Genomic DNA, 224,978 nt, shown 5'->3' with positions numbered 1-224,978 from the left:
TCGGTGAGACGCTCTGGCTCAGCGTAGATTTGGGAATGAGGGAACGACCAGAAGAAGCCGATCGAGCGGTCCACATGTTTCTTGATATCGAACGGTGTACATGGTCCCGTACGTGCCACCAAACTGAGGACCAAATATGATGTCGGGCTGAGCTTGAGTTTCGACAAAGCAGCTCACTCCTCTTATATCGGATAGCGACGTAATGATTTCGAGGCGTCGCATACAACGGTGCGGTAGGCCGGTCGCAGCTCGAGCGGCGCGGCCCCCCGCCCCGGATCGGTGTGAAATTCGTTCAGGTAGTTGGAAATTCACACACTCCGCTATCCGGGTCTCATCCTGTGGGCCGGACTATACATTTCGGACTGTGGGGCTGTCAACGCGCGACAGCGCTGTTCGAGGGCGCCGCGCGCCACTCGAAGGATCCTCCCGCGCCCGGCGCATTCGGCCGGGCGGGTGGTCGAATCGGTTGCCGCACAACATGATTGATGTGCGGCAACCGCCGCCTTCACTGATGGAGCAGCGGGCTGAGGGTCTCGCCGGCCATCTCGAGGACACCCGGCTGGTGGCCATTGGCCACCATATTGACAACGAGTCCGTCGATGCCGTGGGCCAGCACCTGGTCGGAGATCTGCTTCGCGACCTCGTCCGGTGAGCCGATGAACAGTTTGCCGGCCATGGACGCGCGCACCCGGTCGACCCTCGCCGGATCGCCCACCCGGGCGGCGAACATCTGGTCGATCAACTCGTGCGCGCGTTCGGAACTCTCGTCCATGACGACGAAGGCCAGGTAGCTGACGTCGAGAGTGGAACGCTCACGGCCGATTTCGTCACAGCGCTGCCGCAATGCCGCGAGTTTGCGCGGCAGGTCCACCGCGTCGCAGCCGATGCTGAGATGATCGGCATACCGGGCCGCGAGCGCGAAGGTCTTCTTCTCGCCCGCGCCGCCGAGCATGATGGGCAGGTCGTCGCGAACGCGCGGTTCATTGATCGCATTCGAGACCCGATACCATGTGCCGTCGAAACTCGGCCGGGAGCCGCGCAGCATCGGCGTAATGATTTGCAGCGCTTCGTCGAGCTTTTCGAATCGGTCGGTGAACGAGCCGAATTCGTAGCCGTAGGAGAGGTGTTCGAGTTCGAACCAGCCGGCGCCGAGGCCGAGCATGGCCCGGCCCCCGCTGATGACATCGAGTGTGGTGACCGTCTTGGCGAGTAATGCCGGATTGCGATAAGTGTTGCCGGTCACCAAGGTGGACAGCTGAATCTTCTCGGTACTGGCGGCAATTCCGCCGAGCGTCGTGTATGCCTCCAGCGTCGGACCGGACGGCGGGCCGAATCGCTGATAGAAGTGGTCGGTCAGGAAAACCGTGTCGAATCCGGATCGCTCGGCTTGCCGCACTTGCGCGACGACCGCCGGGAAGAGCTTGTCGGCCGTGGCGCCGAAGTTGAAGTCGGGCATCTGGTATCCGAGGCGGACCAAGGCCCGCCCGGCTGACTGTGTCATCTGTGCTCCCATGTCTGGTGAATCAGCGGTTATCCTGCGAATTCAGACGTCTCTGCGATTCAGGGCGCGGCGTGCGAAGGTCAATACGGTGAGCGTGACGGCGACGACGATCGCCAATCGCGGCCAGCCGCCGAGCGAACCGATCAATTCCGGTGCGGCATCCGCGCTCTGCGACAGTTTTCCGACCACCGCGCTGGGCGCCTGAATGGTCGCCAGCTTGTGCAATTCGCCGAATGCGGTCGCCGAGGCGGCCTCCGGCAGCACCACGTGCGCGCTCACCGCGGCCACCGCGCCGGCCGAACTGCGCAGCAGCACGCCGAGGGCCAGGCCGAACAGCGCCACCGCGGGGAATACCGCGATGATGCCGAGTAGTCCCGGAAAAGGTTCTCCGGCAGCGTATTTGGATCCGTCGATGGCCAGCACGCCGACCAGATAGGTCAGCATGGTGGCGAGCACGCCCAGCGTGGTGCTGACCGCGGTCGCCACCAGGACCTTCGCCGCGAACACGCCGTCGCGCTGCGGCGTCGCCGCCAGCACCGATCGAATGGTGCCCGAGGTGTACTCGGTGGACATGACCAGCGCGCCCCACGCCCCGATGAGCGCGATGGGCAAGGTCATCGCGGTGAACGCCCCGCCGAGCACCGTATCGGTGGGTTCGAGGCTGTTGGACAAGCCCACGATCGAGGCGGTGATCGGACCGATCACCAAGGCCAGTGTCGGCAGCAGCCACAGCGCCCGCGACGAGCGGATCTTGATCAGCTCGGACCGGGCCTGGCTGCGCACCACCGACCAGGGTGGAATCGCCGAGGTCGTCGTGGTCGTGGCTCGGATTTTCGCGGTGGTGGCCGTGGTGGTCATGCCGACTCCTGGAGTATGTCGCTGTCCTGGAAGGTGTGCTGGCCGCTGACCAGCCGGGTGAAGACCTCTTCGACGGAGGCGTTGATGGGCGTCAGCTCGTCGAGTACGACGCCGCGCGTGGCCGCGGCCCGCCAGACCTCGCGGGAGGGGACGCCGCGCACGGTGCCGACATCGCCGCGGATCTCCATGCGATCGCCCAGGGCGCGCGCCAGCTCGGCCAGATCGCTGCCCCGGACCCGCACGCGCGGTTCGGCATTGCGCGCCACGAAATCGGCGGTGGGCTCGTCGGCGACGATGGTGCCGCGGCTGATCACCAGCAGATGATCGGCGACCAGCTCTGTCTCGCTCATCATGTGACTGGACAGCAGCACCGTGCGGCCCTCGTCGGCCATGGCCCGCAGGGTCTGCCGGATCCACCGGATGCCCTCGGTGTCCAGGCCGTTTACGGGTTCATCCAGAATGAGCACCGACGGATCGCCGAGCAGCGCCGCGGCCACGCCGAGCCGCTGCCGCATGCCGAGGGAGAAGCCCTTGACGCGCATATCGGCGACATCCGAGAGCCCGACCCGGTCGAGCACCTCGTCGACGCGCCGGCGCGGAATCCCATTGCTGGCGGCCAGGAATGCGAGATGGTTGGCGGCGGTGCGGGAGGGGAGCACATCGCCGGCGTCGAGCAGGGCGCCGACGGTGTGCAGTGGGTACATGAGGTCGCTGTAGCGGCGCCCGACCACGCTGACCTCGCCCGATGTCGGGGTGTCCAGGCCGAGCATCAACCGCATGGTGGTCGATTTCCCGGAGCCGTTGGGCCCCAGGAACCCGGTGACTCGGCCGGGCTGGACGGTGAAGGTGAGATCTTCGATGGCGCGAGTCTTGCCGTAGTACTTGGTCAAGCTGCGTGCTTCGATCATGTATCCGATCGTATTTTTCGGAGCATTGAGCCACATCCATCGTCAGAGCCAAGTTCTGGAGTAGTACCTGAGAGGGACCCGCCGGTCCGGTGGCACCGCCGTCGCGCGATTACGCTGTGTCACAGGGTGGTACGAGTCGCGATGGCGTGGATGGGCCGCGTCGTCCGGACAGGAGGGGTCGATTCCGGTGTCGGAGAACGAATTCCAGGCTCAGGAACCGCAGGGTGGCGCGCCGTCGAGCGTCCGGGTGCTGATCGCGGACGATCAGGAGCTGGTCCGCGAGGGCCTGGCGGTCCTGCTCGACACCCAACCCGATATCGAAGTCGTCGGCCAGGCCGCCGACGGACGCCAGGCCATTCAGGAAACCGCGCGCCTGAATCCCGATGTGGTGCTGATGGATGTCCGCATGCCGGTCTGCGACGGCATCGAAGCGACCCGCGCCATCACCGCCGCCGGGCCCACCAGGGTCATCGTCCTGACCACTTTCGACCTCGACGCCTACGTGTACGCCGCGCTGCGCGCCGGGGCTTCCGGGTTCCTGCTCAAGGAATCCTCGGCCCAATCCCTCGGCGATGCCGTCCGCATCGTGGCCACGGGTGAAGCGCTGCTGGCCCCGTCGGTCACCCGCCGCTTGCTCGCCGAGTTCGCCCGGCAGGATCGGCCCGCCCCGTCCGGTGAGAAGCCCGCCGACCTCACCACCCGCGAGACCGAGGTCCTGGTTCTCATCGCCCGCGGCCTCTCCAATGCCGAAATCGCCAGGGAGATGTCGATTTCCGAGCAAACCGTGAAAACCCACGTCGGCCGCATCCTCGACAAACTCCAGCTGCGCGACCGCACCCAGGCCGCCATCTACGCCTACGAAACCCGCCTGGTGAATCCGCGCTGATTCCCGGTCGGCGCACCGACGATTTTTCGCCGCGCGCGGCGTCTACATCTTCGGGAGGTAGTGCAATGACCGAAGTAATGGACGCGGCGGAACTACGGCGGATCTGCCTGGACGCCGGGGCCGACGACGTCGGCTTCGCGGCGCTGGACACGCCCGGGCTGGAGGGCGAGGTCGACTATGTGCGCGAGGCGCTGCCGAGCACCCGCTCGCTGATCGCGGTGTGCGTGCGGTTGAGCCGGGAGAATTTCCGCAGCCGCGCGTCCAGCATGGTGAACACCGAGATCGATACCGCCATACCGGTTCTCGATCGGATCGGGCACCGCATCAGCCTCGCGCTCCAGGATCGCGGCCACCGGGCGTTGTACCCGTCGGTGACCTTTCCGGTCGAGGCGCAGCGCTTGCCGAGCCGGGGCTGGACGGTGTCGCACAAGCCGGTCGCGGTGGCAGCGGGCTTGGGGCACATGGGAATTCATCGGTGCGTCATCCACCCGCGATTCGGGAGTTTCATCGGTCTCGGCACGGTGCTGACCGAGGCGGAGATCGCGCCCTACTCGCAGCCGATCGACTGGAATCCGTGCCTGGGCTGCTATCTGTGCGTGGCCGCCTGCCCGGTCGGCGCCATCCACAATGACGGCAGCTTCGACTTCAACAGCTGCTACACCCACACCTACAACCAGTTCGTGAACAACTTCGCGGATTGGGTCGAGGTCATGGCCGACAGCGAAGACCTCGACGACTACAACCAGCGCATGAGTCCCCGCGAGACCACCATGCAGTCGCGGCGGCAGTATCGCTCCGGCTATTGCGTCGCGGTGTGCCCGGCGGGTTCGGAGGTGATCGGGCCGTATCTGGCCGACCGCAAGAACCACCTCCAAGAGGTGCTGCGCCCCCTGCAGCGCAAACCGGAGAACATCTATGCGAGCCCCGGGTCCAACGCGGAAACCCATGTGCGCAAACGATTCCGCACGAAAACGGTCCGCCACGTGGACAGCGGCATCATGCCTCCCGACGGCGTCGACGCGGCCCCGGAGCCGCAATGAACGACGCCGAGCGGCTGTGGAATCCGCTGCACGTACCCATCGAACGCGGCACCCCGGAACGCCCGCACCCGACGGTCGCGGCGGCGCGGGCCCGGGCCGCCGAAACCCCCGCCGACACACCCCTCGACGCGGATCGACTGCGGGACCTGTGCCTGTCCGCCGGTGTCGACGACGTCGGCTTCGTCGCACTGGACACGCCCGGCCTGGAAGGCGAACGCGACTACGTCCTCGAAGCCCTGCCCGGAACCCGCGCCCTCATCGCACTCTGCGTGCGCACCAGCCGCGACAACCTGCAGAGCCGATCGATCAGCGCCGGCAACCGCGACGTCGCGACCACCCAGGAACTGACCCACGAGGCCGCGCGCGAGATCTGCCTCCGATTGCAACAGCAGGGCGTGCGCGCCCTCTACCCGGCCATCGGATTCCCCGCCGAAATCCACCGCTTTCCGAAACGCAGCTGGGTCGTCTCCCACAAACTGGTCGCCGTCGCCGCCGGCCTGGGTCAGATGGGCTTGCACCGCAACGTCATTCACCCCAAGTACGGCACCTTCATCGTCCTCGGCGCCATCCTGATCGACCGCCCGATCTCCGAATACTCCCGCCCCGTCCCATCCAACCCGTGCATCGACTGCGGCCTGTGCGTGACCACCTGCCCGGTAGGCGCCATCCACGCCGACGGCAACTTCGACTTCGACGCCTGCTACACCCACAACAACCACCACGAACTCAGCAACTTCGCGGGTTGGGTCGAAGAAGTGGTAGACAGCAAGAACGCCGCCGACTACCGCCGCCGCGTCACCCCCAGCGAAACCCTCATGGTCTGGCAAAGTCTGTCCTTCCAACCCCAATACCGCTCCGGTTATTGCGTAGCCGTCTGCCCGGCGGGCGACGACGTCCTCGGTCGCTACCTCGCCGACCCCGAAGCCCACACTCGCGACATCGTGACGCCACTGGTGCGCAAACCCGAATACGTTTACGTCGAAGCGAACTCCGCCGCCGCAGACCACGTCCGAACCACCTTCCCCCACAAGACAATCCGCCACGCCCGCCGCGTGACCGTCCCCGACCCCCACATCGACCCCACCCCGGAACCCCATGACGAGCAGCAGTGAACTCCACCGCGACCTACCGATCTACGAGATCTACACCGGCCCCAACGGCGCCCGAATCGAACTCCACCCTTGGTTTTTCGCCGCAGGCCGCCAGTACCTGGGCCTCACCCGAATCCTGCCCCCGCACACCGGAAAATCCCCCGCCCACATCCACCCCGGCATCACCCAGCACTCCCTCCTCCTCGCCGGCCCTCGAGCCCGCTACCGCCTAGGCTGGCGCACCGCTCTCCTGAAAACCGGCGAGTCAGTGACAGTCCCACCCGGCAAACCCCACATCGACCCGTACAACGACTCCGACACGCCCATCGTCGTCCGCACCCTCTACTCACCCGGCCCGGTCTGGATGCTCTCCTACGGCAAAACTCTCGGCCAAGCCCTTCGCGATGGAAACGTCAACTCCCAACAGGAACTCCACCTCCCACAACTCCTCCTAATGCTGGGCACCCCCGGCTCAACCACCTTCGCCGCAACCCTCCCCCTCCCCCTCCAACGCCGCCTCCTCCTCCCACTGGCCACCCGATTCGCCCGCCGCCGCGGCTACTCCCCAGCAGCGGGACTGCGCGACCACATCCTCCGCTGAGCAACTGCTCGATTGATCGGATGACCCCCTGTCAAGGTTTCGTAAACCGCTCTGTTGCAGCGGTTGTCGGAGTAAGTTGCTCGGATATGGCTGTGTCACCATCGAATCGGCACGATTCGTACTTTCGGCATGTCATGTCGCATGCAGCCAACGCTGCTGCCGAATTGCGGCATTTGGTTCCGAAAGACGTCGCCGCCCGGTTGCACTGGGACGAGTTGGAGCTGCAATCCGGCAGCTTCATCTCCGTCGAACTCCAGTCACGCTGCAGCGACATCCTCTACCGCACCCGCTACGACGACCGCGAGGCGTACCTATACCTGCTACTGGAGCACCAGAGCAGCTCGGACCCGCTGATGGCGATCCGACTGGCCGAATACGAGATCGCCTTCTGGCGGCGCTGGCTACGAGACCGCCCGACGGCCCGCACGGTGCCAATGGTGTTTCCCGTGGTGTTGTTCTGCGATCCCGGGGGACGACCTTGGACCGCGCCACTGGATCTGTCCGAGCTGATCGATCTCGACAGCGCCGCCCGTGAATCCCTGATCGAGTACCTGCCGCGATGGCGCTACGTGGTCGACGATCTCGCAGCGGTGGATGTGGAATCCTTGCTGTCCCGGGACCTCACCCCAGCTGTGACGACCTTGTTCTTCCTGCTGAAGACGGCGCCGCGCAGACCTCGGCTGGGGCTGGAGGACCTACAGCCGATCATGCGCTGTTTACGCATGCTGGTGCGGTCGAGCAGCGCCGATCTGGAGGCCGTTCTGACGTACATTCTCAGTATGGGTGACACCGATCGAGCCGATCTGGAACCCGTCGTCGACGAGCTCGGACCCGAGGCGAAGGAGACACTGATGACCACCGCAGACCGGCTCAAAGCAGAAGGCCGCGTGGCGGGACGAGCGGAGGGGCGGGCGGAGGGCCGGGCGGAAGCACTCCTAGAACTGCTGGTGTTGCGGTTCGGGCCGGTCCCTGCTCATGTCGCCGATACGGTCCACAATGCGGGCGTCGACGAACTTCGAGTGTGGACGGCCCGCGTCCTCAGTGCCGAAACGATCGAAAAGGTCTTCGAGTAATAGGTCAGTGGTCGGCGGTGCGGAGGGGTGCGCCGACGTGGTGGAGGTGTTTCAGGGCCTCGCGGTAGGAGGTGATCAAGCCGGTCTCGTGGTAGGGGACGCCGAGTTCGGCGCAGTAGGCGCGGACGATTGGTTGGGCGTGGCGGAGGTTCGGGGTTGGCATGCTCGGGAACAGGTGGTGTTCGATTTGGTAGTTGAGGCCGCCGAGGGCGAGGTCGGTCAATAGGCCGCCGCGCACGTTGCGGGAGGTGAGTACCTGGCGGCGGAGGTAGTCGGGGCGGTTGTTGCCGGTCAGGGTTGGCATGCCCTTGTGGTTGGGGGCGAAGATGCAGCCCATGTACAGGCCGAACAGGGCTTGGTGAACGATGAGGAATGCGAAGGCCTTGTCGGCGGGCAGAACTGCGAAGAGTGCGGTCAGGTAGGCGGCGAAGTGGACGAAGAGCAGCGCGCCCTCCAGTGCGCGGTGTTTGATGGACCGATTTCGGAGCGCGCGGACACCGGCGACGTGGAGGTTCAGGCCTTCCACCAGAAGCATGGGGAAGAACAGGTATGCCTGCAACCTCCCGATGAGACGGGGCAGGCCGCGGCTGGCTCGCGCCTGCTGCTGCGACCAGACCAGAATGTCGGGCGCGACATCGGGATCGAGTTCCTCGTGATTCGGGTTGGCGTGATGGCGGGTGTGCTTGTCCTGCCACCAGCCGTACGCCAGGCCGATGCCGGCATTGCCGACGACCCGGCCGACGATCTCCGTCGGCTGCCGCAGGCGAAAGACTTGGCGGTGCGCGACATCGTGCATGACAAGGGCGACCTGTGCAAATGCCACGGCCATGAACGCCGCGACCGCGAGCGTCCACCACGAGTCGCCGACGAGGACGAACACAGCACACCCGGCCAGGAACGCGATCCCGACCAGGCTGAGCCGGACCACGTAATAGATCGGACGCCGATTCATCAGTCCCGCATCGGAAATCCGGCGCAACAGGCGAGCGTAATCACCGTCGGCGCCGCGCCGCGGTGACGGTGGAGATGACTCCGGGACCAAGGCAGATGTCGTCATAGATCTTCCTGAGAGCTGGATCGGCGATATCACCGTCACCCGGGTTCCGGGCGGGGGCTGACGATCCGAAGCTATCGACAGAGATCTCGTTCGATGTAATCCCTTGGTATGACACGGAATAGGACTGCGGGGTGATTTCTGGGTCGGTGTCGTTCGTGTGGGTCTACAGCGGTCCCACGCCGCGCAGCGGTTCGACGTGGACGTCGATGAGGACCGGGCCGGGGTCCGCCATGGCTTGTTCGAGCATGTCGGGCAGAATCGACGGTTCGTCGGCCTGCATGGCGGGGACCCCCATACTTGTTGCGAGAGCGGGGAAGTCGAGGCGCGGCAGATCGAGGCTGTGCTGGATGGGGGCGGGGAAGGCGGGGATGTCGAAGAGGGTCGCGAAGGACTTCATGGCGCCGTATTCGCCGTTGTTGATCACGATGACGGTGAGTGGGGCGCGTTGCTGGGCGGCGGTCCAGAGGGCTTGGATGGAATACATCATGGAGCCGTCGCCCAGGACGGCGACGGTTTTGCGGTCGGGGGTGGCCAGTGCGCCGCCGACACTGGCGGGCAGCGCCCAGCCCAGGCCGCCGCTGAAACCGTTGTAGTACAGTCCCGGCGCGGCGATGCGGAACTGGTCGCGGAAGGTTTCGCGGAACGAGGGCACTTCCTCGAAGACCGGGGAATCGGGTGGGACCATCTCGCGCAACACCTTCAGCGCGTACGCACCCTGCATGGGTTTGGCGTCGGAGTCGACCGTCGCCGGCTTCGCGCGCGGCTTGGGCGCGGTGCCGACGGTAGTGGTGAGGGCGTCGGTGAGGGCGCGAATCGCATTGCCCGCCGAGGCGATTACGCTCGCACCGAGGGGTGCGCTGAAGGCGTGTGTCGGGTTCTCGGTGATGTGCAGCAGGGTGGTGCCCTCGGACAGGTACGGGCCCGGAGTCCACACGTGATAGGTGAAGACCTGCGCGCCGATCACCAGCACGACGTCGTGGCCGTCGAGGGTCTCGCGGACATGCTCGCGGGAGGCCGCCAGGTACCCCTGGAACAGCGGATGCTCCTCCGGGAAGCAGCAACGCGAAGCCCACGGCGCCACATAGACCGCCGCCTTCAGTTTCTCGGCCAGCCGCACGGCTCCGGGACCTGCGCCGTCGCGATCGACCTCCTGTCCCAGAACGATCGCCGGATGCTTCGCTCCCGCAAGCACTTTCGCGAAGTCGGCGATCGCGGCCGGATCCGCGCCGAGCCCCGGGGCGACGGTGTGCTCGAGCACCGGTTCCGCCTCGGCCTCCCAGTCATCGGAGGGGATGGTCACGAATGCCGGCCCGCACGGCGGAGTCATGGCGGTCAGAAAGGCCCGCGCCAGCGCCCCGGGCACATCGGCGCCGCGCGCGGGCATATCCGCCCACTTCACATACGGCTTCGGGAACTCCGTCGGATAGATCTGCCCCAGATAGGGATCGACCGGCAGCAGCGCCCGCGCCTGATTCCCCGCGGTGATCACCAGCGGCGACTGATTCCGCCACGCCGTCATGATGCTCGCCATCCCATTGCCGATACCCGCCGCCGAATGCAGGTTGACCATGCCCGGCTTCCCGGACCGGATGGCATACCCCTCGGCCATCGCGACCACGCTCGCCTCCTGCAGGCACAGCACGTACCCGAGGTCATCGGGCCAATGCCGGAACCACGACATCTCGGTGGACCCGGGATTACCGAAGATCCGATCCACCCCGAACCGGCGCATGACCTCGAACGTTTCCTCCGCCACCGTTCGCCGAGCACCCCGACTCTTCGCCATCTAGCAATTACACAGCAAACGAAACATGCTCGAGCCGGTTTCGGTATGCCGGCCGATATCGGGCGCGGAGGCATTGGCCGGCACTATGCGGACGCGGTCGCTCGGGGATAGCGCTGCGGATCGAAGCGGCCGCCGGGCTCATGATCCGGCACCTCATCCTGGTAGGCCGACTGCGGATCGTGGCGGAACACCGCGTCCGCGTCCATATAGACGGTGGCCAGTGAGATCCGGGCCGAATCGGTGTGATTGGCGCCCGCGAGATGCGCCAGCCGGGCGTGGTGGAAGGTGCAGTCGCCCGCGCGGACGGGCACCGTGACGCGCGGCCACCAGCGCAACTCGGGGCGGGCGGCGATGGGATCGAAATTCGCGGGGGATCCTTCGGGCCAGTGATGGGAGCCCGGAATAAAGGACATACAGCCCCTCTCCACCGGAACATCGGTCAGCGCCACCCAGGCGGTGAGCGTGACCGGCGCTCCGCCGATCGGGAAGGCGGGGGCGTCGATATGCAGAGGCGTGGCGGCGCTGCCGTCCGTCCGTTTGCGCAGCAGTTCGGTCTTGAACATGCGCAGCGGACGTCCGGCCAGTTGTTCGGCAATCGCGGTGATCCGCGGATGCAAGGGCAGCTGCCGCATGGCCGGGCTGCTCCGCTCGGGTTGGGAGACCCAATCCATCACATTGCCGTCCTCGTGATCCCAGGACACGGTGCTGTGCCGCCCCAGTTGCTCGAGCGCATCGGCACGAAACGTCTCCACCTCCGCCGCGCTCAGCATTGCGGGAACGTGGAGGTACCCGTCCCGCAGGTATCGATCGACGAGATCGGCGGACACTGTCGGCTCGCTGGTTCCGGTCATGCTGCTCAGAGTAGAAAGCCCTTGGGACACTTGATGTCCTAACCGATCGGCCGTTCCCCGCGGCGACGAACTTCCCGGACCGATGGCGCCGCACGCTCGCGTGCGGTCTCCTAGAGTTGACAGGTGTCGGCACAGCGTGAGTTCGTCTCGTACGGTCTGTCGCACTGGATCGTGCTCGCCCTGTTCGTGGTGCTGGCCGCGCTGGTCGTGCGCATCGGACGCGGACACCGCACGCCCCGCGCCGCGCGGCGTTTCAGCCGCGTCTTCGGTGTCGCGACGCTGGTGTTGTACCTGGTGATCTACCTGGTCGTTGCATTGCCGCCGACCGTCGCCCGTTCGATTCCCCTGCGCCTGACGGATCTAGCGACCATTGTCGCCGCGTATGCGCTGTGGTCGCACCGGCGCTGGGCCTATGCGCTGACCTACTACTGGTGCTTGACGCTGAGCACGCAGGCCCTCGTCTCACCGGCGCTGGAGAGCCCGGACTTCCCGCACTACGAATTCCTGGCGTTCTGGGCGATCCACCTGATGGTGGTCTGCGCCGCGATCTACCTGACCTGGGGCATCGGCATGCGCCCGGACTGGGGCAGCTACCGGATCGCGGTACTGGCCACGGCGACGTGGGCGGCGGTCACCTGCACCGTCAACTCCCTCGTCGGCACCAACTACGGCTTCCTCAACCGCAAACCCGCGACCGTGTCGCTGCTCGATGTGCTCGGCCCCTGGCCCTGGTATGTGTTCACCGTGACGGCTCTGCTCCTCGCCGTGTGGGCGCTGATGACCTGGCCGTGGGTCCGCGCGGCGGCGAAAAGCGAAGGCCCGCGCCCAATCGCGGGATCACCGGCCGTAGACGAATGAGTTCTCATCCAGCACGGAGTGCCTCCAATTCGCGGATCAGCTCCGATGCGGTGACGGGGTCGAGGGCGTTCAGGTCGGTGTCGATCAGATCGACGCTCCTAACAATGTGGGTCGAATACCGCATCAGATCGCGCCATTCGAGGCTCGGCGAGATCCGCAGCTGGATCGAGCCGCCGGAATTCAGCGGCCGCACCATTCGGTCGATGGTGCCGTCGGAGGATTCTCGTGTCCATCCACGGTGTGCCAGTGCCAGCAGCCGGGCCGGCGAGGTTTCGAGATCGTGATATCCGCCCAGGCCCGCCGCGAACGCGGATGAGTCCGGTGCCCAGAATGCTCGATCCAGCTGTGAAAATGGCTGCAACATCGCATAGTCCGCGAAGATCGACGCCCACTCGGCGGCGACCTCACCCAACTGCAGCGGATGGGCGATGCCTACCTCGACGTCGTCGGCGATGGTGAAAACATCGTCCCCGACGTCGGCGAAGGTGAGATCTTCAGCAATACGGAAGGACTGCTGAAGTGTGCCGTCGACGCCGAAGGCGCCCCACACCAGTCGCCGGGCGAGCTGGCGCAGCATCGGGTGGTCGACGAACAGCTCCCGGTGCGTCCGCGCCGACCAGCGTCGACCTTCGACCATGGCCTGCTCCAGGCGCCGAATCTGTTCACGGGCAACCTTCTTCGCGCCCGCTCGCAGTCCGGTGAACTGGTCATAGGCTGCGTTGGCGATGGCGCGGTCGTCCTGGGCGGCGGGCTTGGGCAGCGTCTTGCGGCGCGGGCCCGCGGCCCATGAGCCGTCGCCTGCGCGGCGGCCGTCGAAGACAACGACTTCGAGTTGTTCATCGAGATCGATGACGAAGCCGCGCGATCCGTAGTCCAGGGTGAGCCGACCATCCTTGCCCAGACCGAAATCCGGGATGGCACGATCGGCCAGTTCATCCGTTGTAATGTGGCGCTGCTCTGCGACGGCATCGAGTTTTGCTCGCACGGCCTTTCGGAATCCGCGCTGTCTCGTGCGGAGGCCGATGTCGCGCAGGTGCCTGAGGGCTGTCGGGGTACCGATATCGGCCAGTACGTCGAGGCCGGTGACCGCACGAGCCGAAGCCGACTGCCGCGGCCATTGCAGAATCAGCGGGACCAGCAACCGCGCGGCTTCGTCGTCACCGAACAGACCCACGGCGCGCAACGTCCAGATTCCACCCGCTGGGTATTCGGCGAATACCCATGCCTGGAACAGGCCCCAGGCGAAGCCTGCCATCGACATCGGATCGAGGATGGCCGAAAGCTGTTCGATCGCGGCGCGATCCGGGTTGCGTTTGGCCAGTATCGCGCACACGACCTCCACTGCCGACGCCGGCAGGGCTCGCGCGGTGTCGCTCGTCAGCAGCGGTGGTAGTACCGGCAGAATCAACCACGACGGCACTGCGGCCGGTTTCCGGCGCGGTCGAAACAGCTCCGGCAACTCCGCTGGTTCGACAACCGGAAGATCGGGTAGCTGGACGCCGAATTCCGCAGCCAGGTGCGGGTTCTGCCAGGCATGTATCCGCAGCAGCGTGCCCACAGCCGACGACCGCCTGGCATCGGCCGACAACAGCCGCATGGCCCGGCGCGGGAAACGTTGCGCCGCCGCCATCGCCGCAGTTGGAACTCCGTATCGGTCCAGGTTCTGCAGCAGCAGGCGGAACGCCTCGTCGGTAGGCAAATACGACAGAATGTCCGCCAGGTCGCGGGTGTTCTCCCGCGTCCAGTTGGTCACGTGATCCACGAAGCCCACGGCGGCAATCGTTTCAGCTGCCGCCGGGCCGACTCGAGTGACCGCGCCGATGTACTCCGCCGTGGTCACGCAACTACGGTTAGCGGGTCGCAAACTCGCGATGAAGGTCTCCAGTTGTGGCGCGGTCGTCACTGCCGTCGCAAGGAGCGCATAGCTGGTGTGAGCCCAGTAATCGTCCAGCACCGGCGCGTCGATATCGTCAGCGACCCAGGACTGCTCGGTCGGCACCAGATAGCTCGAGGCGATACGGACCGGCAGTGTTCCGTTAGCCGTACGTATTTCGCCGAGCCGCGCGACGGCGGCTCGGTAATGGTCGTCGGTAGCGGCGACCAGGTGCTCGCGTGCTCGCTGCAAGGCAGCCAGGGAATAGAAATGGTAGAAGCGGCGACCGACCGACCAAGGTGTCAAGTCGTAACCGCGGCCACCCGGTACCCCGCGGTACTCGCGAGTCATCGTGGTCGCGATGAGTGCGGCCTCGGCGGCGAACACCACACCGCGCTGGGCTACCCACGCGTCGACCGCCATGTACCAGTAGTCGATGCTGCCGGTGTGTCGCCCTTCGCACTCGGCGACGACCGCCAGCACGGCCACCCCGAGCGGCGTCGCCGATGTAGGAGCGGCCAACGCGGCCGCCCCGGCCTCGGCCGATGCTGCCGGCCACGAGGCTGCCAGCGCGAGGTGCAGCGAGTTCCGCTCGGCAGCAATCAGGTTGTCGAGCAGTTCGACAGCGCTCTGATCAGGAGTGAAGGATCGATACGGTGGAAAGCCGCGGACCGGAAGCGCCACGTTGTGCCAGGCTGCGGGAACCTCCCAGGCGCCCTCGTCGAGGTTGCTACGCTCGTGGTCCGTCTCAGTGGCCATCGGCCCCCCTCTCAGGTACTGCAAAACTGCCGGTATTCAAGCTAACGGGACCGACACCCGAACGCCTCGGGCCGACGGCCGAGCCCTCGATCTGGACAAGTCACACCGACAACACCACACTTCGCGGCATGTGCGGCCCCGGCGAACGTGGCGCGGACCGAATCGTCTGCATCGCAGTGGAGTTCGATGGATGCGAACCGCGCTGTGCAACGAAAAGACAGCGTGGCCGGTGGCGGGACTTTGGCTCGAGGCACGATCAGGCGAAGCGAGCGATGCCCGCAGTGGGATCCAGCGCCAACTGTGGATGTGGCATCCAAAACATGAAAGCCGTTGCGATGCAACGGCTTTCATGTTCGTTCTGTGTCCGGAGGGGGACTTGAACCCCCACGCCCTAATACGGGCACTAGCACCTCAAGCTAGCGCGTCTGCCATTCCGCCACCCGGACCGGTGGTGCTCCACAAGATTAGCGGAGGGGTGGCCGAAAATAAAAATCGGGGTGAAAGGGCTTGTGGGGGCACCTTTTCGCGACGCTCATCGTGGGGAGGGGTGTGGCTGTCGGGGTCGTCGATGACGCGGCGGTGGAGTTCGTCGGTCATTTGGTGGATGGCGCGGGTGAGCTCGAGGTTGGTGCCGAGTTCGAGTAGTGGTGGACGCGCCCCGACGCCGACTGCCTACTTGTTGAAGAAGATTCCCGCGAAGTCGGCGTCCCTGATGGGGGTGTTCTCGTTCGCTTGGACTCGGCACAGCGCTTGGACGGCCGCCATGGAGATGTCGACGTTGGTGCCGGGGGGTTCATTGTCGCTGCCGGTTTGCTGCTTGATCGCCTTGGTGACGGTCATGCGCTGGGTGTCGGCGTCCTGCTTCAGGTAGTCGCTGCACGTGGTGTCGCCGCCCTTGTTGAGGGCGCGTTCGACATCGGTACAGCCGGACAGCAGGGTCACGGCGAACAGGGCGGCGGCTGCGCCGGCGGTCCATCGCAGGGTCTTCATGTGCATCCTCGTCGTCGCGCGCGGCGGATCCGACCGCCGCGATCGATCGCCACTGTAGATGGCCGCCAACGGTCGGCAATCAGGGGCGGACCCGGAGATTGCAGGGAATTGCTGTGAGTTGAGTCACAATTTGCCGCACGTCGAAGGCGACTTGGCGGCATGGTTGTGGGATGCCTATTGCCTCCGGCGAAACGATTCGAGTGCTCGGTGCGAGCGAGCACAATCTCCGCAACATTTCTCTCGAGATCCCCAAGAACCAGATCACCGTCTTCACGGGGGTGTCGGGTTCGGGCAAGTCGTCCATTGTGTTCGACACCATCGCGGTGGAGTCGCAGCGGCAGCTGTATGCCACCTTTCCGGCATTCATCCTGAACTTCCTGCCGCGCTACGAGCGGCCGCACGCCGAGGCGATCGAGAATCTGACGGCGCCGGTGATCATCGATCAGCAACCGGTCGGCGGCGGGCCGCGCTCGACGGTCGGGACCATGACCGATATCTACTCGATGATCCGCGCCATGTTCGCCCGCTTCGGGTCGCCGTCGACGGGGCTGGTGTTCGACTACTCCTTCAATACCCCGCAGGGCATGTGCCCGGAGTGCGACGGGCTGGGGATGACCATCAGCGCCGATCCCGACAAGCTCGTGGATAGATCGAAATCGCTGAACGAAGGCGCGATCCTGCTGCCGGGATACGGTGTGGGCAGCGGAGATTGGCAGCTCTACGGCAACTCCGGGCGCTTCGACCTGGACAAGAAGCTCGCCGATTACAGCGATGCGGAATGGCGCGATCTGCTGCACGGCAGCGGCGGCAAAGTGGAGCTGACCTTCAACAAGGGCAGTTGGAAGGCCAACTACGAAGGACTCGTCGACAAGTTCACGCGGTCCAAGCTCAAACGCGATACCTCGGGGCTGTCGGAGAAGACGCGCGAGCAGATTCAGAAGTTCCTCACCGAGGGTGTGTGCCCGGCCTGTCACGGTGCCCGGCTCAATGAGAAGGCTCTCGCCACCAAGATCGACGGGCGCAATATCGCGGAGTGGACGGCGCTGCAGATCACCGATCTCATCGAGGTGCTCGATGCGGTGAAAGACCCGGCCGCACAAGGTCTGGCCGAGGCCTGCGGGATCGCCCTCGGCCGGGTCGCCGATATCGGGCTCGGGTATCTGAGCTTGGACCGGCCCACCTCGACGCTGTCCGGCGGTGAGGGCCAGCGGCTGAAGATGATCAAACATCTGGGCAGCACGCTGGTTGGGATGACCTACATCTTCGACGAGCCCAGCGTGGGACTGCACCCGCGCGATGTCGGCCGCCTCAACCGGATGCTGGAAGCCTTGCGCGACAAGGGCAATACGGTGCTGGTGGTCGAACACGATCCGGATGTCATCCAGATCGCCGATCACATCGTCGATGTCGGGCCGCGCGCGGGCGTGCACGGCGGGTCGATCATGTTCACCGGCAGTTTCGACGAACTGCGCGCCGCCGACACGCTCACCGGTCAGGGACTGCGCCGCGAATTCCGAGTGAAGCAGGAATTCCGCACCGGCACGGGCGAACTGCGGATCGAGAACGCGACGGCGCACAATCTCAAGAACGTGTCCATCGGCATCCCCACCGGGATCATGACCGCCATCACCGGCGTCGCCGGCTCCGGCAAGAGCAGCCTCATCCGCGACGAATTCATGTCCCGCTACCCGGATTCGGTCTTCGTCGACCAGTCCGCCATCGGGGCGTCCTCGCGCTCCACCCCCGCCACCTACCTCGGCCTCATGGACCCCATCCGCAAGCTGTTCGCCAAGGCCACCGGTGAACCGGCCGGGTTGTTCAGCTTCAACTCCGACGGCGCCTGCAAGGAGTGCGAAGGCCGCGGCGTGATCATCACCGAGGTCGCCTACATGGATCCGGTGACCACGCACTGCGAATCCTGCGACGGCCGCCGGTTCTCCGAGAACGTGCTCGCCCTGCACCTGCGCGGCAAATCGATCGCCGATGTGCTCGAAATGTCGGCCGAGGAAGCCGTAGAGTTCTTCCCGGAAAAAGCATTGAATGCCAAGTTGCGCACCATGATCGAAGTAGGGCTCGACTACCTCAGCCTCGGACAGGCCATGAGCACCCTGTCCGGCGGTGAACGCCAGCGCATCAAACTCGCCACCCAACTGCAGAACACCGGGACCGTGTACGTGCTCGACGAACCCACCACCGGCCTGCACATGTCCGATGTCGACACGCTCCTCGCCCTCATGGACGGGCTCGTCGAGCGCGGCAACACCGTCATCGTCATCGAACACAATCTCGATGTGGTCGCCCACGCCGACTGGGTGATCGACCTGGGCCCGGACGGCGGCAAGAACGGCGGCGAGATCGTCTTCACCGGCACGCCCGCCGAGCTGCTCGCGGATCCGGTCTCGCTGACCGGTGAATACCTGCGCCGCTACAAGTCCGGAACCCACGCCCGCGGCTGAGGGCTGCCCGCCGCACGACACCTACTCGCACAGGAACGGAGCAATCCCATGAGTCGCCATATTCAGGTCACCTTCGACGCGCACGACCCGAAGGCGCTGTCCACCTTCTGGCGTGACGTGCTGGGCTACGTCCACCCCGGCCCGCCCGGTGTCGAATTGCCCGCCGGCGCCGACCCGCTGGCCGCCTGGGACGAGTTCCTCGCCCGCATCGGCGTGCCGGAGGACCAGCGCAATTCCCGCTCGGCCATCGAGGATCCGGACGGGGACGGCCCGCGGGTGTTCTTCCAGCAGGTGCCCGAGGACAAGGTCGTGAAGAACCGCGTGCACCTCGACGTGCGGGCGGCTCCCGGACTGCAGGGCGAAGAGCGGATGGCGGCACTGGAATCCGAATGCGATCGGCTCGTCGCACTGGGCGCCAAGCGGCAGCGCCGGGTCGATCCCGCGCCGCCCATGGAATCCGGCTTCATCGTCATGACCGATCCCGAGGGCAACGAGTTCTGCCTGGACTGACCTGCCGGCCACCGGGCGCGGCGTGCTGAGCCGCGCCCGGAATGGCAATGGGTGCAAAGTTATTCGGAGTGCGATTCGGCAGTGAGCGCGGCACGCCACACGCGGGCCTCGCTGAGATTGCCGCGCCGGTCCAGCACTTCGGCCAGACCCGCCATGGCGCGCACATCGCCGTGATCGGCGGCGGTGCGCCACCAGCGTTCGGCCTCGGCGAAGTCGCCACGCCGGAAGCGGACCACGCCGAGATCGTAGGCGGCCGCCAGGTGCCCGAAAGCGGCCGCCTGGGACCACAGTTCGCACGCCTGGTCCTCCTCGCCGCGACCGTGCATGGCGACGGCCAGCTCGTACAGCGCACCGCTGTAGCGGCTGGCCTCCGGCGCGGGGATGGGATCGGGCGGGGTGGGAGCGGTGGCCAGCTCCACGACGAGCTCGGTGAAGTCCGGCGGCCCGACGCCGGTACTGCAATGCAGCACCGTGCGGCTGCGTTCGCGGGTGACGAGCATGCCGTAGTTGCCGGACCAGGAGACCACCGTGTCGGTGTCGTCCACCCAGACAGGCGTGAGGGAGATGGCGGCCTCGGATTCGGTGGGGCAGACCCGCAATTCGATACCGCCGGTCATGGCGTCGCTCCAGACGTCAACCCCCATCAACTGCCGCCCGTCCAGCAGCACGTGGCCGCCGTCCACGCCCATGCCGATACCGAGGCTGCGCACCCCGCGCCGGGGTGCGGCCGCGCGCAGATTCAGGGTGACGGTGGTGGGGGAGAGGCCGACGATCACCTGGTGCACGGGATAGACCTTGGCTCCGTTCCAGGTCACCGGTTCCGCGCTGTCGTATCGGTCGGCCAGTGGTAGTTCGGCGGTGCTCCACTCGGCGCACGGATACGACCCCTGCATTGCCCCGCCTTTCACCGGTGCGCGTGTGCTGTTCGCGCCCACCGTAGCCCCCATTGCGGCCGATGAGCCCCGTATTTGCCAGGTGTCTTCGGCAGCAAACACCTGGTCAGACGACCTGGGAAACTGACCGGTTTTCGCATGTCACTCGACGTGTCCGCCCGGTCCGCGCGGTGTGTCGTGCAGGCGCCCGGCCAGTCGTCATGTTTACTCGTGGCCGACGTACCAGCGAACGAGTGAAAGGTAAGGACATATGGCTCTGCCCACGATGACCCCCGAACAACGCTCCGAGGCGCTGGCCAAGGCCGCCGCGGTGCGCAAGGCCCGCTCCGAGTTGATCGCGCAGGTGAAGAAGGGTTCGGTCAGCCTGGCCGAGGTGCTCAAGCGCGCCGACAAGGAAGACCTGGTCAAGAAGACCAAGGTGGCCGCGGTCATCAAGGCCCTGCCGGGAATCGGCCCGGTCAAGGCCGCCAAGCTCATGGACGAGGCGGAAATCCCCGCCGACCGCCGCATCGGCGGCCTCGGCTCCCGCCAGCGCGCCGCCCTGCTGGAAGCGTTGAGCTCCTAAGTCTCGGGGGTCGCCGGCCGGGCCGAACCCAGGCCCGGCGGCAACCACCCCCACCGCCACCATCAGCGGAGGAAACGCCCGTAATCGGCCGATTTGGTCCACACGGTCTCATCCGATAACCTTGCTGAGCACCACCGGTCCGGGTGGCGGAATGGCAGACGCGCTAGCTTGAGGTGCTAGTGCCCGTATTAGGGCGTGGGGGTTCAAGTCCCCCTCCGGACACAAGAGTACGAAACGGGCGGTCGTGGAGAACAACTCCGCGACCGCCCGTTTTTCGTTATTGCTGCTCCGCCCGTGCTCTCGCGATGGCCGCAGCCTGACCGGGATCGTGGGCAAGTGGTTCGCCGGGAAAGTACACGACATGATCGCGGGCGCAATAGTACAGCGCTGCCCAGTAGGCCGCGGTCCGGTCGTATCGCGCCTGCGCACGTCGCCCCGAGCGCAGTGTCAGCAGGCCGAGGCTCCACGGCAGCCAGGTGATGATCAGCGGTACCGCGAGGGCAGTGGCCAGCGTGGTGGGGGACAGCCCCGCCGCGATCTGGCTCTGGAAGTAGGCGTAGTGCGTGAGCCCGGCGAGTACCAGCAGGGCGATACCGATGCCGGTCTTCGCCTTCGGCCGACCCTCGGTGAAATCCAGGGCTCTCGCCAGGTCCGTCTGCTCGACCTGGAACTGACTGGTCGCGCCGTAGCGGCCCGGCCTGCTGAGGTAGCCCCGGGTGGTCCCCTGCTCCACCACCGCCGGGACGCTTACCGCCTGATCCTGCATCCCGCAGCGAGGGCAACGCATGTCCACGCCTTGCACGCTAACAATCCACCCGCAAGCAAGGGATGTTTCTCGCTCACCCGGTGGTCGACGAGGAAGGCGCCGCCGTGCCGACCGGCCCCCGGTGCGCGCCGACCTGCGGACCGTGCGATATCGACTTCGGGGCCGATGTTCGGACCTCGGCGTGCATCTCCTCGATCAACGTGATGCTGGAATCCGAGCCCCCGACCCAACTTTGGAGGTCGCTCCCGCGCAGCTGGCGCTCATGATGCTGACCGGTCTGCGGGAGGCGCGGCCGGATCTGAACCTCGACAGCTATCCGACCCCGGCCGGGCGGCAGACATTGGATGTGATCGGCTCCCTGTGTGATTCCGGAATCACCAGTGAACTGAGGAAATTGGGCACTCGCTGGTTCGACATCCTGCTGTCGTCCTCACTCGACACCGAGCAATTCCGCCGTGCGGTCACCGAGTACATGGAAGTCCCCCTGGCCGCCCGGTTCGCCGCCCACGGCGTCGATTTCCCAGCCCACTCGAATAGGTCAATTCGGTGCGGCGGCGAAGACACGGTCGATGAAATCGTTCATGGCAGTGTTCATCTGCGGGTCGAGGTGGGCATGTTCGTTGTAGCCGACGATGGTGTGGGGCAGAGCTGCCGCATTGTCCACGGTCAGAATGGGATTCGCGGTCACCCTCCCCGGCTGCGCGCCTGCGCCCACAGCACTTGTGCGCCCGGTCCCGGCGTTCTGGACAGCATCAATGGAAGGTCGTCGGTCCGGTCGATCGTAATCGCGCCGTCGGGGAGCCCCGCGCCCGGCGGGGCGGCCAGCCATATTCGATGAATGCCCAGGGGCCGCAACCGGATTCCGGCGCTGCGGCCCGGCGCAACTGCCCGATCCGATCGACGAGCGGATCGAACAGCAACCCGGTGGGCGCCGCGATGTCGAGCCGCCCGGCCTCCAGTCCCGCGATCGCGCGGACCCTCTCGCCCGCCGTCTCGAATCCGCGCAGGATGGCGCGGGCGGGGTCGACCAGCGCCCGGCCCGCGGTACCGCGCGGGCCGCGACTGAACAGCTCCGAACCGAGGTCGCGTTCGAGCGCGCGGATGGTCTGCGACAGCGACGGCTGCGCCAGGAACAGCGCCTCCGCGGCATTGGTGAAGCCGCCGGGTCACCTCAGGGACCGCGCCGTGGCGCAGGTGCGGCCGGGGATCGCGCCGTCGGGTGGGGTGATGCGGGCGATCCAGCCGAACAGGTGGGAGGTGATCCACAGGTTTCCGTCGGGGCCGGTGTTGATGTAGGCGGGGAAGGAGCCGACGGAGAACGGGAGGGCGCCGCCCAGGGCATTCATCGGATACTCGGTGTAGGAGCCGGTTCCGGGGTCGAGGCGGCCGACCGTGCCGGAGAGGATCTGGGGGAACCACAGGGCGCAGTCGGGGCCGGTGGTGATGCCGGAGGGGCCGCTGGCCAGGCCTACCTCGAAGCGTCGCGCGATGGTCATGGTGGCGGGGTCGATGGCGATGAGCTGGCCGCGGCCGTATTGGCCCGCGCCGAGGGTGGCCCACATTCTGCCGTCGGGTCCGGTGGCCAGGCCGAACGGGATGCTTTGTACGGGCACGTTCATTTCGGCGACGCGGCCGTCGGTGGTGATCTTGACAATGCGTGACGGCGGTGCGGGTGCGGTCACCCAGAGCGCACCGTCGGGGCCCGCGGCCATGATCGGGTTCTGGGACGGAAAGGTGTAGGGCAGTGCGTATTCGGTGGATTCGCCGGTGGCGGGGTCGAACCTGCCGACGCGGTTGGTGACGAATTCCGGATACCAGAGCGCGCCGTCGGAGCCGACCACGAGTTCGTGGCCGCCGGCGAGCGGGTGCGGCAGTGGGTGGCGGGTGAGCTCGCGGGTGAACGGATCGATGCGGCCGAGGTAACCGCCGAGCAGGGTGCTGAACCAGATGGCTCCGTCCGGGCCGGTAGTGATGCCGGTAGTCCCGGGCAGCAGGCCGCCCGCCGGAATGCGTTCCAGCTGAAGGGTTGTCGTGTCGAGGCGGCCGATGTCGGCGGGCGGCAGGGTGAACCAGAGAGCGCCGTCGGGCCCGGCGGTGAAGCGTTCCGCGAAGGAGGCGAACCCGACCGGAATCTGAGTCACCGCGGCCGCGGGATCGGTTGCCGGGGGAGGGGCGGCCGTCGCGGTGCCGCCGAGCACGAGGGTCAGTGTGACGATCGCCGCGGATCGCCGGAGAAGTCCGAGCGCCATTGCCACTCCTGAAATCGGGACGGTCGGCCTCCGCGCGCACGGACGGCAGCCCTCTTCCGGTGATCGAACACCGAAAACCAGTGAGCTGTCGAGGGATTCGCCCGCCAGGATGATGTCCGCGAAGGTCAATCGGCGGCCCGGAGCAGCGGCTTAGATTGCAGCCCTGTCGAATCGCGTACCAGGAGGAGTTCGAGATGACCGATCTCATCGGCTGGTTCCAGTACCAGATCGCCCAGTTGTCGAGCCTGCCCGGCCTTATCCTTGCCACGGGCTCGGCGCCCAACGGATGGCGCCCTGCCTGACCGGGACAGCGCGCACGCCGAGTTCCGGTCATGGGTCAGCCGATTCGGATCGTCTTGGTGACGAAGTAGTTCGGCGCGTTCTGGGGATCGCTGCCCCAGACGAACTGCTGTAGCCGGTGTGCCGGGCCGAGGTCGACGGTGAAGGTCAGCCGGCCCCGCGCATCGGCCACCACCTCGCGGACCGACGCGCCGTCATCGACGCGCAGCGCCGCGCCGGGACGGTAGTTGCCGGGTGTGATGACGGACTGGAGTCCGGAGCCGGTGAGCGTCAGGCCGGTTCGGGAGGCCGAGCGAATGTCGAGAAACTCCGCCGCGCGATCCGGATCGGCGGTGAATGTCCAGCCCCGGACCGAGAATTCGGCGTCGGCCCGGCGATAGTCGAAGGTCTCCGGTTCCGGCGTGCCGAAGGCGGCGAGCAGTTGCGGCCAGAACTCGTGCAGCTGCCGCTGCCAGTAGCGCCACGTGTGCATGCCGCAGCCGTCGACGTCGCCGCGATAGGGGATTCCGGCCTGATCCAGTGCCCGCAGCAGTCCCCGGGTGCCCTGCGCCACCACCGGTTCGGTCAATTGGAACGGCTGGGTGAACGGACCTTCCTGGGGCACCGACAGATTCGCGAGGTCCTCCTGGTCGCACGGCACCCCGTTCCCGGTCTTCGCGTAGAGCGCCAGTCCGCGCAGATTGCCCGCCAGATCCGGCGGATTCGAGTTGCGCCACCAGATCTCGTCGGCCGGCAGCGGGCCGAACAGTCCCGGCCCGCGCAGATCGCCGCGGCAGGACAGCACGGCGGCGCGCTCGATGGCGGTGTAGATCACCCCGCCCGCGCGGTCCGCGCCCAGCAATACATCCGGCTCGCCGCTGAAGCTGGCCGCGGCGGTGAACATGCCGGGATGGCGGGCGGCCAGCAACATGGCGGACAACCCGCCGGGCGCGACACCGGCGACGGCCCGGTTCCGGCCGTCGGGGAGTGTGCGATAGGTCGCGTCGATGTGAGGAATCAGCCCGTCCATGAATTGTGATTCCCCGCGGCAGGATCCGTCGCGGGCATCGATGTAGAACGACAGCGCCGCCTGGGTGGGCAGCACCACGATGACGTCCTGCTTCTCGGTGAACGCGGCCAGGTCGGTGCGTTCCAGCCATTCGGCGTGCGGGTCGGCGGCGCGGCTGGTGATTCCGTTTCCGGCCTGGATCAGATACAGCACCGGATAACGCCGATCCGATTTCCAGTAATCGGTCGGCAACAGGACTGTGTAGGGCAGGCCGGTGGCGACGCCGGTGTCCATCCGCTCGGCCGGGTCGGCGGCGGCGCGCGGCGGCAGGGTCGTGCCGGTGGCGAGCGCCAGCACTCCGATGATCAACGCTACGACCGTGTTCCGCATCGGTCCCCCTTCTCCGGTATGCGCCTGCTGCGCTGTCTTGGCTGATCAGGAGACTGGTGCGAGGAGGGCGGAGTGTCGATGGCCGGAGCCGCCAATGGTTGGCGGCTCGGATCAACCTTTCACGATCTGTGATCGCCATACGCTACTCCAGTGTCAAATTCGTTGCCGGGCGGTGAGCCTGACGGAAATCCCGGTCCCGGGCGCTTTGGTCGGCGCACCCTTCTCGTGGCTGCCACCGCTGTTGCGGGGGCATTGCTCGGAGGCGGCCGCGCCACCGCCGACCCGTCCGATTCGGGGCGGTCCGAGACGATTCTGGATAACAGTGACGGGCTGATCGTCAGCGAGGTGACGTGGTACGCCCCGATGCCGTCCGGCGCGCTGCCGCATCCGCCCGACCTCGACCACATCGGTTACCTGCGAGTCCGAGCCGAGGACGGGCCGGACGATCCGGCCGCGGCCGACGCGGTGATCTCCACCCAGGCCGGCGCGTCGGAGGGGCCGGCCTCCCTGGACCCGCTCGCGCGGAACACCGTGCGCGAGTTGCGCAGGCGCGGGATCCGGGCGGAATTCTGGGTCATGGACCGGCGCGACAATCGGGTCAAGGACGCCACCGGCTTGACCGCCGCCGTCGAGGCGGGCGACTACCGGATCGCGCTGGACTACTACTACCGGGGCGGCGAAGCGGGCGGGCGGCGCTTCGACGGTTTCACCGTGCGGGGTGAGCGCGCCAATCTGCTCGCCGATTACGGCCTGCGCCAGTTGATCGAGGATTGGCATTTCATTCACACCCATGAACTGCCGGATCCGTCGCTGCGCCGGCGGAAACTGTTCATCGGCGGGCATTCCTACGGCGGGCAGATGATCGCTGTGTACGCCTCCTGGGATTTCGGCGATCGCGGCGATTACACCGACGCGGGCAGCAATCAGATCGCGGGATACGTCAGTGTGGACGGACCGATGCACACGCGGATCGCCCCGGACCACATTCCGGTGTTCTCCCAGGGGATCCGGATGTTCTGGGACAGCCCCCTCGGCGCCATGCCGGTGGAGGTGGTGAATCAGGGGCTGCGGCTGGGCGTCCTGCCGCGCACCGTGGCGCTGCCCAATGTGCTCGACGCGTTCACCGAGGACATTCCGCCCGAGGTGCTGCCGAATCCCTTCCCCGACATCGCGACGATGCTCAACGTCATCGGCATTGCCGCTCGCTTCGAGCCGGAAGCGGAATCGCCGCTGCCGCGCGAACTTCCGCAGTCGTGGCTGTGGGAGACCGTGGGGCGGGTCATCTTCGGCGGCGGCCTCCCCGAGATGATCTCCAATCAACCGAATTTCCGGGACTTCCGCATGACCAACGCGGCCGTGCTGGGAGCGACCTACAGCAGTCACGGCGTGGGCAGCTTCTTCGCCACCGCCTTCGGCACCTACGACGGCGGGCCGGTGGTGGAACGCAAGGTGCCCTTCGGCACCGAATTCAACGCCATCCCCCTGCTGGGCTGGGGCACCAGCTTCGCCACCTGGGTGCCGCGCATGGCCATGGCCGAACCCGGACGGCTCTACACCTGGCGCAACTACGACCGGGTCGGCGAACCGTACGACTTCCCGCAGCGGGCCGCCGACGGCGGCCCGTTCTCCACACCGGCGCAACAGCATTGCGACGCCCGCCAGATCGCCGCCGCGGTGGGCGGCGCCCGCCTCGGGTTCCTCGAGCCCTACGTCTCCACCCGCCAGTACACCGACGAGCTGTTCATGCTGAGCGGAAACCGCAGCGGGGACTTCCGGTTCCTGCGGTTCGAGGACTTCCGCGGCCGGGTCCCGGGTATCCAGCTGGTCAGCGCCCAGCTGTGGGGCAAGTTCCGCTGGGTCCCCGGTTTCGTGGAGCCGGACGCCGTTCCGGTCGCCGACTACAGCCACCAGGACATGATCAATGCCGCCGCCGTGCAGAACGACGGCACCCCCGATCCGGTCATGTGGCACACCGCCGATTTCGTCCAGCGCACTCTGGAGACCCTGTGATTCGCCGCTTCCTCCGTACGACCCGCCATGGTCTGGCCGCCCTCGCGATCGCCTGCACCACCGTGGCGGCAGCGCCCGCGCATGCCCAGCCGGCCGCCCAGCCGCCGGACCCGGTCTATCCGTTCACCCAGGTCGGCCAGCTGCTGACCGGGACCGTCCGGGATCTCACCGCGCCGGGCATGGCCGAGTACCTGCTGCGCGCCGGCATCGCGGTCAACGCGGCCAATCTCGCGCGACCGTTCGCGGGGCTGACCGATCCGCTGACCTGGACCGGACCCGACGCCCAGCAGCGGCAGCTGACCGCGGCACAGCAGATCTTCGACGCGCTCGTGCACAATGTGCCCTTCGGCGCCGGGCTGCCGCCGCATCCGGACTACCTGCCCGACTGGAATCACGACGGCAACTTCTTCAGTGACGTGACCGACGCGGTACTCGACGACGACTATGCCGATCCGGGCGTGCGGGAAGCGCTATTCCGATACCCCTGCATCAACCCCGACGGCAGCGTCTTCTACGAAAATACCGACGGCGCTTGCGTTCCGGGGAACACCGCGACCGGATTCAAGCTCGGCACCGTCACCAAGTTCACCATTGTCAACAATCGCGGGATCCCGCTCATCGCGAAAATCTGGCTGCCCGAAGGGGCGCAGAGCTCCGGTGCGCGCTATCCGGTCACCGTCATGGCGCCGGGCGCGACCGAGAAGCAGATCGATGTCGCCATGTACACGCAGTCGGCGGTGCGCAAGGGCTTCATCGGCATCACCTTCGAGGAGGCCGGAAACGGCACCGGCGCAGGCAATGTGGGCGATATGTACCTGCCGTTGCTCGGCGTGCCGCGATGCCAGACGCCCGGCGCGTGCCGCGATGTGCAGGATGTGGTGCGCTGGCTCAACGCCGCGCCCATCACCCCGATCGCCGACCCGGGCAACGAGATCGGCAATGCGCTGGCCGGTCTCATGCCGCGGCTGGTGCGGCAGAATCCGGCCTACGCCCCGGCGGGTGACAATCTCGTCAATCCGTGGATCGATCTGATGGATCTCGACCACGTCAACCTCTGGGGCCAGTCCTACGGTTCGGTCGGCGTCAGCGCCTACCCGTACTGGCAGGACAAGGGCGTCGGCATCGACGGGCAACCGCTGCCCAGGGTCGCCAGTATCGTCGCGCTGTCCGGCTTCTCGGACGCGCCCGCGGCGATCCCGATCCAGTACCAGACCGCCGATTTCGACATTCCGGCGCTCGGCGCGTACGGAATCACCTCCACGCCCAATGGTTTCGTGGACGCCACCGACGGGCCCATCGGCACCAAGGAACGCTACGACATCCTGCGGCAGGACAAGACCCGCACCGCGCCGCTGCAATTCATCACCTATGAGAGCGGCAGTCACGGCGATTCGATCAACTGGCCGGGCGTGCCGCGCAATGTGCTGTCGCCGCACCTGTCGACCACCTACGCGGTCAACTGGTTCCAGTGCTACGGCCGCGCCGATGCGGACGACTCGGCCTGTGCCGCGCTGGCCGAACCGCTGCCGGGGCTCTCGCGCGCCTTCGCCACCGAGTACTCGCCGCAGGGTCCGGCCGGTCCCAGCTACTGCGTGGCCATTCCGGATCGGGCCACCCTGATCCAGGCCGTCCTGCGCCCGGACTGGTTCCAGCAGAACCAGACCGGCCCCGCCCGCTACGACTGCACACCCCGTTGACCGCCGCATCCGCGACACCCGGAGGCTCCATGAGATTCGCCCGCGCACTCCGCTGGCCGCTGGCGGCGGCGACCGCCGCCCTGTTCGTCCTGCCGGCGGCGGCCTTGCCGAGCGCTCACGCGGAAACACCGGGGCGCACCGAGGTTCCCGTCGACCGGCGCGGGGATATCGAGGTCACGCGGGTCACCTGGGATGCGCCCCTGCCCGAGGGCTCGGCCTCGCACCCGGAGTCCTGCGACACGCTGTCGTTCCTGCGCTACCGATTCGCCGACGGTCCATCCGACGCGCAGGACGCCGACGCGATCGTCAGCGCGCAGGCGGGCAATATCGGCGGACCGAGTTCGCTGGGCACCCTCGCGGTTTCGACCCTGCACAAGCTGCGGGCGGCGGGCACCACCGCCGAATACTGGGTGATGGCGCGCCGGCCGGTGTGCCTGGAAGACCGCACCGGCATGAGCGCCGCCGTGCGGGCGCGGGACTATCGGCTCGCGCTCGACTACTACTTCCGCGGGCAGCCGGTGAACGGACGGACCTGGACCGGCTGGGCGGACATTGCGCAGCAGCAGTGGCTGGCCGACTACGGGCTGAAACAGACCATCGAGGACTGGCATGTCGTCAACCGCAGCGAAATACCCTCGGCCGCGGACCGCAAAGCCCGGCTGTTCCTCACCGGGCATTCCCTCGGCGGCCCGCTGACCAGCGACTACGGTCAATGGGAATTCGCCGACGGACCCGGGTACGCCCAGATCGCCGGCGTCATGGGCGTGGACGGGCCGATCCGCTCGGACCCGTTCCTGGTCAAGCAGTTCGGGTTGCAGCCGGTGGCGGATGTGTACGCCATGATCGGCATGCCGGTGGCGCAGGCCGTCCTCGACGCCGGGATCGCACCGCAGTCCACGCAATTCGGCATCGCGAATACTGGAGACTTGTTCAACCTCATTAATATCGCCGGTATCGCGGCCCGCTTCGAGCCGGAGTCGGAAAGCCTGATCCCGCAGGCGATCCCGCGTACGCCCTTCTGGGATATCGTGCTCGGCACGCTGTTTCCCGGCGGCCCGGACTTCCGGGAGTGGCGGTTGACCAATGCCGCCGTCCTCGGCGCGCTGATCGGCAAGGTCTCCATGCCCTCGGTCGGAGTGCAGGCCGGGTTCGGCACATTCGAGGGACCGGTCGTGGAGAAGCGGGTGGTCATTCCGCCCGAGCTGACCCAGCTCCCCGTGGTGGGCGGGATGCTGAAGGTGGTGTCGTCGAATCGCCTGGTGCGACCGGCGGATCCGGTCGGCCGGCTCAACGGCTGGCTCGACTACGACGACCTCGACCGGGCGCAGGACGGCGGTGCGCCGTTCACCACGCCCGAGGAGCAGGTGGCGGCGCTCGCCGATGTGGCCGTCGACGTGGGCGCGGGCGACCTCGGCTACACCACGGCCTTCGACTCCAACCGGCAGCTGCTGGACATGGCGTTCGCGGGCACCGGCTACCGCGGCGGCGACCTCGCCGGACTGCGCCACGCCGACTACCTCGACCGCGTCCCGAACGTCACCGTCATCGGCGACATCTGGCGGCCGTACCAGCAACTCGGCCCGAACCTGGGGTTGCCGTGGCTGGAATTCGGCCAGCCCGCCGCGGCGGTGTACGCGCACAACTTCAGCCACTTGGACATGGTCGCGGGGGCCGAGCGGCAGAACAGCGGCCGACCCGAACCGGTGAGCAGCACGGCGGCGGATTTCATCCTCGGCGTGCTGGGAAACCGCTGACCCGGATTGCGGAGAGACAGAGTGCGGCACTGGGTTTCGGTGAGCCTGGCGATTGCCCTGTGCGCCTGCCCCGGTATGCGGACGGCAAGCGCGGAACCGGCGACGGCGAGCGAGCATCGCGCCGATGGCTCGATCGGCGACTGGTCCGGCGCGGCCACCATGCTGGCGGGGCGGACCACCATGGACCGCGGTGAACTGATCTACGACGACTACCTGTACGACGACTACGGACCGAACCTGGACCGGCTGCCGAATCCGACGCCGTTCCAGTCGCTGCTGTCGACCACCAATGGCGACTACCGGTATCCGGCCGAGGACTCCTATGGGTACAACGCGGCGGATCTGCGGCAGTTCCGGGTCGCCGCCGATGACGACGCTCTGCACCTGGCGGTCTTCTTCCAAACCCTGAAGACGTCCGGCACTTCGATCGCGATGGTCGCGATCGACACCGACGGCGATACCGCCACGGGTGCGGCGCAATGGCTCGACGGGGCCGATCTGCGGACGCCGGGCTGCGATGTGTTCGTCACGATCTGGGGGAGCGGAGCCCGGGTGACAACGGCGGACGGCCGCGTCACGGCCGTACCGCACGGAATCGATCTGGCGGAGAACGTCTTCGAGGCGGACGTACCGTGGGAGACGCTGGGCCGGGTGGCCGACGGGGCCCGGCTCGGCATCGTCACCGGACTCTCCGACGGCGATCGATTCCGACAGCAGAAGCCCGGTGCGACAGCTGTTTTCGATGCCGGGTTCCAGGGCGCCGAAGAGTACGGCAAGATCGAACCGCCGACCGGCGCGGATACTTCGCTGACCGCGCTCGATATGTGGAGTGACCGCCGGCAATCGGCCGCTCTGGCCGGCGGCGACCTCTCGTCGTTCCTGCATTCGCTGAATACGGCCGCGCTGCAACAGCGGCGGTCGGAATCCTTCGTCCTGACCCCGGGCTTCTACAACCGCAACTTCCGGTCGCGGTACGACTACGGTGAGGGCGCCGTCGGCGGCAACGGCGCCCCCGCCCTGACCCGCCAGACCGAACCGATGTTCAAATCCGGGTACCAGCCCTATGCGCTGTACATCCCGGAAGGCTACGACCCGGCGCGTCCCACCCCGGTGATTCTGGACCTGCACTCGTTCATGAACAATATGAACCAGTACGCCGCGCTGACACCGAATCGCCTGCGGCAGTTCGGCGATGGCACTGGCGCGCTCGTGTTCACACCGCTGGGTCGGTCCACCAACCCGTCTGCCATTCCCGATATCGGCATCCTGGACGTCCTGGAGGTCTGGGACGATCTCGCCGCACACTACGCCGTCGATCCGGACCGCACCGCCGTCACCGGCATGGCGGAAGGCGGCTTGCAGGCCTATCGCCTCGGCCTGCTCATGCCGGATCGATTCGCCAGGGCCGCAGTGCATCTGGGACCGATCAAGGACCCGATCTACCTGGGCCCCGGCCTCCCGGCGGTCGCGCGCCCCGGCCTGGAGGTCCTGGGCGACACCAGCCTGCTGGCCGAGAACGCGTTCAACCTGCCCTACGAACTCAATTACTCCTCGACGGCCCCGTTGGTTCCCCTCGTCGGGGCCCGCGCCCTGGAGTCCATCTATCAGCAGGCGGGCAACCCCTATCGCTTCTACGACAATCCCACCCTCATCGAACCCTTCGACGTCTTCTACCACGACGACTGGGCGCATTCGGCCGCCTGGCTCACCGAAACCCCCAGGGCGACAACGCCGGTCCGCGTCCGCTATGTGCGCTATCCGGTCCATGACCCGGGTCGCGGCACCGATATCCGCTTCGACCGCGCCTACTGGGTGTCCGACCTCGAGGTCCGCGACACCGCCGCGGGCGAGTCCGCGCACGGTTCGATCGATGCCACCACCTTCGCGCTCGGTGGTCACTTGCCCGCGACGGCCCCGGAACAGCCGGCCCTCGATCTCAGCGATCCGGGTGCACCGGGGTTCGTCAATGGAGCGCGGCGCGTCGACGGCGCGCCGATCGAGCCCGCGAACGGTTTCGCGATGACGCTGACGAATATCGGCTCGGTGCGCCTGGACACCGCCCGCATGGGCCTGTCGTCCGACGCGCCGGTGACTGCCACCTGTCGCGGTGACGGCCCCACCACCATCCGATTCGGCGGTTTCCGGCCGGGCACCCCGCACGCGGAGCTCGACGGCGTTCCGATTCCGATCACCCAGGAAGACAACGGCATTGCCGTGACCGTCGATCTGCGCGCCGGTGTCGACCACACCCTCACGCTGCGCTGACGTGCCCGGTGCGCAGCGCATGACACCGGTCGTGTCCGCCGGTCAGCCGGGGATGAGGGGAACCTCGTAGTGGGTGTGCTGGGCGCGCAGGTGCAGACCCGCCATGGGCAGTGCCCGGCGGACGGCCTCATCGGAGAATTCGAACACGCCGAGTTCGGTCACCTCGGGGCGCGCCTCGCGCAGCTGGGTCAGCAGGGCCGCGAAAAGCGCCGCCAATTCCTCTGGTTCGGCATCGTCGTGGTCGATGTCCTCACCGACATTGATATACGCCTGATCGTCCACCGCGAGCGCGGTGATCGAGGCCCGGGGTGTGCTCACCGAGAACGTGGTGTGCGGCGGCGTCTCGGTGGCCGAGGTGATGAGCTCGGCGGGCGCCGGCAGGTCGGCGGGAGGCTGCCAGGACGCCGGGCGCGCGAACCAGATGCGGGAATCGCCCGGCTCGGCCCGGGCGTGCAGCCGCGCCGCCGCCTGCCCCTCGGGTTGGGTGTCGCCGCCGGAGAACCGCAGTGCGCGCAGGCCGATGGCGCGGGCGGCGTCGGCGGAGCGCAGATACAGGCGGGTGATCACGTCGAATTCGTCGGGTGTGGGCTGCGGATCGGCCTCGCCGTGAAAGCGGGCGGCTTCGCGCGGCAGGTACGCGGCTTGCGCGCGGGCCGTCGCGGCGTCGTCCGGGTCGCGGTACACCCAGCTCCAGCCGAGGAGCCGGCCGTCCCGTCGGGCGGTCACCACACCGAGGGTGTCCGGCCGGTCGGTCTCGAATGCTGTGTCGTCGTAGTCGGTCTCGGCGGGTGCGGAGGTCCCGAAGCCCGCGTAGATCTCGGGGGTGAGCCGCGCCTCCGCATCGGGCCGGCCGTCCCACTCCAAGATCAATTCTGAGGTCATGCACCCAGCCTAGACAGCAGCGGTCACCGGGTGGACAGTTGCGGCCGGTTGCGTGTCCGGCCTGTACTTCGAGGAAAACATCACTGTAATATTCGATCCGCGGACAACCGCGGCGCATGCGAGGAGGCAGGGCGTGACCGATATCGATATTTCCCGGCGGTGGCGGCAGATCGATTCGCCCAGAACGGAACTGGGGCGATTCGCCACGACCGGGCCGGTGGCGTGGACGGCGTCGCGGATCGGCGGCGCGATCACCGGCGGCGGCCGCGTGCACGCGATCGAGGCCATCGGCCTGGTGCCCGGACTTGCCAAGTACTACGGGGTCTTCTTCGGCTATGTGAATTCCCTGGCCGGCCTGTCCCGATTCGACAGCGAGCTGATCATCCTGCGCACCGCGTGGACGGCCGGCTCGTACTACGAATGGTTCCAGCATGTGCACGTTTCGCGGATCGCCGGGCTGACCGTGCGTGATGTGGCGCGCGTGGCGGCGGGGCCGGACGCGGACGGCTGGGACGAGCGGCAGCGGGCCCTGCTCACCGCGGTCGACGAACTCGTGGCGTATCGATGCGTCTCCGACGCCACCTGGGCGGCACTGCGCGAATTCTACGACGATCGGCGGATGGCCGATCTGTGTTTGCTGACCGGCAATTACGCCATGCTGGCCATGTTGCTCAATAGTGTCGGCGCGGCGGTGGAGGACGGCGGCTGGCAGTCGCGGGCCATGCGGTGGCTGCGCCGGGGCGAGGCCACCGCCGGGGTGCTGGACCGGATGCGGCCGGACATAGCGTGCGACACCTGTCCGGCGGTGCCGCCGCCGCCCACCCACGGCGTCGACGACGACGCGGACCAGGCCACCGCGATCGCGCGGCTGAGCGCGGCATCGCATTGGGGCGTCGGCGATTCCGGTCGTGTCGCGCTCGGCGGATTCCGCGACACCGGCCTGCTGGCATGGCTGCTCTCGCGCGCGGGTGGCGCCATCACCCGCGGTGGGTCGGTCGCCGCGGCCGACGCGCTCGGGGTCGACCCGCGCATGATGCGGCACTATCTGCCGTTCGCCGCCAAACTGGTGCTCGGCTCGCGGCTGCCGCGCCGCGATGCCGAACTCGCGACGCTGCGGATCGCGTGGAACTCCGGGGTGCGCTACGAATGGTATTACCACGCACACCTTTCCCGGCTCGGCGGCCTGACCCTCGGTGAGGTGGAGCGGGCGGCGGCCGGGCCGCTGGCGCCCGGCTGGCCCGAGCGGGAGCGCGCCCTGCTCACCGCCGTCGACGAATTGTATTCGGCGCGTTGTATTTCCGATGCGACGTGGACGCTACTGCGGGGCCACTACAGTGAGCGTGAACTGGCCGCCCTGTGCGTGCTCGTCGGTTATTACGACATGCTCGCCATGCTGTTCCGCAGTTTCGGCGTAGAGCCGGAACCCGGTGCGCTGCGCCGTGGACCACTGGCCCGGCTGCGCAGCCGGCGCGTCACCGCCTAGCTCCAGTTCGCACCCCAGGAAGGAACCTTGTGGCCGTCGCCCGCCTCACCGAGATCATCCCCGCCCCGATCGATGTCGTCTTCGAGGTGCTGACCGACCATCGCCGCTACGCGGACATCACACCGCTGCGCGCGGTGGACATGGAATGCGACGGCCGGCCCGAGCCCAATGGCGTCGGCGCGATCCGGATCATCTATGTCCTGGGCCGCCGCTTCCCCGCGGTGCGCGAACAGGTGACCGAGTACGACGCGCCGGAGCGGTTCGCGTACCGCATCGTGTCCGGGCTGCCCGGTGACATCCACGGCGAAGTGAAGCTCACTGTCGTTCCCGAGGGCACTCGCATGGAGTACCGGCACGAAGTGATTCCGCCCTTCCCGCTGCCGGAAGTCCTGGTGCGGGCGGGGAGCCGGTTCGTGATCGGCTTTCTGGTGCGCGGCGTCGCGCGCGAATCGTGCCGGGTCAGCCGGCGGCGGCAGGGCCGGGCGCAGACGGATGCGTAGACTGACGCCACCGGGCGGGTCCCGGCCGCAGCGGGATCGGAGGTACGGGTGACGGCGCGTCGCGAGCAGATCCTCGACGCCGCACGCGATCTCATCGTGCGCGACGGCTTCGCCGCGGTGAGCATGCACGCCATCGCGCGGGCCACGGGTCTCACCCGCCCGGCCGTGTATGCCGAATTCGGCGATCGGGACGAGCTTTTCGCGGCGTTGATCGACCGCGAGGAGCGGGTGGTGATGGATATGGCCATGGCGTCCATGCCCGAACTGCCCGTGGACGCCGACCCGATCCGATTCGCGGCCGAGATGGCCGACGCCTACCTGGACATGGTGCTGGACATTCCGCAGAGCTGCCGTTTCGTCCTGATGCCCGCCGAGGGTGCGCCGCCGGGCACCTCCGAGCGCGTCGAGCGTGGGAAAGCCGAAGTGCGCGAACGCAGTCGGGCGCTGATCTCGATGGCCGCGGCCCTGCGGGACCGTGCCGTGGACACCGAACTGCTGAGCCACGCGGCGTTCTCGGTCAGCGAGACCGCCGCCCTGCTGGTCCTGGACTCCGATCGCGCCGACAGTCGTGCGGCGGTGTCGAAGACGCTGCGCTGGCTGGCGGAGCGCGCCGTCACGTCCGTCGCCGGCAGGCAGGAATAGCGCAAATGCCGCAGGGCAGCACCGGAACGACCAAACGCCGCTATCCCAAGCGCCTCGCACCCGCCGAGCGCCGGGAGCAATTGCTCGACGCCGCGCTGCGGATCGTGGCGGATGCCGGTTTCGGCGACGTGAGCATCGCATCCGTCGCCGAGCGCGGGGGAGTGTCGCGGCCGGTCGTCTACGACTCCTTCGGCAGCAGCGCGGAACTGCTCGACGCGCTCATCCGCCGCGAGACCGCGCGAATGGGCGAGGCGGTCGAGCGCGCCACGGCCGGACTCGACGACCCGTCCGCCGAACCCGCCGCCGCATTGCGAGCCGGCCTGGAGAGTTTCCTGATCGACGTGCGCGCCATGCCGGACACCTGGCGGTTGGTCTATTTCCCGATCGACGGCGTGCCCCCGGCGCTTCGGGATCGGGTCGCGGCGGCGCGCGACGAACTGCGCGCACCGCTGCGCCGGGTGCTCGGCGCCTGGCTGGACGGCCATCCCGCCGACGCGGACCGGGTGGATCTGGAGGTCCTGGTGCGGATCGTGCAGGGCCTCATCCAGACCGGCGCGCGCCTGATCCTGAACGAGCCACAACGGTTCGACATCCCGCGCGTCGTTTCCCTGCTCGATTACCTGCTGGCCGAAAACAGCTGAGCCGCCGGGAGTTCTCGTGCCGGCGGCGCACTGGGCCACGATCATGGTGTCCGTCAGGCTGATTCGGGAGCGGCGACCGGGATGGCGTGGGCCAGGAGGAAATCCGCGATGGCGGTGCTGACCGGCTCCCCGGGCAGATCCGTTCCGGTGACCATGTCGAGGTGGCGGTATCCGGTGGCGTACGTGCAGTCCGGCGGTGTGAGACGAGTGGCGCGCAGCAGGAAGGGCACGAGACTCGCTCGGTCGCCGAGCACATGCAGGCTGGGCAGCCGCGCCGCGCCCGCCGCGTGCCGATGCCCGGCCAGATCGTCGGCGCGCGCACCGGCCAGCGCGGTCCACAGGTCGTAGTGCACGCGCATGGGGAAGTAGCTTTCGAAGGTGGCCAGCGGTCCGGCGGCGAGCGTGCGCGCCAGCCGGTCCAGGTCGGCGGACCCGCCCGCACGCCAGCGGTAGAGCGCCGCGCGATCGGCCGGAACCCGCGTGGGCGCACCGAAGGTGGCGCGCACGGCCGCGCGGAGCCCGGGGATGCGATGGGCGATCCGGGGTGCGGGGAAGGTGGTGCGCGGCGCGGTGGGACCGTCGAGCCTGCCCATGCTCGAGGTCAGCGCATCGATCGGCAGATGCGGTGTGCCGGTGGCGAGTCCGAAGGCCGCGGCACCGGTGAGACGCAGTCCGCGCACGCTCGTCTCGGGTCGCAGCAGGTCGCGGTAGCGGCGCGCGCCGAGCACCCGCAACAGCGTCTCCCATCCCGCGGTTCGTGGCAGATGGCGCAGCACATCGGATTCCACCTCGCTCTCGCAGGCGGCGGCCACGCCGAGGATGTAGACGAGCGTCCACATCTTGGCGAGCGCGGTGCCCCCGGGCGGCGTGGCCGCGGGAATCAGGCCACGTCGCAGCCCCGCGACGGCGGCCCTGTGCACGGCGTCGGCCATCCGCCGCGCCCGGGGACGCTGATGCAGCCCCAGTGGATCTGTGCCGACCAGGGTGTCGATGGCGATGAGGCCCGCGCACAGCTCGTGTCCGGGCACGCCGTCGAAATCCCAGGCGGCGTACGCACCCGCCAGCAGCCCGCCCAGCGAATGACCGCCCAGGAACACCTTGGCGCGCCGGATTTCGGGATCCGGCAGTTCCCGCACCAGCACCTCGTGCTGATCCTCGACCACCCCGCGCAGGCCCAGTTCGGTGAGGAACCGCTGCCGGCCCGGTCCGCGGAACCCTTCGAACACCTTGTCGCCGAGCGGTTTTCCGTGGAAGTAGTAGTCGATGGCCAGCCCCGGGTCGGCGGTGGCGTAGGCGGCGTGCACACCGGTCAGATCGGTCGACCCCTCGCTGCGCCGCGCCAGCGACCACCACTCGATACGCGACCCGCGTTCGGCCGCCGCACGAACCACGGTGCGCGCCAGCGCATCCAGCGATTGCGCACCCGCCCAGGTCCCGGGATGCATCACGACGACGGCGTCGGCGTCGGCGGATTCGACCGGGCCGTCGACCGCCCGGTAGCGCAGATAGTGCAGCTCGTTCAGCCCGGCCGGCCGGTCCGGGGACGTGCCGGGCAGCGGTGAGGGCAGCCGGATGTGCCGGATATCGATGCCGTCCTCGACGGCGATGACGGTTTCTTGGCGGCTGGTCACCGTGTTCTCCCGAGGGTGGTCGTGTTCTCCGGCGTGGGCTGCGGCGGGTCGGCCCAGCACGCGTCGAGGAATTCGAGGATCACCGCGAGCGGGCGCTCGGGGTGGGTGTGCAGTTCGTACATGGAGTCGAGGCGCAGCTGGCGGCTGCCCGGCAGTTCCGCCAGCAGGGTCCGCACCTCGGAGTCGCGATGCAGCGGATCCTTCGGGTAACCGGCGATGAGCGCCGGGACGCGGATGGTCGTCCGTGCTGCGGGCGGGGGAGCGCCGCGGCCGGCCAGCAGGCCGCGCAGCAGGGCGGATCTGGCCCGCGGATCGCCGCCGAGGGCATCGAGGTACGTGTCCCGGATCAGGTTGTGGCCCCGGGGAATTCGTGCTGTCGCCGCCGCGATCACCCGCATGGCCGGGGCCAGCGCCGCGCTCGCGATCAGGAATGGCCCGAAGGCGATCATCGCGGCCGTGCGTGCGCCTTCGAGCACCGGTCCTTCCGCGATGAGGCCGCGCAATCGCCGCGGCGCGGTCAGCGCGACCTCGAGCGCGGTATTGGCGCCCAGCGACCGGCCCGCGAGCACCACCTGGTCGATGTCGAGCCGATCGAGGACCGCGAGCACGTAGTTCGCGAACAGCGGCATCGAATAGACGGCCGGATCGAGCGGACGATCGGAGCCGCCGTGCCCGAGCTGGTCGAGGCACAGCACCCGATAGCCGTGCCCGGCGAGCGCGGCGGCGAGGCGCTCATCCATGCGGCGATGGAACAGCAGACCGTGCAGCAGCACCACCACCCGATCGCCGTGCCCGTATTCGGTGTACTCGAAGCGATGGCCCAGCGCGTGCACGGACCCGGTGCGCCCGTTCATGGGTGCACCGTCCGGTCGTATCCGGGATGCACCACGGCCACCGCGCGGCGGACCTGATCGCGCAGCCGCAGGGCGTCGGCGATCAGACTCTGATCGTGTGCGCCGGAGCGGATTTCACGCGCGAGTTCGGCCGTGTCCGAGAAGGGCGCGGACGCCGCGGACAGTTCCCGCCCGGCCAGCTCGAGGACATGGACGACCACCAGCAGCCGTTTGCGGAGGGAGCCGTCGGCGCGCTCGGCCAGGACGCGCACCTCGCTCGCGGCGGCGGCCACCATCTCCCGGGCCGCAGCGGTGTCGCGGGCGTGGTCGTGGATTGTCGCGTCGCTCATCGTGTTTCCTCGAGCAGGTCCAGCAGGTCCCATTCGACCTCGGCGATCCGGCGGCCGATGGCGAAGCGTTCCAGATGCCGGTGCCCGCCGAGGCGGTAGGTCGATTCCTGCAGCAGGCAGTACAGGCCCCAGCGCAGCTGGCCCACGATCTCCCAGTACGCGACGGTGGCGGCGTCGAGTGCTTCGGGCGCGGTCTCGGCGTAGCCGTCGAGCAGTGCGGTGAGCCCGCCCAGGCCCCCCGCCCGCAGCGTGTCGCGTTCGAAACGCCAGGGCCGCAGGCAGAAGAAGCCGAGATCCTGGCCGGGGCAGCCGGGCGCGGCGAACTCCCAGTCGATCACGCCGGACAGCCCGCGGTCGCCGATCAGGAAGTTCCCGAGCCGGAAATCGCCGTGTACCAGCACGGTTCGCGACACGACGGGCCGGTGCAGTTCGAGCCACCGGTACGCGGCCGCGAGTACGGGGCGATCGGGGGCGAGGAAATCCAGCCCGCCGGCGAGTTCGGCCAACACCGCGTCGACGGGGTCGCCGCCGCGGGTCGCGTCGTCTGCGGGCAGTGCGGCGCGCGCTAGCCGGCCCGCGGCCCGCCCGATATCCCGGACCAGATCGTCGCCGCCGCTGCCGACCGGATCCAGCGCCTGGATCCGGTTGGGACTCGATGTCCCGGTGACGAATTCGCTGATCATGCCCGCACTGCCGAAGCGGCCGCCCGCGGGCTCGAAGCACACCGGGCGCGGCACCGGGACGCCCGCCGCGGCGGCCGCCAGCGCGGCCCGGTATTCGGCGTGGCGCGATGTCAGGGGTGTGCGCTCGTGCAGCGGATCGCGTTTGAGCACATAGCGCTGCCGGTCGGTGCCGATCAGCCAGGAGTCGCGGGAGGCCCCGCCCGGCAGGGGTTCGAGTGCGGGGCGGCCGCCGAAGTGTTCCCCCGCGTCGGCGAGCGCGGCGGCCACCAGGTCGGCGTCGGGCGCGGCGTCAGCGGTCACGATCGTGCCCCCGCCGCCGCAGTTCGTGTTTGGCGATGGTCATCAGATGCACCTCGTCGGCGCCGTCGCCGATGCGCAGTGCGCGGCTCATGGCCCAGAAGCGGGTCAACGGCACATCGTCGGAAAGACCCAGCGCACCGTGGATCTGCATGGCGCGGTCCACCACCTCCTGGGTGGCCCGGGCGGCATGCGCCTTGGCGATGGAGATCTCGCGGTAGGCGCGATGCTTGCCGGCGGTGTCGATGGCGTGCGCCGCGCGCAGCACCAGCAGCCGGGCGGCGTCGATGTCGATGCGATTGCGCGCCAGCATCTCTCGCACCAGCTGTGACTGTGCGAGCACCCCGTCCCGGTGCGGGCGGGTGGCCGCGCGGTCGACGGCGTATTCCTGGGCGCGTTCGGCCCAGCCGATGGAGCGCATGCAGTGGTGAATTCGGCCGGGCCCCAGCCGTTCCTGGGCCAGCAGGAATCCCGAGCCGGGGTGCGCGAGGACCGCGTCCGCTCCGACCCGCACGTTCTCGAGGCGCAGCTCCGCGTGGCCCGGCCCGCCCGCGTGACCGAAAATCGGTACCCGGCGCACGATGTCGAGCCCCGGGGTGTCCATGGGCAGCAGGAACATGGTGCCGCGCAGGTGCGGTTCGGCCCCGGGATCGGTGCAGGCCATGAGGATGCACAGCTGAGCGCCCACGGCATTGCTGATGAACCATTTGCGGCCGTTGATGATCCAGTCGTCGCCGGAGCGCACCGCCGTGGTGGTGATCCCGGTGGGATCGGAGCTCGCCACGTCGGGCTCGGTGAGCGCGAAGCAGGAGCGGATCTCGCCGTCGAACAGCGGGCGCAGCCAGCGTTCGCGCTGTTCGGGCGTGGCGTACTGGTGCAGGATCTCCATGTTCCCGGTGTCGGGGAAGTGGCAGTTGGTCACCATCGGAGCCCACATGCTGCGCCCGAGCAGCTCGCACACCTGCCCGTAGTCGACATTGTTCAGGCCGTGGCCGAGGGACTCGTCGGCCAGGAACAGATTCCACAGCCCGGCCTCGCGGGCCTGCTTGCGGAGTGCGATCATCAGCGGCCCGAAGGGTTCCGGGCCGTCGAGTGCGTCCATCTCCGCGTCCAGTTCGGCCTCGACCGGATAGAACACCTCCTCGAGGAAGGCCGCCAGACGCGCGCGGATCTCGATCCCGCGCGGGGACAGGGACAGGTCCGCGGTCACGCGGTTCTCCTTCCGCCGCGTCGCGTCGCGCCGGCATCCGGGCGGCCGAGGCTGTCGAAGCGATAGTGGTCCAGGGGGAAATGCCGGGCCCGCCAGAACATTTCCGGACCGGTGGCAGGACGCATCATGGGTGTGTCGCCATGGTGATCGAAGTAGTAGCTGTTGGAGCCGGTGCAGTTGGCGGCCTGGAAGACGGTATCGCGCTGGCGGCGCAGGATATCGGCGAAGTAGTCCCGGTGCGGCTGTTCGCGGATCTCCACATAGGTCGCGCCGCGCCGGTCGGCCTCGGTGAGCAGGCGCAGGGTGTGCGTGGTGGATGCCTCGATCATGGAGAAGTACGAGGGCCCGGTCAGCGAGTACGGCGCGAGGATCGCGAACATATTCGGGAATCGGGGCACGGTGACGCCCTCGTAGGCCTGATATCTGTTGTCGTGCCAGAACTTTCCGAGTTCCACGCCGTCGGTGCCGTGGACCGGGAACGGCGGGGTGTTGCCCAGTTCGAAGACCTTGAATCCGGTGGCCAGGATGAGCGCGTCGATCTCGTGCGTGCGTCCGTCGGCGGTCCGGACGCCGGTCGCGGTGATGCGTTCGATCGGCTCGGTGATCAGATCCACATCCGGCCGGGTGAAGGCGCGCAGATAGGCATTGGAGAACGTCGGGCGCTTGCACAGGAAGTCGTAGCGCGGGGTGAGCTTGTCCCGCAATACCGGATCGGCCACCTGCCGGCGCAGATGCGCGCGGCACAGCTGCTCGATTCCCTTGCGTAGCAGCGGGAATTGCCGTTCATAGGTGGAGCCGAGCACCATCACGGCCTCGGTCAGCGCCCCGGTGGCCAGGCGCACCGACGCCTGCGTGCCGGGAACGCGGCCGAAGACGCGGCGCACCGGCGCGGGAATGGGTGCGTCGAGCTTGGGCACCACCCAGATCGGCGTGCGCTGGAACACCGCCAGGTGCTCGACCCGGTCGGCGATGGCGGGCACCAGCTGCACCGAGGTCGCTCCGGTGCCGATGACCGCGACGCGCTTGCCGGTGAGATCGTAGTCGTGGTCCCAGCGGGCGGTGTGCATCGTCTTGCCGGTGAAGTCGTCGAGTCCCGCGATTGTCGGTGGTTTCGGCTGGGTGAGCCCGCCCACGGCGGAGACGACGAATCGGGCCGAGCCCTCGCGTCCGTCGGCCGTGGCGAACCGCCACAGATGGGCGTCCTCGTCGAAACGGGCCTCGGTGATCTCGGTGTCGAAGACGAGATGCTCTCGCAGACCGTACTTCTCGACCAGATGATCGGCATAGGCCTTCAACTCCCGGCCCGGCGCGTAGACCCGCGACCAGTTCGGATTCTGCTCCCACGAGAAGGAGTAGTTGAACGACGTGATGTCCACCGCCACACCGGGATAGGTATTGTCACGCCACGTCCCGCCCACATCGCCGGTCTGCTCCGCGATCAGGAAGTCGTGGTATCCGGCCTCCTTCAACTTGACCGCGACGCCCAGACCGGAGAACCCGGCCCCGACAATGCCGATGTGCGTATGCAGATCCCGCGTCATGCGCCGACCCCTTCCGCCAGCCGCCTCGTGCGCACCGGGCGCACGCCGAAGCCGGATCGCTTGAACTCGTAGTCGCTCAGGGCGAAAGTGCGGCTGTCCCACCAGGCCTCCATGGCGGAGGAGGGCCGCAGAATCGGGGAGTCGCCGTGTTTGTCGAAGTAGTAGCTGTTGGAGGCCGCGCAGTTGTTGCTGTAAAAAACGGTGTCGGGCTGGCGGCGCTGGACGTAGTCGAAATAGCGTTGATGCGCTTGTTCGCTCACCTCGATCCAGGTGGCTCCGGTGCGTCTCGCGTTCTCGAGACAGCGCAGGAAGTGCCGGACCTGGTTCTCGATGAGCTGGAAGTAGGAGCCGCCGGTGAACCCGTAGGGGCCGGAGATGAGGAACAGGTTGGGGAAGCCGGGCACCGTGGTGCCCTGGTAGGCCTGATAGCGGTTCTCGTCCCACCACTGGCCGAGCTCGCGGCCGGACAGCCCGTACAGGGGATAGGCGGGTGTATTGCCCTTCTCGAAAACCTTGAATCCCGTTGCCAGGATGAGCACGTCGATCTCGCGGTGGCGGCCGTCGCGGGTGACGACGCCGGTCGCGGTGACCCGCTCGATGCCGTCGGTCACCAGTTCCACATGCGGGCGGGTGAAGGTGCGGAAGTACTCGTTGGAGAATGACGGCCGCTTGCAACCGAATCCGTACCGCGGGGTGAGTTTGGCGCGCAGTTCCGGATCGGGCACCTGCCGGCGCAGATGGGCCGAGCACAGCGCTTCGATGCCCTTGACCAGCAGTGGCAACTGCCGATTGTGGACGATGCCCAGGGTCATGAACGTCTCGGTGAGCGCGGTGGTGGCCGCGCGCAGGGACTTCTGCGCCCCGGGCACCGTACGGAACAACATCCGCATCGGCGCCGGGATTTCGAGGTCGGGTTTGGGTGCGACCCAGATCGGTGTGCGCTGGTACACCGCGAGACTTCGCACGCGATCGGCGATGGCCGGGACCAGTTGGACCGAGGTCGCGCCGGTCCCGATGACCGCCACCCGCTTCCCATCGAGATCGATGCCGTGATCCCAGCGCGCGGTGTGCAGCGTCGGGCCGGCGAAGTCGGCCACGCCCGGAATATCGGGCAGTTTGGGCTGAGTGAGCACGCCCGGCGCACCCACCACGTAGCGGGAGGTGATCACCTCGCCGTCCGCGGTGGTGCCGCGCCACAGATGGTTCACCGGGTCGAACTCACCCGACACCATTCGGGTATTGAGCCGGATGTGCGGGCGCAGACCGTATTTGGCCACGCAATGGTCGGCGTACGCCTTGAGTTCGGTGCCCGGCGCGTACGCCCGGGACCACTCCGGATTCATCTCGAACGAGAAGGAGTAGGTGAACGAACTGACATCGACCGCGACCCCGGGATAGGTGTTGTCGCGCCAGGTGCCGCCGATGTCACCGGCCTGCTCCACGACGAGGAAATCGCGGATTCCGGCTTGCTTCAGCTTGATCGCGGCGCCGATGCCGCCGAATCCGGCCCCGATGACGAGCACCTCGTGATCGGGGACGGCGAGCGGCGGGCCGGCGGTGCGGCGGGTGGTTGCAGCAGTCATTGATGCACTCGACCTTCGATGGCGGTGACGGAGACCCGTCACCGGGAAACGGGTACCGCGGGGGCCGCGGCCGGGCGTGCGGCGGCGGGGATGTCCCAGCAGTCGGTGATGAAGCGGGTGATGGCCGGCGCCAGACGGTCCGGCGCGCGGCGTAGTTCGAGGATCGACCGGGACGCGAGGAAACGTCCGCGGCGGACATCGGCGGCCAGCGCCCGGTCGTCGGCGATCGGATGCACCGGATCGAACCGGTGCCCGATGACGAGCGTGCGGGCCTCGATCCCGCGACGCTCGTCGCGCGGCACCAGCGCACCGCCGGAGATGATGCCCTGCAAGGCTTCCGCCGATCGCCGGGGATCCTGGGCCACCCAGGTCAGCAGCAGATCGGGAATGCCGCCGCGTGTGCGCGGCAGCCGCCTCGCCAGCGTCGCGGGGCCGCGCACGATGGGCGCACCGTAGGTGCCCAGCAGCAAGCCAGGCACCGCCAGCGCGGCGCAGGCGGGCATGGCGTGTTCGAGCACCGGCGACTCGACGACCAGTCCGCGCACCCGCGCCGGGGCGTGCACGGCGGTCGCCAGCGCGATATTCGCCCCCGCGGAAGTGCCCAGCAACACGGTGTTCTCCAGCCCCAGCGCATCGAGCAGGGCGATCACCTGGCGGGCATAGGACGCCATCGTGTAGTGCCAGTACCCCGCGGGCCGGTCGGCCTCGCCGAAGCCGAGCGGTTCCATCGACACGACGTGTAATCCATTGGCCGCCAGCGCGATCGCGAGTCGGTCGTGCATCCGGCGCGGCATGAACAGTCCGGGCAGCAGGACGACGCTGCGATCCCCTTGTCCGCGTTCGTCATAGGTGATGCGGCCCGCGCCGACGCGCAGGGTCCGAGTGGGAGGTTCCATCGGTACTCCTCATTGAGCGATAGAAGAATATTACACTGTTGTATCTGAATGAGAAGCGGCACTTTCGCCGCGTCGGCGGGCGCTCAGGGCGCGAGCAGCATGCCGAACGCGCGGTAATGGCCTACCAGCAGGCACATTTCGAGCAGTTGCGGGATGTCGTAACCGTGTTCGCCGGTGAGCGCGGCCCAGGTGTCGTCGCTGAGGTAGAACTCGGTATCGAGTTCGTCGACCGCCCGCAGCAGGGCCGCTCGTCTCGGCTCCGGGCCCGGTGCGCCCGGGGTGCCGGCGGCGAGGGCGGCGGCTTCGGCGTCGACCGCGCAGCGCGCGTGCCATTCACCGATCGGGCCGCACCGCCACACCGTGCGCGCCACGATGAGCGCGATATCGGTGTCGGACAGGCGAAAACGTCGTCCATGGAACGCGCGGGCCGCGAGCAGCCGGGCGAACCGCCGATGCGTGCGCGCCAGCGCGGCGAGGACGGAAGGATCGCGGGGCAGCCATGCCGGGCCCGAGGACGGCACCGCCGCTTCGATGTGCGGCACCGGCGGGGCGAGCGGTTTGTCGGGACGCGGACGGCGTGCACCATGGGCGGTGGCGAGCGCTCGTATCGCGTGCGGCTCGAAGTTGATCAATTCGCCCGGTGGTGCGAACGTGCCGAACACCAGGGCGATGAGTTCGTAGATGCCGGTGATCAGGCGTAGTTCGTCGCACTGGCGCTCGGTGAGGTGTCGTCCCAATCGAGCCCGCGTGACGTCGGAAAGCGCTGCGGAGTCGTGCAATTCGTCCACCGCCGTCAGGACGGCCGCCGACCGCTCGTCCCAGTGGGCCGCGCCCGGGCCCTCGATGATGCCGGACAGGTAGGCGTCGCCGCGTCGCAGCAACCTGGCGAACAGGACATGGTTCTGCCATTCCGACCAGCCGCCGCTGGCGAAACTGGCGCGGAGCGCGACCAGTTCCCAGTCGCGCAGCGGAAGGCGCGTCAGCCCGGTGGCGTGGGCGCCGGTGATGAGGCTGCCCCACGGCAGGAACAGGCCGAGGTGATGCGCCGCGGGAACGGCGATCTCGGTATTGGGCGGAAACCAGCGCCAGGACAGATTCGGCCGGACGCGGTGGCGCGGGCGGGCCCAGCCCAGCCCGGTCGGTTCGGGCCTCATGTGCCGGCCTCCGCCGCACGGACCTCGGCCAGGCGTCTCGACGGCCGGGCCGGTCGATCGCCGGTGGGTATGGCGACGTCGGGTTCGAGCTGCATGGTGTCCTCCCTGGAACGCCGGTCGCGGTCGCCGGTGCGGCGAATCGCGCTGTGCGCCCGGTACTCTCCCCGCGGCCGGGGGCGTCGTCCGGTCCGTCATCGGTGACGCTAGGGATCGGGCGGGACGACCGGACAGGGCACCGGCCGCCACATGATTGACGTTGAGCGCCAGCGTCGGGCCGGCGTTGACAGTGCCCGCGGCGACCCGCCAGACTCTGGATACAACAGTGTCAACTTCATCCCCGCCCCGCCGACGGGCCGGATTCGCTCGACGAGGAGCAACCATGACACCTCCGCGCACACGGTGGTTCGACGCCGGCGGCCACCGCTTGGCCTACGACGTGCGGGGCGCCGGCCCCGACACGGTGGTCCTGGTCCCGGGGCTGCTTATGAGCCGCCGGATGCAGGAGCCGCTGGCGGACGAACTGGCCGCCGCCGGACTGCGGGTAGCGACCCTCGACCCCCTGGGCACCGGTGAATCCGACCGTCCCACCGGCAATTCCAGCTATTCGATGCGCGGCTTCGCCGAGCAGATCGTCGCGCTGCTGGACGAGCTGGCGGTCGACCGCGCCGTCGTCCACGGCACCTCCGCGGGATCGGCGATGACACTGGCGCTGGCCGCGCACGCACCGGATCGGTTGCACGGCATCGTCGTCGAGGGTCCGGTGCTGGATCGCTCCATCCTGTGCGCGACCGCCTGCGCGGGAGCGGTCCTGGCGGGCCTCACCTACGGCCGCCCGCTGGCCCGGCTGATCGCCCGGGGCGCGGGGCGGCTCCCGCGCGGCTTCGGGCTGGTGACCGATCTGACCCTCGACTGGCTGGCGCAGGATCCGCGCGCCTCCGCGGCCGTCGTGCAGGGCATGATCTACACGGGATTCAAGCAGCCCAAGGATATTCGGGAGCGACTGCGACCGCCCGTGCTGGTGATCGGGTACCGGTATTTCGATCCCATCCACCGGCCCGCCGACGCGCGTGCCCTGGCGGCGGAGGCCCCCGACGCCCGGCTCGTCCGGGCGCGCACGTGGCTCGAATTGCGTTCGGCTCCGCGCCGTCTGACGCCGGAGATCGCGAGCTTCGTACGCTCCTGCCACGCCGCGGCGGCAAGCGCCCGGGATACCGCGCCGGCGGTGACGGCGTGATCGCACCCGAGCACGACGTCGTGGTGGTGGGGGCCGGATTCAGTGGCATCGGCGCGGGAATCGAACTGAAGCGCAACGGGATCCACGACTTCGTCATCCTCGAGCAGGCCGACGATCTGGGCGGGACATGGCGCGATAACAGCTACCCGGGGGTCGCGGTCGACATTGCGTCCGCGGTGTACTCGTTCTCCTTCGAACTGAACCCGAACTGGTCGCGCACCTATGCGCCCGGCGCGGAATTGCAGGCGTACGCCGCACACTGTGCCGCGAAATACGAAGTGCTGCCGCATATCCGGCTGCGCACCAGGGTGCACGAGGCCCGCTTCGAGGAGGCGGGCGATCTGTGGCGGCTCACCATCGAGCACACCGATACCGGAGAGCGTGCCGAGACGACCGCCCGTTTTCTCATCGGCGCGACCGGTGGGCTCACCCAGCCCAAGGCCCCCGATATCGCGGGGCTCGCCGGATTCGGCGGCGTCACCATGCACACCGCCCGGTGGGATCACTCGGTGAATCTGACCGGTAAGCGGGTGGCGGTGATCGGCACGGGGGCCACGGCCGTCCAGGTCGTCCCGGCCATCGCACCGGAGGTGCGGCGGTTGACCGTCTTCCAGCGCACGCCCATCTGGTGCGTCCCCAAACCCGACCGCGCCATCTCCGGCACGGAGCAGGCCGTCTACCGGCGTCTGCCGGCCGCGCAGCGAGCCATGCGCTATCTGCAGGCCTCGGTCACCGAAACCGTCATGGTGGGAATCCGGCTGTACTACAAGCGGATTCCCTGGGCCAATCACGCCGTGGAACGGATCTGCCTCGCGCATCTGAAACGGCAGGTGCCCGATCCCGCACTGCGCGAGCGGCTGACGCCGCGCTACGGCTTCTGGTGCAAGCGGCCCACCTACTCCAATGACTACTGGCGCACGTTCACCCGGGACAATGTGGGCCTGGTGACCGATCCGATCGCGAGGGTCACCCGCACGGGCATTCGCACCACGGATGGCCGACTGCACAAGATCGACGTGCTGATTCTCGCGACCGGTTTCAAAGTCTTCGAGATCGGCAATACGCCACCGTTCCCCGTGTACGGTCGCGACGGCGTGGAACTGGGCCGGTACTGGGACGAGCAGCGCTACCAGGCATATCTCGGCGCTTCGGTGCCGGGCTTCCCCAATGCCTTTCTTATGCTCGGGCCGTACGCGCTGACCGGCGGCTCCTGGTTCCAGCTGGTGGAGAATCAGGCCCGCCATGCCGTGCGCGTCCTGCGGGAGGCCCAGCGCCGCGGCAGTTCCCGCGTCGAAGTCCGGCCGGAGGCCCATCGCCGCTACTTCGAACAGGTGCAGCGGCGTCAGCGCGGGACCGTGTTCTTCAACCACGACTGCGGCAATGCCAACAGCTATTTCTTCGACCGCCACGGCGACGCGCCGTTCCTGCGGCCCGGGCTGGCGGTGGAGGCCTGGTGGGATGCCCGCAGATTCGACTTGAACGACTACTCCTACAGCACGGCTCCGGGCAGACCGAAAGGGGTGAGCGATGACCGGGAACTCCTGGCGCACAGGTGATGTCATCGGCGACACCGGCCCGTTCGGGCGAGGCACCGGCCGGCTGCTGCGCCGATTCCGCTACTCCGCGCTCACACCCGAGGACTGCCGCGCCGTCGCACACCACACCGCCCGGCTGGCGGGATGCGCTGCGCTGCGCGGGCACTGGGAGGATAGGGATCCGGAGCAGCTCACGCGGAGCGGACGCCGCCGTGTGCTGCTCGAGTCCGTCGAGGAATTGCACCGTGACCGGTATCTCGGCGATGCCCGGTGGGCGGCGCTGGACCTCGACGCGGCGCAGCGCGTCGAACTCTGTTTCCTGGTCGGGCACATAGATCTGATCGCCATGCTGTGCAACAGCTTCGATCGCACACTGGACGACACCGCGACCGTCACCCCGCTGCGGACCGGGCGCAGCCTCGACGCACCGGGCTGGCTGTTGCCCGACGCGCCCAGGCTGCCGCCACCCGGCCGCTCCGATATCGGCGTTCGCACCTGGCTTTTCTCCAAGGGCGTCGGACTGCTGAACGGCGGGGGAGCCGTGGACGGCGTGGAGATGTTCTCGCGCAGTCCGGAGTTGTTCTGGAGTGTGGCCCCCTTCCTGGTCAGCCTCGGTCCGCTACGCCTCGGGCGGGAACTCGGCGAGCTGATCACCCTGCGCGCCACCTGGAATGTCGGTTCCGAATACCACTGGGGTCACCACGGTCGCGCCGCGCGCTTCATCGGACTGAGCGAGTCGGACATCGCACGCATTCCCGATGGGCCGTCCGCAGCCGGGTGGTCCGACACCGAAATCCTGGCGCTCACCGCCGTCGACGAACTGCACGAGCGGCGCAGCCTTTCGGATACGACCTGGAAATCGCTCACCGCCGCGTTCGACACCCGTCAGATCGCCGAAATATGCCTGCTCACCGGCAATTACGAAATGCTCTGCATGGCGCTCAACAGTTTCGGCATCCGATTCGAACCCGATGCCTGGCAGGGCGGTGCGGCCGCGCCGCTGTGGTCGGCCCTCGCTCACCGCGGCGCCCGACGCGCCGCCGCACGCACGGCCCGACCGCACCCCGAACCGATCAGGAGACACCGATGACGCCCACCCGCACCTTCACCACCGAGACCGTGATCGACGCACCCGCAGAACAGGTCTGGGAGGTCATGGCGGATATGCAGCGGTGGCATCGATGGAATATCTACCCGTTTCGCTTCCGCTCCAGCCTGACCCCGGGCGCGCGGCTCTGGTTCGGCCCGCTCTTCCCGATCCCGTTCGGCCGCATCCGCGTGGTCGACCCCGGCCGGGAACTGGCCTGGGGCGGACGCGTCGGCCGCCTCTTCGACGTGACCCACGGCCTGACCCTGGTTCCGCTGCCGGACGGCCGAGTCCGGCTCGTCAACCGCGAACACCTCACCGGCCCGCTGATCGCGGTGATTCCCCGAGCGGTCACGCCGCTGTGGTGCGCGGTGATCGGCACCTTCGATAAGGGGCTCAGCCATCGGATGCTGCTCGACAGCACCGGGTCGGCCGTCCGCAGGATGGCCAGCAGCCCGCCGAGCGAATCCACCAGCTCACGTTCCCGCTGAGTTTCGCGGCTCCATCAAGTCATCGGTCGGGATCGCCGGATTGCTTGTCCGGCAGCGTGATCCATTCCAGCGCCCACTGGTTGAGGTGTAGGAGCACACCGCCGAGGGCGAGTCCCTTGTCGGTGAGCCGGTATTCGATCTGCACCGGTGTGCTGGGATGGACGATGCGGTCGACGAGTCCGGCGGCTTCCAGGTCTTTGAGTCGTTGCGAGAGCATCCGGTCGGTGATGCCGGGAATAGTGGCGGCCAGATCGCGGAAACGCATACTGCCGGTGATCAGCGCGCGCAGTACCGCACCGGCCCAACGTCGGCTCAACAGGTCCATGGCCGCCGCGTAGTAGGGGCAGTGGGCATCGATCGCCGGCGTTGGGGGTTCACCGCTGCCGGTATTGGTCACGGTCACCGAGAGGGTCCTTCCCGCGAGTTCGAGGTTCGGCCGCCCGCCACGTATCGGTTCGATTCGACGGTGAGACGGCACACATGTAGCAAACTAACAAAACCATGGCTACTATTCATTGTATAGCGAATCCTTCGAGCAAGGAGATGCCAATGAACGCCTCTGCACCTACTCCGCTCCGCTACGACACCTTCGTCTCCGACTTCACCCCGATCGTGGGCGGGCCACTACCGGTCGGCTTCCCCAGAGTCTGGTCGCCAATGGCAACAACCCTGATCAGCGGAAAACGCGACGCGGTGCTGGTCGATCCACCCTTCACCCTGGACCAGATCCAGCACACCGGCGATTGGATCGAGAAATCCGGAAAACGCTTGACCGCGATCTACATCACCCACGGGCACGGCGACCACTGGTTCGGCGCACCGGCACTGGCGCATCGATTCCCCGGCACCGCGGTATACGCGACCGAGGGCACCATCGAGATCATGCACGAACAGGCAGGTGCATCGCGTGAGCAATTCTGGGACAAACTGTTTCCGGGCCAGCTACCCGACACCCCGGTCATCGCCCGGCCGATACCCGCCGACGGCATGGAACTGGAAGGGCAACGGCTGCACGCCATCGAGGTGGGACACACCGACGGAGACGCGACGACAGTGCTACACGTCCCCTCCATCGGCCTGATCGTCGCGGGCGACGTGGCCTATAACGGAGTTCACCAAATGCTCGCCGAAGCCGCGCACGGCGGACTCGAATCCTGGCTGCGCGCAATCGATACCGTCGCGGCGCTGCAGCCACGCGCTGTCGTGGCCGGCCACAAGAACAAGGAACTCCCCGACACCCCCGCAATCCTCGATCACACGCGTCGATACCTGCTCGACGCACAGCGCCTGCTGGCCGACAAACCCGGCCCCACCGAGTTTTACGAAACGATGCTCTCCCTGTACCCCGACCACCTCAACCCGGCGACCGTGTGGTTGTCGGCCCATCAACTGCTCGGGTGACGTCCCCAGCTTCATGCCGCAGCGGAAATTGTCGAGAACAGCGAATCCGACCTACGCGGCGTTACCGATATTTCGGGTACTTCGAGATTCAGCCGTTCATCGTCACCCTGGCGGGCATGTTCCTCGCCCGCATCACCGACCGGACCGAATGCCGCTGCACGACAGTGTATTCGGCGGTTCTCCCGGCAGACCGTGCGTGTCGTCAGTAGGCTCGGCCGCACTTAGTTCAATGTCTGAACAAAGTGAAGGAATGGATATGTCGACGCCGACTCCTATGGACAAGTTCTCGTTCGGTTTGTGGACGGTGGGATGGCAGGGGAGAGACCCGTTCGGGGATGCCACCCGGTCCGAGCTGGATGCGGTCGAGGCCGTGCATCGGCTCGCGGAGCTGGGCGCCTACGGTGTGAGCTTCCACGACGATGATCTGTTCCCGTTCGGGGCGTCCGCCGCCGAACGGCAGCAGCGGATCGAGCGGTTGCGCAAGGCGCTGGCCGAGACCGGAATGGTGGTGCCGATGGTCACCACCAACCTGTTCACCCATCCGGTGTTCAAGGACGGCGGGTTCACCAGCAACGACCGGGGGGTGCGCCGGTTCGCGCTGCGGAAGGTGCTGCGCAATGTGGAGTTGGCGGCCGAGTTGGGTGCGCGGACCTATGTGCTGTGGGGCGGGCGCGAGGGTGCGGAGTACGACAGCGCCAAGGATGTGCGCGCGGCGCTGGACCGCTACCGCGAAAGCCTGAACGTGCTCACCGAATTCGTGCGCGATCGCGGGTACGAGGTGCGCTTCGCGCTCGAGCCCAAACCCAACGAGCCGCGCGGGGACATCCTGCTGCCGACCGTCGGGCACGCGCTGGCGTTCATCACCACGCTCGAGCATCCGGAGCTGGTCGGGGTCAATCCCGAAGTGGGACACGAGCAGATGGCGGGATTGAACTTCGCGCACGGGATCGCGCAGGCGCTGTGGCAGGGCAAGTTGTTCCACATCGACCTGAACGGCCAGCGTGGCGTCAAATACGACCAGGACCTGGTGTTCGGGCACGGCGATCTGATGAACGCGTTCGGCCTGGTCGACCTGCTGGAGAACGGCGGCCCGGACGGGGCGCCCGCCTACGACGGCCCGCGGCACTTCGATTACAAGCCCTCACGGACCGAAGACATTGCGGGCGTGTGGGATTCGGCAGCCGCGAATATGCGCACATATCTGCTGTTGAAGGAGCGCGCCCGGGCCTTCCGCGCGGATCCGGAAGTGCGGCAGGCGTTGTCGGCGGCAGGGGTCGGTGACCTGCGCACCCCGACGCTGGCCGCTGGGGAGGGGTACGCGGATCTGCTGGCGGAACCCGACGCGGATTTCGATCCGGACGCCGCCGGTGCACGCGGATACGGGTTCGTCCGACTGAACCAGCTGGCGCTGGAACACCTGCTCGGCGCACGGTGAGGCGGATGACGCTGGTCGCGGGGGTCGATTCCTCGACCCAGTCGTGCAAGGTCGTCATCCGCGAGGCCGAGACCGGGCGGCTGGTGCGGTCCGGCCGGGCGGCGCATCCACCCGGCACCGAGGTGCATCCGGAAGTCTGGTGGTCCGGGCTGCTCGCGGCCTTCGCCGACGCCGGCGGTCTCGACGATGTCGCGGCGATCAGCGTGGCCGGGCAGCAGCACGGGCTGGTGTGCCTGGATGAATCGGGTGACGTGGTGCGAGACGCGTTGCTGTGGAACGACACCCGCTCGGCCGATGCGGCGCGGGACCTGGTCGCCGAACTCGGCGCGCCGGTCTGGGCGCAGCGCACCGGGTCGGTCCCGGCGGCCTCGTTCACCGTCACCAAACTGCGCTGGCTGGCCGAGCACGAGCCCGGCAACCTCGCGCGCACCGCGGCGGTCTGCCTACCGCACGACTGGCTCACCTGGCGCTTGCGCGGCGGCGGGACAGCAGAGCTGACCACCGACCGGTCCGACGCCTCGGGAACCGGCTATTTCGATTCCCGCACCGGCGAGTACTGCCGTGATCTGCTCGAATTGGCGTGCGGCCGTGGTGATCTGATCCTTCCGAGGGTGCTCGGGCCGAGGGAATCGACCAGCTCGGCGGCCGGGCCGCGACTGGCCGCCGGTGCGGGCGACAACGCGGCCGCCCGGCTGGGACTGGCCGCGGGCGCCGATGTGGTGGTATCGCTGGGCACCTCGGGTGTGGTGTCGGCGAGCTCGGCCCTGCGCCCGGCCGACCCGACCGGGATCGTCGCCGGTTTCGCCGATGCCGCGCACGGCCATCTGCCGCTGGTGTGCACCCTCAATGCCGCCCGCGTGCTGGACACCGTCGCCGGTGTGCTCGGTGGCGGACTGTCGAGATTGAGCGAGCTGGCGCTGTCGGCGGCGCCCGGGGCGAACGGTGTCGTGCTGGTTCCGTACTTCGATGGGGAGCGAACTCCCAACCTGCCCACCGCGACCGGGGCGCTGCACGGCCTCACCACCGCCACCGCGACACCGGCCAATATCGCCCGCGCCGCCGTGGAGGGCGTGCTGTGCGGGATCGTCGCCGGGCTGGAAGCCTTGACCGCCCAGGGTGTTTCGATCAGCGCGGTGCGGTTGACCGGTGGTGCGGCCGCGCTCGAGGCGGTGCGGGAGATCGCGCCCACGGTGTTCGGTGTGCCGGTGCTGGTGCCCGAGCCCGGCGAATACGTCGCCGACGGCGCGGCCCGGCAGGCCGCGTGGGCGCTGCGCGGCGGTGCCGAGGCGCCCGCATGGCCCGAATCGGCACCCCCGGTGCGGCGCTACGAGGCTCCGGCGGCGGACGCGGTGCGGGAACGTTACCGGACCGCCCGGTCGAAGTATCTCGAGCGATGAGTCCGCCGGGCCCGGTTCACCTGCGGCAGGTGCGCACCGGAAATCTGCAGGCGCTGCTGCGGGCCGTGCTCGACGGACCGGCCTCGCGAGCCGACCTCGCCACGCGCACCGGCCTGACCAAGGCCACGGTCACGAGCTTGGTGGAACCGCTGCTGCGGCAACGGATTCTGACCGAGGACCCGGTCGTGAACACCGGGCGCGGGCGGCCGTCGCGGCCGTTGCGGTTCGCGGAGGAGGCCCCCGTGGCGGTCGGCGCGGAGATCAATGTGCGCCACCTCGGCGTCACCGTGCAACGACTCGACGGCACCACCGTGGCCGAACGGCACATCGACCTCGACAATCGGCACCGCGACGCCGATGATCTGATCGACCGGCTCGCCGACCTCGTCCGCACCACGATCACCGAATCGGGTGTGGCACTTCTGGGAATCGGGCTGGCCGTGCCCGGCATCGTGCGCGAGGGGACGGTCGTGCACGCGCCCAATGTGCCCGGTCTCACCGATGTTCGCATCGGTGACCGCCTGGCCGCCGCGCTCGGGGAGCCGGCGGTGGCGGTGGACAACGAGGCCAATCTCGCCGCCCTCGCACACCTGTGGCCGCACCGCCTGGCCGGGGACGACTTCGTCTATGTCTCCGGCGATGTCGGCATCGGCGCCGGAATCGTGCTGGGCGGATCCCTGTTTCGCGGGCGCGGCGGGTTCGCCGGTGAACTCGGGCACGTCGTCATCGAGCGCGGCGGTCGGCACTGCGCCTGCGGCGGCCAGGGTTGCGTCGAGCAATACGCGGGGTTGCGGGCGATCCTCGCCGCCGCGGGCGCGCCGGGACTCGACGCGCTCTGCCGCGCCCTGCGCCGGGGCGATACGCACAGCCGCGCCGCCGTCAATTGCGCCGGTTCGGCGTTGGGCACCGCACTCGCGTCCTTGATCAATGTCTGCGATGTCGCGACCGTCGTGCTGGGCGGCTGTTACGCAAGCCTTTTCGACGACCTCGCCCCCGGCGTCCGCGCCGAACTCGGTATCGGAGTCCTCGCCGCCGCCCGCCGCCCGGTCACGCTCACCGTCTCACCGCTGGGCCGCGCCGCGGTCGCCCGCGGCGCGGCCGCGCTCATCACCCGCCGCAGCTGCCTCGAACCCGAACTCCTGCTGGCTCCCGGCCCGAGCGCAACCGGCGACCGGCGGAGCACAACGGTGTGACGCGGTGCTCTGGACGACTTCGGTCCTGTGCGGCAAGCGGCCACGGTCGGCCTCGCCACGCCGGCCATGGCGTGGCCGGACGCTGCAGCAGTTGGCCGCACGCACCTGCTTGTCGACGATTCGCTCCCCGATGAAGACGTGGATCGGTGTGTCCATGACGAACGAGGCGATGGCCATCTGTAGTGTGCCGGTTCATCGCTCTCAGCTACAGGGTGGCTAGTCGCGTTGGACGGCCGTTGTTCGCTGCGGGCAACAGAAGTGTCGCGTCGATGCGGACCGGCCGGCTTCGGATCGCATCGACATGCCCGTATTCGATCGAGGAGGCGGCAGTTGAGGCGTATTCCGTGGTGAGCGTGGCCGAACGGGGCAGTGCCGGGCGTGCGGACAGCGCCGTCTCCGCTGTCCCGATCGGGGCGAAACTACTGGTCGTCGCCGGTGTCGCCGCTGCGGTCGTGCTGTGCTGGCAGGTCTCCGCGATTCCGATCGGCAATCCGTACTACGGACTGTTCAGCAATCACGTCGACTCGTGGGTCTATCGTGCGGGCGGAGCCGCGGTATTGGCGGGGGACGGGCTGTACGGCGGTCCTGTCTTCTTCGAGATGATGTTCACGTATCCGCCTTTCGCCGCGGTGGTCTTCGTGCCCCTTGCCGTGCTGACGCCGATGGCGGCGAATGTGCTGTGGTGGTTCGCGACGTTCGTGGCGCTGGTGGGCATTGTCGGACTCAGCCTGCGCAGCCTCGGTTACGGCAACACGCGGCGAATGTGGACGCTTGCGCTGTTCCTCGCTGTCGTGTCGACTGCGTTCGAGCCGGTGCGAACGACGATTTGGCTGGGTCAGATCAACGCGTTCATCGTGTTGCTGATCCTGTGGGACCTGACCCGCCCGCAATCACGTGTGCGAGGCGTGGGTGTCGGCGTGGCGGCGGGGCTCAAGCTGACTCCGGCCTTCTTTCTGGTCCACCTGGCCCTCACCCGGCAATGGCGGACCTGCGGGATCGCCGTGGCGGCGCTGGCGGCCACCATAGTGGTCGGATTCGTTGCCGCCCCCGCGGATTCGTGGGCGTACTGGGGCAGGGAGTTCGTCGACTCCGCCCGGGTCGGCGCGGTCGATTCACCGGCGAACCAGTCCGCCAATGGTTTTCTCGCCCAAATGCTGAGGTACTACGAGGTCAACCGGTACCTCCATATCGAAGCGGGGCAGTCGGTGTTCGTGCCGCCCCTGTGGATGTGGCTGATGCTCGCGATCCCGTTGGGGGCCTTGGGATTGGCCGCCGCGACCCGCGCGTATCGGCGGGACCGGAAGCTGCTGGCGGTGGTGATCACCGGAATGACATCGGCAACGGTGTCTCCCTTCGCATGGGGTCACCACTGGGTGTGGTTCGTGCCGCTGTTCGTACTGGCGCTCCACCATGGCGCGACGGCGGCCGGCCGGATCCGCTGGCTTCCGGCGGCTGCCCTGCTGGCGGTCGGCTTCTGCTGGTGGTGGGAATACCCGACCCGGGATCCGATCGAAGACGCGCCGTACCCGATCGGGTTGGGGCTGTTCATGCTGCCGCGCGATATTCCGGAGTGGTGGTCGAACATCACGGTGCCGCTCTATTCCGTGTGCTACCCGGCGGTGCTGATCGTCACGGCCGGTTACGTTCTGTGGACCGCACGGCGCGAGCGGTAGATGACGCTGTCCATCGCAGCAGCACCAGCGAGTGAAATTGGGACGCCGACCGCGCAGAGTGCGGTCGGCGATGACCGCCGGCGGGTGGTCGACTCGGCACGCCGGTTCTCGCGACTATCTCGGGCCACGTTCCTCGCTGGGATGGCGCTGACCGGAGCACTGTTCGCGGCCGGTGCGTGGCAGCGCCGCTGGATCGCCGACGACGGCCTGATCGTGCTGCGCACGGTGCGCAACCTGCTCGCGGGCAACGGTCCGGTGTTCAACGCGGGTGAGCGCGTCGAGGCCAACACCAGCACGGCTTGGACCTACATCGTCTGGTTCTTCGGCTGGCTCACCGGGATTCGGCTGGAGTACGTGGTGCTCGGCATCGCGCTGACCCTGTCGGTGCTGGCGGTCGTGTTCGCCATGCTGGGCGCGGCCCGGCTGTGGGGCGGAACGGGTTCCGCGCTGCTGCTCCCGGCGGGCGCCCTGGTCTACATCGCGCTGCCGCCCGCGCGTGACTACGCCACCTCCGGCCTGGAGTCCAGCCTGGTCATCTGCTGGCTGGCGGTGCTGTGGTGGTGGCTGCTGCGCTGGTCGCAAGCCGAGAAGGTGTGTCCTGCAGGCTTTTTCGGACTGGTCTTCTGCGCCGGACTGGCCCCGCTGATCCGGCCGGAGATGACGCTGGTCGGCGCGCCGGCGCTGCTCATGCTGTTCTGCGCGCCGGCGCCGTCGACGCGGTTGCGGCCATGGCTGTTCCGTGCGCTGATCGTCGCGGTGGCCGGGGTGGTGCCGCTCGCGTACCAGGTCTGGCGGATGGGGTATTACGGTCTGCCCTATCCGAATACGGCCGTGGCGAAGGACGCGGGCGGGACCAAGTGGAAGCAGGGTTTCGTCTATCTGTGGGACCTGGCCGGCCCGTACTGGTTGTGGCTGCCACTGCTGATGCTGGGGATCGCCGCTGTAATCGCGGTGCGACAGCGACGAATCGAGCCGGTACCGAGTCGGCATGCCAGGCCGGATGCGCACGGCCGATTCGGCTCCGCCGATCGGAAAACCGGACTGCGCAACCGAATCCACCGATTCAGGGGCAGCCTGCGTACCCCTGCCGCCGTCGTCGCACAGACAGTCGGCTCCGCAGCGCTGCTCACGGCATACGAACTGCATGTCGGCGGCGACTTCATGCACGGCCGCATGCTCTTACCGCAATTGTTCTGCCTGCTACTTCCTGTCATGGTGCTGCCGCTGCGCACAACGCGGAGATCGGAACCCGGAGTGCTGAACTCCCCGTATCGATTACGCCGCCCAGGATCGAGTTTCATCGCCGTGCCGGCCGTCTGCGTCGCCACCATCGGCTGGGCATTGTCCGCGGCCGGCATCACGGCCATCGACTCCGGCACCCGGATCGCCCGGAGCGGGATCGTGGACGAGCGGATCTACTACGTGCTCAGCACCGGCCACGACCATCCGATCCGCGCCGAGGACTACCTGGACCACCCGCGCATGCGCGCCATGCTGCGTCACCTCGCCGAAACCCCCGACGGCGGCCTGCTTTTGAACCTGCCGTCCTATATGGTCTGGCACGTCGTACCCCCGCCGCTGCCGATACCGGACGGCGGCGCGGGACACACCGTCTTCTTCCTCAATCTCGGCATGACCGGCATGAACGTACCGCTGAACGTGCGTGTCGTCGATCAGATGGGCCTGGCGTATCCGCTTGCGGCACACACCGATCGGCTCACCGACGGCCGAATCGGCCACGACAAGAACCTCCACCCCGACTGGGTGATCGCCGACAGCGGCATGGTCGACCTCCACCCTTGGATCCCCGTGCACATCGACGAGCGCACCGTAACTCGCGCACGCCAGGCAATATCCTGCCCCGCAACCCAAGACCTCCTGGCCTCCACCCGGGCGCCCCTCACCTTCGAACGCTTCCGGCACAACATCCAGCAGGCCCTGGGATTCGCCACCTACCGCATCGACCGGATACCCGAATACGAGCTGCAACGCTGCGGCCTGCCCGATCCCATCGAACCGCCCCGCTGAGCGGATCGGTCTATCGACCTGTCTCCGCACGGTCCGCGAGTGGTTTCAGCGCCGGGGCGGGACGGGCGAAGACGTCATCGCTGTCAACGGTGATCATCGTGTTGTCGCGGCCGGAGAGGAACAGCAGGCCGGAGGCGTCGAGGTAGCCGAGGTCGCCGGTGTCGAGGAGGCCGCCGGCTTCGTCGGGCGGGCTGTCGGCGTAGTCCTCGAAGAGCGAGTGATTGCTGATGTGTATTCGTCCGATCGCGCCGATCGGGACCGGTCGCCGGTCCGGTCCCAGGACGGCGACGGCGGTGCCCAGCGGTGGCCGGCCCGCGGTGGCGGGGGCGGCGCGCAGGTCCTCGGGTGCGGCGATGGTGGCCCAGGGTACCTCGGTGGAACCGTAAGTGCTGTAGAGGATGTCGCCGAAGGCGTCCATGAAGCGCAGCACGGTCGTCGCGGCCAGCGGCGCACCGCAACTGGCGACCGCCCGCAGGCTCGTGGTGTCGTAACGGGCCCGCACGGCGAGCGGCAGATCGAGAATGCTCTGCAGCATGGCGGGAACGACGATGAGACTGGTTGCCCGGTGTTCGGCGATCCGGCGCAAGCAGTCTTCGGCATCGAAATGCCTTGCCAGCACGACCGTGGCGCGCAGGGCCGTGCTCAGTTGCAATGCGGCCAGGCCCCAGGAATGGAACAGCGGCGCAGGGATGAGCATGGTTTCGTTCATGCACAACGGGATTCGAGACAGCAGCGCCGCCACGGTGGAGAAACCCTTGGGATGCGGGCGCCGCGCTCCCTGCGGTGCGGCGCCGGCGCCCGAAGTCAGCACGATCAACCCTCCGGCGTGTGCGGGCTTGCGGAATGTCTTGCGGCCCAGTGCTATCAACCCCGCGGTGGTTACCCGGCCGGGCGCTCCCGGATCGGTCAGGTAGCGGGGGATGCCGGCGTGCGGATACCGGACCAGCGGTTCGAGTTCGCGATCCACGAACAGTGTCGTCAGCCGGTACCGCCGCACGACGTCCTCGATCGTGCGCGCTGACAGCCCGGCGTGCAGGAGGACCACGTCCACTCCGAGTTTTCCCGCGGCGACCATGATTTCGACGGTTTCGGCATGGTTGCGCGCCAGCAGCCCCACCGCGTCGCCGGGACCGAGGCCGAGCGAGGCCATCGCACCCGCCAAGGCCCGGCTGTGTTCATGGATTTCGCGGAAGGTGCGGGTGCCGCGATCGTCCACCACCGCGATCCGGCGCGGCGTGTACGCGGCGGCAGCGGCGTAGCCGCCGGCCAGATTGAATCCCCATTTCGCCAGTCCGCCGATCTGTTTCAGGACCCGGATCGGTCGCAACGAGCGCACCACACCGGTCGAGACCACCTGCTCGGCCACCCGGATACCGCGCCGCACCGGCGTGTCCTCGCTGTTCACCACAATCGAAGGCAGTGCACCGGAGACCAACTCGAGCATTCGATGCAATCCGGCCGTGGTCCAGGCCGCCACGGCCGCATTGCTCAGCGCCGCCACCGAAGGATGGATGCGGCCGGCGGCAAAATAGGTGACGGTGATCAGGGTCCGATCCGCGTGCCCGCGCAGCAGCACGCTCACCGCACTTCCGGTTTCGGCGCACCGCAATTCGAATCCGCCGGAGTTGGCTAGCCTGAGTGTCGCCCGGCGGGTGTGCACCCCCGGCGCCGGGGCGCTGATACGGATCAGCCACGACAGGCCGTCATCACGCATTTCCACTGGCTCGCACGCCCCGACCCCGGGGAGGATCCGGGGATAGAGCCGGGGATCCATCAGCAGGGGCCGGATCAGGTCCGTGGCGACCGGCAATTCCACGGTCGTGTCGAATATTTCGCTAACCATCTCTCGTGCTGTTCGCGCGCGTGCCTACATGATCAATGAAGGCAGTACCGGCGCATGCGTCGAAACGACCGGGCTGCTCGCCGGGGTCGGTGCGCTCCTCTACCTTCGAGCCGACACGGTAACAGCGGGAATTGCGCTGAACGCCGACATCGAGCGAATTGTGGCTCATACCAAGCGGCGTCGCTTCGTGGTTACACGTCGCGGTCAGCGGCGATTGAAGACCTCATGCGGCCGTTATGGATTGCCGGAACAGTATCGCCGCTCCGTGAGCTGCTACCGCGGGGATGAACGGTTCACCGGTGGCGGTGCGCCCCAGCGGGATGGTCCGGGCGGCGGCGGTTCCGTATGTGGTGCGATGGAATTCGTCTCTGAGGCGGCCCGCAGATTGTGATCACGGTCCGCGCGGATCGGCGGTCCAGTTCTAGGTGAGATCCTCTGCCATGGCATCCCAGAACGACGTTTCGTAGGCGTGCAGCAGTCGTGGGGCTCGGGCGATGTCCTCGGGTGATTCACCCGAGGCGAGTCCGGCCGCCACGACCGCGGTCGCCTGTTCGGGGAAATCCGCGGGTGACTCGGCGAAGAAGCTGAAGAACGCTACCGCCTCATCGGTGCATCGGTAGTGGGTGCGCAAGGCCGAAGCTGTTCGGGCGCAGTATGTTCCCCATTCCTCGAAGTTTGCCAGCAGGGCGAGCGCCACCTCGGCCGCTGTCCCGAACATGGCGCGCTGCGCGAGGTAGGCCGGATACGCCTGGGCGGACGGGTGCGGTTCGTAGGCGCGAAGGTCCTTCTCGCTCATGCCGAGTGCGGCGGCGAAGTCGTGCAAGAGGTGGAAGGCCTGCGATTCGCCCTGCGCGAGCGCCAGAAAGAACGCCCCGGCCGGTGGTTCCGGGTAGCGTGCGGCCAGGAGCGCGAAACTCCGGCGGTCACTGTCCACGATGCGGTACTCCTCACCGGCGAGCCAGGACAGCCGCGCGATCGGAACCCGGCCGTGCTCGAGCAGATCGAGGAATCGGTTGGGCATCGCGGCGGCCGAGTTCTCCTCCCGGGCCCGGGCGACCAGTTCGACGGCGGTGTGGTCGGGCATGAGTCCAGCGCAGCACCAACCACCCTCCGAGTCAATGGTTCACAGGTTGACCTCAACCGCACTCGAGCTCTTACGGTGGCGTTCATGTCATTTTCCGAAGTGGAACGCACCTACTTGTCCGACCAGCGGCTGGCCCGGCTCGCGACCGTCACCAAGGACGGCCGCCCCAATCTGGTGCCGGTGGGCTTTCGGCTCAACGCCGACGGCACGATCGATATCGGCGGACCGAATCCGAATGCGCAGCGGTATCGCAATGTGCGGGTGAACGAGTCCGTCAGTCTCGTGGTCGATGACATCACTCCGGATGATCCGCGCGAGGTCAAGCCGGGGTGGGGCCGTGGGGTGGAGATCCGGGGGAGGGCGGAGATTCTCACCGTCGAAGATGTGCCGGTGGCTCCGGAGTGGTTCTGCCACGAGATCATTCGAATCCATCCGCGCCGAATTCACAGCTGGCATATCGATCCCGCGAATCCGGACGGCCATTCCCGGAACGTCGGACCCGCTTCGTAGGCGAGCGAGGCCGCCCTCGCCGTCGATCGGATCGACACAGGAATCGGGCATTTCGTGAGGCTCGTCGTGTCGGCTTCGGTGGCGTGGTGAGTCGGGGGATGGTAGAACGAGCACTTGCAGGGTGGCCGTGTGCGCAGGTGCGCACAGATTTTCATGAGGGGTGAACGCTGATGCCCGAAAAGCGCAGCGCTCTGGACGAACTGGTGACCGAATCGCCGGGACTAGCGGGTCTGTTGTCGGCGATCGACGCCGAACAGACGGTATTGCGGGAGGTAGCGGGCGAGATCTCGGAGATCGCCGCCGAGTCGAATGGGCACGACCGGCCCGACTGATACCTGGCCGATGCGCCGCCGCGATGACCGTCAGGAGTGCGGCGGTCCCGATTGCGGGCGGTGGGCCTGTTCGGCGGCGAGGGCGGCGTTGCTCGCGCGCAACGCGGCATTGGCGTCTTCGAGGTCGAGGATGCGCGCGATCCCTGCGAGGTTGATTCCCTGCCCGGTCAGGGCGGTGATACGGGCCAGGCGGGCGAGATCGTCGCCGCTGTAGCGGCGAGTGCCGCCGCTGCTGCGGACCGGGGTGATCAGTCCGTGCTGTTCGTAGAGGCGCAGCGTCTGCACGCCGACGCCGGCGAGTTCGGCGGCCACCGATATCGCGTACACCGCCTGCCCGGCCCGTGGCAGATGGCCCTGTCCGTGTCCCGGCATCTGCCGCGCCTCCCGTTCTTCGCTCATGACCGACTCACTGAAGATTATCTCTCGTTCCTACTTGCACTCGATGGGGTCGAGTGCTAAAAATTATCTCTGTCAGATGACAGAGATTATCTGAGCTTCCTTCAATCGAGAATGGAGTGAACCGGAGGTGGCGACCATGTTGATCCGTACCGATCCCTTCCGTGACCTGGATCGCCTGACCCAGCAGGTCTTCGGTACCCCCGCGCGTCCGGCGGTCATGCCGATGGACGCCTGGCGCGACGGGGACGAGTTCTTCGTCGAGTTCGATCTGCCCGGCATCGACCCGGACTCCCTCGACCTCGATGTCGAACGCAATGTGGTGACCGTGAAAGCCGCACGCCCGCAACTGGATCAGGGCCGGTCGATGATTGCCGCCGAACGCACCCGCGGCGTGTTCTCCCGCCAGCTGTTCCTGGGAGAGAATCTCGACACCGAGGCCATCCGCGCCGACTACCGCGACGGCGTGCTGCGCTTGACCGTGCCGGTCGCGGAGAAGGCCAAGCCCCGCAAGATCGAGATCACCCGCGAGCACGACCGCCAGGCCATCAACGCCTGACCGGCCCGGGTCATCGGCTCGCGAAAGTGAGGTGATGCCTGTCGAACATTGCGCACCAAGGGTTCTCGCGTGGGGCGATACCCGCCCCACGCGACCCCGGAACGACGACCTCCGCTACCCCGCTCGCAACCCACCGCGAAAACACCCATGAGCACCACAACTTCTGACATCGACCGCACCACGCACCAGGAATCGGACGCCTCGGTGGTGCGCTGGCCCGACCCGAGCCCATTGCACCCGTGGTGGGAGTCGATCATGGCGTCCGCGGTGTCCGCCGGCCCCGCGACCCCCCGATCGCCCGATCCCCGACACCCCCGTGCCCGGAATCCCTTCCTGCGCACCTGTGCACCCACCCGCACCGCTACCTCCGGCTGACCCTGTCGGGAGTCGGTTCCGAGCGACCCGAACCTGTTGTCCCGCAACCGTAGCCGCATCGCATCGACCGAGGAACGAGGCTGTATGGCAGTGTTCCCCATGGACATGCAACGGAACGGGGAGTTCGGAATGACGGTGGACCGGGACAACGCGCGTGTGGTCGATCTCGCGCGGCAACTACGCGGCGCGGAGACCGGCGGCTGGAGCGAGGCGGCGCTGCGAGTGATCGCGGACGGCCTCGGTTGGCGGTGGCAGGATGACGTCTCCGGACCGCGGCTGGTCGCGGTCGCGGAACCGAATGCCGCTCCGCAGTGGGCGGCTCGGCTGCGCCCGGTGGGCCGCTTCGAGAAGGACTTTGTGCATGGCGGTGAGGAGTTCGTGGGGTTGTACGTGCCCGTCGCGCTCCCGGAGGACGGTGCGGTGGGAAAGGCCGCGGCCTTCCGGACGGTGGCCGAGGCGCTGACTCGAGAGTTCGGCCGGGCCTCCATCATGGGTGCGTACGGCGATCCCGGGCCGTTCTACGACTCGGCCCCGTTGTGGGGCAGCCCATTCCTGCGCTGGCGCCAGCGGGAGAACACACTGGAACTGCACGCCGGCGAGCGCGGCCCCGAGCTGTTGCTCCAGCCGACCGATCCGGTGGAGAACTGGTTCTGGCGGCAAGGACATGGCGAGCCCTACGCCGTCGGCGCCAACCGCGACCCCGCCAACGCGGGCCTGGGCTTCCCGGGCCGCTGGCACACCGACGACTGGGACATCTTCGCTCGCGCCCTGGGCGACTTCCTCGGCGCCCTCCCCGCGGAGACCCATGCCCTCGGCATCGAGCTGGACCTGGGCTTCCATGCCCGGGTGCCCGGCACCTACGGCCCCGTCGTGTTCCACCTGGCCTGCGGCGAGCGACTGGAGATCGTCTACGACACAGAGGAACTCGGCGAGGACATCGCCGATCCGGGTTCCTGCGGGTGGATTCCGCACACCACCCGCCCGGCGGCCCTCGACCACTGGATCGAAGCGCCCTACCACTCCGGGGATTTCGGTATCGGCGAGGTGGACGGCTCCCGCCTGGCCCGGATGATGGTCGACACCCTGCGCGGCCTGGGTGTCGCCTCCCCTCGAGACCTCAGCCTGAGCGACCATGCCCAGCGGGTGGGCGACTACCACGTCGACTATTACGGCTTGACCCTCGAGGAGAACCCCTAGCCGGTTGGCGGCCGACCGGATCGGCAGGCTAGGGCACCAAGTCCGGACTGTAGATCCGGATCAGGCCCTTGCCGTCTTTGGTGATCTCCGTATAGCTGGCATAGCGATGGCCCGCGACGACTGCTTGTTTGTCGCTCCGCAGTGGCGGCGAGGGGTAGCTTCCGTTGAAGCAGGGCATCGGCGCGCTGGTCGCGACTTCCTCGTTCGATCCTGTTGTGTACGCGTCCTTGTCGATCACCTTCACCACCATGGTGCAGTTCTCGATGGTGGAACCACCGGTCTTGGAGGTGAGGCTTCCGTACGCCACGAGCGCCCCTTCGTAGCGGTAGATGCACGATTCGACCTCGGCCGAGCCATCGCTGGTCAGGAAGACCCCGGAGCAGGTTTTGGGGACCTCCCATTCGGGCGGATCCGCCGCGACGGTGGGCGCCAACACGAAAAGCGCTGCGGCACTGGCGAAACAACTGGACGCGACACGGGACAACGAACCGGCTGACATCACGAACCTCCTCGATTTCGATCTTGCCGAACCCTGCCTACATTTCCAGGTATCCGCAAGCGGTGCAGGCGAATTGCCAGGACATGCTCAACGGCGCCATCATCCACCACTTGCTCCTGGAACCCATGCGATCCGAGACACCCGATGACCCGACCCTTTCGCCCTCACCACCTACCTGCGCCGCCTGCTACGCCAAGCGGGCTTCGGGATCGAGACCCAAGGCCGCGCGGCCGCCGTCGACCGGCACCGTTGCGCCATTGATGAAGCCGCCGTCCGCGGAGAGCAGGAACTCGACGGCGGCGGCGATTTCATCGGCGGTGGCGGCGCGGCCCAGTGGGTGCAGTGCGGCGATGTCGTGCTCGACCGACATTGCGGCCTCGGGGGAGAGGGCAGACATATAGTCCGCGAAGCGTTCCGTGGCGACGGTGCCCGGCGCGACCGCGTTGACCCGGATGCCGTGGCGGCCGTGTTCCACGGCCAGCGCACGGGTCAGTCCTTCGATCGCGGCCTTGGCGGTGCTGTAGGGCAGCGCTCCGGGCACTGCGCGGCGGGCCTGGTGGGAGCTGATGTTCACGATGGATCCGCCTGTGCCGGCTGCCAGGAATCGGCGGACAGCGGTGCGGCAACCGATGACAGCGGGACGCAGGTTCGCGTCGATCAGGTCGAGAACCCGTTCTGCGTCATCGGAATCCAGCGACGCGTCCTGGAATACGGCCGCGTTGTTCACCCACCCGGCGAGCATGCCGACCTCCTGCGCACGGTCCGCGGCATGCTCGGTGACCTGATCCGACCCCGCGTCCCCTGCCACCACGGTGAGCTGCCCGCTCACCCACGCCAGGGCCTCCTCGTCGCGCTCGATGACCACGACCGCATGCCGCCGGGACAATAACCGCTCCACAATCGCGCGGCCGATGCCGCGTCCACCACCGGTGACAACATAGGACAATGTCATGAAACCGATGCTAGGCAACAGAATTCACGACGGAGGCGGCATCACTCCCCGTAAGCGCGCAGGAAGGTGTCCACCGCCGCCGTGGCGCCGGCGCGCATCTCGGTGGTCGCTCGAACTCCTGGGAGGGGGCGTTCAGCGCGGTGTGTTGCCGAGGGCGCCAAGGGCGTTCGCGGATTGGGTGCTGAGATCGAGGAGTAGGCGGAAGACATCGGCGGGAACGGGTTTGCCGTTGCACCACAGGATGTTGCAGGCGGTGGAGGCGTAGGGGCCGACGCCGAGGAGGATGGTGGCGGATGTAGTCGGGGTCGAGGAGCTGTTCGTGGCTCCAGCGGCCCTGTTGGAGCATGAGGCGGGCCAGGTCGTCGGGACGCATGGCCCAAGCCGCCGTTGACGGCGGTATTTCCGCTGCGGTCGCGCAGCCAGATCCAGTTGTCGCGATCGATGCCCAAGGGGGCGAACACTTCTCGTTGTGTCGACCTTGCCGAACAGCGGTGAATTCGCGTCCCGATGCTGGGCGATGGCCGCCGCCGGGCCCAGCGCGGGCATCTCGGGCAGCGAGTTGAAGAAGTCGTAGGGCACGGACACGACGAAGCCGTGGCTGGTGAAGAGCCGGGCCAGCGCATCGTAATTGCCCGGGTTGGAGGTGATTCCGCCGGTGAGAACGATCAGCGGCGCGGCATCCATGCTCGCGATATCGGCCGGGAAGTAGGTGTTCACCCCCACCGGCAGGTCCAGCCCGTACGGGAAAGCCGCCGTGCACTGCAGGGTGTCGTGATTGCCGTGCACCGAGTCCGCGCGGTGCAATCGGTGCGCGGAGTCGGCATCGACCCGTTCTTCATCCAAACGGTGAGATTGTGAGACTAGGTAGTCTCACCATTGGGTGGTGACTATTACACACTGTGATGCGGATCGCAATGGTCCGGATCGGCGCGGGGTCGCTGCGCAATCACCGGGCGTGAAGTGCGAGTTCGGCGTGTGTCCGGCTACTTCGGGGTGGTGATCTCGCAGGCGCCGGCGGGTGTGAACGGGTAGGTCAGTTGCCGGGCGTAGTCGACCGGATAGTCGGGTTTCGCTGCCATGCCGAGGTGTTCGGTGGTGAAGCGGCGGCCGGGATCGTAGGAGTAGGTGCGGTAGAGGTGATCCCAGAGCAGGGTGAACAGGCCGAAATTGACGTCGCCGATGCCGGCCCATTTGAGGTGGTGGAAGCGGTGGCCCTCGTTGAGGGCGAGGACGTATTTGGCGGGGCCGACGCGGTAGTCGGCATTGGAATGCTGGAGCAGCAGCTGGATCGCGACGGTGAGGGCGAGGACGGAGGCGACTTCGACGGGGAGGCCGATGAGGATCAGGGGAGCGACGCCGGCGGCCATTTCAATGGCTTGGTGCACGGGATGTTTCATCAGGCCATTGAGCCCGTAGAAGCGGGTGACGCTGTGGTGCACGGCGTGGAATCGCCACAGTAGCCCGATCTTGTGGCTGGCCAGATGCACCGTGGTGATGCCGAAGTCGGCGATCAGGACGGCCGCCACGACCTGGAGCGCGAAGGGCCAGTCGCGCGGCCAGATTGCGGGAGCGGGGACGATCGCGGCGAGCAGGGGGATGGCGGCGACGCTGACCAGGATCAGGGATTCGTTGACCACCGCGTGGATGCGATCGCGGCGGCTGTCGCCGAGGTCGTGGTTCCAGTCTCCCTCGTACGGGATGATCCGTTCGGCGAGAAACGAAGTCGTGATCGCGACAGCCAGGATCGCGAGCAGCCAGTATTTCGGCGCTCCCGCGGCGGTGAGGGCGATGCCGAGTCCGTTGAGCCCGAGCAGCATGAACGGTACATAGGCGTATCGGGTGATGCGCTGCATCGAGGACAGTGTTGTCGTGTGCATGGGGTCGAGCGTGCTTGCTCGATGCCGCATCCGGCTTGAACGATTCGGCTATCGCGAATCGTTGTGCCAGGCGAGGTTCCGGCTCAGCGCCGACGGCGGGAGACCGAAGATCTCACGGCAGGTGCGGGTCAGATGCGCACTGTCGGCGAATCCGGCGGCATGTGCGGCGGTGGTGAGGCCGGCGCCGTCGGCCACCGCGTTTCTGGCGATCACCAGGCGCAGCCAGAGCACGTAGCGCCGCAGCGGCAGCCCGACCTGGGCGGTGAACAGGTGGGTGAGTCTGCTCGCTGAAATGCCGACGCGGGCAGCGAGTTCGGTGGTGTTGATGGTCCCGGCGGCGACGGCGGCCGGTAAACATTCCAGTGCGGCGACCACGGCCGGGTGGCGGTCGGCGCCAGGGTCGGCCGCGCCCGGCGCCAATGCCGTCATGAGCTCGGCGACCGTCGCGGCGAGCGGCGCATCGTGATCGGGTAGTGGCAACTGTGGCCCGCCGGACCAGCCGGCGCCGTGGGCGCGGTGCGCGGCAGCACGTCCGGCGATGCTGTCCGGGTCGAGGAATACCGCGATACCCGTTGCGGCGCCGAGGAGAATCCGGTGCGGGGCATCGGCGGGGATGATCATGTGCGTGCCGGAGTACTCGGCGTGGTCGCCGGCGACGGCGACAGGGCTGGTGCTGATCATGACCTGGACGGCGTGGTGGGCGTGCCTGCCGGTCGCGCCGATCGATCCGCTGAAGGCGAGGACGCCCGGGCGCAGCAGGACGTCGCCGCGCCAGCGCGCCGAGCCGGCCGGGTCGGCAATGGCGGCCGCTCGGTCCGGCGTCGCGTAAACCGCCGAATGGAATCGAGACACCGTCGGAGCGTAGTTCGAGACTCTCCCATGGCGATTCGCGGGTCACACGGCTGTGAGCTTCACTAGAACACGGATTGCGTACACTGTTCGGCGTCACGTACAGTGTTCGGCATAGCGCACAGTGTGCGGAACTGATGGAGGAACTCGATGTCGACAGAATTGACCTGGGATGCCCGGGGTAACTGGAATGCCGGCACGGACATCGCGGGCGGTCGGCCCCTGTCGAAGGACGGGCTGCGCCCACCGGCTTTCGAATCCGGCGGTGGCGGCCTGGTCTCGACCGCCGACGACTATCTGGCCTTCTACCGCATGATGCTGAACAAGGGCACTCACCGCGGCACGCGCATTCTGTCCCGCCCCGCGGTCGAACTGATGACCACCGATCACCTGACCCCCGAGCAGCGCGTCGGCAAGGACGAACTGTTCGGCACCGAGGGCGCCGCGGGTTTCGGCAGCCAAGGCGGTTTCGGTTTCTGCATGGCCGTGCGCACCGTTCGCTGCGACTACGCGAGCATCGGCCAGTTCGGCTGGGACGGGGGTCTCGGCACCTCCGCCTTCGCGGATCCGGCCAACCGGTTCATCGGAATCCTGCTGACCCAGTCCGCCATGGACGCACCGGGCACGCTGCGCCTGTCCCAGGACTTCTGGACCACCGCTTACCAGACCCTCGACTGACCGGGGGCCGCGGCGACAGCGGCCGCACGGGCTCTATCAACACATGATCGAAAGGAAAGACGATGTCCGACAAGGTTACTTGGGACGACAGGGGCGCCTGGAAGGCGAAAGGCGCCTGGGGGACGGCTGATTCGCAGGGCGGGGGTTTCTCCGCGAGCCGCTGGCAGCAACGACTGGACGAGTTGCGCGCGGCGCATCACGTGCCCGGGGCGCAGCTGGCGGTGCTGGTCGATGGCGAGATCTTCGAGCTGGCCAGCGGTGTGCTGCACCGCGGCACCGGGGTCGAGGTCACCACCGATTCGGTGTTCCTGTCCGGCTCGATCGCCAAGGTCTACACCGCGACCCTGATCATGCAGCTGGTGGGGGAGGGCCTGCTGGATCTGGACGCGCGGGTGGTGGATGTGCTGCCGGAGTTCGCGACACCGGATCCGGAGGCGACGAAGGTCATCACCGTCCGCCAGCTGCTCAGCCATACCGGCGGTCTGACAAACGATTTCAATCACGACACCGGGCGCGGCGACGACAACCTGGAGAAATACGTTGCCGCACTGCGGTCCATTCCGCTGGACTGCCCGCCGGGCAACACGTCCTACGCGGGCACCGGATTCATGGTGCTCGCCCGCATCATCGAGGTACTGCGCGGCACCACATGGGATCAGGCGATCCGGGACCATTTGGCCGCCCCGCTCGGTCTCGGGCAGCTGATGACCCTGCCCGAGGAGGCGCTGCGCTTCCGGGTCGCCATGTCGCACCTCGGCGATCCGGGCGCCGATCCGGACCCGGCGCCGCTGTGGGACCTCATGCCCCGGTCCATGGGCCCGGCCGGACGGGTGATCACGACCGCCGGCGACATGGTCCGGTTCGCGAAAATGCACCTCGACGGCGGCGTCGCCGCGGACGGCACGCGGGTGCTGGCCGCCGACGCGGTGACCGCCATGCAACAGCACGAGGTCGACACCCCCGACAAATGGAGCGTCAACTCCGATGCCTGGGGGCTGGGCTGGACCCTGTACGACTGGAACGGAATCCGTGGCTACGGCCACGACGGCGCCGCCGTCGGCCAGTACGCCTACCTGCGGGTGGTCCCCGAGGCCGGGGTGATCGTCGCGTTGATGACCAACGGCGGCGGCGCCCGCCAGCTCTACGGCGACCTCTATCGAGAGCTGCTCGCCGCCCTCGCCGGCGTGCGCATGCCCCCCGCCTTCGCCCCCGCGGACCCGCCCATCACCGTGGACATCACACCGTTCCTGGGCACGTACCGGCGCGAGGGCGTCGTCATCACCGTCACCCGCGGCGAGCACGGAAAGGGCCACCTGCGTTACGAATTCGTCGACGGCATGAAGGACATGTCACCGCCGCTGGAAATGGAACTCGAACCCTACTCCGAGAACATCTTCGCCGCCTCCGGCGCCGGACCCTCCTTCAGTGAGGACTACATGCCGGTGGTCTTCACCACCCTGAAGGACGGCACCCAGTGCTGCTACGCCGGCATGCGAGCAACACCCAAGGTCTAGCCGCGTCTATGCATGGGATCTCGTGTGTTGCTTACGATTACTGCGAGGCTGAACAGTGGCGCAACCGTGCGCGGCCGGCTGTTCATGAAGAGTGAGGTTGGCGCGATGGCGGTGGAGTCGTGGGCGAAGGACTCGGGGTTGTCCTACGACCTTTGTCAGGCTTCTCTGGGTGCGGAGTTTTCCGCGGGGGATCGGACCGATATCTGGCGCGGTTTCATCGATGACAGTCAGGGCCTTGCTGCGACGCGGTTCGGGTCCCCGAAGGACTTCTGGGGAAAGACCTGGACGCAGCGGGCCCTGGCGAAATGGAACAGGGATCCCGATCAGCTGCAGTTGATCGAGTTCACCTCCGGTGCTGTGACTTACGATCGCAGCGACAGGGTCGCCGTGTCGGAAGGCGATGACAGCGCCCGGTTGTACATCGCGCTCAGTGGCCGGATGAGGCTGCTCCAGGCCGGTCATGCCGTGGAATTGGGGCCGGGGGAGATGGGTGTCGTTCGTTGTCGTCAAGGTGTGCGGATGTCGAATGACGAGGGATTTCACGGGTACCTGGTCAGCCTTCCCTCGTACGTGCTGCCGCCTGTTCGTGATCCCTGGGGACGGTTGGGTTTACGGCCGCAGAATGCTGTGCTGCGAACCGTTCGGATGCTCGCCGACAACCTTGCCGCCGAGCGATGGGAGTTGACGGAGGCGGAGTTCATTTCGATCAGCAGGGCGCTGATCGATCTGGTCGCGGGGGCGATCGATGAGCAGCGGGCTCCGCAGCTGGATGTTTACGCCAGGCTGGACGCGGACGCTCGTCGGCGTATCGAGTTGTACAGCGATGATTCGCGTCTGTCGGTGCAGGCGCTGGCCGACAGTCTGGGATGCTCACGGCGGCAGCTCGAGATTGCGATGAAAACCGTCGGCGGGAAGACGCCTGGTGAGCAGTTGCGGGAAACCCGGCTGCAGCGAGCCTACGAGCGGCTCGCCGACCCGGACAACAGGCAGGCGATCGTGGATGTCGCAATGTCGTCGGGCTACAACTCGTTGAGTGGTTTCAGAGCCTCGTTCGCTGCTCGGTTCGGCATGCAGCCCGGCGAGGTGAAACGTCAGGCTCGCTCGACCGACCGGTGATAGCTGCAATCGAAGTCCCATGGGCATGCCTGGGGCTTGTGCGCAAAAACGTCTACGCGGAATCGGTTCCGCCGAATCCGGTGCGTTGAATAGCTTTTCGTTGCGGAGCAAGTCAGGTGGGTGTTGTTCCGTCACGGGAGAGAGGGGACGGTTGCTGCGTCAGCGCCGCCGCAGCAGCCGCTCGTGCCGACGGCCGGTGCGTGTGCAAACGGCGCGAGCACAGGTGCGGACGAGGAAAGCCCGCTCTGGGAGCTAGGCGCAGAGCGGGCAATCGAGGGGTTGCCGACGCGGTGTTGTTCGGGGGTGTCGGCACTTCGAAATCTACGCCCACAACCGACCGGTCCCCATGACCTAACGTGCCGGAAAAACGACAATGTATGCCGCCCAATGTCCTTCTCGCTACCTACCCATCGACTCTGTGTAGGCGCCGCGATCGCAGGCGGGAGCGGGCACCTTGACGGGGTCGGCAGCCCAACCGCCTTCCGCTACACGGGAAGCCGCATCGTGACACGCCACAGCCGACGTGGCAGTTCGCCTTCCTCGAAGGCGTCGATGCCGACCACCCTCCAGTCCTCGGCAAGGCTGTCGACCAGGGCTCGGTCGAAGAAGTGGACGGCGAAGCCGCCATGTTCGTAGATGTCGTCACCGTGCGCGGTCCCTGCGCCGTAATGGGCGTCGCCGGTATGGCGGACGGTGTAGACAAAATGGCCGCCGGGGCGGAGCACACGACGCACCTCCCCGACGAGCGCGTGAATCTCGCTGGTGGACAATGCCATACACAGCAACATGTGCGCGAAGGCCGCATCCACCGAGGCGTCGGGCAGCGGGAGCGGCTCACGCACGTCGTGGACCACGGTCGTGACACGCTCGGCGATGCCCTGGTGGCGTGCGGCGTATTGCAGTTGGTCCAAGCCGACGGAGCTGAAATCGGCGGCTACCACGGAGAATCCTTGACGGGCGAAGTACAGGGTGTCGCGACCGTGCCCGGAACCGAGTTCGAGCACATCGGAGACGTGAGCGTCGTGGAACAATCGGGCGGCGTGGACGGCGGGCATCGAGGGCTGATCGCCGTACATTCCGGGATGGGCCGCATACGTGGACTGCCAGTGCTCGCCTTGAGCGCCGGCCAGGTCCCGGTGCTGGTTCACCATGTGCGTACCCTTTCCCACCTGGCTCGATGTGTTGCGAATGATTGTGGACCACCCGGGACAATCGTCCTACGCCGCCGCGCCGAGCACCGTGAGCGCGGCGTCGACCGCGGCCGTGCGCAGTCGCTGGTGGGGGGCGTCGGGCAATTGCAGGCAGCAGTCCTGGATTCCGCCGAATGCCATGATCGCCCGGGCCGCCTGATCGAGGGTGGGCTCCGGCCCGAAGACGAGCCCGACCAGTCGTCGACGCCAGTCCAGCGCGGCATCGATGGATTCGATTTCTCCCAGAATCCGCAGCTCGGTGAGAACGAGCATCAGTTTCTCGCGGTGGCGGTAGTGGAAGTCGAAATAGTCCTCCAGTAGTTCGGAGACCACGACGGGGTCTCGCTGCTCGTGCCGTGCCACGAGTTCCTCCCCCTCCTGGATCAGCGGGTTCACGATGCTGCGAACCAGATCATCGCGTGAGGAGAAGTGGTAGTAGAGAGCGGGTTTCGTGATGCCCAGACGATTCGCGATGTCCTGCAGGCTGGTTCGCTGGACACCCTGCCGGGCGAACATCTCGAGCGCCACCTCTTGGATGCGCTCTCTGGTGGAGGGGGTTGAGCGAGCCACTCGACAACTTTAGCTGACTTACCGGAAGGTAAGCGCTACACTTACCTTCCGGTAAGTCAGCTCGCGGCACCGCCGGCGAGCGAACCGAGCGACCATAGGGGGCCTGTGGACTCACACGCATTGGCAATCTTCTGGGGCCTGATCACCGTGGGCACCTATCTACCGGCGCTCACCAGCCGGCAGTTCTACGACGCGCTGTTGCGAGTCAAGGAGAACGAGCAGTTCGTAATCATGTCCGGCCTGCTCAGCCTCGCCACGGGCGCGGGATCGCTTGCGGTGGAACACCGATGGGAGTGGGGACTGGTCGGCGTGCTGACCGCGATGGGATGGGTCAATGTGCTCAAGAGCTTCGTCCGGTTCTTCGAACTCGGCTTCGCGCGCACCGCGGCCCGCAAGACCAACGACCACGCCGTGGTCGTCTACCTCTACATGTCGCTGGCCTTGACGTTCGGCTGCTACCTGCTGTACCGGGGCTTCTGGCCGTGAGAGCAGCTCAGCGCGGTCCCACCGTAGACTTCCGCATCCCGGTGTCGAAGATGTCGTTGGCGACGGCGAGTCCGAGGGGCAGGCCGCCGATGCCGAATGGTCTGGGGGCGAAGTCGAATTCCCAGTGGACGCCGAGCCAGATGCGGCTGCGGCCGTTCTCGATGATCATCTGCAGCAGCCCGTCGGGGAAGGTGCGGACGTGACGCGGGCGCACGGTGCCGGTGTTGTCCCCGGTGGTGCCGTTGGGTTCGTCGGAGACGAAGGTCGGCCACTTTGCGCACGATCTGGTTGTAGAGCCGTGGTGGGGTGCCGATGCCGTTGGCGCCGTCGTAGGTCCAGAACAGGCCGATCAGCATCCGCTCCTCGGTGTGCCCGCGCACTCAGCGGCGGCCCGGTCTGCTCGCCCGCGCCATTGCTGTGGCTGACGCGATTCGCCTCCAGGGCAACAGAATTCCAATACAAGATCGAATCCACGACTCCACCTCCCGTCGGGTCCCCCTTCCAGTCCAGCACGCGGACAGGCCGAGGGACACCCCGAAATGTCGGGGGGATCGGTGATGACGTCGGATGCGGCAGCGGTCGCTGACCCGCCCGGCCGCACCGAGATCATCGCGGGATTCGCCCGCGACGCGCCGGGCGGGCGGTGAAAGATGGATGACGGTACGGCATTACGACGACTTCCGCTCGAGGGAGGAACGATATGTACGAGGCCAAGCCGCAGGTCGAACACGAGTGGCTGCACAAGCTGATCGGCGAATGGGTCTTCGCAGGCCGGATGGAGATGGGTCCGGGGCAACCGCAGGAGGAGTCCACCGGGGCCGAGCGGTTCACGGGGCTGGGTGATTTCTGGGTTCGCTCGGAGGGGCACGGCACGACGCCGGATGGTGTGCCGGCGACCTGGAGTTTCACTCTCGGCTACGACCCGAGACGGGAGAAGTACGTCGGCACCTGGCTCGGGTCGATGATGCCGCACATGTTCGTGTACGAGGGTGCGCGCGATCCGAGCGGCGCGGTGCTGACCCTCGATGCCGAGGGACCGGCCATGGACGACGACAACAAGACGGCCCGCTATCAGGACATCGTCGAATTCGTCGATGACGACCACTGGGTGCTGCGGTCACAGATGCTCGGCGAGGACGGCACCTGGATGCAGTTCATGACAACCGACTATCGGCGAGCGACCACCGCCGACTGACCCGCCACGGCGTCCCGGTAGGTCGTCGGCCTACCGGGAGCCCGTCACGTGATGGATCGACACCTCGATCGGCGGGCGAGACACGGTGTGCGACGGGATAATCGGTGCAGCCCGGTCGCGTGGGCTGGGGGAGAGGAGGCCAACGTGTCGGGCTCGCAGGATCGGACCTCGTTCAAGGTGGGGACGCTCGCGGGGATCAATCCGCCATTGGGGGCGGCTCGGATGGCGGTGCGGATGGCCAGGTTCGGGCAGTTGGACTCGCTGTTGACGCCGGATCACTTGATCGGGGTGTTCCCGCGGGCGGTGTGGGATACCGATTTCACGCCGCAGGCCAAGGGGATTCGGAGTCCGGACGAGCAGTTCGATTTCGCCACGCTGCTGGCGCATGTGGCGTCGGGCGCCGGGCGGGTGCAATTGGGTGTGGGCGTGACCGATCCGCATCGGCGGCATCCGGTCCTGCTGGCGCAGGCGTTTCTCACGCTGGCGCATATGACGAAGGCGCCGCCCATTCTCGGGCTCGGGTCGGGGGAGCGGGAGAACCTCGATCCGTACGGGTTCACCTGGAATCGTCCGGTGGATCGGCTCGAGGAAGCGCTGCGGCTGATCCGGGCCGCCTTGAACGCGACGGAACCGATCGAGTTCAGCGGCAAGTACTACCAACTCGACGGTGCGCCATTGGATTTGACCGCGCCGCCGGGGCGCATGCCGCAGATCTGGATCGGTGCGCACGGCCCGCGGATGCTCGCGCTGACCGGGCGGTACGCCGACGGCTGGTATCCGTGGGAATCGCTGTCGCCGGAGGAGTACGGGCAGAAGCTGACCCTGGTCCACGAAGCCGCCCGGGCCGCGGGGCGTGATCCGGCGGAGATCGTTCCCGCCCAGATGTTCACCATTGTCACCGCGCGCACCCGGGCGGGCATCCGGCGGCTGCTGCGCGCGCCATCGGTCCGCTATATCGGCTTGTTCGCACCGGGCACGGTATGGACGCGCTGCGGCGCGAAACATCCGTTCGGGGAGGATTTCGGCGGCCTGCGCGATCTCATGCCGCACACACTCACCAGAACCGAAGTGCGCGAGGCGATTGCGGAGGTCCCGGACGAGGTCCTGTACGAATGGCTGCTGATCGGCACACCTCGCGAGATCCTGTCCCGCCTGCGTGAGCAGGCCGATGCGGGCCTGCGCCACGCCATTGTCTTCCCGACCTCCGCACTGGTGTCCAATGCGGATGCGGCCTTCGGCTTCGGTGTGGTGCTGTGGCTGGCCAGGCAATTGCGGCGCACCGGGAACGGATCCGGCCCCCGCCGCTGATTCGACGGGGGCCGGACGGGTTCGGTTGTCCTACTTCAGTTTCGCGAAGAAGCCGCGGATGTCGGCGGCCAGGATGTCGGGCACCTCGTAGGCGGCCCAGTGACCGCCTTCGCTGTACTCGTTCCACTGCACGATATTGGCGTGATCGCGATCGGCGAACTTGCGCGGCGGCTTGAAGTCGTAACCGAAGGAGGCCAGGCCGATCGGGACGGTGGTGGGTTCGCCGGCGTGCGCGCCCTTGGCGTTCTCGAAGTAGAACCGGGCCGAGGAGGCCGAGGTGTTGGTGAACCAGTAGATCGCGACATTGGTGAGGATGTCGTCGGGATCGAGGGTGCCCAGCAACTGGCCGCTCCAGGCGAGCTGACCGGACGGGGAGTCCGACAGCCCGTGGGCCAGGGTGTGCGGCTGGGCGCGCTGGGTGAAGTCGTGGATGGAGTGCTCCAGGAACTTCTGCCCGAACTGGATGAACGCCAGATCCTGCTCGCTGAGCCCGTCGAACTCGCCCGGCTCGCCCTTGGGGAAGGAGAAGATCTGGTTGACGTGCACACCGATCACGTTCTCCGGTGCGAGACGGCCCATTTCGGGCGACACGATGGCGCCGCCGTCATTGCCGTGCACACCGTACCGCTCGTAACCCAGCCGGCGCATGAGCTCGACGTACGCGGCGGCCATCCGCTCGGGCGTCCAGCCGATGTCCTGGGTCGGGCCGGAGAAGGCGAACCCGGGGTAGGACGGGATCACCAGGTGGAATTCGTCGGTCAGCTTGTCGACCAGGCCCAGGTACTCCACGAACGAGCTCGGCCAGCCGTGGGTCAGCATGAGCGGGGTCGCCTCCGGGTTCTCCGACCGCACATGCACGAAATGGATGGTCTGCCCGTCGATCTCGGTGACGAAGTGCGGGTAGGCGTTGAGCTTCTTCTCCACCGCGCGCCAATCGAACTCATCGCGCCACCGCTGGATGAGCGGCTGCACGAACGCGCCGGGCACCCCGTACTCCCAGCCCGGCGGCACCGGGATACCGAGATCCACCTTGCCCGCGACCTTCTCGGCAGGAAGCTCGGCGGCGAACCGGGTGTGGGCCAGGCGGTAGTTCAGGTCATCCAGGTCGGCCTGCGGGATCTCGATGCGGAAGGGGCGGATGTCGGACATTGGTCTCTCCTCGTATTCCTGAACGGAATGTTTCGTTCTGATACTCATACTAGCGGAACAAAGCATTCCGTTCCAGTCTTTTCCGGAACTTTCTGTCTGCCCAGGTAGAGCATGAATTCTGAAGCCGGTCCCGTGCACCTCGGAAGCCCCGGCTTCCAGTGGGGCTTGCGAGGCGCACGGGACGGTTGACGATGGGGCGGCGACGCGATTGTGTGCTCAGTTGTCAACCGGGCACACGGCCGAGCAGATCCGTGCCGATCTCGACCGGGAGCGGGTGCGCACCGTGGACGATGCGATCGGGTACGGGTTGATCGAGGATCGGGCTCAGCCGCGTCCCCTCGCGAATGCCGAGGCTCGATGCGGTTGCGGCGGGGGTGGTGAGGCCCAAGTGTGGTCGCGCGTCGCCGTTTTCGCGGCGGGCGTCGATGTGCTCGAGGAGGGCGTAGCCGGTGGGGTCCGCGAGCGGCGGGGAGCTCAAGTGCGCCGAGCCGCCGAGGGCCAGGACGGCGAGCAGGCAGATGAGGTGTGCGCAGCCGTAGGGGAGCGGGACCGGCAGTGGGGCGCGGTCGCGGGGGAGGAGCAGGTCGAGGCAGGACAGGACCGACCAGACGGTGCTGCGCTGGGTGGCGACGAGCTGGGTGGCGCCGGTGCGCACGATCCAGGCCGGTTGGTCGACATCGGCGAGATCGCGGGGCAGGTGGCGCGGTGCGGTGGCGGCCAGGTCCTCGAGGGTGACGGTGCGGCCCGAATAGTGCCGCAGCTCCGGGTAGTCACCGAGGGTGAATGCGAAACGCGCCGTGGGCGAGGCGGATTGCGGCAGGCGGCGGGAGCTCGGCAAGGGCAGGCCGAGGCCGCCGGCGCGGGCCACCGCCAGCATGGCTTCGATGGTCTCCACCCGGTTTCCGGTCATGATCGGGACCGGCTCGCCGCGTACCAGGCCGGCGTCGCCGAGGTGGCCGGCCAGTCGCGCGGTGCGGTCGGCCAGGGCGCGGAATCCGATGGTGCGCCAGCGGTCCCGGAAGGCCACCGCATCGCCCAGGCGTGCCGCGCGCCGGGTCAGCAGGACCGGCAGCGGCAGCAGTAGCTGGGTTCGCGGCATCGGCAACTCCAGAGTCGGGGATCAGCGCAGGAACCACTCCCGGATCACGAGCGCGGGGCGGCCCGCGATGAAGATCCGGTAGCAGCGGGCGCAGACCGCGTCGTCGGTTCTGCCGTAGTAGAGGAGTTGCCGGAAGGATTCCGCGGCGGCGGCGTGCAGGGCCGCGCCGATGCCCTCGGGCTCGGCGGCCAGCGCGGCGGTGAAGCCGGAGGGTAGCCGGTTCGGCGCGATCACCGATTCGGCGCGCGCGTAGCGGGTTTCGCTGCGGGAGCCGACCAGGTCCACATGCCGCACCAGCACCGGGTCGGTGGGTTTCAGTTCGAGCCAGCCGTCGCCGGCCGCGGCGGCGGTCATCTGGTATTGCACGATGCGCCGGGCCTGGACCTGTTCCAGTACGAGGGCCTCGAGGGTGCGCGTCACCGTGCCGTCGGTCAGCAGCACGCTGCGGTGATACGGCGTCAGGGTGGAGAAGGGCACTTCACGCCAGCCGACCGGGCGGGCGAACTGGGCGTGGAAGTGCCTGTGCATCAGGGCATCGACCGATACCTCGGTCAGCATGGCACGGTGTCCGGCCAGCGACCGGGTCGGCGGCAGCGGTATCTCATGCCGCGAGTCTGACCGGCGTCCGGGGGTGCGCAAACCCCTACGCGCAGCGACCCCTACGCAATCGGGCGGGGGCCGAATCGACCTTGACAAGCCTTCCGGGCGTGGGGTTTCCTGGCTTCTGCCGTCGCCGAACGGCGATGCGTTCCTCCCCGTATATCACTTCATGGATCGGTTTCTCGGCAGCGCCGCCGCGGTACTGCGCAGGGCCTTCCGCGCACATCCGACCGACCTCACCGCGGGACAGCGAAACTCTGGGGCAGTCATATGGCGCACCGAAGACGTGTCAACCAGCGCAGAGCGACGAGGGTCGGCTCGGGGGCAGCGAACTCGGCGCCGGCCTATGCCGCCGGCGCCGTGGCCTCCGACATGACCCCGCGGCCGGATCCGGGCCGTCGATACAGGACAGGCGCCGCACCACGGTGCGATGCCCTGGTATCGACTGCGCCGCACAGGATTCCGGCGGAGGACACCTCCGATGTCAGCAGGGCCATCGTGCACCGGCTGCGCCGCGGCTCCGGGGAGCTGCTGCGGGTGGCCGAGGCCATCACGGTCCTGGGGGAGTCGAGTTCGGCCGTCACCATCACGCTGGTGTTGCAGGCCGATCCCGTTGCGGTGCATCGGATTCTGTCGCAATTGACCGATATGGGGGTGCTCGACGGCTGCCATTTCCGCAATCGCGATGCCGGGGTCCGGCTGCTGCGCGGGATGCGCGTGGACCATCGCCGCCGGATGCACTGGCGGGCGGCGGAGGTCCTCTACGAGCGCGGCGCGGCCGTGACGGCGGTGGCCGACCATCTCATGCGTTCCGGCGGCCCCCGCTATCCGTGGATGGGGCCGGTGCTGCGGGCCGCGGCCGAGGAGGCGCTCACGCTGGATCAGATCAGCCGCGCCATGGACTATCTGGAGCTGTCGTATCGGGCGACCGTGGACGGCCGCGACCGCGCCGAGATCGCCAGCGTGCTGGCCGCCATCGAGTGGCGGGTCAATCCGTCGACCGCCACCCGCAACTTCGCCCGCCTGCAGACCGCGGTGCGCAGCGGCGCGGCCTCGAACGACGCGCTGCGCGAGGCCATGCGGTATCTGCTGTGGTACGGCCGGGTCGATGATGTCCGCACGGCGCTGACGGCCCTGGAGCGGGATCATTCGGCGGCCTCCGACGATATCGCCTTCCTGCGCTCGTGGGTCGGGTACACGTACCCGGAACTGGCCGGCCGCCGCGAACTACCCTCGGCTCCGGCCTCCGCGGTGAGCACCGATGCCGCCAATGTCCACCGGATGGGGACGAATCTGCTGACGGCCCTGGGCGGCACCGGCTGCGAGTCGACGGTGACCATGGCGCACCGCATCCTGTCTCGGCACCGCCTCGATGCCGAGACCGTCGAAATCCTCACCGCCGCACTGGAGGGCCTGGTCTACGCCGATCGGCTCGATGTCGCGGCGGCGTGGTGCGATGCCCTGCTGGCCGAGGCGTCGGCGCGGTCGTCGCCGACCTGGCTGGCCATCTTCGCGGGCCTGCACGCCGAGATCGCGCTGCGGCAGGGCCGTCTCGACGATGCGTCCGACCGGTCGGTACAGGCGTTGAATCAGGTGCCCGCGGAGAATCTGGGCCTCGTCATCGCCCGCCCGCTGGCCTGCCGGGTGCGCGCGCTCACCGCCGCCGGGCGGTTCGAGGAGGCGACCGCGCAGATGGCGCGGGATGTGCCGCTGGGACTGTTCGATTCCCGACTGGTGCTGCTGTATCTGCATGCCCGCGGCCATCTGGCCCTGGCCACCGGCCGGGCCGCCGACGCACTGGTCGACTTCCAGCTGTGCGGTGCGCTCATGCAGCGCTGGCAGCTGGATCTGCCCGGCGTGCTGGCCTGGCGCAATGATGTGGCGCAGGTGTATCTCGAGGTCGGCGATCACGAGCGCGCCCGCGCCTTCGCGCAACGGCATCTGGATCTGCTCGGTGACGCCGAACGTCACGGCAGCGGCGGAGTCTCGCTGCGGTTGATCGCGGGCACCGCCGAGCCTTCCGAACGGGTGCTGCTGCTGCACCGTGCCGAGGCCATCATCCGCCGCAGCCCGGATCGGCTCGAATTGGCCAGGGTGCTGGGCGATCTCGGCCGCACCTACGACCAGCTCGGCGACGAGAACAGGTCCCGGCTGCTACGGCGCTCGGCCATGCGGCTGGCCCGCTACTGCGGCGCGGAGGAACTGTACCGGTCGCTCGGCGAGCCCCGGGCGATCGAACCGCCGCAACTCCCGGCGGATGCCGCGCCGACCGGACTGCTCACCTCGGCGGAGTACCGGGTGGCGGAGCTCGCCGCGCGGGGGCTGCGCAATCGCGATATCGCCGCCGAGCTCGGCATCACCACCAGCACGGTGGAACAGCACCTGACCCGCGTCTACCGGAAGTTGAAGGTGCGCAGGCGAGGTGAGCTGCGGTTCATGCTGAGCACTCGCTGCTGAGGGACGGCGCGAGGCCGTTCCGGTCAGACCGGGACGGCCTCGATGATCGACAGCGGCGCAGCGGTCGCGGTGATGCGCGGAGTGCCGAAACCGGCCGTTTCGAGCAGTGCGCGGTACTCGGCGGCGGTGCGTTCGCGGCCGCCGATGGTGAGCAGCACGTGCAGGTCCAGCCAGAGGCTCAGGTGAGTGGTGTTGCGCTGCTCGGGAATCAGGCATTCGACCAGGTGCAGGCGGCCGCCGGGGACGATGGCGGCGCGCACCGCGCGCAGGACGGTCAGGGCGGTGTCGTCGGGCCAGTCGTGAATGATGTTCTTGAGCACGTAGACGTCGGCTCCGGCGGGCACACTGTCGAAGAAGGAACCGTTCTCGATGGTGCAGCGCTCCGCCACACCGGCCGCGCGCAGCACGCCGGGGGCGTCGGCGGTGGCCGGGGCCAGATCGTAGAGCACGCCGCGACTGCGCGGCGCGGCGGCGAGAATGGCCGCGAGCAGATAGCCGGAGCCGCCGCCGATATCGGCGATGGTGCCGTAGCGGGAGTAGTCGACGGCGGCCAGCAGCGGCCCGGCCGCCAGTTGCGAGGTCACCCGCATGGCGTCGTGGAAGGCCGCGGCCAGTTCCGGATCCGCCGCGAGATGCTCGAATCCGGTTGTGCCGTGGGCGAGTTCGTGACCGCTGCGGCCGGTCTGGACGCTGCGCAGCAGCTGCCCGCCGGTGGCCCACATGACCGGATGCGCGGTGGCCGCCAGCAGCGGCCGGACCGACTGGGGGGAATCGGTGCGCAGCGGATCGGCCACCGCGTTCAGTTCGAAACGCCGGTCGCGCAATTCGTGGAAGACCCCGTGCCCGGCCAGCATGCGCAGCAGCCGATAGGTGGCGTCGGGATCGGCGCCGATGCGCTCGGCGATCTCCGCGGCCGGGCGCGGGCCGCCGGCGAGGGCGTCGGCAATGCCGAGTCGCGCGGCGGTGCAGACCGCCTGCGACAGCAGCCAGCCGTCGGCCAGGCTCAGCACGCTCAAGGGCGGCGGCAGCGCCTGGAGCAGCGATCGGCGCAGGCGGGCGTGGGCGGCCTCGGCGGCCCGGGCCACGCGCGGGGGCGGCATGAATCGTGGTGTGGTCATCGGGGATCGCCTTCCGGTTGGCGGGCGCCGGTGGCGGCGTCGTCGATCGCACAGATGAGTTCCTGATGCGGATCGCTGCCGCGCAGCACGGCCGCCACGATGCCGTCGGGTCGGACCAGCACCGCGGTGCCGTCGTGCAGCCCATAGCCGGCCAGCGCCGCACCGGTCGGATCGTGCAGATGATCGGCGGCGATGATCGGTGTGATCGAAATGGTCAGTGCCGCAAGAGGAGTCGCGTCCATGATGCGCGCGTAGCCCACCGCATCCCGCCAGGCGGGTTCGGCTTCGCTGCCGCACAGCAGCAACAGCCCGGTCTCGTGCAGCTCGCCGACGGTGATCTCGGCGCCGGTGTCGCGGCGCAGGGGATAGGCGGGCAGGCGGTCGCCCGGGCGCACTGCGGCAGAGGACATTTCGGTGGCCGGCGCGGTGCCGGTGACCGCTGTTTCGGCGCCGGCGGTATCGAGGGGGCCCGGCCGTCGGAGGCTGGTGACCTCGCCGAGGGCCCGGTCGATCGCGCGATCGAGGCGACGGTGCAGCGGCAGGGCCAGCAACACCCCCAGCGGCATGATCGCCAGCGACAATCCCAGCCAGACCACGAACGCGCCCACGGTCACCGCGCCGAGCGCGCGATTGCGCCGCGCTCCGGCGCGTATCACGCGGCCCCAGCGCCGGAACAGCCTGCCCGCCAGTAGATCCGCGCCCGCGACCGGGTACACCACCGGCGCGGTCACGATCGCGGAATCGGTTCCGGGCTCCGCCCAGTCCCGGCCGCAGGCGCGCAGGCGTTCGAGTTCCCGGTCGTCGACGCCCGCGCGCCCCAGCGGACCGCGACCGCCCCGGCGACCGCCGAACATCCACCGCAGCGTGGTGATCAGCGTAATGAACTGCGGGCGGGTATCGGTCGCCACCACCGCCCCCAGATGCCGGGCCCCGAGCGCGGCCAGCCGGCGATCGACCTCGAGCACGGCCGAGTGCCACATCTTGCGGCAGGCCACCACGGAGACCACCTCCCGCCCCGCGAACAGCTCCGGATGAGTATTGAGCACCGTCCGCATGGGCACCGACGGCGCCAGATACCACACCTGATAGGCGAACACGATCAACTCGCCCGGCTCGGCCCGGAATTCGGATTCCGGTGTCGCCAGCTCGATTTCGGCATGCTCGTCGACGCAGGCGGGAAAAACGCCGAAGAACGCCGGAACGGACCAGGGGAACGGATACGGCCGCGCGGGGGTCACCGCGACGTTCCGAATGCGCCAGCCGGCCGCGGTGAGCGGTGCGGTGAATGCCTCGACAGCGTCGGTCAGCTGACCGGTTTGCGAATAGTGGAAGACAACGGCCCGCCGGGCGGGAACGGTGTTGTCGCGGGAATTTTCGATACTCATGAACCGTACCCACTTCCGGGACGTGTGATGGGCAGAACTGTATCGACGCCCGGGCCGGGCGGGCAAGGATGCCCGGCATCGTCCAGGGGTGCGCCACCTAGGGGTTGACACGCCCCGATTCCGCTGTGTGCCGCATATTTTCGTTGACGCTGCCGGGTTGCGCTCGGGAGACTGGCGAGAAGCGCGGACCGAATTCGCGATATCCGAGCCAGGAGCGAGGCGGGAATGTCGATCGTAGTCGAAATCCAGAAAGACATATTCGACTATCTCGAGTCCCATTACGGGATCGAGCCGGAAGAAATCAAAAGTCATTCGAAGTTGAACGAACTCGGCGTGGATTCGCTCGGCCTGCTCGCCATCGCGGACATGGTGAAGAAGAAGTACGGCATCGAACTCGACGACGAGCGGATCGCATCGGTGAAAACCTTCCAGGACTTCACCGCGCTGCTGGAACGCAAATGCGCGGCCGCCGGGCAGACGGGCGGGGTGTGAGCCGTATGCCCGCCTACATCACCGCCACCGGCCGCTTCCTGCCCGGCGACCCGGTACCCAATGACGAGATCGAGGACTACATCGGCCGCGCCGGCCTGGCCTCGGCCGAGCTGCGCGAGATGATCCTGGCCAATAGCGGCATCACCAGCCGCCACTACGCCATCGACAAGAAACAGCAGACCGTGCACTCGAATACGCAGATGGCCGCCGCCGCCGTCCGCGAGGCCGTGGCGCGGGCGGGCCTGGGCCCGGACGAGGTCGAGATGCTCGCGGCCGCGACCACCATGCCGGATCTGCTCGGCCCGGGGCACGCCAGCATGATTCACGGCGAGCTGGGGTTCGCGCCGCTGGAAGTGATGACCGCGCACGGCATCTGCAGCTCGGGCATGATGGCCCTGAAGAACGCCCACCTGCAGATCGTGGCCGGCGAGAAGCGCAATGCGGTGGTGGTGGCCAGCGAATTCGCCTCGCGCGGGTTCAAGAGCTCGCGCTATGCGCACATGCGCACGGTGGTGGAGGACGGCACGCTGCCGATGGAGACGGCCTTCCTGCGCTACATGCTCTCCGACGGTGCCGGCGCCGCGGTGCTGAGTGATCGGCCGGCCGCGGCGGGCATCAGCCTGCGCATCGATTGGATCAGCCTGACCTCCTACGCCAATACCGAACAGGCGTGCATGTTCTTCGGCAGCAACTCCAACGACTGCACCAAGACCTGGGGCGACTATCCGGATGCGATGGCGGCCGCCGAGGACGGGGCCATGGCTCCCCGGCAGAAGCTGTCGCTGCTGCCGCATCTGGTGGAGGTCGGCATCCAGGAGTGCGAAAAGCTGGTAGCCGCAGGGCGATTCGATCCGGAGCAGGTCACCTGGTTCCCGGTGCACTACTCCAGTGAGCGAATGAAGCAGCTGCTGCTGGGTGAGTTCACCCGGCGCGGCATCGGCACGGCCCGGCGGGAGAGCTGGTTCAGCAATCTGACCAGGGTCGGCAATGTCGGCTCGGCCAGCATCTACCTCATTCTCGACGAGATGCTCACCGAGAACATGATCAGCGAGGGCGACACCCTGCTGTGCATGGTGCCCGAATCCGGGCGATTCATCATCTCGTTCATGCACCTGACCGCGGTGGCCGCGCCCCGGTCGTGACGAACCGCGTCGGCACCGGAGGTCAGCGGTATGGCGGAGGACGAGCTGCGCAGCTATCTGCGCACCGCGGTGCGGGAACTGCAACAAGCCCGGGAACGACTGCGGCAGTACGAGTTCCGGGCGAGTGAGCCCATCGCGATCGTCGCGATGGGCTGCCGGTACCCCGGTGGTGTCACCGGACCCGAACAGCTGTGGGACATGGTCGCGGCGGGCCGGGACGTGATCTCGGAGTTCCCCGGCGACCGCGGGTGGCGGCTGGCCGGGCTGACCGATCCGGACGCCACCCGGCGGACGTATGTGCACCGGGGCGGATTCCTGGACGCCGCAGGCGATTTCGACGCCAGATTCTTCGGCATCAGCCCGCGCGAGGCACTCGCCATGGACCCGCAGCAGCGGCAGCTGCTGGAGGTGACCTGGGAGACTCTCGAACGCGCGGGCATCGATCCCACCGGGCTGCGCGGCAGCCGCACCGGCGTGTTCGTCGGCATGATCGGCAACTCCTACGGCGTCATCGACGGGTCCTACCGGGCGCTGACCGGTGCGGAGCTGACCGAGGTGAGCGGATTCCTCATGACCGGGGTGGCCGCGGCGGCGGCCTCGGGCCGCATCGCCTATGTGCTCGGCCTGGGCGGTCCGGCCGTGACGGTGGATACCGCGTGCTCATCGTCGCTGGTGGCGCTGCATCAAGCGGTGAACTCGCTGCGCCGGGGCGAAACGGAGCTGGCGCTGGCCGGCGGGGTCACCGTCATGACCACGCCCGATATGTTCGTCAGCAGCAGTGAGCGCGGCATGGCCCCGGACGGCCGGTGCAAGTCCTATGCCGCGGCCGCCGACGGCACCGCCTGGTCCGAAGGCGTGGGAATGCTGCTGCTGGAACGGCTTTCGCAGGCGCAGCGCAATGGGCACCCGATTCTGGCGACCATCCGCGGGTCGGCGCTCAATTCCGATGGGGAATCCAACGGTCTCACCGCCCCGAACGGGTCGGCGCAGCGGCGCGTCATCGCCGATGCGCTGGCCGATGCGCGGATCGCGGCCCCGGAGGTGGATGTGGTGGAGGGCCACGGCACCGGGACCATCCTCGGGGATCCCATCGAATTGCAGGCCCTGCTGGACACCTACGGGCGCGAGCGGCGACGGCCGCTGCTGCTCGGCTCGATCAAATCGAATATGGGGCACAGCCTGGCCGCCGCCGGAGTGGCCGGCGTCATCAAAATGGTGCTGGCGCTGCGGCACGGCCTCGTCCCGCCGACGCTGCACGTGGATGCGCCCACCCCGCACGTGGATTGGAACCGGGGGCAGGTGCGGCTGGCCACCACCGCGCAGCCGTGGCCCGAGACCGGGCAGCCGCGGCGGGCCGCGGTGTCCTCCTTCGGCATCAGCGGCACCAATGCCCATGTGATCCTGGAACAGGCTCCGGCGCAGGAGGATTCGGAGACTTCCTCGCGGCAGCGCCACGGCGGTGCGCTCCCGGGGCACGTCTGGGTGGTCTCGGCGCGCTCGTCGCGCGGGCTGACGGCGCAGGCCGCGCGGCTGGCGGATTTCCTGCGCACCCGCGACCATGCGGATCCCGGTGATATCGGGTACTCGCTGGCGGTCTCGCGGGCGCGCATGCCGCATCGGGCGTTGCTTATCGGGCGCAAACAGGCCGAACTCGTGGCCGCGGCGGAAGCGCTCGCGGCCGGGATCGACTCGGCGTCGGTCGTGCGTGGTCAGGCTTCTCCGGTGGCGAAAACGGTTGTGCTGTTGCCGGATACGCTTCCTGATCCCGCCGCGGTACGCGGCCTCTACCGCGACTTCCCGATATTCCGAAGTGTTTTCGACGAGCTGACACGGTCGTCGGCCGACTCCGAGCGGCTGCGCGGCCTTGTGCTCGTGGACAGTCCGGACCACGAAACATTGTGGAGTCTCGAGAATTCCGCCGATTCCTATCGATTCGCCGCGCAAGTCGGGTTGTATCGCTTGATGGAGTCGTTCGGTCTGGGGGCGGACTATCTGATCGGCCGGGGCGGGGGAGAGCAGGCGGCGGTGTACGCGGCGCAGGGCCGACATCCACGAATACCCTTGGCGCCCACGGGCGCGGGCTTCGAAGCCGCGCTGGAGTGGGTCGCGGAACGCGAGGGCACCATTCTGGTAGAGCTCGGCGGAGCCGAGGCCATCGAGCGGATCGGCGCGACGGTGCGCGCCGCGGTCGCGCCGGAGACCGACGTGGTCGCCGTCGCCGCCCTGGGCGTCAGCGGCCGCGAGAGCGGCGATCCGGGCCGGGCGGCGGTATCGGTCCTGACCGCGCTGGCCGCGGTGCACGCGGCCGGTGCGCCGGTGGACTGGGCGGCGCTGTACGCCGACTCGGGTGCGCGGCGAACCGATCTGCCCACCTACGCGTTTCAGCACCGCGAATACTGGCTGGGCCGGTAGATGGCGGGCGGCGGACGAGTCGCGGTGGTCGGGGCCGGCATCTCCGGATTGGGCGCGGCCCACCGCTTGCGCGGCGCCGGCCACCAGGTGGATCTCATCGATCGCGCGGCGGTCCCCGGAGGCCGCTGCGGGCCCGGCATTCTGTGCGGGCGGGCCATCATGGTGGGCGGGCGGCTGATCGGCGCGAAATACACCGCGCTGCGCGATTTCCTCACCGAGCTGGGGCCGTTCCCGCTGGAGCCGGCGTGGATGCGGCTCACCCACCTCATCGACGGCGACCTGGTCGCCCTCGACCACCGGGATCCGGCGAGCACCCTGCGCTATCTGGTGGGTGCGGGGGCGGCGGCCCCCGATGTGGTCAAGTTCTCGTATCTGAGCCGTCGCGCCCAGGACGAGCCCGGCCTGCTGGCGCCGGGATACTTCAGCAAGCTGGCCGGGCTGGGCGACCGCAAACCGCTCACCGACCACTTCGATCCGGTCATCGCGCGGAAGCTGCTGGCGCCCATGACGATCTGGATGCACGGGGCCGAACCCGACGAAGTGCACCTGGGTTCCTTCGGTATGGTGCTGTCGACCATTATCGACGAATTCGAACAGCTCACCGACGGGATTCAGCCGGTGGTGGCGCAACTGGCGCGGCGGGGTGTCGCGCTGCGCACCGGGACGACGGTGTCGCGGGTGCTGGTGCGCAACGGCCGCGTGCGCGGCCTCACGCTGTCCGAGGGCGGCGGCCCCGCGGTGGATCGCCATTACGACGCGGTGGTGCTGGCGCTGCCCGCGGTGGTGGCCTCGGAGCTGACGACGGACGAATTCCCGGCGCTGGCCAAGCTTTTGGCTCAGGTCCGCTACCTGCCCGCGGCGGCCGCGGTGGTCGAATACGATCGTGAGGTGTTCCCGCCGGGCGTGGGCGGGATCAGTCTCGACAACGGGCCGTGCCGGATGGCGGGCGCATATGGCGTGGAGCGCCGGAATACGGTGCGGTACACCTTCTCCGGGCGTGCCGCGCGACCGTTGCCCACGGCCGCGGTCCTCGACACCTGGCTCGGCCGCACCGAGCGATTGCTCGCCGACAGTTTCGGGCTCGGCGCGCTGCGGCGGCGCGGGGTGGTGCGGCGCGGCTGGGCCGCGGGATATTGCGCCTACCTTCCGTTCCATCTCGAGTTCACCACCAAGCTGCGGCACGAGCTGGCGGCCTGCGGGCGGCTGTCCCTGGCCGGAGACTTTCTGCTCGGCACCTCGCTGGAGGCGTGCTTCCGCTCCGGAGTGGCTGCTGCGGAGGCGGTTACCACCGAATTGTCGTGAAGCCCGCCTCGCGGCGACGGGTCAGGGCCGGCCGGGCAGCCGCGCGATGAACTCGGCGATGGGCACCTGCATGCGGTGGAACCGTTCCGGGGACCCGCCCGCCGGTGGACCCATGATCCCGGTCCCGGCGGTGGCAATGGTCTGGGGTTCGGTGTATTTGAGCAGGCCATCGGGACCGTGGCGGCGGCCCAGACCGGAATCACCCATCCCGCCCATGGGTGCGCCCGGGCTCGCGGCAGCCGCCGCGTAGCCCTCGCCGACGGTGACCGCACCGCAGCGCAGCCGCGCCGCGATTGCCGCGCCCTCGGCCGGGGTCGCGGCGAAGACCGCCGCATTGAGCCCGTAGTCGGAATCGTTGGCCTGCTCGACGGCCTCGTCCACCTCGGCGACCGGGTACAGCGACACCAGCGGACCGAAGGTCTCCGCCCGCGCGCAGTCCATGGCCTCGGTGACGCCGGTGAGGACGGTGGGTTCGAAGAACAGCGGACCGAGGTCCGGGCGGGGACGGCCGCCGGTACAGATCCGCGCCCCCTTGGACGTGGCGTCGGCCAGGTGCTTGCTGACCGTCTCCAATTGCTCGGCGGAGGTCAAACTTCCCATGTCCCAGCCGAAATCGTAGCCCGGCCCGAGTTTCATGCCGGCGACGGCCGTCACCAGCTTCTCGGTGAACTGCTCGTGGACGCGCTGTTGGACATAGATGCGCTCGATGGACAGGCACAGCTGTCCGGCATTGGAGAAGCACGCCCGCGTCGCGATTCGCGCCACGGCGTCGAGATCCGCTCCGGCGGTGACGATCATGGGATTCTTGCCGCCCAGCTCCGCGGCGAATCCGATGAGCCGGTCCGCGCACCGGCGGGCCAGGGTGCGGCCGGTGGCCGTGGAACCGGTGAACATGAGGAAATCGCAGCCATCGGCAATGGCGCGGCCGACGGTGGCGCCCGGACCCGGCAGCACCGCCAGCAGCCCGCGCGGCAGTCCGGCCCGGTACAGCAGTTCGGCATTGGCCAGCGCCGAGAACGGCGTGCGCGCAGCGGGTTTGAGCAGCACCGCATTACCCGCCAGCAGGGCGGGCAGTGAGTCGCCGATGGCCAGGAACATCGGATAGTTCCAGGGGGCGATCACACCGACCACACCCTTGGGCCGGTGGTGGACGCGCGCGCCGGTCACCAGCGGCAGTGGTCCCGGTACGCGGCGCGGCCGCAGCAGCCCACCCGCGGTCCGGGCATAGTAGCGGGCGCCGGCCAGCACGCCCAGGATCTCCTCCTGCGCCGTCCAGCGGGCCTTGCCCGTCTCGGCCTGAATGATGTCCAGCAGCCGATCCCGTTCGCGGTACACCGATTTCCGGTACCGGTCGAGGACGGCGATGCGCTCCCGCACCGGGCGGGCCGCCCACTCCCGCTGTGCGGCGCGGGCCGTCGCGAGTGCCGCGGTGACATCCTCGGCATCGGCCACCGCGACCTCGCCCAGCGGGTCGCCGGTGAACACCTCGTCGACGACGGCGGTGCGGCCGCCCGGGGCGACCGCGGCCAGGCCGCTGAGACGGTGCAGGACAGTGGATTCCGGAACAGGCATCGTCGTACTCCTCTTCGAACGACCCGCGCCCCGACGCTAACCCGCGGGCGGCATCCCCGGTGGCGGCGGTTGCCTCGCGGTTACCGCACGGTGGGCGTCCGCAGACCGCGCCTTCCTAGGCTCGATCGAGACGGCGCCGGGATCCGCGGATCCCTTGGCGCACCGATGGTTTCCAGGCGCGGCGACAGCGAGGAGCGCGACGATGGTGAACGACCGCGGGATGTCCGGTGCGGACTCGGCCGACCTGCTGCGCCGGCTGGCCCAACCGGCGCAGCTGAGCCCGGCCGAACGGGTCCGCCTGCTGCGCGAACTGGTCGTGCGGCAGGTGCGGGAGGTGTTGGGCGCCCTGGCCCCCGACGAGATCGACCCCGACCTGTCGTTCCAGCAGCTGGGTTTCGATTCCCGCTCCGCGGTGGAACTGCGGGACCGGTTGCGCCGCACCACCGGTGTGGAACTCACCGCGGCCGTGGCCTTCGACTATCCGACCATCGAGCGGATGGCGCAGCTGCTGTACATCCGGCTCACCGGCGCCGAACCCACCGAGGTCGATACAGACGCCCGGGCGGTGACGGCCCCGGAGGAGCCGATCGCCATTATCGGCCTGGCCTGCCGCTATCCCGGCGGTATCGCCTCGCCGGAGGACATGTGGCGCATCCTCGCCGACGAGACGGCGGTGACGGGGGAGTTCCCGGCCGATCGCGGCTGGGCGGACATCTATGATCCCGAGCCCGGCGCGGTCGGCAAGTCCTATGTGCGGACCGGTGGATTCCTCTACGACGCACCGTTGTTCGACGCCGACTTCTTCGGCATCTCCCCGCGCGAGGCCGCGGCCATGGATCCGCAGCAGCGGCAGCTGCTGGAAACCGCCTGGGAGGCCGTCGAATACGCGCGCATCGATCCGGCCTCGCTGCGCGGCAGCCGCACCGGCGTCTATGTCGGGCAGTTCTACACCGACTACTCCGATGACGACGCACCGCCGGAACTGCACGGGTACCTGATGACCGGTGTCACGGGAAGTGTTGCCTCCGGCCGGATCTCGTACTCGCTGGGCCTGGAGGGCCCGGCCATTACCGTCGACACCGCCTGCTCGTCCTCACTGGTCACCCTGCACCTGGCGACGCAGGCGCTGCGGCGCGGGGAATGCGAACTCGCGCTGGCCGGCGGGGTCACCGTCATGGCGAAACCCAGTTCCTTCATCGGATTCAGCCTGCAACGCGGGCTGGCGCCGGACGGCCGCTGCAAATCCTACGGCGCGGGCGCCGACGGCACCGTGTGGTCCGAGGGCGTGGGCATGCTGGTGCTGGAACGTCTTTCGCAGGCGCAGCGGCGCGGGCGCCGGATTCTCGCGGTGGTGCGGGGTTCGGCGGTGAATCAGGACGGCGCCTCCAATGGGCTGGCCGCGCCCAATGGGCCCGCCCAGGAGCGGGTGATCCGGGCGGCGCTGGCCGACGCGGGCATCGGGGCGGGCGATGTGGACCTGGTCGAGGGGCACGGCACCGGAACGGTGCTCGGTGATCCCATCGAGGTGCAGGCCCTGCTGTCGACCTACGGTCGCGGGCGCGGAGCCGGGGATCCGCTGTGGCTGGGATCGATCAAATCCAATATGGGCCACACCCAGGCGGCCGCGGGTGTCGCCGGCGTCATCAAGACCGTCATGGCCATGCGGCACGAGACCATGCCGCGCACCCTGCACGCGGATGCGCCCACCGAGCATGTGAACTGGGCCGACGGGCAGGTGCGGCTGCTGTCGGCCGCGCGGCCGTGGCCGCGTCGTGAGCGGGCGCGGCGGGCGGGCATCTCCTCGTTCGGTATCAGCGGCACCAATGCGCACGTGATCATCGAGGAACCGCCGCGGCCGGAGCCCGCGCCCGTCGACCGCACCCTGCCGCCGATCACCGCGTGGGTGCTGACCGCGCGGGCCGAGGAGGGGGTGACCGCGCAGGCCGAGCGGCTGCGCGCCATGGTGCACGCCGATCCGGAGCTGTCGGTCGTGGACGTCGGTTATGCGCTGGCCGCCACCCGCGCCGAGTTCGACCGGCGTGCCGTGCTGCTCGGCGCCGATCGCACCGAACTGCTGAAAGCACTGGATGTGCTTGCCGCCGAAGATGATTCCGAAGCCGTGGTGCGCGGATCCACCGACCGGGACGTGCGCACGGCGCTGTTGTTCCCCGGCCAGGGCGCGCAACGGCCCGGGATGGGACGCGCGCTGTACGACTGCTATCCGGTGTTCGCCGACGCCCTCGACGAGATCTGCGCACAGTTCGACGCCATCAGCCCGCAGTGGCAGGCCGGTCTGCGCGTGGTGATGTTCGCCGCGCCCGGCACGCCGGAGGCCGCGCTGCTCGACACCACCGGATACACCCAGCCCGCGCTGTTCGCGATCGAGGTGGCGCTGTACCGCCTGCTGTCCGCGTGGGGGGTGCGGCCGGATCGGCTCGCGGGACATTCGATCGGCGAGATCGCCGCGGCGTACGTGGCCGGTGTGTGGTCGCTGCCGGATGCCTGCGCCCTGGTCGCCGCGCGCGGCCGGCTCATGCAGGCGCTGCCGGGCGGTGGCGCGATGGTGGCGGTCGAGGCCGACGAGGACGCCGTGGCCGAGCTGGTCGCCGAACGCGCGGACCGGATGTCGGTGGCCGCCGTGAACGGCCCGCGTTCGCTGGTGCTCTCCGGCGACGAGGACGCCGTCGACGAGGTGGCCGGGCTGCTCGCCGCACGCGGCACCCGGACCAAACGGCTCATCGTCAGCCATGCCTTCCACTCGCCGCGCATGGCGCCGATGCTGGACGAATTCCACCGGGTCTGTGCGGGTCTCACCTTCCACACCACGACGGTGCCGATCGTCTCCACGGTCACCGGGGAGCCGTTGACCGACGCCGAACTCCGATCGCCGGAGTACTGGGTGGCGCAGGTGCGGCAGCCGGTGCGTTTCCAGGCGGCCGTGCAGCGGCTGCTCGGCGAGGAGGGCGTCTCGGTCTTGTGGGAGGCCGGGCCCGGCACCGTACTCACCGGACTGGTGCATCGGACCGCCGCCGACATCGATGCCGCGCCGACGGCCGCGGCCGTGCTGCGCGAACCCGCCGCCGAGGAGCCGCGGGATCTGATGCGGGCCCTCGCGGCCGGGTATTGCGCGGGCGCGCATGTGGATTGGGCGGCGACGTTCGCGGGCACCGGGGCGCGTCCGGTCGATCTGCCCACCTATCCGTTCCGGCGGCCGCGATTCTGGCTGGAGCCGGTGGGCGGCGCCGATGTGGGCGGCGCGGGTCTCACCGCGGCCGATCATCCGCTGCTGGGCGCCATGGTCGATCTTCCGGAGACCGCGAGCCGGGTGTGGACCGGGCTGCTCGCCCTGCGCACCCATGCCTGGCTGGCCGATCACGATATCGCCGGCAGTGTGCTGCTGCCCGGCACCGCCTACGTCGAGATGGCGCTGCACGCGGGCGCGGCGACGGACTGCCCGCGGCTGGCCGAGCTGATTCTGCAAGCGCCGCTGGTGCTTCCGGATACCGGAGCCGTCGAGCTGCGGGTGGTCGCCGGTGCGCCCGAGGCCGACGGGTCCCGGTCGGTGAGCGTGTACTCCCGGCCCCGCGCCGAAGCCGGGGAACCCGGGGAGTGGGTCTGTCATGCCGCGGGCGTGCTGCAACCGGATGGCGAAAACATTCCGGCCGCAACCGATCTGGTGACCTGGCCGCCGCCGGGCGCGGAACGCGTCGAGCTGGAGGGCGGGTACGAACAGCTCGCCGGACACGGCTACCGGTACGGTCCGTTGTTCCAGGGGCTGACCGCCCTGTGGCGGCGCGGCGAGGAACTGTTCGCGGAAGTCGATCTGCCCGATTCGGCCCGAGGGTCGGCCGAGCGGTTCGGAGTGCACCCGGCGCTGCTGGACGCGGCGCTGCACGCGCTGGCCCTGGGCGGTCACGCCCCTGGTGCGGACGAGGTTTCGGTGCCGTTCTCGTGGGAGGACGTGCGGCTGCACGCCGTGGGCGCACAATCGCTGCGGGTGCGGGTGGCGGTCCCGGCGGCGGACCGCATCACGCTCACCCTCGCCGATCCGGTCGGCAATCCGGTCGCGCAGGTGGGTGCGCTGACGCTGCGCACGCTGCCCCGTTCGGCGCTGACCGCGGCCCGCACGGTGGGGACGGACCTTTTCGTCGCGGGCTGGACCGCCCTGCCCGCCGCCGAACCCGAGCCGATCGGCTGGGAGGCCGGTGACGGCTACGAGATCGCGACCGCCGGAGCGCGGCGCATCGCGGTCCTGCGCACGGAGTTCGATTCCGGCCTCGAGGAAACAAAGGGCGGCACACCGGAATTCGCGCGACAGCGGGTGACGGCGCTGCTGGCCCGCCTGCAATCGCTGCTCACCGCGGAGGCGAGCGAGGAGACCGTGCTGGTGGTGACCCGCCACGCCGTGGCCGTGCACGCCGCGGAAACCCCGGATCTCACCGGTGCGGCCGCCTGGGGTCTGCTGCGCAGCGCGCAGAGCGAACAGCCGGGCCGGGTGCTGCTGGTGGACATCGACGATCCGGACGGCTATCGCGAGGCCGTCGCGCAGGCGCTGGCCGTCGCCGGGGAACCGCAGCTCGCCATTCGCGACGGCGTGGCCCACACGGTCCGGCTCGGTCGCGACGCGGCGGATGCGCTGGTGCCCAGCACCGGTGCCGACGGCGAGCCGTGGCGGCTCGCGCCGCAGGGCCTGGGCACCCTCAGCGCCGACAATCTCGCGCTGGTGGCCGACGAGGCCGCCGCCGCACCGCTGCCGCCGGGACACGTGCGGGTCGCGGTGCGCGCGTGCGGCGTCAACTTCCGCGATGTGCTCATCGTGCTGGGCATGTACCCGGATCCGGAGGCCGCCATCGGCGGTGAGGGCGCGGGCGTGGTCATCGAAGTGGCCGCCGATGTCACCGAATTCGCGCCCGGGGACCGGGTTTTCGGGTTCCTGCCGGCGGTCGCCTCGACCGCGGCGGTGGATCGGCGGCTGCTGGCGCGGATGCCGCGCGGGTGGACCTTCGCGCAGGCCGCCGCCACGCCGGTGGTCTTCGCGACCGCCTATTACGGGCTGGTCGATCTGGCCGGGCTCACCGCTGGTGAGACGTTGCTGCTGCACGCCGCCACCGGCGGTGTCGGCATGGCCGCCGTGCAGCTGGCCCGCCACTTGGGCGCGGAACTCTACGTCACCGCCAGTCGGCCGAAGTGGCCGGTGCTGCGTGCGATGGGATTCGGCGATGGTCATATCGGCGATTCCCGCAGCCTGGACTTCGAGGCGCGGTTCGCCGCCGCCACCGGTGGCCGCGGCGTCGATGTCGTACTCGATTCGCTGGCAAACGAATTCGTCGACGCCTCCCTGCGGCTGCTGCCGCGCGGCGGGCGGTTCATCGAGATGGGCATGACCGACCGGCGTGATCCGGCGGAGGTCGCGGCAGCGCATCCCGGTGTCCGCTACCGTGCCTTCCACCTCATGGAGGCCGGGCCCGACCGGTTGCGCGAGATTCTCGCCACGCTCGTCGAGTTGTTCGAATCCGGTGTGCTGCAACCGATCACCACCTCGGCGAGGCCGGTGCGGGAGGCCGCCGAGACCTTGCGATTCATGAGCCAGGCCCGCCACATCGGCAAGAACGTGCTCACCGTCCCCGCGCCATGGGCGTCCGACGGCACCGTCCTGATCACCGGCGGCACCGGCGGACTGGGAGCCATGCTGGCGCGCCATCTGGTCACCGACCGGGGCGTGCGCCGGCTGCTGCTGGTCAGTCGGCGAGGTCGCGAGGCCGAGGGCTCCGCCGAGCTGCTGGAGGAGCTCACCGCCCGGGGCGCCGAGGTGACCATCGCCGCCGCGGATGTGGCGGAGCCGCAAGCCGTTTCGACGCTGCTGGCCGGTATTCCGGCCGAACATCCGCTCACCGCGGTCATCCATGCCGCCGGCGTGGTCGATGACGGGGTCCTGGAATCGCTGACCGCCGAACAGGTGACGGCGGTCTTCCGGCCCAAGGTCGACGCCGCGTGGCAGCTGCACCGAGCCACCGCAGACGCCGATCTCGCCGCGTTCGTGCTCTACTCCTCGGTGGCCGGCGTGCTGGGTGGTCCCGGACAGGCCAATTACGCCGCGGCCAATGCCTTCCTCGACGCCCTCGCCCAGCAGCGGCGCGGCGCCGGACTGCCCGCGACGGCCATAGCCTGGGGCGCCTGGCGCGGCACCGACGGCATGACCGCCGAACTCGGCGACCAGGATTGGGCGCGCATGCGGCGGCAGGGCATGCGGCCCATCGACGATGCGCACGGCGCCGCCTTGTTCGACGCGGCCGTCTCGGGTCCGGCCGCCGCGGTGGTCGCGGCCCGGCTCGACACGGCGGCGCTGTCGGCGCTGGACCCCGGCGATATGCCGCCGCCGCTGCGCGGACTGGCCCGGCCGGGGCGGCGCACCGCGGCCGTGCGGACCGCCGAATCGGCCACCTTCGTCGCGGGCCTGGTCGGTCGCGAACCGGCCGAGCAGACGCGGGCCATTGTGGACGCGCTGCGGGTGCAGGCGGCCGCGGTACTGGGTCACCCGTCACCGGATGCCATCGATCCGGCGCGGCCGTTCCAGGAACTCGGCTTCGACTCGCTGGGTGTCATGGAATTCCGCAACCGGCTCAAGTCGGCGCTGGGCATCACCCTGGGGGCCACGGTGGTCTTCGACCATCCGACCCCGGCCGCATTGGCCGAATACCTGCGGGCCGAACTCGTTCCGGTCGACGACGCCCCCGCGCGGCTGCGCGCCGGGATCGAGGCGGTGGCCCGCGACTGCGCCGCGGCCGCGCTCGCGCCCGAGGACAAGCGCGAGCTGGCCGCGCGACTGCGGGCGCTGGTGCGCGAACTCGACACCGGTCTCGACGAGACCCCGCTGGATCTGGACACCGCCGAGGACCGCGAGCTGTTCGGACTCATCGACCAGCTGGACTGAGCGGCAACGGGATTCGGAACGACAGCGAGGAGGGGAGATGGCCGAGGAGGAATTGCGGCGCTACCTGCGGCGCACGGTGCAGGATCTGCTGCAGGCGCGCCAGGAGTTGAAGGAGTTGCGCGAGCGGGTCACCGAGCCGATCGCCATCATCGGAATGGCCTGCCGGTTCCCTGGCGGTATCGATTCACCGGAAGACCTGTGGCGGATGGTGTCCGAGGGCCGCCACGTGTGCGGCCCGTTCCCGGCCGATCGCGGCTGGCGACCGGCCGCCGCCCACGACGAGCCGGGCAATCCCACCGTCGCCACCGGCGGATTCCTCGATGACGCCGCCGGTTTCGACGCCGGGTTCTTCGGGATCTCCGAACGCGAGGCGGCCGCCATGGATCCGCAGCAGCGGCTCCTGCTCGAAGTGGCATGGGAGGCGTTCGAGCGCGCGCACATCGATCCGGCGTCGCTGCGCGGCAGCGACACCGGGGTGTTCGCGGCGGTCAGCGATCAGGTGTACTCGGACTGGTGCCCCGACTGGGACGGCTACGAAACCTATTACGTGCTGGGCAATCAGGTGAGCCTGGCGACCGGGCGCATTGCCTACGCGCTCGGGCTCAACGGACCCGCCATCACCGTCGACACCGCCTGCTCGGGTGCGCTGGTGGCGCTGCACCAGGCGGTGCAGGCGCTGCGCGGCGGCTCGTGCGGGCTGGCGCTGGCCGGCGGCATCACCGTGATCGATTCACCCACCCAGTTCGTGGCGTTCTCCCGGCAGCGGGCACTGGCCCCGGACGGGCGGTGCAAACCGTACGCGGCCGCCGCCGACGGCACCGCCTGGTCGGAGGGCGTAGGACTGGTTGTGCTGGAAAGACTTTCGGACGCCGTCCGCAACGCACATCCGGTGCTGGCGGTGGTCCGCGGCACCGCGGTCAACTCCGACGGCGCCTCCAACGGACTCACCGCCCCCAATGGCCAAGCGCAACAACAGGTCATCCGGCAGGCGCTGGCATCAGCGGGACTGCTCCCCACCGATGTGGATGTCATCGAGGGCCACGGCACCGGCACCGTGCTCGGCGATCCCATCGAGGCGCAAGCGCTGCTCGCCACCTACGGCCGGCACCGAGCGCCGGACCGGCCGGCGTGGCTGGGATCGGTGAAATCCAATATCGGCCACACCCAGTCGGCGGCCGGGGCGGCGGGACTGATCAAAATGGTGGCGGCCATGCGGCACGCGACCGTGCCCGCCAGCCTCCACGTCGACCGGCCCTCCGAGCACATCGACTGGGGGAGCGGGCAACTGCGGCTGGCCACCGACGCGACGCCCTGGCCGGACTCGGGGCGGCCGCGCCGTGCGGCGATCTCGGCCTTCGGGTTCAGCGGCACCAATGCACACGCCATCGTGGAATACGACCCGGCCGGGTACACAACAGTGTCGTCGGAGAAGGCGGCGGCCCGAGCGGATTCGGCCGCGCGGACGGACTCGGGTTCGACGCCCGACCGTGCCGATTCCGTCGTGCGGAGGGCATCGGGTCCGGCCCCCGCCCATGCCGATTCGATCGTGCAGGCGTCGTCGGATGCAGCGCTAGTCCTGCCGGATTCGGTGGCGCGCACGTCGCTGCCCGCCTATCCGGTGGTGCTGTCGGCGCGCACTCCTGGGGCACTGCGGGAGCAGGGCGCTCGGCTGGCGGCGGCGCTGGGGCCCGGCGCGGAGTCCGGCGTGTCGACGCGCTCGGCCGAGAATCCTGTCACCGTGGCCGACCTCGGCTTTTCTTCGGTCACCACCCGGGCCGTATTCGACCATCGCGCGGTACTGGTGGCCGGCGACCACGACCGATTGCGGGCCGCCGCGACGGCGGTGGCGCAGGCCGGGGGCAGCCGGGACGCGGTGACCGGAGCGGTGTCGGCGGGGCGGCTCGGGGTGCTGCTGCCCGGGCAGGGGAGTCAGCGGCCGGGGATGGGATGCCAGCTGTACGAGACGTTCCCGGTGTTCGCGGCGGCCTTCGACGAGGTGTGCGCCGCGTTCGAACCGCACGTGGAACGGTCGTTGCGGGAGGTCGTGTTCGGTGCGGAGGAGGAAGTACTCGACCGCACGGAGTTCACCCAGCCGGCGCTGTTCGGGGTGCAGGTCGCGCTCTGGAGGTTACTCGAATCATGGGGTGTGACAGCGGATTTCCTGCTCGGGCATTCCATCGGCGAACTGTCGGCGGCGCACCTGAGCGGCGTGTTCTCGCTGTCGGACGCCGCCGCGGTGGTGGCGGCGCGCGGGCGGCTCATGCAGGGGCTCGGTCCCGGCGCCATGCTCGCGGTGCGGGCCGGTCGCGCCGATGCCGAAGCGGCGCTGGCCGGTTATGAGGACCGGGTGTCGATCGCCGCGGACAACGGGCCCAATGCGACAGTGCTGTCCGGGGACGAGGCGGCGGTGCTGGAGCTGGCGCGCTACTGGCGGGCGCGAGGTCGCCGGGTGCGGCGGTTGCGGGTGCGGCGCGCGTTCCATTCGCCGCATCTGGACGGGATGCTCGGCGAATTTCGCAGCGTACTGGACGGGGTCGAGCTGAAACCGCCGTCGATTCCGGTGGTGTCCAATGTGACCGGGGCCGTCGCATCGCCCACGCTGCTGTGCACACCCGAATACTGGGTGCGGCAGGCGCGTGGCGCGGTCCTGTTCCGCGACGGCGTGCGGGCGCTGCGCGAGGCCGGGGTGGATACCTTCCTCGAGGCAGGGCCGGGTGAGGTGCTGTCCGGAATGGTCGCCGAATGCGTCGCCGACGGCGGTTGCGCGATCCTGCCGGGCCTGCGGGAGGCCGATACCGAAGTGCCCGCGCTGCTGCGCGCGGTGGCCGGAGCCTGGGTGCGCGGGGCCGGAGTCGCCTGGGCGGAAGTGTTCGGTGGAACCGGCGCTCGCACTACGGATCTGCCGACCTACGCATTTCAGCATCGCAGGTATTGGGCAGGCACCCAGCACTATTGGTGCGGCAGCACCGTGGCGGCAGCGGACGGCACCGATACCGCGACCGCTGCGCACGATCCGGACGTAGCCGTGACCGAGGCGGATCCGCTCGCCGAGTTCCGGTCGGCGCTGGCCCAGATCGCGGACTCCGAGCGTGCGGACTACCTGCTGGCGACGGTGCGGGCGCAACTGGCCGCGACGCTGGCCGAGGGCGCTGAGACGGTGCGCATCGAGGACGATCGCGGTGTGCTGGCCATCGGGTTGACCTCGCTGTCGGTGCTCGAATTGCGCAGCCGGATCAGCGGACTCACCGGGCTGGTGCTGCCGGTGGGAGCCTTCCTGGACAACCCGACGCCCCGCGCCCTGGCGGCGGTGCTGGCCACCGAGCTGGCCGCTGCCGCGCAGCCGGCGGTGTGAGGGGAGAGGAGACGCAATGACATCGGACATGCGGTCAACGCACGAGCAACCTGAACACACGCGGATACCGCACGAGCAATCCGAATCCGCGGGCGGTTTGAGCTTCGAGCAGACCGTGCCGCGCTCGCTGGCACATCGACGCTGTCTGGGCGAGGTCTTCATCGCCGACACCGCCGCGGTGGGTGCGGGGGAATACCTTGCCGCGGTGCAGATTCCGCGTGCGCACCTGCTCTGGTCGGATCGCCCGGCGGACTGCCACGATCCGCTGGCGCTGGTGGAGGCCGTGCGGCAGACCATGACCGTGGTCGGGCATCGCTATCTGAATCTACCGCCGGGCACCGCGCTGAGCCTGCAGCGCGCCGCCGTGGAGATCGAGGATCGCAGTGCCCTGCACGATGACGGCGTCAATCCGCTGGAGGGCATTGTGCGGCTGCGCACCGATCTCACCGCGGGCAGCGCGTTTCTCAACGAGCACGGGTTCACCGCGACCGTGAGCGTGGGGGGAGATGCGGCGGTGAGCTTCCGGGGCGGGGGCATCGCTTTCCCGGCCGAAGCCTACGCCGAACTGCGGCGGCATCAACGCGACAACCGCCCGCCCCGCGCGGTGGGCGATGACAGCCCGGTCGTGCCGGTCGCGCCCGCGCGGGTGGGTCGTCGCGACACCCGCAATGTGGTGGTGGGTCACGGCGCCAACGGTCCGGAGTTGGTGGTGGATCGGCGGCATCCGGCGTTCTTCGATCACCCCTACGATCACGTGCCGGGACCGCTGCTGCTGGAAGGCTTCCGGCAGGCCGCCCTGCTCGCGGCCGGCGACGAGACCGGCGACCTCGATCCCGCCCCCGTCGCCCTGGAGGCCGACTTCACCGGCTTCGCCGAGTTCGGCGCGCCGCTGGTGTTCACCAGCCGAATCGACCGCGACGACGAGATCGATTCCGCCGAAGTACATCTCGAACTCGCCCAGTTCGGCGTCCGCATCGCGGGGTGCCGAATCGACATCGCCACCGGTTCCCCCGAATCGTGGCGCGATCCGGCCCCGGCCGCGGCATCCCGAGGAGACAGCAGATGAACAATCCGACACTCGATCAGCGGCGTATCGCCGTGGTGGGCGCGGGCATCGCCGGGATGGCGGCCGCGCTGGAACTGCACGAGGCCGGCTGCCAGGTCGATCTATTCGACCGGATGCCGGTGCTGGGCGGGCGTTTCGGGGTCGACCGGCTCGGCGGGCGGCCCGTCATGACCGGCGGCAAGAACCTCGGCCGCAAGTATTCGGCGCTGCGCGGATTCCTGGAACGGCTCGATACGCCGCGCTATGAACCGTTCGGCATCAATACCTCCCGCGTCGTCGACGGCAAGCTGCTGACCCTCGACAGCACCCAGTCCGCCTGGGACAAACTGACCCGGCTGCGCCGGCTCGGCTCGGTGCGCGATCTGGTGAAGCTGGCCCGGCTGGGCCTGCTGGTGCGGCGCGACGAGGCCAACCGGTTCCTGGGCGCGCCCGCCTTCGCCAGACTCGCCGCCGCCTCCGACGATCGGCCGCTGGCGGCGCACTTCGGTCCGGATATCGTGCGGAAGATGTTCCGGCCCATGACGGTTCGCATGAACGGCGCGGAACCGGACGAGGTGTACCTGGGGACCTTCGGCACCAATCTGTCGATGATCATGGACACCTACGATCAGCTCACCGACGGGATCATTCCGGCCCTGGCCGCGCTCACCCAGCGCGTGTCGGCGCACACCGGGGCGCAGGTGGAGCGGCTGATCACCGAGGGCGATCGCGTGACGGGCCTGGCCATCAGCATCGACGGCGGTCCGGTGGCCGAACACCCCTATGACGCGGTCGTGCTGGCGACACCGGCCTATGCCACGGCCGAGATCGTGAAGGCCGACCTGCCGCGATTGAGCGAAACCCTGGCGCAGGTGCGGTATTTCCCGGCCGCGGTGGTCCTGGTGCACTACGAGCGAGACGTGTTCGGCTCGCAGGTGCGCGCCATCGTGCTCGACGACGGCCCGTGCAGCAATGCCGGGGTGTACGGCATCGACGATCTCGATATCGTCCGGTACACCTTCAGCGGCCGCCTGGCCCGTCCCGTGCCCACCGACGCCCAGCTCGACACCTGGATCGACGACGCCGAACAGCGGCTGTTCGCGCTGCTGGGCCACACCCGGATCGCGCGCAAGGCCATGGTCAAACGCATCTGGGACGCCGCCTACTGCGCGTATGTGCCCGATCACGGCGCCTTCCTGGATCGGGTCCGCGGCCAGGTCCTCGGCGTCGAGGGGCTGGAGCTGGCGGGCGACTATCTGCGGGGCGCACCCCTGGAAGCCTGCTGCCGCTCGGGAATCGAAGCCGCACAGCGGATTCGAACCCGCCGCACGGTGGCCTCCTGATCCTGATAAGGGATGCGGCGCACCAGCTCACGCCGTTGGGCGGAACCGCCTCACGCCGTGGGCGGGACCGCCTCATGCTGTCGGGCGGAATTGCCTCGACTGCAGGCAGGAATCCTGGGCGAGGATGAGCCGGTGCAGCAGCCGCAGCTCCCGGCCGGGCTCGATACCGAGGTGCTCGACCAGCACCGCACGGGAGCGGTGATAGACCCGTAGCGCCTCCGCCTGGCGGCCCGACCGGTATAGCGCCAGCATGTACTGCCGGTGGAAGCCCTCCCGCAATGGCGCTGTGGCCGTGAGCATCTCCAGCTCCGGGGTGATCTCCCGATGCCGTCCGACCGCCAGCTCCGCCTCCAGGCAGTCCTCGTGCACATTGAGCCGTTCGTCCTCGAGGGCGGTGAGCTCGCTCCAGTCGATCCCGGCCTCCACCAGATCGGCCAGCGCGGTCCCGGACCACATGCCGACCGCCGCCCGCAGCCGCTCCCGGCCCGGTTCGGCCGCCCCGGCCTGCACGGCGGTGCGGCCCTGCTCGGCGAGGCGGCGAAAACGGTTGAGATCCACCGCATTCGGGTCCACGCGCAGCCGGTAGCCCGGATTCTCGGTCAGCAGGACCGCGCGCTCGAGCTCGGAATCGCCGTGGGCGAGGGTCTTTCGGATGGCCGACACCGCATTCTGCACGATCTTGCGCGCCGTGGGCGGCGGGCGATCCGGCCACAGCGCGGTCTGGATCCGGCTCGCGGCCACCGCCTGATTGTCGTGCAGCAGCAGATAGCCGAGCACGGCCCGGCGGGTCAGCCCGCCGAGATCGAGCCTGCTCCCGCCGGATCGGATATCCAGTGCGCCGAGAACACGGAATTCCATGGCGCCGCCTTCCGGTTCGTCCGTTCACGATCGCATCGATGGTGGAACACGGATTCGCCGGACAGTACCCCTACGAGGGGCACCCCTGGACGGATGGCGGGACCCCTGGGCCCCGCACCCCTGGGTTCAGTTCACCGCGCGGTCGCGGCCCTGCCAGAACGGTTCCCGCAGGCGGCGGCGCAGAATCTTGCCGCTGGCATTGCGGGGGACGGCATCGAGAATATCGATCTGCTGGGGGAGTTTGAACGAAGGCAGCTTGTCGCGCAGCGACATCAGCAGTTCGTGCGGAGTGGCCGACTGCCCGGGATGGAAGGCGACGAAGGCGTGCACGCGCTCGCCCCACCGCTCATCGGGCGCGCCGACCACGGCGGCCTCGCGGACCGCGGGATGGGCGACCAGGGCGTTCTCGACCTCGGCCGGGTAGACGTTCTCACCGGCCACGATGATCATGTCCTTGATCCGGTCGCAGATGTACAGATAGCCGTCGGCGTCCAAGCGGCCCGCGTCACCGGTGTGCAGCCAGCCGTCGATCAGGGTGTCGGCGGTGGCGTCCGCATTGTGGAAGTACTCGAGCATCATCGCCGGCCCGCGCACCACGACCTCGCCTATCTCGCCGGGCGGCAACGCATTTCCCGCCTTGTCCAGGATCATGATCTCCGATCCCGCATAGGGCGCGCCGGCCGAACGCAGGCGCGGATTGCCGGGGGTGTGGTCCGCGGGCGGCAGGAACGTGATCGGGGTGGCCGTCTCGGTCATCCCGTAGAACTGCAGGAACTCGCACCCGTAGAGCGACATGCACAGTGCGAGCATCTGTTCGGGCATGGGAGAGCCGCCGTAGGCGACCTGCCGCAGACCCGCGAAATCCGCCGGGGTGACACCCGGTTCGGCCAGCACCAGCAACAGCATGACCGGCACCCCGCAGACGGCGGTGACGCCCTGCGTGCGCATGGCTTCGAGGGCGGCGCCCGGCGTGTACTCGGGCAGCACGACGGTGGTGACGCCATCGAGCAGACCCTGCACCGCCCAAGCCAATCCAGCGATGTGGAAGCCGGGAATGAGAACCAGGCACCGATCCTCCGGCGGCACCTCGAGCCACGGCATATCCGAGCTGTCCCGCACCTCGCGCACCGCGAACAGGCTCTGCTGCGGAATGACCACGCCCTTCGGATTACCCGTCGTGCCACTGGTGTACATCTGCAACAGCGCCCGCTGCCGATCGCCCTCGGCGTCCGGCCGCTGATTGGCGTACGGCGCATACCACGCGGCGAATCCCGCCCCCGCGACCCCACCGGCATCCAGCCGCACCAGTTCGACACGCTGGTCGAGCTGCTGCACCGCCTGCTCGGCAACCCCTTCGTCGGCCGCATCCACGAACAACAGCCGGCACCCGGAATCGCCCAGAATATAAGCGATCTCGCTCCCCGTGAGCCGCCAGTTCACCGGCACCAGCACCACCCCGACATCCGCGGCCGCGATCAGCAGCTCATACAGCCGCTCACTGTCCCGACCGAGATACCCGATCCGCGCCCCCGGCGCCAGCCCCGCGGCCAGCAGCGCATTGGCGACCCGGCAGGACACCTGATAGAGACTGTCGAAGGTGGTCTTCCGCCCCTCGCAGACCAGGGCCACCGCATCCGGCTGCCCGGCCGCCCGAGCGGCAATCGCCCCGGGTAATCCTACCGTCGTCGGTACCGTCTCCGGCGTAGCTGGCTTCGTCATGGCATCCCCTGAAAAAGCTGTGGCGCACTGCATTTCGCCACCCACGGTATCCAGGGGCGGTAATCGGGCAGTAACCGCCCGGACACACTGTGCTAGTCGCGCCGCACCTGTTTTGCAGCACCGGACTCGGTGCGGGCGACCGCGGGTGCGGGGGTGCGCTGGGGCCGGAGGAACAGGATGAGGGTGGGGACGAGGTAGAGCAGCCAGACCGCGATCTGCAGGACGGTGGGGTTGGGCTGGAAGTTGAGGGTGCCCTTGAGGAGGGTGGCGTACCAGGTGTCCGGCGGGATGGTGGAGCTGATGTCGAACGCCTTGTTGGCGAGGCCGGGGAGGACGCGGGCTTCCTGGAGGTCGTGGATGCCGTAGGCGAGCACGCCGGCGGCGACGACTACCAGGAGGCCGCCTGTCCAGGTGAAGAAGCGGGCGAGGTTGATGCGCAGGGCGCCGCGGTAGAAGAGCCAGCCCATGGCCACGGCGGTGGTGAGGCCGAGGAGGACGCCGATCAGCGGCTGGGTCGAGCCGTCGCCCGTGGATTTGACCGCCCGCCACAGGAAGAGGGCGGTTTCCAGGCCCTCGCGGCCGACGGCGAGGAAGGCGGTGAGCACGAGTGCGCCGGTGCCGATGGCGAGGGCCTGGTCGAGGCGGCCGTGCAGTTCGGTCTTGAGATGCCTTGCGGTGCGGCGCATCCAGAAGATCATCCAGGTCACCAGGCCGACGGCGATGATGGACAGGCCGCCGCCGAGGAGTTCCTGGGCCTCGAAGGTCAGCTGCTGGGAGCCGTATTCGAGGACGGCGCCGAAGGTGAGGCTCAGGGCGACGGCCGCGCCGATACCGATCCAGATGGGGCGCAACGCGTCTCGGCGATCGACCTTGACCAGGTATGCGACGAGGATGCAGACGACGAGGGCGGCCTCGAGACCCTCGCGCAGGCCGATCAGGAAGTTGGCGAACATCTAGGAAGCCGTCCCCTCGAACAGTGCGCGGCCCCACCAGTCGCCGGGGCCGCGGACGCCGGTCGGGACGGCGAACACCCCGGAGCCGACATGCTGGATGTACTCGTTGAGTTCGTCGCTGCGGGCCAGGCTCTGCTGCACCGGGACGAAGCCGGTGCGCACATCGCTCTGGTAGGCGATGAAGAACAGGCCGGCGTCCAGGCGCCCGAGACCGTCGGTGCCGTCGGTGAAGGAGTAGCCGCGACGCAGCATGCGGGCACCGCCATTGGTGTCGGGGTGCGCGAGGCGCACATGCGAAACCGCGGGCAGCAGTTGCAGATCCGGCTCGTCGTGCTCGCGCTGTTTGCCGTAGGCATTGCCTTCGCCCTTGGTGCGGCCGAAGATGTCCTCCTGCTCCTTGAGCGAGGTGCGGTCCCAGGTCTCGATCCGCATCTGGATGCGCCGGGTCACGAGGTAGCTGCCGCCGGACAGCCAGGTGTGCGCGTTCTGCTCGGGCACCCACACGTGCTGATCGAGGGCCTCGGTGTCGGTGCCCGCGATATTGCGGGTGCCGTCCTTGAACCCCATCATGTTTCGCGGCGTCTGCTCCTCGGGCGTGGTCGAGGAGGTCTTGCCGAAGCCGAGCTGGGACCAGCGCACCGCGACCTTGCCGAACCCGATGCGCGCGAGATTGCGAATGGCGTGCACGGCGACCTGCGGGTCGTCGGCGCACGCCTGGACGCACAGATCACCGCCGCTGCGATTCGGGTCGAGATTGTCGCCGGGGAACTTCGGCAGCTCGATCAAGGCCTCGGGCAACTGATTCCGCAACCCGAAACGGTCGCGGCCGTCCTTGTCGAAGAGTGAGCGGCCGAAGCCGATGGTGATGGTGAGACGGGACGGCTCGAGCCCGAAGGCCTCACCGGTGTCATCCGGCGGCGCCTCGGGAATCCCGCCGATCGCGCCCGCGCCCACCGGCTTGCCCTCGGTCATGGCCGCTGCGGCTGCGGTCCATTCCTTCAGCAGCGTTATCAGCGCGTCACGCGAATCGGTCGTCACATCGAAGGCGGCGAAGTGCAGCCGATCCTGGACGGGCGTGGCGATACCGGCCTGATGCTCGCCGTAGAACGGCACCGCGGCGCCCATGGTCGCGACGGGTCGCGCATCGCTGCGGATCACCGCCGCGCCGCCACCGGCCGCGGCGGCGCCGAGCAGCAGCCCGGCCCCACCCCAGCCCAGCACGGAACGGCGTGACGGCTTGGCGGAAGAGTTCTGTTCGGTCGCCATCGCAGGACCTACTTCACGACGGCGGCGGCAAGCTTGGACAGCGGCTCCGCCAGCGCGTTGACCCCGTCCGAGAGCGTCTTGCGGTCGGCGTCGCCGACCTTGTCGTAGGAGACGAAGCCGTCGCCCGCGCGGTGGACCGCCAGCAGCGCGTACAGCGCCGCGAACTGCTTGTCTAGCTCGGTCACCAGCGCCGGATCACTCTCGGCCACAACCGGCTTCAGCAGTTCATAGGACTTCTGCGCGCCCTCGACATTGGCGTGGAAGTCGACCAGGTCGGTGTGGCTGTAGCGCTCTTCCTCACCGGTCACCTTGCCCGTGGCGACCTCGTCGAGCAGCTCCTTGGCGCCATTGGCCATCCCCGTCGGGGTGATCTCGGCGGTTCCGACCCGCTGCTGCCAGTCCTGCAGATCGGTGACCAAGCGGCGAGCCAGGTCCTGCTCCTCCTGACCGATCTTGTTGTCCTGCCACAGCGCCTTCTCCAGGCGATGCCAGCCGGTCCACTCCTGGCCTTCCTCCAACCCGTCCTCACGCACATCGACCTTCGGGTCGATATCGCCGAAGGACTCCGCGACCGGCTCGGTCCGCTCCCAGCCGATGCGTGACGGCGCGTACGCCTGCCGGGCCGCGGCGATATCGCCCTTCTCGATGGCGGCGACGAAGGTCTGCACCAACGGCAGGGTCTCATCGGCCTGCTGCTGCACGTACCCGCGATAGGCCGCCACCGCGGCATCCAAGCGCGGATCGCGCTGCGCCGGCGCACCATCGCCGGTGGCCCGCACCTGCTGCCGAATCCCGTCACCCTTCATGCCCGGCTTGCAGGCGATGACGTACTCACCGGCGGTGACCTCGGCCGTGATCTCGGCCTTCGTGCCGGGGCCGATGTTCTCCCGTTCGGTCACGATGCGGTCGTCGGGGTAGAGCAGGTAGACCTCGGTGACCTTGTCACCCTTGTTCTCCACGGCCAGCGTGATGTGCCCGGCGGGAACCTCCTGCTTCGACACCTCACACGAGCTGTCGGTGGCTGTCACCGCAATGGTCTGGGAGTCGCCCGCTCCGTCGGTCTTCGCGGTGCACCCCGCGACGGCGGCGACCGCCGCGATCGCGGCGACGGCGGTGGGGATACGAACAGCACGCATGGGCACTCCAGACTCATTCCTACGAGCCCCGCTTAGGCAAGGCACGTCTAAGTTAGAGTAGGCTCACCTGCCGGTCTTCTCGGGGGTATTGCTCGCCATCACGGCCCGCCCGGCCGCTTCGTTCGGGGCGGCGGTGGAATTGCGGACGATGATCCGGTCGGCGTCGAGGACGTGGGGTTTCGAGGGGAGGGGGAGCGGTCGCGCAGGTTGTCGATGGACTTCGCTGCTCGAGCAGTCGCAGGCCCGGTCCGCGGCGGACCGGAGGCCGGAACGCAGCACGCCATTCGGGCGAATGGGGCATAGGTCCACTTCACCGGCGGTTTCTGCGAATTCGCACAGGATCCGTGCATTTTTCTCTCTTGTCTGCGCACGAGTGGGGACTCGATACTCGGCGACCGGGCCTTGTGTGGCGCGTCACATGCGTCGGGCGGGCCCGGGTGCGAGAGAGAGAAGAGGAACGCCGGTATGACGTCCGCCAGCGCAGACACCAGCCCCGACCGGAACGAGGCGACCACATCGGAGAAGGGGCTGGCGCGGGTCGCGCAGTCGCTTGCCGGGTGGACGGAGAAGTGGTTTCCCGACGCGTATGTCGTCGCGCTGGCGGGTGTTGTGCTGGTGGCGGTCGCCGCGCTCGCGAACGGGTCGTCGCCGCGGACGGTGGCGAATGCGTTCGGTGACGGGTTCTGGGATCTGACGGCGTTCACCTTGCAGATGGCGATGGTGGTGCTCACCGGATACGTCATCGCCACCTCGCCGCCCGTGGCCCGGTTGATCGAGCGGCTGGCCATGCTGCCGCGCAGTGCCGCGGGGGCGGTGAGTTTCGTTGCGTTCCTTTCGATGTCGATCTCGTTCCTGAATTGGGGACTCAGCCTGGTGTGCGGCGGGCTGCTGGCGCGGGCCATTGCCCGGCGGGCCGATCTGCGGGTGGACTATCGGGCGCTGGGCGCGGCGGCGTTCATGGGATTGGGTGCGGTGTGGGCGCTGGGCATTTCGTCCTCGGCCGCGCAATTGCAGGCCACCGCCGCCTCGTTGCCGCCGGCGTTGTTGAAGATCACCGGCGTGCTCGACTTCGGGACCACCATCTTCACCTGGCAGTCGCTGCTGACGTGCGCGATCATCATGGCGATCACCGTGCTGATCGCGCACTTCTCGGCGCCGAAGGGCGCGGCGATCAAGACCGCGCAGGACCTGGCCGTCGATCTGGACGACCAGCCCGCGGAGGTGGCGCCGCGTTCGCGCCCGGGTGAGTGGCTCGAGTACAGCCGCATCCTGCCGATCCTGGCGGGAGTATTGACCTTGGGCTGGTTGATTTCCCAGCTCGCCGCCAAACCGGTGCTCACCGTGGTCAGCAGCCTCAATGGCTATCTGCTGGTGTTCCTCATGCTCGGTTTGGTGCTGCACGGGACGCCGCGCAAGTTCCTGCAGGCGGTCTCGCTCGCCGTGCCCGCCACGGCCGGCATTCTCGTACAGTTCCCGCTGTACGCCGCCATGGCCGCGATCCTCACCAAAGCGAAAGGCCGTGGCGGGCAGACTGTTTCCCATCACCTGGCGGAGTTCTTCACCAATATCGGCGGTGGGGGCGCCTTCGCCGTCGTCATCGCCCTCTACACGGTGGTGCTGGGCATCTTCATCCCGTCCGGCGGCGGCAAGTGGCTGGTCGAGGCCCCGTATGTCATGCAGGCCTCGACCGACGTCGGGATGAATCTCGGCTGGACGGTGCAGATCTACAATGTGGCCGAGGCGTTGCCGAACCTGATCAACCCGTTCTTCATGCTGCCGCTGCTGGCGGTGCTGCGGCTGCGCGCCCGCGACCTCGTCGGATTCACGTTCCTGCAGTTCCTGTTCCATCTGCCGGTGGTCCTGCTGCTGGTGTGGCTGCTGGGCATGACCTTCGACTATGTTCCGCCCATCGTGCCCGCCACCCCGTGACCTTCACCGTTCGCCGCGGGGGCGGCGGGTCGCGAAGAGCGCGGTCGCCGTCCCCAGCGCGGTGAGCACGGCGATGCCGAAGGTCATCAGGCGGGCGGAATCGACCAGCGACGCGTCACCGAGGCGGATGAGCGTGCCCGCGATGGCCGAGGTCACGGCGTAGGCGATCAACTGCGTGGTGTTCAGGGCGGCAGCGGCTTTCGCGCCTTCGGCCTGGTCGTCGGTGCTGCTCATCGCGGCGACGCTCAGATGCGGGAAGGCCAGGCCGATGCCCAGGCCCGCGATGAACAGCGCACCCGCCCAGACGATCACGACAGCGGCCGCGGCATTGTCGGTTTGCAGCAGGCCGTAGGCGATCAGGCCGCCGGTGAGCATGAGCGGGGCGATGCGGATGGCGCGGCGCGCGGCGGTGGCGGCGAGATCGACGCTGAAGACCTGCGCCACAACCCATCCGACCGAGAGCGCCGCACCCAGCAGGCCCGCCACCAGCGGTGAGAGGCCGCCGAGTTTCTGCCCGAACAGGGGGATGAAGTTCTCGGTCATCACGCCCGCGCACAGGGCCGCGACGGTGAGGTAGATCCATTTGAGCGAGGTGCCGCGCGTGTAGGTGAGCCGGGGCAGCACGCTCACCGACCCCTTCGCCTCGACCAGGACGAAGGCCCCGAGCAGCAGCGCGCCCACACCGAGGGCGACCGCGGTCGGCCCGCCGGGGGACACCGTCGAACTCAGGCTGAACGCACTCGCCGCCAGTGTCAGCAGCACCAGCGGCGCCACCGGGACAGGGCTGTGCTCGCCGGCCGGTTGTGCGTTGCGCGGCAAGGCTTTCCGGGTGAGGACGGCCAGCACCAGCGCCACCGCGAGCAACAGCGCATAGGCCCACCGCCAGGCCCCCAGTTCGGCGAAGACGCCACCGAGCGCGGGCCCGACGAGGGTGCCCACACCCCACATCGCCGAGACCAGCCCGGCCGCGCGGCCCCAGAGATGGCTCGGCAGCGCGGTTCTGATGACCGCATACCCGAGCCCGGCGAGCAGACCGCCGCCGAAGCCCTGCACCACGCGTCCCGCCACCAGCGCCTCCATGGTCGGGCTCAGCGCGTTGATCGCGGCGCCGGCGGCGAACACCAGAAAGCCCAGCAGATACGCGGCCGCCGCACCGGCGGCGGCGAGGACGCGGCTGACCAGCATGGAGGCGATCACCGCTGCCATCAGGAACCCGGTCGCCACCCACGCGTAGTACCGATCGCCACCGATGTCCTCGACGATCGAGGGCATGAGCGCGGCGGTGAAGTAGAGGTTCATCGCATACAGCGCCACACCGCCCGCGAGGATGAGCACGCCGGCCAGATACCGTCCGGCGAACAGCTCCGACCACCGTCCGGTGCCTTCGACAGCCGACTCCGATGCGCTGTCGTCGTTCGTATTCTCCGCTCTGGCTGCGGCATTCGAGGAGGTTGCAGTCACTCGCGCTACGCTAGAACTTCAAGCGAACTTGAAGTCAAGAGGGAAATTCATGGCCGCACCCACCGATCTGCTCACCATCGGCGAGCTCGCCCAGCGCGCGGGCGTCGCGACCTCGGCGGTCCGCTTCTACGAGGAGCAGGGCCTGATCAGCTCGGTCCGCACCTCCGGCAACCAGCGCCGCTACCCGCGTCATGTGCTGCGGCGGCTGTCGCTGGTGCTGTTCGCCAAACGCCTGGGCATCCCGCTCGCCGAGGTGGCGGAGGCGTTCGACGGACTGCCGGAGGAACGCATGCCGAGCAAACGCGACTGGGATCGCATCGCCAAACGCTGGAGCGATCACCTCGAGGCGCGGAGACGGGAAATCGAGCAATTGCAGCGCGAGCTGACCGGCTGCATCGGCTGCGGCTGCCTGTCGCTGCGGCGCTGCTACGTGCTCAATCCCAGCGATACCCTCGCCGCCCACGGTGCGGGACCGCAACGGCTGCTGCATCCGGACGACGAGCTCTGACCCGGTCAGCCGAGCAGCTGCTGCTCGACGCTGGTGCTCAGGCTGGTGCCGTTGATCTCCAGGAACAGTTCGCCTTCGGTGACCGACACGGTGACGGTATTGCGGCGATCGATCAGCGCGGCCGCCGCATCGATGAACGCGCGGTCGAAGCTGTAGAGCGGAATCGTCTCGGCGCGATGAATCCGCTTGCCGGACAACTGCGCCGCGACCTTGACCGGATCGCGGTGGGTGTAGACGGCGGCGCGGTCGGCGAGCTTGCTGCCGCGATGCACGCGATCGGCATCCGGCGCGCCGATCTCGATCCAGGCGGTGATGCGACCGGTGAGATCGCGCACCAGCACCGCCGGTTCGTCGGTGGAGGAGACCCCGCCCTCGCTGAAGGTGATGCCCTCCTCGTATTCCAGGCAGTAGGCCAGCACCCGGGTGAGCATGAACTCGACGGTCTCCGACGGGTGGCGCGCGACCCGCAACTCCAGTTCCTCGTAGACGCCGCGATCGACATCGGCGAGGTGAACGACGAAGTGGTGCAGGGTTGCGCTGAGGGCCATAGGTGCCAGAGCCTAGTGAACCGCCCGCGCCGCCCCGGAGTCAGGCCGCGTGTGCGTTGATCAGCCAGCAGGCGGCGGTGTAGCGGACCTCGTCACCGTGCACATAGCCGCGGAAGGCGGGGACGAGGGTCTCGAGCACCCGCGCGCGGGTGGCCTCGGCCGCGACGGTGAGGGCGCGGCCGACCGGGCCGAGCAGGGACAGGTAGCGCGGCAGCTGGGATGCGGGCATGGCGCACGGCATGTCCAGGGGCGCGATATCGATGCCGGTCCAGCCGCTGTCGCCGAGAACGGGCCGCACATGATCCGGATCGGCGAAGCCGAACTGGCCGGGGGCGTCGGGGATTCGCGGCGGCAGATCCGGCAGCAGATGCGCGACGGCGCGCTCGGCCGTGGTCATGAACGGGTTGTCCTCGGGACCGCGCCAGACGATGCAGCGCAGTATGCCGCCGTCGCGGGCGGCAGTGCGCAGGTTGGTGAACGCGGCGGTCGGATCGTCGAAGAACATGACGCCGAAGCGGGAGATGATCGCATCGAAGGAGGCGGGCTGGAAGGCGTAGGTGGCGGCGTCGGCCCGCAGGAACTGCACCGCCAGGCCCTGCCGGCCGGCGCGCTCCCGGGCGGCGGCGATCATGGGCTCGGAGATGTCCACGCCGACACACTGCTCCGGCTCGCCGGTCCGCCGCGCGGCGGCCACGGTGGTGGCGCCGGAACCGCAGCCGACATCGAGGATCCGCGCGCCGGGGGCGACGGCGTCGGTGAGGATCGGTTCGAACGGCCGGTACATGCGGTCGAGCAGTTCCTGCGCCGTCACCCAGTTCTGGCCGCCGGTGCCGTTCCACAGCGACTGCTGCGCCTTCTCTATGCCGGTCACGGTGTCCACCATGCTGTGCGTTCCGTGGTGGCACAACCGTTTTTGCCATTTCGGCACACAGCTCGAATTAGGAACGAAACTGTCCGCATTGCTTCGTAGAGTTTTCCTGACAGCACGAACAACACGTGATTCGATAGCCCTGATCGAACGGAGTCCTCTTGATGAACACTGAGATTCACCCCTTCCGCCTGGACATCCCGCAGTCCGAGATCGATTACCTGCACGAGCGGCTCGCGCACGCGCGCTGGGCCGGCACGCTGCCCGGCATCGGGTGGGAACGCGGGGTTCCCCTCGATCACCTGCGGGAGCTCGCCGAGTACTGGCGGACCGGATTCGATTGGCGGGCACAGGAAGCCGAGCTCAATGCCTTTCCGCAGTTCACCACCGAGATCGACGGGCAGCGCATCCATTTCCTGCACGTGCGCTCCGACCGCGAGGACGCGACGCCGCTGTTGATCACGCACGGCTATCCCAGCTCGGTCGCGGAATTCACCACCCTGATCGACCTGCTGGTGAACCCGGCCGAGGGCCCGGCCTTCCACGTCGTCGCGCCCTCGCTGCCCGGCTACACCCTGTCGAGCCCGCTCTCGGCCACCGGCTGGACCATGTCGCGCACGGCGCGGGCGTGGATCGAATTGATGAGCCGGCTCGGCTACCAGCGCTACGGCCTGCACGCCGGTGACGTCGGCGCGGGAGTGTCCGGTGCGGTGGCCGGTCTCGACGGTGAGCACGTGCTCGGTGTGCACGTGGTGACCGATCCCATGACCGCGGCGGCGACCGCCACCTTCATTCCCGGGATGGCCGACCGCTTGGACGCCAATGATCCGGTGGACAAGCTGATCCTGGCGCGCATGGAGGAATTCCGGACGGACGGCGCGGGCTATCTCGCCATTCAGAACAGCCGTCCGCAGAACATCGGATACGGCCTGGCCGATTCGCCGATCTTCCAGTTGGCGTGGATCGCGGAGAGTTTCGAGCGGTGGACCGATCTGCCGATCGATCGGGATCAGATGCTGACCACCGTGAGCCTGTACTGGTTCACCGGCTCCGGGGTCGGCGCGGCGCACACCCTCTACGAGCAGGCCCACTCCCATGATTGGGGTTCGCCGGTCCAGGTTCCGGAGGGGTACGCGGTCTTCGGCGCGGACGAGACCGTGCGCCGGATCGTTCCCGCCCCGGCCGGGGCGCATTGGACCGAATTCGAACGCGGCCAGCACTTCCCGGCCATGGAGGCCCCGGAGCTGCTGGCGGGGGATCTGCGGAAGTTCTTCGGCCCCTTGCGATAAGAACTCCGCGGCGGCCCGGTGCGACCACCGGGCCGCCGCATTCGCCCGATCAGGCGATCGCGGGCAGGCGCACGACTTGACCCGCATACGCCAGTCCCGCACCGAATCCCAGCAGCAGCGCCGTATCGCCCGCCTTGGCCTCACCCGAGCGCAGCAGCTGCTCCATGGCCATGGGAATGGATGCGGCGCTGGTGTTTCCGGTCTCGACGATGTCGCGCGCGACCGCGACCGTCTCGGGCATCCCCAGCGCCCGGGTCAGCGCGTCGGTGATGCGGCCGTTGGCCTGATGCGGCACGAACGCGTCCAGATCCTCGACGCTCACCCCCGCACGGTCGAGCGCATCCCGGCACGCCTTCTCCAAAAACGTGACGGCCCAGCGGAATACCGCCGCACCATTCATCCGGATATAGGGCCGCACCGACGTCCCGCCGCTGGCCTCGGCCGCCGCGACCTCGGCGAAGTACTCCTGGAAGTCCTTGTCCTGCTTGATGGCCGCGGTCTGGCTGCCGTCCGAGCCCCAGGCGGTCGGGCCGATGCCCTCGGCCTCGGCCGGTCCCACCACCACCGCGCCCGCGCCGTCGGCGAAGATGAACGCGCAGGTGCGGTCGGACTGATCGAGCAGGTCCGAGAGCCGTTCCACGCCGATCACCAGCACGTGCCGGGCCTGGCCCGCGCGCACCAGACTGGCGGCATTGCCGAGTGCGTAGCAGAACCCGGCGCAGCCGGCCGAGACGTCATAGGCCGCCGTGTCGTGCATGCCGAGCTCCGTCGCCACCACCGCGCCCGCCGAGGGGCCCAGCACCATCTGCGAGGACGTGGCCAGCACCACCGCGTCGATCTGCTCGGCGGTCACCCCGGCGGCGGTGAGCGCGTCGCGGGCGGCGGCCACGCTCATCGAGACGATGGTCTCGTCCTTGTCCGCCCAGCGGCGGGCGGCAATGCCCGAGCGGGTCCGGATCCATTCGTCCGAGGAATCGATGCGGTCGACGATCTCGGCATTGGGGACGATCCGGCGGGGGCGGTAGGCCCCGAGGCCGAGCAGCGCGGCATGGGTGACCGGGGTTGCGGTGGCGATGGTCGCGGGCATGGGTTCCTCTCCGTTGTGAACCGATCGGTTCACACGGGATAACGTTTAACATGGACCGATCGGTTCACACAAGGGTTGGAGGAGATGATCCATGGCCGCCGGACCGCGGGCCCGATTGATCGCGAGCACCATCGCCACCGTCCAGGAGCACGGCGTGCACGCCGCCGGGCTCAGTGAACTGCTCAAACGCAGCAGCGCCTCGCGCAATTCGCTGTACCAGCACTTCCCGGCGGGCAAGGGGGAACTGGTCGAGGCGGCCACCCGCATCGTGTCCAGGCTGGTGTACCAGCACGTGAGCCGGATGGCCGACGCCCTGCCCAGGGCATCCGCGCCGGAAGGGTGGCTCGACGAGCTGCTGGCGTTCTGGCGGGGGCCGCTCGAAGCCAGCGAGTACCGGGCCGGATCGTTCATGATGGCGGCCGCGCTGGACGAGCTGGACCCGGCGGTGCAGTCGGCGGCGGGGCAGGCGTTCGGGCAATGGACCGGTCGGCTCGCCGAAGGTCTGGCGGCGGCCGGGGTGGCGGCGGAGACGGCGCGGTCGGTGGCCGGGCTGCTGGTGTCGGTGATCGAGGGGGCCATCGTGCAGAGCCGGGCGCTGAAGTCGAGTGTGCCGTTCGATGACGCACGGGAGCAGCTCGCGGTGCTGTTGCGCCACTACCTGCCCGCGTGAGGAATGCGCCGCGCCGGGGCGGCGCGCGGCGAGCCGGGAGATTCGTTTGACCTCGAGTGGGGTCGAGGTTGCAGGGTGGGGATATGACACGATCCGCAGAGTTCTGGAACACCGTGTACGACAACGACACCGCGCCGTGGGTGATCGGGCAGCCGCAGCCCGCCATCGTGGCGCTGGAACGGCAGGGGGCCATTCGCGGGCGGGTGCTTGATCCCGGCGCCGGGGCGGGGGAGCACACCATTCTGCTGACGCGGCTCGGCTACGACGTGACGGGGGTGGACCTGTCGCCGAGCGCGGTCGCCTACGCGCACGACAATGCCGTGTCCCAAGGGGTTCCGCAGGCGCGATTCGAGGTCGCCGATGCGCTCGAGCTGGGCAAGCGGGCGGATTTCGCGGGTGATCCGGCCGGATCCGCGCCCGCGTTCGACACCGTCGTCGACAGTGCGCTGTTCCATGTGTTCGGCACCGAACCGGAGCTGCGGGCGGCGTATGTGCGCAGTCTGGCCGCGGTGCTCAAACCGGGCGGGACGCTGCACGTGCTGGCGCTGTCCAATGCCGAACCGGGCATCGGGCCGCGGATCGCGGCCGAGGTGATTCGCGAATCCTTCGGCGCGGGTTGGGAATTGGAGTCCCTCCAACCCGCTCGGTATCGCGGCCGGGTCGGGGATGCCACGCCTGAGCAGATCGGCGGGCTCGAGGTCTCGCCGGAGGGCCTGGCCGATTTCGCGGCCTGGATCACCCGTATCCGCCGCCTCTGAACGCAGTCGGTGGGGGCGGTTAAGGTCGAAGGATGCCGACTGCCTTCGAGGATCTGCCTTACGCCCGTTTCGTGGAATCGTTCGACGGTGAGCTCGCGATCGAGGGCGAATACGACTGCGTGCGGGTCACCGATCGGGAGCTCGAGCGCGCCGAACTGCGCAATGTGCGATTCAACGAGTCGGCGCTGTCCGAGTTGAGCTTCACCGGCGGAAATCTGTCCTACAGTCGGTTCACCGATGTGTGGCTGCGGCAGGTGAACATGGCGGGCACCATGCTGAGCGAGTCCAGCTGGCTCGATGGGGAGGTCATCGAAAGCGCCTGGGCCGGAGTCGAAGCCGTCGGCACGTCGATCCGGCGAGTGACCTTCACCGGCTGCAAGTTCGACGCCGTGAACTTCCGCACGGCGCGGCTGCAGGATGTGGTCTTCCGTGACTGCACCCTGCGCGATGTCGACTTCGGCGACGCGAAGCTCACCTCGCTCGGCTTCCCCGGCTCGCGCGTGCAGGGGCTGCTGGTGAACAAGACGACCATGAAGAATGTGGACTTCCGGGGGGCCCAGATGCTCACCGTGGCCGACGGCATCGGATCACTACGGGGAGCAGTCGTCAATCACGGGCAGCTGATGGAACTGGCCCCGGCATTCGCGGCGGCGGCGGGATTGAAGGTCGAGGACTGAAGGACAGGCGGTCCGCCGGGCACCGCCGGGGCGGACCTTGTTCGGTTGACGGTGCGGGCGTTCATGCCTGCGATCGCCGTCCGGTGGCGGTCAGCGAGTTCCGTGCTGCCCGCATGGGGGGCTGGAATTTCGACTGCGGTGCGAGGCGCCGGTCAGCGTGTGCGCCAATCGAGTTCGGGCCACGAGCCGTAGTCGTCCGGACCGCCGTGCAACCACTTGTCGAGGAATCCGGCCGTCACCGCGCGGGTGATCATGGCCGCGCGATCGGGCGGGACAGTGCCGCACAGGACCGGTGTTCCGCCGAGGGCGGGCAGATCCGTCGACACGTAGTGCGCCCCGGAGCGAATCGTCGCCAGCGCGAACGGTCCCGGCGTCACCTGCCCGAAGCTGATCCAGCTCGCGTGCACCATATCCCCGGCCGCCAGCACCAGCACCGGGCGATTCACCCCGGCGCGCTCGAGCTCGCTGGGCTCCAGGAAGGCCACCGAACCGTCGAGCACCACCGCCGCCTTCACCCGGTGATCGCGCGCCGCCGTCAGCACCGCGGTGTAGCCGCCGTACGAATGCCCCGCCGCGGCAATCCGTTCCGGATCGATGCGCTCGCCGACCTCCGGCAGTGCGGGCAGGCTGTCGAGCACCAGGCGCATATCGGCGACCCGTGTTTCCAGCGCCCGCCGCATCGCCTCCCGGTCGGTGATGTTCACCGGCTGCCCGACAATGATTCGCTCCCCGGGGAATTCGACCACCGGTGATTCCCCGGTGTGATCGACGGTCACCACCAGCCAGCCCTTGGAGGCCAGATCGGCGGCCAGCCCCGACCCCAGCCACCGCGGCGTACCCAAACCGGGCGACCACACCAGCACCGGCAATCGTCCCGCCGCCGGATCCACCGCCGCACCCCAGGTCGCCGGTGCGGTCGCACCCACGAGCGGCGCGGCAGCCAAGGCGGGCAACCAATTGCTCGCCTGCCAGGCGATATGGGCCCGCCCGGTCATCGTGCCCGCCGGCAGATACGGCGCGGGCCGCTCGTCCGCCACCGCCGGATACCACGCCGACACCATGAGTTCGCGCCCGCCATCCGCCAGATGCGCGTCGATCCGCCCGACCCGATGCGTCCCCGTGGGCGCCGGAATCGAAGCGGGCGCGGGCCGCAACGGCGTCACGCTGCACGATTGCGCGGACGCGGTGCACAGCAGCTCAACGACATCCGCCGCCGCGGGCGCCGCGAACCAGCAGGGCCCGCTCACCGCCAACGCGGCCAGCACACCAGCAACGGATACAGCGCGTACACACGGCATTCGACAACACCTTCGGGCAGGCGGGCAGTTCCGTGACAGCGGAGCGCCCACCACCGTAGAGAAGATTGCCGGAAAATCGCGGACGGCTCGCGGACAACCATCCGACCGGCCCGATTCGCCGGACTATCCGAGCGCCTCCCGCCCGCCCCGCTACCGCGACACCCGATACCGGATCATCGGCCCGAGCACCCCGGGCACCACCGCGAACGGCGTCATCCCCAGCCGCTCGACCACGGCGATGGAACCCGTATTGCCCTCATCGACCTCCGCGAGCACCCGCGGCAACCCGAGCACATCGAGCCCGTAGTCGACCACCGCCCGCGCCGCTTCCGTCGCGAGTCCCCGTCCCCACACGTGCGGGTTCAGACTGTAGAAGACCTCCAGCCCGAGCTCCTCCAACGGCCGCAATCCGGCCACACCGATCGCCTCGCCCGATTCCCGCAGTCGTACGACCCAGATCCCATACCCCTCCGACGCGAAACCGCGCACACTCCCGTCGATCGCCTCGGTGATCTCGCTCGCCGCCAGCACGCCCCCGTCGAACAGAAACTGCCGCACCCGCGGATCCGTCCAGTGCGCGAACAAGACCTCATGCTCCTCCGCCGTCACGGGCCGCAGGCCCAGCCGTTCACTGGTCAGCACATGGTTCACAACCGGCAGGCTAGCCGCCCGACCCCGCTGCGCGCCTCGGCATTTCGCGCGTCCTCGGCGACAGGTCCCCGCACCGGAAGCTGGCCCCGTCACCGCCGGTTCGGACCGGCGACCGGTCGAAGGGCCTCACCAGGTCCAGCGGAGAAGTGGCAGGAGCATCCGCTCGTATGCAGCGTCCGGCCGGGAATGCCGCGATCACGCTCGACGAGGTGCGGACGCACCTCGAAGGAGGCCTGGGCGAAATCGCAGTTGCCCGATCGCATCGACCTGATCGGACCCTGCACGATTCGCTGTCCGGCGCTCTGCCGAGGCTCTCGCGGATGTTCAGGCGCAGCAGGTGCGCCGCGTCGGTGGGGTGGCGGGAACGGCGGCCATCACGGCAATGCCGAGTGTTGCGCATGCGGCGCTCATCTCGATCCCGACGAGAAATGGCAGGAGTGCCCGCCCGTGCGCAACGTCTCTGGCGAGGGCATCGCGAGGTGCGGGTGCACGCCGGAGGACGCGGCTGGGCGGAATGGCAGCTGTTCTTACGCCTTCGGTCATGTGGCAGCGAGTGTTCGGATGCATGGTGTGCCATTTCGAGTGTTCGGTGGGGCGCGGGATGCGGCATCGGGTGTTCGATCGCCGGTGTTCGGGTGGATGTCCGGGAGTTATCGGGCGAAGCGGGCCGGGTTCGCTGTCTGTCGTGACGCGTGTATCGGGCATTCGACCCAAGTGGGTGCGCCGGTAGTGAAATCGGCGCGCGGCGAACGGGATTGGTGTCGAGAATGGCCGTGTTCGGATCGATCACGGCGGGTGCCGGGAAGGTGTTGCGATGGCCGAGGTGCTTCTTACTCCACCGGATGCGGGGGAGGTGCGGTTGCTGGCGCGCGGGGTGGTCAGTGCGGCGCGGGGGGAGGGTGGGCTGACGGCGTTGCAGGAGTTGCTGATTCCGGCGTTGTTTCTGTCGATGACGGGGCATGCGGTGGAAGTGGGGGAGCTGGAATCGATTTCGGCGGGGGAGTTCGCGGCGGGGCTGGCGCGGCGCAATCGGATCTTCCGGGAGCGGATCGTGCAGACCATGCTGCTGTCGGCGCTGGTGGTGCGGCCGCTGCCGGCGGCGGTGGCGGGGCGGCTGCGGGAGTTCGCGGACGCGCTCGGGGTGGACGACGACATGATCGCGGTGGCGGAGAAGTACGCCGAGGGGGCGGTGGATCTGGCGGCGGTGGACTTTTCGCGCAATGGGTATCTGGGCGGGGTGGATGCGGGACGGTTGCATGCGCTGCACACCGAGGGGCTGGACTCGTCGTGGAGTGCGGTGACCGATGATCCGGGGCTGGCGGCGCGGTGGGCGCAGTTGTGGGAGCTGCCGGTGGGAACGCTCGGGCGGGGCGTGGCCGATTTCTATCGGGATCGGGGATTCGTGACGCCCGGACTGCCCGGGTCGGCGCCGCCGCTGCTGGCGCAGCACGATTGGGTGCATGTGCTGGCCGGATACGGCACGACGCTGGAGAACGAGATCGAGGTGTTCGCGTTCATGGCGCGCGCCAATGACGATCCGCGGGCGTTCAGCCTGCTGGCCATGGTGATCTCGTTGTTCGAGACGGGCTATCTGCGGGCCGGGGCCGGGCTGTTCGAGGCGAATGAAGGGCATCTGCGCGCGAGCGGGATGGCGGGACGGCTGGCCGATGCCATGCGGCGCGGGGCGCTGACCCGCGGCAGCCACGACTTCCTCGATCTGGACTGGTTCACCCTCGCCGATCGCCCGGTCGCGGTGGTGCGCAGCGAGATCGGCCTGGTGCCCAAGTCGGATTCCGCCATCGCGGCCGGGTCGGTCGGGCCGTGGCAGGCGGGCGGGATCACCCCGTTCCAGCTGAACTCCGCGCAGACCGCCGCGACCGCCGCGGGACGCGAATACATTGCCTGGCAACCGGATCCGGCGTGCGACTAGCCGCTCAGGCGAACGTCAGCAACTCCAGCATGCCCGAGACCGCGGCCGGCCAGGTGAACTGCTCGGCGCGGGTCCGGGCGGCCCGGCGGCGCTGGGCCGGCGGGCGCGAGAGCACATCGGTGACGGCGTGCGCGAAGGCCGAGGGATGATCGTCGGCGACCGCGCCGCATTCGGTGGTGACGATATCGGCCAGCGCCGAGGAGCGGCTCGCCACGACCGGGGTCCCGGCCGCGAGCGCTTCCAGCGCGGCCAGGCCGAAGGTTTCGTGCGGGCCGGGAGCGAGGGAGACATCGGCGGTGGCGAGCAGCGTCGCCAAAGTCGTCCGGTCGTCGATGAATCCGGTGAAGTGCACGGCCGGCAAGCCATCGCGCAGCGGCGGAATGGCCCGCGCCCGCCGTTCCAGGGCTTCGCGGCGGGGGCCGTCACCGGCCACCACCAGCCGTGCGTCGAGCCCTTCGCGGCGCAGCCGGCCGACGGCCTCGATGCTGCGATCCACCCGCTTCTCCACCGACAGCCGCCCGCAGTGCACCAGCAGCGGATGATCGTCGGCGCCCAGATCGGCCCGCAACCGCAGGTCGTGGCGCGTGGGGGAGAACATGTCCAGATCCACCCCCAGCGGTACCAGCTCCACATTCTCCACGTCGATGCGCTGAAACTCCTCGCGCGCGAAAGCCGTTGTGCACACCACGATGTCGTAGTTCTGCGCGGTCCGCCGATTGGCCGCGTCGGCCGCCCGCCGCGCCGCCGGGCCGGGCAGCACCTGCCCGAGCAGCCGGTCCAGTCGCTCATGGGAGATCATCATGCTGAGCACGCCGCGCTGTCGCGCCCAGCGCCCGAAACCGCGCAGCGTCAACCGATCCGACACCTCGAGCGCATCCGGCCGCAATCCGGCCAGCACATCGGCCACCCGCCGCGGATCCGCCGCCCGATACCCTCCGGTCAATGGAATCGCCGGCGCCGGAACGGTTATCCGCAACACCCCCGACGGCAGCAGCTCCTCTCCGCGCCGCGGCCCGGGCACGATCAGCACCACCTCGTGCCCGGCGGCCGCATACCCCTCGCCGAGATGATGCAGCGCCGTGCGAAGCCCCCCGGAGCGCGGGCCGTAGAAATTAGCCAGCTGAACAATGCGCACGTCGCCGATCGTCCAAGGCGCGAGGTTCCCGATGGGACCCGTGCGACGAATGGCGAGTGAACTCCAGCCGAAGAAGCCCCCAACTGTCTCGGTGCGCGTGCTGTGCCGGTGGCCACCCGCTGAACCCGCTCGCGGACCCGGACCGCACCGGCGGCGGATCGGCCTGATCGCCGCCGGTAACGGGGCTGACCTGCGGTAACCGATGGCACCTGCCGTCAATTCGTATGAGCGGGGGTCGATCTGCGTGTGGACCGGTTTGTCCGGGCCTCGGATTTGTGGTCAAGTGGGGGGCGAATGGGTGATCCCGGTCATCCGGGAAAGGGGAGAACTATGAGCGCCAGAGGCGAACTCGAGCACGAATTGGGTGGGCCGCTCGCGGCGCTGGATCTGCTGAGCGAGGCCGAGACCGCGGAATTGCTGGCCATGTTCCGGCACGCACAGCGCAAGGAGACCGCCGACATGGTGGAGGCCGTCGACAAGACCGTCGGCGCACTGCCGTGGCCGCTGCGGACCGCGGCCAAGAAGATCATGTTCGGCAACGCGCTCGGGTAGGGGAGATGAGCGATCTGGTGACCCGGGCGCAGATCACGCTGCTGTCCCGGACCCTGCACGTATCCGACGACCGGCTGACCCATCTGGCGAAGCTGGGCGCGGGCGGGCTGCACGAGCTGCAGGAGCGCATGGCGAAAGTCATTTTCGCCCAGCACAATGCGACCTTCGCGCGATTGAGCATGCTGGTGCCGATCGTTCCGCTGAGCATTTCGCTGCCCCTGGTGCAGCGGATCGTGCCGCCGGTCATCGCCGGGCGGGCGGCGGGCGCGATCGGGGTCGAACATCCGAAGAAGGCGGCCGAGGCGGTGGGGATGCTCGGACCAGCCTACGCCGCCGATGCCGCGCCGTATATGGATCCGCACACCGTCGGGCAGTTGGCCGACGTGGCGCCGCCGGGGCCGGTGGTGGGGATCGTCAACGAGATCCTGCGACGCCGGGACTATGTGACGGCGGGACCCTTCCTGGCCTATGCGACACCGGAATTGATCAAGGCGGTGGAGGAAGGCGTCGCCGACGACGAGGGGATGATCCGCTCGGCGGCGTACTCCTACTCCAGCACGAGCATCAGCACCATCGTGCGGCATTTGCTCAATGGCGAAGGGCAGCGGATTCCGCAGCTGGTGCAGACCATCCTGCGCGGGACCACGGAGTTGCGGCTGGCGGCGCTGTCGGTGTTCGCACGCTGCGACGCCGACGTGATCGAAGGGCTCGGGGATATCCTGCTCGACCTCGGCTCGACCGACGAGATCGCGGAGCTGACCGGAGATTTCATCGCCGCGGGGGCGGTGCCGGAGACGCTGCGGTTCGTCGCGCACCTGAGCACGTCGGCGCTGGAGCAGCTCGGCGCGGCCTGGTCGCGGCTGGGGGCCGAGCAGTGTGCGGAGCTGGCGCGCGAGATCGACGAACAGGGTCTGGGCGAACGGCTTTCGGCAGTGACCGCGATCGTGCAGTCCGCGCACTGAGGTGTCGCGGACATGCGTGAGACCCCGCCGCATGGGAATGCGGCGGGGTCTCACGCGATCTCGGCGAGCTCCTCAGGATGCGGCGAGTGCAATCCGCCGGGGCGTGCCGGGTGCGCTGTCTGGAGGCTGTGCCGTCGCGGCCGCACCTGACTCTGGCAGCCGATGCCGTCGCAGCCGGGGCCACGCCGGCAGCTGGTGCCGTCGCAGCCGGAGCCGTTGCCGGAGCACAGCGCTCAGCGCAGTTCCTCGATGGTGCGCTCGAATGCCGCGGCCCCGTGCCCGGCCTCGACCTGCCGGTTGATGAGCTGCTGCACCGTGCCGATCACCTCGGTGGAGACCCCGGCATCGCGGTGCGCCCGCACCATGGCATCGACCGCCGCCTTCTGGAAGGCCAGATGCTGCACATCGGCGGAGTAGTCGCCGGAGTCGATCTTCTTCCCGTATTCGGGCATCCCGGCCGCCATGGCCGTCAGCCAGGCTGCGGCGCGCTCACCGAACTCGGTGGCCGAAATGCCCGCGGTGCCCGCCAGGGCGGCGGCCTGGAAGTAGCCGGTGAACATGGCGTACATGCTCGTCAGCAGCGCGAAGTCGAGCAGCGCCGCCAATCCCGCGTCCTCGCCCAGGAATTCGGCGGTCCCGAACAGCTCGAGCACCTCGCGGTGCGCTTCCACGACCGCGCGGGTGCCGCTGTAGAGGATGGCCGACCCTTCCCCGCCGATCATGGGCGGAATGGCCATGATGCCGCCGTCGGCGAACTCGATGCCGTGCCCGGCCGCCCAGCGCGCCAGCTCCCGCGACTCCTCGGGCGCGGTGCTGGTCAGGTTGATCAGCTGCTTGCCCGCCAGCTCCCCGGCGACCGGATCCAGCGTCTCGTGCACCGAAGCGTGATCGAGCAGCACCGCGATCACCACCCCGGCATCGCGCACCGCCTCGGCCACCGTCGCCGCCTCCACCGCGCCCGCGGCCACCAGCTCACCGGCCTTGCCCGCACTGCGATTCCACACCGTGGTCGGCACACCGGCCTTGACCAGCGCCGCGGCCATCGCCTGCCCCATGGCGCCGAGGCCGAGCAGCGTCACCGGGCTGTACTGGGTGTTCGTCATTGGGGGACAACTCCTTCGATTCGTTTCCGTCTGTGCTCGGCGCGCGCTGGAATCGAGGTTGCCCCGTCTCGTGTTGGCCCACAAGTACGCACTATTTTGGCTGGATACTTACTTTTCGGTGTGTTCGCAGGCAGTGAGGACAAGCAATGGGCGAAAAGAGACACGGGCCATACTTCTGCGGGATCGACGCCGCCATGGACGTCGTCGGCGGCAAGTGGAAGTCCCTGATCCTGTGGGAGCTCCAGGAACACGGCCCCCGCCGCTTCGGCGAACTCCGTCGCGGCCTCCCCGGCGTCTCGGAGAAGATGCTCAACCAGCACCTCCGCGAACTGGCCGAAGACGGCATCGTGCACCGCGAGATCTACCCCGAGATCCCACCCCGCGTGGAGTATTCGCTCACCGAAGAGGGCATCGCCCTGAACGCGGCCCTCGCCGCCCTGGGCGAATGGGGCAAGCGCCGCATCGTCCGCATCGGCGCCGACCGCGTCCACGTCGTCGCCTGACCGACCCGCGCTCCGAGGCCATCCCGCAATTCGCAGGCCGGCATGAGCCCGACCGGTCCGGCGCCGGCCGCCACCACATCACGTGTCTCGTTCCTGAATTCACTGTGTGCACCGGCGTTCACCGGGCGCTTGCGCCGCCTTGCGTGGCTCTTGTGCGCCCGCTGGACGACTCATGGCGGCGCCCGGCGGCGTCTTGGGAGTCTGCACTGTTTGCGATTTTTGCGACATTCGCCGCTCTATGATGGGCGGTCGAACGCGGGGTGACCGGGCACTGTCGCCGGAGGAACGGGGAAATGATGTCTGCCAGAGTCGGATTCGGCCGAACCGGATTACACGCGACCCGGCCGGGCTTATGACCGATTCGGTGACGCGGGCCCAGCTCGTCCTGCTGGCGCGAACCCTGCACGTTCCCGTCGACCAGCTCGCGCACCTGGAGAAGCTGGGTCCCGCGCGCCTGCACGAACTGCAACAGCGCATGGCGGGCAGGTTGTTCGACCAGCACGCACCGGTTTTCGAGCGGATCAGCGCTCTGGTGCCGGTCGTTCCGCTGGCGATTTCGCTGCCGATCGTGCAGCGCCTGGTGCCCCCGGCCATGACCGGGCGGGCCGCGGGCGCGGTGGGTGTGCTGCACCCGCGCAAGGCGATCGACGCGCTCACTCGCCTGGATGTGTCCTATGCCTCGGACTGCGCGCCGTATCTGGATCCGCGCACCGTCGGCCAGCTCGCCGACGACGCACCCGCCGCGCCGGTGGTGGCCATCGTCAACGAGTTGCTGCGCCGTCGCGACTACATCACCGCGGGGCCGTTCCTGGCCTATGCCACACCGGAATTGATCGCCGCCGTGGAGACCGGCGTCCCCGACGACGAGGGCCTGATCCGGTCGGCCGCCTACGCCTATTCCAGCGAGAGCATCAGCGCGATTGTGCGCCAGTTGCTTTCGGGGGAGAGCCGGCGCATACCGCGACTGCTGGCCACCGTCGTCGACGGCTCGAAGGATCTGCGCCTGGCCGCGCTGTCGGTCTTCGCCCGCTGCGCCCCGGATGTGATCGCCGCCGTCGGCGACATTCTCTTCGAGGTGGCCCCGCCCTCGGCCATCGCCGATCTGCTCGTCACCTTCCTGCACGCCGGGGCCACCCCGGAGATGCTGCGCTTCCTCGGCCAGCTCAGCCCCGCCGCCCTGACGCGGCTGGCGCTCAACCCCGTGCTGGGCGATATCGTCGAATACCTGGTCGCCGCCGTCGACGGCACCAGCGATCTGTCGCTGTGGCGCGGCGTCCTCGAACCGCTGGCGCGCACCCCCGATTCGGTGCGCCGCCGCGCCGGGGTGCAGCTGGCGGCCCTGGATCCCTACACGCTGATCATGCTGCCCGCCATCGCGCAGGCCGCCCGGCTGTGGGCGCCGCTGCTGTGGGTGCTGGCCGCCACCGATGTCGACGTCCAGGCCCGCGTCGGCGAACTGTGGGCCACCTCCACCCGCCTGGACCCCGACGTCCTCGAACGCCGCATCGCCGATCAGCGCTTGGACTCCCTGCTGGCCACCCTCACCGCCACCCTGCGCGTGCTGCGCTGAGTCGCACCGAGGAAGGCCCTTGCGCGACGGCTGATTCCAATCGCGTGGGGCGGGTTCACCTGCGGGTGCGGTGCTCCCGGGTCGAGCACCCGGCGGTGGTGCGACGGCGAGGTGGTAGGAAAGGGAAGTGTCGAAAACTGGTGAAACTCGCACGTCCCGTGCCGTCGCGGAAGTCGTGGACCTGGTCAGCACGCTGATCCGGTTCGACACCTCCAACACCGGCGAACTGGAAACCACCAAGGGCGAGCGCGAATGCGCCGAATGGGTGGCCGAGAAACTGCACGAGGTCGGGTACACCACCGAGTACGTGGAATCCGGGGCGCCCGGGCGCGGGAATGTGTTCGCGCGGTTGCAGGGCGCGGATTCCGCGCGCGGCGCGCTGCTCATGCACGGGCATCTCGACGTGGTGCCGGCCGAGGCCTCCGACTGGAGTGTGCACCCGTTCTCCGGGGCCGTGCGCGACGGGTACGTGTGGGGCCGTGGCGCGGTCGATATGAAGGATATGGTCGGCATGATGCTGGCCATCGCGCGCCAGTTCAAGATCGAGGGCACGGTGCCGCCGCGCGATATCGTCTTCGCCTTCCTCGCCGACGAGGAGAACGGCGGGCGCTGGGGGTCGCAGTGGCTGGTGGAGCACCGGCCGGATCTGTTCGAGGGCATTACCGAGGCGGTGGGGGAGGTCGGCGGCTTCTCGCTGACCGTGCCGCGGCCCGACGGCAGCGAGCGGCGGCTGTATCTGGTGGAGACCGCGGAGAAGGGCCTGGGCTGGATGCGGTTGCGCGCCAAGGCGCGTGCCGGGCACGGATCGTTCCTGCACGAGGACAATGCCGTCACCATCCTGGCGCAGGCGGTGGCGCGGCTGGGCACCCACACCTTCCCCCTGGTCGTCTCCGATTCGGTGGCCGAGTTCCTCGCCGCGGTCGCCGAGGAATCAGGGCTCGAATTCGATCCCGCCGGCCCGGACATCGAAGGCCAGCTGGCGAAACTGGGCACCATCTCCCGCATTATCGGCGCCACCCTGCGCGATACCGCCAACCCGACCATGCTGCGCGCGGGCTACAAGGCCAATGTGATTCCGCAGACCGCCGAGGCCGTGGTGGACTGCCGGGTGGTGCCCGGCCGCCAGGCCGCCTTCGAACGCGAGGTGGACGCCCTCATCGGCCCCGACGTGGAACGCGAGTGGATCACCAAACTCGATTCCTACGAAACCACTTTCGACGGTCACCTCGTCGACGCCATGAACGACGCCATCCTGGCCCACGACCCGCAGGGCCGCACCGTGCCCTACATGCTCTCCGGCGGCACCGACGCGAAGGCCTTCGCCCGCCTGGGCATCCGCTGCTTCGGGTTCGCGCCCCTGCAGCTGCCGCCCGAGCTCGACTTCACCGCCCTGTTCCACGGCGTCGACGAACGAGTTCCGGTGCAGTCACTGGAATTCGGCACCCGCGTCTTGGAACACTTCCTGCTGAACTGCTGATTCGAAAGGACTCGCCCGTGCCCGACTACAGCTACAACCCCTACGCCCCGCTGCCGGAGCTTCCCACCTTCACGGTGACCTCCACCGATGTCACCGACGGCGAGCCGTTCGCCAACGACCAGGTCTCCGGCGTCTTCGGCGCCGGCGGCAAGGACGTCTCCCCGCAGCTGTCCTGGTCCGGATTCCCGGCCGAGACCAAGAGTTTCGCCGTCACCGTCTTCGATCCGGACGCCCCCACCGCCTCCGGTTTCTGGCACTGGGCCGTCGCCGACATCCCGGCCTCGGTCACCTCCCTGGCCGCCGGCGCCGGCTCCGAAGGCGGCGCCCTCCCCACCGGCGCCCTGCAGCTGCGCAACGACGGCGGCTTCCCCGGCTACGTCGGCGCGGCCCCGCCCGCCGGGCACGGCTACCACCGCTACTTCATCACCGTGCACGCCGTGGACGTGGAATCACTCGGCATCCCCGCCGACGCCAGCCCCGCCTACCTCGGCTTCAACCTGTTCTCCCACTCCATTGCCCGCGCCCAGCTCATCGCCACCTACGAACAGCACTGACGCGGTTCTTCATTACCGTGGCCCGGGACGAAATGTCCTGGGCCACGGTCGTTTCAGGCGGAATTTCCCCCCCCGGCGCGCCCTGCCGGGTTCCGTCACGGCCGGTCGGAGCCGAGCAGATCCGCCAGCGCGCGTAGGCCTTTGGTCAGGTCCTCGGCCGAGGGGGCCCCGGCCGGATCGATGAGCGATTGGGCGAGCAGGCCGCCGATCAGGGTCTGCAGGACCGCGCCGACGTGCGGGTCGGAGTGGCCCAGCGAGTCGGCGAGGCCCTCCCGGGCACGCTGCTGAGCGCTGCCGATCTCGGCGCTCAGCTCGGGGGAGCGCACGGCCTGGGCCATGGCTTCGACATTGGCCGTCCACAGTTCGCGATCGGCGGTGAAGGAGTCGAGCAGTTTGCGCCAGAAGGTATTCAGCCGTTCGCCCGGATCACTGGCCGGATCGGCGGGCAGGGACTCGAAGATCCGGGTCACCGCCTCGCCGGTGGACTCCATCATCGCCTGATTGAGCAACTGGTCGCGGGTGCCGAAGTGGTAGTTGATGGCGGCCAGATTGGTGCCGGACGCGGCAACGATATCCCGCACGGTGGTGCGCGCCAGCCCGCGTTCGGCCAGGCATTGCTTGGCGCCGGCCAGCAGATCTTCTCGGGTTCCCACGCCGACCAGCCTAACAGAGAGCCTGACGATCGTTTCAGACATTCGTCTGTGACAAGCGTTTGAAACGTGTGTATGGTCGGCCCCATGACCACCCAGCGTGTGCTTTCCCCCTTCGAGATCAGTTATTTCGGCCGCGAAACCCACCTCGGCGGCGTGCCGATCGGCGGTATGCCGTTGTTCATCGGCTCCACCGTGCGCGGCCCCATCGACCCGGCCGTCCTACGCCGGGTCCTCGCCGAACTGGCCGCCAACCACGCCCTCCTGCGCGCCTCGGTCGTCACCGACCCCGCCGGCACCCAGCGCTTCGTCCTCGCCGACGGCTACCACCCCGCCCTCGAGGTAATCGACGGCGGCGCCGGCCACTACCGGAAACTCGTGAACTCCCACCAGGATTGGCGCACCGGCCTCTTCCACGCCCAACTCCTCCGCGAGCCCGGCCGCACCCAGATCGTGCTGATCCTGCACCACGGCATAGCCGACGGCCGCTCCGCCTTCGCCCTCCTCGCCGAACTGTGGCGCCGCTACACCGCCCACCTCGCGGGATCCCCACTGCCCCTGGCGGATTCGGATCAATCCCTCATCCCCGGCATCGACACCCAGCTGGCCGCCCTCTTCAGCGACGAGACAGTCGAAGCCTTCCTCACCCAGGTGCGCGCCACTGCCGCGGGAATGAATCCCGCGGCAGCCCCGCGCACGCTGCCCCGCGACGGTGACGGCCTCCTCCCGCCGCACGGGAACCAGCAGACCGGCAGCTCAGGTGCCCGACCTGGCGACGGCCAGGAGACGCGCAATTCGGATGCACCGAGGCAGGACCTCCCGCAGACCGGCGATCCGGAGGGGCGTGCACACAACCACACGAGTGCCAGTGCCGACCGCGAGCGGCTGGCCATGCGGCGAATCGAGCTGAGCGCCCAGGCGACCGCCGCATTCGTCGCTGTCGCTCGTGCGCAGGGCCTTTCGGTCAACAGCCTGCTGGCCGGTGCGGCCATGGCGGCGGCGCGCACCGAGTTCCCGGTCGATGGTCCGCTGCCACTGCTGTGTGGTCACGCGGTGGATCTGCGGGGCAACCTGTCGCCGACCGTGCCGGATTCGGTTGTCCTCAACTGTGTTTCGGGCACCGGCACCCCGGTGGTGGCCGACTCCGGCGCAGACCCCGTCGAACTCGCCGAAATGGTGGCCGCGAGCATGGCGGAGACCCTCGACACTCACTTCCCGGCACTGTTCATGCGCGCCTCCCAAACCGATCTCGACCCCGTGAGCGCCGCCCTGTTCGCCGCGCCGCCGACCGTCGCCCTGTCGAATATCGGCCGCATACCAGCACATTCACTGCCCGAAGGACTGGAGTTCATCCGCGACGACATCTTCGCCATGGCCCCGGGCATGCCACCGAAAATGACCATCTTCACCGTCGGCGACCGGCTCACCATCCAGGTCGAATACGACACCGCCGACCACAGCCACACCCAAATGGGCCGAATCGCCTCCGCCATGGATGCCCTCGTGCATCGGGTGTGCGACGGTGCACGCCAGTAACGGCCGCGATGCGGGACATCGGCGAAATGCCGGGCGGCAAGTGGTGCCCGGCAACCCACGGCAGCAGCCCGCCACGTGGTGGTGTGGTCCGCTCGGCGTCGGGCCCCCGACACCCGCCGGTCGACCCGGGCGGCCAGAGCATCTGGTGGCTCGGCGCGCAGGAATCCGCCCTCCCCGAAATTCCCGGTGAGGAGCGATCGCTCGGCATCGGGTGCCGATTTGCACGCGATGCGGTTCATCGTGCGCTGCGATCGCCGGGCAGCCGGTGGTGCGCGAGCGGCTTGCGGGACGCTGCGATGGCCCGGCAGCTGGTGGTCGATGATGTGCCGTGAGGCTCACGGACCGTCGCGTCGGCCTGCTTCGACCGCAGCTCGTCGAGAGTCGCCCTCGCTCGGTGGCACATCGCGGATCGGGGCGGGGGAAAGGCCTGCCGGGCCATGCAGTCCGCGGCGCGCGGCGCGGGATGCGGTGCTCGCGGTGACCGCGCTGGGGCTGTTGCTGTTCGCCTATTCGGTGTTCGTGTTCGGACGCGTGGGCTGGATGTGGGATGGGCCCGACACGGTTGTGGTGTCGGGGCAGTGGTTCGAGGTTTCGGGCCCGGTGGCCGAGCCCGGGGTGGTGGAGCGGTGTGGTCCGCGGCGGCCGGTGCACGTGACCGGCTTGCATTACTGCCGGGTGCAATCAGCGGAATCGTCCGCGGCCCTGCTGTTCTGGTACACGGGGGAGGTGTACTCCTTTGACCTGGCGCACCCGCGGGGATTCCGCTGACAGTCCCGGTCGGCGTCGTTTCGGATCGGGACATGACCGCGGCCCCGGGCGGAAGGCTCGGGGCCGCGGTGCTGGGGCGGGTCAGGACATGTCGATGACGCCCTCGGGGGCGGGAGTCGTGTACAGCGAGGCGATTTCGGTCGCGTACTTGGTGGTGATCGGGTTGCGCTTGAGCTTGAGGGTGGGGGTGAGCTCGTCGCCGCCGGGCTCCCAGCCCTGGTCGAGAATGACGAAACGCTTGATCTGCTCCACGCGGGAGAGCTTCGCGTTGGCCGTGGCGATCGCGGCCTTGATCTCGTCGATGATCTCTGGACGGGTGGACAGCGTCTTCAGGTCGGCGTCGGGAGCGCCGAGGGCCTTGGCGCGCACCACCGCGGTATCGGGATCGAGCACGACCAGCGCCGCGATGAACGGCTTGGCGTCGCCGATGGCCACCACCTGCCCGACCAGCGAGGAGGCCGCCTTGACGGTGTTCTCGATATTGGTGGGAGACAGGTTCTTTCCCGCCTCGTTGATGATGAGTTCCTTCTTGCGGTCCACGATGGTGACGTACCCGTCGCCGTCGATGGTGGCCACGTCGCCGGTGTGCAGCCAGCCGTCGGAGTCGATGGCCTCGGCGGTCTTCTCCGGCATCTTGCGGTAGCCCCGGGTGACGATGGCGCCGCGAATCAGCAGCTCCCCATCTTCGGCCAGCTTGATCTCGGTGCCCTGCAACACGATTCCCACCGTGCCCGGCCGCGGCTTGTCCAGCGGCGTGTAGGTGCCCACGCCGGAGGTCTCCGACATGCCCCACACCTCGGTGACGGTGAAGCCCAGGCCCAGCATGTATTCCAGGGTCTCCGGCGGAATGGCCGCGGCGCCGGAGGCGGCGACCTTGAGCTCGTCGAAGCCCAGTGCGTGGCGCAGCTTGGACAGCACCAGTGCGTCGGCGATCTTGTGCTGCACATCCAGCAGCGCGCCTCGCCCGGTGCCGGCCAGATCGGCGCGCGCGGCATTCACGCCGACGCCGATGGCCCAGTTGGCCAGCGCCTTCTTCACGCCGCTGGGCTCGGTGGCCAGCTTGGCGTCGATGCCCGCCTTGATCTTCTGCCACACCCGCGGCACGCCGAAGAACGCGGTGGGGCGCGCATCGGGCAGCGCGGCGGCGATCTCCCGCGGATCCGGCACGGTGGTCATCTGCACACCGGTGAACAGGTTGGCGCAATGCCCCGAAATCCGGTCCGCGACATGGGCGGCCGGCAGATACGACACCGACCGGTCGTCCAGCCCCACCACCAGCGGCCCATTGACCAGCCCCACGATCTGGGCGACGACATTGGAGTGGGTCAGCTCCACACCCTTGGACGGTCCCGTGGTGCCGGAGGTGTAGATGAGCGTGGCGACATCATCGGGCTTGACCGCCCGCCACGCGGCGTCGAAGTCGAAATCCTCGGCCCCCGCGGCCTCCACGTCGGCGAGGGTGATCGCCCCCTCGGCGCTGCCCTCCACCAGCACGATGTGCTCGAGCTCCACGCCGGCCCCGCGCACCGCGTCGAGAAACACCGGCTCGGTGATCACGATCTTGTTCTCGGCATTGGTGAACAAATGCGTGATCTGCTCGGCCGAGCTGGTGTTGTAGATCGAGAACGGCGTAGCACCCAGGTGCAGCGCAGCGGTATCGACCAGATTGAACTCGGGTCGATTGGTCAGCATGATCCCCACGGTGTCCCCGTGCCGCACGCCCAGCCCCGCGAGCCCGGCCGCGAGCACCCGCACGCGCTCCGCATACTCCCGCCACGTGATCTGCTGGGTACCCCCCACCGTCCGCAACGCCACCTGCTCAGGCCGCAGCGTCACCGTCTCCTGAAACGCCTCCGGAATAGTGAAGACCGTTTTGCCCGATTTGTGCGTGTAGCCGATGTCTGTCGTCATAACCCTTTTCCCGATTGCCTCTCGCTCGCGCCCGCCACACGCGCACCCCATCTATCTGCGCGAACCCCGTCGTCCCGAGAGATAACCGCACCGACTCACGCGATGGCCGCACGCCAACTGTGGCGCGGCTCACTCATCGTAGCCACAAATTGACGGCTGTGTCGCGCGCTACACGTGTCGTCCCGCTCCAACCCGCATTCCGCACCATTTGCCAGCCCGCGCGCACGGCCCGCGCCGCCAGCCGGGACTGGCTCACCGGCAGGTGATGTCCGCGCACACGATGTTTGGACTCCATGTATTCGCGGGCGCGCTCGCTGCGTGGTGTGGTCTGCAGCGGCACCGCCCTCACCCGCAATCCGGCCTCGCGCAGCGCCCGCACCTTGTCGGGATTGTTCGTCAGCAACCGCACCGCGCGCAGGCCCAGCCGGGACAACGCGGCGGCGGCGTGCTCATAGGACCGGGAATCGATGGGGTGTCCCAGCAACCGGTAGCTGGTGAAGGTGTCGACACCGGTCCGCGCGACCAACTGCAACCCCATCGCCTTCACGATCAACCCCGACCCCCGGCCCTCCTGCTCGAGGTAGATCAACACCCCGGTGGTCTCGGCTTGGATCATGTCCATCGCCAGATCGAGTTCGGGCCCGCAGTCGCAATCATCGGATTGCAGCGCATCACCGTAGAGACAGCGAGAGTGGATCCGCACCAAGCAGTCGTCGGTGGCATTGCCGAAAACCAGCACGTGCCCGAGCACCGGCCCGGTGGAACCAGCCGGATCCGTCCTCAGCTCCATCACACGAACCCGCAGCTCACCGCCTTTGCGAGACAGCGAATGTGCAGTCGCCTGAAGCTCTTTCACGGGCCGCTCCAGCTGAGGCGGGGATCTGGCCATTATGACCGATGTCCCCGTGCGCAATCGGCGCTTACCCCTCGGGCGGCTGAATCCGGTAGCTCGACAGTCGACCACGCAGAAGATGGAATCGGGCCCGCAGCAACCGAGTTCGCGACCAACCCCAGCCACCCGCCGCCAGCCCCAGCGCGGTCGACAGGACATGCTCGGGCGGAACGACGTCACCGATGACCCTCGTTGCGAGGATCCACACCAGGACCCCGCAGCCGCCGCCGACCACGGCTACGTACCCGATCATCGGCAATCCGTTGAGGATTCGGTCGGTGAGCCACTGCTGCGGCAGGCGATGCGCGCGTTTGACCCGTTTGGCCGCCAGATAGCGGCGCACCCGGCGGTTGCGCGGCGCGATCTGCAGCGGCAAGTGCTCGACTGCCAATCCCTTCGCGCGCAATGTCGCGACTTTGTCCGGGTTGTTGGTCAACAGTCGAATCGACTGCAGTCCCAAGTCTTTCAGTGCGCCGGCCGCATGGTCGTAGGTGCGACCGTCGGGCTCATATCCCAGCTGTGCGTAGCTGGCGAAGGTATCCAGGTTCGCGGTCTGGCTCAAACGGTAGCCGCGGGCCTTGGCGACGAGCCCGGCGCCGCGGCCTTCCTGTTCGAGGTAGAGCAGCACACCGGCGCCCTCGGCTTGGATCATGTCCATCGCCAGATCGAGTTCGGGCCCGCAATCGCAGTCGTCGGACTCGAGCGCATCACCGTACAAGCAGCGGGAGTGGATGCGGACCAGGCAACCGTTGGAGGGTGTACCGAACAGCAGCGCGTGACCCTCGCCGTGATCTCCGGCAACCGTCGCAACGCGCACCCGGATACTTCGTCCGTTCCGGGTCAGCGCATGTTCGGTCGATCCCGAGTCGGGGTCATCGGGCGGACACAGGGGGTCGTCATCGGCAGGCGCCGATTTCACGTCCCACGAGGGCGCCGCCTCCGGTGCGCTTCGAGTCAATGAAGGTCCTCCGCGTATGCGACAGCACATGACCGGCCGCACGGGTGATGGGCCGCAGCGATGGTACAAGTCCGAGCACAAAAGCTCGCGGGTTTGCCAGAAGATCCGAGGTAGGGACCGCGTTTTCTATCGAACCGCTCGAGATGCGGGGGACCGGCGCCGCTATGTTGCACCGGTTTCCCTCACACCGGCGCCACTGCTGTCGAAGACTTCATCGATCCGGTCGACCGTGGGCATCGACTCCGGAACGGTCGATACCGAGCTGCGGGCCGAGACCGCGGCGACAGCCCAGCGGAAATCCTCGGACTCGGCTCTGCGGCCGGTGACAGTCAGGCGATACACCAGCGCGGCGGTGAACGAGGAGGAGACGCCCGCGGAACTCTCCAGAGTCGTTCGCGGGTATGGAACGAACAGTTCGTCGGTGGCAGACCGGATCGTGCACCCGCCCTTTTCGATCGTGCACACCGCGCCGACTCCGATGTGCAGCAAACGCTCGATCGATTGTTCGGCTGAACTCTGCGGCCACGCCCCGGCCACTTCGTCCGTAGTTCCGATGAAGTAGTCCACGGCGCTCAAGTACTGATAGATGTGGCGGGGCAGCACGGTGAGTGGCGAGGCGGTCACGATCAGCCATGGTCGTGGCTCGGCCTCGTGCACCGATGCCAGGACTCGTTTGACGATGTCGATGGGTTGCTCGAAGGTCACGAGCAACGCGTCGGAAAACCGGATGGCCTGGCGGACAATGGAACTGTCGAGATCCTGCTCGGTAAGTCGCAGCCGATCCTGTTTGAACGGGATGGCCGAGCTCTCCCCGGCCAGCGTCATGATCATCGTCGTGACCGGCGTGTGGGCGGCGCTGGTAACGGTCAGCAAGCTTGTGTCGACGTTTTGTTGCTCCAGGTAGTCGGTGATCCTGATGCCGTCCTCGTCCTCGCCGATCGTGGCGACGAGACGGGCGTCGAGCCCGAGCTTGGCCAATGCGACAGCGCGATTGAGGCCCTTGCCGCCCGGGTCCCGTCGGAAATCACCCCATTGAAAGGTGCCTGGCTCCGGCCACTTTTCGACAATATTGATCTGATCGGTCACAGCGTCGCCGACGACCGTCACGGTGCGGCGAGGCGCGGACCTCTGGTCCTGTCCCGCGTCCAGTACCGCCATGTCGGTGACGTCGAGCTCGGAGCCTGCGGTGAGCAAATGAGCGAGCGCGGTGAAAGCGGCGGTCTCCGGGGCGCCGCGCAAGGCGCGCGCAGACGGGGCGGGCGGCACGTCGGTGACCTCGAGGGCCTCGTGCAACCGTTGCCATTGCTCCGACAAATACTCTCGGCGATCCCCGAGGTCGGCAGCATAGAGGCTGCCGAGATCGATTCCCGCCGGGGGATTGCCACGGAACATGCCGAGGCGCAGCTCGGCATCCAGAATCAGGCGTTGTGCCGGGGGCAACTGCCGGGTGAGGTGGACGATGACCCTCGGCAGGGCCACTTCCGGCGTGACTCCGCTCAGGTGCGCGTACCGTCGTACCACACTGAGCTCGAGCAGGGTCGTCACATCGATTTCCGTGCTGACCAGTCGACGTGAGGTGAGGCCGGAGCGCTTGCGCAGCCGGATGAGAATACCGCGCACGGCGACCATGCCCGGATCCTGCGGGGCCGACGCTGTGCCGGCGCGACGGGGGAAATGGTTACTCGTGGTTCGCTCCCAACGATACCGTCGGCCATGTTTACTAACCAGGATATCCGTCAATTCCCTTGTGGTAACGGCAATTGCCGAAACCGTACGGCAAATGCCATCCTAGGTTAGGCGAATGAACGCCTCCACCAGACTGTTCGGGAGGTTCTGGTGACAGGAGTGGCTCACCCCAAACGATGGATTCGTAGGGGCCGCATTGCGGCGCGAAGCGAGACCGAGCTGGAGCCCATCAGTGGTGCGGTCCGGGCGAAAAGTTAAGGCGCCTGGACACATCCGACCAATCAGTTCCGTCGTCGTCGGCCCGATATCCGAATGTGGCAGCGATAAATCCGGTCGAAATCCGAGACCCGGATCGGCCGGATTCCGGCGTACCCGAATAAGGTTGCCGCGCAGAGGCGACGACTCCCCACAGTTTGGAGAACGTCGTGATCTACGAGAGCAGTCGATCCCTTACCAGTAGTACCACCCAGGAGTGGGCGCGCCGATTGGCCGGGCGGGCCGAGCCGGCGTGGGAGTTGAGCTGGCGGCCCGAACCGCTGTTGACCAAAGAGCAAGCCCGGGCCGCGTTGGAGCTTACTGAAATGTGCAGTGGGACAGAGGAACCGGGGGAGCGGGCGGCGGAGATCGCCGCGGAGTTGGGGACCACGGTGCAGCATGTGATGGCGGTGTTGCATCAACGAATGCTGGAACGGGGGAGACCGTGACCATTTATGTGGCCGATTGGCAGATGACCAGTGATCTCACCGATGAGGCGGCGCATCGGGTGGCCGACGGGTGGGAGTTGGAGTGGCGGTTGAGTTGGTTGCCGCATCGGCTGGTGTCGCGGGGGCAGGCGCTGGCGGGGATGGAGCTGGCGGAGATCTTTTCCGGGAATCATTTTCGGCGGGACATGATCTTGGCGGCGCGCGCGATTGTGAGTGCGGAGGAGTTGGGGGTCAGCGTGGAGGACGCGATGTCCGTATTACTGGGGAGGAGGCGGTTATGAGAATTCCGGTGAATCGGGCGGATTCGGGGTATTCGTTAATACCGACCATTCGGCATTCGATGAGGGGTGAAAGAACCCGCGAACGGTCAGGGAGGTTGCGGTTGTGACGATCGATATCAGCGACGAGTCGATGGTGAGCGATGTCAGTCCCGAATACGCGTTCCGGGTGTCGGGACGGGGGAGGATGGTGTGGCGGCTGAGCTGGCTGCCGGAACATCGGCTGACCCGTGAACAGGCCCGGGCGGGAATGGAGTTGGACGAGATCCTCTCCGACCCGGCCATCGTCGAGGACACCACCGCCCACGGCTGGGCCGACGATCGCGCCGCCCGCCTCGGCATCGCCGTCGAGCAGGCCGTGCTCGTCCTGGCCCGCCGCACCGTCGAGCGCGTACACGGCGAACTGCCCGCCACCTGGACCGAAGAACTCGGCGCACTCGAACCGGCCCCGCCGGGCTGGTACACCCCCGACCACCCCTCGACCGCCTCCGGCGCCCGCTCCCAGCACCTGTGGCGGTGATCGAACCTGGCAGATGGGCTGCCACGTAATGTGAAACGCCATCGACCGGGCACTGGTGGCGGACGCTACTCGGCGAATGCCGCCACCAGTGCCCGGTGATCACATGTCCAGCAGGCGAACACGGCCCTGGATTCGGTTGCGAGGAAGACGGATCCGGGTCAGGCGCGGGTGGTGTGGCCGGCGCCCACGGCTTCGGAGAGGCTGGTGTAGCCGCCGGCGCGGAGGCGGTCGGCGATGCCGCGGTGGATGCGCTTGGCCCACAGAGGGCCGCCGTAGATGAAGCCGGTGAAGCCCTGCAGGAGGGAGGCTCCGGCGAGGATGCGTTCCCAGGCCTGGTCGGCGGTTTCGATGCCGCCCACCGAGATCAGGACCAGCTTGTCGCCGACGCGGGCGTACAGGCGGCGCAGGACCTCGAGGGAGCGGTCGGCGACCGGGGGACCGGACAGGCCGCCCGGGCCGAGGGCCGCGACTTCGTCGGCGGGGTTGGCGAGGCCGTCGCGGCGAATGGTGGTGTTGGTGGCCACGATTCCGGCCAGGCCGAGTTCGACGGCGAGGTCGGCGACGGCGTCGATGTCCTCGTCGGACAGGTCGGGGGCGATCTTCACCAGCACCGGGACCGAGACGCTGTCCAGGACGGCCTGCAGGATGGGGCGCAGGGAGGTGACCGCTTGCAGGTCGCGCAGGCCGGGGGTGTTGGGGGAGCTGACATTGACGACCATGAAGTCCGCCAGGGGGCCCAAGAGCTTCGCGCTGATGGCGTAGTCGGCGGCGGCGTCCTCGGGTTCGACGACCTTGGTCTTGCCGATGTTCGCGCCCAGCGGCACGCCGCCGGGGCGGCGGTGGGCCAGGTGCTGGGCGGCGGCGGCCGCGCCGAAGTTGTTGAAGCCCATGCGATTGATGAGCGCCCGGTCGGCGGGCAACCGGAACAGGCGCGGCGCCGGATTGCCGGGCTGGGCCTGGGCGGTGACGGTGCCGATCTCGGCGTAGCCGAAGCCGAGCGGGCCCCAGGTGTCGGCGCCCTCGGCGTTCTTGTCGAAGCCGGCGGCCAGGCCGAGCGGCGCGGGGAAGTCCACGCCGAACACGCGGCTGCGCAGGATCGGATCGTCGGCGACGAACAGCCTCGTCGTCAACCGGCGGCCCGGCGCGAACCGGGCGGCCAGTTTCATGGCGCCGAAGGCCAGATGGTGGATGCGTTCCGGCGGCAGCAGGAACATCACCTTCAACAGCAGGGCGTACAGACGCTCGGCTGTGCTCGTCGTGGGTGCCATGCGGGTCACATCACCGCCTCGGGTGTCGGGGATAGCAGGGAGCTCTTGCGGCGGCGCAGCAGCACGCGACGACTGCCGTCGGTGTAGGCACGCACCCGCGACAACTCCCAGCCGCCGAATTCCGCCTGGATGGCCAGGCGCATGGAGGCGGTGACGCGATTCATCTCGCGGGGTAGTCGCAGGGGAATGTATTCGTACTCGTCGCTGGAAGTGTCCTCCCAGTCCGCCGGTAGTGTGCGCGCAGTCCGCGCTGATCGTGAGGCCCGAGCCATCACTGCCCTCTCTTCCGCAGGTCCGCGGCGATCCGCTGCAGACCGTCGCCGGTCGCGGATCCCACGAACATGTCACCGGTGCGTTCGTCGATGGTCACCGTGTCGGGCTGGCGCACCGTCTGGAAGCGCCCCACCTCCACAGGTATACCCGTCGACAGGTCGTAGCCGACGACTTCGTTGCTGCCCGTCAGCGTCACCCACACGGTCTCGGACCGCTGATCGTAGGCGAGTGCGTAGGGCGACGAGCCTACCGGGAAACGCTGGTGCAGGACCAATGGATCGGCGGTGTAGACCAGCAGTTCGTTACCGGCGGTGTCGGTGACGATGCGGCGGCCGAAGTGGTCGCCGATCATGTTCGTGGCCCCGTCGCCGGCGCGCAGGGTCAGCCCGGGGCGGTTGTCGGCGAGGTTGAGCTCCGAGACGGTGGTCTGGCGGCGATCGAGCACGATGACCGCATCGTCGGCGGTGTCGACGGCATCGGCCGACACCAGGCCCGAAATGCGCTCGCGCACAGTGCCATCGGGGGCGAGCAGCAGCACCGGCCCGGCGGCGAGCCCGGCGACCAGGTCCCCGTCGGCGCGCCGCGCGACCGCGCGCACGTCCCCGTCGACCGCGAGCTCGGCGATCGCGCCGGAGGCGGCGTCCACGCGCAGCACCTTCCCGGGCGCGGCGAGCAGGATCTCCCCGGGCTTGCCGGGCGCGAGGGCGGTGGCCGCGGCGGGCAGCGGCACCGTACGCGTGGTTCCGGCGGGATCGCGCAGGGTCAGCGTGCCCGGCTCGGTGAGCAGCGCCAGCACCCCGGTGGCCGGTTCGGCCAGCAGCGCGTTGATGCCCGCGCTCGGGGTCACCTCACCCGAGGGTGTGGCGGTCACCGCGGGCGCGCTCGCCGCGGTGGCGGGCTCGCGGGTCGGCTTATCACCGGATTCGTCACCCGACGAGCATCCGGCGAGCAGGGTCACCGCTGTCACCCCCGCGAGGGCCGACCGGATCCAGCCGCGACGGCGCATGCAGCGAACTCCTTAACTGACCGACAACCGAAAATCATGCGTGCTACCTAATCTGACCATGATCCCCTTCCCCGCCCGGTGGGCGGGGGTGTCGCGGCGGCGCGCCGTGAGGGTGTGCTGTACCGATTGCCCATCCGCCGCGCGTCCGAATCCTCCCGAGTTACATGACGTGACATAGGTTTTCGGTGACGGTGTCGGCGGTTGCGGTTACGGTGGAATCAAGAGTGGGCACTGTCAGGGAGTTTCTGTTGGAAACCGACCACACCTCGAGCTTCACCGTCGAAGACGTGACCGTGGGTCGTTACGCGCACGGGTTCGGGGTTACCGGAGATGGGCGATCGTTCGCTTTCCGCACGCTGCGGGCGACATTGACCCTGGAGATCTATCGGCCCGATCTGGAGTCGGCGGTGCCGGCCACCGAGGACGTGGTGGCCGTGGCCGAGGCGCCGGTCACCGATATCGATCTCGACGACGAACGCAGCGTGATCGCACTGGTCCGCGACCTGATTCCGCAGGCGGTACCGGTGCCGGCGGCGCAACCGCGCGAGGCCACCACGGTGCGGGCGCTGCTGGGCCGCCTCGGCGCGGTCATCGACGGCATGTAGCCCGGTGTGAACTTGCTTGCAGACCGCGGTGGGGGTGCCGCCGAAACGCGGTCGTGTGACGTGCGAATCAGCCTCGCGCCGTGCGCATGACAAACTAACGGCATCCAACCGCAGTTCGAGCATCCGAGGAAGTTGATGGCTTTTCGACGACCGGCCGCCACCGCAGTGACTCTCGCCGCCCTCGCCGCCGCCGTGACCGGCTGCGGCGGCGGCAATGACGACGATGCCTCGGTGGCCGCCGCCCGCTCCTCGGCCTATGCCGCGCTGAGCTCCTCCTCGGCCGCCGCCGCGGCCAGCAGCGCGGTGCGCGCGCCCATCCCGACCGCGGCCGAACTGGACGCGCAGATCAAGGCCGCACTCGATCCGGCGCTGCCCGATGCCGAGCGCACCGCGCTCATCGAGGACGGGGAGGCTTTCAAGGACGCCATCCCCGACATGTACAAGGCCCTGGAAGAGAATCCGAAGGCCGTCTACGGCGTCCGCGACCCGGTGTTCGACAACCACGACGGCACGCTGACCGCGACGCTGAGCCTGGACAAGGACGGCACCGGCACCAATGTGCGCACCACCGTGGTGCATTTCGTGCACAAGGACGGGCGTTGGAAGATCTCGCGCACCGATCTGTGCGGCATCCTGCGCTCGGCCGACTACTCCACGCCGGCCTGCGGCTGATGCTGGAAACCGGATCCCTGCGGTGGGGGCGCCTGATCCACCGCAACCGGTACCTGGTGTTCGCGCTGTTCGCCCTGGCGGTGCTGGGCTCGGGGTTCTACGGGCGCGATCTGGGGGATCACCTGACCCAGGAGGGCTGGTTCGACGAATCCAGCGAATCGGTGGCCGCCTCCAAGCTCACCGACTCCACCTTCGGGCGGGACACCGACAGCGATCTGATCGTGCTCTACACCGCCCCGCCCGGGCACACCCTCGACGACGAGCCGATCCGCAGCGCGGTGGCCGCGGAGCTGAACCGGTTGCGCAGCACGCGATCCGAGCAGATCTTCAAGATCGACTCGTATTGGGACGGGCCCATGATGGGCGCCTTCGCCACCGCCGACCGCACCCACGCCTTCGCCAGCATCGGCCTGCAGGGCGGCGGCGGCACCGACACCGTCGACAACTACATGGCGATCAAGGGCGAATTCCACGCCGGGACAACGGGTTCGGGACCCGGCGGCACGACGGTGCAGCTGGCGGGATTGCAACCGGTGGTAGAGGGCATCAACACCGGCATGCAACGCGATATCCATCGCGCGGAGCTGATCGCGCTGCCGCTGGTGGCGATCCTGCTGTACTTCGTGTTCGGCGGCGTCGTAGGCGCGCTACTACCGGTGCTCATCGGCGGCATGACCATCCTGGGCAGCCAGGGCATCATGCGAATGCTCACCGATCACCTGCAGGTCAATGTGTTCGCCTCCGCGGTGGTCACACTGGTGAGCCTGGGCCTGGCCATCGACTACGGATTGTTCGCGGTGACCCGGTTCCGGGAGGAACTGGCCGCCGGGCGCAGCGTGGAGGACGCCACCGCCCGCACCGTCGCCACCGCCGGGCGCACCGTGCTGTTCTCGGCGGGGATCATCGCGGTCAGCTTGGGGGCATTGTTCATCTACCCCAACGGGGTGCTGCGCTCGGTGCCGCTGGGCGGCATCTCCTCGGTGCTGCTGGCGGCGGTGCTGTCGGTGACCGTGCTGCCCGCGGCGTTGTCGATCGTGGGGCGGCGCATCGACTTCCTGGGCTGGCACCGCTTCGCCAGCATCCGCACCGCCGAGCAGATCGACGCCGGATTCTTCTCCCGGCTGGCGCTGTTCGCCATGCGCAAGCCCTGGCTGGTGATCGTGCCGGTGGTGCTGGGCCTGCTGGTGCTGATCCTGCCGTTCCGCAATATCGAATTCGGGGGACTGAGCGAACGCTATCTGTCGGCGGACAATCCGGCGCGCGTGGCGCAGCAGGACTTCGACCGGCTGTTCCCGACCTTCCGCACCGAACCACTGAAACTGGTTGTGGTGGACGCGAATCCGCAGCAACTCTCCGATATCCGCTTCGAGGCCAACGCGGTCACCGCGCAGTACACGACCGGACCGTTCGATCCGATCGCCCCGACCAAGGACGGCATCACCGTGCTGGGCAGCGGGCTGATCGACAAACGCGATGCCGGAACGGTGATCTCGGCGCTGCGCGGCATCGAGGACCCGCCCGGGGTGCAGGTCATGGTCGCCGGAGTGCCCGCCCTGGAACGCGACAGCATCTACGGGCTCATCGAGGGCCTGCCGCTGCTGGCGGCGATCCTGATCGTGGCGGCACTGGCATTGATGTACGCGGCCTTCCGGTCCCTCGTCCTGGCGGTGAAGGCCGTGGCGATGAGCGCCCTCAGTCTCGGCTCCACCCTGGGCATCCTCACCTGGATCTTCGTCGAAGGCCACGGCGCGGAGATCTTCGATTTCACCCCTGGCCCACTGATGTTCGCGGTGCTGGTGCTGATCGTGACCGTGCTCTTCGGCCTGTCGACCGACTACGAGGTCTTTCTGCAATCGCGCATGGCCGAGGCCCGCGCCGACGGGGCGCCACCGGCGGAAGCCATCCGCTACGGCATCGCCCACACCGGCGGCGTGATCACCTCCGCCGCCGCGATCCTCATCGTGGTCACCGGCGCCTTCGGCTTCTCGGACCTGGTCCTGATGAAGTACATCGCCTACGGCATGATCGCGGCATTGCTGCTGGACGCCACCGTGATTCGCATGCTGCTGACCCCGGCTGTACTCAAATTGGTGTGGCGCTAGCCGAAATGGCGCAGCGGACCCGGGTTGCGCTGAGCGGACCCGTGGGGCCGAGGACGTGCGAATCGTCCCCGGCCCCACGGTTTTCCGGATGCGATCAGCCTTCGAGCGGCCCGGCGTAGCGGATGACCCCGCTGGGCAGGGTGTCTCCCGGCCGCAGCGCCATGGCCATGAGCGCCTCGTCGGGAACCTCGACGCTCATGCGGATGCCGTGCAGCGAGGCCCGGGTGAACCCGAACCGCGGGTAGTACTCGGGATGCCCGAGCACGGTGACGAACCGTTCCCCGTGCGCGACAGCGGTTTCCAATGCCGCCCGCACGACGGCGCTGCCCGCGCCGCTGCGCTGGTACCGGGGCAGCACCGACACCGGCCCCAGGCACAGCGCCTCGGTGTCACCGATGTGATTGCGCGTCAGCAAGGCATGAGCAATCGGCGTGTCGGTGGTGTCGACGGCGACCAGCGACAATCCGTCGATCCAGCCGGGGTCGGTGCGCAGCGCCTCGACGATTCCGGCTTCCAACGGTGTGTCGAACGCGGCGAGCGTAATGGCGTGCACGATGGCATGTTCGGCCGGATTCTCGGCGCGCGTATTCCAGGATTGGCGTGTGCTCATCGGTGGCACAAACCCTTTCGTATTCGAGGAGCCGCCCGGCGCACGAGGGCGCGAGCGGTGAGACGGGACGGGTCAGGCCGTCGCCGCGGAGGGTGCGGTGATCCGGCTGGCGGCGACGGCCATGCGCGCGGTCATCAACATCACTCCCTGGTCCCGAATCCGGTGAATACGAACGGTGGTCGCGAGGCAACCCCGCACAGCCTACTCACACGATTTGGCGATTGCCCAGCAATTTTCGATCAGGTGAGTCGGCCACGCGCCGGCAGCACCAATTGCGCGCCGGTGACCGGGTGGTCGAACACGTCGACCGGGTGCTGATAGACGCGCGAGAGCAGCTCGCCGGTGAGGACTTCGCGCGGCGGCCCGTCGGCGGCGATGCGCCCGGCGTCGAGGACGGCGACGCGGTCGGCGTAGGCGGCGGCGACGCCGAGGTCGTGGACGACGACCACGACGGCGGCTCCGGCGGTGGCGCGGTCGCGGGCCAGTCGCAGCACCTGTTCCTGGTGGCCCAGGTCGAGCGCGGCGGTCGGCTCGTCCAGCAGCAGGGTGGCGGTGTCCTGGGCCAGGACGCGCGCCAGTGCGACCCGGGCGCGTTCACCGCCGGACAGGGCCGGAAACTGCCGTCCGGCAAGGTGTTCCACGTCGGTGGCGCGCAGTGCGGCGGCGATCTGCTCGTCGTCGTCGTCCTGGCGTGCGGTGCGCGCCCACGGTGCGCGCCCCATGGCGACGACTTCGCGTGCGGTGAAGGGGAATCCGACGGTGTGGTTCTGGGGGAGCACCGCCCGCCGCCGCGCCATATCGACCGGTGCCCAATGGGCGAGCGGTTGTCCGTCGAGTTCCACGGTCCCCGCACCCGGCTCCAGCTCCCCGGCCAGTGCCGCCAGCAGCGTGGACTTACCCGCCCCATTGGGCCCGACCAGCGCGACGATCTGCCCGGCGACCACCTCGAAGTCGACCTCGTCGAGCACGCGCCGCCCACCATTGCGTTCCAGCCCGACCCCGCGCGCACGCATGGTGACCGCACCCGGTGCGGGCGTGCCGGGCAATTCATGGTGGCGCGCGAAAACCCCGGAGATGCCACGCAACAGCGTACTCACGCCCACCCTCCCGATCGGGCGCGCGTGCGCCGCAGCAGCCAGAAGAAGAACGGCCCGCCGACCAGCGAGGTCAGCATGCCCAACGGCAGATCCGCATTGTGCACCAGCGCCCGGGCCCCGATATCGGCGGCCAGCAGCACCACCGCACCGAGAATCGCGCTCAACGGAATCAGCACCCGATGCGCGGGCCCCACCAGCATCCGCACCAGATGCGGCACGATCAACCCGACGAACAAGATGATCCCGGTGAACGCCACCCCCGCCGTGGCCAGCACCGCCACCACCACGATCACATTGCGCCGCAACCGCTCCACATCCACACCCAGATGCCGCGCCGCCGATTCCCCCAGCGCCAGCAGATCCAGCTTGGCCGCCATCAACACCGCCGCCCCCACCCCGATCGCGGTGAGCGGCGCGACCACCGCCACCGACTGCCAGGTCGCCCCATTGAGACTGCCCAACTGCCAGAACACGATCTGATCCCGCGCCGCAGGCGAGGCGGTGAACAGCAGAAACGAAATCAACCCACCCGCAAACGCATTGATCGCCACACCGGTCAACACCAGCGTCACCACCTCGGTCCGCCCATTCGACCGCGCCAGCACATACACCAATGTCGTGGTGAGCAGCCCCGCCGCGAACGCCCCCGCCGCCACCGACCAAGCCGCTGCGAACGCACCCCCGACCACAATGACAGTGCCCGCACCCACCGCCGCCCCCGCGGATACACCGATCACGCCGGGTTCAGCCAGCGGATTGGCGAACACCCCCTGCAAAAGTGCACCCGCTGTAGCCAGTGCGGCCCCCACCAGAATCGCGAGCACCACCCGCGGAAACCGCACCTCCCACAACGTCACATCCCCGGCCGGATGCGCGGGCATAGGCCCCCACTCCAGCCCGACCCGATGAAAGAAACTCCCCGCCACCTCGGCCGCACTGGTAGGCACCTGCCCCACCGCCGCCGAAATCAACGCCAGCCCCACCAACGCCGCAATCCCCACCGCGAAGATCACCGCAGTCCGCGACCACCGCCGCGACCGTCCACCGCCGACCCCGGAGCCGCCCGCACGGACAGCCGCGTTTGCTGTATCACCCGCGCCCCGTGCCGTTGCGTTCCCGGTTGGAGAGTGGCCACTCGCGCCGGAATCAGACCGGTAGCGCCCAGCGCCCATCCGTGCCCGCCCATCCGCGTTCGCCGCGGCAGCAGTGGTCTCGCCTGCGGACGACGCCGGGGTGCGTAGCGGTGAATCAGGTGGCGTGGCAGGTGATTCCGCGTCGTCGGGTGGGTTGGGCGCGTGCGTAGGAGGGTTTTGCGCGGTCCCGTCCTGGGGGTTGGTGTCGGTCATGCCGTCTTTTCGCCGTAGACGGCTTGGACGAGGGCGGTGAGGACGCGGCCGGTGTTGGGGCCGAAGGAGAGGATGACGTTGTCGGCCATGTCGACGACGCGTTTGTTCTTGCCGGCAGGGGTTTGGGCCAGGCCGGGGATTTTCACCAGGCCGTCGACGCCGCCGACGGAGGCCAGGCCGTCGGACATGACGAGGATGACGTCGGGGGCGGCGGCGATGAGGGCTTCGCTGGTGATGGGGATGAACGGTTCGGTGATTCCGGAGGCGGTGCCGGCGTCCTCGCCGCCGAGGGCGGTGATGAGCTGGTCGGCGCCGGAGCCGGGGCCGGCGATCATGGTGATGGCGGTGGAGCGCAGGTAGAGGAACGCGATGCGCAGGGGCTTGTCGTGCGGGGGCACCGATGCGGTGGCGGCGGCGATCTCGTCGGTGGTGCGCTGGGCGAGCTGTTTGCCCGCCTCGGGCACGCCGAGGGCGGCGGCGACGGCGTCGATCATCGGGACGACACCGTCCATGGTGCGCTGCGGGTCGAAGTAGACGACGGTGATGCCCAGCGCGCGCAACTGGTCGCGCATGACGGCGGTGACGCTGGTGGTGTCGGTGAGGAACACCGAGGGTTGCAGCGCCGCAACGGCTTCCACATTCAGCGTGCCGGACCCGGCGGTCACGGTGGGCAGGTTCATGGCGACCGGCGGCGCGTTGGTGGACCGGCCGACCAGATTGTTGCCCAGTCCCAGCGCGACGACGGTCTGGACGAGGGTGCCGTAGCGGTCGGCGGCGATGATGCGACCGACGTCGGTGACGGTCACGTCGCTGCCGTCGAAGGAGCGCACGGTCACCGGCAGCGTCGGAGTGGGCGCGGGCCCGATCGGGACCGGGTTCGCATCGGCGAGAGTCGCGGTGGCGGGGCCGTGGCCGCCGGTCGCGGCATCGCTGCCGGTACCGCAGGCGGTGGCGCCGAGGACGAGAGTTCCGGTGAGCAGGACGAGCAGGGTGCGCAGGACGCCGGATGATCGAGCACTCACGAAACTCCTCATGCAGGCAAGGCTAGCCTGGCTCATTCCGTGCGCGCGCTCACGTCGCCCAGTGCGGCGGCGATGGCGCGGGGCAGTTCCAGGGTTTCGGCGGCCAGGATTCCGGTGAGCTGGCCGATATCACGGGCACCGACGAGCATGCTCGCCACGCCGGGCTGATCCCGGATCCAGGCCAGGGCCACGGCCAGGGGAGAGGTGCCCAGGCCGTCGGCGGCGGTGACGACGGCGTCGACGACGCGCACGGCGCGGTCGTCGAGGCCCGCGATGATCTCCGCGGCGGTGGCCTCGTCGGCGCCGCGGGAGTCGGCGGGCACGCCGTCACGGTATTTGCCGGTGAGGATGCCGCCCGCGAGGGGCGCGGTGGCGATGACGCCGATGCCGTGATGCTGTGCGGCGGGCACGAATTCGTGTTCGACGCCGCGCGCCAGCAGCGAGTAGGGGGTTTGCGCGGCGGTCAGCGGCGCGGCCGCGGCGAGGGTGGCCAGTTGCCAGCCGTCGTAGCCGCGGGCTCCGGCGTAGCGGACCCGCCCGGAGCGCACCGCGTATTCGAGGGTCGCCGCGATTTCCTCGAGGGGTGTGTGCGGATCCCAGGCGGCGACGGTCCACACATCGAGGTAGTCGGTGCCCAGCACCTGCAAGGTGGTGTCGAGCTGGCGCATCATGGTGCGCCGGGAGGCGTCGATCTGCCAGCGCAGCGGTTGCGGCGCGGGCCCGGCGGCGGGATCGGTGAGCACCGGGGTCTGTCCGGCGCAGCCGCTCAAAACCAGTTCCTCACGCCCGATTTCGCCGATGAGTTCGCCGAGGATGTGCTGGGCGGCGCCGTCACCGTAGGCGGGGGAGGTGTCGACCAGGGTGCCGCCGGCCTCCACGAACGCCTCCAGTTGCGCGCCCGCGTCCTCGGCGTCGGTTTCCCTGCCCCAGGTGTGGGTGGCCAGCCCGAGTCGTGAGACCCGCAGGCCGCTGCGCCCCACCGTCCGTTGTTCCATCACCGCGCTTGCACTTTCGTCACACGCGTCAGCCTAGGCGCACTCGTCGCATTCCCCCGGGTATGCCTCGCGCGGACACGAGCGGGGCGCGTGGACGACACCGGGCGGATCTGCGCCACCATGGTGGTCGCGCGCCGGTCACGGCCGGGTGGGCCGGGAGGGCGGTTGGGCCGTTCCGGTGTTCGCCGCCACGGCGCGCCCTGTAGGGTCGCTGCGGTGCCGGGGATGTGCTGCGCGGTACGCACGAGCCGTCTGGAGTGTCGCCAATCCTCCAGCGGTGGAAGACGATTGACAGATCTGGAGGGTGTGTGGGCGAGTCGATGACGTGGGTGCAGGCCCTGGTGCTGGGCCTGGTGCAGGGCTTGACGGAGTTTCTGCCGATTTCGTCGTCGGCGCATTTGCGGATCGTCTCGGCGGTGTTCTTCGGCGATGACGCCGGCGCCTCGTTCACCGCGGTCACCCAGCTCGGGACCGAGGCCGCGGTGCTGGTGTATTTCGCCAAGGACATCTGGCGCATCGTGGTGGCCTGGTTCACCACCTTGTATCTGCGGGTGACCGAGCGCAAACGCCAGACCGTGCCGCTGCACGATCAGCCCACTCAGGTGCTGCCGGTCTACACCGACGCCGGCTACGGCCTGGATGCCGAGGCGCAGCGCGAATTGGATTACCGCATCGGCTGGTACGTGATCATCGCCACCATCCCGATCGGCGTGCTGGGCTTCCTGTTCAAGGACGAGATCCGCACCGGCGCGCGCAATCTGTGGCTGATCTCCACCATGTTGATCGTGTTCGCCCTGGTGATCGCCGCCGGCGAGTACTACGGGTCCAAGCGCCGCCCGATCGAGCAGCTCACCACCCGCGACGGCCTCATCATGGGTTTCGCGCAGTGCCTGGCCCTCATCCCGGGCGTGTCGCGTTCAGGCGCGACCTCCACGGCCGGTCTGTTCTGCGGCCTGACTCGTGAAGCGGCCGTGCGTTTCTCGTTCCTGCTGGCCATTCCCGCCGTGGTCGCCTCCGGGCTGTTCTCGCTGCCGGACGCCTTCGAACCCGCCGGTGCGGGCCTCAATGCCTCGGGCCTGCAACTGCTGGTCGCGACGGTGATCGCCTTCGCCGCCGGCTACGCCTCGGTGGCGTGGCTGCTGCGCTTCGTCACCGACCATTCGCTGAACTGGTTCGTCGGCTACCGCATCGTCCTGGGCCTGACCGTGATGGGCCTGCTGGCGACCGGCGTCGTCGCGGCGACCTAGCGACTAGGCTGACACGGTGACGGTGATCCTGTTGCGGCACGGCGTGTCCACGTCGAACACTGCCCGCACCCTGGCCGGCCGCAGCGCGGGCGTCGATCTGACCGAACGCGGGCGCGAACAAGCCCACGCGGTGTCCGACCGGCTGTCCTCGCTGCCCATCGAGCACATCGTGTGCTCCCCGCTGCTGCGTTGCCAGCGCACCGTCGCGCCCCTGGCCGACAAACTCGGACTCGACGCCGAACCCGACGAACGCCTCCTGGAAGTCGACTACGGCGACTGGACGGGCAAGGCCCTGGCGGATCTGGTGAGCGAACCGCTGTGGAAAGTGGTGCAGCGACACGCCTCGGCGGCGGTGTTCCCCGCCGGAGAAGCATTGGCGCACGTACAGTTCCGCGCGGTGTCCGCCATCCGCGAACTCGACCGCGCCTTCGCCGACAAACACGGCGGCGATGTGCTGTGGGTGGCGTGCACGCACGGTGACGTGATCAAGTCCGTGCTGGCCGACGCCTTCGGCATTCATCTCGACGGCTTCCAGCGCATCGTGGTCGAACCGGCCTCGCTCAGCGTGGTCCGCTACACCCCCACCGCGCCGTACGTGTGGCGGGTCAACGACACCGGCGCGGATCTGTCGTCGCTGGCGGCGATTTCGCCACGGTCCGGCGGCGACTCCAGAGCGGCGCCGGTTCCCGGGGGTGAAACGGGTATCACCCCGGGTACGGATAATGGGGTTGCGGAACGCCCCGATTCTTAAGTGAAACAGCTGTCAGGAGGTGCCATGGGCCGAGCAATCCATATCTTCCGCACCCCCGATCGTTTCATCGCCGGCACCGTCGGCGAGCCGGGCGACCGCGCTTTCTACCTGCAAGCCGTGCAGGAACCGCGCGTGGTCAGCGTGCTGCTGGAAAAGCAGCAGGTGAAGGTGCTGGCCGATCGGATGGGTCTACTGCTGGACGAGGTGGCGCGCCGTTTCGGCACGCCCGTCCCACCACAACCCGCCGACGTCGCCGACGTCGACCCGCTCGTCACCCCCATCGATGCCGAATTCCGGGTCGGCACCATGGGTTTGGGCTGGGACGCCGACGCGGGCGCGGTGGTGGTGGAGTTGCTGGCCATCACCGAGACCGAGGTGGACGAATCGGTGGTGCTCGACGACACCGAGGAGGGTCCCGACGCGGTGCGGGTGTTCCTCACCCCGGTGCAGGCGCGCGAATTCGCGCTGCGGTCGGCGCGGGTGATCGCCGCCGGGCGGCCGCCCTGCCCGCTGTGCGGGGAGCCGCTGTCCCCGGCCGGGCACATGTGCGTGCGCACCAACGGCTACAAGCGCGGCGATATCTTCCCCGCGCCCGATGTCGAGGACTGAGCCGTGAGCACCGATCCCGTGGCCACCGCCGAGCTGACGGTGCTCGGGCAGGTCACCACCGCCTCCAACGCCACCCTGGTGTGCGAGGCCGAGGGCGTGCGGGTGGTGTACAAGCCGGTGCGCGGGGAACGGCCGCTGTGGGATTTCCCGGACGGCACCCTGGCCGGGCGCGAGGTGGGCTCGTATCTGGTGTCGGAAGCCCTGGGGTGGGGCGTGATCCCGCGCACCATCCTGCGCGACGGGCCGTACGGGCCGGGCATGGTGCAACGCTGGATCGACATCGTCGAAGACGACACGCCCGAACTGGTGGACCTGTGCCCGGTCGGGCAGATTCCCGACGGGTATCTGGAGGTGCTGCGCGCCCTGGACGGATCCGGGCACCGGGTGTCGCTCATCCATGCCGACGATCCGGGCTTGCAGCGCATGGCGGTGCTGGATGTGCTGATCAACAATGCCGACCGCAAGGGCGGGCACGCGCTGCGCGGGCTCGACGGGCGCGTGTACGGGGTCGATCACGGCATCTGCCTGCACGCCGAACCGAAGCTGCGCACCGTGCTGTGGGGGTGGGCGCGCGAGCCCCTCGCCGAGGAATTGCTCACCGACATGACGGTTTTGGTCAAAGCCATCCCCGGGGAACTCGGCGACCGGCTGGCGGAATTGATCACCGACGCCGAGATCGAGGCCCTCGAGGCGCGCGGGCGCGCACTGCTCGACGATCCGGTCATGCCGCTGCCGGATTCCTCGCGCCCTATTCCCTGGCCCGCATTCTGATTCCGCCCCGGGGGGCGCGGAACGTTGCATGCATCATGATTTCAACCATTGACGGATGCGCATGAGTCACTAAGGTGCAGGTCGGCCCCGCCCTACCGCAGTGCGCCCGGCCGGTGCGGGCCGGGGGTGCGCGGGGTGGACGTCGCGTTCACCGTTAACCTCGATTCATGCAGTCCTGGTCCGATATCGCTGTCCCGACCGTTCCCGGATCCGGACCGGCGTTGCGGTTATACGACACCGCCGACAAGCAGGTCCGTCCGGTCACCCCCGGGCCCACCGCCACCATGTACGTCTGCGGGATCACCCCCTACGACGCCACCCACCTCGGCCACGCCGCCACCTACCTCACCTTCGATCTGGTGCAGCGCCTGCTGCGCGACGCCGGGCACGAGGTGCACTACGTGCAGAACGTGACCGACGTCGACGACCCGCTGTTCGAACGCGCCACCCGCGACGGCATCGACTGGCGCGACCTGGGCACCCGCGAGATCACCCTCTACCGCGAGGACATGGAAGCGCTGCGGGTGATCCCGCCGCGCCACTACATCGGCGCCATCGAATCGGTGCAGGAAGTGGTGGAGCTGGTCGACAAGCTGCTCGCCTCCGGCGCCGCCTACGTCGTCGACGACCCGCAGTACCCCGACATCTACTTCCGCCACGACGCCACCGAGCAGTTCGGCTACGAATCCGGCTACGACCGCGCCACCATGGAGACGCTGTTCGCCGAACGCGGCGGCGACCCGGACCGCCCCGGCAAACGCGACCCCATCGACGCCCTGCTCTGGCGGGCGGAGCGCCCCGGCGAACCGTCCTGGCCCGCCCCCTTCGGCGCCGGCCGACCGGGTTGGCACATCGAATGCGCGGCCATCGCCCTCAACCGCATCGGCACCGAATTCGACATTCAGGGCGGCGGCAGCGACCTGATCTATCCGCACCACGAATATTCCTCCGCCCACGCCGAGGCTCTGGTGAAGGGCCGCCGCTTCGCCCGCCACTACGTCCACGCCGGCCTCATCGGCCTCGACGGCGAAAAGATGTCCAAATCGCGCGGCAACCTGGTGTTCGTCTCCACACTCCGCCGCTCCGGCACCGACCCGGCCGCCATCCGCCTGGGCCTGTTCGCCGGCCACTACCGCCAGGACCGCGAATGGTCGGATGCGGTCCTCACCGAGGCCCTCACCCGCCTGGACCGCTGGCGCACCGCCGCCGCCCTGGCCTCGGGCCCCTCCGCCGCCGACACCGTCGCCCGCCTGCGCCAGCACCTGGCCGACGACCTGGACACCCCCAAAGCCCTTGCCGCGGTGGACAGCTGGGCCCACCAGGCCCTCACCTACGGCGGCCCCGACACCACCGCCCCCACCCTCGTCGCCGACGCCGTGGACGCCCTGCTCGGCATTCGCCTCTAGACCCTTCCACACCCCCTCGACGATCGCCGGTGCGCGGCCCGACCTCGGTCGCGCACCGGTCACGTCGGCGCCCAGCGGTTCTCGGTGCCATATCCGCGTGCGCGGTCAGGTGCGCGGTACGAGGTTGATGCGCACCAGTGCGAGTGGTTCACCAGCCATGCCGAAGATGCGGGGCGCGTTGCGGGCGTAGGCGTTGAAGCGTTGCAGCTCTTCGGGTGTCGCGTCGGTGACCGTCGCGACGCCGTCGTGCCAGCGCCATCCCCGACGTAGCCGCACTCGCGGCTGGGCTTCGATATTGCGCACCCAATCCGCGCGCCGCCCGTGCACCGCGATCAGCGTCATGGTCGTGCCGTCCATGGGCCCAGCGAGCGAGGAGGCCGGACCGTCGCCACGAAAACCATAGGAGGGCGCGGCGGGTCGGGTTCGGGCTGCCGTGTACCCGGGGTTGGCGATACGGTGTGTATCAGATTGTCTCTTACCCTCAATGAGGAGGTTGCCGTGACTGCGGTGCCCGGATTCGAGCGATTGCGTGCGGTGGTCGAGCAGGGGCGGGCGGTGCGCAAGCAGTTGCGGGCCGGTGGTCAGTTGCTCGACAGTGTGCGCCGGGATCCGCGGATCGTGCGGGAACTGCTGGCCGGATTGACCGGGCGCGCAGGCGAATCGGCGCCGGTGGACCTCGGCGATCATGTGCCGCCGGACGGGCTGGCCGGGTTCGCGCGCACCGCGCACGCGCACCAGGCGCTCGAGGCGGATGCGGCGGCGGCGCTGGCGTTCCTGTCGGACTTGGGGCGGATGCCGCAGTGGGTCACCTTCCATGCGGGGTGGCGGGGCGATCCGCCGGGTGCGGCGGTGGCGGGGGCCGAGTTCGTGCAGGTGGCCCAATTCATGGGCATCCCTGCGGAATTGCGGTGGACCGTCGGCGAGGTCGGCGACACGGGGATGGCGTTGCGGGGCACCGGTCCGCAGGGGTTGTCGCTGGGTTTGTGGGTCACCGTGGCGCCCAGCGGTTCCGGGTCGATCGTCTACGTGGATGCCGGGCTGGCGGGACAGCCGGTGGAGGGGCCGCTCGGGGCGACGGTGGCACGCGGACTCGGTGACGCGCTGCGTGATTCGCTGGCCGTGCTGCCGTCGATGATCACGCCCGGGCCGGTCACGGTGCGGCCGACGCGGAAGGCGGTGCGGCATGAGGCTTCCGGGGTGATGCTGGCGCCTTCGACGCCGGTGCTGGTCGGGGTCGGGCAGGTGGTGAATCGCACCCCGGATCCAGGGTTCGCCGATCCGGCGACGCTGGCGGTGCGGGCCTTGCGTGCCGCGGCGGCCGACACCGGCGCCGGGGACGCGATGCTCACCGGAGCCGACGCGGTGTTCGCGGTCGCGCCGACCTCGTGGCAGTACCGGGATCTGGGTGCGCTGGTGGCCGAGCAGCTCGGGGCGGGACGAGTGGACACGGTGCAGTCCAGTCCCTTCGGCGGGGACGGCGGCCAGTTGGTGGTCAACGAGGCCGCGGCCGCCATCGCCGCCGGGGATTACGACATCGTGCTGGTCACCGGTGCCGAAGCGGGCGCCACCCAGGCTGCCGCGCAACGCGGCGGCATCGAATTGGATTGGCCCGTGCAGGATTCGCAGGTGCGGCCCACCCGCACCGTCGGCATCGACAAACCCGCCAACAATCCCGCCGAGGCCGCCGCCGGCCTGCAGGCCCCGATCAATATGTACGCGCTGCTGGAATCGGCCAACCGCGGCCGATTACAGCGCACACCCGCCGAGCACGACCAGGCGATCGCCGAGCTGTGGTCGCGGTTCTCGACGGTGGCCGCGGCGAATCCGCACGCCTGGCAGCCGCAGGAGTGCACCGCCGCACAGATCGCCACCGTCACCGACGCCAATCGCATGATCTCGGCCCCCTACACCAAACTCGAATGCGCCAACCTGCAAGTCGACATGGCCAGCGGCCTGATCCTGTGCAGCGCCGCCGCCGCGGAAGCCGCCGGCATCCCGCAGGACAAATGGGTGTTCATCCACGCCGCCGCCTCCGGCACCGACGACTGGTTCGTCACCGAACGCGCCGACCTGGCGGCCTCCCCGGCCATCCGCGCCCTCGGCGCCGCCGCCCTCGCCCACGCCGGGCTGAGCATCGACGACATCACCCACGTCGACCTCTACGCCTGCTTCCCGGTCGCCGTCCAGATCGCGGCCCGCGAACTGGGCCTGCCCACCGACGACCCCAAACGCCCCCTGACCCGCACCGGCGGCCTCACCTTCGCCGGCGGCCCCGGCAACAACTACGGCGGCCACGCCATCGCCACCCTCGTCACCGCCCTGCGCGCCGACCCCCACGCCTACGGCCTGGCCACCTCCCTGGGCTGGTACCTCACCAAACACGCCCTCGCCGTCTACTCCGCCACCCCGCCCGCCACCCCCTACGCCCACCTCACCCCGATCATCGACCACCCGCCCACCCGTCGCGCCCGCCTCGGCTACGAGGGCCCCGCCGTCGTGGAGGCCTACACCCTCCCGTACGGCCGCGACGGCCACCCCGACTCGATCATCCTGAGCCTGCTCACCCCCGACGGCGACCGAACCCTGCTGCGCAGCACCGACTCCCACCTCCTGACCGCCCTCACCCGGCCCACCGCCACGACCCGCCCCGCCCCCGCCGAACCACACACGTCGCAGCCCGACCCGGGCACGACCACCGCACCGCAAAACCTTGCGCGTCACCCCCATACGTCGCGGGCCGCCCGGGGCGCGACCGCGACGGCGCAGGACATCGCGGGCCACCCCTGGACACCTGTCGATGCCACCGCCGACCCCGCGGCGCCGATCACGACCTCGGTGTCGAGTACGCCTGGTTCCGGCGACGACACGCACCAGCAACCGTCAGAGTCGACGGCAATCGATTCGGCGACGACGCTCGGCGCGGCCGACACCGCTCCGGCTGATGCCGAAGGGAATCAGGACGTGGCGGGGATGGTGCCCGGCGCGGCCGACGCCACACCGGCCGATGCCGACGGGGTCGTCTGGCCCGCCGACGGCGATCTGCTGGGTCTGCCGGTGACGGTGTCCGGCACGGGGATTCGGATCGAAAGCGCCGAGCGGGTGGCGTTGCCGCCTCCGCCGCCGGCGCCGGTGCTGGTGGAGCGGCGGGGCCACATCATGATCATCACGATCAATCGGCCGCAGGCGCGCAATGCGATCGACCTGGCCACGGCGCGGGGGCTGGAGCGGGCCATCGACGCCTACGAGGCCGACCCGCAGGCGCGCATCGCCATCCTCACCGGGGCGGGCGGGTATTTCAGTGCCGGAATGGATCTCAAGGCCGCCGCGCGCGGCGAGGTGCCGGTCACCGAGAAGCGCGGCATTCTCGGCATCGTCGCCCAGCCGCCGGCGAAACCGTTGATCGCCGCGGTCGAGGGGCCCGCACTGGCCGGTGGTTGCGAGCTGGCCTTGGCCGCGGACCTGATTGTGGCCGCGGAGGATTCGGTGTTCGGTATCCCCGAGGTCAAGCGGGGCCTGGTGGCGGTCGGCGGCGGGGTGCTGCGATTGTCGCAGCGGCTGCCGCGGGCCATCGCCATGGAGTTGGCGCTGACCGGGGATCCCATCACCGCCGCCCGGGCCGCCGAGCTGGGGTTGATCAATCAGGTCGCCGCCCCGGGCCAGGCGCTCACCGCCGCTGTGGCCTTGGCCGAACGGGTCGCGGTCAACGCGCCGTTGAGCATCGACGCCGGCAAGCAGATCATCGAGCAGTGCCCGGACTGGTCGACCGCCGAGGCCTTCGCCCGTCAGGGGCAGGTGGCCGCGGTGGCGCTGTCGTCGCAGGACGCCGGTGAGGGCATGCGCGCCTTCGTGGAGAAGCGCGCCCCGGTCTGGCGCGGCCGCTGACACACCGGCCCCGATTGTGAAACAACGCCGACCGGGAACCGGTGGCGGGCGCTACTCGCACGATGCCGCCACCAGTTCCCGGTGATCGGCTGTCCAACAGCGGAGTCGGCGTGGCGCGGCGAGAATGGGCGGCGAGAGATGAGGAGAGGCGCCATGACTGCGGCGAAGTTCATCGAATCCACGCGGACGCTGCGCCGCGACGGGCTGCTGCTGTCGGCACGGCAGGCGGGGCCGCCCGAGGCGCCGCTGGTCATGTTGCTGCACGGTTTTCCGGACACCCCGCACAGCTGGGACGGTCTGATCCCGTTGCTGCTCGACGCCGGTTATCAGGTGCTCGCCCCGTGGCTGCGCGGCTACACCCCCGGCTCGGCCGCTCGCGACGCCCGCTACGACGTGCCGGCCGTCGGCGCCGATATCGCGGCCTGGCATCGGGAACTGGGTGCACCGCCCACCCATCTGGTCGGCCACGACTGGGGCGCGTTCGTCACCCAGATACTGGCCAAACAGCATCCCCGGCACTGGCTTTCGCAGACCCTGCTGGCGATTCCGCCCTTCGGCGACGGTTTCGCGCCGCAGGCGCTGCGCTATCTGCCCCGCCAGACGATGCTGTCGTTCTACATCCCGATCGTGCAGTCCGGCGCCTCGCCACGCCTGCTCGCCCGCAACGAGGCGGCGTTCGTGCGCGCCCTGTGGCGGCGCTGGTCACCGGGCTGGGATTTCACCGACGCCGAGTTCGCACCCACCGCAGCGGTTTTCACCGACCGCGCGCGAGCATGGGCGGCGACCCGCTACTACCGCTCCCTGTTCACCGTTCACCGCCGGACGACGCGGGAGTTCTTCGACATCCTGCTGGCCCCGCCCGCCCCGCTGCCGACGCTCACCCTGGCCGGAGCCCGCGACGGCGCATTGTCCGCCGGTCTGCAACGCGCCCTGTCCGCCCGCGCCGGGGCAACCCATGTCGAACTGCCCGACTGCGGCCATTTCCTGCACGCCGAACGCCCGGCCGCCGTAGCCGAGCATCTGCTGCCGCACCTGCGCGGCACCGATGCCCCCGCGCCGCACCAGTGAGCCGACCGGGCCAACCGATACCCCCAACACCGTGGGTTGACAGCCCTACTCCGCACCGATACCCCGCTCAGAGTGAGTTCGACTGCTCTACTCCGCACCGATACCCCCAGCACGCGAAGTCAGCTCACGGCCCTACTCGGCCGACAGCAAATCCTGCAAGTGCTCGGCGGTCACGCACTGCCGGTAGCTGTTATCGGTCAGGCCGATGTCGCGCGCTTCGCTGCTGTCGATCATCCGCATCCGTCCGTCGGCGGTCTCGGCAGCGCCGAATTCGCCGGTATCGATATCGATTTCCTCCCATACGTGCGGGGCATGGTAGATCTCCGGATCGGCCGGGAAGGCGGCGAGCACGTCGGTGTTGTGGCCGGCGAAGATCCAGGTGCCGTTCTTGATGAGGCTCTCGTCGGTGTAGACGGGGTGCGGCCGAGGTGATCCAAGAATTCCCGTGCTCGCCTGCCCGTCGGCGGAGCGGCCCTCGAACAGGCCCACCGCGGTGCCGAACTGGTTTCTGATGAGCACCACGGCGATTCGGTAGGCGCCGGGTCCGACGGGAATGGCGAACAGGTCACCGGGGGTGGTCTTGCGCGCGTACCGCGCGCGGGGGGCTGTGAGCGCGCCGATATCGGATCCACAGGTATCGGCCGGCCGCACCCGCCCGCTGCGCAGCGCCGCCAGCATCACGCCCGCGAACTGCTGCGGCGTGGCGGGAGCGCCGGTGATCTCGCAGATGCGTTGCAGGACAGCAATGTTCAGGTCCTGCGCGTCGACGAACACGTGATCGTTCAGCTCACCGACCCGCGAGGGCTGCTCGCTACGATAACGCTGCCCACCCCGCAGCGTCGCCGACAGCGGCAATGGTGAGGCGAAGGACCCGTCGACATAGTCCCCATCGTCCGGGACGGCCCAGCCGAGGATCTCCAGCAACTCCGCGAGAGTCGGCGGCCCCGCACAGGCCGCACCGAACTCCTCGCAGACGTCGACGAGACCCTGCACCACCATGTCGAGGTCCTCCGCGGATAGCACCAACTCGCCCATCATGTTCTCCGCCTACGCTTCCGGCCTCACGCCAGGGTGAGGGCGGCGGCCGCGTCGGCGAACATGACGGTCTTGATCGCGGCCAAAGTGCCCGGGTCCTTGGCCCCGAGGGGCAGCAGCCGGGCCACGGCGGTGTCGAGAACGGCGTCGGCGTCGGCGGTGGCGTCGATCAACTCGTGGGTGAGAGCCTCGGGAGCCGGGAACCGGTGACCGGTGGTCATGGCGGCCACGGCGGATCTGGGGGTGAGCTTGGCCTGGATGAGCGCGGCCATGCCCTTGGTGAACGGAATGCGGATATCGGCCTCGGGGAAGCAGAAGTAGCCGCGATCGGCGCGCATGACCCGGAAGTCGTGGGCCAGCGCGAGCATGGCGCCCGCGCCGAAGGCATGACCGGGCAGAGCGGCCGCGGTGGGCAGCGGAAAGGTCAGCAGCCGCGCCAGCAGCGATTGCACCTGGGCGACATACCATTCGGCGCGCTCGCTGTGCGCGGCCAGCCATTCCAGATCCAACCCGTTGGAGTAGAACTTGCCCGCCGCGGTCGTGACCAGCGCATGCGCACCGTCGGCGACGGCAGCGTCGAGATGAGCGTTGATCTCGATGAGCAGCCCGGGCGAGAAACGGTTCTCGCCCGCACCGAGATCGAGCACGGCAATCTTGTCGCGGTAGGTGAGAGTCGCGGTCATAACGGTTCCTTCATCGGTGTGTAGTGCACGAGAGTTGAGGTATTGCAGGAGGATTCGTATCGAGGCACCGCAGGCGGCAGCGGCGTGTGCGGTCTCGTCCAGGTGTGGGCCCCGCGTCCTGACGCCGGGTGGCGGTGGTCGCGGGTGAGATCGGCGGTCTCGATGTGCGGGAAACCTGACAGTTGGGGGCAGAGCGTCTCGGCGGGAGGCGTCATGACGGTGGGGGCCCGACGGACAATACGGCGCGGACGGCGGCGCGCAGGTGTTCGCGGGCGGTGGGGCTGGCCAGGCGGTCGCGTTGCAGGAGGATCGCGGTGGGCAGGTCGACCAGGCAGGTGGTGATGACGTCGACGGCGCGGGAATCCTTGCGGCCCCACAGGTCTCGGGCCAGTTGTTTGAGCAGGTCGAGCAGTCGGCGGTCGAGTTGCTCGAGTTCGGCGGCGATCGGTTCGGGCAGGTCGTCGCCGAGTAGATCGCCGCGGCGCACGGTGAGCAGCAGCCGGGAGGATTCGGGGAAGCGTCGGGCGAACACCGCGGGGGCGTCGGCGGCGGCGACCACCGCTTCCACGCCGGAATCCGCGCTGGCCCGCACCAGTTCCTGCTGCACGGCCAGGAATCGTTGCGCCGCGCGAATCCAGGTGCGCCCCAGCAGGTCCGCGCGCGAGGGAAAACTGTGGTAGATGGCCCCGTTGGACACCCCGGTCGCGGCGGCGACGGCCCGGATGGTGACCGCGGCCGCCCCGGAGCGCGCGGCCAGCGATTCGGCGGCGTCGAGCACGCTGTCCGGATCGTGCACGCGGGGTCGGGGCATGCACGAACAATAACAGAGCAAGTGCTCTGAAATAAAGAGGTGACGAAACCCGGCACGGGCAGCAGGACAGCGATGAGCGGACCGCTCGCACCAACCTGGTTGAGCCACTCACCCGATCGGGCTCTGGTGCGCTCGCCGCGGACGCGCCGTGCCGACCTCATCCGCTACCGGGTCGGACCGACCCCGGGAAGGTCTCACGCCGGTGTGGGCGCTCATCCACGTGGCCACCATGGTCACCGCGGGCGTATCCCGATCGCGCGGTCGACCCCGATCTTCGATCTCGCGCCGGGCGCGCAGGCTGCGGTCGCTGCGAGGACCCTGCTCTACGGCGTGATCATCGGCAGCGTTCACGCGCATGAGGTCGGCTCGACGTAATCGCAACGCGCCGGGCCCGACGTAATGCGCTACCCGGTGGGCCGAAACTCATCCGCATCTGGGTCGCAAGTATTGCTGAGCTCGTTCAGTTGCTCGCCCTCGGTGCCCTGCGATCTCACCGATCGCGACACCGTCGTGCCGGTCGCGCCATAGCCGGTGGCGGTCAAGGTCATCGACCGCGCCGCCCTGGTCCTGGACATCTTCGCCCGGCGCGCCACCTCGCGGGAGGTCGAGACGCAGCCCGACGTCACGTGCTACGCGGTGGGCCCGGCGTCTCCAATTCCGTGTGGGAGCAGATTCGCGGCACTCGTCGGGCCGATGCGGGGTGTCTTGTCAGGCGGGGGTGGTCGAATCGGCTTGTGCGGGTTCGTGGACACCGTCGGGGAGGGCGGGGGAGTACATGGATTCGATTTCGGCGGCGTACTTCTCGGCGATGGGTTTGCGGCGCAGTTTCATGGTGAGGGTGATCTCGTCGCCGCCGGGTTCCCAGAAGGTGGGCAGGATGGTGAAGCGTTTGATCTGTTCGACGCGGGAGAGTTTGGTGTTGCCGGCGGCTACGCCCGCGGCGATGGCGGCGATGACCGCCGGGTCGGCGGCGAGGGCCTTGGCGGAGGCGTCGGGTAGGCCGTGTTGGGCGGCATAGGGTTCGGCGGATTCGGCGTCGAGGACGATGAGGGCGGTGTTGTAGGGGCGGCGGTCGCCGATGGCGGCGAGGGCGCCCACGAGCGGGGTGGCGGCTTTGACGGTGTTCTCGATATTGGCGGGGGACATGTTCTTGCCGGCGGCGTTGATGATGAGTTCTTTCTTGCGGTCGACCACGCGCAGGTAGCTGTCCTCGTCCTCGGTGATGATGTCGCCGGTGTGCAGCCACCCGTCGGCGTCGAGGGCGTCGGCGGTCTTCTGCGGTTCCTTGCGGTATTCGCGCATGACCAGGGGCCCGCGAACGAGGAATTCCCCGTCTTCGGCGATGGCGGATTCCAGTCCGGGCAGCAGTTTGCCGACGGTACCGAGGCGCGCTTGCCCGGGCGGGCTGACGCTGGCCACACAGGTCAGCTCCGACATGCCCCACACTTCCGAGATCGGGATGCCGAGCCCGAAGAAGAACCCGAGCGTCTCCGCCGGGATCGGCGCGGCGCCCGAGAGCGCCCATTTGAGCTGGTCGAGACCGAGTTTGGCGCGCAGCTTGGACAATACGAGCTCATCGGCCTTGGCCCATTCGGCGGCCTGGGTGTCGTCGAGGGGCACGCCCGCCAGTTGTGCGGCGGCTTTGCGCGCGGCCACGTCGAGGGCCCAGGTGAGGGCGGCCTTGCGGGCCGGATCGGGTTCGCTGGCGACGGAGAATTCCACGGCCGCTTTGAGTTTCTCCCACACCCGCGGCACCGCGCCCCAGATGGTGGGATGCACATCGGCCAGCGCGGCCGGCAATTGCGTGCGATCGGGCACCACCGTGATCTGGGTGCCGAAGAATTCCTGCAGATACAGCGCGGTCACCCGGTCGGCCATGTGCGCGGTCGGCAGATAGGAGGTGATGCGGTCCCCGAATTCCACCGGCATCACCGACGCATACGCCTGGCATTCGAAGGCCAGGTTGGCGTGGGAGATCTCCACACCCTTCGGATTGCCGGTGGTCCCGGAGGTGTAGCACAGGGTGACGATGTCCTGCGGTGTCACCGCCCGCCAGGTGGCGTCGAAGTCGAAGCCGTTGCGCCCCAGCCCGATCAGCTGTTCCACGCTCAGCGTGCCGGGCACCGCGCGGTCCACGCACACGATGGTCTCCATCGCGACCCCGCTCGCGCGCACCCGGTCCACGTATTGGGCTTCGCAGATCACCACCTTGTTGCCGGCATTGGTGAACACATAGTTCAACTGCTCGGCGGTGAGCGTGTTGTACACCGAGAACGAGGTGGCCCCGGTGTGCTGGGCGCCCACTTCGAGGGGATAGAACTCCACCCGATTGCTCATCATCAACGCCACGGTGTCCCCGCGCCCGATGCCGAGGCCGGCCAGCCCGCCCGCCACCGCCCGCACCTGTGCGGCGTACTCACCCCAGGTCAGCGCCTGTGTCCCGCCCACCGACCGCACCGCCACCGCATCCGGGTCGATCGCGGCCACCGCTTGGAATGCCGCACACGATGTCGTCAACTCACTCATAACAGCTCTCGTTCCACTCACCACCGGCTTGCACTGACGGTAGAACCGCCACGCCGTTCGCCGGGCGGGATTGCCGACATTGGCTTGCGGCCCGCTGTGCCGGGGTGCGGCCACGGTGCGGGTTCACCGCTGACGGCACACGTTTCGAGGACTGCGATGCGGATTCAGGGCCTGCCGTGCGGGATTGAGCGCTGGAGTACGCGTTTCAGCGCCGCTGCATACGCTCGAGGGCCGTGGCATGCGGTTGAGCCCGCTGCACACGGTCGGGGCGGCTGCGGCGCGCGGTTGAGGTCGCTGCACGCTTTGAGGCCGCGGCCCACGCTCGGGGGCCGCGCTGCCCACGCTCGGGGGCCGGGGCGCACGGTGGCGTGCCGCGGCACCTGGTGCGGGCCGCGGCCGGTGTCAGGATTGCTGTGCGGCCCGCACCGCCGCCACGGTTTCGCTCAGCTGCGTGATCAATCCCGCCAGCCCGAGGGTGTCCCCGCCGATCTGCACCGATTTCAACTCCGCCGGCGTCGGCAGCGCGGCCACGATGCGCGGCAGCTCCTCCACCAGTTGCGCCTGCACACTGGCGGCATTGCGGAGATTCCCGGTGTCGACCGCCACCCGTTCGCGCTCCAGCCCGAGTAGCGCCTCACCGTGCGCGGCCTGCGACTTGGCTTGCGCCACAGCCAGTTCCGACTCCACCTCCTGCAACCGCAACTGGTGTGCCAGCCGCGCGTTCTCGGCCCGCTCGTCGTGCTGTTCGCGCTCGAGCCGCAGCGCGTGCAGGGCGGTGGTGTGCGCCAGATCGGCCACGGTGCGCTCGTCGTCGTGGGTGCGAGTGGTGCGGCGCAGCTGCTCGGTCGCCTCCCGGTCGAACCGCGCCGCCTCGTGCCGCGCTCGCAGCTCGGTCAGCTCGCGTTCGTTGTGGATGCGCTGTTCCTCGCTGGTGCGCGCCGCCTCCATCTCCCGCGCCGACACCACTTGCTGGGCATCGAGTTCGGCCAGGCGCGCCACCCGATTCTGTTCGCTGCGATAGGGCTTCTGCAGGTTCTCCCACAACGTATTGGAACTGACCACCGCTTCTTTGATCTGCACGGTCACGATCCGCAACCCCAGCCCGCGATCCCCGCGCCCGTCCTCCCCGTCGGCGCCCTCGGCCACCGTCCGCAACCGCGCGGTCAACTCCTCGATGATCGGCTGCTTGTCGCTGAGCACATCCCGTACCCCCATCATGGACACCTTGTCCTTGATGGCCGCCTCGGCCTGCTCCCGCAACTGCACGTTCACCAACCGCATCGGATCCTGCGCATCGGAGAAATCCAGCTTCCGATACGCGGTCGCGAAATCGTCGATGATCCACTGCACGTACCCCTGCACCAGCACCCCCTGCAACTCCCGGCAAATGCAGTAGGCGTTGATCAGAATCGTCTGAATGGCCCCCGGCACCACCAGATACGAATCGGTCGCCGGATTGAACCGGAACGACACCCCCAATCCGATATGCAACGGCTCACCCCGCCCCCGCCGCGTGTGCACCACGAACGCATTGGGCGGCACCAGCACCGTCTGCCACCGCCACCACCCGCTCACCCGCACATCCACCGGCCCCTGCACCGGTGTCTCCCGCGCCGGCCCCACCCGATTGGCCCGCTTCGCCATCGGCCCGCCCGCCCCGACGGTCCGCAAATCCTCTTCGAGCGCCGCCTGCTGCGCCACAACCTGATCGAGATAGGTGTTGTTCTTGGAAGCCATGCCCCCGCACGCTACCGCCGAAAACCACCAACTACCAGTGGTTTTCGTGCAAGCTTCCGGTCTGCCGCAATGGCGATGCGGCGTCGCCGGTCCCGCACCGTGCCGCGCGCGCTTTCCTAACAGTCCCTTAGGGCGATGCCGCCATTCGTCCTAAGGGACTGTTAGGAAAGCGGCGGAGGGGTTCTGCGGGGCTGTGTCGGCCGCCACAGTGGGTCCGGGATGCGATGAGGGCGTCCCCGGACAAGGAGTGACCCAGTGACAACGACACAGCCCGCCAATGAGCGTCGGGTCGTCGCGAATGTGTTGCGCGGCTCGATCGGCAATCTCGTCGAGTGGTACGACTGGTACGTCTATGCGGCGTTCAGTGTGTATTTCGCCAAGGCGTTCTTTCCCGAGGGGGATGCCACCGCGCAGTTGCTGTCCACCGCAGCGGTATTCGCGGTCGGGTTCCTGATGCGGCCCATCGGCGGGTGGGCGCTGGGACGGTATGCCGACAAGTTCGGGCGGCGTGCCGCACTCACCTTGTCGGTGACGGTGATGGCGGCCGGGTCGCTGTTGATCGCGCTCACCCCCTCCTATGCCAGCATCGGGTTGGCGGCGCCGGTGATCCTGCTGCTGGCGCGACTGCTGCAGGGGTTGTCGGTCGGTGGTGAGTACGCCACCAGCGCCACTTATCTGTCGGAGGTCGCGTCGCAGGGCAGGCGCGGGTTCTACTCGAGCTTCCAGTACGTGACGCTGGTGGCGGGGCAGTTGACCGCGCTCGGTGTGCAGATCGTGTTGCAGCAGTTCCTGTCCTCCGAGCAGATGTACTCGTGGGGCTGGCGGATTCCGTTCCTGATCGGCGCGGCCGGTGCGCTCATCGTCATGTGGCTGCGCCGCAGCATGGAGGAGTCGGAATCGTTCCGCGCGGAATCGGCTGCCCCGCAGGAGAAGTCCAAGCGCGGCTCGCTGAAGGTGCTGCTGCAGTACCCGCGCGAATGCCTGCTGGTGGTCGGGCTGACCCTCGGCGGCACGGTGGCGTTCTACACCTACACCACCTACATGCAGAAATACATGGTCAACACCTCCGGCATCTCCAAGTCGACGGTGGCGTGGATCAACTTCGTGGCGCTGCTGGTGTTCGTGGTGCTGCAGCCCATCGCCGGCGCGCTGTCGGACCGCATCGGCCGCCGCAAGCTGCTGATCACCTTCGGTGTCACCGGCACCCTGGCCACCGTGCCGCTGATGACGGTGCTGGGCGACACCACCAACCCGATCGCCGCGTTCGCGCTCATGCTGGGCGCGCTGGTGATCATCACCGGCTACACCTCCATCAACGCCATCGTGAAGGCCGAGCTGTTCCCCACCAGGATCCGCGCCCTGGGCGTGGGCCTGCCCTACGCGCTGACCGTCGCCATCTTCGGCGGCACCGCGGAAATGATCGCCCTCGCCCTGAAGAAGGCCGGCCACGAGTCGCTGTACTTCTGGTACGTGTCCGGCTGCATCCTGATCTCGCTGGTCACCTACTTCTTCATGCGCGAAACCTCCGCCGAATCCCACATCGACGCCGAGGCGCAGGGCACCGACCTCACCAAGCCCGAATCGGTTTCGGTGCAGGTGCACTGACCGGCGGGCGCCGGACCCGCCCGGCGCCGGCGCCCGCCCGCGGATCAGCCATTCACCGGGCAACGCCGCCGGACCCGATCCGCTGATCCACCCCCGGTTACCGGGTTCCCGCGATGCGGCGGGAACCCGGTAACCTTTTCCCTTCCTGTTCACGAGAGAAAACGAGCCCATGCGGTTGGCTGTGGTCGAAGACGACGACGGCGTCGGTGACGCACTCGTCGAGGCATTCACCGCCCGCGGTCACCACGCCGACCGCATGCGCCGCGGCGCCGATCTGCTCACCGCACACCGCGGCTACGACGCCGTCGTCCTGGACCTGGGCCTGCCCGACGCGGACGGCCTGCACATCCTGCGGCAACTCCGGGAGGTGTCGAGCGTGCCGGTGGTGATCCTCACCGCGCGCAGCGACGAACGCTCCATCGTGCGCGGATTGCGCGGCGGCGCCGACGATTACGTGGTGAAGCCGCCGCGGATCGCCGAGCTGCTCGCCCGCATCGAGAACGTCCTGGGCCGCCGCCCCGAGATCGCGGCCCCGCCGGCGCGCATCGTGCAGACCGAGGACGTGCGCGTCGACCTGGCGGCCCGGCGCGTGGAGGTCGCCGGAGTCGAAATCGCGCTCACCACCAAGGAATTCGAGCTCGTCGAAGCACTCACCGAACGCCCCGGCGCGGCCGTGAGCCGCCAGCAGCTCATGGACCGCATCTGGGGCGACGCCTTCGTCGCGGTCTCGCGCTCCCTGGATGTGCACATGACGGGCTTGCGCGCCAAACTGAACCGGCCCGGCCTGATCACCACCATCCGCGGTTACGGCTACCGCTGGGGCGACTGACGCATGCGCCGTCGCCTGCTCATCGCCTTGACCGTGTTCTCCACCCTGGCGGTGCTCGCCTTCGCGATACCGCTGTGCCTGACCGCCGCCACCAGCCGCACCCAGGAACTGGTGCTGGGCCGCACCGGCGACGCCGACCGCTTCGCCGCCCTCACCGTTACCGCCAACGCCGTCGGCGACCGCCGCGCCCTGGTGATGGAAGTCGACCGCTACCACGACCTCTACGGCGAACCGGTCCTCGTCGTCGACGCCCGCGGCGCACCGATCGTCAACGCCGGCGTCGACGCCGCCGACCCGGTCGTCACCGCCGCCCTCAGCGCCGCCCGCCGCAACCAGCGCGCCGCCGCGGTCGGCCGGCTCAGCCCGTGGAGCCCCGACACCGTGCTCATCGCCCGCCCCGTCGGCAGCGACGCCCACGTCGACGGCGCGGTCCTCATCGGCGCCTCCACCACCGACGCCCGCACCGACATCACCTACATCTGGACCATCGTCGCCGTCGGCGCCCTGCTGGCCATGGCCGTGTTCACCGCCCTCGCGCTGGTCCTGTCCCGCTGGGTGCTGCGCCCCCTGGCCGGATTGTCCACCGCCGTCGCCGAACTCACCGCCAGCCTGCCCACCCCCCGCACCCCGGCCGCGGTCACCCGCCGCCACGGCGGCCCACCCGAACTGCGCGCCGTCGCCGAATCGGTGGACACCATGGCCGCAGCCGTCCGCGACTCCGCCGCCGCCCAACGCCGCCTCGTCGACGACACCGCCCACGCCATGCGCAACCCCCTCGCCGCCCTGACCATCCGCCTGGACTCCCTCGAACCCGCCATCCCCGCCCACGCCGCCCCCACCTTCCACGGCGCCACCCGCGAAGTCGAACGCCTCACCGCCCTGCTCGACGGCCTGCTCACCCTCGCCGTCGCCGAAGCCCACGACTTCGACCCCGCCCACCTGCCCGCCACCGAATCCTGCGACGCCGTGCAGGTCGTGCAGGACCGCATCGACGCCTGGCACAGCGCCTACGAGCGCGCGAACATGACCCTGGCCGCCGAATTCCACAGTGCGCCAACCTCCCCGGGCCTCGATACCGACAGCGACACCCGACCCGCCACCGGCCGCGCCACTCCCGCCCCACCACCAGGCGTCCTCGGCGACACGGGCGGGACCGCGGCCGTCCTAGCGGACGAGTCCGGCATTGCGCCCGGGGGAAGCGTCGGGCGCGCGCCCGCTACGGCGCCGGGCGATCTCGGGGACAGGTCCGGCGCCGATCCCGCCGGGCACCCGGCCACCCCACCCGCCGCCCTCGCGTCCGCCGGCCCGACCGGCACCGCGGGGCTCGTCCACGCCGAGGCAGCCATCTCCGCCGACGCACTGGCCCAGGTTCTCGATGTCGCACTGAGCAATTCCTGCCGCTACGCCGGGGCGGGCGCCCACACCCGGGTCCTGGTCGCCACCCGCGGCGGCCGCGTCGTGCTCACCGTCGCCGACAACGGCCGCGGCGTCCCCGGCACCGAGCTGCCCGAGCTGACCACCCGCTTCTACCGCGGCGCCTCCGCCACCGGCATCGGCGGCTCCGGGCTGGGCCTGCCGATCGCGGCCGCACTCACCGCCGCCCGCCACGGCAGACTCACCGTCGAATCGGTGGATCCGCACGGCGTGGCCGTTCTCGTCGACCTGCCCGCGGCGGTGCACGAATGAACCAGCGCCCCGGCGGTGATCGCACCACGGCCGTGGCCGACACCCCTCGGCGACGCGACCGGCCGACCCGGCGTGAATTCCTCGGCTACGCCGCGGCTTTCACCGCCGGGCTGGGGCTGGCCGGGACGGTGGCGGGCTGCGGGGACGGCGACGTACCGGTGATCCGCCTGGCGGCGGGCGAGGTCGGCGGCTTCTATCACGCGTTCGCGCAGTTGTTGTCGCGGGTCGCGGCCGACGGCGGGCTGCGCATCGATCCGATCACCACCGCCGGGTCGCTGGAGAATCTGTCGCTGCTGGCCGCCGGGGACGCCGATGCCGCTCTGGTGCTGGCGGATTCGATCACCAGCAATCAGGAGCCGCCGCCGGCGATCGGGCGGGTGTACGAGAACTACCTGCAGGTGGCGGTCCGAGCGGACGGCCGGCTGGGGTCGGTGGCCGATCTGCGGGGTGCGCGAATCAATCTCGGGGCCGCGGGGTCGGGGGCGACGCGGACGGGGGAGAAGCTGCTGCTGGCGGCGGGGCTGGCGCTGAGCGAGCTCACCATTACCCATCTGCCGTTGCGGGAGGCGGCCGAGGCGCTGCTGGCGGGGCGGCTGGATGCGCTGCTGTGGGCCGGGGGAGTGCCCACGCCCGCGCTGGCCGATCAGCGGTTGCGGCTGCTGGATCTGGGGGCGCTGACCACGCCGATGCGGGATCGGTTCGGGTACCTCTACGACCCGGTGCTGATTCCGGCGGGCACCTATCCGGGCAGTGCGGCCGTGCAGACCATCGGGGTGGCGAATCTGCTGGTCGCGGCGGCGGGGCTGGCGGAGCAGACCGCGGCGGCGCTGACACGGTTGCTGCTCACCCGGGCCGAGGCGCTGATTCCGGCCGAGGCGGCGGGCACGCAATTCCTCACGGCGCGTTCGCTCATCGGGACGGGAACTGTGCCGTTGCATCCCGGTGCGGCCGCGGTCTATCGCGAATTCCACGGCTGACAACTGGCAGTCGCTGCCTATTTGCCATCACCGCCGCAGGTGAATAGGGTAGGCAAGCCTAAATCGAGAGTCGAAGGTGACGGAACCGAACATGCAGCACGACCGTGCCAGGACGATCCCGCTCGCGACCGGCATCGTCGTCCTGCTGGCGGCGCTCGCGGGCGCGGTCATACTCAGCATCGCCGTCGGCTCACGCGGACTATCACCCGCGACCGTCCTCACGGCACTGACCCACTACGACCCCGCCAACTTCGACCACGTGGTCGTGCACGACCTGCGACTACCGCGCACCCTCGCCGGAATACTCGCCGGAATCGCCCTGGGACTGTCGGGAGCCATCATCCAAGGCGCGACCCGCAACCCCCTCGCCGATCCCGGACTACTCGGCGTCAACGCCGGCGCCGCACTATTCGTCGTCCTCGGCATCAGCATGCTGGGACTGACCACCGTCACCGGATACGTCTGGTTCGGCTTCGCCGGAGCCGCCGCCGCAGGCGCACTCGTCTACGGCATCGGCGCCCTCGGCCGCGTCGGCGCGACACCCATGAAGCTGGCACTGGCCGGCGCGGCAGTCACCGCAGCATTGCAATCGGTGACCAGCGGCCTCCTGCTCACCGACACCACCACCTTCGACCAATACCGGTTCTGGCAGGTCGGCGCGCTCACCGAACGAGACCTACCGACATTGATGCAGGCCGTGCCATTCCTGGCAGTGGGTGTGGCGCTGGCATTCATATCCGCGCGCATGCTCAACGCACTCGCCCTCGGTGAAGACGTGGCACGCGCACTGGGCCAGAACGTCGCCGTCGCACGCGCCACCGCGGCCCTGGCCGTAATCGTCCTGTCCGGCGCGGCCACCGCCATCGCAGGCCCGATCGCCTTCGTCGGCCTGATCGTCCCGCACGCCGCCCGCCTGCTGACCGGCCCCGACCACCGCTGGCTGCTGCCCTACGCCGCCCTGCTCGCACCCATCCTGCTGCTCGTTGCCGACGTCGTCGGCCGCGTCATCGCCCGCCCCGCCGAAGTCCAGGTCGGAGTGCTCACCGCCGTCCTCGGCGCACCGATCTTCATCGCCCTTGTGCGCCGCCGCAAGCTGGTGTCCGCGTGAGCAATCCGAAAACCATCGACCTGTCCCAAGCCTTGGCTGGTGTGCACGCCGCACGCAGCCGCGGCGCCGCCCGAGCCCGCATCGTAACCACCGGCCTGCTCATCGCGCTGGTAGCGGTCTTCGCCCTATCCCTGGCCGTCGGCGCATACTCCGTGCCCGTGGGCGACCTGCCCGGCATCCTGTTCGGCAACTCCGGCGGCCAAGACTCCTACGTCATCACCCAACTCCGACTGCCCCGCGCGACAGCGGGACTACTCGTCGGCTTCGCCTTCGGCATCGCCGGCACCCTGTTCCAGCAACTCCTACGCAACCCACTCGCCAGCCCCGACGTCATCGGCGTCTCCCAAGGCGCGAGCGCCGCCGCCGTCATGGGCCTCATCTGGTTCGGCCTCTCCGGCGCCGCCCTGTCCCTCGCCGCCTTCACCGGCGCGATCGCCACCGGCGCGGCCATCTACCTGCTCGCCCGCCGCGGCGGCGTCAACGGCTACCGCCTCGTCCTGATCGGCATCGGCATCGGCGCCGTCCTCACCAGCGTCGTCTCCTACCTCATGACCTGGGCCGACGTCTCCCTCGCCCAGCAAGCACTGGTCTGGCTCACCGGAAACCTCAACGGCCGCACCTGGAACGACGTCACCCCCCTGGCCATCGCCCTGCTCGTACTCACCCCCGCCGCCATCCTGCTCGCCCGTACCCTCACCGCCCTGCAACTCGGCGACGACAGCGCCGCCGGCCTGGGCCTGCACGTCGAACGCACCCGCCTGCTGCTGCTCCTGATCGCCACCGCCGCAGCCGCATTCGCCACCGCCGTCGCCGGCCCCATCTCCTTCGTCGCCTTCGTCGCCAACCCCATCGCCACCCGGCTGCTCGGCGGCGGCCGCATCGCCCTGCTGCCCTCCGCCCTCACCGGCGCCCTCGTAGTCCTGCTCGCCGACTTCAGCGCCGCCCACCTGCTACCCACCCAGCTGCCCGTCGGCGTCGTCACCGGCGCGGTCGGCGCACCGTATCTACTGTGGCTGCTCGCCACCGCCAACCGCACCGGCCGCGTCTGAAAGGGAATGCCGTGACACCCACCCTGCACACCGAGCACCTGCGGCTCGGCTACGGCCCGGTAACCATCGTCGACGACCTGACCGTCCGCATCCCCGACGGCAAAACCACGATCATCGTCGGCACCAACGCCTGCGGCAAATCCACCCTGCTGCGCGGCCTCGCCCGCCTGCTCACCCCCACCCACGGCGCCGTCTACCTGGACGGACAACGCATTTCATCCATGCGCAGCAAAGACGTCGCCCGCAAACTCGGCCTGCTGCCACAATCGCCCACCGCCCCCGAAGGCATCACCGTCGCCGACCTCGTCGGCCGCGGCCGCTACCCACACCAGGGCATGTTCCGCCGCTGGACCCCCGCCGACGACGAAGCCGTCGCCCGCGCCCTCACCGCCACCGACACCGTCGAACTCGCCGCCCGCGCCGTCGACGAACTCTCCGGCGGACAACGCCAGCGCGTCTGGATCGCCATGGCACTCGCCCAGCGCACCCCGCTGCTACTGCTCGACGAACCCACCACCTTCCTCGACATCAGCCACCAGATCGAAGTCCTCGACCTGCTCGCCGACCTCAACCACACCGACGCCACCACCGTCGTCATGGTCCTGCACGACCTCAACCTCGCCGCCCGCTACGGCGACCACCTCATCGCCATGAAAAACGGCGCCATCGCCGCCGAAGGCCCACCCGCCGACATCCTCACCGCCGACCTGGTCCGCGACGTCTTCGGCATGCCCGCCCACGTCATCACCGACCCGATCTCGGGCACCCCGCTGGTCGTCCCGATCGGCCGACACCGCACCGGCGCCGCCCGGTCCTAGGAAAGGAAACCCCTCGATGGCCAGATGGAAAACCATGGCCGCAGTCGCCGCCGCCGCGGCCGCACTGCTGACCGGCTGCAGCCAAGCCGCCACCACCCCGGCCACCACCGGCGGACCCGGCTCCCACGGCGACGCCGACGTCGCCACCGGCGGCAAACTCTTCGCCACCGCCGACATCGAAACCGCCAACCTCAAAGCCGACGTCGGCCCGGGCGTATTCCCGCGCAACCTGACTCAAGCCATGGGCACCACCCGCATCGAGCAGAAGCCCACCCGCGTCGTGGTCCTCGACTCCGGCGAACTCGACGCCGTCCTCGCCCTCGGCGTGACACCCGTCGGCATGGCCACCAATAGCGGACAGACCGGCGTGCCGTCCTATCTCGCCGACCGAGTCGCCGACATCCCCACCGTCGGCCCGATCAACACCCTCGACCTCGAGAAGATCGCCGCACTGAAACCGGACCTCATCCTCGGCAGCAAGCTGCGCGCCGCCGACCTGTACCCGCAGCTGTCCGCGATCGCGCCCACCGTGTTCTCCATCCGCCCCGGCTTCCCGTGGAAGGAGAACTTCCAGCTGGTCGGCGCCGCCCTCGGCGAAGAGAACCAGGCCACCAAGCTGCTCAACGACTACCAGACCAAAGCCAACCAGGTGAAGGCCGGCCTGTCCGGCGCCCCGCAGATCTCGTTGCTGCGCTTCATGAACGGCAAGATCCGCCTCTACGGCAACAAGTCCTTCATCGGCGTCATCCTCACCGACATCGGCCTGCCGCGTCCGGCGAACCAGAACATCGACGAACTGGCCGTGGAGATCTCCAAGGAACGCATCGACGAGGCCAACGCCGACTGGATCTTCTACTCCAGCCTCGGCTCCGGACCCGCCCCCGACGAGCACGCCGTCGTGTCCGGCGCGCTGTGGCCGAACCTGGGCGCGGTGAAATCCGGCCACGCCGTCCGCGTCGACGACGAAGTGTGGTTCCTGGGCCTGGGCCCGATCGGCGCCATGCGCGTGCTCGACGACCTGCAGAAGACCCTGGGCTGACCCGAGCCGACCGGCTGGGGGAGGGGAGTGGCTGCCGCTCGGCTAGCGTCGAGCGGTGCGCCTACAGCGAATCCATCACGTCGCGATCATCGCGACGGACTACGAGAAGTCGAAGACCTTCTACACCGAGGTGCTCGGGCTACAGGTGATCGCCGAGCACTATCGAGCGGAAAGACGCTCGTACAAGCTGGATTTGGCGCTGCCCGACGGTGGTCAGCTGGAGCTGTTCTCCTTCCCGTCCCCGCCGCCGCGACCGTCCCGCCCCGAGGCCGCCGGCCTGCGGCACCTGGCCTTCGTGGTCCCGGATGTAGGGGAGGCCCTGGCCGAATTGGCGGCCCAGGGCATTCCGGTGGAGGAGGTGCGCATCGACGAGTACACCGGCAAGCGCTTCGCCTTCTGCTCGGATCCCGACGACCTACCGCTGGAGCTGTACGAGGCCTGAGCGGAGCCCCTCGCGGGGCATTTACGAACATTAGGAAATGACCCTATGCGCATCTACACATGAGTGCTCGATTCAAGCAAAACTGGACTCACCTCCGGTCGGTACATCACGTACCGACCGGAGCACCTCCTCTTACATAGAAGAAGGCAGGACGCCCTCGAATTCGATTGGGAGGGCTGCGGGTCCGCGCAGATTGATGTGTGGCCGGTACCGTGGCGGATCGGCGAGGAGGCGGGGCGCTTGTACACGCTGGGCGAAGCGGGTTACCGCGATGCGGGCTTCGAGGCGGGCCAGGGGAGCGCCGAGGCAGAAGTGGGCGCCGAGTCCGAAGGACAGGTGCCGGTTGTCGCGGGTGGGGTCGAAGGTGGTGGGGTCGGGGAAGACCTCGGGGTCGCGGTTGGCGGCGGCGATGATGGCGATGGCGACTTCGCCTGCGTCGACGCGGGTGTCGCCGAAGCGCATGGGTGTGGTGGCGATGCGCGGCAGCAGTTGTACCGGCGGGTCGTAGCGCAGGGATTCTTCGATGATCGCGGGTGCCAGCGCCGGGTCGGCGGCGAGCGTGGTGTGCAGGCGCGGGTGGCGGAGCAGGGCGAGCAGGCTGTTGGCGATGAGGTTGACGGTGGTTTCGTGGCCGGCGATGAGCAGTAGTCCGCAGGTGGCGATGAGTTCGTTGTGGGTGAGTTTGTCGCCGGCGTCTTCGGCGGCGATGAGCTGGGTGAGCAGATCGGGTCCGGGGTGGGCGCGGCGTTGGGCGGTGAGTCGGTCGAAGTAGGCGTCGAGTTCTTCGCGGGCGGTGACCATTTCGGCGAGGTCGGGTCCGAAGCTGTCGGCGGTGGGTGCGACGGGGTCGAGTAGGCGGGCGAGGGCGGCGGAGAGGCGGCGCAGCTGGGGTTCGTCGTCGAGGGGTACGCCGAGCAGTTCGCAGATGACGGTGATGGGCAGCGGGTAGCCGAGGTCTTCGACGGCGTCGAAGCTGCCGGTGCCGGCTGCGCGGTCGAGGACCCGGTCGACGAATCGGGTGATGCGCGGGGCGAGTTCGGCGACGACGCGGGGGGTGAAGGCTTTCTGGACGAGGCGGCGCAGGCGGGTGTGGTCGGGTGGGTCGAGGAACAGGAAGGACGGATTCTGCCGGGGCGCAAGCATTCTGGCGCCGGCGGCGGGCAGGGGAGTGCCGGGTGGGATGAGGCCCAGGCGCAGGGCGGGCATGGATTGGCGGACGCTGGAGTGCGGGTCGCGCAGTAGCGCGGTGCAGTCGCTGTGGCGGGTGAGCAGGGTGATGGGCGTGCCCGGGAGGCGGAAGGGGCCTTCGCCGCGGAGTTTCTCGTAGAGGGGGTAGGGGTCGGGGCGGACGGCCGGATCGAAGAGCTGGGTGTAGGCGTGCGCGCCGGTGGGTTCGGAGGCGGTCATGACGGGCTCCTGCCGCTGGTCACGGCGTCGGATGTGCCGGTGACTGTGGTGTTCAGGATACGAACGGCAGTGTTGTTGGGCCACAATCGTTTGCGGTCGCTGCACGGGTGCAGTCGATGCCGGGCGGTCGCTGGGTTTTGGCCTCCCATACGATGGGCTGCATGACCAAAGTGCTCCTGAAGACCTCCGCCGGGGATATCACCCTGGAACTCGATGAGGCCAAGGCGCCGAAGACCGTCGCGAACTTCGTCGACTACGTCAAGGCCGGCCACTATGCGAACACTGTGTTTCACCGGGTGATCCCGAACTTCATGATTCAGGGTGGCGGGTTCACCCCTGAGTTCCAGCAGAAGCCGGCTCCGCAGACCGTGGAGAACGAGGCGGCCAATGGGCTCAAGAACGACAAGTACACCGTCGCCATGGCGCGGACCTCGGCGCCGCATTCGGCGAGCGCGCAGTTCTTCATCAACACCAGCAACAATGGCTTCCTGAACTACCCGGGCCAGGATGGTTTCGGCTACGCGGTGTTCGGCAAGGTCGTGGACGGCACCGCGGTGGTGGATGCCATCGAGGGTGTGTCGACCGGCAACAAGAACGGTCACGGGGATGTCCCGAAGGACCTGTCGGGCGTGACCATTCTGTCGGCCGAGCTGGTCTGAGGCTTTTCGCACGCAACGATTAACGCGCCGGGTTCGATTCCACCCCGCCGCGTCGCCGTTTCTGGGTGCCGGTCAGGCGTCGAGGACGCGGACTTCGCGTTTGACGACGGGCGGTTGTACCGACCAGGGGAAGTTGATCCAGCGGTCGGTGGGCTTCCACACGTATTCGCAGTCGACCTCGGAGTGCGGCTTCTGGTAGATGACCGCGCAGCGCACCTCGGCGACATGGTGGGAACAGAAGTCGCGCACCAGCTTCAGGGTCTTGCCGGTGTCGGCGACATCGTCGGCGACCAGGACGGTGGCGCCGGTGAGGTCGACGGCGCTGGGGACCGGCGGCAGCATGACGGGCATGTCGAGGCGCTGGTCCACGCCGGTGTAGAACTCCACATTCATGACGTGCAGGTTCTTGACGTCGAGGGCGTAGCCGAGCGCGCCTGCTACAAACAGGCCACCACGGGCAATGCTGAGAATCAGATCAGGCTCAAAGCCGTCATCCGCAATCTGTTGCGCTAGTTGCCTACTCGCGTCTCCGAACAGGTCCCAAGTCAACTCTTCGCGGTCCGACATTGTGCCTCTGCCCTCTCCTTCGGTTGGTACAAAACCGGTGATCAGCTTGGGTAGCTGATCGGCCGAAGCACGTTTACGGCACGAATTCAGGCGTGGAGCGCGTCTCCGAAGTCCGCAACCTCACGCACTGTCGGTACGTAGTGCTTGCGGGTGATCCTAGATCCCTTGGCATGGCCGCCCTGAAGCTGAGCCGCTTCGTCGCCGTACTTCTCGGAGATGCGGGTAAAGCCAGTCTTGCGGAGAGCCTTCGGCGTGGCCCAGTCGAGTTCCGTCCCGCGTAGTACTCGCTCCCAGGTTTCCCGGAACATCGTTGCGGAGATCGGGTTGCCCAGCTTGTTCGGGAACACGAGACCAGTGGTCGGTTTCCCGGCTTTCATCCATCGGCGCTTCAGCATGGTCAGCGTCTCGGCACTTACCTTCACCGTGCGCTCTGACTGCTCTTCCTTCGGCATGGGCTGGCGGTAGACGTTCCGCTTGCCGTCCGCGTCCACCTGGACGATAGTCCCGGTCACTGCCACGGTTCCGGCTTCTAGGTCCACGTCTTCCCAGATGATCGCGAGTGCTTCGCCTGGCCGACCAAGCAAGTCGTACGTGAGCCGCGTGATGTCCTTGAATCGCTTATCAGCCCTGGGGGAGAGTTCGAAATACTTGGCTTCGATCTCCCAGAAGCGTTGCAGCTCTTCAGGAGTGAACGGCCTAGGCTCATCTGTCTTGCCCCGGCCGATTGGCTCTGTCTCCCGTGCGGGATTGCCGGGGATAGCATCATCACGGCACGCGAGGGCGAATGACTCGATGAGTAGGAGGCGCTGCCGATACGCCTTCTCTGTCATGCTCCGAATCGGGGCTAGGTGCCGTTCCACGTGGGATGTCCGGACTTCGCCGATGCGCATCTTGCCCAGCTCTGAGCCTTCGATTTTCACCGTGGAGGACTTGCCGCCGGGGCGCTTGACTATCTCTGTCCAGAACACCGCGAGAGACTGGCCCCGGTTGCCGCTGGTGGCCTTCTCGTGCTCGTACCACGCCTTGCATAGTTCGAACACGGTGGTCTTGCTGGTGTACGCCTGACCGAACTCCGGCCTGCGGTTCTTCAGCGCCTTGTCCGCCGCGTCGGCTGCATCCCGCTTCGCCTTGGCTTCACTGGTGCGGTACGCCTGCGCTGTCCTGGGTTTGTGTTCGCCCTTCAGCCGGTATCGGCAGATGCCCCGCCAGTGGTCCTTGTGTCCGGCTTCCTGGCGCTTCTTGTCGATACTCGCGTGTGGTTCGCCCCGCTGCCCTTCTTGGATCGGTGGGCGTGGCATTACGCGGCGTGCTCCTGCTTCGCCGTCTGGACTTCAGCGTCGAGAGCGATGATTCGGCGCTCTACCTCTTGCATCAGTTCGGGCAGGGTGAACGGTTCTAGGGCTGCTCGGATGTCTTCCTGTTTGTGTGCCATGTTCTAGACGGTAGACACCCGTTAAGTTTGCTCGCAAATAACTGTGCGCGGGCTCACGGGGATCATTCGTGATGAGGCCGTACATCGTGACTACATCCCGCGGTTTGTGATGGCCGACACATCAATTGACGGAACATGCTGCAAGACAACATGGTTCATCTTGCGAATTCGGGGGGCATCGGCATAGATCGGTTCAAATCGGTGTGAATCGTGCTACTTCTATCGTTCGCTGACGGAGTGCCGTTATACGTTCTTCCCCGCAACCAGATAGCCCCCCGGTGGCCGCCAAGTCCAAGGCGGAGATGGAACACCGGGCCGTAGGGCAGGGAGCCGTAACCCACCGGACCGGGAACGGCCCCCTACTCCATCGCAGAGAGCGCGTACACCAGATACGCGCCGCGATGTCGAGAGGTTGTGACCCATGGCTGACGAGCGCCGAAAGCTCGCCACTCCAGAGGAGTTCGCCGAATACTCTGGCCTGTCCCTGCAACGCCTTGCGGACATGCGCTACCACGGCACCGGTCCGAAGTTCATCAAATATGGCCGGGCTGTCCGATACCGCTGGGCGGATATTTACACCTGGGAAGACGCGAATACCTTCCAGCGGGCAGACCAGGTGGCGGCGTGAGTGCACCGGATGGCATGGCCCTGCACACCAAGTACAGCGACATTATCGCGCGGTACGAAGCACTGCCCAAGGACACAATGATTCCGATCGGGCAGTACCTCGAAGTACTGCGGGACCAGCGGAAAACCGTAGCCGAACTCGTCGTCAACGACATGCGGATTTCCATGCTTGAAGCGGAGTTCCAGCGGCGTTACGGCCCTCTCTCCGACTAGCCCAATTCCGGGCATCACTTTGCACACCAACACTTTTGGAGGTACCCCTATGTCTGAAACCAAACGCCCCGGTATCGCGTGGGCTTCTCTCGGCTGCGGCGTCGATGCAGTCGAATTCCTGGTTACCGCTCTCGCTCAGGGGCCGCGCACCCGCGCCGCTGTAACCGAGGATGCCGCCCGACAGGGTGTCACGGAATCAGCGTTGGATGGCGCAGCACGCGCGATCTGCTTGCGGTCCGCCCGCTTCTCGAATCACAGCTCGGCTGTCATGTGGCAGTTGCCGGAATCCTGGGCGAAGTACTCCCGCGCGGGTGTTCTGCCGTGGGGTAGTGGCTGTGGTGAATGACGAGCGGCCGAAGGCAACTCCTGGCGACCTAGCGCGGCGGCATGAGGAGCGGATCGACGCTCTTTTCCAGTTGCGCAGAAAGAGGCGTCGCACGTCGAGGCAGATTAAGAATGTGGCCCGCGACCTCGGGATGAGCACTGAGCAGGCGTTCACCTATTGGCAGGTCTGCAAGGCGCGACGCGACCGCGACGCCTCCTAATCGAATGATCCCTCGGCCTGGTGATTGCGGCACTAGGCCGGGGCTCCAACTTCTACTAACGCGAGGATTTATGACGGACCACGAAGGCCGGGAAGGTGGTTCCGGTTCCACTCCACCCCCGGGGTACGACGGAACCGGAACCAGTGGACTACATCGACCCGACCTGTACGCGAACATGGATTTTGACGGGTCGGAATCCGGCCCTGAACCGACCGTGTGCAAGCGAATCGACGGGCAAGGCATCTTCTACCCCGGTGCGATCAATACATTGTTCGGCGTCGCCGGAGATGGCAAGACGTGGATCGCACTCGGAGGTGTCGAGCAGGCGCTAGCCGAGGATGGCCGCGTGCTGTTCATCGACGTTGACGACAACGGCCGGGGTGCTATCCGCTGGCGACTCGAAGCGTTCGGCACTCCACGCGAAGTGATCACCGATAAGGGGCGCTTCCTGTACTCGACGCCCACCACGATCGAAGACTTGGATGCCATCGTGGACGACATGAAACGTTGGCGTCCAACGCTTGTCGTTGTGGACTCCATCGGAACCGTGGTCACGATGGCCAGCGGTTCAGCCAATGATGCGGACGACTTCAACCGCGTCAATATGCGTGTGCTGATGCCGCTCTCCCAGACTGGCGCTGCCGTCGTCTACATCGACCACCTGAGCAAGAACCCGGACTCCGCTAAGCATGGCGCTCGGGGCTCGTCGGCGAAGCTGGACCGGATCAGCGGCGCATCAATCCGCGTGACGGGCAAGGAGCCGTTCATTCCGGGGCAGGGCGGGCAATCCGTGCTGACCTCGAATAAGGATCGGCACGGGGGTCTCTGGGGGAATTGCAAACCCCTGGAGGACGGTTCGGCGGACAAGGTGATGGTGGGCACCTTCACCATGACCGAGGACGATGGACGGCTCTCCTGGGAGATATCGCCGGGTGGCGAAGCGCCAGAGCGGAAGAGGGCGCACGCGCAGCGTGATCGGGTGGCGGAGCTACGCGCCATGGACCCCCGGCCTCAGAGCGCTACTGAAGCGGCGAAGCGGCTCGGCGGGAACAAGCAGGCGGCGTATCGCGCTTGGGGCGAATTCAGTGGTTCCGGTTCCACTCCACCCCTAGGTAAGACGGAACCGGAACCAGCCGGAGAGGAGGCGGCGGCGTGAGGAAGCCCCGCGTCTACATCGACCACAAGTACAAGTGCATCACGATCAACGGGCCGTACGAATACAACGTGAAGCTTGATCGGTGCCGGGACTACCCGTCGATTCTGGGGTGGGCGGCGCACTTGTCGGGCAAGAGGTGGGCGGACGCCGACATGGTGAACGCCTTCATTGGCGCGGCACTCAAGGCGCACGGTCTCCGTCACCCTGGGTTCTGACCTTGGAACTCGACGGTCCGTCATGACTAACGGCGGACCGTCGAACCAGGTCGGAGCCCTCTTGGTGACCTGCGCCACCGAGGCCGGCTGGGGTGTCCCAGGTCATACCGCGGAGCGTAAAAGCAAGGTAGATAGCGCCCCTGTAGAATATGGGTATACAACGAAATCGCGTCCACGGACGCAACTTTCACAGCCCCATCGGTACTGCTACCGGTGGGGCTTTCTCATGTCCGCTTGTGCCCCAACGGAGTTGCCCGAATGCTTGAAGATGACCTGGACTATGCCGACCTGTACGACATGGATGAGTACGCCGATCGGCTGACCGATGACGAGCTGTACGGGGATGAGTGAGCGGCGGCGGCTCTTTGATGAGGGCGACTACGACGAAAGCGACTATGTCCCGCTGGTAGTGAATGGCGGGTACTGGGCGAACACCGCCTACGCGAACGGCTATTACGGCGCGGCACAGCCCGGCCAGGACAACTCGGGTCAGTCCTGACCTGAGAGCGTGCGGAAGCTCCCCTGATCCAGTTCTCGGGGTCGCAGATTCGCGGCACGCAAGCTCAGGTGTGGTGGCCTGAGAGCACACAGAGATACACGGGTTCCTCGTTCTCGCCCGGCCTTTCGTGGTGTGCACCCAAACGGCTCGGACTATCCAACCGAGAGCACACAGAGCAGCCCTAATAGGACGGGGCGATGCCTCGTGGTGTGCACCCAAACCTACAAGCCGGAGGTGGCCCCATGCCCACACCAAGGCGAATGCCTATATCGGCGGAACCTCCGTGCATCCGCCGTAACTCAATCCTCGTGTACCGCACTGAAACACCCGCATTGGAGGTGAACCGATGGACCCCAATATTTGGCTCCCTGAACCGCTGGCGGCCGACTACATCAACCGAGACCGGCGCACCCTCCGAAGGTGGAGAGCCAAAGGCGTAATCGCGTACCGAGCCGGTGAACGGCTCCCCGAATACCGGGTGTCAGACCTGGACACAGCCGCTGAATTGCAGCGGCAACGTTACGAAAACCGGCCCATTCCGGGCCGTCCGAAATGCCGCACGACGCGGCGAACCAAGTAAGAGGAAATGCTAATGGCAGATACCAGTATTGTTGCAGGCGACAAGGTTTCGCAGATTCTCCCCAAGGAGACCGCTACCGAGGTTATCAAGGAGGTGGCGCAGGCTTCGGCTGTCCTGACCCGTGGCCGCCGTATCCCGATGTCTACCCGCGAGAAGGTTATGCCGGTGCTCGCAGGTCTCCCCGCTGTCGGCTGGGTGAAGGGCGAATACGGCCTGAAGGGCATCACCGATATTGCGTTCGAGGGGCTGAACATTTCCGCCGCTGAGCTTGCCTCCGTGCTGCCCATCCCGGATGCCGTGGCCGATGATCTGGGCATTGACGTCTGGGGGGAGGTTCGCCCGTCCACCGTTGAAGCTGTCGGCACTGCGTTTGATCGCGCTGTCCTCTTCGGTGGTGCGAAAGATGTTGACTTCCCGCAGGAGTGGACCGACAACAAGCAGACCGGCCTTGTCGCTGAGGCAGTGAAGGCGGGCAACGTCGTACGCGAGAAGACGGGCGAAGACCTGGGCGTGACCGTGGCCAATGCGGCTCAGAAGCTCGCACAGCAGGGCTTCCAGACGACCGGCTTTATCTCCGCCCCCGGCCTGCGCTGGGAGCTGAGCAAGGCACGCGACAAGAACGGTCAGCCGATCTTCGATCCGAACGCGAACACCCTCTACGGGATGCCGATCTCCGAGGCGCTTAACGGGGCCTGGGGTGACGACGTGACCATGATCGTTGGTGACTTCTCCAAGCTGCTCGTTGGCGTGCGCCAGGACATCACCATGCAGGTCTTCGATTCCGGCGCACTGTCCGATGCGGCGGGCAAGATCGTCCTGAACCTGATTCAGCAGGACTCGAAGGCGCTGCGGACTGTGTTCCGTGGTGGCTTCCAGGTCGCCAACCCGGTTACCGCCCTGAAGGCGAAGAAGGCGGAGCGGTTCCCGTTCGTCGTCATCGCCAAGGATGGCGTGAAGCTGCCGGGCGAGACCAAGTAATCCACACCAGCAATCGGCGGGTGGCGTGACCCAAATAGGTTGCGTCACCCGCCTTTTCGCATATTAGGAGAAGAAGAAATGACCACCGACAAGACGCGTCTACTCGCTCAAGTCGCGCTCATCCCACCGAACAGCGGCCAATACACCGCAGTGCAGGCCCGGCCTACTGTTGACCTTGCCGAGATGCTGACCGCGATCATCGAAACCGATGCGCTAATCCCACTCGGCGACACCGTGATTGGGAAACTGGCTGACCTTGAGGTCACTGTTACGAAGATGCGGAAGCTCGAAGCGCAGTACGAGCGGAAGACGCTCACCCCGGAAGATGTGACGGGCGCTCAGTCCAAGGCGAAGGTGGACGACTGGGTTAGGCGCGAGGTTGCGTGCGATGCCGTCGCCAAGCTCGCCAAGGAAGCCGTTCACGGTGCCGTGCTGGCGCTGCGGTCCGCCGCCGAAGATGCACAGCCGGGTTGGCTCGCCGCGCTTGATCAGCACTATCGGGAGCGGTGGGATGAGCTGTACCTACGGGAAGACAGCATCAATGAACCGATGGCGGTGGTCCTTCAGCGTGACCGAGACCGGAAGCAGATTGATCGACTCCATGAAATGCTGCGGCACTTCGCCGGACTCACGGTATGGGCTGCCAGTGTTGCCGAGATGCTGACCGACCGCTACGAGTTCACCGAAGACCAGTGGGCGGCCCTGTCCGATCGGACCGGCGGCGGGATGCGGTTGCGGTCCCGGACAGACAGCTATGAGCAGATCATTGCCGATATCGGCGCTTCACCCCGCTTGTTCTCTGGTGGCCGTAGTGATCGGTGGACTCTGATTGCCGGGCTGGATGCTGCCGTGTCTGCGGCGGAGAAGCTTGCCGCTCAGCCCCGGAACTACTCCCGACAGGTGGTGTTCTGATGGAGGAGCAGGTGGCAGACGTTCAGTTGGAGCAGGAAGCGCCGGAGACCGTGGCCCCGATGGGCGAGCACCCCGAGGGGGATGAACAGCCGGAGGGCGAGTCACCTGATGAGGTTGCCGACCTACGTGCACAGCTTGAAGCGCTCACCGCTGAACGTGATGCAATCGCCGCTGAGCGTGACAAGGTGAAGGCTGACCAGATCACCATGTGGCGTGAGCGAGTCTCGACGGCCAGCGGTGTGCCGATGGACATGTTGACTGGCGAGACTGAAGCCGAGATGAACGCTGAGGCGAAGAAGCTGACTACGTGGGCGCTGGGCTGGGCGGCGGACATGCCGAGAACTCCTCTGCCGAATCCCACTCAGGGCATGACGACGATGAACGACGCCCCCGGTAGCTGGTCTCCAAACAAGCTCATCCGTAACGGCGAGACGACTAAAGACGGCTGGTGAAAAGTTGTGTCCGCCGGATGTGGGGCAACTGTGGGCGTAATGCCTATGGTTGCCCCACTTTTCGCGTATCTGGGGGCGGACATGACTTTCTCGACCCCGACACCCACCCATGTTGCCCCCTGGCCTCTCGTCGCCGGAGCGCTCTGGGGCATTGCCTCCAAACGCGCGTGAGACTGGGGGGAGGGGGCACCTTGGGTCCCATTTTCATACCCCCCGCCCCCCATTGAGAGCGTGTGCGGCCCCAATGCCTGAGGGGAGTCCGCCGGAGGTCTCGAAGGGTTCCCTCCCCAGGGGGCACCTTCTAGACGGTGGTCCCCAACCAAGCCGCGAACCCCGCCAGCGTCTCAGTCCGCCTCTTCTCCGCTACCGCGATGCCGTGCAATGTCTCGCGTACCGATGGGTGCAGCCTGGTTTGCTGGGGTGCAGCGGCACGGGCCTTGTTCAGAGATACCAGGGCCTTTTCCGGCTTCCCGGACATCAGCCACGCTCGGGCATTGTCCTGCCAATGATGCGCAACTCTTGTTGGTGCTGCATCGACTCCATGCACGAGTTTCGCGCCTTCGATTGCTGCTTTGTTTGGATCTCCGGATTCCAGTTCGATTGCGTGAGCGTGGATTTCGACGTTCAAGGGGCCGAATGCCGTCATGTAGATGTCTGTCTCGCCTGTGTGTGTGGCGAGTTCGCGAGCTGCTTGGATATGAGCAGAAGCGTTGGGATAGTTCAGCTTTCGCGCTTCATTGATGGCCCCGGCAAGGTGGGAGTACCCGGCTATGACCATGCCTGCCCTGGTGTCGTCTGCCCCCTCGATGGCTGAGCCGATGAGTTGGCCTGCTACTTCGGACTCTCCGTAGTGGGTGAGCACTCGTGCTCGTGCGAGGGCGGAGAATGCGCCGTAGTTGGGGTCTGCGGCGTGGGGTGCGTACTGGTCGGCCAAGTCCAGGGCGGGGAGCGCCAACATAAGGTGACCGGTACGCCGGGCGGACCATTCTGCGAGCACGTAGGCGGATGTGAGAAGCGTGTAGGCGTGCGCCTGCTGGTCGCCGGACAGTTCCCGTACCGCTCCGTGTATCCGCCGGATGAGCTCTGGAAGTACTTCGATGGTTTGCCGGGTGCGGTCATTCCGGTAGAGCTGCTGAGCCGCCTCTAGATCGGCTTCTATCGCTTCGAGGGGACCTGGGTCTACCGCTCGAGCGTATCGGCCTTCTGTGAGCAGTACAGACAGAGAATTGACGGCATCGGAGAGTGGTTTGCCGTCGTCGTAGGGTGCGCCGGTCAGCTGCTCCGGTGGGATGCGGAGAGCTTTCGCAACTGCGGAGATGAGTCCGGCCGATGCTGGTTCCCTGCCTTGCTCCACTGCCTTGATCATGGACAGCGAGTAGCTAGCTCGGGTGGCTAGCGCCCTCTGTCCGAGTCCGGCTATCTTCCGTTCTGCTGCGATTCGCTGCCCAACGTTCGCCATGAGTTCGAGCGTAGACGTGTTCGCGTGACCTTGTATCCCGTTGTGGCGCTAGCTGCTGTCCCTTTCCTGTCCCTTGGCACTGTTGCCAGCGGCGAACCTTCTTTCATGGCGAGAGGGGCAGTCATGAGGGTGAAGCCAACAGCTTTGGCGTACTTGGATCTTGAGGTTTCCGGGCGGGCGCTGGAATGGGATGTTGCACAGTGCCGGAGGCTGGCGCGACGGCTCGGGTATTCGATGATCTGGGTTCCTGAGTTCACGGTGCTTGGCCTGGTAGACCTTGTTCGCGGGACGGACGTGGATGCTGTGCTTGTGCCGTCTCCAGAGCATGTGAGTCCGGCGCTGGTGGCGCTGCTGGCTGACACGGTGGATGTGGAGTCGGTGTTGCCGCGCCGTTCGATCGTTCAGCAGGCGGTGAGGTTCGCATGAGGCGGACGGGGGTTGCCGCTGATTATGCAGTGCTGGGTGTGCTGTCTGCTGGTGGCGTTCTAACGGTTGCTCAGCTTGCTCGCGAGGCATCCGTTACGTCGTGGTCCGCTCGCGCGGCTGTGGCTCGTCTGGAGGCATCGGGCTTGATCGTGGACCCCAAGAGGCGGGGATGCTGGCAGATCACGGCAAGGGGGCGGGGTGAGTGGGCTGTGAAGGGGAAGCGGTTCACGCTTTAGGCGGAAGCTTCTCGTTGATCGATTCGAGGGTAAGGCTGATCTTCTCCAGGAGGCTGAGGAGGACGCCGGATTGATCGTGGAAGCTGAACGGTTCGCACCCGTCGTCGGTCTCGAATGACTTCCGGATCACTGCTAGGTGCTCTTCTGATCGGTCAATGTGGGGTGTGAGATCGCCGCCATATGAGAATGCGGTCATGGTTGGGCCTCCTCCGTGGATGGATGGGTGAGCCCTAGTTAGATCGTTTGCGGGTCGCCGAGCGTTAGGCGCTGACCTGCTGGAATGAGGTTTCTATGCTCTGGAGCCGTAGCACGTTTCAAAGCACGAATTCAGGCCGATTGGGGCCGATTCAGGCCGATCCTGCGCTATCTCCAAGTGAACCGATACCTGTTGTCCCGCAACGATAAACACCCCCTGACCGGCGGCTAGACCAGACAGGGGGTGTCAAACTCCACATTCATGACGTGCAGGTTCTTCACGTCGAGCGCGTAACCGAGCGCCCCGGCGACGAACAGCCCGCCGCGCGCGATGGACAGGATGAGGTCGGGTTCGAACCCGTCGTCGGCGATCTGCTGCGCCAGTTCCCGGCTCGCGTCGCCGAACAGCTCCCAGCTGAGTTCTTCCCGATCGCTCATTTCTCTCCGTTCCTACCCGGTTTCGGTGACCAAGGGATCATACGTAAGGGGCGCGGGGGCCCAGCCCCCGTGATTGCGTTCCAAGAGGGTTGGAGGGCCTAGCCCCCGTGATCGCGTTCTAAGAGGGTTCGGGGGCCTAGCCCCGCAATCCCTATCTAAGGGGGTTCGGGGGCTTGGCCCCCGCCCTCTCCTTCACTCACGGTTGGTGAGTGATCGTGTACCAGAGCAGCGCAACGGTCCCGAGCGCGAACAGCGGCACCAGGATGAGGGTCTCCATCTTGTTTCCGGTGCGATCGATGATGGGGATCTGGGTTTTGATGTCCAGCGGCCACAGCAGTCGGCAGCCGCGCACGGTGAGGCAGTCGCCGAGGAGGTGGGCGAGTGCGCCCAACCCCACGGAGAAGGGCAGCCAGGCGGGTTTGTCGCTGATCCAGTGGTCGATGGCGAAGGTCCCGCAGGTGGCGAGAATAACGACGGTGCCCCAGGATTTGATGCCCTCGCCCCGGGGCGCGAGCCCGAGCGCCTTGACGGCCAGGGCGAGCAGGAAGAATACGAGGGCGAGGGTGAAGGGTCGTCCGATCCAGTGTTCGCCGGCCCAGGTTCCGTAGGCGGCGGCGCCGACGAACAGCAGTGAGTGGGTGCCGTGGCGGTGCCCGCCGGAGATCCAGGAGATGAACCGGCACGCGTAGTGCGAAATCGGTCCCAGCACATGCGAAATGGTGCCGTTGGGGTGGTCGGCATCGGGCAGCAGCGCCGCACCCGCGGTGAGGAAGGTCCCCATGACCAGATCGACCGGGCGGATCGATCCGGGTTGCATTGCGGGATAGGTCAATACGGTGAGCGGTAGCGCAGCGGCCGCCGCTGACCAGGCGAGCGCGCCGCTGGTCGCATGTGAATGTCCTAGCACCGCAGGAAGGTTAGCCGATCTAACAGGGCTTCCGTCCAAGACCGGGTGTGAGCTGCGAAACGCGAACCGAAAATAGCTGCGGCCACTGCGGTTTCGCGATCGGGGGACTGTGAGATACCGGAAAGCGCGGGCCGTGGACGCCGCCGCAACAGCGGTGAAATAGTCTCGGAGAGAACACGCTTTCCGCTCAGAGAGGAACGGACATGTCGGTAGCGTCCGCGGTGAAGGATCAGATCCAGCAGGTCGGCGGGGGATACATGTTCTCCCGGGAGGCGAAGTCCTTCGCCGCCACCACCGGAGTTCCGGGATTCATGGGCGGATACACCCGCGGGCGCGGGGGAGTGCTGGGCGATGTCGACGCCGACGTGGTGACCGCGGCCTTCGGATTCTTCCCCGCGCAGTCGGTGCGCGCCGCCTGGGAAGCCACCGCCGCCGTGCCCGCCGCCAAGGGCGCGGAGGGCTATCTGCAGGCCTGCCAGGACTTCGGGCGCCGCAAGCTGGCCGAGTTCGAGCAGGCCGAGCGCCTGGCCGAACTCCTTGCCGCCGTAGCCGATGCCGCCGACCCGGCCGGAGCGCCGCTGTTCGCCGGCTGGCGGGCCATGCCGCGCGCCCAGGATGCTCCGGCGCGGGTGCTGCAGCTGATCCAGGTGCTGCGGGAACTGCGCGGCGGCCTGCACCTGATGGCCGTGCGCTCCTCGGGTCTGACTCCGCTGCAGGCGGTCCTGATCGCGGGCTCGCCCGTCACCAGCGGTGCGGAGCAGGCGCGCCGCTATGGCTGGGCGGAGCCGTTCGAGGAGATCACCGCCGAGCTGAAGGGCCGGTGGATGCAGGCCGAGACCATTACCGACGATCTCATCGCCCCCGCGTTCGCGGTCCTCGACGACGCGGCCGCGCAGGAACTCACCACCTTGCTGTCGGCCTGCCACACCATGGTTTTCGCGCCCCGCTGACTCCTACCCGAGCGCGGCCTGCCAGCCCGCGAGCACCGAGGCATGGCAGCGCCGCCGCTCGTCACCCGCCGACACATACAGCGCGGTGAGCATCGGCACCGCCTGCGTGAGGATCTCGCGCGGCAGCGGCCCCGTGGCCACCAGGGCCGTGAGCCCGTGTCCGATGATCCAACTCTGCGTGGCCAACTCCACCGCATCGACCTGCGGCCCGAACCGCTTGTCCGCCTTGGCCCGCTCGATGGTGGCGACCAGCGCGTGCAGGGTGTCGTCCGCGGCCGCGGCATCCTCGAGCTCGGCGGTCGCATCGAACATCACCCGATACAGGTCCGGCTCGGCCAGCGCATTGACCGTGTAGGCCGCCCCCAGCGCCGCCAGGTCCCGCACCGCGTCCCCGGTCTGCTCGACGGTGCCCAGCGCGGCCGCCAAGCGCGTGAATCCTTCCTGCCGCACGGCTCGCCACAGCCCGTCGATTCCACCGAAGTGGGTGTAGACCGCCATGGTCGACACCCCGGTCCCGGCCACCAGCGTGCGCAAGGTGACCGGCTGTCGCGCGGCGAGCAGATGCGCTGCGCGATCGATCAGCCGCGCCCGTACCGCCGGATCCTTCGTCCTGGCCATGGCCAAACTATACATAACACTGTTATGGTTCAGTCCAGTCGAAAGGAGCCCACCGATGGCCGTCACCCTGCTCAACCCCACCGGACTGCCGAAACCCGAGGTCTACCGCCAGCTTTCGATCGCCACCGGCTCGCGCCTGGTCTTCCTGGCCGGGCAGGTGGCCCGCGACGCCGAGGGCAACAAGGTAGGGGAGGGCGACTTCGCCGCCCAGGTCGAACAGGCCTACCTGAATATCGCCACCGCCCTCGCCGAGATCGGCGGCACCTTCGACGACGTCGCCAAACTGACCATCTACGTCGTGGATTGGTCGGAAGAGAAAATGCCCCTGCTGGGTGAGGGCGTCGCCCGCGCCGCGGCGAAACTGGGCATCGATCCGGTCAAGCCGATCACGCTGCTGGGCGTGGCCGCGCTCGGCGAACCCGATCTGCTCGTCGAAGTCGAGGCGACCGCCGTCCTGGACTGAATTGCGCGGGCGATGGGGGAGAAGCCCCTCGCCCGTGCACTAGCATCCAGGCGAGAACAGTCGGCGAAGGGCGGTAAACCCATGGCAGCGAACGTGATCCAGCGCATCACCCGCCTGCGCGAGCTCATCGACCACCCGCGCACCGGTGCGGCCGAACGCGCGGCCGCCCAGCGCATGCTCGATCGAATCCTGAGCAGGTCCTCGTCCACCGCGCGGAGCACCCGCACGGGGGACCGCAGCTACGGCCCACGCTACGACCGCGTCGGCCGCCATGCGAGCCTCGAAGACATCGCCGAATCGATCCGCCAGGACATCGCCTTCGCCCGCGTCTTCCCGATGCCCGCACAGGCGGGGGAGTTGACCGAACCCAACGCCGTGCGTGACGCACCCGCCGAGATCACCTATACCGTCGAAACCCCGTACGACGGCACGATTCTCATCACCATGGGCAACGTGCCCACCGCATGGGGCCGCAGCAACGATCAGGGCCGGGAGTCGGTCAGCCCAGCGGTGCAGGCTCTCGCCGAGGAGCTGGCCGATCTGATGAACAGCTACAACCACGACGGCGATCAGATCGGCAAACGCTTCTTCGGCAAGGTACGCGTAGGAGAGACCACGCTGGTCTGGGGGTAGGCCCGTACATCCCGAGGGGACCGGTCCGGGCCCACCCCATCCGCATTACTTAACATAGTGTCAATTATCGGTAGTCTTACGGCGTGCACTGGGGCGGGCAATTATCGTGTGCCGCATGGGTTTCCATGGTCCGGCGGATTCGTGGGCGGTTCGCTGTGCCGGCTGCCGGGTGCTGCTCACTCGGTGTGCGGGCCCGAGTTTGAGGTGAAAACTGCTGCCGGAATTTTTCTTTCGCCAGGGCGCGGACGGGTCGGAAATTTTCCGGATTTCGGTGTTCGGGTCGGTTGGGGCTGATTCGAGGTTCGGGTGCTACTCCCCTGCGGCCGCCGCTCCCCGGGTTGATTCGTCACAGTGACGTATTGAGGGGTTGTCCCGGGGAGGCGGCGGGACGGGTTCAGTTGCGGGAGGTCACCTTTCCGACGATGAACAGCAGCAGGACTGCGCCGCCGAGGCAAGTGAGGAAGCTGAAGATGAGGCCGCCGCCGCGGACGTCCACGCCCAGGAGTTTGAGCAGGAATCCGCCCAGCAGGCCGCCGATGACGCCGACGACGATATTGAGGATGATGCCTTGCCGGGCGTCGGTGCCCATGAGTTTGCTGCCGAGCCAGCCGGCGAGGCCGCCGATGATGATCCAGCCGAAGAACCCGAGTGCGAGCATGCTGTCTCCTGCCTGTTGCGGTACCGGTTCTCTCAGAGCTTCATCGTTGCGTGCCGGTCGGCGGAAATCGGACTACGACACGCCCGGGTCGGACATGCACTCCTGAGGGGCGGGGCGAGGGTGAGGACAGTCGGGTTCGGTCGGCCCCTCCCCTGGCTCGACCTCCGACTGCTACCCCAAAACGTCACAGTGACAAAAGAATCGGCGGTTCCGGCGCAGGCGTGTTCCCGAGCGTGCCTGCACCGGCACTGTTCGGCGGCTAGGCGCGGGCGAAGGCGGGGGCGGGTTCGGGGCGCAGGCCGACGCCGCCGATGTAGGCGGTCAATGCGGAGAGTGCGGGAATGCGGTTGATGAGGCGCAGGGGTGCGGGGACCGTGGTGAGGGTGCCGTTGAGGGAGCGGCGCAGGATGTCGTGGTCGCCGCGCTGGGATTGCTGGGTCAAAATCGTCGGAAGTCGGCGGCGGCGTTGGACTTTGGCGAGGTCGGCGGTGGTGAGGGTGCCGGTGAGCAGGGGTGCGGCGAGCAGGCGGGCGGCGGCGACGGCGTCCTGGATGGCGAGGTTGACCCCGACCCCGCCGACGGGCGACATGGTGTGGGCGGCATCGCCGAGGCAGAGCAGGCCGTCGGTGTACCAGCGCGGGAGTCGGCCCACGGTGACGTCGAGGAGTTTGACGTCGTCCCAGGTGCGGACGGCGTCGAGGGTGTCGGCGGGCCAGTCGAACAGGGTGGCCAGATCGTTGCGCAGCCAGTCGATTCCGCGGGCGCGCAGGCGTTCGTCCGATCCCTTGGGGATGAGGTAGGAGGTTTGGTAGTAGTCGCCGCGGTCGAGGGTGACCGCGGCGCGGCCGGCGTCGAAGCGGGCGAAGACCTGGCTCTCGCGGCGGGGGGCGTCGGCGGTGGGGATGCGCAGCCACCAGACGTCCATGGGCATGTCCTCGAGGTCTTGGCGCAGACCGGCGGCGGCCGCGGTGGCGGAGCCGCGTCCGTCGCAGGCCAGGACGAGGTCGGTGGCGAGGGTTTCGAGCCGGCCGTCGCGGTTGCGGAATTCGACGCCGGTGACGCGGCCGGATTCGGTGCGCAGGCCGGTGAATTCGGCGGACATGCGCAGGGTGAAGGTGGGTTGTTCGAGGGCGGCGGTGGCCAGTAGGTCCAGGAAGTCCCATTGCGGGACCATGGCGATGTAGCGGTGGCGGCCGGGGATGCGGCGGAAGTCGGCGACGGTGATGGTGCGGTCGGCGATGTGCATGCGCATGTGCTCGAGTTTGCGGTGCGGGAGGCGGGCGAAGCGTTCGCCGAGGCCGAGCTGGTCGAGCAGGCGCAGGGTGGCGGGATGGACGGTGTCGCCGCGGAAGTCGCGCAGGAAGTCGGCGTGCTTCTCCAGGACGGTGACCCGGATGCCGGCGCGGGCCAGCAGCAGGCCCGCCATCATGCCGGCGGGGCCGCCGCCGACCACGCAGCAGTGGGTGGATGAGGGGAATTGCATTGCGCTGTCTCCGTTTCCGTCAACCAAGCTCTTACTACGAAACGTAGTAGGTTGGTTGTTGAACGGCAAGACCTTCCCCGGTTACGGGCACAGCGCGTGGTCGAGCAGTTCCACCATGTCCAGCTCGCCCTCGGGCATTTCGGTCATGGCGATGGTGGCGGCCCGCCCGTCGCGGGTCGCCCCGGACAGGGTGAGATAGCCGTAGATTCCGCCGGAGTGCCCGTAATACTGTGCCCCGCAGGACAGTTCGGTGGTCGCCAAGCCCATGCCGTAGCGCAGCGGGCTGTCGGGGACCACGGGTGACTCCCCCGCCATCATCTCGCTCAGCTGCGCCTCGGACACGATCTGCCCGGCCACCAGTGCGAGGTAGAAGCGGTTGAGGTCGTTGCCGGTGGAGACGAGCGCGCCGGCCGCCCACGGGGTGGAGGGTTCGGAGCGGGTGACATCGACGCGCACGCCGTCGATGGTGGCGTAGCCGTGCGGGTGCGGGCCGCGGAGATCGAGTTCGCCGGTGGCGGGCAGGTAGGTGCCGGTGAGCTGGTGCGGTGTCAGGATGCGGCCGGTGAGCTCGTCGGCATACGGTCTGCCGGTGACCTTTTCGACGAGCATGCCGGCGACGGTGTAGTTGGTGTTGGTGTACTTGTACTGCTGTCCCGGCGGGAACTGAGCGGGCCGGCGCAGTGCCAGGGCCACCATCTCGCCGGGGGTGAAGGTGCGGCCCTCGACTCCGGCGCGGTACTCGTCGACCTCGGGCAGATCGCTGAATTCGGGCAACCCGCTGCGATGCTGCAGCAGCTGGCGCACGGTGATGGCGCGTCCGTCGATGCCCTCGCCGGTGAGCAGCCCCGGCAGGTAGGTGTCGACGGAATCGTCGAGGCGGACCCGGTTCTCGGCGACCAGTTGCAGGACGATGGCGGCGGTGAAGGATTTGGAGATGCTGCCCACGCGCACCTCCTGCGGCGGCGACAGCGGAATCGGCGCGCCCGTCGCGCGATCGGCGACACCGGAGGTGAGGGTGACGGTCTGCCCGTTGTCGGTGAGGGTCGCGATCACTCCCGCGACACCGGACCGGGTCAGGTCGTCGATATCGTTGCGCACCCGGTCGACGGTGCTCGCGGGCACGGTGCCCGGGCTGGTGGTGAGCGCCGTCGGCGGGCTGGTCGTCGTGGCCGAACATCCCGCCACCGCAAGGAGAGCCAGCACGGACACCACCGGTAGAGTTCGCATCCCTCGACGGTAGGGCTACCATCCGCGCGGGACATCCGGACAACCCCTGAGTCGCTCCCTGAGAATGCCGGGGTCCCGAAACCCGCCCGCAGGCGGATGCGCGAGGGCCCGTCCTCGCCTGACGGGACGACGGGCCACCGGACCTTCGGGGGGTTACGCGGCGGGGGCCGGGCGCGGCAGGCGTGCCGCCAGTCCGACCACACCGGCCAGCACCGCCGCGCCCGCGATCACGGACCAGCCGCGTTGAAACGCTTGCAGGGTCGCCTCGGGGCCGGCGGGCGCACCCAGGACCGCCACCACTACCGCGACGCCGATGGCCAATCCGAGCTGACGGGCCATGGCCAGCACCGCCGACCCGGTCGCGAACCGCTGCGGCGGCAGGCCCGCCGTCCCGGCCGCGAAACCGGTGGGCATGGTGAGTCCGACGCCGAGCCCGGTGACCAGCATGCCGCCGAGCAGCCCGCCCACATAGTCGGGGGTGAGCGTGACCGCCGTTGCCCACCACAGGATTCCGGCCGCGAACACCACCCCGCCCGCGGCCAGCACCGGCCCGGCCCCGAGCCTGGCGATGAGCCGTCCCGCGGCCACCGCCACGATCGGCACCACCAGCGGGCCGGGCGCGATCGCCAGCCCGGTCTGCAACGCCGACCACCCCCACACGGTCTGCGTCCACAGCACCGCCGAGAGCAGCATGCCCGCGAAGGCGATATTGAACAGCAGCGCATTGCCGAGCATGAGCGCAAAATTGGGCAGCCGCAGCAGCGCCGGATCGACCACCGGGCTGGGATGGCTGCGCGAGGACACCGCGAAGGCCGCGCCCAGCACCACCGCCGCCGCGACTGCGCCGATCACCCCGGCCGAACCCCAGCCCCAGTCCTCGCCTTTGACCAGGGCCAGGATGAACGCCGCCACGGACCCGATGAGGGTGAGCGCACCGACCAGGTCGGGCAGCCGCCCGCCGTCGCCGGCCGGGTTCGGCAGCATCCGCAGCCCGACCACCAGCGCCACCACGCCGATCGGCACGTTCACCAGAAACACCCAGCGCCACTGCAGTTCGACCAGCAAGCCGCCGAGCACGGGCCCCAGCGCGGCGCCGAGCCCGCCGAAGGCCACCCACAGCCGCACCGCCATGGCGCGCCGCTGCGGTGGGGTCGCCGCCAGCACCAGGGCGAGCGAGGCCGGGGTCAGCATGGCCGCGCCCACCGCCTGCAGCACCCGGAACCCCGCCAGCGCACCGGTATTCCACGCCAGCGCGCACAGCGCCGACCCGAGCACGAACACGCCGAGCCCGATCAGGAAGGTGGTGCGATTCCCGCTGCGATCACCGAGGCGGCCCGCCGGCACCAGCAGCGCGGCGAACACGATCGCGTAGGCGTTGAGCACCCACGACAGGCCCGAGATCTGCGCTCCGCGGAAGTCGGCGGCGATCTGCGGGAGCGCGACGTTCACGATGAACAGATCCAGGCTCGACAGCAGCACACCCACCGCGACGATGCCCAGTACGGCGCGCGGGGAGATCGTGCGCGGATTCTTCTCTACGACAACGCTGTTCACTTTTTCTCCTGATTCAGCCGAGGACCCGGCGGGTCTGGCGGTCCTGGGTGAGCAGTCGCCCGTCGCGGTCGCGCAGGTCGACGTCGTCGACCGACCAGCCGCCCGCGGTCAACACGTTCGATGCGGTCACCAGCACCGGTTGCGGCGGGGCGAGCGCGAGCTCGGTGTGCAGGTACAGCGACATGGCCACGGTCGGCAGCGGCAGCGGCGCATCCAGCGTCGGGGGCAGCGCGTCGACCAGCAGCCCGGCGACGACCCCGCCGTGCGGTCCGTTCCACCCCCGCCGGCTCGCGTCGACCGTCGTTTCCCCTGTCCGTGGCCCGACCGCGTCGAGCGCGAACAGCGTCCGCACCGACCGCCCAGTGAGTTGCATCATGCAACGGACGATAGGCCAGTGAGTCTTTTCAAGCAACCGACTATGCTCGGGGCATGCGCCGCACCAGCTTCGAGGACATGAACTGCTCCATCGCCCAATGCCTGGAAGTCGTCGGCGACTGGTGGACCCTGCTGATCGTGCGCGACGCCCTGTTCGGCATCACCCGCTTCGACGACTTCCGTTCCCGCCTGGGCATCGCCCGCAACGTCCTCACCCAGCGACTGGATCACCTGGTCGCCCAAGGCATCCTGGACAAGGCCCCCTACCAGGACAACCCGCTGCGCTACGACTACACCCTCACCCGCAAGGGCCGATCCCTGTGGCTGGTCCTCACCGCCATGCGCCAATGGGGCGACACCTGGGCCGCCCCCGACGGCCCGCCCGTCGAAGCCGTCCACGACACCTGCGGCCACACCATGACCGTGCAACCGGTCTGCTCCGCCTGCGGCGACCACCTCGCCGGCCGCGACATCCACCCCGTCCTCGGCCCCGGCGCCCGCACCCCCGACCTGCTCCCCCACCCGCCCGCGCCCCCGGCCTAGCCGCCCGAGCGGGTGGCGCCGCGCCCCGCCGATAATCGGTCCACCGGCGCGCCGGGATCCTCTGAGCGCGTGGAGCTGCGCATCGCCCCATCCTCCGGCGGCGCAGCGCGGGGCCGCGGCGCGAATTCGTGAGCGCTCAACCGAAACCGTCGCCCGCGCGGACTATCTCACGACCATCGACGCCGGCGGCCCGGTCCCCTGCCTCGCGCACACCAACAGGGGCAGCTGCCGGCTCGCTAGTGGTTTCGCCTCAGGCCGGTCGAACGGCGACGGTGACGTGCGGACCTCAGTCGGCGCGCACGCTGAGTCCGGGGCGGCCGAGGGCGCGGGCCACGTGGGCGGCTTCGGTTTCCAGTTCGGCCAGGGGCACTGGGGCGTTGTCGAACATGGTGACCACGAGGTCGTCGGCGTCGGTGTCCCAGGTGCCGGCGATGCGGCCGTCGATCAGCACCAGCGGTGAAATCCAGCCGGCGGTGCGACTGACCTTGGCGCGGTGCGCTTTTGGTAGCAGCGCCTCGTCGTTGGTGCCGGGGCCGAGCACGTACTGGTCGAAGGAACCCAGCAGATGCACCGAGGACGCGGGTTCGGTTCCGGCGAGTGCTTCGAGGTTCTCGGTGAGGAGGTATCCGGTGCGGCCTTCGACCTCGACTTCGGTGATGCGGTCGCCGAGGTCGGCGAACCAGCGGCGCAGTGTCGCCTTGCGGAGGCTGCCGCGGCTGAGCCAGGCATCGAAGGATTCGGGGGTGGCCGGGCCGTAGGCGGCCAGATAGGCGGTGATGACCTCGGGGGCGGCCGCCTCCGGGTCCGGAATGCCGGGCCAGCCGGGAATCAGCCGCGCCGGACTGGCGAAGGTGATGGCGCTGCCCTGCACCGGCCCGTGGCACAACGCCCCTTGCCAGGCCAGAGGTTTGAGGACCGCACCCCAGCCGGAACGCAGCTGTTCCTCCAGGGGATGGAATCGCTTCTGCGCGACGATCGCCGACACCAGTTCCTCGCGGGTGAGCACGGCGTCGTCGAGGATATCGGCGAGGGCGCTCACCAGCGCGTCGATGTCTTCCGGGGTCGCGCCGAAGGCCTTTGTCCAGGACGGCTTCTCCCAGGTGCGCGCCGATGCCATGAGGGAGAGCACTGCGGCGGCGAGTTCCGGGGGCAGCGCGTGCAGGGTGCCGCGCATGGCCCAGGTCTTCACCAGTTTCTTCTCGGCGAGCGCCTGCACCACCGCGCCCGGGCCGCCTGTGCTGCGCCGCAGCGCCACCGCGGTTTCCGCGGCCGAGGTCACCTGCGCCTGCACACCGCAGATGCGGCCTGCGATCGCCACGGGTGTCGCGCCGGAGCGCGGTGCGACGAACTGTTGTCGCATCCGCCAGGTGAATACCTGATCCCAGGTGAGCCGCACCGTTGTCTCCCGCATCGTGTCGTGATCATCGCATGGTCGGGATCACCCTACGAGGTGATCCCGACACTCGGGATGCGCACCGGTCCAGCGTGATCGGGCCCTCACCGAACAGCTACTGCCGCACCCTGTTTCGTCACAGGCGTTCGATGATGGTGGCGTTGGCCAGGCCGCCGGCCTCGCACATGGTCATCAGGCCGTAGCGACCGCCGGTCTGTTCCAGATGGTTGAGCAGGGTCGACAGGATGCGGGTGCCCGACGCGCCGAGGGGATGGCCCAGGGCGATGGCGCCGCCGCGGGGGTTGAGTTTCGCCGGATCCGCGCCCAGTTCGCGCGCCCACACCAGCGGGACGGGGGCGAAGGCCTCGTTCACCTCGTAGGCGTCGATGTCGTCGATGGTCAGACCCACCCGGGACAGCGCCTTGCGGGTGGCGGGGATGACGGCGGTGAGCATGAGCAGCGGGTCGTCGCCGGTGACGGCGAAGGAGTGGAAGCGGGCGCGCGGGCGCAGGCCGAGCTGGGTGGCTTTTTCCTCGCTCATGATCAGGGTGGCCGAGGCGCCGTCGGTGAGCGGGGAGGAATTGCCGGGCGTGATGGACCACTCGATCTCGGGGAAGCGGGCTTTGAACTCGGCGTCGGTGAACGCCGGCCGCAACCCGGCCAAGCCCGCCACAGTGGTTGTGGGGCGGATGGTTTCGTCGGCGCTCAGCGTGCCCGCGGGGACGAGTTCGTTGTCGAAACCGCCCGCGGCGGCGGTGGCGGCCGCCAATTGGTGTGAGCGCGCGGAGAATTCGTCGAGGGCGGTGCGGTCGAACTTCCAGCGCGCGGCGATCACCTCGGCCGAGATGCCCTGCTGGACAAGACCATCGGGGTAGCGGTGGGCGATCGGCCCGCGGTTGGCGTCGCGGCCCTGGGCATTGGAGAACATCGGCACCCGTGACATCGATTCCACGCCGCAGGCGATGGCGATGTCGTAGGCGCCGGCGAGTACGCCCTGGGCGGCGAAGTGGGCGGCCTGCTGGCTCGACCCGCACTGGCGGTCGACGGTGGTGGCGGGCACCGAGTCGGGGAAGCCGGCGGCCAGCACGGCGGTGCGGGAGATATTGAACGCCTGCTCGCCGCTCTGGGTGACGCAACCGCCGATCACATCGTCGACCATGCCCGGATCGATGCCGGTGCGCTCGATCAGGGTGGACAGCACTCCCGACAGCAGGGTCGCCGGGTGCACTTCCGACAGTCCACCACCGGCTTTACCCTTCCCGGACGGTGTGCGGACAGCGTCGACGATGACGGCGGAGGTCATGGCTTCTCCTTGCTCGTGCCTACCGGAGGCGATGAGAATTCCGGTTAACATCAGCACTGTACCGCACTGATGCAGACCCGGTGCGCGGGCGGAGTTTCCACACACTGAATGTTTGCCCATCGATTGCTAGCCTGGGGTGCATGACCACGACCGGCACCGAGGACGCCGAGCCCTTCTGGGATCTGGAGATGCGGCTGTCGGCGGCGCTGTCGCTGCTGGCCGGCTTCGTCGGCGCCGCCGCCTACGCCCATTCCGCCGGATACTTCGTCACCTTCATGACCGGCAATACCGAACGCGCCACCGTCGGCGCCTTCCTCGGCGACTACACCCTCGCCCGCAGCGCCGCACTGCTGATCCTGTGCTTCGTGGCCGGGGTGATCATCGCCTCGGTGTGCCGGCGGCACCTGTGGACCAACCATCCCCACGGCGCGACCGTGCTCACCACCCTCGCGCTGATCGGCGCGGTGATCGTGGATTTCATCCAGGAGCGCCAGGGCGTCGGCATCGGTTTGGGCCCGATCCTGCTGGTGGCCTTCGGCATGGGCGCGCTCAACACCTCCTTCGTCCGCAACGGCGAGGTCTCGATCCCGGTCTCCTATGTGACCGGCACCCTGGTCAAGCTCGCCCAGGGCATCGAACGGCACATGGCCGGGGGCAGCTGGCGCGACTGGATCGGCTACGGCGTGCAATACGGGTCGTTCACCCTGGGCGCGGTCATCGGCGGCCTGGTCTCGCTGGTGGTGGACGGCCCGTTCATGCTCGATGCCGCCGTCGTCGGCTCGGCCCTGGTCGCCGCCTACACCTGGCGCGCCGACATTCGCTGGGTGCGCCGCCGGCAACGCCGCGAGGCCGACGCCGGTTGAGCACCGTCACAGCTTGACACCACACCGTGCAAATTCAGAGCAATCAGCACTATCTGGGCATATTCTCACGCTCATGACAACCAGCAAAGAGGAAGTTACCGAAGGGCCGCTGCATGCTCTGGCCCGCGGCGCATGGCAGTCGATCCTGCTCACCGGCATCCTCTCGGTGGTGCTGGGCATCCTCATCCTGGCCTGGCCCGGGAAGACCATTCTGGTGGCGGGCGTGCTGTTCGGCGTCTATCTCATCGTCTCCGGTGTCTTCCAGCTCATCGCCGCGTTCGGGGTGCACATCAGCGCGGGCATGCGCATCCTGTCCTTCGTCAGCGGCATCCTGTCGCTGATCCTGGGCTTCCTGTGCTTCCACGACTGGCGCGATCGCGGCGAGGCCACCGCGGTGCTGCTGCTGGCCATCTGGATCGGCGTCGGCTGGATCTTCCGCGGCGTCGCCGCGCTGATCACCGGCGTCTCCGCCGACGGCATGCCCGGGCGCGGCTGGATGATCTTCTTCGGCATCGTGCTCATCATCGGCGGTGGCTGGCTGATCGCGGTGCCGTTCTCCTCCATCGTCGCCCTCACCCTGGTCGCGGGCTGGTGGCTGATCTTCCTCGGCATCATGGAGATCATCAGCGCCTTCCAGGTCAAGTCCAGCACCAAGGCCGTGCCGCACGAACTCTGAACCCCGTACTCCCGCACCACGATCCGGCGGCCGCCCACCAGGGTGGTCGCCGGATTCGTTGTCAGCGCAGGCGTTCGGGGTCAGCGCAGGCGTTTGGGCCGCTTGTCCATCAACCGCAGGATCAGCGGGGTGAAGATCAGCTGCATGGCCAGGTCCATCTTCCCGCCCGGCACCACGATGCTGTTGGGCCGCGACATGAACGAATCGTGCAGCATCGACAGCAGATACGGGAAATCGATCACCTTCGGATCGGCGAAACGGATCACCACGAACGACTCGTCCGCGGTCGGGATCGTGCGCGCGGTGAACGGATTGGAGGTGTCGACGGTGGGCACCCGCTGGAAATTGACGTAGGTGCGGGAGAACTGCGGGCAGATGTGCTTGACGTAATCGGGCATGCGCCGCAGGATCGTGTCGATGATCGCCTCGCTGGAATATCCGCGTTCGGTCTTGTCGCGGTGCACCTTCTGAATCCACTCCAGGTTCACGATCGGCACCACCCCCACCAGCAGATCCGCATAGCGGGCCACATCGATGCCCTCGGTGACCGCGGCCCCGTGCAGGCCCTCGTAGAACAGCAGATCGCTGCCCGGCGCCAGCTCCTCCCACGGGGTGAACGTGCCCGGCGGCTGCCCATAGGGTTTGGCCTCGGTCTCGTCGTGCAGATACCGGCGCACCAGCCCCACCCCGCTGTCCCCGTAATCACGGAACAGCGCCTCGAGCTCGGCCAGCAGATTCGCCTCCGGCCCGAAATGGGAGAAATGCAGATTGCGGGTCTGCTCGGCCTCGGCCATCGCCAGCTGCATCTGGTTGCGGTCGTAGCGATGGAACGAATCACCCTCCACGATCACCGCATTGATCCCCTCCCGGCGGAATATCTCCTGGAAGGTCCGGGTGACGCTGGTCGTCCCCGCACCGGACGACCCGGTGATCGCGACCACGGGATTCTTGACCGACATGGCACCTCCTCGATTGCCGGACAACACACGGTCGCTGTTGCGCTCAGCGTCGCGCCGACCGGAACAGCGATCGTGAACCGAACAGCGAGGCATCGAAACTCGGGCCCTCGTCGGGTTCGGCGTGATAGCGCACGATGCGCTCGACCTCGGTGCGGGAGCCGAAGATGAACGGCACCTTCTGATGCAGCTCCTGCGGGCACTCCTGCAGCACCCGCGCATGCCCCGTCGTGGCGGCCCCGCCGGCCTGCTCGACGATGAAGGCGATCGGGTTGGCGCCGTAGAGCAGCGACACCCGGCCCGGACGATCCGGGGAGCGGGTGTCGCGCGGATACAGGTACATGCCGCCGCGGGTGAGGATGTGGAAGGTGTCGGCCACCAGCGAGGCGACCCAGCGCATATTGAAATCGCGCCCGCGCGGGCCGTCCACCCCTTCCAGGCATTCGTGCACATACCGGCGCACGGGCCGTTCCCAGAAGCGTTCGTTGGCGGCATTGATGGCGAATCCGGAGGTGTTCTCCGGAATCCGCATGCGCGGATGGGTGAGCACGAACGCCCCCACCTCCCGATCCAGGGTGAACCCGTCCACGCCGTCGCCCACGGTGATGACGAGCATGGTCGCGGGCCCGTAGAGGGTGAAGCCCGCGCACACCTGCCTGGTGCCCGGCTGCAGGAAATCCTCGGCCGCGCTCTCGCGCCCGTCCTCGGGGGCGCGCAGCACACTGAAGATCGTGCCCACCGGCAGGTTCACGTCGATATTGCTCGACCCGTCGAGGGGATCGAACGCGAGGAGGTACTTGCCGCGCCGGTATTCGGTGGGCACCGCGTGGAATCCGCTCATCTGCTCCGACACCAGCGCCGACAGCAGCCCGGTCCATTGGCTTTCGGCGACCATGATGTCGTGGGCGATGGCATCCATCTTGCGGTGCACGGTGACCGGCAGATTGTCCGCCTCCGCCGCGCCGAGCGAGCCCACGATGGCGCCGCGCGTCACCTGATTGGCGATGATCTTGGTGGCGGTGGCCAGCACATTGAGCAGCGCCGAGAATTCGCCGGAGGAGCCGGGATGGCGATGCTCGGACTCGATGGTGTAGCGGGTGAGGGTCTTCAATCCTTCGGGCATCGGCCCTCTCATTTCCTCATGGGGAGGCCCCTTCGGTCGGGGCCTGAGCGAACACACTGCTGCCGTAGACGTCGCCGCCGGTGAGGGTGATCAGATCGGTGCGGCTCAGCGGCCGGCCCAACTCGACCAGGCGTTTGGCCTGCCGCAGCCGGCAGCGGTCGAGGGCATTGCGCACACTGCGCGCATTGGCGAAACGCGGGCGCGCCATGCGCAGATCGAGATACTGGGCGAAGGCGCGGGTGGCGTCGTCGTCGAAACGGAAATTCTCCTGCGTCACCATGAGTTGGGCGATGGCCATCAGTTCGGCGTGGGTGTAGTCGGGGAATTCGATGTGGTGGGCCACCCGCGAGGACAGGCCCGGATTGGCGGAGAAGAAGGTCTCCATGCGATCGGGGTAGCCGGCGACGATGACCACCAGGCTGGTGCGCTCGTTCTCCATCTCCTGCAACAGGATCTCGATGACCTCCTGGCCGTAATCGCGTTCGTTCTCCGGCCGGAACAGGTAGTAGGCCTCGTCGATGAACAGCACACCGCCCGCCGCCTTGGCCAGGGCCTCCTTGGTCTTGGGGGCGGTGTGGCCGATGAACTGGCCGACCAGATCGTCACGGGTGACGGTGTGCACCATGGGTTTACGGATATAGCCGAGGGCGTGCAGCATCTGCGCCATGCGCAGCGCGACCGTGGTCTTGCCGGTGCCCGGGCCGCCGGTGAACGACATGTGCATGGTCGGGCGGGTGGCCTGCAGCCCGAAACGCCGGCGGGCGCGATCGATCAACAACAGGGCGGCGATTTCGCGCACCCGCCGCTTCACATTGGCCAAACCGACCAGTTCCGCATCGAGGCGGGTGAGCGTGTCCTCGACATCGCGGCCGGCGATGTCGGTGGACAGATCCAGCAGCGCGTCCGCGGCCAGGGGCCGGTGGTCGGCCGCCGCGTCCTCGGGTCGGGGATCCTCGGCGGCCGTACCGCGCGCCGGCGCGGGGCTCGTGGCTCCGGGCCGATGCATCTGGAACCCGTTGCCGGAGTGCCCGGTTGCAGGCGCCCGGGCACCCGGCGTCGCGGGGAATTCCGTGCTCACTGTAAACCTCGCACATCCGCGGCCGTTCAGCCGCCGTATCGTTCACCGGGGCGGGCATCGGTGGCGTAGGCGTGGAAACCGTAGCGCTGGCGGCGATCCTGGGACTCGGTGCGCTCGAGACGGAACCCCGGTTCGTGGGCCGGGCGCTGCACCAGGAAGCTCAACGCCGTGGTCTGGCGGGTGTAGGAGGCGTCGTAGGCGGTCACGCGAATGTAGTGGCGCGGGAACGTCGCCCGGCAGGCGTCGATCTCGGCGAGCACCCCGTCGGGCTCGTCGAGATCGAACAACGGCAGCCCCCACATCTCCCAGTACACATTGCGCGGATGCGGGTCCTCGGTGTACTCGATCGACACCGGCCAGTTGTTGAGCAGCGCGTAGCGCACCTGCGCGGCGATCTCGGCGTCGGTGAGCTCGGGCAGATGCGAGAAGGTGCCCTGACGCAGATACATGGCGATTCCCTGTCTTTCGGTGCGGGTCAGCGCGTGACGGTGGGCACGGCGTCGGGGGCGTCGGTGGAGGTGTAGTCGAAGCTGACATCACCCCACACATCCAGGGCCACCTCGAGCGGGCGGCACAGCTGCGCGGCCCGGCGCAGCGCATCGGGACCCTCTTTCAACAGATCGCGGCCTTCGTTGCGGGCCTTGACCACGGCCTCGAGGGCGACCCGGTTGGCTTCGGCGCCCGCGGCGATGCCCATGGGATGGCCGATGGTGCCGCCGCCGAACTGCAGGCACACATCGTCACCGAACAGATCCAGGAGTTGATGCATCTGCCCGGCGTGAATGCCACCCGAGGCCACCGGCAGCACACCCGGCAGGCTCGCCCAGTGCTGGTCGAAGAAGATGCCGTTGCGGGCATTGGCGGGAATGTGGTTGTCGCGCAACGTGTCGTAGAAGCCGCGCACCGTGTGCGGGTCGCCCTCGAGCTTGCCGATGACGGTGCCGGCGTGCAGATGATCCACCCCGATCAGCCGGCACCATTTGGCCAGCACCCGGAAACTCACCCCGTGCGTCTTCTGCCGCGTATAGGTGGAATGCCCCGCCCGATGCAGGTGCAGCAGCATCCCATTGCGCCGCGCCCACTTCGACATCGACTGCATGGCGGTGTAGCCGACGGTCAGGTCCATCATGATGATCACGCTGCCCAGCGATTTCGCGAACTCGGCGCGCTCGTACATGTCCTCCATGTCCGCGGCGGTGACATTGAGATAATGGCCCTTCAACTCGCCGGTGTCGGCGATGGCGCGGTTGACGCCCTCCATCGCGAACAGGTACCGGTCCCGCCAGCGCATGAACGGCTGGGAGTTGATGTTCTCGTCGTCCTTGGTGAAATCCAAACCGCCCTTGCACGCCTCGTACACCACGCGCCCGTAGTTGCGCGCGGACAACCCCAGTTTCGGTTTCACCGTCGCACCCAGCAGCGGCCGCCCGTATTTATTGAGATATTCCCTTTCCATCACGATTCCGTGCGGCGGGCCCTGAAAGGTCTTGACATAGGCCACCGGAATCCGCATATCCTCCAGCCGCAATGCCTGCAACGGTTTGAAACCGAAGACATTGCCGATCACCGAGGACGTCAGATTCGTGATCGACCCCTCCTCGAACAGGTCGAGATCGTAGGCCACATAGGCGAAGTACTCGCCCGCCCGGCCCGGCACCTCCTCCACGCGATAGCACTTGCCCTGGTAGCGGTCGTGCGCGGTCAACCGGTCGGTCCACACCACCGTCCAGGTGGCCGTGGAGGATTCGCCGGCCACCGCGGCCGAGGCCTCGATCGGATCCACCCCCGGCTGCGGGGTCACCCGGAACACCGCCAGCACATCGGTGTCGGTGGGCTGGTAGTCGGGCGCGTAATATCCCATCGACGCATACGACTGCACGCCCGGATCCCAGCGACCGCGTCCGCTGTTCTGATCGTCGGCCATCATTCCTCCTGCGAACCGGGTTGGGCCACTTGCGATTCCCAGGATGACGGCCGCGTTAACGACAAACAATTCGATTGTTCACCGACTCGCTCAACCATTTAGTCGGGTTTGCTACCGTCGATGGATGGGTAGCGTCAGCGCGGTCCGCATGGAAACATTCCTGGCCGTCGCCCGCCACTCCAGCATCCGCCGCGCCGCCGCCCAACTCCACATCACCGAGGCCGCCGCCTCCGCCGCGGTCGCCCACATCGAAAAACAGCTCGGCGCCAAACTCGTCACCAAATCCGGGCGCGGCATCGCCCTCACCGAGGCCGGGCGCGTCTACGCCGACTACTGCCGCAGCATCCTCGGATTGATGAAAGAAGCCCACGCCGCGGTGCGCGCCGCCGAAACCGGGCGGCTGCGCATCGGGGTGGTCGCCACCGCCGGGGAATACGTGCTGCTGCGGCTGCTGGCCTCCTTCCGCCACCGCTACCCCGACATCGAACTCGGGCTCTCGATCCAGCCGCGCGATGTGCTGTTCGTCGAATTGACCCACCACGAAACAGATCTCGTCGTCGCCGGCCGCCCACCGCGCGACGCCGGCCTGGTCACCCGGGCGCGCCGGCCCAGCCAGCTCGTCGTCGTGGGCGCGCCCGGACGCTGGCCCGATCCCGCCGAGGCCACCTGGCTGCTGCGCGGCAAGGGCTCGGGCACCCGCGACACCACCCTCGCGCTGTTCGACCGCCTGCAGATCCGCCCGCCCACCCTCACCCTGGGCACCCACGGCGCCGCGCTGGCCGCCGCGCGAGAAGGCCTGGGCGTCACCCTCATTCACTCCGACGCCATCGAAACCGACATCACCGGCAACAATCTGGAGATCCTGGCCGTGGACGGCACCCCGCTCAACCGGCCCTGGCACGCCGTCACCACCCGCACCCCCGCCCCCGCCGCGCGGCTGTTCCTGTCCCACATCACCGACCCGGCCCGCGTGGGCGACAAGGCATTTCGCGCCGCCTGACCCCATCCGGGCACACCACCGCCCGCGGACCGGGTCAGCGTGGCGGGCCGAGGTCGTCGATGCCGGCCAGCACCTTGTCGTGCCAGGCGATCTCGGCGTCGATGCGCATGCGGGCGTGCTCGACGATGAGATCGTCGGCCGCGCTCTGATCCGGCCAGCGGCGCTCGAGCTGATGGTCGATGCGCGAGGCGCGCGCCCGCAACGCGGCAATGCGGTCCTCGAGGTAGCCGCGCAACAGGTCCCGATCCAGATCGGCGCTCACCGCCAACGCCAGATCCACCGGATCCGGGCGCAGATCGACCTCGGTGAGCGCCTCGTCGCGCAGCGCGCGCAGTTCGCGCCGGCCCTCCTCGGTGATCTCGTAGACCGTGCGCGCCGGCAGCGCGCCGGGCTGCTCGGTGCGCAGCGGGCGGATCAGGCCCTCGTCGGCCAGGCGATGCAGGGCGCTGTAGAGCGAACCCGGTTTGACCCGCGACCACAGCTCCGCCCGATCCAGGCGGGCATCGCGGCGCAGCTGATGACCGTGCATCGGCCCGCGCTTGGCCAAGGCGGCGAGCAGGAACAGCCGAGTCTCATTCACAGCGCCTAGTCTGACACGACTACTCAATTTTGAGTACCCTGCTCGTATGGCTGTCCGACCGATCCTCATCGCCGGCGATCCCCGCCTGGCCACCCCCGCCGTCCCCGTCACCGTCTTCGACGCCGAGCTCGCCGCCCTCATCGACGACCTGTTCGACACCAACACCGCCGCCACCGGCGCGGGACTGGCCGCCAACCAGGTCGGCGACCCGCGTGCGGTGTTCGTCTATGACCTGCACGACCAGGGGGTGCGCCGCCGCGGCCACGTCCTCAACCCGGTGCTGGCAACCTCCCAGATCCCCGAAACCATGCCCGATCCCGACGACGACCTCGAAGGCTGCCTGTCGGTGCCCGAGCAATGGTTCCCCACCGGCCGCGCCGGCTGGGCCGCGGTCACCGGCGTCGACCTGCACGGCGAGCCGATCAGCGTCGAGGGCACCGGCTACTTCGCCCGCTGCCTGCAACACGAAACCGACCACCTGCGCGGGCACCTGTACCTGGACCGGCTCATCGGCCGCAACAAGCGCGCCGCCCGCAAGATGATCAAAGCCCAGGGCTGGACCGGGCCCGGCAACAGCTGGCTGCCGCGTGCCGACGCCGCGGTCCGCGACTGACCATCGCGCACCGAGCACTGGCCGCGGGGCCGGGACCGACCGGGCCGAGACCGGACCACCGACCGCGGCCGCGGCTCGGGGACCGCGTGCGAGAGCGCGATGCCGCGGTCACCGATCATGGACGGCGGCCCGGATCGGCTGCGGGAGCGGGATTCTCGCCCGCGCTCACGGGGTGAGGCAGCCGGGCCCGAGCAACGCTTTGAGCTCACCCATCAGCGCCGGGGACGAGGTGACCCGCCACCGCGGATCCACGGCGAGCAGGCGCGGTCCGGTGCGGGTGAGCAGCCGGATGCGGACCTGCGTCGCGCCGGGATGGCGTTGCAGGATCTCCCGCAGCGCGCCCACCGTGGGCCGGGTGCACGCGGGCACCGGAAGGGTCACCGTAACCGGTGCGGTGTGCGCCCCGGCCAGATCGGGCACGCTGACCCGGTCACCCAGCAACGACGAACGGCCCTCGCGCACACTGACTCTGGCCTCGATCCGCACGATCGCATCCTCGGTCAGCGTGGTGGCCGCGGCGGCGTAGGCGGCGGGAAAGAACAGGATCTCCGCCCCCGCCTCGAGGTCTTCCAGGCGCACGATGGCCCACGCCTCGCCCTTCTTGGTGACCCGGCGCTCGATCGCGGCCACGATCCCGCCCACCACCACCGTGCGCCCGTGCGCAATCGTATTGTCGCCCAACGCCCTCAGGCGGGTGTCGCACAGTGCCGCGAGCAGCGGCGCCACCCCGTCGAGGGGATGGCCGGACACGTACAGTCCCAGCATCTCGCGTTCGAACCCCAGGCGCTGGCGGTGGTCCCACTCGCGATCCGGGACCGGGATCTCGAGCACGGCCGCGGCCGGATCCGGATCGACGGTGTCGGTGGCGAACAGGTCGAATTGGCCGCGCGCGGCGGCCTTCTTGGTGGTCATCGCCGCCTCGATGGCCTCGGCGTGCACCGCCTCGAGCCCGGCGCGCGGGTGGCCGAGGGAATCGAACGCGCCCGCCTTGATCAAGGATTCGACCACCTTCCTGGTGCAGGCCACCGGCTCGGCCTTGGCCAGGAAGTCGGAGAAACCGGTGAACGCGCCACACTGTTCGCGCGCCCGGATAACGGCCTCCACCACCGGTTCCCCGATATTGCGGATCGCCCCGAGCCCGAAGCGGATATCGGATCCCGCACACGAGAAGGTGGCCGCCGAGGCGTTGACATCCGGGACCAGCACCCGGATCCCGCGTTTGCGGCAGTCGGCCAGATACAGCGCGGACTTGTCCTTGTCGTCGCCGACCGAGGTGAGCAGCGCCGCCATGAACTCGGCTGGATAATTGGCCTTCAGATAGGCGGTCCAATACATGACGAGGCTGTAGCCGGCGGCGTGGGACTTGTTGTAGGCGTAGCCGGCGAAGGGCAGCACCGCCTCCCACAGCGTGGTGATCGCCGCCTCGCTGTACCCGTTGCCCCGCATGCCGGTGCGGAAGTTCTCGAACTCCATGGCGAGGACTTCGGGCTTCTTCTTGCCCATGGCGCGGCGCAATAGATCGGCCTGACCGAGGGAGTACCCGGCCACCCGCTGCGCGATCTGCATGATCTGCTCCTGATAGACGATCAGCGCATAGGTTTCGGCGAGGATCTCGCGCAACGGTTCATCCAGTTCGGGATGGATGGGGGTGACCGCCTCGCGGGCGTTCTTGCGGTCGGCGTAGGCCCAGTGCGCGCCCACACCCATCGGGCCGGGCCGGTAGAGGGCATTGGAGGCCACCAGGTCGTTGAATTCGGTGGGCGCCATCCGCAGCAGCAGCTCCCGCATGCCCGCCGAATCCATCTGGAACACCCCGAGATTGTCCCCGCGCGCCAGCATCGCGTAGGTGGCGGCGTCATCGAGGGCCAGGGTGTCCAGATCGATGTCGAGGCCGCGGTTGGCGCGCACATTGTCGAGGCAGTCGCCGATCACCGTGAGCGTGCGCAGCCCGAGGAAATCCATCTTCAGCAGCCCGATGGCCTCACACGAGGGATAGTCCCAGCCGGTGATGATCGCGCCGTCCTGCGGGCGCCGCCACAGCGGCGCCACCTCCAGCAACGGCTCACTGGACAAAATGACCGCGCACGCGTGCACCCCCGCGCCGCGCACCATGCCTTCCAATCCCACGGCGGTGTCATAGATTTGGCGCACACTCGCATCGGCGTCCAGCAGTGCGCGCACCTCACCGGCCTCGCCGTACCGCTCGTGCGCGGGATCGGTGATGCCCGCGACCGGAATGTCCTTGGCGCCCACCGCGGGCGGCAGCGCCTTGGTGATCCGATCGGCCAGGGCGAAGCCGGGCTGCCCGAAATGCACGCGGGCCGCGTCCTTGATCGCCGCCTTGGTTTTGATGGTGCCGAAGGTGATGACCTGGGCGACCTTGTCCGCACCCCAGCGGTCGGTGGCGTAGCGGATCATCTCCCCGCGACGGCGATCATCGAAATCGATGTCGATATCCGGCGCCGAGGGCCGCTCGGGATTGAGGAACCGCTCGAACAGCAGCCCGTGGGCGATCGGATCGATATTGGTGATCGCCAGCGCATACGCCACCAGCGAGCCCGCCGCCGACCCGCGCCCCGGACCCACCCGGATCCCCACGCGGCGCGCATGCGCCACCAGATCGCCGACGACCAGGAAATAGGCGGGAAAACCCTTGTCGCGGATGATGTCGAGCTCGTAGTCGGCGCGGCGCCGGTAACTGTCGGGCACCCCGCCGGGCAGCCGCCAGCGCAGGCCCGCCGCCACTTCGCGGCGCAGCCAGCTGTCCTGGGTGTGCCCGTGCGGGACCGGGAACACCGGCATGCGGTCACGGAAAGCCCAGACCTCGTCATAGGGTTCGACGCGTTCGGCGACCGCGAGAGTGGCATCGCAGGCGCCGGGCACCTCGCCGTCGAACAGCGCCCGCATCTGCGCCGCCGATTTCAGGTAGTAGCCGTCACCGTCGAAGCGGAACCGCGCCGGATCGGTCAGCGTCCTACCGGTCTGCACACACAACATGGCCTCGTGCGCGGCGGCCTGCTCGCGCAGCACATAGTGACAGTCGTTGGTGGCCAACGGGGTCAGCCCCACCCGGCGGCCCACCGCCAGCAGCTCCTCGCGCACGCGCCGCTCGATGCTCAGCCCGTGATCCATCACCTCGAGAAAGAAGTTCTCCGGGCCGAAGATGTCGCGCCAGCGCGCCGCGGCCGCACAGGCCGCCTCGAATTGGCCCAGCCGCAACCGGGTCTGCACCTCCCCCGACGGGCAGCCCGTGGTCGCGATGATGCCCTCGGCATGGGCGGCGATCAGCTCCGCGTCCATGCGCGGCCACTTGCCCAGCTGCCCCTCGAACGAGGCCAGCGACGACAGCCGGAACAGATTGCGCAGGCCCGCAGCGTTTCTGGCGAGCATCGTCATGTGCAGGTAGGCGCCCGAACCCGACACATCATCGGCCTTCTGCGACCGATCGCCCCAGAACACGCGCTCGGCCGAGAACCGTGACCCCGGTGCGATGTAGGCCTCGATGCCGATGATCGGCGTGATCCCGCAGCGCTGCGCGGCCCGGAAGAACTCCGCCGCACCGTACATATTGCCGTGATCGGTCATCGCGACCGCCGGCATGCCCAGGCGTTCGGCCTCGGCGAACAACGGCGCGACCTTCGCCATCCCGTCGAGCATCGAATACTCGGTGTGGTTGTGCAGATGCACGAACGACGCGCCTGTCATCGGATCACCTGTGCCCTGAATCGGATTGCTGCCATGGATATTTCGGCAACATCCGACCAGCTGCCGGCGCGCGCGTCGAACAATCGACACGCTAGGGTGCACAACCGATGGTTGTATCCGGAGGAGTGATGACAGAGCTCGACCTGGCCGCGGTGCGCGCCTTCGTCGCCGCGGTCGACGAACAACAATTCAGCCTCGCCGCCGACCTGCTCGGCCTCAGCCAGCAAGCGGTGTCCAAACGCATCGCCCGACTGGAAAACCAGCTCGGCACCACACTGTTCGACCGCCGGCGCGGCGGGGTCACCCCCACCCCCGCCGGAGCCCGGCTGCTGCCGCACGCGCGCGCACTGCTGGCCCTGGCCGACACCGCGCTCGCCGCGGTGCGCGACAACCCCGGGCCGCTGCGCATCGCCGTCCTCGGGGAACGGCAGGCCGAAATGCAGTCGCTGCGGTTCTACCTCGACCGCCACCGCGGCGCCGACACCGAGATCATCCTGTCCACCGCCTTCCACACCTCCCGCGACGCCCTGCTGGGCGGTCGCGCCGACGCCGCCTTCGCCCGCGCCCACGGCGGCCCCCGGCCCCTACCCGAGCACATCGGCGCCGTCGCCGCCTACGTCGATCCGCTGCACCTGCTGGTCGGCAAGGACCATCCCCTGGCCGGGGCCGCCGCGGTCACCCTCACCGAACTGCGCCGATACACGGTGTGGGTGCCCGGCGCGGCCGTGCCCTCGGAATGGAGCGACTACTACCGCGACCTCAGCGCCCACACCGGCCTGGCCATCGACACCCGCCCGCGCCCGGCCGCCTTCGCCCACACCGACACCTCCCGCGGGCCCGCACCGATCGAAACGCTGCTCGACCACATCGCGGCCTCCGACACCCTGGCCACCCTCAGCGGCGACGGCGTCCGAGCACCCTGGCACCCGCACATCCGGCGCGTGCCGCTCGTCGACCCCACCCCCGCCTACCCGCACGCGCTGCTGTGGGACACCACCAACACCCACCCCGGGCTCGCACCGCTCATCGCCCATTTCCGCGACACCTACAACAGCGACATCGCCGCCGACTGCTGGATTCCCCCCGCCGACCGGCCATTGTTCCTGCACTGAGCCGCGCCGCCCCCGAACCAGCGGCAATCGGCCCCGCAGCGGCCGGGTCGTCGTGGCGGCAGCGCCTCTGCTGCCGCGGTGGAGCCCTAACGTTTGCTGCCGCGGCAGAGGCTCTCGGGCGCGTGATTCGACCAGGCCGCCGGCCTCGTGGGTCTGCAGGTTCGCCGAGGCGGTGGTGCTCTAGGTTGCGGCGGAAGCGCCTTCGACCGGCAGACCGGCCAGCGCCCATTCGAGCATGCCCTCGTCGAGACGTTTCACCGTGTGCCCGGCCTGCGCGGCGATCCGGATTGCATCCGGTGCCATCACGCAGTACGCGCCACGGCAGTAGGCGACGATCTCGCGATCGGCGGGCAGATCGGCCAGGCGCGTGGACAATTCGGTGAGGGGGACATTGATGGCGCCGGGGATGTGGCCGGCGTCGAACTCCTCGCGCGGGCGCACATCGATGAGGGTGATCTCGCCGGCGTCGCGGCGGCGCATCAGCTCCTCACGGGTGATGGCCGAATCGGGCGAACCCAGCACGTCGGCGGCGGTCGCGGCCACGGCCGCCAGATGAGCGCGGGCGACGGCGTGGACCTGGGCGTAGAGGCGGGCCACGTCCGGACCGGCGAGCCGGTAGTACTGGCGGGTGCCGTCGCGGCGGGACTCGACCAGGCCGCCGGCTTTGAGGGTCTGCAGGTTCGCCGAGGCGGTGGTCAGGTTCATTCCCGTTGCCGTGGCGATGGATTCGACGCTGCGCTCACCCTGGGCGAGCAGATCCAGGATCCGCAGGCGGCGGCCATTGCCCAGCGCCTTGCCGACGCGGGCGATCTCGTCGAAGAGGGCGGCCTCGAGGCCGGGACGCTCCTGCACGCTTGCTTCTCCCCTGGTGCCTGGAATAGCTTATTCCAAAGTTCTTTGGAATAGCGTAGAACATCCCGGCGCTGTTCGCCCGCGCCGATGGCTCCCCGTGTCAGCGAAAGAAACTCCGTGTCCAGCACCGCAAGCCCCACCACCGCCCGCACCGCACCCGATGCCGCCCGGGCACAACGGCGCATCCTGACCGTTCTGGTCTCCGCGCAGATCCTCAGCGGCGCCGGCCTGGCCGCGGGCATCACCGTCGGCGCCCTGCTCGCCCAGGACATACTCGGCTCCACCGGCCTGGCCGGACTGCCCAGCGGGTTGTTCACCGCCGGATCCGCGGTCGCCGCCATCGCCGTCGGCCGCCTCTCCCAGCGCCGCGGCCGCCGCCCCGGCCTGGCCGCCGGCTATCTCACCGGCGCGCTCGGCAGCCTCGGCGTGATCGCCGCCGCCGTCCTGGACAACCCGCCGCTGCTGTTTGCGGCCCTGTTCGTCTACGGCGCGGGCACCGCCACCAACCTGCAGGCCCGCTACGCCGGCGCCGATCTGGCCACCGCCTCCCACCGCGGCCGCGCCGTGTCCACCGTCCTGGTCGCCACCACCCTCGGCGGCGTCGTCGGCCCGAATCTCGCCGCCCCCACCGGTGCTCTCGCCGAAACCCTCGGCATCCCGCATCTGGCCGGCCCGTTCCTGCTCGCCGCCCTCGCCTACGCCCTGGCCGCCCTCGTGCTGGCCGTGTGGCTGCGCCCCGACCCGCTGCTGCTGGCCCGCGCTCTCGGCGACACCGGCACCCCGGCAGCATCCGGGACCGCCCCCGAACCCGACCGCACCGAGGGCTCCGAAAAGGGTGTCGCCGTCGGCGGTCTGGTGATGGCGCTGACCCAATTGGTCATGGTCGCGATCATGACCATGACCCCGGTCCACATGCACGACCACGGCCACGGCACCGCCGCCGCCGGCCTGGTGATCGCCATCCACGTCGCCGCCATGTACCTGCCCTCACCCCTGACCGGCTGGCTCGTCGACCGCCACGGCCGCCTGCCCGTGGCCGCCGCCTCCGGCGTCACCCTGCTGGCCGCCGGTGCCCTCGCCGCGGCCGCCCCCGCCGACTCGGTCGTCCTGCTCGCCGCCGCCCTGGCCCTGCTCGGCCTGGGCTGGAACCTCGGCCTCGTCGCCGGCACCGCCATCATCACCGACACCGTCCCCCTGGCCACCCGCGCCAAAACCCAAGGCGCGGTCGACGTCTCCATCGCCCTCGCCGGCGCCACCGGCGGCATGGGCTCGGGCCTGCTGGTCGCCGCCGCCAGCTACCCCGTCCTCGCCCTGGCCGGCGGCCTCCTCGCCGTCGCGGTCGTCCCCCTCGCCGCCCTCGCCAACCGCCCCCGCGCGGAAAAGACACGATGACCCATGCCCCGCCCGCGCCGCTGCTGTTCCTCGACATCGACGGACCGCTGATCCCGTTCGGCGCGGCACGCGGGCCGCGCCTGGGCGCCGCGCCGCTGCTCGAACCACCCGCCGGGGCCAATCCGCTTGCGGCCCGGCTCGATCCCGGCCTCGGCCCGCTGCTGACGGCGCTGCCCTGCGAGCTGGTGTGGGCCACGACCTGGATGGACGAGGCCAACCATACGGTGGGGCCGATGCTGGGCCTGCCCACGCTGGCGGTGGTGCAGTGGCCCGATCGGCCCGACGATCGCGTCGACGCGTGGTTCGGATTGCATTGGAAGACCCGCACAGTGGTCGACTGGGCCGCCGGGCGCGCCTTCGTGTGGATCGACGACGAGATCGGTGCGGGTGATCGCGACTGGGTGAGCGACCATCACGAGGGGCGGGCGCTGCTGTATCGCGTCGATCCGCGGATCGGACTGCGTCCCGGTGACCTCGCCGCGGTCGCCGCGTGGCTGTGCGCGCCGGATGACGGCCGGTGAAGGGGATCACTCCCGGTTGGTTAGTTAGCAACATGCAACTATATTGAGGCGTTGTTCTGATCGCTCGATTCCGGGAGGCGAGATGGCCTCGGCTGTTGCTGATCTCGATCGTGGGGATGTTGGGACGATTCGCCGGCGGTTGCGGGTGGATCGTGAGCATCCGCGGTACAAGTGGGTGGCGTTGTCCAACACCACGCTGGGGATGCTCATGGTGACGATCAATTCCTCGATCGTGATCATCTCGCTGCCCGCCATTTTCCGGGGGATTCACCTCAATCCCCTGGCGGCGGGGAACGTGGGGTATCTGCTGTGGCTGCTGATGGGGTTTCTGCTGGTGTCGGCGGTGCTTGTGGTGCTGTTCGGGCGGCTGGGGGACATGTACGGGCGGGTGCGGATCTACAACCTGGGGTTCGTGGTGTTCGCGGGGTCGGCGGTGGCGTTGTCGTTCGTGCCCTTCGATCGCGGGGGCGCGGCGTTGTGGCTGATCGGGTGGCGGCTGGTGCAAGGGATCGGCGGGGCCATGTTGATGGCGAATGCGGCGGCGATTCTCACCGACGCGTTCCCGATCGAGCGGCGCGGGTTCGCACTCGGGATCAATCAGGTGGCGGCGGTGGCGGGGACGTTCCTGGGCCTGGTCATCGGCGGGCTGCTCTCGGAATGGCAGTGGAAAGCGGTGTTCTGGGTGAGCGTGCCGTTCGCGGTACTGGGGGCGGTGTGGTCGTATCGGTCGCTGCACGATGTCGGCACCCGCACACCGGGGAGGCTGGACTGGCCGGGCACGCTCACCTTCGCGCTGGGGCTGACCGCGCTGCTGACCGGCATCACCTACGGGATCCAGCCCTACGGGGACGCCAACGGGTGGACCAATCCGTGGGTGATCGGTGCGGTCGCAGGCGGATTCGCGCTGCTGGCACTGTTCTGCTGGATCGAGACGCGGGTGGCGGCGCCGATGTTCGAGCTGTCGCTGTTTCGCCGCCGCGCGTTCGGGCTGGGGAACCTGGCGGGGTTGATGGCCTCGATCGGGCGCGGCGGGCTGCAGTTCATGCTGATCGTGTGGTTGCAGGGGATCTGGCTGCCGCTGCACGGCTACGACTTCGAGGTCACCCCGCTGTGGGCGGGAATCTACCTGCTGCCGTTGACGATCGGCTTCCTGGCCGCGGGCCCGGTGTCGGGCTGGCTGTCGGATCGCTACGGCGCGCGCTCGTTCGCGACCGCGGGCATGCTCCTCGTCGCGGCCACGTTCGTGCTGCTGGTGGTGATCCCGGTCGATTTCGACTATTGGGTGTTCGCGGGCATCGTGCTGCTCAACGGCCTGGGCTCGGGCATGTTCACCTCCCCCAATACCGCCGAGGTGATGAACAGCGTCCCGGCCGCCCAGCGCGGGGTGGCCTCCGGTATTCGCGCCACCCTGCTCAACGGCGGCATGGCGCTGTCGATGGGAATCTTCTTCTCCCTCATGGTCATCGGCCTGTCGGGCCCGCTGCCCGAGGCCATGGACTCCGGCCTGCGGGCGCAGGGCGTGCCCGCGGCGGTCGCCGAACAGGCGGCCGGGCTGCCGCCGGTGGGCAGCCTGTTCGCCGCGTTCCTGGGCTACAACCCGATCGAGGAGCTGCTGGGCCCCAGCGGCGCGCTCACCCAGCCGGGCGTGCACACCGAGACCCTCACCGGTCAGGAGTTCTTCCCCCACTTGATCTCCGGGCCCTTCCACGCCGGACTGGTGGTCGTGTTCCTCGGCGCCGCGATTATGATGCTGATCGGCGCGGTGGCCTCGTGGTTCGCCGGCAGCGGCCCCGCCCACGACGAATCCGCCGAACTGCGCGCCGCCGACCGCGCGGGGATCTGACCCGACAACCAGGAGGCACGGCATCCGATGAGCTCGAAGGCCGCCAGCGTCGCCGACACCGACCAGCTCGGCGCGGCCGCCGAGCTGTATCACACGATCGGCCGGCTGCTGCGGCTGTTGCGGCACTCCGGTGATCTGGGTGCGCTCAGCCCGGGCGCGGCCTCCGCGCTGGCGTCGCTGGCGCGCTCGGGGCCGATGCGCCTGGGCGATCTCGCCAACATCGAGCGGGTCAGCGCCCCGACCATGTCGCGGGTGGTGACGAGCCTGGAAAAGGGCGGCTACATCGTGCGCGACGCCGATCCCGAAGACGGTCGCGCACAACTGCTCTCGGCCACCCCGAGCGCCCACGACCTGGTCACCGGGCTCACCTCCGCGCGCATCCAGCGCTTCGCCGCCGCCATGGCCCATCTCGACGACCAGCAGCGCGAGACGTTGCTGTCCTCGCTCGAGACGCTCATCGACGCCCTCGACCAGGGATAGCGACGAGGGCTGG

The 224,978-nt window shown here is 68.5% G+C and carries 204 protein-coding genes, 2 tRNA genes and 3 pseudogenes (1 of these 209 running past the window's edge); 109 read left to right on the top strand and 100 right to left on the bottom strand.

Annotation, left to right across the window (positions count from 1 at the left end):
* The 4 genes from ACFVIV_RS04135 to ACFVIV_RS04120 form a co-directional block, all read right to left on the bottom strand.
* Positions 1–119, bottom strand: partial view of a PadR family transcriptional regulator gene (locus ACFVIV_RS04135; protein ID WP_379193684.1) — the 5' end (the start) only. Its footprint begins 370 nt before the window's first position; the window shows 119 of its 489 coding nt (coding positions 1–119); its start codon is at positions 117–119; its stop codon lies beyond the left edge, outside the window.
* Between the two features lie 386 nt (positions 120–505).
* Complete coding sequence (locus ACFVIV_RS04130; RefSeq protein WP_379193310.1) at positions 506–1,501, bottom strand: LLM class F420-dependent oxidoreductase; 996 nt, start codon at positions 1,499–1,501, stop codon at positions 506–508.
* 42 nt (positions 1,502–1,543) lie between these two features.
* On the bottom strand, positions 1,544–2,359 hold the full coding sequence (locus ACFVIV_RS04125) for an ABC transporter permease (protein WP_379193309.1): 816 nt from the start codon (positions 2,357–2,359) through the stop codon (positions 1,544–1,546).
* Positions 2,356–3,267, bottom strand: a complete 912-nt coding sequence (locus ACFVIV_RS04120; RefSeq protein ID WP_379193308.1) for an ATP-binding cassette domain-containing protein — start codon at positions 3,265–3,267, stop codon at positions 2,356–2,358. The genes ACFVIV_RS04125 and ACFVIV_RS04120 overlap by 4 nt, the downstream gene beginning before the upstream one ends.
* 181 nt (positions 3,268–3,448) lie before the next feature.
* On the opposite strand from ACFVIV_RS04120, the gene ACFVIV_RS04115 reads away from it, so the two are divergent.
* The 5 genes from ACFVIV_RS04115 to ACFVIV_RS04095 all read left to right on the top strand — a co-directional run bounded on the left by ACFVIV_RS04115 (position 3,449) and on the right by ACFVIV_RS04095 (position 7,958).
* The gene (locus tag ACFVIV_RS04115; protein ID WP_379193683.1) at positions 3,449–4,153 is read left to right on the top strand and encodes a response regulator; all 705 of its coding nucleotides are present in this window, start codon (positions 3,449–3,451) and stop codon (positions 4,151–4,153) included.
* A gap of 65 nt (positions 4,154–4,218) precedes the next feature.
* The gene (locus ACFVIV_RS04110; RefSeq protein WP_379193307.1) at positions 4,219–5,193 is read left to right on the top strand and encodes a 4Fe-4S binding protein; all 975 of its coding nucleotides are present in this window, start codon (positions 4,219–4,221) and stop codon (positions 5,191–5,193) included.
* Positions 5,190–6,305, top strand: a complete 1,116-nt coding sequence (locus ACFVIV_RS04105) for a 4Fe-4S binding protein (protein WP_379193306.1) — start codon at positions 5,190–5,192, stop codon at positions 6,303–6,305. The genes ACFVIV_RS04110 and ACFVIV_RS04105 overlap by 4 nt, the downstream gene beginning before the upstream one ends.
* Complete coding sequence (locus tag ACFVIV_RS04100) at positions 6,289–6,885, top strand: cupin domain-containing protein (RefSeq protein WP_379193305.1); 597 nt, start codon at positions 6,289–6,291, stop codon at positions 6,883–6,885. Before ACFVIV_RS04105 ends, ACFVIV_RS04100 begins: the two co-directional genes overlap by 17 nt.
* 20 nt (positions 6,886–6,905) lie before the next feature.
* Positions 6,906–7,958: an Rpn family recombination-promoting nuclease/putative transposase gene (locus tag ACFVIV_RS04095; RefSeq protein ID WP_379193304.1), complete on the top strand. Its 1,053-nt coding sequence runs from the start codon at positions 6,906–6,908 to the stop codon at positions 7,956–7,958.
* Between the two features lie 4 nt (positions 7,959–7,962).
* On the opposite strand, the gene ACFVIV_RS04090 is transcribed toward ACFVIV_RS04095, so the two are convergent.
* The 3 genes from ACFVIV_RS04090 to ACFVIV_RS04080 all read right to left on the bottom strand — a co-directional run bounded on the left by ACFVIV_RS04090 (position 7,963) and on the right by ACFVIV_RS04080 (position 11,652).
* Positions 7,963–8,910, bottom strand: a complete 948-nt coding sequence (locus ACFVIV_RS04090) for a fatty acid desaturase family protein (protein WP_379193303.1) — start codon at positions 8,908–8,910, stop codon at positions 7,963–7,965.
* 268 nt (positions 8,911–9,178) lie between these two features.
* Positions 9,179–10,801, bottom strand: coding sequence for a benzoylformate decarboxylase (mdlC, locus tag ACFVIV_RS04085; protein ID WP_379193302.1), 1,623 nt, complete (start codon positions 10,799–10,801; stop codon positions 9,179–9,181).
* Between the two features lie 83 nt (positions 10,802–10,884).
* On the bottom strand, positions 10,885–11,652 hold the full coding sequence (locus ACFVIV_RS04080; protein ID WP_379193301.1) for a phytanoyl-CoA dioxygenase family protein: 768 nt from the start codon (positions 11,650–11,652) through the stop codon (positions 10,885–10,887).
* A gap of 123 nt (positions 11,653–11,775) precedes the next feature.
* On the opposite strand from ACFVIV_RS04080, the gene ACFVIV_RS04075 reads away from it, so the two are divergent.
* Positions 11,776–12,510 (top strand): TIGR02206 family membrane protein, encoded by a 735-nt coding sequence (locus ACFVIV_RS04075; RefSeq protein ID WP_379193300.1) that lies wholly within the window; start codon positions 11,776–11,778, stop codon positions 12,508–12,510.
* 4 nt (positions 12,511–12,514) lie between these two features.
* On the opposite strand, the gene ACFVIV_RS04070 is transcribed toward ACFVIV_RS04075, so the two are convergent.
* The 3 genes from ACFVIV_RS04070 to ACFVIV_RS04060 all read right to left on the bottom strand — a co-directional run bounded on the left by ACFVIV_RS04070 (position 12,515) and on the right by ACFVIV_RS04060 (position 16,132).
* The gene (locus ACFVIV_RS04070) at positions 12,515–15,142 is read right to left on the bottom strand and encodes a DUF4132 domain-containing protein (RefSeq protein WP_379193299.1); all 2,628 of its coding nucleotides are present in this window, start codon (positions 15,140–15,142) and stop codon (positions 12,515–12,517) included.
* A gap of 361 nt (positions 15,143–15,503) precedes the next feature.
* Positions 15,504–15,588: transfer RNA gene (locus ACFVIV_RS04065), tRNA-Leu, on the bottom strand.
* 226 nt (positions 15,589–15,814) lie between these two features.
* Positions 15,815–16,132 (bottom strand): hypothetical protein, encoded by a 318-nt coding sequence (locus ACFVIV_RS04060; RefSeq protein WP_379193298.1) that lies wholly within the window; start codon positions 16,130–16,132, stop codon positions 15,815–15,817.
* A 170-nt stretch (positions 16,133–16,302) separates the two neighbouring features.
* Here ACFVIV_RS04060 and ACFVIV_RS04055 point away from each other — a divergent pair, with 170 nt between their 5' ends.
* On the top strand, positions 16,303–18,588 hold the full coding sequence (locus ACFVIV_RS04055) for an ATP-binding cassette domain-containing protein (RefSeq protein WP_379193297.1): 2,286 nt from the start codon (positions 16,303–16,305) through the stop codon (positions 18,586–18,588).
* A 48-nt stretch (positions 18,589–18,636) separates the two neighbouring features.
* Positions 18,637–19,098: a VOC family protein gene (locus ACFVIV_RS04050; protein ID WP_379193296.1), complete on the top strand. Its 462-nt coding sequence runs from the start codon at positions 18,637–18,639 to the stop codon at positions 19,096–19,098.
* 59 nt (positions 19,099–19,157) lie between these two features.
* On the opposite strand, the gene ACFVIV_RS04045 is transcribed toward ACFVIV_RS04050, so the two are convergent.
* A complete protein-coding gene (locus ACFVIV_RS04045) occupies positions 19,158–19,991 on the bottom strand; it encodes a tetratricopeptide repeat protein (protein WP_379193295.1) in 834 nt (277 codons plus the stop codon).
* A gap of 250 nt (positions 19,992–20,241) precedes the next feature.
* Here ACFVIV_RS04045 and mihF point away from each other — a divergent pair, with 250 nt between their 5' ends.
* Positions 20,242–20,556 carry an integration host factor, actinobacterial type gene (gene mihF / locus ACFVIV_RS04040; RefSeq protein ID WP_379193294.1) on the top strand — a complete coding sequence of 105 codons (315 nt, stop codon included), beginning with the start codon at positions 20,242–20,244 and terminating at the stop codon, positions 20,554–20,556.
* Positions 20,557–20,693: 137 nt separating this feature from the next.
* Positions 20,694–20,778: transfer RNA gene (locus tag ACFVIV_RS04035), tRNA-Leu, on the top strand.
* A 55-nt stretch (positions 20,779–20,833) separates the two neighbouring features.
* Here the strand turns inward: ACFVIV_RS04035 and ACFVIV_RS04030 are convergent.
* Positions 20,834–21,349, bottom strand: a complete 516-nt coding sequence (locus ACFVIV_RS04030; protein ID WP_379193293.1) for a hypothetical protein — start codon at positions 21,347–21,349, stop codon at positions 20,834–20,836.
* Positions 21,350–21,584: 235 nt separating this feature from the next.
* Between ACFVIV_RS04030 and ACFVIV_RS04025 the strand changes: the two genes are divergently transcribed.
* On the top strand, positions 21,585–22,160 hold the full coding sequence (locus ACFVIV_RS04025) for a hypothetical protein (RefSeq protein WP_379193292.1): 576 nt from the start codon (positions 21,585–21,587) through the stop codon (positions 22,158–22,160).
* On the opposite strand, the pseudogene ACFVIV_RS04020 reads toward ACFVIV_RS04025, so the two are convergent.
* From ACFVIV_RS04020 to ACFVIV_RS04010, 3 genes and pseudogenes are all read right to left on the bottom strand, one after another.
* Positions 22,075–22,473 (bottom strand): annotated as a pseudogene (locus tag ACFVIV_RS04020) (LysR family transcriptional regulator); the annotation flags it as partial. The gene ACFVIV_RS04025 and the pseudogene ACFVIV_RS04020 sit on opposite strands and share 86 nt — an antisense overlap.
* A gap of 15 nt (positions 22,474–22,488) precedes the next feature.
* On the bottom strand, positions 22,489–23,571 hold the full coding sequence (locus ACFVIV_RS04015) for a hypothetical protein (protein ID WP_379193291.1): 1,083 nt from the start codon (positions 23,569–23,571) through the stop codon (positions 22,489–22,491).
* Positions 23,572–23,908: 337 nt separating this feature from the next.
* Entirely contained in the window at positions 23,909–25,249 is a 1,341-nt protein-coding gene (locus ACFVIV_RS04010) for an alpha/beta hydrolase (protein ID WP_379193290.1), read from the bottom strand.
* A gap of 225 nt (positions 25,250–25,474) precedes the next feature.
* Between ACFVIV_RS04010 and ACFVIV_RS04005 the strand changes: the two genes are divergently transcribed.
* The 4 genes from ACFVIV_RS04005 to ACFVIV_RS03990 are packed head-to-tail and all read left to right on the top strand — an operon-like array spanning position 25,475 to position 32,975.
* On the top strand, positions 25,475–27,259 hold the full coding sequence (locus ACFVIV_RS04005; protein ID WP_379193289.1) for a hypothetical protein: 1,785 nt from the start codon (positions 25,475–25,477) through the stop codon (positions 27,257–27,259).
* A complete protein-coding gene (locus tag ACFVIV_RS04000) occupies positions 27,256–28,956 on the top strand; it encodes a hypothetical protein (protein ID WP_379193288.1) in 1,701 nt (566 codons plus the stop codon). The genes ACFVIV_RS04005 and ACFVIV_RS04000 overlap by 4 nt, the downstream gene beginning before the upstream one ends.
* A 29-nt stretch (positions 28,957–28,985) precedes the next feature.
* On the top strand, positions 28,986–30,710 hold the full coding sequence (locus ACFVIV_RS03995) for a hypothetical protein (protein ID WP_379193287.1): 1,725 nt from the start codon (positions 28,986–28,988) through the stop codon (positions 30,708–30,710).
* Between the two features lie 21 nt (positions 30,711–30,731).
* Entirely contained in the window at positions 30,732–32,975 is a 2,244-nt protein-coding gene (locus ACFVIV_RS03990) for a hypothetical protein (RefSeq protein WP_379193286.1), read from the top strand.
* A 42-nt stretch (positions 32,976–33,017) separates the two neighbouring features.
* Here ACFVIV_RS03990 and ACFVIV_RS03985 read toward each other — a convergent pair whose 3' ends face one another.
* Complete coding sequence (locus ACFVIV_RS03985; protein WP_379193285.1) at positions 33,018–33,857, bottom strand: hypothetical protein; 840 nt, start codon at positions 33,855–33,857, stop codon at positions 33,018–33,020.
* 133 nt (positions 33,858–33,990) lie between these two features.
* Here ACFVIV_RS03985 and ACFVIV_RS03980 point away from each other — a divergent pair, with 133 nt between their 5' ends.
* Genes ACFVIV_RS03980 through ACFVIV_RS03965 form a run of 4 tightly spaced genes read left to right on the top strand, consistent with a single transcriptional unit; the run spans position 33,991 to position 37,123 of the window.
* Complete coding sequence (locus ACFVIV_RS03980) at positions 33,991–35,340, top strand: carboxymuconolactone decarboxylase family protein (RefSeq protein WP_379193284.1); 1,350 nt, start codon at positions 33,991–33,993, stop codon at positions 35,338–35,340.
* Between the two features lie 29 nt (positions 35,341–35,369).
* Entirely contained in the window at positions 35,370–35,840 is a 471-nt protein-coding gene (locus ACFVIV_RS03975; RefSeq protein ID WP_379193283.1) for an SRPBCC family protein, read from the top strand.
* 48 nt (positions 35,841–35,888) lie between these two features.
* Entirely contained in the window at positions 35,889–36,482 is a 594-nt protein-coding gene (locus ACFVIV_RS03970; protein WP_379193282.1) for a TetR/AcrR family transcriptional regulator, read from the top strand.
* 5 nt (positions 36,483–36,487) lie between these two features.
* A complete protein-coding gene (locus ACFVIV_RS03965; protein WP_379193281.1) occupies positions 36,488–37,123 on the top strand; it encodes a TetR/AcrR family transcriptional regulator in 636 nt (211 codons plus the stop codon).
* A gap of 53 nt (positions 37,124–37,176) precedes the next feature.
* On the opposite strand, the gene ACFVIV_RS03960 is transcribed toward ACFVIV_RS03965, so the two are convergent.
* From ACFVIV_RS03960 to ACFVIV_RS03920, 9 genes are all read right to left on the bottom strand, one after another.
* Positions 37,177–38,754 (bottom strand): hypothetical protein, encoded by a 1,578-nt coding sequence (locus tag ACFVIV_RS03960; protein ID WP_379193280.1) that lies wholly within the window; start codon positions 38,752–38,754, stop codon positions 37,177–37,179.
* Positions 38,751–39,608, bottom strand: coding sequence for an alpha/beta fold hydrolase (locus ACFVIV_RS03955; protein ID WP_379193279.1), 858 nt, complete (start codon positions 39,606–39,608; stop codon positions 38,751–38,753). The genes ACFVIV_RS03960 and ACFVIV_RS03955 overlap by 4 nt, the downstream gene beginning before the upstream one ends.
* A complete protein-coding gene (locus tag ACFVIV_RS03950) occupies positions 39,605–39,937 on the bottom strand; it encodes a hypothetical protein (RefSeq protein ID WP_379193278.1) in 333 nt (110 codons plus the stop codon). Before ACFVIV_RS03950 ends, ACFVIV_RS03955 begins: the two co-directional genes overlap by 4 nt.
* On the bottom strand, positions 39,934–40,920 hold the full coding sequence (locus ACFVIV_RS03945; RefSeq protein ID WP_379193277.1) for a phosphotransferase family protein: 987 nt from the start codon (positions 40,918–40,920) through the stop codon (positions 39,934–39,936). The genes ACFVIV_RS03950 and ACFVIV_RS03945 overlap by 4 nt, the downstream gene beginning before the upstream one ends.
* The gene (locus ACFVIV_RS03940; RefSeq protein ID WP_379193276.1) at positions 40,910–42,127 is read right to left on the bottom strand and encodes an acyl-CoA dehydrogenase family protein; all 1,218 of its coding nucleotides are present in this window, start codon (positions 42,125–42,127) and stop codon (positions 40,910–40,912) included. Before ACFVIV_RS03940 ends, ACFVIV_RS03945 begins: the two co-directional genes overlap by 11 nt.
* Positions 42,124–43,668, bottom strand: a complete 1,545-nt coding sequence (locus ACFVIV_RS03935) for a flavin-containing monooxygenase (RefSeq protein WP_379193275.1) — start codon at positions 43,666–43,668, stop codon at positions 42,124–42,126. The genes ACFVIV_RS03940 and ACFVIV_RS03935 overlap by 4 nt, the downstream gene beginning before the upstream one ends.
* Positions 43,665–45,251, bottom strand: coding sequence for a flavin-containing monooxygenase (locus ACFVIV_RS03930; protein ID WP_379193274.1), 1,587 nt, complete (start codon positions 45,249–45,251; stop codon positions 43,665–43,667). The genes ACFVIV_RS03935 and ACFVIV_RS03930 overlap by 4 nt, the downstream gene beginning before the upstream one ends.
* A 38-nt stretch (positions 45,252–45,289) precedes the next feature.
* Positions 45,290–46,147, bottom strand: a complete 858-nt coding sequence (locus ACFVIV_RS03925) for an alpha/beta fold hydrolase (RefSeq protein WP_379193273.1) — start codon at positions 46,145–46,147, stop codon at positions 45,290–45,292.
* Between the two features lie 83 nt (positions 46,148–46,230).
* On the bottom strand, positions 46,231–47,301 hold the full coding sequence (locus ACFVIV_RS03920) for a hypothetical protein (RefSeq protein WP_379193272.1): 1,071 nt from the start codon (positions 47,299–47,301) through the stop codon (positions 46,231–46,233).
* A gap of 379 nt (positions 47,302–47,680) precedes the next feature.
* On the opposite strand from ACFVIV_RS03920, the gene ACFVIV_RS03915 reads away from it, so the two are divergent.
* From ACFVIV_RS03915 to ACFVIV_RS03900, 4 genes are read left to right on the top strand one after another with little or no spacing between them, the layout of a single operon-like run.
* Entirely contained in the window at positions 47,681–48,535 is an 855-nt protein-coding gene (locus ACFVIV_RS03915) for an alpha/beta fold hydrolase (RefSeq protein ID WP_379193271.1), read from the top strand.
* Complete coding sequence (locus ACFVIV_RS03910) at positions 48,535–50,091, top strand: flavin-containing monooxygenase (RefSeq protein ID WP_379193682.1); 1,557 nt, start codon at positions 48,535–48,537, stop codon at positions 50,089–50,091. Before ACFVIV_RS03915 ends, ACFVIV_RS03910 begins: the two co-directional genes overlap by 1 nt.
* Entirely contained in the window at positions 50,063–51,160 is a 1,098-nt protein-coding gene (locus ACFVIV_RS03905) for a carboxymuconolactone decarboxylase family protein (protein WP_379193270.1), read from the top strand. Before ACFVIV_RS03910 ends, ACFVIV_RS03905 begins: the two co-directional genes overlap by 29 nt.
* Complete coding sequence (locus ACFVIV_RS03900) at positions 51,157–51,648, top strand: SRPBCC family protein (protein ID WP_379193269.1); 492 nt, start codon at positions 51,157–51,159, stop codon at positions 51,646–51,648. Before ACFVIV_RS03905 ends, ACFVIV_RS03900 begins: the two co-directional genes overlap by 4 nt.
* A 19-nt stretch (positions 51,649–51,667) precedes the next feature.
* Here the strand turns inward: ACFVIV_RS03900 and ACFVIV_RS03895 are convergent, their stop codons facing one another.
* Positions 51,668–52,051: a winged helix-turn-helix transcriptional regulator gene (locus ACFVIV_RS03895; RefSeq protein WP_379193268.1), complete on the bottom strand. Its 384-nt coding sequence runs from the start codon at positions 52,049–52,051 to the stop codon at positions 51,668–51,670.
* 98 nt (positions 52,052–52,149) lie between these two features.
* Here ACFVIV_RS03895 and ACFVIV_RS03890 point away from each other — a divergent pair, with 98 nt between their 5' ends.
* The 6 genes from ACFVIV_RS03890 (at position 52,150) to zomB (ending at position 60,775) form a co-directional block, all read left to right on the top strand.
* Positions 52,150–53,049 carry an MBL fold metallo-hydrolase gene (locus ACFVIV_RS03890; RefSeq protein WP_379193267.1) on the top strand — a complete coding sequence of 300 codons (900 nt, stop codon included), beginning with the start codon at positions 52,150–52,152 and terminating at the stop codon, positions 53,047–53,049.
* 256 nt (positions 53,050–53,305) lie between these two features.
* Positions 53,306–54,484, top strand: coding sequence for a xylose isomerase (gene xylA, locus ACFVIV_RS03885; RefSeq protein WP_379193266.1), 1,179 nt, complete (start codon positions 53,306–53,308; stop codon positions 54,482–54,484).
* 5 nt (positions 54,485–54,489) lie between these two features.
* On the top strand, positions 54,490–55,881 hold the full coding sequence (locus ACFVIV_RS03880; RefSeq protein ID WP_379193265.1) for a xylulokinase: 1,392 nt from the start codon (positions 54,490–54,492) through the stop codon (positions 55,879–55,881).
* Positions 55,878–57,074, top strand: a complete 1,197-nt coding sequence (locus ACFVIV_RS03875) for an ROK family protein (protein ID WP_379193264.1) — start codon at positions 55,878–55,880, stop codon at positions 57,072–57,074. Before ACFVIV_RS03880 ends, ACFVIV_RS03875 begins: the two co-directional genes overlap by 4 nt.
* A gap of 353 nt (positions 57,075–57,427) precedes the next feature.
* Positions 57,428–58,747: a glycosyltransferase 87 family protein gene (locus ACFVIV_RS03870; RefSeq protein WP_379193263.1), complete on the top strand. Its 1,320-nt coding sequence runs from the start codon at positions 57,428–57,430 to the stop codon at positions 58,745–58,747.
* A 141-nt stretch (positions 58,748–58,888) separates the two neighbouring features.
* A complete protein-coding gene (gene zomB, locus ACFVIV_RS03865) occupies positions 58,889–60,775 on the top strand; it encodes a flagellar motor control protein ZomB (protein WP_379193262.1) in 1,887 nt (628 codons plus the stop codon).
* Between the two features lie 10 nt (positions 60,776–60,785).
* On the opposite strand, the gene ACFVIV_RS03860 is transcribed toward zomB, so the two are convergent.
* On the bottom strand, positions 60,786–62,489 hold the full coding sequence (locus ACFVIV_RS03860) for an AMP-binding protein (protein ID WP_379193261.1): 1,704 nt from the start codon (positions 62,487–62,489) through the stop codon (positions 60,786–60,788).
* Between the two features lie 82 nt (positions 62,490–62,571).
* Here ACFVIV_RS03860 and ACFVIV_RS03855 point away from each other — a divergent pair, with 82 nt between their 5' ends.
* Entirely contained in the window at positions 62,572–63,009 is a 438-nt protein-coding gene (locus ACFVIV_RS03855) for a hypothetical protein (protein WP_379193260.1), read from the top strand.
* A gap of 30 nt (positions 63,010–63,039) precedes the next feature.
* On the opposite strand, the gene ACFVIV_RS03850 is transcribed toward ACFVIV_RS03855, so the two are convergent.
* Positions 63,040–63,702 (bottom strand): hypothetical protein, encoded by a 663-nt coding sequence (locus ACFVIV_RS03850; protein WP_379193259.1) that lies wholly within the window; start codon positions 63,700–63,702, stop codon positions 63,040–63,042.
* An 84-nt stretch (positions 63,703–63,786) separates the two neighbouring features.
* On the opposite strand from ACFVIV_RS03850, the gene ACFVIV_RS03845 reads away from it, so the two are divergent.
* Both ACFVIV_RS03845 and ACFVIV_RS03840 read left to right on the top strand, forming a co-directional pair.
* On the top strand, positions 63,787–64,212 hold the full coding sequence (locus ACFVIV_RS03845; RefSeq protein ID WP_379193258.1) for a PPOX class F420-dependent oxidoreductase: 426 nt from the start codon (positions 63,787–63,789) through the stop codon (positions 64,210–64,212).
* A 170-nt stretch (positions 64,213–64,382) separates the two neighbouring features.
* Positions 64,383–64,544: a hypothetical protein gene (locus ACFVIV_RS03840; protein ID WP_379193257.1), complete on the top strand. Its 162-nt coding sequence runs from the start codon at positions 64,383–64,385 to the stop codon at positions 64,542–64,544.
* 30 nt (positions 64,545–64,574) lie between these two features.
* Here ACFVIV_RS03840 and ACFVIV_RS03835 read toward each other — a convergent pair whose 3' ends face one another.
* Entirely contained in the window at positions 64,575–64,916 is a 342-nt protein-coding gene (locus ACFVIV_RS03835; RefSeq protein ID WP_379193681.1) for a MerR family transcriptional regulator, read from the bottom strand.
* 163 nt (positions 64,917–65,079) lie between these two features.
* On the opposite strand from ACFVIV_RS03835, the gene ACFVIV_RS03830 reads away from it, so the two are divergent.
* Together ACFVIV_RS03830 and ACFVIV_RS03825 are read left to right on the top strand one after the other, a co-directional pair.
* On the top strand, positions 65,080–65,499 hold the full coding sequence (locus tag ACFVIV_RS03830; protein ID WP_379193256.1) for an Hsp20/alpha crystallin family protein: 420 nt from the start codon (positions 65,080–65,082) through the stop codon (positions 65,497–65,499).
* A gap of 459 nt (positions 65,500–65,958) precedes the next feature.
* Positions 65,959–67,071: a hypothetical protein gene (locus ACFVIV_RS03825; RefSeq protein ID WP_379193255.1), complete on the top strand. Its 1,113-nt coding sequence runs from the start codon at positions 65,959–65,961 to the stop codon at positions 67,069–67,071.
* Between the two features lie 28 nt (positions 67,072–67,099).
* On the opposite strand, the gene ACFVIV_RS03820 is transcribed toward ACFVIV_RS03825, so the two are convergent.
* The 5 genes from ACFVIV_RS03820 to ACFVIV_RS03800 form a co-directional block, all read right to left on the bottom strand.
* Positions 67,100–67,570 (bottom strand): hypothetical protein, encoded by a 471-nt coding sequence (locus ACFVIV_RS03820; RefSeq protein ID WP_379193254.1) that lies wholly within the window; start codon positions 67,568–67,570, stop codon positions 67,100–67,102.
* 187 nt (positions 67,571–67,757) lie between these two features.
* The gene (locus ACFVIV_RS03815) at positions 67,758–68,522 is read right to left on the bottom strand and encodes an SDR family NAD(P)-dependent oxidoreductase (RefSeq protein WP_379193253.1); all 765 of its coding nucleotides are present in this window, start codon (positions 68,520–68,522) and stop codon (positions 67,758–67,760) included.
* Between the two features lie 132 nt (positions 68,523–68,654).
* Complete coding sequence (locus ACFVIV_RS03810) at positions 68,655–69,365, bottom strand: hypothetical protein (protein ID WP_379193252.1); 711 nt, start codon at positions 69,363–69,365, stop codon at positions 68,655–68,657.
* A gap of 140 nt (positions 69,366–69,505) precedes the next feature.
* Positions 69,506–70,399, bottom strand: a complete 894-nt coding sequence (locus ACFVIV_RS03805; protein ID WP_379193251.1) for a sterol desaturase family protein — start codon at positions 70,397–70,399, stop codon at positions 69,506–69,508.
* Between the two features lie 48 nt (positions 70,400–70,447).
* Positions 70,448–71,251, bottom strand: a complete 804-nt coding sequence (locus ACFVIV_RS03800; RefSeq protein WP_379193250.1) for a helix-turn-helix domain-containing protein — start codon at positions 71,249–71,251, stop codon at positions 70,448–70,450.
* 147 nt (positions 71,252–71,398) lie between these two features.
* Between ACFVIV_RS03800 and ACFVIV_RS03795 the strand changes: the two genes are divergently transcribed.
* The 3 genes from ACFVIV_RS03795 (at position 71,399) to ACFVIV_RS03785 (ending at position 74,556) form a co-directional block, all read left to right on the top strand.
* Positions 71,399–71,926 carry a serine hydrolase gene (locus ACFVIV_RS03795; protein WP_379193249.1) on the top strand — a complete coding sequence of 176 codons (528 nt, stop codon included), beginning with the start codon at positions 71,399–71,401 and terminating at the stop codon, positions 71,924–71,926.
* A gap of 62 nt (positions 71,927–71,988) precedes the next feature.
* Positions 71,989–73,440 (top strand): serine hydrolase domain-containing protein, encoded by a 1,452-nt coding sequence (locus ACFVIV_RS03790; RefSeq protein WP_379193248.1) that lies wholly within the window; start codon positions 71,989–71,991, stop codon positions 73,438–73,440.
* A gap of 24 nt (positions 73,441–73,464) precedes the next feature.
* Positions 73,465–74,556: a helix-turn-helix domain-containing protein gene (locus ACFVIV_RS03785; protein ID WP_379193247.1), complete on the top strand. Its 1,092-nt coding sequence runs from the start codon at positions 73,465–73,467 to the stop codon at positions 74,554–74,556.
* A gap of 485 nt (positions 74,557–75,041) precedes the next feature.
* On the opposite strand, the gene ACFVIV_RS03780 is transcribed toward ACFVIV_RS03785, so the two are convergent.
* The gene (locus ACFVIV_RS03780; protein WP_379193246.1) at positions 75,042–75,707 is read right to left on the bottom strand and encodes a class I SAM-dependent methyltransferase; all 666 of its coding nucleotides are present in this window, start codon (positions 75,705–75,707) and stop codon (positions 75,042–75,044) included.
* A 66-nt stretch (positions 75,708–75,773) separates the two neighbouring features.
* Positions 75,774–76,316: a TetR/AcrR family transcriptional regulator gene (locus ACFVIV_RS03775; protein WP_379193245.1), complete on the bottom strand. Its 543-nt coding sequence runs from the start codon at positions 76,314–76,316 to the stop codon at positions 75,774–75,776.
* A 120-nt stretch (positions 76,317–76,436) separates the two neighbouring features.
* Here ACFVIV_RS03775 and ACFVIV_RS03770 point away from each other — a divergent pair, with 120 nt between their 5' ends.
* Positions 76,437–76,802: a hypothetical protein gene (locus ACFVIV_RS03770; protein ID WP_379193244.1), complete on the top strand. Its 366-nt coding sequence runs from the start codon at positions 76,437–76,439 to the stop codon at positions 76,800–76,802.
* 7 nt (positions 76,803–76,809) lie between these two features.
* Here the strand turns inward: ACFVIV_RS03770 and ACFVIV_RS03765 are convergent, their stop codons facing one another.
* Positions 76,810–77,016, bottom strand: a complete 207-nt coding sequence (locus tag ACFVIV_RS03765; protein ID WP_379193703.1) for a hypothetical protein — start codon at positions 77,014–77,016, stop codon at positions 76,810–76,812.
* Positions 76,968–77,276, bottom strand: a complete 309-nt coding sequence (locus tag ACFVIV_RS03760) for a hypothetical protein (protein ID WP_379193243.1) — start codon at positions 77,274–77,276, stop codon at positions 76,968–76,970. The genes ACFVIV_RS03765 and ACFVIV_RS03760 overlap by 49 nt, the downstream gene beginning before the upstream one ends.
* A 226-nt stretch (positions 77,277–77,502) precedes the next feature.
* On the opposite strand from ACFVIV_RS03760, the gene ACFVIV_RS03755 reads away from it, so the two are divergent.
* Positions 77,503–77,997 carry a DUF1579 domain-containing protein gene (locus ACFVIV_RS03755; RefSeq protein ID WP_379193242.1) on the top strand — a complete coding sequence of 165 codons (495 nt, stop codon included), beginning with the start codon at positions 77,503–77,505 and terminating at the stop codon, positions 77,995–77,997.
* A gap of 144 nt (positions 77,998–78,141) precedes the next feature.
* On the top strand, positions 78,142–79,305 hold the full coding sequence (locus ACFVIV_RS03750; protein WP_379193241.1) for an LLM class flavin-dependent oxidoreductase: 1,164 nt from the start codon (positions 78,142–78,144) through the stop codon (positions 79,303–79,305).
* A gap of 30 nt (positions 79,306–79,335) precedes the next feature.
* On the opposite strand, the gene ACFVIV_RS03745 is transcribed toward ACFVIV_RS03750, so the two are convergent.
* The 3 genes from ACFVIV_RS03745 to ACFVIV_RS03735 all read right to left on the bottom strand — a co-directional run bounded on the left by ACFVIV_RS03745 (position 79,336) and on the right by ACFVIV_RS03735 (position 82,111).
* Positions 79,336–80,454 (bottom strand): epoxide hydrolase family protein, encoded by a 1,119-nt coding sequence (locus ACFVIV_RS03745; protein ID WP_379193240.1) that lies wholly within the window; start codon positions 80,452–80,454, stop codon positions 79,336–79,338.
* 223 nt (positions 80,455–80,677) lie between these two features.
* On the bottom strand, positions 80,678–81,553 hold the full coding sequence (locus ACFVIV_RS03740; protein ID WP_379193239.1) for an AMP-binding protein: 876 nt from the start codon (positions 81,551–81,553) through the stop codon (positions 80,678–80,680).
* A gap of 21 nt (positions 81,554–81,574) precedes the next feature.
* Positions 81,575–82,111: a chorismate--pyruvate lyase family protein gene (locus ACFVIV_RS03735; RefSeq protein WP_379193238.1), complete on the bottom strand. Its 537-nt coding sequence runs from the start codon at positions 82,109–82,111 to the stop codon at positions 81,575–81,577.
* A gap of 540 nt (positions 82,112–82,651) precedes the next feature.
* Between ACFVIV_RS03735 and ACFVIV_RS03730 the strand changes: the two genes are divergently transcribed.
* Positions 82,652–84,610 (top strand): LuxR C-terminal-related transcriptional regulator, encoded by a 1,959-nt coding sequence (locus ACFVIV_RS03730; RefSeq protein ID WP_379193237.1) that lies wholly within the window; start codon positions 82,652–82,654, stop codon positions 84,608–84,610.
* Between the two features lie 23 nt (positions 84,611–84,633).
* Here ACFVIV_RS03730 and ACFVIV_RS03725 read toward each other — a convergent pair whose 3' ends face one another.
* Positions 84,634–85,728 (bottom strand): methyltransferase, encoded by a 1,095-nt coding sequence (locus ACFVIV_RS03725; protein WP_379193236.1) that lies wholly within the window; start codon positions 85,726–85,728, stop codon positions 84,634–84,636.
* Positions 85,725–87,113, bottom strand: coding sequence for a hypothetical protein (locus ACFVIV_RS03720; protein WP_379193235.1), 1,389 nt, complete (start codon positions 87,111–87,113; stop codon positions 85,725–85,727). Before ACFVIV_RS03720 ends, ACFVIV_RS03725 begins: the two co-directional genes overlap by 4 nt.
* A 225-nt stretch (positions 87,114–87,338) precedes the next feature.
* Between ACFVIV_RS03720 and ACFVIV_RS03715 the strand changes: the two genes are divergently transcribed.
* From ACFVIV_RS03715 to ACFVIV_RS03700, 4 genes are read left to right on the top strand one after another with little or no spacing between them, the layout of a single operon-like run.
* Positions 87,339–87,605 carry an acyl carrier protein gene (locus ACFVIV_RS03715; protein WP_379193234.1) on the top strand — a complete coding sequence of 89 codons (267 nt, stop codon included), beginning with the start codon at positions 87,339–87,341 and terminating at the stop codon, positions 87,603–87,605.
* 5 nt (positions 87,606–87,610) lie between these two features.
* Positions 87,611–88,747, top strand: coding sequence for a 3-oxoacyl-[acyl-carrier-protein] synthase III C-terminal domain-containing protein (locus ACFVIV_RS03710; RefSeq protein ID WP_379193680.1), 1,137 nt, complete (start codon positions 87,611–87,613; stop codon positions 88,745–88,747).
* A 30-nt stretch (positions 88,748–88,777) separates the two neighbouring features.
* Complete coding sequence (locus tag ACFVIV_RS03705) at positions 88,778–91,159, top strand: type I polyketide synthase (protein ID WP_379193233.1); 2,382 nt, start codon at positions 88,778–88,780, stop codon at positions 91,157–91,159.
* A 24-nt stretch (positions 91,160–91,183) separates the two neighbouring features.
* Positions 91,184–92,461 (top strand): FAD-dependent oxidoreductase, encoded by a 1,278-nt coding sequence (locus tag ACFVIV_RS03700; RefSeq protein ID WP_379193232.1) that lies wholly within the window; start codon positions 91,184–91,186, stop codon positions 92,459–92,461.
* Positions 92,462–92,482: 21 nt separating this feature from the next.
* Here the strand turns inward: ACFVIV_RS03700 and ACFVIV_RS03695 are convergent, their stop codons facing one another.
* Positions 92,483–94,033, bottom strand: a complete 1,551-nt coding sequence (locus ACFVIV_RS03695; protein WP_379193231.1) for a succinic semialdehyde dehydrogenase — start codon at positions 94,031–94,033, stop codon at positions 92,483–92,485.
* A gap of 202 nt (positions 94,034–94,235) precedes the next feature.
* On the opposite strand from ACFVIV_RS03695, the gene ACFVIV_RS03690 reads away from it, so the two are divergent.
* From ACFVIV_RS03690 to ACFVIV_RS03675, 4 genes are read left to right on the top strand one after another with little or no spacing between them, the layout of a single operon-like run.
* Positions 94,236–100,964, top strand: coding sequence for an SDR family NAD(P)-dependent oxidoreductase (locus ACFVIV_RS03690; protein ID WP_379193230.1), 6,729 nt, complete (start codon positions 94,236–94,238; stop codon positions 100,962–100,964).
* Positions 100,965–101,001: 37 nt separating this feature from the next.
* Positions 101,002–104,316 carry a type I polyketide synthase gene (locus ACFVIV_RS03685; RefSeq protein WP_379193229.1) on the top strand — a complete coding sequence of 1,105 codons (3,315 nt, stop codon included), beginning with the start codon at positions 101,002–101,004 and terminating at the stop codon, positions 104,314–104,316.
* Between the two features lie 16 nt (positions 104,317–104,332).
* Positions 104,333–105,382 (top strand): AfsA-related hotdog domain-containing protein, encoded by a 1,050-nt coding sequence (locus ACFVIV_RS03680; protein WP_379193228.1) that lies wholly within the window; start codon positions 104,333–104,335, stop codon positions 105,380–105,382.
* Positions 105,379–106,704, top strand: coding sequence for an FAD-dependent oxidoreductase (locus ACFVIV_RS03675; protein WP_379193227.1), 1,326 nt, complete (start codon positions 105,379–105,381; stop codon positions 106,702–106,704). The genes ACFVIV_RS03680 and ACFVIV_RS03675 overlap by 4 nt, the downstream gene beginning before the upstream one ends.
* Positions 106,705–106,776: 72 nt before the next feature.
* Here the strand turns inward: ACFVIV_RS03675 and ACFVIV_RS03670 are convergent, their stop codons facing one another.
* The 5 genes from ACFVIV_RS03670 to efeO all read right to left on the bottom strand — a co-directional run bounded on the left by ACFVIV_RS03670 (position 106,777) and on the right by efeO (position 112,636).
* Complete coding sequence (locus ACFVIV_RS03670; protein ID WP_379193226.1) at positions 106,777–107,562, bottom strand: BTAD domain-containing putative transcriptional regulator; 786 nt, start codon at positions 107,560–107,562, stop codon at positions 106,777–106,779.
* Positions 107,563–107,688: 126 nt separating this feature from the next.
* Complete coding sequence (locus tag ACFVIV_RS03665) at positions 107,689–109,281, bottom strand: long-chain-fatty-acid--CoA ligase (protein WP_379193225.1); 1,593 nt, start codon at positions 109,279–109,281, stop codon at positions 107,689–107,691.
* Positions 109,282–109,373: 92 nt separating this feature from the next.
* The gene (gene efeU / locus ACFVIV_RS03660) at positions 109,374–110,234 is read right to left on the bottom strand and encodes an iron uptake transporter permease EfeU (RefSeq protein ID WP_379193224.1); all 861 of its coding nucleotides are present in this window, start codon (positions 110,232–110,234) and stop codon (positions 109,374–109,376) included.
* Positions 110,235–111,500, bottom strand: a complete 1,266-nt coding sequence (gene efeB, locus ACFVIV_RS03655) for an iron uptake transporter deferrochelatase/peroxidase subunit (RefSeq protein WP_379193223.1) — start codon at positions 111,498–111,500, stop codon at positions 110,235–110,237. It abuts the gene before it with no gap.
* Between the two features lie 8 nt (positions 111,501–111,508).
* Positions 111,509–112,636 carry an iron uptake system protein EfeO gene (efeO, locus tag ACFVIV_RS03650; RefSeq protein ID WP_379193222.1) on the bottom strand — a complete coding sequence of 376 codons (1,128 nt, stop codon included), beginning with the start codon at positions 112,634–112,636 and terminating at the stop codon, positions 111,509–111,511.
* Between the two features lie 465 nt (positions 112,637–113,101).
* Between efeO and ACFVIV_RS03645 the strand changes: the two genes are divergently transcribed.
* Entirely contained in the window at positions 113,102–114,565 is a 1,464-nt protein-coding gene (locus ACFVIV_RS03645) for a short-chain fatty acid transporter (RefSeq protein WP_379193221.1), read from the top strand.
* A 3-nt stretch (positions 114,566–114,568) separates the two neighbouring features.
* Here the strand turns inward: ACFVIV_RS03645 and ACFVIV_RS03640 are convergent, their stop codons facing one another.
* On the bottom strand, positions 114,569–116,026 hold the full coding sequence (locus ACFVIV_RS03640) for an MFS transporter (protein ID WP_379193220.1): 1,458 nt from the start codon (positions 116,024–116,026) through the stop codon (positions 114,569–114,571).
* Positions 116,027–116,075: 49 nt separating this feature from the next.
* Here ACFVIV_RS03640 and soxR point away from each other — a divergent pair, with 49 nt between their 5' ends.
* Entirely contained in the window at positions 116,076–116,534 is a 459-nt protein-coding gene (soxR, locus tag ACFVIV_RS03635) for a redox-sensitive transcriptional activator SoxR (protein WP_379193219.1), read from the top strand.
* A gap of 5 nt (positions 116,535–116,539) precedes the next feature.
* On the opposite strand, the gene ACFVIV_RS03630 is transcribed toward soxR, so the two are convergent.
* Both ACFVIV_RS03630 and ACFVIV_RS03625 read right to left on the bottom strand, forming a co-directional pair.
* Complete coding sequence (locus ACFVIV_RS03630) at positions 116,540–117,082, bottom strand: YaeQ family protein (RefSeq protein ID WP_379193218.1); 543 nt, start codon at positions 117,080–117,082, stop codon at positions 116,540–116,542.
* A gap of 40 nt (positions 117,083–117,122) precedes the next feature.
* Positions 117,123–117,965, bottom strand: a complete 843-nt coding sequence (locus ACFVIV_RS03625) for a class I SAM-dependent methyltransferase (RefSeq protein WP_379193217.1) — start codon at positions 117,963–117,965, stop codon at positions 117,123–117,125.
* Between the two features lie 149 nt (positions 117,966–118,114).
* Here ACFVIV_RS03625 and ACFVIV_RS03620 point away from each other — a divergent pair, with 149 nt between their 5' ends.
* Positions 118,115–119,239, top strand: coding sequence for an epoxide hydrolase family protein (locus ACFVIV_RS03620; protein ID WP_379193216.1), 1,125 nt, complete (start codon positions 118,115–118,117; stop codon positions 119,237–119,239).
* A gap of 49 nt (positions 119,240–119,288) precedes the next feature.
* On the opposite strand, the gene ACFVIV_RS03615 is transcribed toward ACFVIV_RS03620, so the two are convergent.
* Entirely contained in the window at positions 119,289–120,326 is a 1,038-nt protein-coding gene (locus ACFVIV_RS03615) for a beta-ketoacyl-ACP synthase III (protein WP_379193215.1), read from the bottom strand.
* A 91-nt stretch (positions 120,327–120,417) separates the two neighbouring features.
* Between ACFVIV_RS03615 and ACFVIV_RS03610 the strand changes: the two genes are divergently transcribed.
* The 3 genes from ACFVIV_RS03610 to ACFVIV_RS03600 all read left to right on the top strand — a co-directional run bounded on the left by ACFVIV_RS03610 (position 120,418) and on the right by ACFVIV_RS03600 (position 122,431).
* Entirely contained in the window at positions 120,418–120,996 is a 579-nt protein-coding gene (locus tag ACFVIV_RS03610; RefSeq protein WP_379193214.1) for a TetR/AcrR family transcriptional regulator, read from the top strand.
* Positions 120,997–121,079: 83 nt separating this feature from the next.
* Complete coding sequence (locus ACFVIV_RS03605; protein WP_379193213.1) at positions 121,080–121,754, top strand: class I SAM-dependent methyltransferase; 675 nt, start codon at positions 121,080–121,082, stop codon at positions 121,752–121,754.
* A gap of 32 nt (positions 121,755–121,786) precedes the next feature.
* Positions 121,787–122,431, top strand: coding sequence for a pentapeptide repeat-containing protein (locus tag ACFVIV_RS03600; RefSeq protein ID WP_379193212.1), 645 nt, complete (start codon positions 121,787–121,789; stop codon positions 122,429–122,431).
* Positions 122,432–122,583: 152 nt separating this feature from the next.
* On the opposite strand, the gene ACFVIV_RS03595 is transcribed toward ACFVIV_RS03600, so the two are convergent.
* Positions 122,584–123,729: an alpha/beta hydrolase family protein gene (locus ACFVIV_RS03595; protein ID WP_379193211.1), complete on the bottom strand. Its 1,146-nt coding sequence runs from the start codon at positions 123,727–123,729 to the stop codon at positions 122,584–122,586.
* A 150-nt stretch (positions 123,730–123,879) separates the two neighbouring features.
* Positions 123,880–124,380 carry a GNAT family N-acetyltransferase gene (locus ACFVIV_RS03590; protein WP_379193210.1) on the bottom strand — a complete coding sequence of 167 codons (501 nt, stop codon included), beginning with the start codon at positions 124,378–124,380 and terminating at the stop codon, positions 123,880–123,882.
* Positions 124,381–125,194: 814 nt separating this feature from the next.
* On the opposite strand from ACFVIV_RS03590, the gene ACFVIV_RS03585 reads away from it, so the two are divergent.
* Complete coding sequence (locus tag ACFVIV_RS03585; protein WP_379193209.1) at positions 125,195–126,310, top strand: hypothetical protein; 1,116 nt, start codon at positions 125,195–125,197, stop codon at positions 126,308–126,310.
* Between the two features lie 4 nt (positions 126,311–126,314).
* Here the strand turns inward: ACFVIV_RS03585 and ACFVIV_RS03580 are convergent, their stop codons facing one another.
* Entirely contained in the window at positions 126,315–127,445 is a 1,131-nt protein-coding gene (locus ACFVIV_RS03580) for a glycosyltransferase (protein WP_379193208.1), read from the bottom strand.
* Between the two features lie 330 nt (positions 127,446–127,775).
* On the opposite strand from ACFVIV_RS03580, the gene ACFVIV_RS03575 reads away from it, so the two are divergent.
* Positions 127,776–127,997 carry a hypothetical protein gene (locus tag ACFVIV_RS03575; protein ID WP_379193207.1) on the top strand — a complete coding sequence of 74 codons (222 nt, stop codon included), beginning with the start codon at positions 127,776–127,778 and terminating at the stop codon, positions 127,995–127,997.
* A gap of 5 nt (positions 127,998–128,002) precedes the next feature.
* The gene (locus tag ACFVIV_RS03570; RefSeq protein WP_379193206.1) at positions 128,003–128,959 is read left to right on the top strand and encodes a hypothetical protein; all 957 of its coding nucleotides are present in this window, start codon (positions 128,003–128,005) and stop codon (positions 128,957–128,959) included.
* Between the two features lie 233 nt (positions 128,960–129,192).
* On the opposite strand, the gene ACFVIV_RS03565 is transcribed toward ACFVIV_RS03570, so the two are convergent.
* Positions 129,193–130,062, bottom strand: coding sequence for an NAD(P)-binding domain-containing protein (locus ACFVIV_RS03565; RefSeq protein WP_379193205.1), 870 nt, complete (start codon positions 130,060–130,062; stop codon positions 129,193–129,195).
* Between the two features lie 146 nt (positions 130,063–130,208).
* Here ACFVIV_RS03565 and ACFVIV_RS03560 point away from each other — a divergent pair, with 146 nt between their 5' ends.
* From ACFVIV_RS03560 to ACFVIV_RS03545, 4 genes are all read left to right on the top strand, one after another.
* Positions 130,209–130,565, top strand: coding sequence for a winged helix-turn-helix transcriptional regulator (locus ACFVIV_RS03560; RefSeq protein WP_379193204.1), 357 nt, complete (start codon positions 130,209–130,211; stop codon positions 130,563–130,565).
* Between the two features lie 364 nt (positions 130,566–130,929).
* On the top strand, positions 130,930–132,135 hold the full coding sequence (locus ACFVIV_RS03555) for a hypothetical protein (RefSeq protein WP_379193203.1): 1,206 nt from the start codon (positions 130,930–130,932) through the stop codon (positions 132,133–132,135).
* A 127-nt stretch (positions 132,136–132,262) separates the two neighbouring features.
* Positions 132,263–133,612 carry a M20/M25/M40 family metallo-hydrolase gene (locus ACFVIV_RS03550; protein ID WP_379193202.1) on the top strand — a complete coding sequence of 450 codons (1,350 nt, stop codon included), beginning with the start codon at positions 132,263–132,265 and terminating at the stop codon, positions 133,610–133,612.
* A gap of 17 nt (positions 133,613–133,629) precedes the next feature.
* Positions 133,630–134,166 carry a YbhB/YbcL family Raf kinase inhibitor-like protein gene (locus tag ACFVIV_RS03545; protein ID WP_379193201.1) on the top strand — a complete coding sequence of 179 codons (537 nt, stop codon included), beginning with the start codon at positions 133,630–133,632 and terminating at the stop codon, positions 134,164–134,166.
* A 95-nt stretch (positions 134,167–134,261) separates the two neighbouring features.
* Here the strand turns inward: ACFVIV_RS03545 and ACFVIV_RS03540 are convergent, their stop codons facing one another.
* Positions 134,262–134,819: a TetR/AcrR family transcriptional regulator gene (locus ACFVIV_RS03540; RefSeq protein ID WP_379193200.1), complete on the bottom strand. Its 558-nt coding sequence runs from the start codon at positions 134,817–134,819 to the stop codon at positions 134,262–134,264.
* Between the two features lie 84 nt (positions 134,820–134,903).
* Between ACFVIV_RS03540 and ACFVIV_RS03535 the strand changes: the two genes are divergently transcribed.
* Positions 134,904–136,352, top strand: a complete 1,449-nt coding sequence (locus ACFVIV_RS03535; protein ID WP_379193199.1) for a hypothetical protein — start codon at positions 134,904–134,906, stop codon at positions 136,350–136,352.
* 477 nt (positions 136,353–136,829) lie between these two features.
* The gene (locus ACFVIV_RS03530; protein WP_379193198.1) at positions 136,830–137,120 is read left to right on the top strand and encodes a hypothetical protein; all 291 of its coding nucleotides are present in this window, start codon (positions 136,830–136,832) and stop codon (positions 137,118–137,120) included.
* A gap of 81 nt (positions 137,121–137,201) precedes the next feature.
* On the opposite strand, the gene ACFVIV_RS03525 is transcribed toward ACFVIV_RS03530, so the two are convergent.
* From ACFVIV_RS03525 to ACFVIV_RS03510, 4 genes are all read right to left on the bottom strand, one after another.
* Positions 137,202–139,031 carry an AMP-dependent synthetase/ligase gene (locus ACFVIV_RS03525; RefSeq protein WP_379193197.1) on the bottom strand — a complete coding sequence of 610 codons (1,830 nt, stop codon included), beginning with the start codon at positions 139,029–139,031 and terminating at the stop codon, positions 137,202–137,204.
* 133 nt (positions 139,032–139,164) lie between these two features.
* Positions 139,165–139,821, bottom strand: a complete 657-nt coding sequence (ribA, locus tag ACFVIV_RS03520) for a GTP cyclohydrolase II RibA (RefSeq protein ID WP_379193196.1) — start codon at positions 139,819–139,821, stop codon at positions 139,165–139,167.
* Positions 139,822–139,951: 130 nt separating this feature from the next.
* Positions 139,952–140,740 carry a GTP cyclohydrolase II gene (locus ACFVIV_RS03515; RefSeq protein WP_379193195.1) on the bottom strand — a complete coding sequence of 263 codons (789 nt, stop codon included), beginning with the start codon at positions 140,738–140,740 and terminating at the stop codon, positions 139,952–139,954.
* Between the two features lie 303 nt (positions 140,741–141,043).
* Positions 141,044–142,510, bottom strand: coding sequence for a carbohydrate kinase family protein (locus tag ACFVIV_RS03510; protein WP_379193194.1), 1,467 nt, complete (start codon positions 142,508–142,510; stop codon positions 141,044–141,046).
* A gap of 757 nt (positions 142,511–143,267) precedes the next feature.
* Between ACFVIV_RS03510 and ACFVIV_RS03505 the strand changes: the two genes are divergently transcribed.
* Together ACFVIV_RS03505 and ACFVIV_RS03500 are read left to right on the top strand one after the other, a co-directional pair.
* Positions 143,268–143,552: a hypothetical protein gene (locus ACFVIV_RS03505; protein WP_379193193.1), complete on the top strand. Its 285-nt coding sequence runs from the start codon at positions 143,268–143,270 to the stop codon at positions 143,550–143,552.
* Positions 143,553–143,655: 103 nt separating this feature from the next.
* On the top strand, positions 143,656–144,069 hold the full coding sequence (locus ACFVIV_RS03500) for a hypothetical protein (RefSeq protein WP_379193192.1): 414 nt from the start codon (positions 143,656–143,658) through the stop codon (positions 144,067–144,069).
* A gap of 158 nt (positions 144,070–144,227) precedes the next feature.
* Here ACFVIV_RS03500 and ACFVIV_RS03495 read toward each other — a convergent pair whose 3' ends face one another.
* Genes ACFVIV_RS03495 through ACFVIV_RS03485 form a run of 3 tightly spaced genes read right to left on the bottom strand, consistent with a single transcriptional unit; the run spans position 144,228 to position 146,616 of the window.
* Positions 144,228–145,307: a quinone-dependent dihydroorotate dehydrogenase gene (locus tag ACFVIV_RS03495; RefSeq protein WP_379193679.1), complete on the bottom strand. Its 1,080-nt coding sequence runs from the start codon at positions 145,305–145,307 to the stop codon at positions 144,228–144,230.
* Between the two features lie 35 nt (positions 145,308–145,342).
* The gene (locus ACFVIV_RS03490) at positions 145,343–145,609 is read right to left on the bottom strand and encodes a DUF5703 family protein (RefSeq protein WP_379193191.1); all 267 of its coding nucleotides are present in this window, start codon (positions 145,607–145,609) and stop codon (positions 145,343–145,345) included.
* Complete coding sequence (locus ACFVIV_RS03485; RefSeq protein ID WP_379193190.1) at positions 145,609–146,616, bottom strand: YncE family protein; 1,008 nt, start codon at positions 146,614–146,616, stop codon at positions 145,609–145,611. The genes ACFVIV_RS03490 and ACFVIV_RS03485 overlap by 1 nt, the downstream gene beginning before the upstream one ends.
* Positions 146,617–146,864: 248 nt before the next feature.
* Between ACFVIV_RS03485 and ACFVIV_RS03480 the strand changes: the two genes are divergently transcribed.
* The 3 genes from ACFVIV_RS03480 (at position 146,865) to ACFVIV_RS03470 (ending at position 149,995) form a co-directional block, all read left to right on the top strand.
* Entirely contained in the window at positions 146,865–147,221 is a 357-nt protein-coding gene (locus ACFVIV_RS03480; protein ID WP_379193189.1) for a hypothetical protein, read from the top strand.
* Between the two features lie 135 nt (positions 147,222–147,356).
* Positions 147,357–147,893: a hypothetical protein gene (locus tag ACFVIV_RS03475; protein ID WP_379193188.1), complete on the top strand. Its 537-nt coding sequence runs from the start codon at positions 147,357–147,359 to the stop codon at positions 147,891–147,893.
* The gene (locus tag ACFVIV_RS03470; RefSeq protein WP_379193187.1) at positions 147,893–149,995 is read left to right on the top strand and encodes an MMPL family transporter; all 2,103 of its coding nucleotides are present in this window, start codon (positions 147,893–147,895) and stop codon (positions 149,993–149,995) included. The genes ACFVIV_RS03475 and ACFVIV_RS03470 overlap by 1 nt, the downstream gene beginning before the upstream one ends.
* 94 nt (positions 149,996–150,089) lie before the next feature.
* Here the strand turns inward: ACFVIV_RS03470 and ACFVIV_RS03465 are convergent, their stop codons facing one another.
* From ACFVIV_RS03465 to ACFVIV_RS03445, 5 genes are all read right to left on the bottom strand, one after another.
* Positions 150,090–150,605 carry a GNAT family N-acetyltransferase gene (locus tag ACFVIV_RS03465; protein ID WP_379193186.1) on the bottom strand — a complete coding sequence of 172 codons (516 nt, stop codon included), beginning with the start codon at positions 150,603–150,605 and terminating at the stop codon, positions 150,090–150,092.
* Between the two features lie 239 nt (positions 150,606–150,844).
* A complete protein-coding gene (locus ACFVIV_RS03460; protein ID WP_379193678.1) occupies positions 150,845–151,618 on the bottom strand; it encodes a heme ABC transporter ATP-binding protein in 774 nt (257 codons plus the stop codon).
* A gap of 80 nt (positions 151,619–151,698) precedes the next feature.
* Complete coding sequence (locus ACFVIV_RS03455) at positions 151,699–152,715, bottom strand: FecCD family ABC transporter permease (protein ID WP_379193185.1); 1,017 nt, start codon at positions 152,713–152,715, stop codon at positions 151,699–151,701.
* 329 nt (positions 152,716–153,044) lie between these two features.
* Positions 153,045–154,082, bottom strand: coding sequence for a hemin ABC transporter substrate-binding protein (locus ACFVIV_RS03450; RefSeq protein ID WP_379193184.1), 1,038 nt, complete (start codon positions 154,080–154,082; stop codon positions 153,045–153,047).
* A 20-nt stretch (positions 154,083–154,102) separates the two neighbouring features.
* The gene (locus ACFVIV_RS03445) at positions 154,103–155,065 is read right to left on the bottom strand and encodes an aldo/keto reductase (protein ID WP_379193183.1); all 963 of its coding nucleotides are present in this window, start codon (positions 155,063–155,065) and stop codon (positions 154,103–154,105) included.
* A 308-nt stretch (positions 155,066–155,373) separates the two neighbouring features.
* Here ACFVIV_RS03445 and ACFVIV_RS03440 point away from each other — a divergent pair, with 308 nt between their 5' ends.
* The 5 genes from ACFVIV_RS03440 (at position 155,374) to mshC (ending at position 159,849) form a co-directional block, all read left to right on the top strand.
* Complete coding sequence (locus ACFVIV_RS03440) at positions 155,374–156,312, top strand: undecaprenyl-diphosphate phosphatase (protein WP_379193182.1); 939 nt, start codon at positions 155,374–155,376, stop codon at positions 156,310–156,312.
* A 16-nt stretch (positions 156,313–156,328) separates the two neighbouring features.
* A complete protein-coding gene (locus ACFVIV_RS03435; protein WP_379193181.1) occupies positions 156,329–157,063 on the top strand; it encodes a histidine phosphatase family protein in 735 nt (244 codons plus the stop codon).
* 24 nt (positions 157,064–157,087) lie between these two features.
* Positions 157,088–157,672: a DUF3090 domain-containing protein gene (locus ACFVIV_RS03430; protein ID WP_379193180.1), complete on the top strand. Its 585-nt coding sequence runs from the start codon at positions 157,088–157,090 to the stop codon at positions 157,670–157,672.
* Between the two features lie 3 nt (positions 157,673–157,675).
* A complete protein-coding gene (locus ACFVIV_RS03425; protein ID WP_379193179.1) occupies positions 157,676–158,443 on the top strand; it encodes an SCO1664 family protein in 768 nt (255 codons plus the stop codon).
* Between the two features lie 167 nt (positions 158,444–158,610).
* A complete protein-coding gene (mshC, locus tag ACFVIV_RS03420) occupies positions 158,611–159,849 on the top strand; it encodes a cysteine--1-D-myo-inosityl 2-amino-2-deoxy-alpha-D-glucopyranoside ligase (protein ID WP_379193178.1) in 1,239 nt (412 codons plus the stop codon).
* Positions 159,850–159,954: 105 nt separating this feature from the next.
* On the opposite strand, the gene ACFVIV_RS03415 is transcribed toward mshC, so the two are convergent.
* A complete protein-coding gene (locus ACFVIV_RS03415; RefSeq protein WP_379193177.1) occupies positions 159,955–160,536 on the bottom strand; it encodes a nitroreductase/quinone reductase family protein in 582 nt (193 codons plus the stop codon).
* On the opposite strand from ACFVIV_RS03415, the pseudogene ACFVIV_RS03410 reads away from it, so the two are divergent.
* From ACFVIV_RS03410 to ACFVIV_RS03400, 3 genes and pseudogenes are all read left to right on the top strand, one after another.
* Positions 160,447–162,468 (top strand): annotated as a pseudogene (locus ACFVIV_RS03410) (SRPBCC family protein); the annotation flags it as partial. The gene ACFVIV_RS03415 and the pseudogene ACFVIV_RS03410 overlap by 90 nt on opposite strands.
* 510 nt (positions 162,469–162,978) lie before the next feature.
* Positions 162,979–163,731: a crotonase/enoyl-CoA hydratase family protein gene (locus ACFVIV_RS03405; RefSeq protein WP_379193677.1), complete on the top strand. Its 753-nt coding sequence runs from the start codon at positions 162,979–162,981 to the stop codon at positions 163,729–163,731.
* 153 nt (positions 163,732–163,884) lie between these two features.
* Entirely contained in the window at positions 163,885–164,799 is a 915-nt protein-coding gene (locus tag ACFVIV_RS03400; RefSeq protein ID WP_379193176.1) for an alpha/beta fold hydrolase, read from the top strand.
* A gap of 132 nt (positions 164,800–164,931) precedes the next feature.
* On the opposite strand, the gene ACFVIV_RS03395 is transcribed toward ACFVIV_RS03400, so the two are convergent.
* The 5 genes from ACFVIV_RS03395 to ACFVIV_RS03375 form a co-directional block, all read right to left on the bottom strand.
* Complete coding sequence (locus tag ACFVIV_RS03395) at positions 164,932–165,837, bottom strand: hypothetical protein (RefSeq protein WP_379193175.1); 906 nt, start codon at positions 165,835–165,837, stop codon at positions 164,932–164,934.
* A gap of 23 nt (positions 165,838–165,860) precedes the next feature.
* Positions 165,861–166,517 carry an enoyl-CoA hydratase-related protein gene (locus ACFVIV_RS03390; RefSeq protein WP_379193174.1) on the bottom strand — a complete coding sequence of 219 codons (657 nt, stop codon included), beginning with the start codon at positions 166,515–166,517 and terminating at the stop codon, positions 165,861–165,863.
* A 211-nt stretch (positions 166,518–166,728) separates the two neighbouring features.
* Positions 166,729–167,328 (bottom strand): helix-turn-helix domain-containing protein, encoded by a 600-nt coding sequence (locus ACFVIV_RS03385; protein ID WP_379193173.1) that lies wholly within the window; start codon positions 167,326–167,328, stop codon positions 166,729–166,731.
* Between the two features lie 708 nt (positions 167,329–168,036).
* On the bottom strand, positions 168,037–169,854 hold the full coding sequence (gene fadD11, locus ACFVIV_RS03380) for a fatty acid--CoA ligase FadD11 (protein ID WP_379193172.1): 1,818 nt from the start codon (positions 169,852–169,854) through the stop codon (positions 168,037–168,039).
* Between the two features lie 402 nt (positions 169,855–170,256).
* Positions 170,257–171,591, bottom strand: a complete 1,335-nt coding sequence (locus ACFVIV_RS03375; protein WP_379193171.1) for an SPFH domain-containing protein — start codon at positions 171,589–171,591, stop codon at positions 170,257–170,259.
* A gap of 255 nt (positions 171,592–171,846) precedes the next feature.
* Between ACFVIV_RS03375 and ACFVIV_RS03370 the strand changes: the two genes are divergently transcribed.
* From ACFVIV_RS03370 to ACFVIV_RS03330, 9 genes are all read left to right on the top strand, one after another.
* Positions 171,847–173,196, top strand: a complete 1,350-nt coding sequence (locus tag ACFVIV_RS03370; RefSeq protein WP_379193170.1) for an MFS transporter — start codon at positions 171,847–171,849, stop codon at positions 173,194–173,196.
* 169 nt (positions 173,197–173,365) lie between these two features.
* Positions 173,366–174,025 carry a response regulator transcription factor gene (locus ACFVIV_RS03365; RefSeq protein ID WP_379193169.1) on the top strand — a complete coding sequence of 220 codons (660 nt, stop codon included), beginning with the start codon at positions 173,366–173,368 and terminating at the stop codon, positions 174,023–174,025.
* A 3-nt stretch (positions 174,026–174,028) separates the two neighbouring features.
* The gene (locus tag ACFVIV_RS03360; RefSeq protein WP_379193168.1) at positions 174,029–175,711 is read left to right on the top strand and encodes a sensor histidine kinase; all 1,683 of its coding nucleotides are present in this window, start codon (positions 174,029–174,031) and stop codon (positions 175,709–175,711) included.
* The gene (locus ACFVIV_RS03355) at positions 175,708–176,688 is read left to right on the top strand and encodes a TAXI family TRAP transporter solute-binding subunit (protein WP_379193167.1); all 981 of its coding nucleotides are present in this window, start codon (positions 175,708–175,710) and stop codon (positions 176,686–176,688) included. Before ACFVIV_RS03360 ends, ACFVIV_RS03355 begins: the two co-directional genes overlap by 4 nt.
* A gap of 91 nt (positions 176,689–176,779) precedes the next feature.
* Positions 176,780–177,796, top strand: a complete 1,017-nt coding sequence (locus ACFVIV_RS03350) for a FecCD family ABC transporter permease (RefSeq protein WP_379193166.1) — start codon at positions 176,780–176,782, stop codon at positions 177,794–177,796.
* A complete protein-coding gene (locus ACFVIV_RS03345; protein ID WP_379193165.1) occupies positions 177,793–178,845 on the top strand; it encodes a FecCD family ABC transporter permease in 1,053 nt (350 codons plus the stop codon). Before ACFVIV_RS03350 ends, ACFVIV_RS03345 begins: the two co-directional genes overlap by 4 nt.
* An 11-nt stretch (positions 178,846–178,856) precedes the next feature.
* Positions 178,857–179,663 carry an ABC transporter ATP-binding protein gene (locus tag ACFVIV_RS03340; protein WP_379193164.1) on the top strand — a complete coding sequence of 269 codons (807 nt, stop codon included), beginning with the start codon at positions 178,857–178,859 and terminating at the stop codon, positions 179,661–179,663.
* Positions 179,664–179,679: 16 nt separating this feature from the next.
* A complete protein-coding gene (locus ACFVIV_RS03335; RefSeq protein ID WP_379193163.1) occupies positions 179,680–180,702 on the top strand; it encodes an ABC transporter substrate-binding protein in 1,023 nt (340 codons plus the stop codon).
* A 55-nt stretch (positions 180,703–180,757) separates the two neighbouring features.
* Entirely contained in the window at positions 180,758–181,144 is a 387-nt protein-coding gene (locus ACFVIV_RS03330) for a VOC family protein (protein WP_379193162.1), read from the top strand.
* Between the two features lie 132 nt (positions 181,145–181,276).
* Here ACFVIV_RS03330 and ACFVIV_RS03325 read toward each other — a convergent pair whose 3' ends face one another.
* Positions 181,277–182,551 (bottom strand): cytochrome P450, encoded by a 1,275-nt coding sequence (locus ACFVIV_RS03325; RefSeq protein WP_379193161.1) that lies wholly within the window; start codon positions 182,549–182,551, stop codon positions 181,277–181,279.
* A 161-nt stretch (positions 182,552–182,712) separates the two neighbouring features.
* On the opposite strand from ACFVIV_RS03325, the gene ACFVIV_RS03320 reads away from it, so the two are divergent.
* Positions 182,713–183,210, top strand: a complete 498-nt coding sequence (locus ACFVIV_RS03320; protein ID WP_379193160.1) for a peptidylprolyl isomerase — start codon at positions 182,713–182,715, stop codon at positions 183,208–183,210.
* Between the two features lie 72 nt (positions 183,211–183,282).
* On the opposite strand, the gene ACFVIV_RS03315 is transcribed toward ACFVIV_RS03320, so the two are convergent.
* The 3 genes from ACFVIV_RS03315 to ACFVIV_RS03305 form a co-directional block, all read right to left on the bottom strand.
* Entirely contained in the window at positions 183,283–183,777 is a 495-nt protein-coding gene (locus tag ACFVIV_RS03315) for a phosphoribosyltransferase (RefSeq protein WP_379193159.1), read from the bottom strand.
* Positions 183,778–183,863: 86 nt separating this feature from the next.
* The gene (locus ACFVIV_RS03310) at positions 183,864–185,075 is read right to left on the bottom strand and encodes a tyrosine-type recombinase/integrase (RefSeq protein ID WP_379193158.1); all 1,212 of its coding nucleotides are present in this window, start codon (positions 185,073–185,075) and stop codon (positions 183,864–183,866) included.
* Positions 185,075–185,209: a hypothetical protein gene (locus ACFVIV_RS03305; RefSeq protein WP_379193157.1), complete on the bottom strand. Its 135-nt coding sequence runs from the start codon at positions 185,207–185,209 to the stop codon at positions 185,075–185,077. Before ACFVIV_RS03305 ends, ACFVIV_RS03310 begins: the two co-directional genes overlap by 1 nt.
* Before the next feature lie 421 nt (positions 185,210–185,630).
* Between ACFVIV_RS03305 and ACFVIV_RS03300 the strand changes: the two genes are divergently transcribed.
* The 8 genes from ACFVIV_RS03300 to ACFVIV_RS03265 all read left to right on the top strand — a co-directional run bounded on the left by ACFVIV_RS03300 (position 185,631) and on the right by ACFVIV_RS03265 (position 191,386).
* A complete protein-coding gene (locus tag ACFVIV_RS03300; protein WP_379193156.1) occupies positions 185,631–185,837 on the top strand; it encodes a helix-turn-helix transcriptional regulator in 207 nt (68 codons plus the stop codon).
* Positions 185,834–186,049, top strand: coding sequence for a hypothetical protein (locus tag ACFVIV_RS03295; protein WP_379193155.1), 216 nt, complete (start codon positions 185,834–185,836; stop codon positions 186,047–186,049). The genes ACFVIV_RS03300 and ACFVIV_RS03295 overlap by 4 nt, the downstream gene beginning before the upstream one ends.
* Before the next feature lie 615 nt (positions 186,050–186,664).
* A complete protein-coding gene (locus ACFVIV_RS03290) occupies positions 186,665–187,750 on the top strand; it encodes an AAA family ATPase (protein ID WP_379193154.1) in 1,086 nt (361 codons plus the stop codon).
* Positions 187,747–187,965 carry a hypothetical protein gene (locus tag ACFVIV_RS03285; RefSeq protein ID WP_379193153.1) on the top strand — a complete coding sequence of 73 codons (219 nt, stop codon included), beginning with the start codon at positions 187,747–187,749 and terminating at the stop codon, positions 187,963–187,965. Before ACFVIV_RS03290 ends, ACFVIV_RS03285 begins: the two co-directional genes overlap by 4 nt.
* A gap of 343 nt (positions 187,966–188,308) precedes the next feature.
* Positions 188,309–188,464: a hypothetical protein gene (locus ACFVIV_RS03280; protein ID WP_379193152.1), complete on the top strand. Its 156-nt coding sequence runs from the start codon at positions 188,309–188,311 to the stop codon at positions 188,462–188,464.
* Between the two features lie 592 nt (positions 188,465–189,056).
* On the top strand, positions 189,057–190,022 hold the full coding sequence (locus ACFVIV_RS03275; protein WP_379193151.1) for a phage major capsid protein: 966 nt from the start codon (positions 189,057–189,059) through the stop codon (positions 190,020–190,022).
* 78 nt (positions 190,023–190,100) lie between these two features.
* On the top strand, positions 190,101–190,934 hold the full coding sequence (locus ACFVIV_RS03270; protein ID WP_379193150.1) for a hypothetical protein: 834 nt from the start codon (positions 190,101–190,103) through the stop codon (positions 190,932–190,934).
* Positions 190,934–191,386, top strand: a complete 453-nt coding sequence (locus tag ACFVIV_RS03265) for a hypothetical protein (RefSeq protein WP_379193149.1) — start codon at positions 190,934–190,936, stop codon at positions 191,384–191,386. The genes ACFVIV_RS03270 and ACFVIV_RS03265 overlap by 1 nt, the downstream gene beginning before the upstream one ends.
* Before the next feature lie 301 nt (positions 191,387–191,687).
* Here ACFVIV_RS03265 and ACFVIV_RS03260 read toward each other — a convergent pair whose 3' ends face one another.
* Entirely contained in the window at positions 191,688–192,845 is a 1,158-nt protein-coding gene (locus ACFVIV_RS03260) for a helix-turn-helix domain-containing protein (protein ID WP_379193148.1), read from the bottom strand.
* A gap of 123 nt (positions 192,846–192,968) precedes the next feature.
* On the opposite strand from ACFVIV_RS03260, the gene ACFVIV_RS03255 reads away from it, so the two are divergent.
* Positions 192,969–193,271, top strand: a complete 303-nt coding sequence (locus ACFVIV_RS03255) for a hypothetical protein (protein ID WP_379193147.1) — start codon at positions 192,969–192,971, stop codon at positions 193,269–193,271.
* A gap of 225 nt (positions 193,272–193,496) precedes the next feature.
* On the opposite strand, the gene ACFVIV_RS03250 is transcribed toward ACFVIV_RS03255, so the two are convergent.
* From ACFVIV_RS03250 to ACFVIV_RS03240, 3 genes and pseudogenes are all read right to left on the bottom strand, one after another.
* Positions 193,497–193,703, bottom strand: coding sequence for a hypothetical protein (locus ACFVIV_RS03250; protein ID WP_379193146.1), 207 nt, complete (start codon positions 193,701–193,703; stop codon positions 193,497–193,499).
* A 242-nt stretch (positions 193,704–193,945) separates the two neighbouring features.
* Positions 193,946–194,140 (bottom strand): annotated as a pseudogene (locus ACFVIV_RS03245) (phosphoribosyltransferase); the annotation flags it as partial.
* Positions 194,141–194,336: 196 nt separating this feature from the next.
* Positions 194,337–195,047, bottom strand: a complete 711-nt coding sequence (locus ACFVIV_RS03240; protein ID WP_379193145.1) for a metal-dependent hydrolase — start codon at positions 195,045–195,047, stop codon at positions 194,337–194,339.
* Positions 195,048–195,250: 203 nt separating this feature from the next.
* Here ACFVIV_RS03240 and ACFVIV_RS03235 point away from each other — a divergent pair, with 203 nt between their 5' ends.
* Complete coding sequence (locus ACFVIV_RS03235) at positions 195,251–195,997, top strand: hypothetical protein (protein WP_379193144.1); 747 nt, start codon at positions 195,251–195,253, stop codon at positions 195,995–195,997.
* A 3-nt stretch (positions 195,998–196,000) separates the two neighbouring features.
* On the opposite strand, the gene ACFVIV_RS03230 is transcribed toward ACFVIV_RS03235, so the two are convergent.
* The gene (locus tag ACFVIV_RS03230; protein WP_379193143.1) at positions 196,001–196,615 is read right to left on the bottom strand and encodes a TetR/AcrR family transcriptional regulator; all 615 of its coding nucleotides are present in this window, start codon (positions 196,613–196,615) and stop codon (positions 196,001–196,003) included.
* Between the two features lie 55 nt (positions 196,616–196,670).
* Here ACFVIV_RS03230 and ACFVIV_RS03225 point away from each other — a divergent pair, with 55 nt between their 5' ends.
* Together ACFVIV_RS03225 and ACFVIV_RS03220 are read left to right on the top strand one after the other, a co-directional pair.
* Complete coding sequence (locus ACFVIV_RS03225) at positions 196,671–197,078, top strand: RidA family protein (protein ID WP_379193142.1); 408 nt, start codon at positions 196,671–196,673, stop codon at positions 197,076–197,078.
* 81 nt (positions 197,079–197,159) lie between these two features.
* Positions 197,160–197,711, top strand: coding sequence for a hypothetical protein (locus ACFVIV_RS03220; RefSeq protein WP_379193141.1), 552 nt, complete (start codon positions 197,160–197,162; stop codon positions 197,709–197,711).
* A gap of 394 nt (positions 197,712–198,105) precedes the next feature.
* Here the strand turns inward: ACFVIV_RS03220 and ACFVIV_RS03215 are convergent, their stop codons facing one another.
* The 5 genes from ACFVIV_RS03215 to ACFVIV_RS03195 all read right to left on the bottom strand — a co-directional run bounded on the left by ACFVIV_RS03215 (position 198,106) and on the right by ACFVIV_RS03195 (position 203,009).
* Entirely contained in the window at positions 198,106–198,369 is a 264-nt protein-coding gene (locus ACFVIV_RS03215) for a GlsB/YeaQ/YmgE family stress response membrane protein (RefSeq protein ID WP_379193140.1), read from the bottom strand.
* 259 nt (positions 198,370–198,628) lie between these two features.
* Positions 198,629–199,852, bottom strand: a complete 1,224-nt coding sequence (locus ACFVIV_RS03210; protein WP_379193139.1) for an FAD-dependent oxidoreductase — start codon at positions 199,850–199,852, stop codon at positions 198,629–198,631.
* Positions 199,853–199,933: 81 nt separating this feature from the next.
* The gene (locus ACFVIV_RS03205; RefSeq protein WP_379193138.1) at positions 199,934–201,079 is read right to left on the bottom strand and encodes a serine hydrolase domain-containing protein; all 1,146 of its coding nucleotides are present in this window, start codon (positions 201,077–201,079) and stop codon (positions 199,934–199,936) included.
* A 153-nt stretch (positions 201,080–201,232) separates the two neighbouring features.
* On the bottom strand, positions 201,233–202,633 hold the full coding sequence (locus ACFVIV_RS03200) for an MFS transporter (protein WP_379193137.1): 1,401 nt from the start codon (positions 202,631–202,633) through the stop codon (positions 201,233–201,235).
* Positions 202,634–202,646: 13 nt separating this feature from the next.
* Positions 202,647–203,009, bottom strand: a complete 363-nt coding sequence (locus tag ACFVIV_RS03195; RefSeq protein WP_379193136.1) for a hypothetical protein — start codon at positions 203,007–203,009, stop codon at positions 202,647–202,649.
* A 53-nt stretch (positions 203,010–203,062) separates the two neighbouring features.
* Here ACFVIV_RS03195 and ACFVIV_RS03190 point away from each other — a divergent pair, with 53 nt between their 5' ends.
* Positions 203,063–203,551 carry a winged helix-turn-helix transcriptional regulator gene (locus ACFVIV_RS03190; protein ID WP_379193135.1) on the top strand — a complete coding sequence of 163 codons (489 nt, stop codon included), beginning with the start codon at positions 203,063–203,065 and terminating at the stop codon, positions 203,549–203,551.
* 286 nt (positions 203,552–203,837) lie between these two features.
* Here ACFVIV_RS03190 and ACFVIV_RS03185 read toward each other — a convergent pair whose 3' ends face one another.
* Both ACFVIV_RS03185 and ACFVIV_RS03180 read right to left on the bottom strand, forming a co-directional pair.
* The gene (locus ACFVIV_RS03185) at positions 203,838–204,962 is read right to left on the bottom strand and encodes a winged helix DNA-binding domain-containing protein (protein WP_379193134.1); all 1,125 of its coding nucleotides are present in this window, start codon (positions 204,960–204,962) and stop codon (positions 203,838–203,840) included.
* A 118-nt stretch (positions 204,963–205,080) separates the two neighbouring features.
* Complete coding sequence (locus ACFVIV_RS03180; protein ID WP_379193133.1) at positions 205,081–206,247, bottom strand: thiolase family protein; 1,167 nt, start codon at positions 206,245–206,247, stop codon at positions 205,081–205,083.
* Positions 206,248–206,387: 140 nt separating this feature from the next.
* Here ACFVIV_RS03180 and ACFVIV_RS03175 point away from each other — a divergent pair, with 140 nt between their 5' ends.
* Positions 206,388–207,110 carry a YoaK family protein gene (locus ACFVIV_RS03175; RefSeq protein ID WP_379193132.1) on the top strand — a complete coding sequence of 241 codons (723 nt, stop codon included), beginning with the start codon at positions 206,388–206,390 and terminating at the stop codon, positions 207,108–207,110.
* 73 nt (positions 207,111–207,183) lie between these two features.
* On the top strand, positions 207,184–207,786 hold the full coding sequence (locus ACFVIV_RS03170) for an HdeD family acid-resistance protein (protein WP_379193131.1): 603 nt from the start codon (positions 207,184–207,186) through the stop codon (positions 207,784–207,786).
* Between the two features lie 80 nt (positions 207,787–207,866).
* Here the strand turns inward: ACFVIV_RS03170 and ACFVIV_RS03165 are convergent, their stop codons facing one another.
* From ACFVIV_RS03165 to ACFVIV_RS03145, 5 genes are read right to left on the bottom strand one after another with little or no spacing between them, the layout of a single operon-like run.
* Complete coding sequence (locus ACFVIV_RS03165; RefSeq protein WP_379193130.1) at positions 207,867–208,745, bottom strand: phosphoribulokinase; 879 nt, start codon at positions 208,743–208,745, stop codon at positions 207,867–207,869.
* Positions 208,746–208,788: 43 nt separating this feature from the next.
* Entirely contained in the window at positions 208,789–209,865 is a 1,077-nt protein-coding gene (locus ACFVIV_RS03160) for a class 1 fructose-bisphosphatase (RefSeq protein WP_379193129.1), read from the bottom strand.
* Positions 209,866–209,881: 16 nt separating this feature from the next.
* Positions 209,882–210,943 (bottom strand): AAA family ATPase, encoded by a 1,062-nt coding sequence (locus ACFVIV_RS03155; RefSeq protein ID WP_379193128.1) that lies wholly within the window; start codon positions 210,941–210,943, stop codon positions 209,882–209,884.
* Between the two features lie 26 nt (positions 210,944–210,969).
* Complete coding sequence (locus ACFVIV_RS03150) at positions 210,970–211,392, bottom strand: ribulose bisphosphate carboxylase small subunit (protein WP_379193127.1); 423 nt, start codon at positions 211,390–211,392, stop codon at positions 210,970–210,972.
* A 26-nt stretch (positions 211,393–211,418) separates the two neighbouring features.
* The gene (locus ACFVIV_RS03145; RefSeq protein WP_379193126.1) at positions 211,419–212,867 is read right to left on the bottom strand and encodes a form I ribulose bisphosphate carboxylase large subunit; all 1,449 of its coding nucleotides are present in this window, start codon (positions 212,865–212,867) and stop codon (positions 211,419–211,421) included.
* Between the two features lie 124 nt (positions 212,868–212,991).
* Here ACFVIV_RS03145 and ACFVIV_RS03140 point away from each other — a divergent pair, with 124 nt between their 5' ends.
* Entirely contained in the window at positions 212,992–213,867 is an 876-nt protein-coding gene (locus ACFVIV_RS03140; RefSeq protein WP_379193125.1) for a LysR family transcriptional regulator, read from the top strand.
* Positions 213,868–213,901: 34 nt separating this feature from the next.
* Here ACFVIV_RS03140 and ACFVIV_RS03135 read toward each other — a convergent pair whose 3' ends face one another.
* Positions 213,902–214,447 (bottom strand): PadR family transcriptional regulator, encoded by a 546-nt coding sequence (locus ACFVIV_RS03135; RefSeq protein ID WP_379193124.1) that lies wholly within the window; start codon positions 214,445–214,447, stop codon positions 213,902–213,904.
* A gap of 46 nt (positions 214,448–214,493) precedes the next feature.
* Between ACFVIV_RS03135 and ACFVIV_RS03130 the strand changes: the two genes are divergently transcribed.
* Entirely contained in the window at positions 214,494–215,060 is a 567-nt protein-coding gene (locus ACFVIV_RS03130) for a peptide deformylase (protein WP_379193123.1), read from the top strand.
* A gap of 165 nt (positions 215,061–215,225) precedes the next feature.
* Here ACFVIV_RS03130 and dnaE read toward each other — a convergent pair whose 3' ends face one another.
* Positions 215,226–218,765 carry a DNA polymerase III subunit alpha gene (gene dnaE, locus ACFVIV_RS03125; protein ID WP_379193122.1) on the bottom strand — a complete coding sequence of 1,180 codons (3,540 nt, stop codon included), beginning with the start codon at positions 218,763–218,765 and terminating at the stop codon, positions 215,226–215,228.
* Between the two features lie 128 nt (positions 218,766–218,893).
* Between dnaE and ACFVIV_RS03120 the strand changes: the two genes are divergently transcribed.
* Complete coding sequence (locus ACFVIV_RS03120; protein ID WP_379193121.1) at positions 218,894–219,877, top strand: LysR family transcriptional regulator; 984 nt, start codon at positions 218,894–218,896, stop codon at positions 219,875–219,877.
* Positions 219,878–220,057: 180 nt separating this feature from the next.
* Here the strand turns inward: ACFVIV_RS03120 and ACFVIV_RS03115 are convergent, their stop codons facing one another.
* Positions 220,058–220,729 carry an ArsR/SmtB family transcription factor gene (locus ACFVIV_RS03115; protein WP_379193120.1) on the bottom strand — a complete coding sequence of 224 codons (672 nt, stop codon included), beginning with the start codon at positions 220,727–220,729 and terminating at the stop codon, positions 220,058–220,060.
* A gap of 117 nt (positions 220,730–220,846) precedes the next feature.
* Here ACFVIV_RS03115 and ACFVIV_RS03110 point away from each other — a divergent pair, with 117 nt between their 5' ends.
* The 4 genes from ACFVIV_RS03110 (at position 220,847) to ACFVIV_RS03095 (ending at position 224,965) form a co-directional block, all read left to right on the top strand.
* A complete protein-coding gene (locus ACFVIV_RS03110) occupies positions 220,847–222,121 on the top strand; it encodes an MFS transporter (protein WP_379193119.1) in 1,275 nt (424 codons plus the stop codon).
* On the top strand, positions 222,118–222,642 hold the full coding sequence (locus ACFVIV_RS03105; protein WP_379193118.1) for an HAD domain-containing protein: 525 nt from the start codon (positions 222,118–222,120) through the stop codon (positions 222,640–222,642). The genes ACFVIV_RS03110 and ACFVIV_RS03105 overlap by 4 nt, the downstream gene beginning before the upstream one ends.
* 82 nt (positions 222,643–222,724) lie before the next feature.
* Positions 222,725–224,485, top strand: coding sequence for an MFS transporter (locus ACFVIV_RS03100; RefSeq protein ID WP_379193117.1), 1,761 nt, complete (start codon positions 222,725–222,727; stop codon positions 224,483–224,485).
* A gap of 27 nt (positions 224,486–224,512) precedes the next feature.
* Entirely contained in the window at positions 224,513–224,965 is a 453-nt protein-coding gene (locus tag ACFVIV_RS03095) for a MarR family winged helix-turn-helix transcriptional regulator (RefSeq protein ID WP_379193116.1), read from the top strand.
* Positions 224,966–224,978 lie beyond the last annotated feature (13 nt).

This window comes from Nocardia sp. NPDC127526, assembly GCF_042672265.1.
GTDB lineage: Bacteria > Actinomycetota > Actinomycetes > Mycobacteriales > Mycobacteriaceae > Nocardia.
This window is presented reverse-complemented; position numbering and strand designations above follow the sequence as displayed.

What these genes read in the sequence shown, in the direction of transcription:
- ACFVIV_RS04130 (WP_379193310.1), bottom strand. Translation starts at nt 1,501, where the DNA reads ATGACACAGTCAGCCGGGCGGGCCTTGGTCCGCCTCGGATACCAGATG.
- ACFVIV_RS04125 (WP_379193309.1), bottom strand. Translation starts at nt 2,359, where the DNA reads ATGACCACCACGGCCACCACCGCGAAAATCCGAGCCACGACCACGACG.
- ACFVIV_RS04120 (WP_379193308.1), bottom strand. Translation starts at nt 3,267, where the DNA reads ATGATCGAAGCACGCAGCTTGACCAAGTACTACGGCAAGACTCGCGCC.
- ACFVIV_RS04110 (WP_379193307.1), top strand. Translation starts at nt 4,219, where the DNA reads ATGACCGAAGTAATGGACGCGGCGGAACTACGGCGGATCTGCCTGGAC.
- ACFVIV_RS04105 (WP_379193306.1), top strand. Translation starts at nt 5,190, where the DNA reads ATGAACGACGCCGAGCGGCTGTGGAATCCGCTGCACGTACCCATCGAA.
- ACFVIV_RS04100 (WP_379193305.1), top strand. Translation starts at nt 6,289, where the DNA reads ATGACGAGCAGCAGTGAACTCCACCGCGACCTACCGATCTACGAGATC.
- ACFVIV_RS04095 (WP_379193304.1), top strand. Translation starts at nt 6,906, where the DNA reads ATGACCCCCTGTCAAGGTTTCGTAAACCGCTCTGTTGCAGCGGTTGTC.
- ACFVIV_RS04090 (WP_379193303.1), bottom strand. Translation starts at nt 8,910, where the DNA reads ATGAATCGGCGTCCGATCTATTACGTGGTCCGGCTCAGCCTGGTCGGG.
- mdlC (WP_379193302.1), bottom strand. Translation starts at nt 10,801, where the DNA reads ATGGCGAAGAGTCGGGGTGCTCGGCGAACGGTGGCGGAGGAAACGTTC.
- ACFVIV_RS04080 (WP_379193301.1), bottom strand. Translation starts at nt 11,652, where the DNA reads ATGACCGGAACCAGCGAGCCGACAGTGTCCGCCGATCTCGTCGATCGA.
- ACFVIV_RS04070 (WP_379193299.1), bottom strand. Translation starts at nt 15,142, where the DNA reads ATGGCCACTGAGACGGACCACGAGCGTAGCAACCTCGACGAGGGCGCC.
- ACFVIV_RS04060 (WP_379193298.1), bottom strand. Translation starts at nt 16,132, where the DNA reads ATGAAGACCCTGCGATGGACCGCCGGCGCAGCCGCCGCCCTGTTCGCC.
- ACFVIV_RS04055 (WP_379193297.1), top strand. Translation starts at nt 16,303, where the DNA reads ATGCCTATTGCCTCCGGCGAAACGATTCGAGTGCTCGGTGCGAGCGAG.
- ACFVIV_RS04050 (WP_379193296.1), top strand. Translation starts at nt 18,637, where the DNA reads ATGAGTCGCCATATTCAGGTCACCTTCGACGCGCACGACCCGAAGGCG.
- ACFVIV_RS04045 (WP_379193295.1), bottom strand. Translation starts at nt 19,991, where the DNA reads ATGCAGGGGTCGTATCCGTGCGCCGAGTGGAGCACCGCCGAACTACCA.
- mihF (WP_379193294.1), top strand. Translation starts at nt 20,242, where the DNA reads ATGGCTCTGCCCACGATGACCCCCGAACAACGCTCCGAGGCGCTGGCC.
- ACFVIV_RS04025 (WP_379193292.1), top strand. Translation starts at nt 21,585, where the DNA reads ATGATGCTGACCGGTCTGCGGGAGGCGCGGCCGGATCTGAACCTCGAC.
- ACFVIV_RS04015 (WP_379193291.1), bottom strand. Translation starts at nt 23,571, where the DNA reads ATGGCGCTCGGACTTCTCCGGCGATCCGCGGCGATCGTCACACTGACC.
- ACFVIV_RS04010 (WP_379193290.1), bottom strand. Translation starts at nt 25,249, where the DNA reads ATGCGGAACACGGTCGTAGCGTTGATCATCGGAGTGCTGGCGCTCGCC.
- ACFVIV_RS03995 (WP_379193287.1), top strand. Translation starts at nt 28,986, where the DNA reads ATGAGATTCGCCCGCGCACTCCGCTGGCCGCTGGCGGCGGCGACCGCC.
- ACFVIV_RS03985 (WP_379193285.1), bottom strand. Translation starts at nt 33,857, where the DNA reads ATGACCTCAGAATTGATCTTGGAGTGGGACGGCCGGCCCGATGCGGAG.
- ACFVIV_RS03965 (WP_379193281.1), top strand. Translation starts at nt 36,488, where the DNA reads ATGCCGCAGGGCAGCACCGGAACGACCAAACGCCGCTATCCCAAGCGC.
- ACFVIV_RS03955 (WP_379193279.1), bottom strand. Translation starts at nt 39,608, where the DNA reads ATGAACGGGCGCACCGGGTCCGTGCACGCGCTGGGCCATCGCTTCGAG.
- ACFVIV_RS03950 (WP_379193278.1), bottom strand. Translation starts at nt 39,937, where the DNA reads ATGAGCGACGCGACAATCCACGACCACGCCCGCGACACCGCTGCGGCC.
- ACFVIV_RS03935 (WP_379193275.1), bottom strand. Translation starts at nt 43,668, where the DNA reads ATGACGCGGGATCTGCATACGCACATCGGCATTGTCGGGGCCGGGTTC.
- ACFVIV_RS03930 (WP_379193274.1), bottom strand. Translation starts at nt 45,251, where the DNA reads ATGACTGCTGCAACCACCCGCCGCACCGCCGGCCCGCCGCTCGCCGTC.
- ACFVIV_RS03925 (WP_379193273.1), bottom strand. Translation starts at nt 46,147, where the DNA reads ATGGAACCTCCCACTCGGACCCTGCGCGTCGGCGCGGGCCGCATCACC.
- ACFVIV_RS03920 (WP_379193272.1), bottom strand. Translation starts at nt 47,301, where the DNA reads ATGAGGCCCGAACCGACCGGGCTGGGCTGGGCCCGCCCGCGCCACCGC.
- ACFVIV_RS03915 (WP_379193271.1), top strand. Translation starts at nt 47,681, where the DNA reads ATGACACCTCCGCGCACACGGTGGTTCGACGCCGGCGGCCACCGCTTG.
- ACFVIV_RS03905 (WP_379193270.1), top strand. Translation starts at nt 50,063, where the DNA reads ATGACCGGGAACTCCTGGCGCACAGGTGATGTCATCGGCGACACCGGC.
- ACFVIV_RS03900 (WP_379193269.1), top strand. Translation starts at nt 51,157, where the DNA reads ATGACGCCCACCCGCACCTTCACCACCGAGACCGTGATCGACGCACCC.
- ACFVIV_RS03890 (WP_379193267.1), top strand. Translation starts at nt 52,150, where the DNA reads ATGGCTACTATTCATTGTATAGCGAATCCTTCGAGCAAGGAGATGCCA.
- xylA (WP_379193266.1), top strand. Translation starts at nt 53,306, where the DNA reads ATGTCGACGCCGACTCCTATGGACAAGTTCTCGTTCGGTTTGTGGACG.
- ACFVIV_RS03880 (WP_379193265.1), top strand. Translation starts at nt 54,490, where the DNA reads ATGACGCTGGTCGCGGGGGTCGATTCCTCGACCCAGTCGTGCAAGGTC.
- ACFVIV_RS03875 (WP_379193264.1), top strand. Translation starts at nt 55,878, where the DNA reads ATGAGTCCGCCGGGCCCGGTTCACCTGCGGCAGGTGCGCACCGGAAAT.
- zomB (WP_379193262.1), top strand. Translation starts at nt 58,889, where the DNA reads ATGGCGCTGACCGGAGCACTGTTCGCGGCCGGTGCGTGGCAGCGCCGC.
- ACFVIV_RS03860 (WP_379193261.1), bottom strand. Translation starts at nt 62,489, where the DNA reads ATGCGTGATGACGGCCTGTCGTGGCTGATCCGTATCAGCGCCCCGGCG.
- ACFVIV_RS03850 (WP_379193259.1), bottom strand. Translation starts at nt 63,702, where the DNA reads ATGCCCGACCACACCGCCGTCGAACTGGTCGCCCGGGCCCGGGAGGAG.
- ACFVIV_RS03845 (WP_379193258.1), top strand. Translation starts at nt 63,787, where the DNA reads ATGTCATTTTCCGAAGTGGAACGCACCTACTTGTCCGACCAGCGGCTG.
- ACFVIV_RS03840 (WP_379193257.1), top strand. Translation starts at nt 64,383, where the DNA reads ATGCCCGAAAAGCGCAGCGCTCTGGACGAACTGGTGACCGAATCGCCG.
- ACFVIV_RS03835 (WP_379193681.1), bottom strand. Translation starts at nt 64,916, where the DNA reads ATGCCGGGACACGGACAGGGCCATCTGCCACGGGCCGGGCAGGCGGTG.
- ACFVIV_RS03830 (WP_379193256.1), top strand. Translation starts at nt 65,080, where the DNA reads ATGTTGATCCGTACCGATCCCTTCCGTGACCTGGATCGCCTGACCCAG.
- ACFVIV_RS03825 (WP_379193255.1), top strand. Translation starts at nt 65,959, where the DNA reads ATGGCAGTGTTCCCCATGGACATGCAACGGAACGGGGAGTTCGGAATG.
- ACFVIV_RS03820 (WP_379193254.1), bottom strand. Translation starts at nt 67,570, where the DNA reads ATGTCAGCCGGTTCGTTGTCCCGTGTCGCGTCCAGTTGTTTCGCCAGT.
- ACFVIV_RS03815 (WP_379193253.1), bottom strand. Translation starts at nt 68,522, where the DNA reads ATGACATTGTCCTATGTTGTCACCGGTGGTGGACGCGGCATCGGCCGC.
- ACFVIV_RS03805 (WP_379193251.1), bottom strand. Translation starts at nt 70,399, where the DNA reads ATGCACACGACAACACTGTCCTCGATGCAGCGCATCACCCGATACGCC.
- ACFVIV_RS03795 (WP_379193249.1), top strand. Translation starts at nt 71,399, where the DNA reads ATGTCGACAGAATTGACCTGGGATGCCCGGGGTAACTGGAATGCCGGC.
- ACFVIV_RS03790 (WP_379193248.1), top strand. Translation starts at nt 71,989, where the DNA reads ATGTCCGACAAGGTTACTTGGGACGACAGGGGCGCCTGGAAGGCGAAA.
- ACFVIV_RS03780 (WP_379193246.1), bottom strand. Translation starts at nt 75,707, where the DNA reads ATGGTGAACCAGCACCGGGACCTGGCCGGCGCTCAAGGCGAGCACTGG.
- ACFVIV_RS03755 (WP_379193242.1), top strand. Translation starts at nt 77,503, where the DNA reads ATGTACGAGGCCAAGCCGCAGGTCGAACACGAGTGGCTGCACAAGCTG.
- ACFVIV_RS03745 (WP_379193240.1), bottom strand. Translation starts at nt 80,454, where the DNA reads ATGTCCGACATCCGCCCCTTCCGCATCGAGATCCCGCAGGCCGACCTG.
- ACFVIV_RS03740 (WP_379193239.1), bottom strand. Translation starts at nt 81,553, where the DNA reads ATGCCGCGAACCCAGCTACTGCTGCCGCTGCCGGTCCTGCTGACCCGG.
- ACFVIV_RS03735 (WP_379193238.1), bottom strand. Translation starts at nt 82,111, where the DNA reads ATGCTGACCGAGGTATCGGTCGATGCCCTGATGCACAGGCACTTCCAC.
- ACFVIV_RS03725 (WP_379193236.1), bottom strand. Translation starts at nt 85,728, where the DNA reads ATGACCACACCACGATTCATGCCGCCCCCGCGCGTGGCCCGGGCCGCC.
- ACFVIV_RS03720 (WP_379193235.1), bottom strand. Translation starts at nt 87,113, where the DNA reads ATGAGTATCGAAAATTCCCGCGACAACACCGTTCCCGCCCGGCGGGCC.
- ACFVIV_RS03715 (WP_379193234.1), top strand. Translation starts at nt 87,339, where the DNA reads ATGTCGATCGTAGTCGAAATCCAGAAAGACATATTCGACTATCTCGAG.
- ACFVIV_RS03710 (WP_379193680.1), top strand. Translation starts at nt 87,611, where the DNA reads ATGCCCGCCTACATCACCGCCACCGGCCGCTTCCTGCCCGGCGACCCG.
- ACFVIV_RS03705 (WP_379193233.1), top strand. Translation starts at nt 88,778, where the DNA reads ATGGCGGAGGACGAGCTGCGCAGCTATCTGCGCACCGCGGTGCGGGAA.
- ACFVIV_RS03695 (WP_379193231.1), bottom strand. Translation starts at nt 94,033, where the DNA reads ATGCCTGTTCCGGAATCCACTGTCCTGCACCGTCTCAGCGGCCTGGCC.
- ACFVIV_RS03690 (WP_379193230.1), top strand. Translation starts at nt 94,236, where the DNA reads ATGGTGAACGACCGCGGGATGTCCGGTGCGGACTCGGCCGACCTGCTG.
- ACFVIV_RS03685 (WP_379193229.1), top strand. Translation starts at nt 101,002, where the DNA reads ATGGCCGAGGAGGAATTGCGGCGCTACCTGCGGCGCACGGTGCAGGAT.
- ACFVIV_RS03680 (WP_379193228.1), top strand. Translation starts at nt 104,333, where the DNA reads ATGACATCGGACATGCGGTCAACGCACGAGCAACCTGAACACACGCGG.
- ACFVIV_RS03675 (WP_379193227.1), top strand. Translation starts at nt 105,379, where the DNA reads ATGAACAATCCGACACTCGATCAGCGGCGTATCGCCGTGGTGGGCGCG.
- ACFVIV_RS03670 (WP_379193226.1), bottom strand. Translation starts at nt 107,562, where the DNA reads ATGGAATTCCGTGTTCTCGGCGCACTGGATATCCGATCCGGCGGGAGC.
- ACFVIV_RS03665 (WP_379193225.1), bottom strand. Translation starts at nt 109,281, where the DNA reads ATGACGAAGCCAGCTACGCCGGAGACGGTACCGACGACGGTAGGATTA.
- efeU (WP_379193224.1), bottom strand. Translation starts at nt 110,234, where the DNA reads ATGTTCGCCAACTTCCTGATCGGCCTGCGCGAGGGTCTCGAGGCCGCC.
- efeB (WP_379193223.1), bottom strand. Translation starts at nt 111,500, where the DNA reads ATGGCGACCGAACAGAACTCTTCCGCCAAGCCGTCACGCCGTTCCGTG.
- efeO (WP_379193222.1), bottom strand. Translation starts at nt 112,636, where the DNA reads ATGCGTGCTGTTCGTATCCCCACCGCCGTCGCCGCGATCGCGGCGGTC.
- ACFVIV_RS03645 (WP_379193221.1), top strand. Translation starts at nt 113,102, where the DNA reads ATGACGTCCGCCAGCGCAGACACCAGCCCCGACCGGAACGAGGCGACC.
- soxR (WP_379193219.1), top strand. Translation starts at nt 116,076, where the DNA reads ATGGCCGCACCCACCGATCTGCTCACCATCGGCGAGCTCGCCCAGCGC.
- ACFVIV_RS03630 (WP_379193218.1), bottom strand. Translation starts at nt 117,082, where the DNA reads ATGGCCCTCAGCGCAACCCTGCACCACTTCGTCGTTCACCTCGCCGAT.
- ACFVIV_RS03625 (WP_379193217.1), bottom strand. Translation starts at nt 117,965, where the DNA reads ATGGTGGACACCGTGACCGGCATAGAGAAGGCGCAGCAGTCGCTGTGG.
- ACFVIV_RS03620 (WP_379193216.1), top strand. Translation starts at nt 118,115, where the DNA reads ATGAACACTGAGATTCACCCCTTCCGCCTGGACATCCCGCAGTCCGAG.
- ACFVIV_RS03615 (WP_379193215.1), bottom strand. Translation starts at nt 120,326, where the DNA reads ATGCCCGCGACCATCGCCACCGCAACCCCGGTCACCCATGCCGCGCTG.
- ACFVIV_RS03610 (WP_379193214.1), top strand. Translation starts at nt 120,418, where the DNA reads ATGGCCGCCGGACCGCGGGCCCGATTGATCGCGAGCACCATCGCCACC.
- ACFVIV_RS03605 (WP_379193213.1), top strand. Translation starts at nt 121,080, where the DNA reads ATGACACGATCCGCAGAGTTCTGGAACACCGTGTACGACAACGACACC.
- ACFVIV_RS03600 (WP_379193212.1), top strand. Translation starts at nt 121,787, where the DNA reads ATGCCGACTGCCTTCGAGGATCTGCCTTACGCCCGTTTCGTGGAATCG.
- ACFVIV_RS03595 (WP_379193211.1), bottom strand. Translation starts at nt 123,729, where the DNA reads ATGCCGTGTGTACGCGCTGTATCCGTTGCTGGTGTGCTGGCCGCGTTG.
- ACFVIV_RS03585 (WP_379193209.1), top strand. Translation starts at nt 125,195, where the DNA reads ATGGCCGAGGTGCTTCTTACTCCACCGGATGCGGGGGAGGTGCGGTTG.
- ACFVIV_RS03575 (WP_379193207.1), top strand. Translation starts at nt 127,776, where the DNA reads ATGAGCGCCAGAGGCGAACTCGAGCACGAATTGGGTGGGCCGCTCGCG.
- ACFVIV_RS03570 (WP_379193206.1), top strand. Translation starts at nt 128,003, where the DNA reads ATGAGCGATCTGGTGACCCGGGCGCAGATCACGCTGCTGTCCCGGACC.
- ACFVIV_RS03565 (WP_379193205.1), bottom strand. Translation starts at nt 130,062, where the DNA reads ATGACGAACACCCAGTACAGCCCGGTGACGCTGCTCGGCCTCGGCGCC.
- ACFVIV_RS03560 (WP_379193204.1), top strand. Translation starts at nt 130,209, where the DNA reads ATGGGCGAAAAGAGACACGGGCCATACTTCTGCGGGATCGACGCCGCC.
- ACFVIV_RS03535 (WP_379193199.1), top strand. Translation starts at nt 134,904, where the DNA reads ATGACCACCCAGCGTGTGCTTTCCCCCTTCGAGATCAGTTATTTCGGC.
- ACFVIV_RS03525 (WP_379193197.1), bottom strand. Translation starts at nt 139,031, where the DNA reads ATGACGACAGACATCGGCTACACGCACAAATCGGGCAAAACGGTCTTC.
- ribA (WP_379193196.1), bottom strand. Translation starts at nt 139,821, where the DNA reads ATGGAGCTGAGGACGGATCCGGCTGGTTCCACCGGGCCGGTGCTCGGG.
- ACFVIV_RS03510 (WP_379193194.1), bottom strand. Translation starts at nt 142,510, where the DNA reads ATGGTCGCCGTGCGCGGTATTCTCATCCGGCTGCGCAAGCGCTCCGGC.
- ACFVIV_RS03490 (WP_379193191.1), bottom strand. Translation starts at nt 145,609, where the DNA reads ATGGCTCGGGCCTCACGATCAGCGCGGACTGCGCGCACACTACCGGCG.
- ACFVIV_RS03485 (WP_379193190.1), bottom strand. Translation starts at nt 146,616, where the DNA reads ATGCGCCGTCGCGGCTGGATCCGGTCGGCCCTCGCGGGGGTGACAGCG.
- ACFVIV_RS03475 (WP_379193188.1), top strand. Translation starts at nt 147,357, where the DNA reads ATGGCTTTTCGACGACCGGCCGCCACCGCAGTGACTCTCGCCGCCCTC.
- ACFVIV_RS03470 (WP_379193187.1), top strand. Translation starts at nt 147,893, where the DNA reads ATGCTGGAAACCGGATCCCTGCGGTGGGGGCGCCTGATCCACCGCAAC.
- ACFVIV_RS03465 (WP_379193186.1), bottom strand. Translation starts at nt 150,605, where the DNA reads ATGAGCACACGCCAATCCTGGAATACGCGCGCCGAGAATCCGGCCGAA.
- ACFVIV_RS03460 (WP_379193678.1), bottom strand. Translation starts at nt 151,618, where the DNA reads ATGCGTGCGCGCGGGGTCGGGCTGGAACGCAATGGTGGGCGGCGCGTG.
- ACFVIV_RS03450 (WP_379193184.1), bottom strand. Translation starts at nt 154,082, where the DNA reads ATGAGGAGTTTCGTGAGTGCTCGATCATCCGGCGTCCTGCGCACCCTG.
- ACFVIV_RS03445 (WP_379193183.1), bottom strand. Translation starts at nt 155,065, where the DNA reads ATGGAACAACGGACGGTGGGGCGCAGCGGCCTGCGGGTCTCACGACTC.
- ACFVIV_RS03430 (WP_379193180.1), top strand. Translation starts at nt 157,088, where the DNA reads ATGGGCCGAGCAATCCATATCTTCCGCACCCCCGATCGTTTCATCGCC.
- mshC (WP_379193178.1), top strand. Translation starts at nt 158,611, where the DNA reads ATGCAGTCCTGGTCCGATATCGCTGTCCCGACCGTTCCCGGATCCGGA.
- ACFVIV_RS03415 (WP_379193177.1), bottom strand. Translation starts at nt 160,536, where the DNA reads ATGATCGCCGAGGTCCACCGGCGCCGATTCGCCTGCGCGCCCGGTCAA.
- ACFVIV_RS03400 (WP_379193176.1), top strand. Translation starts at nt 163,885, where the DNA reads ATGACTGCGGCGAAGTTCATCGAATCCACGCGGACGCTGCGCCGCGAC.
- ACFVIV_RS03395 (WP_379193175.1), bottom strand. Translation starts at nt 165,837, where the DNA reads ATGATGGGCGAGTTGGTGCTATCCGCGGAGGACCTCGACATGGTGGTG.
- ACFVIV_RS03390 (WP_379193174.1), bottom strand. Translation starts at nt 166,517, where the DNA reads ATGACCGCGACTCTCACCTACCGCGACAAGATTGCCGTGCTCGATCTC.
- ACFVIV_RS03385 (WP_379193173.1), bottom strand. Translation starts at nt 167,328, where the DNA reads ATGCCCCGACCCCGCGTGCACGATCCGGACAGCGTGCTCGACGCCGCC.
- fadD11 (WP_379193172.1), bottom strand. Translation starts at nt 169,854, where the DNA reads ATGAGTGAGTTGACGACATCGTGTGCGGCATTCCAAGCGGTGGCCGCG.
- ACFVIV_RS03375 (WP_379193171.1), bottom strand. Translation starts at nt 171,591, where the DNA reads ATGGCTTCCAAGAACAACACCTATCTCGATCAGGTTGTGGCGCAGCAG.
- ACFVIV_RS03365 (WP_379193169.1), top strand. Translation starts at nt 173,366, where the DNA reads ATGCGGTTGGCTGTGGTCGAAGACGACGACGGCGTCGGTGACGCACTC.
- ACFVIV_RS03360 (WP_379193168.1), top strand. Translation starts at nt 174,029, where the DNA reads ATGCGCCGTCGCCTGCTCATCGCCTTGACCGTGTTCTCCACCCTGGCG.
- ACFVIV_RS03355 (WP_379193167.1), top strand. Translation starts at nt 175,708, where the DNA reads ATGAACCAGCGCCCCGGCGGTGATCGCACCACGGCCGTGGCCGACACC.
- ACFVIV_RS03350 (WP_379193166.1), top strand. Translation starts at nt 176,780, where the DNA reads ATGCAGCACGACCGTGCCAGGACGATCCCGCTCGCGACCGGCATCGTC.
- ACFVIV_RS03335 (WP_379193163.1), top strand. Translation starts at nt 179,680, where the DNA reads ATGGCCAGATGGAAAACCATGGCCGCAGTCGCCGCCGCCGCGGCCGCA.
- ACFVIV_RS03325 (WP_379193161.1), bottom strand. Translation starts at nt 182,551, where the DNA reads ATGACCGCCTCCGAACCCACCGGCGCGCACGCCTACACCCAGCTCTTC.
- ACFVIV_RS03320 (WP_379193160.1), top strand. Translation starts at nt 182,713, where the DNA reads ATGACCAAAGTGCTCCTGAAGACCTCCGCCGGGGATATCACCCTGGAA.
- ACFVIV_RS03315 (WP_379193159.1), bottom strand. Translation starts at nt 183,777, where the DNA reads ATGTCGGACCGCGAAGAGTTGACTTGGGACCTGTTCGGAGACGCGAGT.
- ACFVIV_RS03310 (WP_379193158.1), bottom strand. Translation starts at nt 185,075, where the DNA reads ATGCCACGCCCACCGATCCAAGAAGGGCAGCGGGGCGAACCACACGCG.
- ACFVIV_RS03305 (WP_379193157.1), bottom strand. Translation starts at nt 185,209, where the DNA reads ATGGCACACAAACAGGAAGACATCCGAGCAGCCCTAGAACCGTTCACC.
- ACFVIV_RS03300 (WP_379193156.1), top strand. Translation starts at nt 185,631, where the DNA reads ATGGCTGACGAGCGCCGAAAGCTCGCCACTCCAGAGGAGTTCGCCGAA.
- ACFVIV_RS03290 (WP_379193154.1), top strand. Translation starts at nt 186,665, where the DNA reads ATGACGGACCACGAAGGCCGGGAAGGTGGTTCCGGTTCCACTCCACCC.
- ACFVIV_RS03280 (WP_379193152.1), top strand. Translation starts at nt 188,309, where the DNA reads ATGAGTGAGCGGCGGCGGCTCTTTGATGAGGGCGACTACGACGAAAGC.
- ACFVIV_RS03275 (WP_379193151.1), top strand. Translation starts at nt 189,057, where the DNA reads ATGGCAGATACCAGTATTGTTGCAGGCGACAAGGTTTCGCAGATTCTC.
- ACFVIV_RS03270 (WP_379193150.1), top strand. Translation starts at nt 190,101, where the DNA reads ATGACCACCGACAAGACGCGTCTACTCGCTCAAGTCGCGCTCATCCCA.
- ACFVIV_RS03265 (WP_379193149.1), top strand. Translation starts at nt 190,934, where the DNA reads ATGGAGGAGCAGGTGGCAGACGTTCAGTTGGAGCAGGAAGCGCCGGAG.
- ACFVIV_RS03260 (WP_379193148.1), bottom strand. Translation starts at nt 192,845, where the DNA reads ATGGCGAACGTTGGGCAGCGAATCGCAGCAGAACGGAAGATAGCCGGA.
- ACFVIV_RS03255 (WP_379193147.1), top strand. Translation starts at nt 192,969, where the DNA reads ATGAGGGTGAAGCCAACAGCTTTGGCGTACTTGGATCTTGAGGTTTCC.
- ACFVIV_RS03250 (WP_379193146.1), bottom strand. Translation starts at nt 193,703, where the DNA reads ATGACCGCATTCTCATATGGCGGCGATCTCACACCCCACATTGACCGA.
- ACFVIV_RS03235 (WP_379193144.1), top strand. Translation starts at nt 195,251, where the DNA reads ATGTCGGTAGCGTCCGCGGTGAAGGATCAGATCCAGCAGGTCGGCGGG.
- ACFVIV_RS03230 (WP_379193143.1), bottom strand. Translation starts at nt 196,615, where the DNA reads ATGGCCAGGACGAAGGATCCGGCGGTACGGGCGCGGCTGATCGATCGC.
- ACFVIV_RS03225 (WP_379193142.1), top strand. Translation starts at nt 196,671, where the DNA reads ATGGCCGTCACCCTGCTCAACCCCACCGGACTGCCGAAACCCGAGGTC.
- ACFVIV_RS03220 (WP_379193141.1), top strand. Translation starts at nt 197,160, where the DNA reads ATGGCAGCGAACGTGATCCAGCGCATCACCCGCCTGCGCGAGCTCATC.
- ACFVIV_RS03215 (WP_379193140.1), bottom strand. Translation starts at nt 198,369, where the DNA reads ATGCTCGCACTCGGGTTCTTCGGCTGGATCATCATCGGCGGCCTCGCC.
- ACFVIV_RS03210 (WP_379193139.1), bottom strand. Translation starts at nt 199,852, where the DNA reads ATGCAATTCCCCTCATCCACCCACTGCTGCGTGGTCGGCGGCGGCCCC.
- ACFVIV_RS03205 (WP_379193138.1), bottom strand. Translation starts at nt 201,079, where the DNA reads ATGCGAACTCTACCGGTGGTGTCCGTGCTGGCTCTCCTTGCGGTGGCG.
- ACFVIV_RS03195 (WP_379193136.1), bottom strand. Translation starts at nt 203,009, where the DNA reads ATGATGCAACTCACTGGGCGGTCGGTGCGGACGCTGTTCGCGCTCGAC.
- ACFVIV_RS03190 (WP_379193135.1), top strand. Translation starts at nt 203,063, where the DNA reads ATGCGCCGCACCAGCTTCGAGGACATGAACTGCTCCATCGCCCAATGC.
- ACFVIV_RS03185 (WP_379193134.1), bottom strand. Translation starts at nt 204,962, where the DNA reads ATGCGGGAGACAACGGTGCGGCTCACCTGGGATCAGGTATTCACCTGG.
- ACFVIV_RS03180 (WP_379193133.1), bottom strand. Translation starts at nt 206,247, where the DNA reads ATGACCTCCGCCGTCATCGTCGACGCTGTCCGCACACCGTCCGGGAAG.
- ACFVIV_RS03175 (WP_379193132.1), top strand. Translation starts at nt 206,388, where the DNA reads ATGACCACGACCGGCACCGAGGACGCCGAGCCCTTCTGGGATCTGGAG.
- ACFVIV_RS03170 (WP_379193131.1), top strand. Translation starts at nt 207,184, where the DNA reads ATGACAACCAGCAAAGAGGAAGTTACCGAAGGGCCGCTGCATGCTCTG.
- ACFVIV_RS03165 (WP_379193130.1), bottom strand. Translation starts at nt 208,745, where the DNA reads ATGTCGGTCAAGAATCCCGTGGTCGCGATCACCGGGTCGTCCGGTGCG.
- ACFVIV_RS03160 (WP_379193129.1), bottom strand. Translation starts at nt 209,865, where the DNA reads ATGCCCGAAGGATTGAAGACCCTCACCCGCTACACCATCGAGTCCGAG.
- ACFVIV_RS03150 (WP_379193127.1), bottom strand. Translation starts at nt 211,392, where the DNA reads ATGTATCTGCGTCAGGGCACCTTCTCGCATCTGCCCGAGCTCACCGAC.
- ACFVIV_RS03145 (WP_379193126.1), bottom strand. Translation starts at nt 212,867, where the DNA reads ATGGCCGACGATCAGAACAGCGGACGCGGTCGCTGGGATCCGGGCGTG.
- ACFVIV_RS03140 (WP_379193125.1), top strand. Translation starts at nt 212,992, where the DNA reads ATGGGTAGCGTCAGCGCGGTCCGCATGGAAACATTCCTGGCCGTCGCC.
- ACFVIV_RS03130 (WP_379193123.1), top strand. Translation starts at nt 214,494, where the DNA reads ATGGCTGTCCGACCGATCCTCATCGCCGGCGATCCCCGCCTGGCCACC.
- dnaE (WP_379193122.1), bottom strand. Translation starts at nt 218,765, where the DNA reads ATGACAGGCGCGTCGTTCGTGCATCTGCACAACCACACCGAGTATTCG.
- ACFVIV_RS03120 (WP_379193121.1), top strand. Translation starts at nt 218,894, where the DNA reads ATGACAGAGCTCGACCTGGCCGCGGTGCGCGCCTTCGTCGCCGCGGTC.
- ACFVIV_RS03105 (WP_379193118.1), top strand. Translation starts at nt 222,118, where the DNA reads ATGACCCATGCCCCGCCCGCGCCGCTGCTGTTCCTCGACATCGACGGA.
- ACFVIV_RS03100 (WP_379193117.1), top strand. Translation starts at nt 222,725, where the DNA reads ATGGCCTCGGCTGTTGCTGATCTCGATCGTGGGGATGTTGGGACGATT.
- ACFVIV_RS03095 (WP_379193116.1), top strand. Translation starts at nt 224,513, where the DNA reads ATGAGCTCGAAGGCCGCCAGCGTCGCCGACACCGACCAGCTCGGCGCG.